Below are 230,686 nucleotides of genomic sequence, written 5' to 3'. Positions count from 1 at the left end.
GATGTAAACATTAACAACAAAACAGATCGCGAATAATCTTATAAATCTGTCTTTCGTAAAACAGAAAATGCCGATCATCATTGCAATACACGAGACAGTTACTTTTTTGAAATACAGTAATTTGGAGAGAAGAAAGCTGAAATATTCCGACATTGTGAATTCCGCTGGCTGTTTACTGATAAAAGGTCTTCTGTAGATAAATGTGTCATAGAAAAGTGCCTTCCAGCCGGGATAATTGTAATAATGCAGAATGGACGCATACAGAATAATCAGAAAAACAGATTGAAGCACAATCAAATAATTAAGTTTTCTTGAAGAAATATATTCATAAATAGCCTGAGTGGCATAAAACGTAAGTGAAAATGTAATGTAATCTGGTCTTACAAAGACAATCAAAAACTGAATCAAAAACATTATCCACTGATTCCATTTTCGCAGGAATGCAATCATAAACAGCACCATAAACTGAAAAATGAACATATCCGGCGTTGAGATTTGTGCCATGTGCGTCATCGGATCAAGTAAACAAATGCCGACAGAAATCAAAAAACTCAGCCATGGATTTATCGGAAAGATGGTTTTCAAAACAAAAAATAGGAGAATTCCGGAAATAAAATAAGAAATGATGCTGAGAATTGTGACAGACATTGGTCCTGTAAAACCAATTTTGTACAATGCCAGTAAGGTTAAATTATAACCAACTTTTATCTGAAAATAAGGAAGTTGCTCGCTAAATGACTGTGTATCTTTTGCAAACCACTGACGGGTTTCGTCATACAGATCAATTCCAATTATATCAAGATATTCTTTTTGGGGAGCTTCTTTTTTAATTTCCCGGTATATTCTCGCGTGAATTTCTTTTGGTTTGTCAGGCTCCAAAATGGTGTAAAAACACCCCATGTAACCGGGCATATCCCAGTCGTACATTCTGTTTTTAAAGTTCCAGATGCTTAAAATAAGCATTGTAATAAGTGTGATGAGGAAAGAGAATTTCCACTGAGATTTTAGATTACTAAACAATCTACTTTCCTCCACGCACCTAAAGTTAGAGATCTTCAGCTTCCGCCAAAAGTTCCACAATATCTTTTACCTCTACCTCAGTGTTTTTGTTGAAATGCTTTACACCGTCTGTCATCATTGTATTACAGAACGGGCAACCCGTTGCGATCACCTGTGGTTCTACAGAAAGTGCTTCTTCGGTACGCTCGATGTTTACATCTTTTTTACCTTTTTCAGGTTCTTTAAACATCTGTGCGCCACCTGCACCACAACATAAGCCGTTGGTTTTGCAACGCTTCATTTCTACCAGTTCGGCATCCAATTTTTCCAAAAGCATTCTTGGAGCCTCATATTCGCCATTCGCTCTTCCGAGATAGCAAGGATCATGGAAGGTGATTTTCTTACCTTTAAACTGTCCGCCTTCAATTTTCAGACGGCCTTCTTCCATAATGTTTTTCAGAAACTGAGTGTGGTGTATCACCTCGTAATTTCCACCCAATGCTGGATATTCATTTTTTAAAGTATTGAAACAGTGTGGGCAAGCCGTCACGATTTTTTTTACTTCGTAAGCATTTAAAACTTCAATGTTGGTTAAAGCCATCATCTGGAAAACGAATTCGTTTCCGGCGCGTTTCGCAGGGTCTCCTGTGCAGCTTTCTTCCTGTCCTAAAACAGCAAATTCAACCCCGATTTTGTTTAATATTTTGCAGAACGCTTTGGTTATTTTTTTGGCTCTGTCGTCGAAACTTCCTGCACACCCTACCCAGAAGAGAACTTCCGGAGATTTGCCTTCCATTGCGTAATCGGCCATTGTTTTTATAGTGAAATCCATTTTATTCAATTTGAAAATGTGTCAATTTGAGAATTTGAAAATAAAACTGAACGTCGAATTTTCAAATTTCCAAATTAATTAAATTATCTTATTAGTCTTTTGCCCAGTTAAGACGATCCGCCTGATTATATTGCCACGGTGCTGCATTATTTTCTACATTCGTCATCATCAGATTTAATTCCTGTGGAGCGGCAGACTGTTCCATTACCAAAAATCTTCTCATTTCAAAAATGATTGACAGCGGATCTAAAAGTATAGGACAAGCCTCTGTACACGCATTACACGTGGTGCAAGCCCAAAGTTCTTCTTTTGTAATGTAATCGTTCAGCAGTTTCTTGCCATCGTCTTCAAACTTGCCGTTTTTATCGATATTTCTTCCAACTTCTTCCAGACGGTCTCTGGTTTTCATCAATATGGCTCTTGGCGAAAGTTTTTTACCTGTAATATTTGCGGGACAAACAGAGGTACATCTTCCACATTCGGTACAGGAATAGGCGTTCAAGAGCTGAACCTGATTAAGATCAAAAACATCTTCTGCACCAAATTTCGACGGAGCTTCTTCTGCGCCTTCAGCCGGAGCTGCGTAAGGATCAGCATTTGGATCCATCATTAATTTAATTTCTTTTGTAACAGAATCTAGATTATTAAACTTTCCATACAAATCTAAATTCGCATACCAAGTGCTTGGAAATGCTAAAATGATATGTAAATGCTTTGAATAATATAAATAATTCATGAAGAACAGAATTCCCACGAAATGAAACCACCAGGCTCCTCTTTCAAAGATTTCCAAATAGATGCTGTCAAAGCTGAAGATCTCCAGAAATGGCACTAATGTAATCTGGCTGACAGGGAAACTTCCGTGTGCTGCTAAACTTCCACGTTTCTGTAAAATAAGATCGGTGGAATTCATCATAAAAAAAGCTGCCATTAAAGCAAACTCAATGATCAGAATCCAGTTAGCGTCGTTTTTTGGCCACCCGAAAAGTTCTTTCATTGTAAGTCTTTTCACCCCATAAAAATTTCTGCGTATAAAGAAAATTACAACTCCAATGATTACTAAAACAGCAAGAATCTCTAAAGTTGCTGTAAAAATGTTATAAAAAGTATCACCAAAAACTGAAGAGAGAAAACGGTGTGTGCCGAAGATTCCGTCTACAATAATCTCAACTAATTCTATGTTGATAATCACGAAACCTACATATACAAAAAGGTGCAAAATACCTGCTACAGGTCTTGCACTCATTCTGCTCTGTCCCATTGCCACACGGGCCATGGTTTCCCAGCGTTCTCCTTTTCTGTCACTTCGGTTGATTTCTCTTCCCAATCTGATGTTTCGGTAGATCTTTTGAAGACTTTTGGCAAACAACCCGAACCCGGCAACCAGTAAAATCAGAAAGATTATATTATCGATATACTGCATATCAAAAAAGGTTAAAATTATTCTTTATTTGCATTTTTACCAAATACAGAGAAATTCACGTAACGTTTAGGATTGGCTTTAAAATCTTCCAGAAGAGCGTTTAGATTTGTAGATGCTGAGTTTAAATTATTGTAAAGCTGCTCGTCTTTCATTATCTTACCTAAACTTCCCTCACCACGGTCAATTCCTCCAATTACTTTGTTCAACTGTCCTACTGTAGCATCAAGATTTGCAATTGTAGCGTTTAATTTTTGAACGTCGATGCTTTCTGCAAGATTTCCGTATTTGTCTAAAGTAGTTTTCCCACTCTGCATAGTTAGACTTGCTTCGTCAAGCACCCTTTGAAGTTTGGGATCATTGTTTCCCACTAATTTGTTGACACTACCAGCAGTGTTTTCCAGAGCGCCCACTGTTCTGTTTAAGTTATGAAGTAAAACTTTTATTTCTTCTCTGTTTTGGGCATTCATCACCTGGTTGGCGTTTGCCATTAAAGAATCTACTCTGTAAAGCACAGTCTGAAGCTGATCTTTAACCGGACCTACCTGAGAAGAAAGGCTATTAAGCATTCCAAGTTTATAGGCACCTTTTAGAGTGTCACCGTCTTTGGCAGTTGCTCCGCCATACATCAGGTTTAGCTTCATTTCTTTACCAGACATTAATCCCGGTTCAAAAATTTCTACAGAAGAGTTTCGGGAAAACTCAAATTCGTCATCTACAGTAAGTTTAACTACGAAGCTGATCTTTCCATCTTTAGCTCTCACAGGAATGATTTTGTCTACCTGACCCACCTTAAGACCATTGATGGAAACGGGTGCAGACTGTGTAAGCCCTTCCACGTTTTCATACTTAGCGTAAAAAACATTATCTGTTGTAAAGAGACTTTTTCCCTTCATAAACTGAAATAAAACGACAAAACCGACTATCGCCAGAAGTGCAATAAGACCGGCCTTTAATTCTTTGGTGAATTTCACTTGGTATATTTTTCTAATGAGCAAATATAGTACATTTAAACAAATGTATTAAGCTGATGCCCTGGGTTAATTACAAAAAAAACGGCAAAAACTTTGCCGCTTTAATTATGTAGATGAAATTATTTCTTTTATTACTGCTGACTTCCCAGTTTATCCCAGATCTCGATTCTGTAATCATCGATATCTGCGTTGTCCTGTAAGCTCTTCATCCAGGCCTGCCCAAACATACCGGAATTTCTCTGAGTGACAGATTCTGTAAACTGTTTCAGGTCACCCGCCTGTTTGTTTACGCTCTCAGATTTTTTAACTATCACGTAAACTCCGGTTCCCCCTTCGATAGGGTTTGAAACCTTTCCTTTCTGAATTCCGAAAGCTGCACCCGCCACTTTTGGTTCCATAGCTCCCAATACTGATGGCTGAAGAATGTTTACCTGAGCAGATTGCTTTGTTGTTGCAAACATTTTGGCTACCTGATCAAGGCTTGATGCTTTACCGATTTTCTCAGCAATCTTCTTAGCCGCTAATTTGTTCTGAACAACAGTTTCGATCTGGCTTCTTACAGATTCTGGGTCAGCAAGACCTTTATCCTGTTTTCCGTTCAGATACACTACAATTTTGTCTCCCGTTCCTTCAACTGTGAAAATTTCAGTGTCTCCTTTTTCTCTTTTCTTATCGAAAGCCCATGTAAGAATTTCAGGATCTTTATCTGTTCCCAAACCTTGAATCTGACCGTCAAATCTTTTTGCCTGAGCAGCGTTCGTGTATTGGTAATTTCCTTTTTTAGCAATGTTTACAAAATCATTAAACGATTTCTTCTCTACCTGCTGTATAAATCTTCTTGAGTTTTTATCAACTAAATTTTCAGTAGCTTCAGATGGTTTGATTGATTTGACAAGGTGAGCGATTTTGTAGCCCATTGTTCCTGCTTTTTTGTCTTCCACATTGATGATGTGGTATCCGAATTCTGTTTCAACAAGGCCTGTAGAACCTTTTGCATTTGTCGCAAGAAAATTGAGATATCCTGGAGCAAACTGGCTCTGAGGAGTTGTCCAGCCCACACTACCGTTTCTTTCTACCGCATTGGGTTCATCTGATAATTTCAGACCGTCTGCAAATTTTGCAGGGTTAGCTTTAATTGTTGCCAAAACACTGTCAGCAATTTTTTTGGCAGCTTCTTTAGTTCTTGTTGCCGTAGATCTTTCAGCACCTTTATAAGCAATTAAGATGTGTTTAGAAAGAGTAGAATCTGAAGGTTTTTTATCTAAAACTTTAGAAACTACGTAAAGATCCTGCTCTTTATAAGGTCCGAAAGCCTGCCCAATTGCAGCAGTTTCTATTTTTCCTTTTAATTCCTGAGGAACCTGGCCAGCCTGAACATACTGATTGTTGAATGGAACATCAGAATTAGCCAACACAAATAATGAATCATTGGTTGTGTTTGAGAAATTCTCTCCGGTGTCTGTTCCCAGATATAATCTGTTGATTTCTTTTAAAGCGGCAGCATCATCGGCAGCACTTGGTTTTGCCGGGAACAATACCACGCCAAGATTTCTGCTTGGTTCTGTTTTGAACATTACAGGATGTTGATCAATATAGTTTTTAAGATCTTCAGTTGTTACTTTGATCTTATTTTTAGCAAGATAAGAAGCATAATCTACTTTCACAAAATCGATATCAGCTAACTGATCTCTCTGTCTCATCAATTCTTCAGCTTCTTTTTTACCAGTGGTGATTCCGGTAGAGATATTGGCAAATACCTGTCTTGCCATAATTCTGTACTCGATAGATTTTCTGCTTTTCAGCCAGAAACTGTATTGCTGAGGATTTGTGTTTTGAAAACCTTCAATCATTTTTTTGAACTCTACAGTCTTGAAGTTTCCTTTTTCGTCGCGGAATGTTTTGTCCTGTGCAAACATCTGATCATACGGAAGCTGATTCCAGAAAAGATCGTCTGTCATTTCAAAGCCCATTTTTTCAAACTGCTGCTTAACCAGTTTAGACTGTACCAGCAATTGCCACGCCTGCTCTTCAAGACCATTCTGTGGCTGACCTTGGTTTTTTGCCTGCTCCTGCAGTACAAACAGCTGATCATTAAACTCTTCACGGGTTATTTTTTCGCCATTTACCTTTCCTAAAACATCAGGATTTTTACCAAAAACCTTTTCGATACTTTCAGGGTTTACCAAAAATGCTAAAAGTGCAAGTGCAATAATCCCCATCAATAGCCAAGGTTTACTCCTAATCTGTCCTAAAATTGCCATTTTATAATATAGTTTTATATAGTCTGCGAAAATACACATTTTTAAGAAATTAGCATAATCTAAGTTGCTTTTTTAGGGTTTTAAATTTTTTTTAATGCAAAAAGGAAATTTTGACCACATTTCTTATGTAAAATCAAATGGCATATCAATTGACAAATTAAACTTTCCGGAATCTTACGGCGTTTGATAAATACTTTTGAGAGATTCCTGCAAATAACAAATAAATTATAATGACAATTTGTCATTGAAAATACTATGACAGAATTTGAAGATATAGATTTTGACGAAATTTTAGGCGGAAGTCTGGAGATTGTAACTGAAGGAATCAACGTTTCAGACTTTTCTGAAACAGAAAAGAATGCTGAACAAAAGGTTTTTCCGATTCTTCCTGTGAGAAATATGGTAATGTTTCCTCAAGTGGTCATTCCGATTACAGCGGGGAGAAAAAACTCTATTCAGCTTTTGGAAGAAGCTCAGAAAAATGGAGACCTGATCGGGATTTTAAGTCAAAAACATTCAGATATTGAACAACCGATAGAGAAAGATCTTTACACAGTGGGAACATTAGCGAAGATTATCAAAATTATTAAGCTTCCTGAAGGTAATATCACGGCAATTACTAAAGGTTTCCACAGATTTAAAATTAAAAATTTTGTTGAATCTCAACCCTATTTCAAAGCGGAAATTACCAAGCTGAAAGATACCAAGCCTAAAAATAAAGAAGAATACGAAGCATTACTGGAAAATATTAAAGAATTAGCTCTTAGAATTATAGAGCTTGATCCAAATATTCCAAATGCAGCTAATTTTGCAATTAAAAACATCAGCAGCAACGAAGAAATGCTCAACTTCGTCTGTACCAATGCGAGTTTTAAACCCGAAGACAAGCAGAAGCTTTTAGAAGAAAAAAACCTTCTGGAGCGTGCCGGAAAATGTTACGAAATGATGCACGAAGATTTCAGAAAACTTGAACTCAGAAATCAGATCCATCAGAAAACTTCAAAAGATCTGGATAAGCAGCAGAAAGAGTATTTTCTTAATCAGCAGATCAGAACCATCCAGGATGAGCTGGGTGGAGGCCAGGAAAACGATGTTGAAGAGCTTTTAAACAAAGCAAAAGATAAAAAATGGAATCAGGAAGTTGAAGATCATTTCCAGAAAGAAATCTCAAGACTTCAAAGGCAGAACCCCAATTCTCCCGATTACAATGTTCAGAGAAATTACCTTGATTTTTTTGTAGATCTTCCCTGGGAAAGCTACACAAAAGATGTTTTTGACATTGCGAAGGCCGAGAAAATTTTAGACAAAGCCCATTTCGGCCTTGAAGACATCAAGAAAAGAATTCTAGAACACATGGCGGTTCTGAAACTTAAAAACAATATGAAGTCGCCGATTCTTCTTTTGGTTGGCCCTCCGGGAGTCGGTAAAACCTCGTTAGGAAAGTCTATTGCAGATGCGTTAGGCAGAAAATATGTGCGTCTTTCTTTAGGTGGGCTGCACGATGAGAGCGAAATCAGAGGTCACAGAAAAACCTATATCGGCGCGATGGCGGGAAGAATTCTTCAGTCTATCAAAAAGGCAGGAACTTCAAATCCGGTCATTGTCCTGGATGAAATGGATAAAATTGCACAGGGTCTGCACGGCGATCCGAGCTCGGCTCTCCTTGAAGTCTTAGATCCCGAACAGAACAATTCCTTCTATGACAATTTCCTTGAGCTGGGTTACGATTTGTCTAAAGTGATGTTCATCGCAACGGCAAATTCACTGTCAACCATTCAGACGCCGCTTTTAGATAGAACTGAGATCATCCAGATTGCAGGCTATACTTTAGAAGAGAAAATTGAGATCGCCAAAAGACATTTGATAAAAAAACAGCAGGACGAAAACGGTTTGACAGCCAAATCTTTCAAACTCGGGAATGCTGAGCTGAAACACATCGTAGAAGCGCACACGTCAGAAAGCGGCGTGCGTAGTTTAGAAAAAAGAATTGCAGGAATTGCACGTTGGGTAGCTTTGCAGACGGCTCTTGTGAAAGAATATGACCCGAAAATTTCCATAGATAAAGTGGATGAAATTTTAGGAGTTCCAAGGCCTAAAAATATCTCAGAAATTACAGACTCGCCGGGCGTTGTTACCGGTTTGGCATGGACGAGCGTTGGCGGAGACATTCTCTTCATCGAAAGCATTCTCAGCAACGGAAAAGGGACGCTGACCATGACAGGAAATCTGGGAACAGTAATGAAAGAATCTGCAACCATTGCTCTTGAATACATTAAGGCAAAACACGAAGAATTGGGAATCGATGAAGATTTGATCGAAAAGAAAAACGTTCACGTACACGTTCCCGAGGGTGCCACGCCAAAAGACGGACCTTCTGCAGGAATCGCCATGCTGTCTTCTATGGTTTCTTCATTTACTAATAAAAAACTTCGGCCTCACCTTGCCATGACGGGCGAGATTACCTTACGTGGGAAAGTGCTTCCCGTGGGCGGTATTAAAGAAAAACTGCTCGCTGCAACCAGAGCGGGAATAAAGGAAGTAATTCTGTGCGAAGCCAACCGCAAAGACGTAAACGAAATAAAGCAGGATTACATTAAAACCATGAAGGTGCATTACGTCAACAGAATGGAAGAAGTCATCGATATTGCATTGGAAAAGTAGCCAAAGTTGATCTTGAGCAAAATTCTGGGCGTATCCCTTTGCATGGCCAACGCTCAACTCTGGCAGGGTTCTGAACCCTGCCAGAGTTCCCACCGCATTATGCAAGCGGGTCGGGCTATCCGCTATATCTTTTGCTCGTCGTACCTCCTCACAAAAGGATGCCGCTTCTATCCCTTACGCAAGGCAAAAGCAGTTGGATTTTAATTTCCAAAAACTCAATTCCGCTTAAAAACATTCAACACGCTCAAAAGGGCGTGTTTTTTGTTTACCATTGAAAATCTCACATATACCACATCTCCTTATGAATTTTTTCCGACTTCCTTTCCTGCTGAAGCTTTCGCTTGCCGTGATTTCAATTATCGGCATCGGGTACATCATAAAACTTGGGCAGAGTATACTTGCGCCTTTTTTTCTCGCCTTTTTAATGGCGATGCTTTTTCTGCCTTTTGCTACATTTTTAGAAAAGAAGCTGAGGTTGCCGAGATCATTTTCAACATTACTTTCGGTTTCTGTCTTATTGGTAGGACTTTCTGGTTTAATATACTTTTTTTCGAGTCAGATTTCCGGTTTTACACAAGACATACCGCAGCTGACCAGACAGTTTAACACCGTTTTTGAAAATCTGCAGCAGTGGGTATCCAAAACTTTTAATGTAAAAATTAAAGAGCAGTTTGAATATCTCAATCAGGGTTTAAATAAACTCCTTTCATCAACAGGATTAATTCTGGGTTTTACATTCGGGATTTTCTCCAGCGGACTGGGATTTCTGGCATTCTTCATCCTTTTTTTCATTTTCATTCTAAATTACCGAAGAATTCTTAACCGTTTTATCATTAATGTATTTAACGAAAAACACAAAGAGAATGTAGTGGCAGCGGTGTCTGAGGTACGAGTGATGACCAAGCGATACATCATCGGGCTTTTTATACAGATTGTAATCGTTTCTACGCTCACCACAATTCTGCTGAGTGTTTTAAGTGTAAAATATGCCATTCTTCTGGGAGTTCTCACTGGTCTGCTCAACGTTATTCCCTACATCGGAATCTGTATTTCCCTTCTGATCTCCTGCTTTATTGCCTTTGCTACAGGTACTGTTTCAGACTGCATTTACACGGCTATAGGATACATCATTATCCATGCTATCGACGGAAATATTATTCTTCCTTTCGTTGTAGGTTCTAAGGTAAAAATCAATGCACTTTTTTCTTTCATCGGCATTATCATCGGGGAACATCTCTGGGGAATTTCAGGTATGTTGCTATGTATTCCTGCTATTGCAATCATTAAAATTGTTTTTGAAAGAGTAGAAGGGCTTCAGCCGTGGGGCAGACTTTTGGGCGAAGACCAAATACCCGACAAGAAAAAGAGAAAATACAAAATATCAAAAAACATTACGCTCGAAGAGATGGATTAAGGTATTTACATCTTTTATTATTTCAATAAAAATCTGTTTTAATCGAAAAAACCGGCATGCCATCTAAAAAAACTCATCTTAGGATGGGTTTTTTATTTTGTCAAATTGAGAATATACGGTTTAATCATAATTTTCGCTTTAATCTTTTTTGTAGATTCGCTGAAATTAGAATTCTATGAAAAAAATACTTATATCCTTTTTTCTATTGGTTGTTGCCAGTGTTTTCGGTCAGATTTCCTACACCATTTCACCGAATCCCTTTAACGAAACCGATCAGATTACGCTTACCATACCCGGAAATCAAATTGATGAAGCGGCTTGGGGCGTTGCTAATAATGCAGTTTATCTATGGTCCTGGTCTTTAGATCAGAATTTTGCCAACAGTCAGGACTGTCCCACAAACGGCACATGGGGAAATTCTAACGAGTTAAACCGTTTGGTGTATAATGCAGGTGCCGATACTTATTCTTTAACCTTTACGCCAACCGTTTTTTACAGCAGAACCAATATCGGAAGGATTGGTTTCCTTTTAAAAACCAAAACAGGAAGCAGTCAGACTTCTGATATTCTGGTGAATGTAGGAACTTTAGCTTTAAATATGACCAACCCAGCTGCCAACAGTATCACTTCAGTTGCAAGTGGGTCTTCCATCAATATTACCGCTACAACAACGGTTGTTGCCACATTTCAGCTGAAAGCAAATGGAGTTGTAGTACATTCTACCAGCACAGCTGCAACCTCTTATTCTCACAATTATGTTATGGTTGCAGACGCCGATATGGAATTAATTGCAACAGACGCAAACAACACGGTAAAAAACAGAACTTTTATCTTACAGACTCCAAGAAACGTTGTATCACAGGCAATTCCAACTTGGATTAAGCAGGGAATTAATTATCATCCCACAGACCAGACAAAAGTGGGACTGGCTTTATATGCTCCGTTTAAGAATTTCGTTCATGTGATCGGAAGTTTTAACAGTTGGGCAGTCAATGATACTTTTTTAATGAAGCGTGACACCGCAAATCCTGATCTGTACTGGATTGAGCTTTCAGGTTTAACGCCTCAGCAGTTATACACTTTCCAGTACAGAACCAATGATTTAAAGAAGGTGGCAGATCCTTTTTCGCCTCAGATTCTATCTTCTTACGATGATCAGTATATTTCAGCAGCTACTTATCCTAATTTACCAGCTTTTCCTACGGGGCAGGGTTTTGAGGTTTCTATGTTTAAAACTGGTGAAACAGCTTATCCGTGGCAGGTAACCAACTTTACGAGACCCAATAAAGAGAATCTTGTTATTTACGAATTGCTGTTGAGAGATTTCACAGCAGAGAAAAACTGGCAGTCGCTCATCAATAAAATTACTTATTTAAAGACGTTGAACATCAATGCAATCGAGCTGATGCCGATCATGGAGTTTGAAGGGAATCTTTCCTGGGGTTACAACACGTCATTTCACTACGCAATTGATAAAGCTTACGGAACTCCGGCGAAATTTAAGGAATTTGTAGACCTCTGCCACCAGCAGGGAATTGCCGTTATTCTGGATGTTGCATTCAACCACGCAACAGGAAGAAATCCGCTGGCGAGACTTTGGAATGTAGATCCGGACGGTGACGGTTATGGAGATATTGCTGCCAATAATCCTTATTTTAATACCGTTCCGAAACACTCTTATAATGTATTTAATGATTTTAACCATTCTTCTCCTGCCACAAAATATTACGTGGAACGATGTCTTCAGCAATGGCTCACAGAGTACAAAGTAGACGGTTTCAGATGGGATTTAACGAAAGGCTTTACACAAAACTGTTCTGCAAATGATGAAACCTGCACCAATGCTTACCAGCAGGATCGCGTGGATATTCTGAAAAACTATGCAGACAGACAATGGGCGATAGATCCTAATTCCTACATGATCTTCGAGCACCTTGGGACTGATGCAGAAGAACAGCAGTGGGCAAACTACAGGGTGGCAGAAGGAAAAGGTGTGATGCTGTGGAACAATCAGAACGGCTCTTACAACCAAAATACAATGGGTTACAAAGACAACAGCAGTTTTGACCGTATGGACCACGAGCTGCACGGTTTTACCAATAATTATACGGTAGGATTTGGGGAAAGTCATGATGAGGAAAGACTGATGTTTAAAAATCTGGCTTACGGAGCCAGCAACGGTGTTTATAATGTGACAACCTTGAATACAGCTTTAAACAGAATGAAAACCTTCGGCGCAACTTTCTTTACCATTCCGGGACCGAAAATGATCTGGCAGTTTGGGGAAGTGGGCTATGAATTCAGCATCAACAGATGTCCTGACGGAAGCATTAACAACGCCTGCCGTACAGACGAAAAACCTGTGGCCTTCACTTTGGGTTATGACTCCAACCCGAACAGAAATTCTATTTACAATACATGGTCTCAGATTATTAATTTAAGAAATATTCATCCTGTATTTAAAACAAAAACATACACTGTAGAATCTAATAATCTGACCAATGATGTGGATGGGCTGATTACAAGAATTTATCTTCAGGATAATACCGCTGCAGGAATTAAAAACGTTGTAGTTCTGGCCAATTACGGACTTACAACAAGAAGTGTGGTTCCTTACTTTCCATACGTAGGGCAGTGGCAGAATCTGATGGATAACTCTTCATATACCGTGGCATCCACTACAACTCCAATCAGTCTGGAGCCGGGTGAATTTAGAATTTACGGAAGCGCAACAGGAACTTTGTCTACATCTGAGCAGAATTTAGAAAACAGACTTTCGCTTCAGATTGCAGATAATCCGGTGAAAAATAAAACATCAAAACTGATTTACAACAAAGCTAAAAACGGAGAAATCACGATATACGACCTTTCGGGTAAAAAGATGGATTCTTATAAGCTTAAAACTGAAAACGGAACTCTTGAAATCAATACCAATTATCCTTCAGGAACCTATTTGGTTCATTTAAAATCAGACACTGGAGTTTCTATTCAAAAAATGATTGTGAAGTAAGATTGAGTTAATTAAAAATATCATCTCATCAGCCCTGCCAGCATTTCAAACGCTGGCAGGGCTTTTTTTTAAATTTCGGAGAGAACTTTTAAAAACCAAGTCAGTGAATGCATCCTCCTTTTTTGAACTTTAATCAAGTCATAAATTTCCTTTTAACTTTTGTGACTTTTGTGGTTTACAATAAACTTTAAGCGCATTCAAAATGGTCTTTTGTTGTTCATTGTCAAATCCGTATCTTTGCCACCTAAATTTTTAATATGTCTAAATCATTAATTCCAAAATTAGAAGCGATAAAACAGAGATATAATGAGGTTGCCGATCTTATTATTCAGCCTGATGTCATTTCAGACCAGAAAAGATATTCTTCTTTAAACAAAGAATACAGCGATTTAGGGAAAATTGTACACGTTTATAACCAATATAAAGGAGCCTTAGACAACATCGCAGAATCTGAAGAAATCATCGCAGATGGATCAGACAGAGATCTTGTGGAAATGGCTAAAGAAGAGAAAGTGGAAGCTCAGCAGAAACTTCCGGGTTTGGAAGAAGAGTTGAAAGTACTTTTGATTCCTAAAGATCCTGCAGACGATAAAAACGTTATTGTAGAACTTCGTGCAGGAACAGGTGGTGATGAGGCAGCAATCTTTGTGGAAGATGTTTACAGAGCCTATTCTATGTACTTCAAAACAAAAGGCTGGAAGCATGAAATCACAGATTCAAGCGAGGCAGCAAAAGGATATAAAGAATTAATCCTAAGAATTGAAGGCGACGGCGTTTACGGGATTATGAAATTTGAATCCGGCGTTCACCGCGTTCAGCGTGTTCCTGAAACAGAATCTCAGGGAAGAGTTCACACTTCAGCAATTACAGTTGCGGTTTTGCCAGAAGCTGAGGAAATTGATTTTGAACTGAATCCTGCCGATATCGAAATGCAGACTTCCCGTTCAGGAGGAGCAGGTGGACAAAACGTAAACAAGGTTGAAACCAAAGTACAGCTTACCCACAAACCTTCAGGAATGGTGGTAGTTTGTCAGCAGGCACGTTCACAGCTGGCCAACCGTGAACTGGCGATGGAAATGTTGAGAACCAAATTATACGATATTGAAGTTCAGAAAGCGGTGGGAGACATTGCTGCACAGAGAAAATCGATGGTTTCTACCGGAGACCGTTCTGCGAAAATTAAAACATACAATTATCCTCAGGGAAGAGTTACAGACCACAGAATTGGTAAATCTATGTACAATCTTGATGCTTACATGAATGGCGACATCGGCGAAATGATCGATGCCGTAATCATGGCCGAAAATGCAGAAAAAATGAAAGGTGAAGAAGATAATTATTAAAATTCTTCTTTTCGAATATAAACTGAGCTTCCGAATTTTTGGAAGCTTTTTTTTGTGATAATTTTAGTATTTTTGAACAGATTATAAAGCAACTTTTTACGAGTAGAATGGATAGCCAGATAGAAATACAATTAAGTAAAACAAAGATAATCTTTCTTATAATTGGCGCTTTAATGTTTGTTACTATAGGTCTCTGGTTTATGATAAATCCTCCGGAAACCAGCCGTTCCGGAAGGCAATCTTTTTTTTATAATCCAACATTTTTATTTTTTATAGGATTACTTTCTGTTTTGTTTTTTGGAATATGCTTCGCTTTTGGTCTGAAAAAGTTGTTTGATAAAAAACCGGGAATAGTATTGAATGAGAAGGGTATTTTTGATAATTCAAGCGGTCAGTCAATCGGTTTAATACCATGGGTTGACATTGAAGAAGTAGCAGTGGTTTCGATTAATAGTAACAAATTTATTGTTATCAGAGTAAACAATCCTCAGGATTATTTAGATAGAGCCAAAAACAGATTTACAAGAAAAAGTATGGCTATTAACTATAAATGGTATGGATCTCCTATTGCTATTTCAGCTCATTCCTTAAAGATAAGACACAAAGATCTTTATGAACTTTTAGTGAATAATATAAAGGAATACAGAATCAACAAAAATTAAATGTTAAAAGATATATCTCGTCTTCCCACTCCCAACTTCCCGCTTCCATCAATCTAACTCACTTTTTCTCATACTTCCAATTCCTCCCTTTACCCTCAGAAATCCATTCCAAAGCTTGGTCGATGCGTTTGTTTCTCGTTGTTTCAGTTTTAGCATCCACAATCCAGGTGGCATATTCTTTCCTGAAAGAAGGCGATGCTTTTTCAAAAACTTCCAGAGCTTTTTTATTTTGATTTAAAACATTTTGAAAATATTCAGGAACTGTAATTTCGTTTTTTGAAGGCGCGGCTTTTCTTAGTTTAACGCCCATATCGGTAAGTTCCATGGCTTCCAAAATAATTTTCTTTAGCTGAGGTTTTGAAGGAACATCCTTTAACCCGGTAATCTTCCCCAGGCTGAACATGTTGGTTTTTTCTACATCCGTATCCAGATTTTTGAGCGTTTTCATGCTGTCATGAAGCCAAAATCCCATGCTGCAATACTGCCTGAATGAAACCATCGAACATAGAATTTTTCCTTTGTACATAAAAGTCGGGAACTTCCATTTAATGGCTTCTTCAATTTCAGGATAACATTCATGAACGACTTCCCGAATGTGATTTAAAACCGGTTTAGAAAAATCCGGAGCTTTCTCTATATAATCATCAACTAAAGGACTATACTTTTCCATACTTAAAATTTATAAATAATCTGTTCAACCTGAACCTTAGCCTCAATTTCAACCGAACAGCTTCACCGTTTCATTCACCAAAAACCTCACCTGATCTGGTCTTCCTCTGTCTGTTTTAGGAAGATTATTGTAGCTTCCCGTTCTCACAATCACCATTTTGTGCTCCGGGATCATGATGATGTACTGCCCCTGAAGCCCGAGAAAATAATAATGTTTAATAGGGTTGTCATTATTGATCCAGAATCCCATTCCGTAAATTTCACTTGATTTTTTTGTCGGATTTTTCATTTCGTTGATGAAATCAAGATTCAATAATTGCTGGCCATCAAACTCGCCGTCATTTATAAACAGCTGTCCGAGTTTTGCAAAATCTCTGGAAGTGGCGTGAATGCAGCAGTAGGTCTTTTCCATCCCGCTTTGATCTGTGCTCCAGATGGCATCCTGCTCCATACCCAGCGGAATCCAGAATTTTTCAGATAAATAGCTTGCCAGCGTTTGATTAATAGCTTTCTTTATGGCAAAACCCAGAAGTTGAGTTGAGCCACTTTGATACTCAAACCTCTCCCCGGATTTTTCTTTAAATCTTCTTTTAAATGTAGCATCAATAAGGCTTTTCCCGTAATAAGCCTTGGCATTTGGCCGGAAGGGGTTTTTGTAATCTTCCTCCCAGTCCAGACCAGATTCCATTTGAGCAAGATTTTTTAAAGTCAGATTTTCAGCGGATGGTTTGTTTTTAAATTCATCAAAATAATCAGAAAATTTATCGTTGATGTTTTTGATTTTTCCTTCCTCCAAAGCTTTTCCCAATAGCATCACGGTAACTGCCTTAGCCATTGAAAATGAATTGGTAAGTGAATTTTTGTTGTAGCCCTTCCAGTATTGTTCGTGTACCAGTTTTCCGTCTTTCATCACTAAAAATGAAGCGGTGTTGCCTGTATTTAGATCGTCAACTATATTTTTAGGTAAATCAATTTTGTTGTAGTTGTCAGCTTTCTCCCACGGTTTTGGAGTTGCAGTTTCAATTACATTTTTGCTGAAAAATTGACCATCGTCAATATGCGCACTTAGTTTTCCTTTAAAATAGGTTTTAGAAATTCCGTTGATGAGGTAGCCGTAATCTAAAATGTAGACAACAGCTGTGAATACAGTTAAGAATACAATGAAATAAATGAAAATTGCCATATCAAATGATCTTGAAACAAATTTAAACTAAATTTGAAATATTGATACTAAATGATTTATTTTTGTGAATATGTGATGATTCAATGATTAAAAAACTAATGCTTATCGTGTCTTGTTTCTGCATTTATACTTGTTTTGGGCAGACGTACAAAACGATTGACACGGCAGATTATCTGCAACGGAAAGAATTTCTGAAAAACTTTACGCTCAATACCGAGAGCCTGATTAAAAAAAATAAAGCAGAATATCCGGGAAAGCGGGGGACAGAGCTTGCGAAAATCTACAGAGATTTTGAGAAAGATTTTGCTGACAAAGTGAAAGATAAAGATTTTGTTTTCAACTCTGCTTTTAATGAAAAGGTGAGCAGTCTTATCAATGGATTACGGAAAAACAACAGTCAGATCCCTTCCAACTTAAAAATTCTGATTGCCAGAGACAATACACCCAATGCCTACTGTTATGCAGACGGAACTTTCGTAATCAACATGGGGCTTTTCAACTGGCTCAAAAATGATGATCAGGTAGCTGCAGTTATAGCACATGAGTTGGGGCATAAGATTAAAGAGCATACGCTGAAAACTTTTGTTGATATTATTGATCATAACCAAACCGATAAGAGGGTAGTTCAGGATATCAAATTGAATACGGAAAACCACAACAGGAAGGCTTTTGAAATTTTTAAAAACAGAATTTACAGAAAAGGTTCAGAGTACCGGAAAAATGAAATGCAGGCAGATTCTCTTGGTTATACAATTTTCAGAAACAGTGATTTTAAAGCATCGGAATTTATAAATGCACTTCATATTTTAAGGAATTTTGATACGATATCTCCCAAAAAACTTAAAACTGAGACTTATGAAAAATATTTCAGTCTCCCCAATCAGGCTTTTAATAAAAAATGGCTGGCAAAAGAAGATTTTTCTCTGTACAACTACAACCATTACAAAGAAAAGCTGAATAAAGATTCTCTGTCTACCCATCCTGAAATGGTGTTGAGGATCAATATGCTGAAGAAAAATTTCCCTGAGCTGGAGTCTTCTGTTGCCGATGAAAAAACAGACTCAGATTTTATTTCCATCGCAAGGACCGCAAAAATGGAAATTCTGCCCAACTACTATCACTCTGAAGATTACGGTTTGGGCATTTATGCATCGCTGCAGTTTTTGCAGGATTCTGAAGAGGAAACATTTTACAGATCCTGGCTGGGAAAATTCTTCTCTAAAATTTATAAGGCAAGAAAAAATTATACACTGAACCGGTATTTAGACAGGGTAGAGTCTAAGAACCAAAGCGAAAGCTATCAGCAGTTTCTCAGCTTTATGTGGAATCTGAGTATGGAAGAAATTAAAAATATTGCAGATTTTTATCAGAAATAAAAAAAGACCTTCAGAGTTTATAAATCCTGAAGGTCTTTTTTTTAATAGTTCAGCCGCTCCAGCCTAACTTTATTATACTTCTCCTTTTCATTAAATTCACGCAGCAAAATATATCCCTCTTTTCCCACATAAGGAATTACGGTATACGAATCTTTTTCAGAAATGGGTACAACTTCCTGTTTGAAAGTTCCGCTCATCAGCGTGTTGATAAAAAGCTGCCAGTTTTTCTGCTTCGTCTCTTTGTTTTTCTGGTAATCTCTGTAAAAAAATACAACATCATTACCGTCATTCAGATATTGTGAAAAGAGATAATCACTGTCATACAAAGATTTTTCTTTGCTGAAAACTTTTACTCCTTTTATCTTAAAATTTTTGTCTGTAAAAAGATAAACCAAATCTGTGGTTTTGCCAACGCCCAGATTAAAATCAATCTTGTATTTTTCTAAGAGAATCCCCATACTGCCGTCTTTCAGAAAAAAAACGTCACGGGGCTGAAGATGATAGCCTTTTTCTACATAGCCAAACTCATCAATTTTCGGGAGAAATGCAGCCATGTCTGTATAATAGATCATTCTTTTTGTGTCTACCTCAAAAGTTTTTTTGTCAACAATCATTCTTGCAAAGCCGGTTCCCTGTTTGTTTTCAAAATTTCTTCCGATCACCATTATTTTATCATCAAAAATCCTGTCGTTATCCAGATTTCTGGTGGCAGAAGAAAATGAGGTAATGTGTTCCAGAGTGTCATCAGATAATCCCGTTACAGGTTTTGATGCAACCTCTATCCCGGTTTTAATATCCAGAACCAAAAGAAAGAAAGATTTTTTTTCCGGATTTTTCTTTTCTAAAATAAAGTAGAGATGCTGGTCGTCTTTATCCAGCAGCTTTATATTTTCGTTATTTTTTTTATCGCCACTTGTGTTGTAGCTGTATCTCCAGATCTCTTTTCTGTTTTCGTCAAACTTGATGAGTGCGTTATCGCTGGTGTATTTTCCGAAATCTTTAAGTTCAATTGCAATAAATCCGCCTTCCTTTATTTCTACAACAGATGACTGATAATTGTATCCTTTCTCTTTTTTCTCGTCTCTGTTTTCCTTACGGGCGTCTTTCCAGTTTTTAGGCTGGTTAATTTCTTTAAAAACACCGTTTTCATAATCGTAATATTTCTTCAGCTGCACGGTATTGGTCTGCAGATCAATTTCCATGGAACGCGGAGTAAAAAACTCACTCAGTTTCAAGACAGATTGATCCAGAGAATTTGGTTTGAGAATAATCCTGTTGCGGAAATCGATGTAACCGAAATAACTTCCCGCTGTAACATCGCCTTCAAATTCTTTGTTGGCAACAGGGTTCAGATTTTTATCCAGAACTACATATTCGAATTTTTTTGTTTTGTCACCAGATTTTCCGTAAGAATAAAGAGAAACGTAACCGTATAGATTATCATTGCTGTCAAACAGGGCATTCATCCCTAAGTGTTCACCGGAAGCAAGAGATGCCAAATCCTGAGTCTGTGCATAACAAAGGGCATTTGCCAATCCAAAAAAGTATAGAAAAATTTTCTTCATATTAAAAAATCTGAAATCCAAAAGTAGTGAATTCAAGGATATATCAAATACATTGAGGAAAAATTTTTATCTTAAATTATTGTTGATTAATTTTCAGTAAAATAAGGAAAGGATTTGTTTAGTTTTAATCTTATCCTAAAATATTTTGTAAATAAAAGTACGATCTACAATAATTTAACTGACATAGAAAATGTAGGCGTTAGGAAATTGTTTAAAATTTTAGCCGGAGTTTTCAAGTCTTGAACTTTTGCTTCTTTTGTTACAAGACAAAAGAATATTTATTCCAACAAAAAAAAAGCCCTGATTTCTCAAGGCTTTCAATTTATATTTTAGAAAGTAAATTTCTGAAACTCGTTTTCTCATCAATGATTCTTCGTAATTCCGAAACCGGAACTCTTTCCTGAATCATCGTGTCTCTGTCTCGGATGGTTACCGTGTGATCCGTTAAAGAATCGTGGTCAATGGTGATACAGTAAGGCGTTCCGATGGCATCCTGTCTTCTGTAGCGTTTTCCGATGGCATCTTTTTCTTCGTAGAACAAGTTAAAATCATATTTCAAATCATCAAAGATTTTTTCTGCATATTCAGCCAAACCATCTTTTTTCATCAACGGAAGAATCGCTGCTTTTACCGGAGCCAACGCTGGAGGTAAAGATAAAACTGTTCTTTCCGAACCGTCCTCCAACACCTCGTCTTTTAAACAATGCGAGAAAATAGAAAGGAATAATCTGTCTAAACCAACTGAAGTTTCAACAACGTAAGGAACGTAGTTTTCGTTTCTCTCAGGATCGAAGAACTGCAATTTTCTTCCTGAGAATTTCTCATGCGCTTTCAAGTCGAAATCAGTTCTCGAGTGAATACCTTCCAGTTCCTTAAAACCAAACGGAAAATTAAACTCAATATCCGCCGCAGCATTTGCATAATGTGCCAGTTTCTCATGGTCGTGGAATCTGTAATTTTCATCACCCAAACCAAGCGCTCTGTGCCAGTTCAGACGTTTTGTTTTCCACTGTTCGTAGAATTCCAGTTCGGTTCCCGGAGCAACGAAAAACTGCATTTCCATCTGTTCAAATTCACGCATTCTAAAGATAAACTGTCTCGCAACAATTTCATTTCTAAATGCTTTTCCGATTTGAGCAATACCAAACGGAAGTCTGTGACGCGATGTTTTCTGTACGTTTAAGAAATTTACGAAAATCCCCTGAGCCGTTTCCGGTCTTAAATAAAGATCCATCGCAGAATCTGCAGAAGCACCCAGTTTAGTTCCAAACATCAGGTTAAATTGTCTTACCTCAGTCCAGTTTCTTGAACCTGTGTCCGGGTCAGCGATTTCCAGTTCTTCAATTAAAGATTTTACATCGGCAAGGTCTTCATTTTCAAGAGATTTTGCCAATCTTGAAAGGATTTCAGCTCTTTTCGCACGGTATTCCAAAATTTTAGGATTCGTCTCTTCAAACTGAGCTTTATCGAAAGACTCACCAAATCTTTTGGCAGCTTTCTCAATTTCTTTATTTTCTTTATCCTCGATTTTTGCACAGTAATCTTCTACCAAAACATCTGCTCTGAAACGTTTTTTAGAATCTTTATTGTCAATCAGAGGATCATTAAAAGCATCAACGTGGCCCGAAGCTTTCCAGGTAGTCGGGTGCATCAGAATCGCCGAATCAATACCCACAATATTTTCGTTCAGCTGTACCATCGCTTTCCACCAGTACTGTTTGATATTGTTTTTCAGTTCTGCACCGTTTTGTCCGTAGTCGTAAACTGCAGATAAACCATCATAGATCTCACTCGAAGGGAAAATAAACCCATATTCTTTAGCGTGAGAGATCACTTTCTTGAAAACATCGTCTTGCTTTGCCATAAATTTTTCGTCTTACGTGCAAAAATAGTGAAAAAGCGGGAAGTGGGAAGCGGGATGGCGGAAGTTTTTGCATTGCAGATTTGTAGGAGCCGGGAACCTGCTGTCCACTGTATCTTTTTTGTGGCGGTCTCCGCTTTGTTGCGTCCGCAAAAAAAAAAGGATGTCGTTCCCATCAGGGCTAAAGACAAAATTACGTTTTTAAACAACTGAAATTTTTCTAAAGAAAACTTCAAAGGTTTCTAAAACCTATGAGGTTTGGTATTGGTTGTCATTACAAAACGGGTTTCAGTTTTAGACAAAAAAACCTAACGGGTTTCGAAAACCCCGTTAGGTTTAGATCATGCAATATTTTAATAAGGAATAAAAAAAGCATTTTAAAAAAAACGCTTTACATTATTTTTAGAAATTATAACTTAATCCGACGCCGTTTCCGCCAATCTCAAGTTTGTAAAATCTGCTGGCATGCGTATTTTGAGATTCGTTACCTTTTCTGTCAGCTTCATTCTGGGTGTTAACTGCATTTTTAAGATTTTTAGAAGAACCAATCGCAAATGGAATGGCAATACCAATTAATCCAACGCCGGCACCCACTAATCCCCAGCCGCCTTTTGCCTGTTCTTTAATAACCACACCGTTTTGCACAGTTTTTTTTCCGCTGATCGCCGTAGCCAGTCCCCATCCGACTAATCCGCCGCCCATCACTCCAAAAACCTGAGAAACAGCATTGTTGGTACGTGATTTTTTTATGTAAGCCAACGCTTCCTGATTTGTAAAAACAGTTTTGTATTCCGATGCCTTATATTTCTGGTTTCCCTTGATGAAAAATTCTCTGCCTGTTTTGCCTAAACTCAAAGTATCTGTCGTTTGGGAAAAAAGATTCGATGACAACAGCAATGCAAATAATATTAAACTGAAGTTTTTCATAATTTTATTTTTTTGCAATGATAAATAAAATAATCAATTATCAGTAATGATAAGATGTTAATTTTTATCATCTGATGGAGATTTGTAATTCTTCTGTTTTGAGTTATGAAAAAGCTTTTAGTGTAGAATCTGAGAAGTGTTTAAAGAATAGGAGGATTTAACTAAATAAGTAGTTACACTCTTAAACTTATGAATAAAAATACAAAATCTAACAGGTTTCAAAAACCCGTTAGGTTTATATCTCAATTTCAAAAAATTATTTTAAATTAGATTAAAATAGAAATGTATTATGAAAAAAAGATTCGAGTACAAAACAGTTATTATTGAACCGAAGGGGTTTTGGGGAACCAAATATGATCCTGTTGAAATTGATAAAATTTTAAATCAACACGGAAGTGAAGGCTGGGAATTGGTGGTCGCAGAAAGCAGGGATTACGGAGGAACCTTTTATGGTGTTATTTATACTTTTAAAAGAGAGTTGTAAAACTAATTTATCCTTAGTTTTGCGGAATGTTAGAAATTCTGTATCGCGACGAACATCTTATTGCCATCAACAAACCCAGCGGACTCTTGGTTCATAAATCTTTCTATTCCGGAGAGGCAGACACTTACGCGATTCAGGAACTGAGAAAACAGATCGGACAAAAAGTGTATCCTGTTCACCGTTTAGACAGAAAAACTTCCGGAGTTCTGCTTTTCACTTTAGATAAAGACACTTTGCGACAGATGAGCACTCAGTTTGAAGAGAAAAAGGTTGAAAAGCGATACATCGCCATTCTTCGTGGCTGGACGAAAGATGAAGAAACCATCGATTACGATTTGGTGAATGAAAATGAAATTAAGCAGAGCGCGGTTACATATTATCGCCGGTTACAGACTTCAGAAATAGATTTGCCTTTTCTAAAACATCAGACCTCAAGATACTGTTTGGTAGAAGCAATTCCAGAGACGGGCAGATTTCATCAGTTAAGAAAGCATCTTAAACATATTCTGCATCCCATTTTAGGCTGCAGGAAACACGGCTGCAACAAACAAAACAAACTCTGGCTTGAAACATTTGGCATCAGCAAAATGACGCTTCACGCGCATCAGTTGGCTTTCACTCATCCGATTTCCAACGAAAAAATCACCTTAAACGCAACTGTTGACGAAGATTTCAAAAGAGTAGGGGATATTCTGAAACTCGATTTGAGTGCATATCTTTAATTGTAACAAAATTTTCGTCAGTTCGAGTGTTTTTCGTAATGAAATGGAGAAAAATGTATCGAGAACATCGCGCAAACTTCTCGATACACTCCGCTTTGCTACGTTACTCGAAGTGACGAATTTTCAGCAGTAGCTTTTTTAACGCAAAGTTTTATATTCATTTTTACAACCTCAAGGAGCAAAGAATGATCAGCAAGTTGATCAGCAAGCTAACATTCACGCTTCGTGAAGCAAATTTTATTAGCCTTTACCTCTTAAAATAAAAAGTTTGATAATGAGCTTTGCGATAGATTCTCATGCAAATTTTACAGATAGTGCAGTTTTCCATAACTCGTAAAAAAATTCGTAAAATTCATATTCGAAAAAAAGTATCCTACATCAATAATACGTTAATTTTAAAATGATTATTTTTGTAAAACTTTTTTTCAATGTACAAATCGCTCATTCGCCCGATTCTTTTCAAATTTGATCCCGAAGAAGTACACCACTTTACTTTTTCGATGCTTAAAAATTTCGGATTTCTTACCAAATTATTCCTCCCAAAACCTATCGCGGATAAACGTCTTGAAAGAGAAGTTTTTGGATTGAAATTTAAAAATCCGGTTGGATTGGCGGCTGGTTTTGATAAGAATGCAGTTTTATTCAATGAGCTAGGCGATTTAGGTTTCGGATTTGTAGAGATTGGAACAGTAACACCAAAAGCACAGACTGGAAATCCTAAGAAAAGACTATTCCGTCTCATCGAAGATGGTGGAATCATCAATAGAATGGGTTTCAATAATGATGGTTTGCAGGCAGCAGTTGAAAAACTGAAAGGCAACAAAGGAAAAATCATCATCGGTGGAAACATCGGAAAAAACACCAATACAACTCCCGAAAAATACACTCAGGATTATCTCGACTGCTTCGAAGGTCTTCATCCTTACGTAGATTATTTTGTGCTGAATGTGAGTTGTCCCAACGTTGGCAGCCACGCAAAACTGGAAGATGTGGAGTATCTGCGTGAATTAATCACTGAAGTAAAGAAAATCAATCAGACAAAGCCTACTCAAAAACCAATTCTTCTGAAAATCGCTCCGGATTTAAATAATCAACAGCTTGACGAAATTATCGAACTGATTGCAGACACAAAAATCGATGGAATTGTGGTTTCAAATACATCAGTCAACAGAGAGGGTTTGAAAACGTCCGCAGAAACTTTAGCAGAAATAGGAAACGGTGGTTTGAGCGGAAAACCAATTCGAGAAAGAAGTACAGCGATGATTAAATATCTATCGGATAAAAGCAACCGTGCTTTCCCAATCATCGGAGTGGGCGGAATTCACTCTGCAAAAGATGCGATTGAAAAACTGGACGCAGGCGCAAGCTTAGTTCAGTTGTATACAGGATTTATTTACGAAGGTCCACAATTGATTAACGATATTAACAAAGAAATTTTGACGAGAGCCAGTAGAATTTCCAGATAAATAAAATATTAAAAAGTATGAAAGCAAAATCGATGAGGTTTTGTTTTTTTTTCATTGTTAAGGCAAAATTAAACTGATTTTAATCTGCAAAATTTGCTCGATCTGCGAGAGAATTTTAAATAAAAAAATGCGAAATCGTATAAATAATCAATCCTACCAATCCACCAACCAAAGTTCCGTTCACACGAATAAATTGCAGGTCTTTACCAACTTCCAATTCAAGTTTTTCACTCAGTTCTTTGCCCTGCCAATTTCCGACAGTTGAGCTGATGAGGTTTCCGGCTTGATGCGTGTTTTTCAGAATATATTTGTATGCCGTTACCCGTACCCAATTATCAATTTTGTTCTGAAGTTTTTCGTCGGTTTTTAAGTTTTCAGAAAACTCGTTAAGGTTTTTGGTGATGTATTTTTTTAATGAAGAATCTTCTTCCTGAAGTTCTGTAGTCAACGTTTTTTTGATGGAAACCCAGATGTCGTTGGAATATTCATCAAGTTTTTCAGTACTGAGAAAGTTATTTTTAATGCTTTTAAACTCATCAATCCACTTTGGATCTTCTTTTAAATCATTTGAAAATTCATAGATTTTTTCTGTAATTAAAGTTCTGATTTCGTGATTCGTATCTTGCTCTATTTCAAGGAAAAAATCTGAAAGCCCGCTTGCAATTTTCTCGGCGATCTTCTTATCTACAAACGAAGGGATGAAAGTGTAGCTTCCTTTTTTCACCCTTTCTTTAATCATCTCATCATTTTCAATCAAATATTCTTTGATCTGTTTTGAGAGGTTGGTCACAATTTTCTGATGATCATTTTTGTCTAAAAGATAAATAATTCCGTTTCCTAAAATTTTATTCAATTGAATATCATCCGTCATTTCGCTTACTTTTTTAATGATAAAACGGCTGACTTCAGCATCATTCAATTTATTCAAAATATCCATAATAATATCCGAAAGATTTTTAATTAAAGCTTCCTGATTTCTATCTTTCGTAAGCCATTCTCCTACAAAATTTGAGATCTTAATTTTCTGAATATAAGGACGAATGGTCTGGGGCGAAAGGAAATTGGAAACCACAAAACTTCCCAGATTATCGCCCAATTTTTCTTTACTGTTTTCAATCAGATTTGTATGCGGAATCGGCAACCCGAGCGGATGACGGAAAAGGGCAGTCACTGCAAACCAGTCTGCCAAAGCGCCCACCATCGCTGCTTCAGAAAAAGCACGAACGTAGCCTATCCAATGAGAATCGTGGGTTTTCTGTAAAATCGTGGTGAAAATAAAGATGACTGCCATCAAAACAAAAAGTCCTGTGGCAAAAGCCTTGTATTTATTGAGTTGTTTTCTTTTTAGTTCATCATTCATATCCTCAAATTTAGTAAATTTGGTATTGTATTTTACCACAAAAGTCACAAAAGGTTTTGTTTTGGTTTTAAGTTAAAGCGTTGAGGCTGAATAAGCAAATAAGTCTTTACATAATTTAATGTTTAAATCTTAATACTTCGGACTTCATTTTTAGGTGAAAATTTGTTCAGAATTATCAATTTTAACTTTTACATTTGTTGAACTTTAAAATCGAATCATCACAACATCACACTTAGAAAAAAAGACTTTTGTGACTTTTATTGTTAAATATTTGCGTTACTAATATTAAATTAAATCTTATGCAAGACCAAGCAAAAAACAATCCATATTACTCAAGAACAGAAACTGAAAAACTGAATATTTCCAATGATGAATGGAGGAAAATTCTCGCACCGGATTTGTATGCAATTGCCCGTGAAGCCGCCACAGAAAGACCTTTTACAGGAAAATACAATGAGTTTGATGAGCTCGGAGAATATTACTGTGCTGTTTGTGGGAATCATCTTTTCCGTTCCAACCAGAAATTTATGAGCAGCTGCGGATGGCCAAGTTTTTTTGAAGCTGATAAAAATGGAGTAAAATATAATCGCGATTCTTCTCACGGTATGGAAAGAATAGAAGTTGTTTGCAAACGTTGTGATTCTCATTTGGGTCATGTTTTCAATGACGGGCCGGCTCCCACAGGTACGCGATACTGCATGAACTCTGTAAGTCTGGAGTTTGTAGGTGATTCAGAATCTGGAAAATAATTCACTTTTTCCGGTTGTTAATATTTCTTAAATTGAGTTAAACTATTCCAATCTTAAGTATTTGATAATTATGTTTTTATAATTTTGTAGTCCTAATTATAATTTAACATAATATTGAATGAAGTTATTGTATAGTGTATTAAGTGTAGTGTATGTAGTGACGACCTCGTTTTATCTTTCTCCAACAGATAAAAAAGAAAATTTTAAAATGAGTGAAGAAAACAAATCTGAAAAGATTGTTAATCTGAAATCATCAGAAAAAGCTGAAACATCAACTTCCGAAAAACTTTACAAATCTATTGCTTTCGCGCCCGAACATGAATTGAATTTTGAAGTGTTCTCCAAAGCGCTGACGGGTTTTGAAAATATGAAAAAAGCGGGTCTACTTGATGAAAATTCACATTTTCTTACTGTTTGCGATTTTTCTATGTCATCCAATAGCAAAAGGCTTTGGGTGATTGATCTGAACGATAAGAAAGTGCTGTTTAATTCTCTGGTAGCCCACGGAAAAAACACTGGCGAAGAATTTGCCACTAATTTTTCAAATACCGACAGTTCTTTACAAAGCAGCATGGGTTTTTATATCACTGATGCCACTTACAACGGTGGAAACGGATATTCTTTGAAGCTTTTAGGAATGGATAAAGGCTTTAATGATGCGGCTTACAGAAGAGCCATTGTGATGCACGGAGCAGATTATGTAAGTGAAGATTTTGCTGCAGCGCACAAAAGAATTGGTAGGAGCTGGGGTTGCCCTGCGGTTCCGAGAGATTTGACTCAGCCGATCATCAATACGATCAAAGGAAGAAATCTTCTTTTTATTTATTATCCTGATCAGAATTATCTTTCAAAATCAGAATGGCTGAATAAGGCTTAAAATCTGTAGCATCTTGCTTTTAGCTTAAAATAATTCTTATTTAAAGTTGAGATTAATTTGGTGATAAAATGAAAATTTTAAAATAAAAGGTTCAGAAAATTATTTCTGAACCTTTTTTTATGAGTAGTTGAAGATTATTTATTGAATAATTCTTCTACTTTATCCCAATTTACAACAGAGAAAAACGCTGCAACGTAATCAGGTCTTCTGTTCTGGTAGTTTAAATAATAAGCGTGCTCCCAAACATCTAATCCTAAAACGGGAGTTCCTTTAATGTCTGCAACCGGCATCAATGGGTTATCCTGATTTGGAGTAGAAGTTACAGAAACAGAACCGTCTTCATTCTTAACCAACCAAGCCCATCCAGATCCGAATCTTGTTTTAGCAGCTTCAGAAAAATCAGTTTTAAATTTTTCTAATCCACCATAGTTTTCAATTGCGTTTCTTACCAATCCTACAGGCTCATTGCTTCCGCCAGGAGTAAGAATTTCCCAGAATAGAGAGTGGTTAAAATGTCCACCTCCGTTATTTCGTACTGCAGGTTTGTCTGTTCCTGTTTTGCAGATTTCTTCGATAGATTTGTCTGCAAGTTCAGTTCCTTCAATTGCTTTATTTAAATTGTCGATATACGCCTGGTGGTGCTTAGAGTGGTGAATCTCCATTGTTTTTGCATCAATAGTTGGCTCTAAAGCATCGTAAGCATAACCTAATTGTGGTAATTCAAATGACATAATTATATTTTTTAATGTTATTAACCAAATTTAGCCAATATTTAAGCCATTATCAAAAATTACGGATTATTTTAATAAATCTTTAACATTGATGATTTGACTTGTGGAGATAAAAAAAGCACAAACTTTTTGAGTATGCGCTTTAAATATTTTTTAAACTGAAATTTATCTGTTCATCGACATCAGGAATTCTTCATTGCTGATCGTTCCTTTAATGTTTTTATTCACAAAATCCATCGCTTCCACAGGATTCATTTCAGAAAGGAATTTTCTGAAGATCCACATTCTCTGCGAAGTGTTTTCGTCTAAAAGAAGATCATCACGACGGGTGCTTGATGCCACCAAATCAATCGCGGGATAAATTCTTCTGTTGGCAATTTTTCTGTCTAACTGAAGCTCCATGTTTCCTGTACCTTTAAATTCTTCAAAGATTACTTCATCCATTTTAGAACCTGTATCAATCAAAGCTGTAGCGATAATCGTTAAAGAACCTCCTCCCTCAATCTTTCTTGCAGCACCGAAGAATCTTTTCGGCTTGTGAAGTGCATTGGCGTCTACACCTCCGGAAAGCACCTTTCCTGAAGCTGGGGTTACGGTATTGTAAGCTCTTGCTAATCTGGTAATCGAATCTAAAAGAATCACAACATCATGACCGCATTCTACCATTCTCTGAGCTTTCGCTAAAACCAAATTGGCCACTTTCACGTGTTTGTCTGCCGCTTCGTCAAATGTAGAGGCGATTACTTCCGCATTCACACTTCTTTCCATATCTGTAACTTCTTCCGGACGTTCGTCTATCAAAAGTACCATCATATAAACTTCCGGGTGATTGTCTGCAATTGAATTGGCAATGTCTTTCAGCAACATTGTTTTACCCGTTTTTGGCTGGGCAACAATCATGGCTCTCTGTCCTTTACCGATAGGTGCAAAAAGATCTACAATCCTTGTGGAGATGGTAGCACCTTTTCCTGCTAAATTAAATTTTTCTTCAGGGAAAAGCGGCGTAAGGTATTCAAAGGACACACGGTCTTTAATGAATGCCAAATCTCTACCGTTAACTTCTGTAGGTTTTAAAAGAGAAAAGTATTTTTCACCTTCTTTAGGTAATCTCACGATACCTTTTACGTTGTCACCTGTTTTAAGACCGAAATTTCTGATCTGTGCTGTAGAAACATACACATCATCCGGTGAAGAAATGTAAGAGAAATCTGCTGAACGTAAAAATCCATAGTTGTCTGGCAGAATTTCCAAAACGCCTTCGATGCTTACCATCCCGTCAAAACTGAATTCTTTTTTCTGCTCCACAACTTCTTCAGGTCTTTCCTGATTTCTGTTGTGATGCTGATTATTCTGATTCTGGTTTTGCTGCTGCTGATTTGAGTTTTGACCTTGATTCTGCTGCTGATTAGGATTTTGATTCCTTTGCTGATTTTGCCCTTTAGAATGTTGAGGGTGTACAGGTCTTTTTGGTCTTTCCTCCTGCGGTTGCTGTTGCGTGTTCTGCTGAGGAGTTTTTGTCTGAGAAACTTCTGTGGTTTCTTCCGGAGTGTTCTCAACATTTTGAGAGTCATTATTTTCGGTAGGAAGTCTCCTTCTTTTTTTCTTATTTGCCGGGTTGTTTGCTGGTTCTTCAGGAGCATTTACCTGTTGTGGAACTTCAGCTCTTGGGGCAGTTTGCGCCGCTGGCTCTTCGGCAGTACGCACTTTTGTTTCTTCTTCCACTTTCTCAGAATCTGCTTTGGCAGCTATGGGTGTTTTAGGCTTAGCGGGAGTTTTTTTTGCTGCAGGCTTTTTGGCGGGAGCTTTTACTGGCTTTTCTGCGGCTGCATCTGCAGTTTCTGCTGGTGTACTTTGTATAGAGGTACTGTCTGTAGTATTATCGTTGGTGGTGTTGAAATAATCTTTAGCCACTTTGGGATTTGATGCCTGAAAGTCGAGTACTGCAAAGATTTTATCATTATCTGTGCTGTTTCTTGCAACTTTAACGCCTAAATCTTTTAGAATTTTAGCCAACTCCGTTACGGATTTTGACCTTAACGTTTCTATGTTAAACATATGCTATGAAAAAATGTAAATTATTGTAAGTAAGAAAAGTAAGTCCGGTGACTTTGGTTTTCAAGGGTAATTGTATGTTGCAAATCTACACTTATTTTTGAATTGTGCAAAATTTATGTTATTTTTGCCCTGATTTTAAAGTTTATGCTACAGAGAATACAGACCATCTGGATATTACTTGCTACCATAGCACCTGTTTTTTTATTTATTACAGGTCAGGATGTAGAGGTTTCCCGAACATTTCCATTAATAAAAACGGCATCTGCAATTTTAATTGTAGTGGGTGCTCTGAGTATTTTCAGCTTTAAAAACAGACCGAGACAAATTATGCTGAACAACATCAGCATCGTTATAAACGCTTTGTTGATTGGTGTATTGCTGTACTGGCTGCTAAGTTTACCCGGAGGAATAGATTTTCCTGAGAAGGGTATTGAGCCGATTTTCCCGTTCATTGCTGTAATCTGTCTGGCTATTGCCAACATTTACATCAAAAAAGACGAGAGGCTCGTGAAATCTGTAGACAGACTGCGTTAACCAGACAATGATTTTTTGAGTGAGAACAGCTTTCCTTTTGGAAGGCTGTTTTTTTATGCTAAAATTTTGGTTAAAATTAATAAAGATTCTTAAAATTGAAACAAAACATTTTATCTTGCGTCTAATATCCCCATAAACAGTATTATGAAAAAATTATCAGTTTTAGCTCTGTCGTTTTTTTCGGCATTCAGTTTTGCACAGACTGTAAGTCACGAATCTGTGAAAGCCATTATCAGTACCCTGGCCTCTGACGAAATGAAAGGACGCCTCATTGGAACGCCCGAAAATCAAAATGCAGCAGAATATATTGCAGAACTTTTTAAAGAAAATAAACTTGATTACTGCGTTGGTGATTCTTACCTCGTTCCATTTCAGTACAAGGGCAAAACAGTCTATAATGTTTGCGGAATTAAAAAAGGGGTTTCAGAAAAAATGCTTGGTTTTTCGGGTCATTTTGATCACATCGGAACCAATACCGATAAAGGCGATAATATCTACAACGGAGCAGATGATGACGCCAGCGGAATTACGGCATTGGCAGGAGTTGCAGAATATTTTAAAGATAAAAAGCCACAGTTTTCGATGGTTTTTATGGCTTTTAATGGAGAAGAGGCTGGTCTCTTAGGGTCAACAGCGCTTTCTGCAGATACAGGAATGGAAAAGATTAATAAAAATCTTACTGCACTTTTCAATTTTGAAATGATTGCTACAGAATCTGAGTTTGGTAAAAATGCAATGTTTATGACAGGTGACGGTTTTTCTGATCTGGATGAACTATTCAACAGAAATGCAGTAGGTTCGCTCAAAATCTATCCTGATCCTTATGTGCAGCAGCAGCTGTTTTACAGAAGTGATAATGTGAGTTTTGCAAAGAAAAATATTATTGCACATTCCTTTTCAACAGCGGATATGTCTAAAATAAAACACTACCACGGGGTGAACGATGATATCTCTGTAGTAAACGTCGAAAATATGACCGAAATGATCAATAATTTTGCTAAAACGGTTGAAAAACTGTCTCCGAAAAACTTCAGCCCGAAGTATAATGATAAAGTAAAGTTAAACTAAAAACGTCTTCTATATAAATTCCGTATTTTTGTGGATTAATCTTAATATTTAATGAATTATTATAAAAGGGCAATAGACAACATTCTTCCTTATAAAAAATCTATTGCAGCAGGTATTTTTTTCAACATTCTCTACGCCATTTTCAACATTGTTGCCATGCTCTTCTTCATGCCGGTGCTGAATATTCTATTTGATAAAGAAGGGCAGAAGGTAGAGGCAAAGCCTGTTTACGAAGGTATAGAATCTGCAGGATCTTATTTAAAAGACAGTTTTAATTATTTTATACAGCAACTCGAGATCGAAAAGGGCGCAGAATACATTCTGCTGATTACGTGTGTGCTGTTTATTTCAATGTTTTTTCTCAGAAATATTTTCAGTTACCTGTCAGAATTTTATCTAACGTTTTCAAGAACCGGTGTTTCCAGAGATTTCAGAATAAAACTCCACGATAAAATTTTAGATCTTCCGGTTTCATTTTTTACAAACTCCAGAAAAGGAGATGTTTTTGCAAGAATTACATCTGACGTGGGCGAGGTAGAATCTAATATTCTGAACAGTTTAATAGACATCATAAGATCCCCTATTGTGATTATTATTACAATGTCTTATCTGCTGTACTCCAATTTTCAGCTTACAATTTTCACCCTTGTTGTGTTTCCGGTAATGGGAACTTTAATTTCCATCATCGGTAAAAGTCTGAAGAAAGATACCGGTGAGGCACAGCAGGAACTTGGGAAAATGTATTCATTTATTGATGAAACACTGGTGGGCCTTAAGATTATTAAAATTTTTGATGCTTCACCCCAAATCAAGAAAAGATTTGATGATGTTTTAAATAAAATAAGATTTCTTTCACTGAGATTATTCAAGAAAAAAGCACTGGCATCGCCTGTAAGTGAGCTTTTAGGAGCCATCACTATTGGGATGATTGTCTATTTCGGTGGCCGTCTTGCCATTAAAGGTGAAGGCCTTACCGGAAGTGAATTTATCACCTATATAGCCTTGTTTTATACTATTTTACAACCATTGAAATCTTTATCTTCGGCAATATCTAATATTCAGAAAGGCGAAGTTTCGGCGAAAAGAATCTTTGATATCCTTGATGCAGATTACATTATAAAAGAAGAAACAGATGCCAAAGAAATTACCGGCTTTACCTCAAACGTTGAATTTAAAAATATCACGTTCGGTTACGAAGACAGAGATGTTCTGAAAGATTTTTCGTTGACGATACCGAAGGGAAAAACTGTTGCTTTGGTAGGCCAGAGCGGAAGTGGAAAAAGTACACTTGCCAACCTGATTACCAGATTTTACGACGTAAATAACGGCGAAGTACTCCTGGATGGCGAAAACATCAAAAACATTAAACTTTCCAACTACAGAAAGCTTTTCGGACTGGTTACTCAGGATAATATCCTGTTTAACGATTCTATCCGAAATAATATTTCACTGGGAACGCCCAATGCAAGCCTTGAAGCAGTGCAGGAAGCGGCAAAAATCGCCAATGCCCACGATTTTATTATGGATTTGCCAAACCAGTATGATACAAGTATTGGTGAAGCAGGAGGGAAGCTGTCTGGCGGACAGAAACAGCGGATTTCCATCGCAAGGGCGGTGCTCAAAAATCCACCGATTATGATTTTGGATGAAGCCACCTCAGCCTTAGATACAGAATCCGAAAGATTTGTGCAGGATGCGTTAGAAAAGATGATGCAAAACCGTACATCCCTCGTTATTGCCCACCGTTTATCAACCATTCAAAAGGCCGACTGGATCGTGGTGATGGAGAAAGGAAAGATTATCGAGCAGGGAAATCATCAGGATCTGATGGAGAAAAAAGGAATGTACAATAAGCTTGTTGAACTGCAGAATTTTGACTGATTACAATAACATCAGGGCATAGTGCAAATAACAGGGAGCAAAATGCTAAGCATGATGAAAAGTAAAACAGCAATGTGCAAAATACAGTCTGCAGAAAGCGTTAGCAATTAGCCAATAATCAGACAATGAATCCATTAGAAGAGTATTATTTCAGAATCGATGAACCTGAACGGAGTGCTCTTCTTTTTTTGCGCCAGAAAATTCTATCTTCAGATACAGAAAAAATCACCGAAACGCTCAGCTTCGGTTTGCCTTTCTTTAAGTTTAAAAAGAAAATGCTCTGCTATTTCTATTTCAGCAAAAAGCATAGGCAATATTATGTAAGCTTCTACCACGGCGACCGATTAGATCATCCGCTGCTGCTGAGTGAAGGCAGAAAGAAGTTTAAAATTCTGTTGATTGATATGGATGAAGATCTTCCTGTGGAATTGATTTTAAATCTGATTGATGAGGTAAAGAAATTTTTGAAGTAAAATTCAATTCTCAGATGAAAATTTTTGCAAAATATTTTTCTGTTATTTTCGGTGTTTATATAGCATTGTGCTTTTTATTGAAAAAAGAAGAAGCTAATGTTGATGGATTTAACCAGTTCGGATTTCCCTTTGTTTTCTATCGACAGTTTTATGGAAAGTGTACAGAATATAAATATTCAGATTTTATCATGCTTAATCTTTTACTTGATCTAAGCATTGTCGTTATTTTTTCTGTCATTATATTTTCTGTAATGAAGAAAAAGAATCGGTAACCCATGTATTTTTTGACAATTGAAGAATATCTTTAAAACTTTCTGTCGCAAACTTTTGAACATTTGCTTTTGCGGGCGTCTCGCTTGTATCAATCAATAATTTGTAGGGCGACGCTTGTGCCGGAGTGGAGAATTTGTTTTTAAAGATGTTTGTTTGATAAAATGCTCCAAAGTGAGGAGACTTCGCATAGCTGGCGTTCCTCTCCTTGAATTACGCAAAGCAAAAAATACATTTCCAAAAATTCTACCAAAAACAAACCTCTCCTAAATCGCTTTAAAAGAGGTGGGTATTTATCTTATTTTCTGAAAAAATTGGAAAATTAAAGGGTTGTACACCGGTTACCCTTGTTAGCAGAAGTAGTTTTATTTTCCACTCATATTCTGGTCATAAAAATCTGTAAATTTATTTATAAGGTCAGTCGGAAAATTACTGCTAACGTTCCGCGGCTTGGCGCAGTAGCGTCTGCGTGGGACGATTTTTTCTTATTAAGATAAGATTTTCCAGCGGAAAATCGAACGTGATGTTTATTGTGAATTTAGCTATTGCGCCAAACCGTTGTTAACTGCAGTTTTTCACACATTAACTTGACACGTAACACCATAAAACTTTTCTGTTTCCATAATTTATTACTTTTCTTTTCTTTTGCTGTTCAAAGAAAGCCTCCAGTGATTCTTCTTTTTCAGATTGATTTTTTACTAATTCTTTATATAAATCATTCCAATACTTTTCTTCTTTTAATTCTTCATTTGTCAGCGCTACCACAGCAAATATTCTCGGATATTCAAGTTTCATATAGTCAGAAACAATTTCATATTTATATTCTTTGTCTTGATATTTTAAAACTCCATTAAGCGGGCCATCATAAAAGTCATCAAACCATAAAAATGTCAGTTGATTTTCCTCTAAACATTTAATTTCAGGAAGTAATTTTTCTTTAGATTTCTTGAGTTCTTTCAGAGTAATATCGTTGTTCATAAACGTGGGTTGTGAAAATTGCTGCTAACGTTTTGCGGCTTTGCATTCGGGCGGGAAATCAAAGCACAAAAGCGGGTTTTATTACTAATGTTTAATTGAAAAACTGCTGTTGAATTTTGCACTTCAGCCCGCCTGACGCAAAACCCAGGTTAGCGGTTGTTTTTCTCCCTTTCATCATTTTTAATTTTCTGAAGTATGTAAGTCCAGTGAGTGTTCTGCGGATCCAGTTCGAAGGCTTTTTCAAAATATTTCACAGAAACTTTCTCATTCTTATTTCGTCTATAAGTTTCTCCTAAACTTTCATACACAATGGGAGATTTAGGATACTCTTTTAAATTCAGTTCATAGATTTTTATGGCTTCTTTTATTTTATTATTCTTTCTTAACTCATTTCCTAAATAATTGAGTTGATTTTCATTAAAAATAAACGACGTGTCTTTTGATTCTTTAAGCTGTAGATAAAGTTTAATAGCGTCGTGAAATCCATTAGTTTCTATAGTTGCTCTGAGTGTATCCAATAAGGACCAGTTATATTTATATGGGTCAATTCTACGATCAGGCTCAAGGATATACCGACCAATATCAGTTACAGTATTGTTTGAGTTAGATAAAACAACTACTCCAATTTTATTCTTTTTGTCTATTCCCAAAAAAGTTCTGTATCCAGGCATTCCACCATCTTTAAAAAGTAAATATCCGTCCGCATTCACGAGAGTCCAACCCATTGTAGTAAAAGTGTCATCTCCATCTTTTTTTGCCTGTAGGACATGGGTTAATTCCATTGCAGAGAACAGATCTGTTTTAATGAGCCCCAAATTGGCTTCTGCAAAAGTAAGAAGATCATTAACGGTTGAACGTAATGCTCCACCAGCATCAATTGCACCTAAATCAGTTAAGCCGACTTTTGTTCCTGTTTCTGCATGACCTATTGCCAGATTTAATTTTTGTTTTGCTGTTAATGAAATAACGGTATTATTCATTTTTAACGGCCCGCAAATTTTTTCTTTTATTAAAGTTTCAAAATCTTTTTTGGCAGTCAATGTCAATATATTTCCCAATACTCCATAGGCAACGTTTGAATATCTCCATTTTGAATCAATGTCATAAGGCGGTTCAAAATTTGAGACGTATTCGTAAAGTTTATTTACGGTGTAATCGATATATGGCTGATCTAAATTTTTGGGGTCAACATTATAGGGAAAACGAGGCATTCCAGATCTGTGGGTTGCCAGACTGAGCAAAGAAATTTCTTTTCCATTTCTTACAGGCGTTTTTACATTTTTTGGAAGTCCTTTGGAAATAGGGTCATTCAGATTCAGTTGATGCTTTAAACTCATATCTGCCAATAATAAAGACGTGAATACTTTTGTAATTGACCCGATTTCATAAATCGTATTGCCGTCTGGTAGCGTAGAATCGCTGTCGCTTTTTACACCTGCTGCAAATATTTGTCTGCCATTGGCATCAATAATCCCTACAATGATACTTTTGCTTCTCTTACCAGCAACCTCTTGTTTAATGATTGTTTTTATACTGTCAATTGGAATTTGAGCCGAAACAATATTTGTAGCTATGAGCAGGAAAGTGATTATTACATATTTTTTCATTTCTGTCTTTTAAGTAACGGTTAAGGTTGGTTTAATAACCGCTAACGTCCGGCGGCTTCACGTCAGTTGCGGCTTTTGGAACTGAGTACTTTCGGTGACCGAAAACGAAGTTATGGAAAAAAGTAGAACAATTTTGCACTAGAAGGCCACAATTTCGCCAAGCCCATGTTAGCTGGTGTGCATTAACTTCTTTTGCAATTCTCTGATTTCATTTATTAATCTTGGAATATCTTGTTTGGCTTTAGCTATAAAGTCATAATCATTTTCCGTAGCTCCAAAAAGTTCAATATCTCCTACTCCATTTTCTTGACTTCCTGTCATGATAAAATCAGAGCCTGATTCATGATCTCGACCTTCGATATATGCTTTCCATGGTCCAATTTGTGTTTTTTGTTCGCGCTGTTCAATTTCTTTTAATTCTTCTTCTGTCATCATTTTCTTTTAAAATTTCAATCAATTCTTCATTTCATTCTCGCAATCTTGGGCATTACAGCTAACGTTTCGGGGCTTTGCGATGGTGGGGCAATCGAAGCACAAATCTTCAATTTTGCACAAAAGTTGAACCGAAGAACAACTGTTGAACTTTGCAGTTTCGCCCCACTATTGCAAAACCCTTGTTAGCTGCAGCAGCTTTATTCACTTTTATTGGCTTTAAAAAAATCAGTTATTTCTTCGCCGATATAAGTTTGTTCAATTATTCCATCATAATTGATTACATATAAGACTGGAAAAACAGAAATTTTATAACTGTTTTCAATATCTTTTCTGTCTGCAATAATTGGAAATTTGTTAGCTTTATTTTTAAAGTATTTCTGAACTATTTCTTTTGAATCTGTGGTGAAAAAATTAATAAGATTGAGTTTGTTTGATAAATTAAAATCTGAACTATTCATAAAATCAGAAACATCTTTTGATGCTCCGCAACCTGTTGAAGAAAAAAGTAATAAAGTTTTATTTCCGACAAAGTTTTTTTCGGAGAATTCTCTATTTTCGAAATCAATAGCTACAAAATCTGGAGCTTTCGCTCCTTTTTCTAACGGATTTATGTCGATTTTCTCAAAATATTTTAAAGCGTAATTTTTTGGTAGTGAATAATTAAAATCTATTTCATTTTTTGAAAAACGATAGTCCGAAAATTCATAAGTCACAGTTTGTCCAAGTTTATCATCCACAAAACTTTTTCTTTCAAATTTCGACACTAAATTTTTTTGAGAAATATAGATGTTATATTCTACTTTGATTGTTTTTTCTTGATATTTTCTTGTGCTTTCAATGTAAGAGAAATGCGAAAATTTTTCTTTGTTAATAAGAACTTCATCTACAAAATTCCAATTTAGATTGAGAAGGAAATTCGGACCATATTGAACAAGGTGAGAATTTTGAATTTGTTCAGTTTGATTTTTAATTTCCTCAAACTGGTATTCTGTCTTTTCATTATTTTTTATTCTTTTGTATTCTCCATTTTTGAAAATTTCTTCATCATTTCCTGTTTTACTGAAAAAATCAAAATTTTTGCTTTTGTAATTATTTACAATATAAAAAGTGGTGAATTTATTTATTTCATCAGTTTCGGGGATGGGATAATATGCTGTAGTATTGAAACTTAATGAATTGTGACTATTAATTTTTTTTCTTGCTTTCTCCAAACTAAAATTGCTTGCAGATAAATAAGTTGAAGAAAAAATAAGAAAAAAGGTGAAGATTATTTTATTCTTTATAGTGTTGTTTTACGTGGTTTCAGCTAACGTTTCGGGGCTTTGCGTTCGGGCGGGAAATCGAAGCACAAAAGCTGGTATTATTACTAAAGTTCAATTGAAAAACTGCTGTTGAATTTTGTACTTCAGCCCGCCTGACGCAAAACCCTTGTTAGCTGTGGTTGTTTTTCGCTGTTATAAATGTCCGGATTCCCAATTTTTCCAACTATTATTTGGTTTTTGTGTGGGTTTCCAATTTGTTACATTTTTAGTTGTCAAAATCTTTGCAATCAATTGGTAAGTTTCTTGTCGGCTTGGTGGATTTGTTTTGTCGTAAGCACTTACAAAATGGAACTCGTCAATTGTCATAAGTTTTGGAATGTCTTTAGGAATATGCTTCCGAATTTCCTCTTCAGTCGCACTGATTAGCGCTGGATTTGTTTCGTGTAAATATCTGATAAAGTCTCCAAAACCTATAAGGTTTTTAGGATTGTCATAATCTCGAATATCAATTCCTAATTTTTCATAATTTTGATAGTTGTTGTCAAATTGAACAATATTATCTCGGATTTTAATTTCTTTGATATTTTGTCCAATTAATTCAAATGTTTCCATTTCTTCGCCATCTTTGTTTTCAATCCTTTCAAATTCTGTTGGGTCAATTAGGATTATATTATTTGCATTTGTAATATAATTCCGTTCAGGATATTTGTCAATTGGATAATCAATACAGTTTCCAATATAATTTAATTCTATTTCCGCAGAAGTTCCTCGATTTTGATAACCGCTTTTTTCAAAAACTACAATCCATCTTGTTGAATCTGCGTATAAATGAATTCTGTTTCCTGCGGTCTCACAGTAACCGTGTTCAAGGTCAAGAAAAAAGTTGTATTTGATATCTTCTGGTTGTCCACTTGGATAATATTTACTTGGTTCTCCGTTAAAAGCCAAGTCCAACTGTTATTTTTTTGTCATTTAGTTTATTTTTCACTGTTCCCGAACAAGAGATTAAAAGGAGTAATATTATTATGGGTAGTCGTTTCATACAATCACAGCTAACTTTCAAATTTACGCATTGCGTCAATCCAACCTATATATCTTTCGCAAAGCAATTTTTGGTGGTAAATTGTATTTTGGCTTTTATTAATTGAATATAAGTTATTTGTGAAATAATTTATTCAAAAATATTTTTTGGATTGACGAATGTTTTGTAGTTTTGATAAAAACACAGTACAATGAAATATTCGCAAATTTTCAGACAGAAATTAGAGGTTGCGCGTTACAGCGAATCTACAATCAAAACATATCTCTCTACTTTAGCAACATTTTTCAGAACTTTAAATGGGATAAGTATAGAAAATGTGGATGAAGCTGCGGTAGAAAAGTATCTTTACAATGAGATTAAAGAAAAGAATATTTCACAATCATTCCAAAAGCATATTCTGGGAAGTATAAAGTTGTTTTATGAGGTGATGTTTAACAGGAAAATGTCCCTTTCTCACCTTTATCCCAAGAGGGTAGAGCACTCCCTTCCCAAGTACCTCAGCAAGGAGGATATACTCAAAATGATCAGCCTTACAGAAAATCTTAAGCACAAATCTATGATCAGTCTTCTGTACGGTTGTGGCCTCAGAGTAAGCGAGTTGATTCATTTGAAGATTAAAGATATCGATTCAAAATCGGGAACAATATCGGTTATTCACTCTAAAGGAAAGAAAGATCGCTATGTGATGCTTCCACAATCTGTTTTGCCGTTACTTAGAGAGTATTTTGTAAAGTATTCGCCGAAAACATTTCTGTTCGAAGGAAATGATCATGAAAATTATTCACCAAGAAGTGTTCAGCAGATAGTGAAGCAGGCTGCGGTACGTGCAAAAATACAGAAGACAGTAACGCCTCACATTCTGCGGCACAGTTTTGCGACGCATCTTATAGAAAACGGAACAGACATCCGCTACATTCAGGAGCTTCTGGGGCACAACAGCGTCGTCACTACACAGATTTATACCCATATAACAGATCTTAAGATAAGAAAAATTCAAAGTCCGCTCGATCTTTAATTTGTATGAATTCCATCCTTTCTGGCTCTCTTAAGATCATCAGAACCGCTTTTCCGCTTGGCTTCCGGCATTTTTTAAATGTAAGAAAAGTACTTTCACCATTGCGGTCTTTTTCAGGATAAAAAAAATCAGTTTTGTATGATATTCTGATGCATGAACTATACAGAAAGTATTGTGTTTAAAATTTTGTTCTGCTCAAAAAAGTCTCATCCTGCAGACCCACAAAACCAAAGAGTTAGGTATATTCAAAAAAAATCAGAGCCCGTAAACCCTGATTTTGCTTATTTAAATTGAATATTACATTATTCATCAATCGTCTATCATCAATCGTCTTCCATCTTCCCGCTTCCATCATCCTAATCCCTCATCTTCGCAATCACATCAATTCCTCCTTTGGTTTTGTCACCAATCCTGCAGATGATTTCGGTATCCATGGGGAGGAAAATATCCATTCTTGAGCCGAATTTGATGAAACCGAATTCGTGTCCGGCTTTTGCGCTATCGCCTTCATTACAGTAGAATACGATTCTTCTTGCTACATACCCTGCAATCTGTCTGAAAACGACTTTATGTTTGGTTAAACTTTCCACGGCAACGGTAGTTCTTTCGTTTTCTGTGGAAGACTTTTCATGCCAGGCAACAAGATATTTTCCGGGATGGTATTTTTTGTAGATTACATTTCCTGATACCGGAAATCGGCAGATGTGTACATTTAGTGGCGACATAAAAATAGAAATCTGTATGCAGGCTTCTTTTAAAAACTCTGTCTCTACCACCTCTTTTATCATCACCACTTTGCCGTCCACAGGAGCGATCACATTTTCCACATGATCCTGAATGTCCCTGTTTGGAACTCTGAAAAACCAGAAAACCAATCCGTAAATAACAAGAAGAGGAATGATGATGATCAGAGACAACATTTCAAGAAAATATATTGAAACACCGGCAACAGCAATAAATACAATGCTGGCTACTGCAATGGTGCCTTTGGATTCCTTGTGTAATTTCATAAGAAGATTTTATTTTTTTTTACAATATGCAACCGCTTAATCTCAATTGATTTTTATACGTGGCGATTTCGCAGGTAGATTTTTTTATTAAAGTTTAAATATCACTAAATCCAATTGCATTTAATGATGATCTGGGTTTTAAATGAATCTTTCGATTACAAAGTACAAATATACAACAGGTGCACAAATTAAAAAACTGTCAAGCCTGTCTAAAATGCCACCATGCCCGGGAATAATATTTCCGCTGTCTTTCACGCCGAAGGTTCTTTTAAGCTGACTTTCCACCAAATCTCCCAAAGGGGCAAATGAGGCTACTAAAAAGCCTACCACCATCCAGTTTCCGCGAAGCTGTGGCTGATATTTTTCTACAAAATAGGAGAGTACCAAAGTTAAAACCACACCTCCAATGTAGCCTTCCCATGTTTTCTTCGGAGAAATTTTAGGAGCCATCTTATGTTTCCCGAAAAGCCTTCCTGCGATATAGGCAAAGGTATCGCTGCTCCAGATGAGGATGAAAAGAAAAATTACTTCCAGAGAAAAAGTCTGTTCATACGTTGAGAATTTTGGAAGTCCCAATGCGAAACAGAAGGGCAGGGCAACGTAAATGACCGTAAAAATGAGTTTGCCGCTGTCAAAATAAAGTTCAGATGCAAATTTGAATAAGGTAACCGCTGCAATTCCCACCAAAGCAATGGCAAGAATATCAGAAAGCCGGAAATCAAAATAAAATCCGTGCTGGAAGTATCTTTTGGAGAAAATATAAAAAATAACAGCTACTACCGGAAAAACAATCCATTTTTCGTAGCCGTTCCCAAATTTCATCATCCTGATGCATTCCCAGGTTCCTACAGTTAAAAGCAAAGTAATCAACCCAAAGTAAATATGTTGCTGCTGTACAAGTTCAGGAGAAATGCTGTTGATAAGCTGCGCACCGAAAGGGGTGGTACACAGAATAATGACTGCGATATAAACGATTCCCGAAAGGGTTCTCTGAATAAGATTTTTGTCCAAGATTTTCTGAGTTTACAGTTCTGCTTCAGTCTTCAAGAAGAAGCAGGAAAAGTTTATTGTTTGGAGCCGTTGCATCCAGTTTATTCTGACCTCCGCTGATGGACGTAAGATTTTTGATGTTTCCGTTTCTTTTGATTTTTCCCATAGCATCATTGAGATTACTTACGATTTGGGAGACATTTGCCATGATGATGATTTTCTCCGGCAGTTTAGAAGAGTGATAATGCAGAATGTTATTGGCTGAGAGCATAATTCTGCCGTCAAAAGCAATAAGGTATTCACAGGTGATGAAAGCGGCGTCGTTTCCGTGCTGCAGTTGCGAAGTGTAATCGGTCTTTACTACATTGAGAAAATTTTGCAGGTCTTTGTCACAACAGAAAATATTGTTGACTCCCTCAATCTTCACAATCTGATTAAGGGTCTGTAATGCTTCGGCTTCGTCTGCGCAATAATTGAAAAATCCACCCGAGTGGGTAAAGAGCTGTGCAAACTTATAGTCCAGATCTGCATTTTTCAGCGAATCTCCCAGTTTTTCCAAACTCTGCTTTTCATCATTTTCTGGCTGGTTGGTAAGTTTGCTTACAATTTTCTTGAATAAACTCAACTTAATTTATTTTTAGTCAACTAACTACAAAAGTAAAAAATTAATACAATACTTATGAGAAATATACGTACAAATGTTAAAAAACCCGGGAGTTTTAATCTCCCGGGTTTTCAGATACTGTATTTTTAAGAATTTTACAGCTGCGTCGGGCTTTCAGGTGCCTGAGTTTCACTGTCTTGTTCTTTTTCTTTGATCAGAATTTCTTCTGTAGGTTCTTTTACATCTGCAATGGTATTGGTTACCGGTCGCTCCGTCAATTCCGGATCCCAGGCTCTTTTCCCAAAAACATCCTCAAGATCTTCTCTGAAAATCACTTCTTTTTCCAGAAGTTTGTTTGCCAAAGCATCCAGTTTGTCTTTATTATCCGTGAGAATCTGCACTGCTCTCTCGTATTGATTTTCGATAATAGATTTGATCTCAAGGTCAATCTTGTTGGCAGTTTGCTCAGAATAAGGTTTCCCAAAGTTGTATTCAGACTGTCCTGTACTGTCATAATAGGAGATATTTCCGATATTCGGGCTTAATCCGTAAATGGTCACCATGGCCTGAGCTCTCTTAGTTACTGTCTCAAGATCAGAAAGTGCGCCTGTTGAGATGTTATTGAAAATAACCTGCTCTGCAGCTCTTCCACCAAGGGTAGCACACATTTCGTCAAGCATCTGCTCAGTTGTTGTCAACTGTCTTTCCTCAGGTAAATACCATGCAGCTCCTAATGATCTTCCTCTCGGAACAATCGTTACTTTTAAAAGTGGGGAAGCGTGCTCTACCAGCCAAGAAATAGTAGCATGACCAGCTTCATGATAAGCAACTCTTCTTTTTTCTGATGGCTTGATGGCCATATTTTTCTTTTCGAGACCTCCGATAATTCTGTCTACAGCATCCAGAAAATCCTGTTTTGTAACCGAAGTATGGCTGTTTCTAGCCGCTATTAATGCAGCTTCATTACAAACGTTGGCAATATCTGCACCACTGAATCCAGGAGTCTGTTTTGCAAGAAATTCTCTGTCTACATTTTCATCAAGTTTAATTTTACTTAAATGAACCTCAAAAATCTCTTTTCTTTCATGCAGTTCCGGAAGATCTACATACACCGAACGGTCAAAACGTCCCGCTCTCATTAAGGCTTTATCTAAAATATCAGCTCTGTTGGTTGCAGCCATCACAATAACGTTAACGTCTGTTCCGAAACCGTCCATTTCAGTTAAAAGCTGGTTAAGAGTGTTTTCTCTTTCGTCGTTTCCACCGGAGAAATTGTTTTTACCTCTTGCTCTACCTATGGCATCAATCTCATCAATGAAGATAATCGCAGGAGATTTGGCTTTAGCCTGAGCAAAAAGATCTCTTACCCTTGAAGCTCCCACTCCCACAAACATTTCCACGAAATCTGAACCTGAAAGTGAGAAGAAAGGTACTTTAGCTTCGCCTGCTACAGCTTTTGCCAGAAGAGTTTTACCTGTTCCCGGAGGACCTACCAAAAGGACACCTTTAGGGATTTTACCACCCAGTTTCGTGTATTTTTCAGAGTTTTTAAGGAAATCCACAACCTCCTGTACTTCCTCTTTAGCACCTTCAAGACCTGCAACATCTTTAAATGTAGTCTGAATTTTTTCTTTTTCGTCAAAAAGTTTCGCTCTGGATTTTCCGATAGAGAAGATCTGTCCGCCTGGGCCGCCACCGCTTCCCATCTTTCTGAAAAGAATGAAATAAAACAGACCTAATACAGTAACCCAGATTAGGACGTTGATTAAAATTCCTGCAAATGGGCTTTCACCCTCTGCGTAATCTTTGGTTGTTGCCAATTTTGGATTCTGACCTTTTAAAGCATCAAATTTTTCAAGAAAAAGCTTTAAGTCACCATATTTTACAACATAATCCGGCTTTGCAGACATTCCCAGAGAACCCGAGAACGGATTGTTGTCTTTCTTCTGTACTGTTTTGGTTTTTGCTTCTTTGGTTAAAAATACATCAGCCTTCTCAGTCTGCTTGTTAATTTCAACTTTCTGAACCTTCCCTTCCTGCATCTCTCTGAAAAACATGTCTTCATTGATGGTTCTGCTGTTTCCTTCCGACAGAAATGTGGAAGCAAAGAACAGCAAAAGCCCGACGATAGCTATAGGAAAAAACCAGTTAAATCCTTTATTATTCATTTATTGCTTTTAAAAATTTAGATTGCGTTTTCGATTCTCGTAATCGCAGCGTCGCCCCAAAGCTCCTCAATATCGTAATATTCACGGGTTTCTTTCTGGAAAATGTGTACTACCACGCTTACATAGTCTACCAGAACCCACATTGCGTTTTCGGTTCCTTCTACGTGCCAAGGTCTGTCCTGTAGGTCGTTACGTACTTTTTTCTCGATTGATCCGGCTAGTGCTGATACCTGGGTATTAGAATTTCCGCTGCATATAATAAAAGTTTCTGCTACGGAGTTTTCAATTTTTGTAAGGTCGAAAATCATTACATCTTCTCCTTTCACATCCTGAATAGCTTCTACTATTTTATCTATTAATTGTTGTTTTTCTGTCGTGTTGCTCATTAAAAAATACTATAATCTGCAAATTTATTGTTTTTCTTTTACTTTAGACTTACTTTAGCTGCCCAATTAGTCATAAATTTTTCTTAAATGGACGACCTTTTTTATTTAAAGCAGTGCTCTTCTACTAATGACGAACTTGCACCGTTTATACTTTATCCAGAATCAAATTTTATTGCTGTGCATACTTTTGATCAAACTGCCGGACGAGGGCAGTACGGAAATTCCTGGAAAGTTGTTGCAAATAAAAATTTAGCCTACTCTCTCGCCGTTAAAGTGACGTCTGTAAAAGTCTCTGATTTTCTGTTCAATTATTATACCGCAGTTACAGTACGGGGTTTTATTGCCAAACTGACTGATAAGGAAGTGAAAATTAAATGGCCCAACGATATTATAGTGGATTATAAAAAGGTGTGCGGAATTCTGATCGAAAAAAGAAAATTCAATCAGCAGCAGTATTTTGTTTTGGGCATTGGTATCAATGTTCTGCAGGAAAGTTTCAATGAAATATCTAATGCCGGCTCGCTTTTAAGCCAGACTTCACTGTTTTTTGAACTTGAGGAATTCGCCGGAGAATTTCATAAATTTATGGTTTCAGATTTAAAAAACATGCCTTCTGAGGGGGAAATTTTAGATGTTTTTAACCGGAATTTATTCAGAAAAGATCAGATTTCTGTTTTTGAACGCAATGGAACCAGACAGAATGGCATCATTCGTTCCGCAAGTCAATCCGGTGAAATTCACATTGAATTTGAAGACGGAATACGAAAATTTTATCACAAAGAAATTAAACTGCTTTACTGATTGGCTCTTTTCAGATAAAGATAAAGCGTTAACGGAAAGAAAGCAATATTTGGCAGCCACATCGCTAAAGCCGGTGAAATCGCTTTGTTTTCAGAAACCACTTTTAAAGCTTCAAATGAAAAAACGAAAACGAATGCGAGGGAGATCCCAATTGCCAGATTAATTCCCAGACCTCCCCGTTTCTTCTGTGAGGCCAGAGAAAGTGCTAAAAACGTAAGTAATACAATGGCTACGGGCATCGAAGTTCTTTGGTGAAGCTCGTTTAGGTGGGAGTTGAGATTGCTGTTTCCCTTGAGTTTTTCCCGGTTGATAAAATCCACAAGTTCGGGCGTGGGTTTATTTTGTCCCAAAAGCTCGTTTGGAAATAATTCTTCCGGAGCCTGACCAAAATTTTTCCTGATTTCAAAGCCATTTGTGAGTTTTTCGGTGTCATTTTTATTGACGGTTTTCTCCATGTAGCTGTTGAGAATAAACTGTTTCTTTTTTATATCCCAAAGAACATCGTTGGCCTTCAGTTCAAAGATTAGTTTTCGGTTTTTATCAAATTTCTGGTAAGAAAAGCCGTATCCCCGGTTGTCTTTTTTGTTCCAGGAATTCACAAAGATATATTCTGTCTTGCTTAACTGTGCTGAAACCGGTGCTGTTCCTAAGATTTTTTCTTTTTTAGTTGCGTTGTAGGTGTAAGCTTCCAGTTCGTTTTTTTTCATATTTGCCCAGGGTAAAACCATGTGGTTTACTGTGAGAGATATGAGTGCAATGAACAGTGATGTTAAGAGATAGGGTTTTGCAAACCTGTGAAAACTTGCTCCACTGCTGATAATGGCCACAATTTCTGTATTATTGGCCATTCTTGACGTAAAATAAATTACCGATATGAAAACAAGGATTGCAAGAAAAGTTACTACCAGATTGATAATCCAGAAAGGATAAAAGTGAATCAGGAAATAAGTGACATTCAGTTTAGGGTCTAATGCTGTGGCATTTTCGATTCTCGGGATTTTCTGCTGAACATCAATCACAAGAACAACAATAGACAGCAGTATAAGCATGAAACTGAATGTTCCAAGGTATTTTCTCACAATGTATCTGTCTACAATTTTCAGCATTGATGGTGTTTTTTAAAGTCTTTGTCTCAAAACGGGCATTACAGAATTTTTCCACTCATAGAAATCTCCTGCTAAGATATGTTCTCTGGCTACTTTTACCAAATCTAAATAAAACGCAAGGTTATGAACCGAAGCAATCTGCTTGGCAAGATATTCTTTTGAAACAAACAGGTGTCTCACGTAAGCTTTAGAATATTCGCGGTCAACAAAACTTGTCCCGAACTCATCCAGCGGAGAGAAGTCTTTCTTCCACTTTTCGTTTTTCATATTCATAACGCCCTGCCATGTAAAAAGCATTGCATTTCTGGCGTTTCTTGTTGGCATTACGCAGTCCATCATGTCAATTCCGAGACCAATTGATTCAAGAATATTCCACGGAGTGCCTACTCCCATCAGGTATCTTGGTTTTTCTTTAGGCAGAATATCTGTTACTTCGTCTGTGATTCTGTACATTTCTTCTTCAGGTTCGCCCACCGAAAGTCCGCCAATCGCGTTTCCTTCAGCTCCGGCTTCAGAAATCACTTCCGCAGAAATTTTTCTTAAATCTGAAAACGTAGAACCCTGTACAATCGGGAAAAATGTTTGTTTATGGCCGTAAAGTTCAGGATTTTTTTCGTTCCAGTCTATGCATCTTTTCAGCCAGCGGTGCGTCATTTCCATAGACTGTTTTACCTGATTGTATTCTTCAGGGTAAGCCACGCATTCGTCAAAAGCCATAAAAATATCAGCGCCGATCTGTCTCTGGATTTCCATAGATTTTTCCGGAGTGAATAAATGAACACTTCCGTCGATATGAGATTTGAATTTCACACCTTCTTCAGACATTTTTCGGGTGCCTGAAAGCGAAAAAACCTGAAAACCTCCGGAATCTGTAAGAATCGGAAGATCCCAGTTCATAAATTTATGAAGACCGCCTGCTGCCTGCATTACTTCCATTCCGGGACGAAGGTAAAGGTGATACGTGTTTCCTAAAATGATCTGGGCTTTGATGTCGTCTCTGATCTCTCTCTGATGCACCGTTTTTACACTTGCCACCGTTCCCACAGGCATAAAAATAGGAGTCTGAACTGTACCGTGTGCGGTGTTCAATACTCCGGCTCTGGCTTTCCCCTGAGAGGTTTTTTCTATATTAAAAAAATTCATTAATCTTTTTTGAATGTAAATAATCTGCTGAAATTATCTTGCGAACGAAGGAACGTTCTGGTTAGATTTCAACTTGTCTTTCACATGTTTTTCTGCTTTCGGATCTTTTTCTAAAAGAATTTTCTGAGCATCTTCCACTATACCTTTCATTTTTTGGTTGACTACATAATACTGATAGCTGTCTACAAAATCATTCGCTTTTATATTGTAATTTTTGAGGATAAAGCGGGTTCCACTCTCCAGATTTTTGCCCTGATACATAAAGATTACCTGGTCATTAATCGCCATTTCTGCCATTACCTCTGCCATCGTATCTCTGTCAATAAGATTTTTGGGCTTGTTGATATATTCTTTGCAGGAAAAGAGAATCAGAAAAATAAAAAAACAAAATATCTTTTTCATGTTTAGACTTAAGTTTTGTCATGACAATTTCACAATCTGCCGATGATGGATTTCCATTTTAAATTCAGCACTCCAAAAACAGCTTCGTGTATAATTCCGCCGTTCATTTTGCTCTCGCCCAAAATTCTGTTGGTGAAAATGATAGGAACTTCAACAATTTTGAAACCTTTTTTCAAAGTTCTGAATTTCATTTCAATCTGAAAGCCATATCCTTTTAATTTAACATTGTCTAAACCGATTTCTTCCAAAACTTTTCTTGAAAAACAGACAAATCCTGCTGTCGTATCATGAACAGGCAATCCTAAAACGAAGCGCACATATTTTGATGCGAAATAGGATAGAAGCACTCTTCCCATCGGCCAGTTGACTACATTCACACCTTTTGAATATCTGGAACCTATTGCCATATCGGCATTTTTGCAGGCTTCAAAAAGTTTAGGCAAATCTTCAGGGTTGTGAGAAAAATCTGCATCCATCTCAAAAATATAGTCGTACTGGTTCTGAATGGCCCATTTAAAGCCATGAATGTAGGCTTTCCCCAAACCGTCTTTCACTTTTCTTACCGAAATATGAAGTGTATGCTGAAATTTCTTCTGTAGATTCTTTACGATTTCTGCAGTTCCGTCTGGCGAAGAATCGTCTACAACTAGAATGTGAAACTCTTCTTCCAACGCAAAAACAGCAGAAATTATCTTTTTAATATTTTCTTTTTCGTTGTACGTGGGGATGATGACGAGTTTTTTCATTTCAGTTTGCAAAGATAGTTTTTTTAGACTTTCTTTTTTCTACAAAATAATCTATAATTTTGCAAAAAAAATACGTTTGCCATTATCACAGACTTTTATTGACCCCGTAAGAATTCCCGAAAATAATGACTGGGTGGTTTTTATATTGCTGGGGTGCATCTTTCTCTATATATTTATGATGAATGTAATTGAAAGACAGGCTAATCTTAAAGATTTTCTTTTTCAGAAATATTTTGATTCCAGCAACAATCTCCCAAACTGGATCATCACTTCGATGGTTTTTGTGCTTGCGGTTTCTGTTCTTATGTCACAGTATATTCCCGTTATCCCGAGGTTTATCGCAGAAAACCAGATTTTCGGTTATCATTTTAATAAGTTCGGATATACTTTAGCGGTGGTTTCACTGTTTTATTTTGTCAGAACCGGCTTTAGTTTTCTTCTTTACCACAGCATCGGTGATGGTAAAAAATGGAATATTTTTTATTTTACTTCCACCAAACTGCAGTTTGTAGTGAGTATGGTAATGATTGCACTGTGTGTAATGCATTATTATTTTCCCATAGACAAGACTAAAGTGTTTTTTATGTATGTGGTATTCTTTTGTTTTGTATTCATTTTCAAGGTGTTGTTTTATATGTTTCATAAAAATAATATACTTCCGGCAAAATGGTATTATAAATTTTTGTATATTTGCACGCTTCAAATAGCACCTCTTTTGATGCTATGGAAACTTTTATTTTTCTAATAAAACTACAAGATGAGAATAAAGTCTATATTGGTTTCTCAACCAGCTCCGAGTGAGTCTTCTCCATATCTGGAAATTGCGAAGAAGGAAAAGATTAAGATTGATTTCCGTCCTTTTATTCACGTTGCGGGAGTTGATAATAAAGAGTTAAGAACTCAGAAAATAGATCTTACGCAGTATACGGGGATTATTTTCACAAGCAAAAATGCAGTAGATCATTATTTTCGCTTAGCCGAGGAGTTAAGATTCAGTGTGCCGGATACGATGCGTTATATCTGCCAGTCTGAAGCAATTGCCAACTATCTTCAGAAGCATATTGTCTACAGAAAAAGGAAGATCAGCTTTGGCGAAAAAAACTTTGCAGATCTTTCACCGCTTTTCAAAAAATTCCCATCAGAAAAATATTTATTGCCGTCTTCTGACCTTTTGGGAGCAGAAATTCCCAAGACTTTGGATGCCGCAAATATCAACTGGACAAGAGCGATTATGTACAGAACGGTTTGCAGCGATCTTTCAGATATCAGGATTTCAGATTACGATATGTTGATTTTCTTCAGCCCTCAGGGAATAAAATCTCTACAGCAGAATTTCCCGGATTTTGTGCAGAATGATACTAAAATAGGTGTTTTTGGTCCCACTACTTTCGCAGCTGCAGAAGATGCAGGCCTGAAAGTTGATCTTATGGCACCTACAAAAGAAACTCCATCCATGACGATGGCTCTTGAAAAATACATTAAAGCACTACACAAATAAAAAACGAAGTTCCTGCAAATATTACAGCCGTCTTTCAAGCAAAAGGAAAGATGGCTTTTTTTTAATTAAATTTGAACGAAATTTAATACTGAACATTTTCAGATTAAATCACATCTAAAAAATCAGAATGAAAGCTCCAAAGGCAAAAAAAATAGAAAAAATTTTAGAAATACACGGTGATAAAAGAAGTGACAGTTATTTCTGGATGAATGAAAGAGAAAATCCCGAGGTTGTACAATATCTAAACGAAGAAAATGCCTACGCTGATTTCATCATGAATGATACTGAAGCCTTTCAGGAAGAGCTTTTCGAAGAAATGAAAGCCAGATATAAGAAAGATGACGAGTCTCTGCCCTATCTTTTCAATGAATACTGGTACATCGTACGTTACGAAGAAGGGAAAGAATATCCTATTTTCTGCAGAAAATACAAAACGCTGGAAAATGAAGAGGAAATCATTCTGGATGTCAATATTCTGGCAGAAGGTCACGAATATTTTGAGGTTGGAAGTGTGGCTGTTTCTCCGGATAATGAGCTGGCTTCTTTCTCAAGCGACAGCGTGAGCAGAAGAATTTATACCATCAGTTTTAAAAATTTAAAAACAGGTGAAATTCTTTCAGATACCATTGAAAATACAACGGGAAAAGCAGTTTGGGCAAACGATAATAAGCATGTTTTTTACATCAGAAAAGATGAAAGTTTAAGAGCTTTTCAGGTTTACAGGCATGAGCTGGGAACAGATTCTTCTCAGGATGTTTTGATTTTTCATGAAGAAGATGAAACTTTCGATGTCAATGTTTTTAAAACGAAATCTTTAGAATATATCTTCCTCGCAAGCTCCAGTACGATTTCAGATGAGCACAGATTTATACCTTCGGATAACGTTTTTGCAGACTGGAAAATTATTCAGCCAAGAATCGATGATCTGGAATATTCTGTTGAACATTACGAAGACGAATTTTACATCATTACCAATGCAGACGATGCTACCAATTTTAAAATTGTAAAAACTAAAATCGATAATTGCGGAATGGAAAACTGGGTTGATGTAATCCCGCACCGTCCGGAAGTTTTGCTGGAAGGTTTTGAGATTTTTAAAAACTACCTCGTAACAGAAGAAAGAGAAGAAGGGCTTTTGCAGATTAAAATTATCGACGAAAAGGCTCAGGAATCTTATTATTTGCCGTTTTCAGATCCTACGTATACAGCATACATCGGAACCAATCTGGAATTTGAAACGGAAGTTTTACGTTATGGCTACACTTCTCTTACTCAGCCAAGTTCTACCTATGAATTTAATATGAAAGATAAAACTACTGTACTTTTAAAGCAGCAGGAAGTTTTAGGTGGAAAATTCAACCCGGAAAATTATATTTCAGAAAGAATATGGGCAGATTCGAGAGATGGTGAAACAGAAATCCCCATTTCGCTGGTTTATCATAAAGACACAATAAAATCTGCTGAAACACCCGTTCTTATGTACGGTTACGGAAGCTATGGGCATACCGTTGATGCAAGTTTTTCAAATGTAAGACTTTCCATCTTAGACCGTGGATTTATCTATGCCATCGCCCACATCCGGGGAGGTGAATATTTGGGTAGAGAATGGTATGAAGAAGGAAAAATGCTCGAAAAGAAAAACACTTTCTTTGATTTCATCGATGCCGGAAAGCATTTGGTGAAAGAAAATTATACTTCTCCAAAACATCTGTATGCGATGGGAGGAAGTGCAGGCGGGCTGTTAGTGGGTGCTGTGATGAACTACGAACCTGCTTTATTCAACGGAATTGTGGCTCAGGTGCCTTTTGTAGACGTGGTTACAACGATGTTGGATGAAACGATTCCTTTAACGACGGGCGAGTATGACGAATGGGGAAACCCTAATGATGAAGAGTATTATCATTACATGAAAGAATATTCACCTTACGATAATGTTGAACCTAAAAATTATCCGAATTTATTAATAACAACGGGTTTTCATGATTCTCAGGTTCAGTACTGGGAGCCTGCAAAATGGACGGCAAAACTGAGAGAACTAAAAACAGATGACAATATTCTTATTTTTAAAACCGATATGAGTGCCGGCCACGGCGGTGCAAGCGGAAGATTTGAATCTTTGAAAGAAGATGCACTGGAGTATGCGTTTTTATTAAAACTTGAAAATAAAATATAGGTTTGCTGGTTGAATCTTCATTTGAGATCATCCATCATCCATCATCCAACATAAAAAATAATGATTAACGAAGCAGAATACTGGGAAAAAATAGATCAGTTTTTCAGAGAAAATTTTGATACCGAAAAAAATGCTCCCGTTGAAACCTACCTGTTCTTAATTGGACTTCAAGAACTGGGAAGCGGGCAGCAGAAATATACCAAAGATGACAAGGTAAACCTTATTCACATCGCAGTTTGCAGACTTTTAGAACCCTTTGGATATTATAAGTTTTCACATTATGATGAGGATGGTTATCCGCACTGGGAAGAAGTTGAGCCACTTCCGGAGCTGAAAGCCAATGAGCAGCAGCTGCTGATGAAAAAAGCGATTATTCAGTATTTTCAGGATGAAGAGTTAATTTGAAAATCTGAGAATGAGATAGTTTTAAAATAAAAAAATGGAGAGTATTTTTGCTTTCCATTTTTAATAAAATCTTTAATATTTTCTCAAATCAGTACATTCTCAAATTTTCAAATGGAAAGAATTTCCTCCAACTGATTCAGTCCCATTTTAAAACCCTCTTCAAACCCCATTTCCACTTGCTTTTTCATGTCTTCGGAAGTTTTAAAATGGATATTGAAAGTTATTTTCGTGCCTTCTTCAATTCCCGTAAAGCCTATAAGCCATTGCGTTTGCGGAAGGTTTGGATCAGAGTTGCCATTTTCATCACAAAATGAATCAAGGCCGTCAAAACTCCGGTGTTCCGTAATTTCACGGTATTTTACTTTGGACCAGTGTTTTTCTCCATCAGGCCCCACCATTGAGTAAAGCCAGGTCCCATCTTCTCGGAAATCGAGACTTTCTGTTTTACATTTCCATGGTTTGGGAGCCCACCACAAATCAAGAAGTTCAGCTTTGGTAAGATGATCCCAAACTTTTTGAACATCTGCAGGGTAAATTTTAGATACGAAGACCGTATTTTCGGTAAAATCTTTATTGAAAATAGTTTCACTTGCCATAGTTCATTGCTTTTAGAGTGATGAGAAACCAATTTTCTTACCAAATTTTAATGAAATTTTAATCTGATATTTATAATTAAATGTTAAAATCTATAATTTTAAGATAAAATACACAATATATTGGCTTGTCTTTTGTTTATAAAGTCTTAAAATGTTTACTTTTAACATTGTTAATGGTGTTATGTAATGAATAATAAGTTTATTCCAATTATTTCGGTCTTTATGACCATTTCCCTTATCGTTTTTGTAACCTTTCAGTTTTATTGGCTGAAAAGGTATTATACTGCATTGGAACAGGATTTTTCAAATAAAGTATATGCTGTTTTGGAAAATTCTGCAAAAACAGTTTCAGATTTGGAGGTTGATAAGATTCTTAACGAAGATTATAAAGGCTTTAGAGATAATGTTCTGGCCAATAAAGATCAACCCACACTCACAACAATTCAGCAGGTTGAAGATTCCGGAAGTCAGAGACAGATTGTTTACTCTAAAACTTTAGTTGAAAAAGTTCAGTTTCCTCTTTCTCAAAAAGGTGATACTTTAAATCTCACAAAATTATACAGTGATGACGCAGCCTACAGAGTGAAAAGGGATACCACCAAAAGAGAGGCACTCACCACCGAAATCAATCAGGATATTGAGAATGGCGATTACAAAATGAAAGAATTTGTGAAGGTGAAAGGAAACAATCTGCCTATCAACAAAAGAGTAGACCAGAAAACACTGGATTCTGTAATTTCTAAAGAGCTCAGAATGAAAGGGATCACTGCCGAATACGGGTTTGGAGTGATGGATAAAAATAATAAACCCACAGAGTTTGAAACACAGATTTATAAAGACAAAAAAGAGAGCAGCAGCTACTCTTATCCTCTGTTTACAGATAATAACGATAGGACGCTGTATACTTTAGCTCTGGTGTTTCCCAAAAAAGAAGTTTCTCTGGCGATGAACAACTGGCCGATGCTTTTGGGAACCTTCCTTTCGCTCCTGACTATTCTTGGGATTTACATTATCTCAATCAATTATATGATGCGTCAGAAGAAACTGGCAGAGGTGAAGACGGATTTTATCAACAATATGTCTCATGAATTTAAAACGCCTCTCGCAACCATTTCTGTAGCCACAGATTCTCTGGCCAATGATAAAATAGCCACCAATCCGGAAAAAGTGAGATACTATTCTGCTTTGATTAAACAGGAAAATCTCAGGATGAAAAAACAGGTGGAAAATGTTTTGAATATGTCTAAACTGGAGCGTAATGAGGTGAAACTTTTTCTGAAAGAAGCCAATGTGAGAGAGCTTATACAGTCAACCACAGAATCTTTTAACCTCATTGTAAAGCAGAGAAACGGAACCTTAAGACAGGAGTTTAATGCCACAAAATACATTTTTAAAATTGACGAATTTCATATTTCAAATATGCTGGTCAACCTTTTGGATAATGCCAACAAATACTCTCCTGATACCCCGGAAATTTTAGTGCAGACAAGAAACGAGGGCAACTGGTATGTAATGGAAATCTCAGATAAGGGAATGGGAATGGAAACTCAGAACAAGACCAAAATTTTCGAGAAATTCTTCCGCGAAGAGACAGGAAATATTCACAACGTCAAAGGGCAGGGGCTTGGTCTTTCCTACGTCAAAAAGATTGTAGAACTGCACAGAGGGCAGGTGATAGTAGAATCTAATAAAGGCGAAGGAAGTAAATTTATTATCAAACTTCCAATGGCTTAACAGAAAACCGTTATTTAAAATTATAAATGATCATTTGATACAATTGAATAGTAAACAAAAAAAATAAAATATGAGCAACAGAATATTATTAGTAGAAGACGACCAGAGTTTCGGTGCTGTACTGAAGGATTATCTCAGCATCAACAATTTTGAAGTGACCTTAGCTGTTGATGGTGAGCAGGGCCTTAAAGAATTTACAGAAAACGAATTTGATATCTGTATCTTCGATGTAATGATGCCGAAGAAAGACGGTTTCTCGTTAGCAGAAGACGTAAAAAAAATAGATAAAAATACACCGATCATCTTCCTTACCGCAAGAAATATGCGTGAAGATATTCTGAAGGGATATCAGCTTGGTGCAGATGATTATATCACGAAACCGTTTGATACTGAACTGCTTTTGTATAAAATTAAAGCAATTCTTCAGAGAAGTTCTACACTTGAAAACGAAGAGCAGGAACAGTTTAAAATCAGCAATATTTTCTTCGATTCTATGCTGAGACAGCTGAGAGTAGGCGATAACGAATACAAACTGTCACCGAAAGAAAACGAGCTTCTGAAACTGCTGTGTCTTCACAGAAACGATTTTATGCCGAGAGATCTGGCACTCAGAAAAATCTGGAAAAAAGAAAACTATTTTACAGCAAGAAGTATGGACGTTTACATCGCAAAACTGCGTAAACTGCTGAAGGACGATGAAGGTCTAGAGATCATTAACGTTCATGGCGAAGGTTTCAGACTCTTGGTGAAAAACTAAGAGCTTTCAAAGAACTTTAAATATAAATTGGCAAAGCATTTCAAAATGTTTTGCTAATTTTGTTTCCAGAGGATTTGAACCTGAATGCCTTTCAAAAAAGATAGAGATTTATGAAAAATATATTTTTAGCACTGCTTTCAGCAATATTTTTGGCAGTTTCCTGCAAAAAAGATGAAAAGCCAACCTACATAAAAGATGAAAATGGAGTGCAACAGCCCACGGCTGGCCTAAACAACACGCCAAAAGCTTCCTTGATGAGTCAGGCTGGTATCGCTGCAAATCCTGCGGCACCACAGGGAGTGCAACAGGTTTCAGCGCCTCCGGGAATGCTGAATCCAGCACACGGGCAGCCGGGTCACCGTTGCGATATCGCCGTGGGCCAGCCCTTAGACGCAGCGCCTGCACAAAACGCACCCGCGTCTGCTCAAAACATCAATGTCAATGCAGGGCAAACTGTAAACGTAAACCCGGCTGCAGTGAGTCCTGGTAAAATTGCTGTGGACGGTAACGGAAAAGTGGCACAAACCGCTCCGGGGATGAATCCTCCACACGGTCAGCCGGGTCACAGGTGCGATATTCCCGTAGGTCAGCCATTAAACTCAAAACCTGCTCCGGCAGCTGCACAGAATAATGTTCAGGTTCAGGCTCCTCAACCTGCTCCTGCTGCACAGCAAATAGTAGCAAACACAGGTCCGAAGCCTAAAAATAATCCAGCACATGGCGAGCCTTGGCATGACTGTGCGAAGCAGGTGGGTGCGCCGTTATAAATTTTTTTCCTAAATTTGCCCTGTGAAACCAATACAGCTTTTATTAATTATCTTCTGCTTAGGAATTTTCTTGATTCCTAAAGATGATTTCTATGCGCAGGTTTCACAGGAAAACTGTTGCAAAACAGAATCAAAAAACAAATCATGTTGCGGGAAAGAGAAAGAAAATCATCATTCCAGCGACAGCAAAAAAGAGCACCAGTCTTGCAAAGATGACTGTTGTTCCACTTGTGCAACCTGTCATACTTTCGTGGAAAATTCTTTTGCGAAAAGCAATTTCTGGGAAATTCCAACATTTTCCACTATTCAGAAAATTCAGTTTCAATATGCTGATCCTTTTATTTCAAACAGTTTAGAAGAAATCTGGCAACCGCCAAAACTTGGATAATTTTTTCAATGTAGCAATGTGTCTGTGTAACAATTTACCAATGAATGTTATACCGTGCCATTCTAATCAATTACATTATCAATTATTCAAAATTTTAAACCAATGAAATTATATTTTACCAGGATTTTTCTTGGAGCATTCCTTTTATTTACAACATTTATATCGGCACAGTCTCTTTCTAAAAACCATTTTCAGGTGAAAGGAAAATGCGAAATGTGCAAGGAACGAATTGAGTTTACAGCCAAAAAAGCGGGCGCAAAAAATGCATCATATTCAATAGATTCACAGATTTTAAGTTTCGAAACTCGAGATGATACTTCAGCGGAAACAATCCTGATGAAAGTAGCAGAAGCCGGTCACGACAATGAGAAGTACAGAGCCACCGATGATTCTTACAATAACCTTCCTGGATGTTGCCATTACGAAAGAAACTTACAGCCAAAAGCAGCTGCTGAAGCGCATGAAAATCATTCAAAAAAAGAGAATGAATTTTATGTTAAAGGAAATTGTGGTTCCTGCAAATCCCGAATTGAGAAAGCTGCAAAAGATTCCGGAGCAGATTCCGCAGAGTGGGATGCGGTAAAACAGACGGTAATCCTGCAGTTCGATCCTGTAAAGACTTCCGCAGAAAAAATCTTGAAGAAAATTGCAGAAGTAGGTCATGATAACGAAAAATTCAAAGCTACAAATGCAGTTTACAAAAATCTTCCCGACTGCTGTCTGTACGACAGAGACATACCTTTCGGACAAAAAAATCCTAAAGTACATTTTGAAGAAACTGTAAAACACAATGACCACAGCGATGATCAGGGTTCTGAAGATCATTCAAAACATGAAAATTCAGAAAACAGCATAGAACAGGTTAACATTCTTAGTACAAAAGCTGCTACGTCAGTCAATAAAAAAGAAGCAGGACTTACTTATAACATAGATAAAAAAGAATTGCTGAAAGCTGCCTGCTGTAATCTGTCTGAAAGTTTTGAAACCAATGCAACGGTAGATGTATCTTTTAATAATGCGGTTACAGGAACAAAACAGTTGAAAATGCTGGGTTTAGACCAGAAATATACGAGTCTTACCAAAGAATTATTGCCTGAAATAAGAGGAATTGCGTCTGCTTACGGTTTAAATTTAATACCGGGACGGTGGATTGAAAGCATACAGCTCACGAAAGGCGGAAGTACCGTAACCAACGGGTACGAAAGTATTACAGGGCAGATTAACACAGAATTGATAAAAAATTCTGAAAAGTCTGAAACCTCATTAAATCTCTTCGCAGATTTTAACGGAAGAGCAGAAGCCAATATTACTCACGTTGAACCAATAAACGATCACTGGACGCAAACCTTTCTTCTCCATGGGAACGGAACTTTCGGGGATACTGATATGAATGAAGATCAGTTTTTAGACCGTCCGAAAGGAAATCAGATCAATGCAGCTTACCTGTTAAATTATAATGATTTAGAACGTTCAGGCTTCGGTTCGCATTTCGGAATTAATTTTGTGAAAGATGAGAGAACTGCGGGGCAAATTGGTTTCGATAAAAAACTACCTCAAAACCAGCAGTCACTGTATGGTGTAGGAATCGATATTTCAAGATTTCAGGTCTGGAATAAAACAGGTTATGTTTTTAAAGGAAAACCTTACCAAAGTTTAGGCTGGATGAACCAGTATGTTTATCATCAGCAGGACAGCTTTTTTGGTTTGCGGAATTATTCCGGGCAGCAGCAGACTTTCTATTCCAATTTAATTTTTGAAAGTATCATCGGAAATACCAATCATAAGTACAAAACCGGAGCAAGTTTTATGTATGACGGTTACAAAGAAAATTATCTTCTGGATGACCTGAGCAGAAACGAAATTGTGCCCGGAGCTTTTGCAGAATATACATTGACAGGTGCGAAATATACTTTGGTTACCGGAGCGCGTGTAGATTTTCACAATCTTGCAGGAACACAATTTACTCCGAGAGTTAATTTTAAATATGATTTTACTCCAAAAACAATTTTGAGACTTTCGGCAGGACGTGGTTTCAGAACGGCAAATGTGTATGCGGAAAATCAACAGTATTTTGCATCCAACAGAGCAATTCAGGTTGTTCAAAATGGCGGAAATATCTATGGTCTTAAACCGGAAATTGCCTGGAATTACGGCGCAAGTTTACAGCAGGAATTCAAATTATTTGGGAAGAAATCAACCATTATCGCAGATTTTTTCAGAACAGATTTTCAGGATCAGGTTTTGGTAGATCTTGACCGTTCTCCGCAACAGTTAACATTCTATAACTTAAACGGAAAGTCTTTCGCCAATTCATTCCAGACGCAGTGGGATTTGACGCCGTTTAAAAATTTTGACGTGAGACTGGCTTACAAATATTACGATGTTCAGGCAGATTATCTTGACGGCAGACGTGAAGTTCCTTTCATGGCTAAACACAGAGGTTTTGTGAATCTTGCGTACGCCACTGATAAAAATAAGAATGAAGGGTTCTGGAGTTTTGATACAACCCTGAATCTTGTAGGTAAACAAAGACTTCCGGATACTTCAGTAAATCCGGCAGAATTCCAGATTCCTCAATTTTCAGAATCTTACGCTATTTTAAACGCACAGATTTCGAGTAATTTTAACCAAAAAATCAGAGCTTATTTTGGTGGTGAAAACTTAACTTCTTATCATCAGAAAAATGCGATTGTAGATTTCAGAAATCCTTTCGGAAATTATTTTGACGGTGGAATGATCTACGCACCCATCATGAAAGCTAATTTTTACGTTGGCCTTGATGTGACTTTCTAATATTAGCAAACAAAATATTAAAGCGGGTAATTTCTTATTTTCCGCTTTTTTTTGCCAAACTTCCACAATTATTATTCACCTGAAAAATCTTTGATTTTCAAACTAATGTGTTCTACGATATTCTCAAACATTTAAATAAAAATTTTGTGACATATGTATTGATTAATTCTTCTCTCAGTTTTAAACCTGATCGTAAATATGGTTTCAATTTTGTATATTTAATCAAATTTTTTAAAATCAAATATTTTAATATGAAACGAAACGCAACAGCCGTTTGGAACGGCACCGTAAAAGAAGGTAAAGGTCACATCACGACACAAAGCACCACTTTAAACCAGACACAATATTCGTTCGGAAGCCGTTTTGAGGAAGGTGTGGGTACAAATCCCGAAGAGCTTTTAGCAGCAGCACACGCCGGATGTTTTACCATGAAACTGAGTGCAGAATTAACTCAGGCAGGCTTCACTCCGGAAGAACTGACTACAAAATCAGTGATTACCTTAGATCCTGCAGCGGGAAAAATTACAAAATCAGAATTGACTTTAACCGCTCAAATCCCGGGAATTTCTGAGGAAGATTTTCAAAAATATGCTAAAATTGCTGAAGAAGGTTGTCCCGTAAGTCAGGCTTTCAGTTTTGAAATTAGTTTGACTGCGACTTTAAGCAATTAGGATTAGGATCATAAAAATTAATTTATTTACATCAATTGGAACGGGCTTCAGCCCGTTTTTCTTTTGCGTGGAGCAGGGCGACTTTAGTCAGAACGTAATTTTTGATTCAAATAAATTTTATACCGTTAACAAAATATACCAATCGGTATATTTTTGTATCTTTGCCTGAGAATTTGAATAATCAAATGTCAAAAGCAGAAAAAACCAGACAGTTTATTATTGAGAAAACAGCAGCTTTGTTTAACAGCAAAGGCTACATTTCTACGTCTTTATCAGACATTACAGAGGCCACAGGATTAACCAAAGGCAGTATCTACGGAAATTTTGAAAATAAAGATGAAGTAGCTCTGGAAGTTTATAAATTCAACTCTCAGATTCTAAAAAACAACCTTTCGCGATCTTTTGGTGAAGAATTTCCTACGGTTATTTCAAAACTTCATGCCTTTGTTGCGTTTTACAGAAAAAACTGGCAGTTTGTTTTTTTTAACGGAGGCTGTCCTTTAATGAATGCTGCGACGGAAGCAGATGATGCCTTTCCGAAACTGAAACATGAGGTCAAAAAATCTTTTGATGAATGGATTAAGAAAATCAGTGCATTAATTTGCGAAGGTCAGAAAACCGGCGAAATTAAGTCAGAAATCAACGGCGAAAATTACGCGTCGCTTTTCATTATGCTGATAGAAGGGGGAATTCTGCTTTCAAAAACAACTGGCGATGAGCGGTTTTTAAATCAGGCATTAGATCAGATTCAATTTAAAATTGAGAATGAATTAAAACTTTAATACTTAAATATGAACAGATTAGAAGTATTACAAACGTATATCGGGAAAGAGTTTTCCGCTTCGCCTTCCCCTTTTATGAAATGGCTGAATCCTGTTGTGATTTCTGCGGAAAATGGTAAACTGTCCTTTCAGTACAGGGTTCGTGCAGAATGGCTGAATCCTATGGGAAACATGCATGGCGGGATTACGGCTGCTATTATTGATGATGTAATTGGGGCAACAATGTTTTCGCTTAACGAAAATAACTTTATCGTCACCATCAACAACAGCATCGACTATTTTTCAACAGCAAAAGAAAATGATCAGATTATTGCAGAGACAAAAATTATAAAAAGAGGAAAACAGTTTGTAAATGCCGAGTGTGAAGTCTGGAATAATGACAAAACACGTTTGATTGCAAGAGGAACTTCTAATTTGTTTAAAATCAACAGTTAAACTTAAATTACTAATAAGTTTAGCATCATTAAAATTCAGTATAATATCAAAAAAAAAATAATATTCATTTATATATGAAAAGAGTGGTTATTACAGGATTGGGAGCCGTTACGCCTTTGGGAAATACGGTTTCTGAATTCTGGGAAAACAGCATCAATGGAGTAAGTGGTGCCAACAGAATTACGCATTTCGATACGGAAAAATTTAAAGTGAATTTCGCCTGCGAAGTAAAGAACTTTGATCCTAAAGTTCATCTGAATCATAATGAAATCAAAAGAAGCGATTTGTTTTCGCAATACGCAATGTATTCTTCAGCAGAAGCGATCAAAGATTCGGGTTTGGAACTGGATACAATGGATCCGTTCGATACAGGAGTTATCTGGGGAACAGGCCAGGGCGGAATGTGGACCTTCGAAAGCGAAGTAATGGAATTTACAAAAGGCGACGGAACGCCCCGTTTCAACCCTTTTTTCGTGCCTAAATTTATTGCTAATATGGCATCGGGAATGATTTCAATGAAGTTTGGTCTTCAGGGAATCAATTACACCACGATTTCTGCCTGTGCTACAGGGAATACAGCCATTATGGATGCTTTCAACTATATCCGTCTCGGAAAAGCTAAAGCGATCATTACCGGTGGTTCTGAAGCAGCAATTACACCCGCATCTGTCGGAGGATTTGCCGTTATGAAAGCAATGTCTACCAGGAACGATGATTTTACCACCGCAAGCAGACCTTACGATGCCGACAGGAATGGCTTTGTAATGGGTGAAGGCGCTGGAGCTTTGGTTTTGGAAGAGTATGAGCACGCAAAAGCAAGAGGAGCACATATTTACGCTGAAGTTGCCGGAGCAGCCATGACAGCCGATGCTTATCACATGACAGCGCCGCATCCTGAAGGTGTAGGGGCAATTAAAGCAATGCAATTGGCATTGAAAGAGGCTGGAGCGAATGCAGAAGATGTTGATTATCTAAATCCGCATGCTACATCAACGCCGCTGGGTGATTTGCTGGAGTTAAGAGCTATCAGTAAATTGTTTAAAGGAAGCAAAAATCTTGATTTAAGTGCTACAAAATCAATGACAGGTCACCTTTTGGGTGCAGCGGGTGCAGCAGAAGCCATTCTTTCTATTAAAGCAATCGAAAACGGTATTGTTCCGCCTACAATCAATCTTCACAAGCTGGATGAAAATATTCCTACTGATGTGAACATTGTTTTTGGTGAAGCGAAAGAGAAAAATATCAATTTTGCGCTCAGCAATGCCTTTGGGTTTGGTGGGCATAATGCAACACTGGTTTTTAAGAAGTTTTAAACTTGAATTTAATCATACAAAAGTCCGTTTCAAATATGAGACGGACTTTCTTTTTATAACACAGATATCGGGTTTTAATTGTGTATGGTTATTGAATACGCAAATAAGTTTCAAAATAAATTAATGACAGGTTTCCACACTGTGCCTGTGGTTGGGGTCAGTATTGTGACAGTTAATGTCGTGCTCTGGTGAGACTTTTAATGCCTGTGATGGCGGTGATATGTAAGGAATTCCAAGTTCCAGCCCTCTTAAAATAAATAATCCTCCCAGAACTATCATAACCACCGGAATTACTTTTAAAACTTTAAGTCTGAAAGTTTGGCTCATAAGATTACCAACCAAAACGATGGTGAACATAAAAGGAAGTGTCCCTAATCCGAAAATTGCCATAAAGGTTGCGCTCTGCCATATTCCGCCGCTGGCAAGACTTGCTGTAAGAGCCATATAAACCATTCCGCAGGGCAAAAAACCGTTGAGAATTCCTGTAGTGAATCTGGAACGGTAGTCTGCTTTCTGTAAAAGTTTTCCTAAACTGAATTTTACCTGGTATAAAAATTTAGAAATAAAAGGAATTTTTGATGCAAAATCTTTTCCGCCAAATGAAAACAACGCCATTATAATCAGCAGCACTCCCACGGCAATCGTAAGATACTGTTGAAAACCGGCAAATTCAAATCCCTGTCCGATAATTCCTAAAAGTGCCCCTAAAAGCGAATAGGTAAGAATTCTACCGAACTGGTACGTGAGATTCTGAAGATAATAATTAGTCGCCTGTTTCTTGGTTAAACCCAAAGAGAGCGCAATAGGACCACACATACCAATGCAGTGAAAGCCCGAAGCAAAGCCGAGTCCCAAAGCTGATATGATGAGTGCTATTTCCATAAAACATCGTAATCTATTCTGAATTCTGTGTTATTTTTCACCCATGTTAAACGAAGGGTATAACTTCCTTTTTTGAGAATATTTGCGGGAATTGTAATTGATTTTTTACTGTCTAAAACTGCGTCTTTCTTGATGTCTAGATTTTTGTCATCAGTTCTGTTCATCACATACTTGATCCTTGCATTTCCGTTGTTGTAGTCTGCAGGAAACTGAATCGTGATGCCTTCTGAATTTTGGCTGTAAACCGGTTTGTTGACTAATTTATCTGCTCTTCCCTTGGCATCAATAACCTGCTGATACATCAATTCTTCTTCGTAGTAATTGTCTGATACCATTTCAGAATTTTGCTGTCCGTTTGGAAACAGGAAAAGCATCGATAGAATAAAAATTATAAACGCCAAGAGTGCGATGAATACGCCATGTCCCCAACTTAAATTTTTCATTTTTGATTTTTTAAAACTGTAGTTTAAATGGTCCTTCGAAATAGGTTTGATAAGAATCAATTAAATTTCCTTTCAAATCATAAACTCCGATGGTAATGTTCTGTTTGGAAAGTTTCATTTCATTCTCCGGGAAGCTTATGTTGATTGTTCCCTTTGAAATCCTGTCTCTTTCCACGGTGATGTTCTGTCTTACGCTGAAATTTATTTCAGCGTGCGCAGGATCAATTACTTTAATAGTGACGATCTTTTTATCATTGGTTTTATTGAGGAAAGTATAATTGTAAGTATTGCTGATTTTGCCATCCCTTACAAAATAAGTGCTTCCCGCTGGTTTGATGAATTTTGCCTCCATCTCACCACGATTATACAGCAAAAATCCTAAAAATCCCATCAGGAATACCAGCACAACTGCAAAACCTTTCATTCTGCCCGTAAATTTGAATGCTGTACGGTTTTCAATTTCATTTTCAGAGGCGTAACGGATGAGCCCTTTTGGAAGTCCCACTTTTTCCATTACCTCATCGCACGCGTCGATACATGCTGTACAGTTTACACATTCCAGCTGCTGCCCGTCACGTATATCGATACCTGTGGGGCAAACAACAACGCACTGGTGGCAGTCAATACAGTCGCCTTTTCCTGCTGCTTTCCGGTCTTCACCTTTTCTCCATGATGAGCGGTTTTCACCTCTTTTAAAATCATAGAAAACGTTGATAGTGTCTTTATCAATTAAAACTCCCTGTAATCTTCCGTATGGGCAGACTAAAGTACAAACCTGCTCTCTGAACCACGCAAATACGAAGTAAAATGCTGACGTAAAGAGAATCATCACGATAAAATTGGTAAGATTTTGAAACGGCCCTTCTGAAACTATTTTTATAACCTCTTCATATCCTACAATGTACATAAACATGATATGAGTGATAATGAGTGAAATAATAACATATACCGACCACTTCAGGCTTCGCTTCATTATTTTTTCGCTGTTCCACTCCTGCCTGTCAAGTTTCATCTGTTTGTTTCTGTCACCTTCAATCCAGTATTCAATTTTTCTGAACACAGATTCCATAAAAATGGTCTGAGGGCAAATCCAGCCGCAGAAAATTCTTCCGAAGGCAATGGTAAAGATGATTATGAAAATGAGGGAAGCTATGGCTCCAAGCGTAAGAATGAAAAAATCCTGAGGAAAGAATGGCTGACCAACGATGTAAAATTCTCTGTCGATCACATTAAAAAGGAAAAACGGATTTCCGTTAATTTTAATAAACGGAACTGCAAAATAGATGATCAGCAGAAGATAGCTTACAATATTTCTGTAATTGGTATATTTTCCTTTGGGTTTTCGCGGAAAGACCCATTTCCTCTTTCCAGACTGTTCCATCGTTCCAATAGAATCTCTGTAGGTTTCGGGATCAACTACTTGACCCTGGCCGCCGCGTACGTCTATATCTTCTGTGTCTGCCATCTGCTGTATATTAAAAAAAGAAAAACATAATCTGTTATTTGATTTAAGATTTTAAATTAATAACAAATTATGTTTCATTTTATATTTTCAGTTAATTACTACTATTTCTTTTCCCATTTTGCCTCATCGCCATAAGGAGGTGCACCTCCTTCTGCTACTGTGATTGGCTTTTTCATTTGGTTAATAGAATATACGTAAGCTGCAACATTCTGAATGTCATTTCCTGTAAGAACACCGTTTTTACCCCATGCCTGCATCGCTGTACCTGTAACACCGTTTTCTACTACGTGGAAAACGTTCTTGAATAATGTTTTCTCCGGTTGATTATGCCAGAAGTTATCTGTTAAGTTAGGACCAATTCCTCCCTTACCACCTTCTGAGTGACAGGATACACAGTTGGTTTTGAAAACTTCTTCACCTGCTGCAATGTTGTCTTCAGAAAATTCAGCACTTTCTATAGTTACTGGTGGCTGATCTGCCAAATATATCGCTACACTTGCCTCCTGCTCTCTGTATTCTTTCTCATACTCTTTCAGAGGGCTTGCAAAATCTGTAAATGCATAAGCCGCAATGTAAAGAATCATAAACGCTGTACCGAAATAGAACAAACCTACCCACCATTTCGGTAATTGATTATCCAGCTCCATAATTCCGTCGAAACCGTGGTCGATCAGAATGTCTTTTTCGTGAGAATCAGATTGTTTTTTGAAAGCTGCAGCGTATAATCTTTTGAAGTAAGGAACTTTCTTTTCTGCAAGATAAGCTGCTTTCTCTTCGTCTGATAATTTTTTGAATTTATTGTTTTCTACCAAATCACCCAAAGCACTGTGGATGTAAGCCATAATAGCTCCGATCACTACAGTTCCCCAAAAATAAGGCGATTTAAAGAAAGCATAACTTTGAACGAACAGATAATAGAAAACAATAAGCAAACCTATTATTATCGCAATATTTACAAAAACCGGCGTTCTTTGTTTCATGATAAATTGTTTAATTTTTTAGATTAAAATCATCTTCGTCATCCCCAAGCGGTGCATGCTCTTCCTCCTGATAATATTTTTTAGGCTTGCTAAAAACATATATAATAAGAGAGGCGAAAAACAGAATAAAAAGAATCAAAGCCAAGGTCTGGTAAAACCCCACATTGTCTGCGTTGGATAAGATGTCTTTAAAATTCTGAGGAATCATCTTAGATTTTGATGTTTAGTTATTACTTGCTGTTTTTACTTCTGTCGTTTTGATATCCGTACCCAATCTCTGTAAATAAGAGATTAAAGCAACGATTTCTTTTTTCTCAAGTTCACCTTTAGGTCTCTTGGCATAAGCATCTTTCAAATCCGGAGCTTCTTTAAAAATATCACCTACAATTTTTGATGCCTGATTGTCTGCCCATTTATCTGCAGAGTCAATCTGAGCTTTTGTGTAAGGAACATCGTAAGTACCCTTCATAAATCTGATTTTATCAACCATTTTAGATCTGTCTAAATTGTTTGAGATCAACCAAGGGTAACGCGGCATGATAGAACCTGCTGATGTAGATCTTGGGTTATACATGTGTTTGTAATGCCATGAACTTGGGTTTTTACCACCTTCTCTGTGCAAATCCGGTCCTGTTCTTTTTGATCCCCAAAGGAAAGGTCTGTCATAAACAAATTCCCCAGCTTTAGAATACTGTCCGTTTTTACCGTTAAATCTTACAATCTCATCTCTGAATGGTCTCACCATCTGAGAGTGGCATGCGTTACAGCCTTCACGGATATATAAATCTCTACCTTCCAGTTCTAACGGTGAATATGGTTTCACTGCAGAAATTGTAGGTACACTTTTCTTAAGTGACAGAGTAGGGATAATTTCGATCATACTTCCTATTGAGATAGTAAGCAATGATAAAACCGTCAGTAACATCGGCATTCTTTCCAACCAAAGGTGGAAACCTTCTCCTTCTTTTCTTTTGTTGCTGATATTTGCCAAAGCCGGAGCTTCTGCAGGAACTTCTTTCTGGAACGATCCTTTTCTTACAGTTTTGTAAACATTCACCACCATCAGTAAACCTCCGGAAAGATAGAATAAACCTCCTACGAATCTTAGTTTGTAATAAGGAATAATTGCAGTAACGGTATCCAACCAGTTTTTCCAAAGCAAAGTTCCGTCCGGATTAAACTGTTTCCACATTAAACCCTGGGTAAATCCTGCAATGTACATTGGTACAGCGTAGAAAATAATTCCTAAAGTACCTAACCAGAAGTGCCAGTTAGCCAGTTTTACAGAGTATATTTTTGTTCTCCAAAGGATTGGTACCAAATAATAGATAACACCGAATGCCATGAAACCATTCCATCCTAATGCACCTAAGTGAACGTGACCAATTACCCAGTCGGTAAAGTGACCGATTTTGTTGATATTTTTTGTTGCCAATAAAGGTCCTTCAAAAGTTGCCATACCATAACAGGTAACTGCCACAACGAAGAATTTCAAAATAGGATTTTCTCTTACTTTATCCCAGGCACCTCTTAAAGTAAGAAGCCCGTTCAGCATTCCTCCCCAAGATGGTGCAATCAGCATGATTGAGAAACCAGTTCCCACTGCCTGTGCCCAAGCCGGTAATGCTGTATACTGAAGGTGGTGTGGGCCAGCCCAGATGTATACGAAGATTAATGACCAGAAGTGAATAATCGAAAGTTTGTACGAGAATACCGGTCTGTCTGCTGCTTTTGGTAAGAAGTAATACATCAAACCAAGAACCGGAGTTGTAAGGATAAATGCAACCGCGTTGTGACCATACCACCACTGTACGATAGCATCTTTTACCCCTGCGTACGCAGAATAAGATTTCCATCCCGAGAATGATAAAGGTACCTCAAGGTTGTTGAAAATGTGAAGCATAAGAACAGCAATCCAGGTTCCCAGATAGAACCAAATCGCTACATAAAGGTGACGTACCCTTCTTTTCTTAATGGTCATTATCATGTTGATCCCAAAGATCAGCCATGAAATTCCTGTAAGAATATCGATTGGCCACTCATGTTCAGCATATTCTTTTGAAGTATTAATCCCCATAAAGAAAGTGATGAAAGCAGCTACAATCATCAGCTGCCATGTCCAGAAATGGATCCATGAAAGCGTATCGCTGTACATTCTTGTTTTTAATAATCTCTGCGTAGAGTAATAAACCCCTACATAAACAATGTTACAGACAAAGGCAAAGATCACCGTAGTGGTGTGCAGCATTCTGATTCTTCCAAAACCAAATGCGCCCTGCGTATTCATTAAACCCTGAATGTTCCCTGATGCCAGACTGTTGATGGTTGTATCATCAGTACCAAACAAAAACTCAGGAAGCTCGGGATAGAAAAGCATCAATGCTGCCGTCAAACCAAACGTAAAACCGATAATTCCAAAAACTATGGTTGCGTAAAGGAATGCACGAACAATATTGTTGTCATAACTAAACTTTTGTGTCTCCATATTAACTATTCACTTTTATCTTCAAATTCACTTTTATCTCTCTTGTCTTCTGCTTCAGCATCTTTCTTCTCCTTAATTTCTCCGGAATCAAAAAGAACTCTCACAGCAGGAGATTCGTCGTCCTCAAACTGTCCTTTTCTGGCATATATAATAAAAATTACCAGAAAAACTGCAGCTAGAGAAACGCTGCAAAGGATCATTAAATATAAGATATCCATCTGCTACAAAATTAACCCTTTTTCGGGTCTCAAATTTAAGGAAAAATAATGAGATTAATCACGAAATACGGGCTTTCCTTAATTTAAAACTAATCTAAATAAGCCTGTTTAAGCCTGTTCTCTGAAATGTTTTCTACCCAGAATCCAGGTGGAAACCGTTGTGAATGAAATCACCGTGATTGAGCTCGCCGGCATAATTAAAGCTGCAAAAAGCGGACTCATGTTCCCCGTTACTGCAAAACTCAGCCCCACCACATTATACAGAAAACTGATCAGGAAAGTGAGTTTCACAATAGTAATTGATCCTTTACAAACCTGTAAATAGTTGTCAAGCTGCGAAACTTTTTCTCCGTTCATAATCACATCTGAAGAGGGGGTAAAGCTGTTGCTGTCATCAGAAATGGCAATTCCTACACTGCTCTGTTTCAACGCTCCGGCATCATTCAGTCCGTCGCCCAGCATCATCACTTTTAAGCCTTTGTCCTGAAGATTTTTAATGTAATTCAATTTATCTTCCGGATTTTGGTTGAAAGCCATAGAGCTGTAGTTCGGCATGATTTTTTTTAATTGATCTTCTTCCGAAGAGTTGTCTCCACTCAGAATAAAAATTTTATAATTACTCAGCTTTCTGAAAAGGCTGCTCAGGTTTTCACGGTATTCATTTTTAAAAATAAATTTACCGATAAACTCATTGTTTTTACTGATATATACGGCAGTTTCCAGGTTTTTGGATTTCTGATTGTTGTATTTTGCAGAGCCAATTCTGTACTTATTGCTCCTTACGCCCGCTTCATAGCCTTTCCCTGAAATTTCTTCAAAGTTTTCAACCGGAAAATATTCATCTTTCACCTCCAAAAAGTCATATAAGGATTTTGAAAGTGGGTGATTAGAATTTTTAACCAAACTCTTAATGTTCAGTAAATCAAATTCCTGAATTTCAGCACCTTCATATTGTATATTTGCTTTTTTTCTGTGCGTAATCGTTCCTGTTTTATCGAAAACCAGAGTGTCTATTTTCGCAATCTTTTCAATCGTAAGCGTATCTTTTACGTAGAATTTATTTCTGCCTAAAATTCTCATGATATGACCGAATGTAAACGGAGAAGACAGTGCCAAAGCACACGGACAGGCAATAATCAAAACCGCTGAAATCACCTGAAACATGGTTTCAAGATCAATGAAATACCAGTATATTCCGGCGACCAGTGCAATTCCTAAAATAATAAAAGTGAAATATTTGCTGATGTTGTTGATTAAGGTGTCCAGTCCGGTCTCATGTTTTTTGAAAGCTTCCTTGTTCCAGAGCTGAGTTAGGTAACTTTGGTCAACATTTTTAATCACTTCAAGTTCAAGGGAAGAGCCTATTTGCTTTCCTCCGGCGAAAATTTTGTCACCAGGATTTTTAGAGATACTGTCGCTTTCACCGGTGATAAAGCTGTTGTCGATATTTCCTTTTCCGCTGATTAAGATCGCATCAACCGGAATAATTTCGTGATTTCTCACCAGAATTCTGTCGCCGATTTTAATTTCAGAGAGTAAGATATTTTCCTGTTTTCCGTGGAAGTCAACCTTTGTAACAGCAATTGGATAAAAAGATTTGTAATCTCGGTCGTAAGAAAGCGAGCTGTAGGTTCTTTTCTGGAAAATTTTCCCTAAAAGCATGAAAAATAAAAGTCCACACAGCGTATCGAAGTATCCCGGTCCGTAATCGGTGGCCACTTCATAAATGCTTCGTCCGAACAATACAAAAATTCCCAAAACAATAGGCACGTCAATGTTGACGATTTTATTTTTTAAACCATACCAGGCAGATTTGTAATAGTCTGAAGCTGAATAAAATACAACGGGAATCGAAAGTAAAAACATTAGAAATCTGAACAGTCCTTTATAATGCTCCATCCAGTAATCTTCACCACCAATATATTCCGGAAAGGCTAAAAACATTCCGTTCCCGAAGGCGAATCCTGCGATTGCAAGTTTAACGAGTAAAGATTTATCTAAATGATCCTCGTTTTTTTCGGCAGTTTCGAGATTGATGGCTGGTTTGTAGCCTAGATTCGTTAAAAATTTAGCTAAATCACTTAATTTTAAATCGTTATGATTGAAGGAAACCTGTAAAGATTTTCTGGTAAAATTAACCTGAGAGTAGTGGATGTCTTTGTTCAGCGTTTGTAGACTTTCTAAAAGCCAGATACATGATGAGCAGTGAATAACGGGAATTCTAAACGTGACAAGACTCGTATTTCCTTCAGAAAAATCTGCAACGCGGTCAAAAATTTCGGGAGTGTCCAGGTAGTCAAACTGGGATGAGTTTTCATCAGGTTTAATCCCTGCTTTTTTATTGAGTTCGTAAAAATTACCGAGATTGTTGGTGTTCAGAATTTCAAAAACAGACCTGCATCCTGCACAGCAAAAGAGCTTTTCGTTAAATAAAATACGCTCCTTTTCTATCTCCTGACCACAATGAAAACAGTTCTCGCTCACCTTCATAATATATTGGATTACAAAATTATAACATTATTTTTTGTTTATCGAGTTAAAATGTTCTATTTTTGTGATAAATGTCATATTAGAATGTCGCAGGAACAACAAGTTGCCATTGAAGAAAGATTCGCAAAAGTTTTTAATGACGAGTCTTTTAAAGAGAGGCTGTCAGAGAAAGATTACGATAAATATTTCAATGCAAAAAAGAAATTTTCATTTCAGAAACACGATATAATCTTCGAAGATGGAGAGATTCCTAAAGGGATTTTTTTCCTTGAAAAAGGTGCTGCGAAATTGTCAAAATCAGGAGCTTTCGGTAAAGACCAGATTTTAAGATTTATAAAAGAAGGCGATATCATAGGATACCGTGCTTTGCTCTGTGGAGAAAATTTTCAGGCAAAAGCAGAGGCAATGACGGATATGGAATGTACTTTTCTTCCGTCAGAAGTCTTTATGCACCTTTTAGAAGTTGATTCTCAGCTCTCTTTCGTCATGCTTCAGAAAATTTCTTATGAACTTGGAGAATCTTCAAACACGATTACTTTCCTCGCTCAAAAAACTGTAAGAGAAAGACTTGCGGAAATTTTGATTCTGCTGGAACAGAAATTAGGCACAGACCCTGAGGGTTTTATCAAAATTTCTTTAACCAGAGAAGAGATTGCAAATATCATCGGAACCGCAACAGAAAGTGCCATCAGACTGATTTCTGAATTTAAAGGTGATCAGCTGATCGAAGTAGATGGCAGGAATATCAAAATTCTCAATCACGATAAACTGATGAAATTAGGGCATGTTGTTCTGTAAAATATTTTAAAAATCAAATTCTTAAAGTTCCATAATCTGGAACTTTTATTTGTTTAAGTGGAATTCTAAACTATCAATTTTAATCATTAAATCTGAAAATATTATGTCTGTACATTCTGAAATTAAAAGAGTTACGACCGAAACTTTGCGAAAAATGAAATTCGACAAAGAGAAAATAACCATGCTTACCGCCTATGATTTCACCACTGCAAAAATGGTGGATGCCGGTGGAGTAGATACGATATTAATTGGTGATTCTGCAGCAAATGTGATGGCGGGCTACGAAACTACGCTTCCTATTACTTTAGACCACATGATTTATCATACTCAAAGTGTGGTGAGAGGTGTGGAAAGAGCTTTGGTGATTGCAGATTTGCCTTTCGGAACTTATCAGAGCAATCCTGATCTGGCACTGGAATCTGCGGTGCGAATGATGAAAGAAGGAGGTGCTCACGCCATAAAAATTGAAGGTGGAAAAGAAATTTCTAAATCTATCAAAAAAATCATCAACGCCGGAATTCCTATTATGGGACATTTGGGTTTAACTCCGCAGTCGATTTATCAGTTCGGAACTTATAAAGTAAGAGCTAAAGAAGAGGCGGAAGCTGAAAAACTGATCAGTGATGCAAAATTACTTGAAGAATTAGGTTGTTTCGGGGTGGTTTTGGAAAAAATTCCTGCAGATTTGGCTAATAGGGTGACCGAAAGCATCTCTATTCCAACGATCGGAATTGGCGCTGGAGCTCATTGTGACGGTCAGGTTTTGGTTTATCACGATATGGTTGGGATGAACAAAGGTTTTTCACCCAAATTTCTTAGAAGATATTTAGATTTGTATACAGAGATTACCGGTGCAGTTTCGCAGTATGTGAAAGATGTGAAGTCGGCAGATTTTCCTAATCAAAATGAAAGTTACTAATGACTGGTAAAGATCTTCAGACTGCTCAGGGAGTCTTATCAGTAGCAGCGCTGCTTTGTCTGCTTGTGGGATGGTTTAACGTTTTTCCGCCTGTGGTTACCGTGTTTTTGTCTGCGAGACTGTTTTATGTTTTAGTGGGAATCAGTTTCATACTTCAGGCTCCTACCATCATCAACAGAAAATTTGTCTACCCAATGTATATTGCGGCAGCTCTCTGTATTATCGGCGCATTTATGCCCGTGGATTCTCCGCTGAAAGTAATGAAAACCATTGGTTTACTGGCAGGAATTATCATCAGTTTTTCAAACAGGTCATATCAGGGAAGATAGTTTTTATGGAAGAGCAGATTGTGTACGAAGACAACCATATTTTGGTCATCAATAAAAAAGTAGGGCAGCTTGTACAGGGAGATAAAACCGGCGACTTGTCTTTGCTGGAATTAATTAAAGATTTTATAAAAAAAAGAGATAATAAACCCGGAAATGTTTTTCTGGGTTTGGTGCACCGTATCGACAGGCCAACATCAGGTTTGGTGATTTATGCCAAAACGTCAAAAGCTTTGTCCAGGCTTACTCAAATGGTTAAGAACCGCGAGGTTGAAAAAACGTATTGGGCGGTTGTGGCTAAAGAAATGATCCCACAAAGTCAAAAATTAGTTCATTATTTAAAGAAAAATGAGAAGAATAATAAGGCAAGCGTTTTTACTAAAGTAACGGAAGGTGCGAAAGAGGCGATTCTGACTTATACAGTGATTAAAACTTTAGACAATTACCTTCTTTTGGAAATTGACCTTGAAACGGGAAGACATCATCAAATCCGTGCGCAGTTATCTAAAACCGGAGTTCCCATCAAGGGTGATCTGAAATATGGAGCACCACGTTCTAATCCCGATGGTGGAATAAATCTTCATGCCAGAAAGCTTCATTTTATTCATCCTGTAACAAAAGACTCTGTAGAAATTATTGCACCTGTTCCTCAGAATGATGTGATTTGGCGGGCTTGTGAAGAGTAAATTGCGTGTTCTACGCTATTAAATCGTTAAATTTTTGCAGTTTTTAATTATAAAATTGTTATCATTTAATAAATTTTATTATATTAGTGAAAATTTAAATACCACATGATATGATAAAATTATTTTCTTTTTCCAGGTACAAATTAAGTTCTTTAATCGCTGTTTTGTCACTTCTGTTATTAATGTTTACTCACAGGATTTCCGGGCAGGTGAGTAGTTATAGTTTTGCACAGTCTTCCGGTTCGTTTACACCAATTTCAGGGACTGTTTTAGGTTCCGCAACAGCAAATACTACTACAGCAAATCTTAACAGTAATGTATTTCCACTCATGCTACCATTTTCGTTTAGCTTTAATGGGATTTCTTACAATGATTTAAATGTTTCTACTAATGGTTTTATTACATTTGGCACAACTGCGCCGTCCAGTACAAATACCACACCAATCAGCAACACAGCAAATTATGATGGGGCAATTTCCGTTTGGGGAAGAGATATCAGTAGTTTTTTTGATATCAACACAAAATCTGGGGATATTTCTTGGGCTGTCATAGGTAGTGCACCTAGTAGGGAATTGGTTATACAATGGAACAATTTCAGACCCAACTCTTCTACTGTCCTAACGACTGTTTATTCATTTTCTTTTCAAATAAGATTACGGGAAACTTCTAATATCATTAAAATGATTTATGACGGAGGAGCTTATTTGGTAGGAAACACCTCAATATCCGGAACGACGCAGGTAGGTCTTAGAGGATCAACTGCCGCCGATTTTAATAGCCGGCTAAATTCTACAGCAACCGAATATATAAACTCATCTACTGGCGTAGCAAATAATAGTTCTCAGGCCTTCAATACCATTACGGCAATACCAGGAATGCCTGTTTCGGGATTAATATACACCTATACGCCTCCAACTTGTTGGGTTCCGCAATCTTTAACCGGATTAACCACGACTACAAATTCAGCAGATGTCAGCTGGGTGGCTCCAATAATAACGCCTTTAGGTTATGATATCTACTATAGTACATCCAACACTCCCCCAACTTCAGCAACGACACCGAGTATAGTGAATGTTTCCGGAACTTCTACTACTTTAAATTCATTAGCTGTGTCTACTGTATATTATGTTTGGATTCGTTCAAACTGTGGCAGCGGAGATACAAGTGTGTGGTCTTCTCAGCCGACAATGGTTGTTACATCTTGTCAGCCGACTACCATCACTTCCAGCACCGGGGCAACAGTGTGTGCTGGGGCAACAGCAACACTTTCTGCAAGTGCACAAGATGCATCAGCAATCTTAAATTGGTACGATGCAGCCACCGCAGGTTCTAACGTGGGAACTGGTTCAAGCTTTACGACACCAGCCCTCACGACAACCACAAATTACTGGGTATCTGCATCAATCGTTAGCTCTGATATGTACATTGGTAAAGATACTCCTGTTTCTGCCAGCGGCAATTCTGCTTTCACAAATTACGGTTTGGTCTTTGACGCTTATTCACCTATGGTTATAAAAGAAGTCGATGTTTATCCTATGGGAACAGGAACAACTGGTACTGTTACAATTAATTTAAAAAATTCAAGCGGAACTATTTTAGATTCCAAAACTGTAAATGTGAACGTTACTACTGCTGGGATTTTAAATACCGTGTTGCTTAATTTTACTGTACCTGTAGCGGGAGCTAACTACAGACTGGTAGTTGATGCAGCTACTGGAGTTAATAATTTACGAAGAGAAATCACCACCGGATTTGCTTATCCTTATGTTTTACCTGGGGTTTGCAGTATTACAGCAGCTAGTTTTGGAGCAAATCCAAGCCAAAGTTATTACTATTACTTATATAACTGGAAAGTTGCTGGTATTTGTGAATCTCCAAGAACAATGGTTACAGCCTCAATTGATGCAGGATGTCTTTCAACATCCGAAACTGATTCTAAAAATACATTAAAAGTTTACCCTAATCCTTTTTCAGACATGATTTACCTGTCAGATGCTTCAAAGGTGAAAAACGTGAAGGTTTCTGATGTTTCAGGGAAAGTTTTGCGTACTATTTCAAAACCAGAAGCTGAACTCAGATTATCAGAACTGCCTTCAGGAATGTATATTTTAGTTCTCGAAATGAATGATGGTACAGTACAGACCATTAAGACGATTAAAAAGTAATTTGAATATTATAATTTCATAAAAAGCCGGGGAAATCTTCTCCGGTTTTTTTTATGTCTGAAAATCAATGCTGCGACTTATTCTAAACAAAAAACCGGCTCCTGTATAAGATCCGGTTTTATAAATTTATTGAGCACTGTTATCTGGAAAAAAACGCACGCATTATTCATCATTCATCATTCATAACTCATTACCCATTACCCATTACTCATAAACTATTGTCCCTGCTGCAGAATTCCACCATTGCTTTCGCTTTGGTTGGTAGATTTAATCATATTCGGATCTTCTTTTGCCAGCTTGTTTTTGGTTGGGATTTTATAATTTACAGAAATTCCGAAGCTGCGGCTGTCAAATTTATTGGAAGTGAAAACCGTGCCGCCAACTGAACGTGCCAGGATTACACTTTTATTCTGGTTAAAAATATCACGGGCATAAAGTGAAAGATTCAGCCTGTCGCTCATAAATTTCTTTGAAACTGTGATGTCAAAAGCATTATTCAGTGGTTTGTCAATTTCGAAATAGTAGAAATTTCCTCCTGGAGTTAAAATATTGTAGTTGGCCTGAAGTCTGATGTCTTTAGGAAGAATAAACTGTCCCATAATGCTGTACACCCAAAAACCTTTGGTTTTAATATCCGGCAATTCCTGAAGTTGGTATCCTGCATAAAGATAAAGCAAATTCATTTTATCAGGATTTACATTAAACTTCATCAGCTCACTGAAAGGCGTATTAAACAGCATAAACGGAATCGGCAAACCGAAATTAAAATTATGCGTTCTCAACCTGTTCACCTGCACCTGTTCATTGCTGATGAGGTTATTGTTTCTCGTGATTCTCTGCACAATCTGATCTTTCACCCAACTTGTGTTGTAGCTGATAAATGCATAATCAAAAGCGCTGATTTTAAATTCTGCATTGTCATAAATCGTAGGCTGAAGATTTGGGTTACCGCTTGATGTTACAACGCTTGTTCCCAAAGTGGTGTTGTTCGGGTTTAAAACAGAAATACTTGGTAAGGTGATTTTTTTGTTGTAATTCAAATTGGCAAAAAGCTGCTTCATCAAATTGTACTGAATACTCGCATTTGGAAACACTTTAAATTTTTTAAACGGAATCAAATCTTTCTGAACTAAAGTTACCGTGTTGTCTAAAGCTCTCGTAATTCCGGTAATATCGTAGTTTTCTGCTCTTGCTCCGGCAATGAAATCAAACTTTTTCAATGTTGCCTGAAATTCCAAATATCCGGCAAGTGTCTGTCTTGAGTAATCAAGATTTACGGTACTTCTGTTCAAAGCCTGAAAATCCTGCTGATCGTAAAGTGCACCAAAGCTCATTTTTCCTTCATCCAAAATCTTCAATGGTTGGGAATAATCTACTTTAAAATTATAAAGATTAAATTTTGATGAGTTTTCAAGATCGAAAAACGATAAATTGGCAGCGTTTTTTTGACTGAATTCAGAATCGCTGTCGTTGAAAGTAAATTTGAAATCAAGTTTCTTGTTTTTATCATCAAATTTTTTCTGATATGTTGCCGAAACTTCCTGTCTAAGACCTTCAGAGTTGCTCAGGTAATCTGTTGTGCTTCCGCCGTTCAGGAAAATATCTGTTGTAATATCAGAATTATTGTTGTTGTGGCTCACGTCATAGTTTACCAGTAACCTGTCTTTCCCAAGCTCAAAAGTAAATGCGGAATTTACATAATATGTTCTTCCCACAGAACTGGAGTGGTTCTTTGTTAAAAGATCAAACTGCGAGTCCGAAAGGCTTTCACGGTAGTACTGCCCCAGATTCACCTGCCATCCAAACCATTTGTTTCTCGAATTTAGTGAAATAGAATTATTGAATCTGCTTCTGTATTTGTCGTAGTTTGAAAAACGGTAACCACCATTGTAGACGGCAGTGAGATAATTTTTCGCAGATTTGCTGGTGATAATATTCATAATTGCACCTCCCGAAGTTGCCGGAAATTCTGCGCCAGGCTGAGTAATCACTTCGATTCTGTCTACCGAATTGGCGGGCATTCCTTCAAGAAAAGCAGTAAGTTCGTTGCTTGAAATATTCAGGGGCCTGCCATCCATATAAACTTCGAGTGGCTTTCCCTGATACATCATTCCCACCATTTCAGAGGCTACCAGACCGGGAAGCTTTTTCACGCCTTCCATTACAGAGCCATTGTTGAGGTGCGCCTGTTCAGAAAAATCAAAAATCGTACGGTCGGCTTTCTGCTCGATTGCTTTTTTTGTTTTGGTGATGGTTACGCCATCAATTTGCTTTTCTTTGGGGGCTTCAGTTGGTTTTTCCTGTGCGAGTGCAAAAATACTTCCTAAAATAGAGAGGGTAACAAGCGTTTTTTTCATGGATGGTTTTCTAATACTGGGTTAGACGCAGATTTTTGGCAATTGTTACAGGATATTTGTTTTAGAAAAGAAAATTTGAGTAGTCATCTAAAATTGATTGTTTAAATTTTAATGAGTGATGTTAAACGATAATTTCTTGTTTTGAATAAAATTTTTTACGGCACTTATTATCAATATCTACTCAAAATTTTATCAACATATTAATAAAGGAATAAAAATTGAAACCGATAAATAAACTTCCACCCTTAAAATTTTAAAATGATAAAAAGAGACGCCATCATCATCGGTTCCGGACAGGCAGGTAATCCACTTGCTTTAAAATTATCCGGTGCCGGCTGGGAAACAGTGCTTATCGAAAAATCTGAAGATATGCTGGGCGGCGTCTGCGTAAACGTCGGTTGTACGCCAAGTAAAACACTGATAGCTTCGGCTAAAGTTATGCACAAGATAAAAACTGCCGGAAAACACGGGATTTCAGCTCCGGAGGTGTCGGTAGATTTTGAAATTACTCAGAAAAGGAAAAATAAAATTGTAGAAGATTCGAGAAAAGGGGTGAAGAAAAACTTAGGTGAAGCCGAAAACCTTGAGTTGATAATTGGAACAGCATCATTCAGTGGCGAAAAAACAATTTCTGTTCAAAAAGAAAACGGGGAAACTCTTGAATTTACAGCACCTTACATTTTTATCAACGCCGGATGCAGACCTGCAAGTCTAAAAATCGACGGACTTGATGACGTAAAATGGTACAATTCAACAGGAATACTCGAACTGACCGAGATTCCCGAAAAGTTAATCGTGATTGGAAGCGGCTACATCGGATTGGAATTAGGCCAAATGTACAGCCGATTCGGAAGTGAAGTAACAATTGTGGAAAAAGCCGGTCAGATTATGTCTAATGAGGATGCGGATATTGCGAACGATATCCAGAAAATATTAGAAGAAGAAGGACTGAAATTCCATCTGAATGCCGATATTGAAAAAGTGGATGAGAAGGATAATAGAATTACCTTATATTTTACCAAAGGAAAGAAACACCATCAGATCGAAGGTACACATCTTTTAATTGTCACCGGAAGAAAATCTAACGCTGACAGTCTGCATCTGGAAAAGGCAGGGATCAAAACCGACGATAAAGAATACATTAAGGTAAATTCTAAGCTGGAAACCAATGTTGGCGGTGTCTACGCGTTAGGAGACATCAAGGGCGGTCCGCAGTTTACGCATATCGCCTACAACGATTATGTGATCGTAAGCGATAATATTTTGAATGATAAAAATGTTTCCACAAAAGACCGGATTATTCCCTACACAGTTTTTACAGATCCACAGGTGGGCAGAGTAGGCCTGTCTGAAAAGGAAGCCAAAGATAAAAAACTAAATTTTTCGGTTGTAAAAATAGCCGGAAAACGAATCACGCGTGGTCTGGAATCTGCGGAAACTCAAGGTTTGTGGAAGGCGCTTGTAGATAAAGATTCAGGTTTAATTTTAGGTGCTGCAATTATCGGAACTGAAGGCGGAGAAATAGCCTCCATCATTCAAATGGCGATGAAAGGAAAGATTCCTGCCAAAGATGTAGCAACATTTATTTTCTCGCATCCCACGTACTCGGAATCTCTGAATACTTTATTCGACGAACTGGAATAGAGATTTTGTAATCTATAAAATCAAAAAAATTTCAGGATTAAATTTCAGAAGACTTTTGTAAAGCTAAAAAAATCCCGGAGCATAAATGTCCGGGACTAAAATTCTTATTTTATAGTGCTCAGTCATAGCAGATTGTATGATAGGGCACTTTCTTTTGCAAATATATAACAATTTTGTTACATATCAAATTTAATTTTATTTGCTATAATTCTATCTACCAGATTTTTTGTTTTACCTTTCTTAAATAATTCTTTGAGATTATTCTCCAGCTCGGTGGATCTGTTAATTGAAATTTTACTTAAAATAAAAAGAATTAACCTTATGGAAGCGTTAAGATTTGTAGTATTAGCTGTCTGAATTCTATATTTTAGATTGGGAATTCTTCTGATACCAATGGGCTGATTAAAATCGAAAAGGATGCCATTATGAGAACAGATATTTCTAATATTTATAATAGCAATTAGATAATTATTAAGCAGTTCAACATCTCTGAAACCATAAACTCCAGCAATTTTTTTCTTTAACTCTACATTTTTTAAATTGGAATAGAATTTAAAGACTTGGCCAAAAGTAAAAAATTCAAAAACCTTCCAGGCTGGAGCAAAAGAATCTCCTGGATATTTTTGATGATGTTTTATCAGAGTATTGTTATTTGTCCTTAAAATGTAGTATATATTATTTAGTTCCTTTAAGATATCATTGTTTACAATTTTTGGATCGGCATACCACGCATTATTTCCGCTGTAAAAATTGGATACATAATAGACAAGCTGTGTTCTGAAGTGAACCTCAATTCTGTAAATGTACCTCAGCAGCATCATTTTAATGTCGAAATCAAAATAATACAGTGATACAATGTCGTCAATGCAGATATCTTCTTCGAAATTATGTTCTGTATCTTGAAAATAGTAGAAATAAAATCCTAATCTGTAATATCCTACATCTAATAGAAGTTCTTTTGTTTTTGCGTAATCATGTATAATTAATCCTCTTTCTTCTAAAATTTTAATTTGAGAATCGATATCTGTTGCAGTACTACCCATTTTTAATTGTGTTTCAGTAAAATTACAAAATATTACGCATTCTCCACAATCCCAATCTCCTCCTCCGTCAAACCATACAACGCATACACCATTTGATCAATCTCGGCATCGGTTTTTGTGATTTCAGATTGCAGGGCGATTGCTTTTTGCTGTTCTGCGATGAAATAATCTTCCCAATCTGCTTTTTGGGAAAGAGAAAGTTCTGCCTTTAGTTTTTTAAGTTCTGTAAGAAAATCTGAAAACGGAAATTTGTACCAACTTTCCAGCTTTTTGCTGAGCTTTTCAATAGAAAATTCTCGCTTCACATTTCTCTGGAATTTCCCATTGACTTCCTGCAATTCTTTGTTGAGGGATAGCATTTGGTCGGCTTTTTCTTCAAATTTTTTGTAAGTAGGGGGGATTTCTGTTAAAGGAAATGGTTCCAAATATTTTGTTTTGAATCTGAAATATCCTCCTCTAAGTTCAGAACTGGTATTTTTCAAATAAAACCAACACAGTTTAGAATTTAAAACAGCTAAAAAGTATTTGTACAAAGCGTCATAGTTTTCTTTAAGAATAAGTGCATACGACGTATCATTATGAAAGTAATCTCCATTAAAATCTAAATACATACTGCTGCCATAGCATACATCTGGCGTCAAAATCTTTTTATTTTTTTGGTTTTGGATATTTCTAAAATTCCATAATGAATACCAGTTTGGATAAATCATCGATTTACTTCCTCTCTCTACTAAACGAGTCCTAATTTGTTGAAAGTAACTGTAGCAATTTGGGTAGTTATTGCTTAAATTCTCTTCGCTTATCAGTTTCGTTATTCCATTTTCTAATTCATAAGGATAAATGATTGATAAATGTGAGTCTTTAAAAAAATATTTGTTGATATCTTTACCGTTTGCAAGTGGTCGTACTAAATTATTTTCAATTAGAATTCTCTCTTCAAGGATTTTGTTGTAACCCTCAATAAAGTTACCAATAATTCTACATTCATAAAGATAAAATGCATTATTGTCGCCAGAAACAATGCCTTGATAAACACCTTTAAAAAAATCAGTTATTTTCAAACGATTAATATTTAACTTTGATAAGACTATTTCTGAATCGTTATTATTAAAATTCCATTTGTCAGTATCTAAAAAAATATAATCTTTATCCGAAAAAATTAATCGATCAATAATTGATTTGGGACTATTGTTTACAAATTTTACTACATCATTTACTGTAGTTAGGGTTAGAATGCAAGTGTAAGTTGAAGCGTCGGCAAAAACAATTTCAGATCCAAAATGAACGATAGAATTTAAAGCTCTGTTCTCATATAAAAACTTCCTAATTCCTTTCCCAAAATCACTTGTTAAAAAATTATGAGGTAGAATAAATGAAACTATTCCAAATGTGTTTATTAAAGAAAAAGATTTTTCTATGAAAAGTACGTAAATATCAAATCTTCCTACAGCCGATTGATAAATTTTTTCATAATAAAAAGATAGTGTTTCGTAATTTTCTCTTAGTCCTTGAACTCGTAAATACGGCGGATTCCCAATCACCACATCAAAACCACCTTTCGCAAAAACCTGCGGGAATTCCTGTTGCCAGTTAAAAGCTTTGTCACCTGCAATTTCGGGATCGTCGATGAGGGAGTTTCCGCATTTGATGTTGCTGTTGAGGTCGTTCAGTTTACGGTAAGGCTGGGCAGTACGCAGCCATAGCGAGAGTTTGGCAATTTCTACAGATTCTTCGTTGAGGTCTACGCCAAAAAGATTGTTTTCCAGAATGCTGTTTTCAATATTCGGGAAGACAAAACCGCCACCTAGGAGTTTGGTTTCCAGCTCGTCGAGGTATTTGTGTTCCGCCATCAGAAAATTCAGGGCTTCATTCAGAAAAGCGCCGCTACCACACGCCGGATCGATGATGGTAATTTGCAGAAGCCAGTCTCTGTAGGTTTTCAGTTTCAGCAAAAGTGCTTCTTTGGTTTTCAGCTGACGTTTTCTGTCTGTGAAATACTCTTCATCCACAATTTTTATTTCGGCTTTCTTTTCTGTGCAGAGTTTGCCAACGGTGTTTTCTACAATGTATTTGGTAATGTATTTCGGGGTGTAAAATACGCCGTCTTTCTTGCGTTTGGTTTTAGATTTATCAATGACTTCACCGGCAAGCTGGGCTTTTATTTCGTCAATTTCGTTTAAAGAATTTTCGAAAATATGACCTAAAATATTCACGTCAACCTCACTTTCAAAGTCGTATTCTGCCAGTTTTTTAGTGTGCGTGTACAGCAGCTGGTCGTCTATCTGTATGGTATCCAGGATTTCATCGGGTTTAAATAATCCGCCGTTGTAGGCAAATACATCAAACTGTTTTCCTTTGAAACCGGTATTGAGGTACATAAAATATTTCCTGAATCTGTCGTAGAGCGGAACATACTCGTCAAGATCGCGCAGTTTATCCCACTGCTCCAGAATCATACGCACCGAGTTGGGCGGAAGCAAACCGCTGTCTTCGCCAAAGAAGAGGAAGAGAAAACGGTCAAGCAGTTTCTGGGATTTTTTAAAGAGTTCAAGCTGGTCAATTTCAGGATTCAGCACCAGAAGATTCTGAAAAAGCTCGCGTTTAAAAAGTGAATAGTCTTTGTACAGTTTTTTGGTGATAACGTCTTCTTGGCTTAGAGATTCGTCTTTTATTTTACCGGGAATGTCTGCCGCAATATTCTGATAGGCAAGACAAAGATACAGCACTTCAAAATCTTCTTCTATAAGCTCAAAAAGATTAAATTCTAAATGTTCAATCGCATTATCAATATAAAATCTGAGTTTTTCAAAATTGGAAGTGATGACGTATTTGCAGTCTTTCTGATTGTTTTTGTACCCGAAAGCCTGGTCTTCAATTTTGGCGAGGTCTGTGGTGTTGGTACCTTTGAGCTCAATAATGCCGGCAGTTTTTCCGCTGATGACGATGGCGCCGTCTGCTTTTTTGCTGTCTTTGATGTTTTTGTATTCGGTGGTGAGGTTAAAATCCGGGGTTGGATTTTTGGTGTAGCCTAAAACTTTCACAAAAAGGTCTATCAGAAATTCACCCTGATACTGTTCTTCTTTAGAACTTCTGATGTTCTCCTGAATCACAGGGTTGTGAAAATGCGCATGGAAGATTTCCCATTGCTGCTGCAGTTCTCTGGCGTTTTGAGTCTTTAAATACTTGTTGATTATCGTTTTCTGGAAAAGTGGCATATCATCTGTCTATGCTGTAAAGATAAATATTTTTAAGAGAAAATTCCGCCCGAAAAATATCGGACGGAATAGGTAGCTAATTTTATTTTTTTATGAAACTAAAACCTTAGTTCTCCTGCTGCTTAATCAAATTCAAAGCAGAACCTGCCTTAAACCAGTCAATCTGCTGGTCATTGTAGGTGTGATTTGCCATAACGGTATCTTTAGTTCCATCGGTATGAAAAAATTCTAAAGTCAGCTGTTTTCCCGGAGCAAACTGGTCTAAATCTAAGAAGTTCACCACGTCATCTTCCAGAATTTTATCATAGTCTGCTTCATTGGCGAACGTTAAGCCCAGCATCCCCTGTTTTTTCAGGTTGGTTTCGTGAATTCTGGCAAACGATTTTACCAAGACCGCTTTTACACCCAGATGTCTGGGCTCCATCGCAGCGTGCTCTCTTGAAGAACCTTCACCATAGTTCTGATCTCCCACTACAATCGAAGGAATTCCGGCTGCTTTGTACGCTCTCTGCACCGCAGGAACCTCGCCATAAGCGCCATCTAACTGATTTTTAACTCTGTTGGTTTCCATGTTGTAAGCGTTTACGGCTCCTATCAACATGTTGTTTGAGATATTATCCAAATGACCTCTGTATTTTAACCACGGTCCTGCCATAGAAATGTGATCCGTGGTACATTTTCCGAAAGCTTTAATTAAAACTCTCGCTCCGGTAATATTTTTACCATCCCAGGCGGGGAATTCTTCCAGTAACTGAAGTCTGTCTGAAGTAGGGCTTACATTAACCTGAACGCTGGAACCATCTTCTGAAGGTGCCTGGTAACCGTTATCATCCACAGCAAAACCTTTTGATGGTAATTCTGAGCCGCTTGGTTCGTTTAATTTTATCTGCTCACCAGCTTCGTTTGTTAAAGTATCGGTAATCGGGTTAAAATCCAATCTACCAGAAATTGCCACAGCTGCAACCATTTCCGGAGACGCTACAAAAGCGTGTGTATTTGGGTTTCCGTCTGCTCTTTTCGCAAAGTTTCTGTTGAAAGAGTGGATGATTGAGTTTTTCTCACCTTTTTCAGAGCCTTCTCTGTCCCATTGCCCGATACACGGTCCGCAGGCATTGGTGAAAATTCTTGTATTTTCAAATTTTCTGAATGAATTTAAAAATCCGTCCCTTTCCGCAGTAAATTTCACCTGCTCAGAACCTGGATTGATTCCTAAGATAGCTTTAGGTTTTACGCCTTTAGCCACGGCATCTTCCACAATTGAAGCTGCTCTTGATAAATCTTCGTAAGACGAGTTGGTACATGAGCCGATTAATGCCCATTCCACTTCAAGTGGCCATCCGTTGGCTTCAGCTTTAGCTTTAAATTCAGAAACTGGTGTAGCTAAATCTGGTGTGAACGGTCCGTTGAGGTGCGGCGTTAATTCAGATAAATTAATCTCAATAACCTGATCAAAATACTGTTCAGGATTTGCATACACTTCTGCATCACCCGTTAAATGTTCTGCAATTGCGTCTGCTGCATCCACAACATCCTGTCTTCCTGTGGAAGCAAGATATCTTCTCATCGAATCATCGTATCCGAAGGTGGAAGTTGTGGCCCCAATTTCAGCTCCCATGTTGCAGATTGTCCCTTTTCCGGTTGCGGAAAGAGACTCAGCGCCTTCGCCAAAATATTCAACGATGCAGCCCGTTCCACCTTTTACGGTAAGAATACCGGCAACTTTTAGAATTACATCTTTTGCGGAAGTCCAGCCAGACATTTTTCCGGTTAATTTTACACCGATTAATTTTGGCATTTTCAATTCCCAGGCCATTCCGGCCATAACGTCAACGGCATCAGCGCCACCAACACCGATGGCCACCATTCCTAATCCTCCTGCGTTTACCGTGTGAGAATCGGTTCCAATCATCATTCCTCCTGGGAATGCGTAGTTTTCCAGAACAACCTGATGGATAATTCCGGCTCCCGGTTTCCAGAAACCAATTCCGTATTTGTCGCAAACCGAACTTAGAAAATTGAAAACTTCTGAGTTTTTATTGATTCCTTCCTGCAAATCTGCTTCAGCACCTACTCTCGCCTGAATCAGGTGATCGGCGTGAGCAGTTGACGGAACAGCAACTTTAGCTTTTCCTGCCTGCATAAACTGTAAAAGAGCCATCTGAGCCGTGGCATCCTGCATTGCCACTCTGTCCGGAGCGAAATCTACGTAGGAGTTTCCTCTCTCATGTTCTTTTGTTGCGTTTCCTTCCCATAGGTGGGTGTAAAGAATTTTTTCTGACAGTGTCAACGGTTTTCCTGTAATTTCTCTTGCTGCTGCAATACGTTCAGGATAGCGTTCGTACACTTTTTTAATCATGTCGATGTCGAAAGTCATATCTGTTTTAATTTTTTCTGTTGGTGAATTTTCTGTTTTAATTAAAAACCTTTTATCAATCTGAATACAGTATTTTGATCTGAACAAGAATCTTTAAGTCTGATATCTGTTTAAAAATAATTAAATAAATGAGTTTAAACATATCGTTTACTCATCATCATTAATTTTAAAACAATTTTTTTTAACTGTATTATTTTATCAAATTCCATTCCGACCAATATTAAGCGGTATGAATAAAATGAATAATCAATATTTTTTTATACCTATCAATTTAAGGAAAAATTGAAAATTGTGATGTTGACATAAGTTAAAATAATCACAACTGCTCTTAAATGGAAAGATTCTAAACAAAAATGGAAGACTTCAAAAAGAAATCTTCCATTTATATATTAAAAAGCCTTTAGACTTTTATTTAAAAATCAATTAATGACCAACAGTCACCAACTCTTTGATAGACGGAACAAAAGACGTCAAGTCAATGCCTTCTACAGCAGCTTTATACTCTTCAATGCTTGGAATTCTTCCCATAATTGCTGATAAAACAACTACCGGAGTCGATGCCAATAAAGATTCACCTTTTTTACGCTCAGAATCTTCAACCACTCTTCCCTGGAAAAGTCGGGTAGAAGTTGCCAGAACAGTGTCTCCTTTTTCAGCTTTTTCCTGGTTACCCATACAAAGGTTACAGCCGGGACGTTCCAAATACATAATGTTTTCGTATTCTGTACGGGCAGCACCTTTTGGAGCACTGTCGTTGAATTCAAAACCTGAATATTTCTCTAAAAATTCCCAATCTCCTTCAGCTTTCAGCTCGTCGATGATGTTGTAAGTAGGAGCAGCCACAACCAGTGGTGCGTTGAATTCTACTTTACCGTTTTTCTTTTCGATATTTTTCAACATCTGAGAAACGATTTTCAAATCGCCTTTGTGAACCATACATGATCCTACGAAGCCAAGGTCAACTTTTTTCACGCCACCGTAGAACGTAAGGTCTCTGATGGTATCGTGTGTGTATCTTTTAGAAACATCGTCGTTGTTTACATCTGGGTCAGCAATCATTGGCTCAACAATAGCGTCAAGATCTACCACAACTTCTGCATAATATTTTGCATTGGCATCCGGAGTCAAAGCTGGTTTCTCACCTGTTCTGATTTCTTCGATTCTCTTATTTGCTTTGTCAATTAATCCCTGAAGAACCTGATTGTGATTATCCATACCCTTGTCGATCATAATTTGGATTCTGCTTTTTGCAATTTCCAGTGATTCGATTAATGTTTCGTCTTCAGAAATACAGATAGAAGCTTTAGCCTTCATTTCGGCAGTCCAGTCTGTAAATGTAAATGCCTGATCTGCAGGTAAAGTTCCGATGTGAACCTCAATAATTCTTCCCTGGAAAACATTTTCTCCGTCGAATTGCTTCAACATCTGAGCCTGAGTTGCGTGCACAACATCACGGAAATCCATATGCTGTTTCATGTCTCCTTTGAAAGTTACTTTCACAGATTCAGGAATCGGCATGGAAGCTTCACCGGTTGCCAAAGCAAGCGCTACAGTTCCCGAATCGGCTCCGAAAGCTACCCCTTTAGACATTCTCGTGTGAGAGTCACCTCCGATGATGATGGCCCATTCATCAATCGTAATATCATTCAGAACTTTGTGAATAACGTCTGTCATTGCGTGGTATTCACCTTTCGGGTCACGGGCAGTGATTACTCCGAAATCGTTCATGAATTTCATTAATTTAGGAATATTAGCCTGCGCTTTTTTATCCCAAACCGAAGCAGTGTGACATCCCGACTGATAAGCGCCATCAACGATTGGAGAAATCACGGTTGCAGCCATAGATTCAAGTTCCTGAGCGGTCATCAAACCTGTGGTATCCTGAGAACCAACGATATTTACCTGAACACGAACGTCTGAACCTGCGTGTAAAACTTTTCCCGGCGTTACACCTACAGCGTTTCTGTTGAAGATTTTTTCAACTGCCGTAAGACCTGCACCTTCCTTTGTAATTTCTTTAGAGGGTGCAAAAACCGTAGGAGCCGTAATTCCTAAAGTCTGAGCCGCAAAAGTCTGGATTTTTTTACCGAAAACAATTGCATAAGAACCACCGGCTCTTATAAACTCTAATTTTTGAGGTGTGAATGATTTTGAAATGTCCTTCAGTTCAGTTTCTCCGTTGTATAATTTTTTTTCTTTAGTATTGATCGTAAGAACAGTTCCTGTAGCTACAGAATAAGTTTCTTCCAAAACGATGTCGCCATTTTCATTACGGACAGGATTTCCGTTTTCGTCCGTTTTCTTTACCCAGTTTTGAAGGTCGATTCCGATACCTCCGGTTACGTCAACTGTAGTTAAGAAAATTGGAGAAATACCGTTAGTTCCTGCAACAATTGGAGCAATATTCACGAAAGGAATATAGGGGCTCGCCTGTTTTCCTGTCCAAAGTGCCACGTTATTCACGCCAGACATTCTTGAAGAACCAACACCCATTGTTCCTTTTTCTGCGATAAGCATTACACTTGCATCCGGATGTTGAGCCTGTAAAGCTTTGATTTCTTCCTGAGCCTGAGGCGTAATCATACATTTTCCGTGAAGTTCACGGTCTGATCTTGAGTGAGCCTGATTTCCAGGAGACAACAAATCGGTAGAAATATCACCTTCACCGGCAATAAATGTTACTACTTTAATTTCTTCTGCAACTTCCGGAAGTTTAGTGAAGAATTCCGCTTTTGCATAGCTTTCCAGAATATCTTTAGCAATTACATTTCCGGCCTCATAAGCATCTTTCAGACGGGTTGTGTCTGCATCGTAAAGATATACCTGAGTTTTAAGAACTTCAGCAGCCTGTTTTGCAACAGCTTCGTCATTTCCTAAAGCCAGATCAAGCAAAACTTTGATTGACGGGCCGCCTTTCATGTGCGAAAGCAATTCGAAAGCGAAAGTTGGTGTAATTTCTTCTACTACAGGTTCACCAAGAATAATCTCTTTTAAAAATTGGGCTTTCACTACAGCAGCGCTTGTGGTTCCCGGTAAAGTGTTGTAAATAAAAAATTTGAGAGAATCAGCTCTGTATTGGTTTGATGTGTCTTTGATCTGCGAAATAATTTCGCTCAGCAATTCTGCACCGTCAATAGGTTTTGGGTGGAGGCCCTGGCTTTTTCTCTCTTCAATTTCCTGGATGTAATCCTGATACATATTCATAATTCTAGAAGTCTTTTCAATCTTATTATTAAAATCTGTAGAGATATATCTGCTACAGACTGTTAAATTCTGGTTAAATGTGCTGAGTGATTTTACTGTTCAGCAGATTCTCTGGTTTGGTTTTTGCTCACAAAGAATGGATCGGGACCGGAAAACTGTACACTTTAGGGTCTTCTCTTTACATTGAGCTTTCGGATGTAGAAAAGTTACAAAGTATTATCTCTAAAACGATTGCACACAGCCAAAGGGTTAAAATTGTTTCCAAATTTACGAAATTATAATTTTTTTAAAGAACAACATTATTTAGATTGTTTATAAATATGAGTTTTATAAATTCTATTTTATTAAATTTGTTGCATAAAACTAAAAATGATGACTCTTAAAATTTATTCCAAAATGACCTTATTGGCATTTACCTTATTCAGTTTATTCTTTAGTTCGCAATCTAAAAATTTAAAATCCAAGCCTTTATCAAAATCTGTAGTAAAAAAAACTGCTGTTAAAAAGACATTGTCTAATGAAACAAAACCGAAAGATCTAATTGTTTTGGACGAAGAAGTTCCGGTGCTTATTCCTCAGAAGAAGAACGGTAAATTTGGCTATGTCAATCAAAGCGGAAAGTTTGTGATTCAACCAGAATATCATATCGCTTTGTTTTTCGGTGAAGACTGCAATCTTTTATATTCGCCCAATGAAAAAGCCAGGAAATTTGCTTCAAAAAACTACGCCACAGTAGATAAAGACGGAGTTTCGTACAGGATCAACATGTCCGGAAAAATTGTTTATACCTACAAACCTGCAGATTTGGGAGTTTGCAAGGCAGAATATAAAAAAGCCCGATTCCATGCTTACCGCCTGAATGGAAAGTACGGTTTAATTGAAGATGGTCGGTTTGTAAATCCTGCTGATAAAAAACAGTTCACGATCTATCCTTCCTACGATTTTCTGTTTGTAATGGAAACCAATGACGTGGCAAACCCCATGATTATAGCCGCAAACAATGATAAATTCGGAATAATTGATGTGAATGGCAAGACCATCATACCTTTCGAGTACAGAGATATCAAACGAAATTACAGCTGGAAACTCGGGAATATGTTTGAAGTAACCCAAGATGATGTCAACTATTATTACATCGATATTCACAACAAGCCTTACAGGTAAAAATATTTTCCGAAGGTATCTTAAAAAGTATTACTTTTGCCGATGAAATTAAAGGGGTGCCCCAACCGGAGCTGAGATTATACCCAATGAACCTGGAACAGGTAATGCTGTTTAGGGAAATTAAAAATGAGCAATCAGTAATAGGTAATGCGCAATCATTAAATATTACTTATTACCAATTACTCATTACTTATCCATAATCGCCCCTTTTATTCAATTAAATTTTAAAAATTTATAAGAATGAAAGGATTTGTTTTTTTAGGGCTTACCGTAGCCGCCAATTTTCTGAATGCTCAAATTGCAGACACCGTTGCTGTAAGAGATATTGAAGCCGTGAGCTTTACCAGGCGACTTCCTGTTGCCAAAGAAATTATCAGTGTACAGAAAGATCTCGACAGCAAAAATCTCGGGCAGGATCTTCCGATGTTACTGAAAAACCAGACTTCAGTTATTTCCACTTCAGATGCCGGAAATGGCGTTGGATACACAGGTTTTAGGATTCGTGGGGTTGCCGGAAGGGGAATTAATGTGATGATGAACGGTGTTCCGTTTAATGATTCTGAAAGTCAGGGAACTTTTTTTGTGAATGTACCGGATCTTACGAGTTCGGCGTCGCAGGTTGTAATTCAGCGTGGTGTGGGAACTTCAAACAACGGAGTTTCAGCATTTGGAGCAAGCATCAATATTATTTCTAAAGAGCCTGAAGAGAAGTTTTATTTTAAGACTGATGACAGTTATGGTTCATTTAATACTTATAAATATTCTGCGGAAATAGGTTCTGGGAAATTCTGGAAAGACCGCCTTTCTGTGATGGGACGTTATTCTCACATTCATTCCGATGGATTTATCGACCGTGCTTCATCTGATTTGCATTCATATAATTTTACAGCTTTATTTGAAGAAGGAATGACCAAACTCCGTCTGATGACCTTTGGTGGAAAAGAAAAAACCTATCAGGCATGGAACGGGGTAGACAGAAAAACCTGGGAAACCAATCCAAGATATAATTTTTCAGGTGCAATTTATGATGCCAATTGGGAAAATATTGTTGGATTTTACGATAACGAAACAGACAACTACAGACAAAATCACTATCAGTTACTTTGGGAACAGGGTTTAAATGAAAACTGGAGCCTCGAAACTACGCTTCATTACACTAAAGGCCGTGGATACTACGAAAATTACAAGCAGGGCGATCCTTTTGCGAGATACAATCTTCCGGATATTAATGGCGAAGAGTATTCAGATTTTATCAGAAAAAAATGGCTGAATAATGATTTCTACGGCGTTGTTTCTACATTGTACGGGAAATTTGAAAATTTAGATCTGAATTTTGGCGTTGTCGGAAATCAGTACTATGGAAGACATTACGGAAATGTAACTGATGTTTTCAATCCTCAGATTGTAGAATCTGAATATTACCGAAACCGTTCGGTGAAGAATGAAGTTGCTGGTTTTGCAAAAGCTCTAGTTACTGTCAATAATTTTGAATTCTTTGGAGACCTTCAGATCAGAAATATTGATTACGATACCAAAATTCTTCAGGAGGGAGATTTTGAGGGAGCTGATTTAAAAAAAAACTGGTTATTTTTCAATCCAAAAGCCGGTGTAAATTATAAAATCGGTGGCGGAAAAGTATTTATTTCTTACGCCCACGCACAGCGCGAGCCTAATCGTGACGATTTAATTTCAGACAACGATGTAAAATCTGAAAAACTTCACGACTTTGAGGCCGGATTTGAAAAGCAGTTTGGTAAAGTAGCTTTTACAGCAAATCTTTATTATATGTATTATCTGAATCAGTTGGTTTTAAACGGACAGATCAGTAATATCGGAGAATTTATCAGAACCAATTCCGGTAAAAGTTACAGACGTGGAATTGAAGTGGGCGCTTTGGCAAAGGTCACAAAACAGCTTGAAATTTCAGCAAACGTAAGTGCGAGCCAAAATCAGAATTTAGATTTCAAGATTGAAAATACATCGGGAATTCAGAATCTGGGAGACACGAAAATTTCTTTTTCGCCGAATTTAATTGCCAATTTAACGTTGAAATACAGTCCTGTAAAAAATTTCCAGTTTATCCTGACCAATCAGTATGTCGGAAAGCAGTATTTAGACAATACCCAAACTCAGGATCTGCAGCTTGAAGATTATTTGCTGACAGATTTCAATGCGCAGTATGATTTTAAAATTAAAAAACAGGAAATCGCTTTAAAGCTTTTGGTCAATAATATTCTGGATCAGAAATACGTTAACAACGGCTATGTTTACAACGGTCCGGTTTACTTTTCTCAGGCGGGAACCAACTTTATGTTTGGCATCAGCTGGAAAATTCAATAAAACACCAAATCATTTTTTATACCTTTCTAAGTAATTTAGAATTAATTTGAGAGACTGTTTCGGCAGTCTTTTTCATTTCATTTAAAACTTAAAAAAGTCACGAAAAAATCATAAATTTGTCGCCAAATGAATATTTCAGCATACATTTTAGAATATCTGAAAAAGCACGGAAGCGTTACCGTAGCAGGATTTGGTGTGTTTTACCTCGAAAATTCCAAGGCAAAACTCGATCCTGAAAACGGCAGCATCCTTCCGCCATCCAGCCAGATTGCTTTTAAAGTAGATTATCTCGCAGAGTCTGACGATCTGATCAGTTACATTGCTTCTCAAAAGGGAATTGGTTTTGAGGCGGCAAAAAATGAACTCCAGATTCAGACTGATTTCTGGAAGAAAAAACTTCAGGCAGACCATTCTCTCGAAATCCAAAACTTTGGACAAATCGAGCAGGGTGACAGTGGGATTGCATTTTTCGGTAAAAGATTGGCCTCAGATCATCCGGATTTTTATGGTTTGGAAGAGATCCGTTTTTCAGATATCAGCGATGGTGAAAAATTAATTGAAGCAAGCACAAAAGAAAAAGATTATCAATTCAGCAAATCTATTTTGTGGATTTTCCTTATCGCAATCCCTCTTGCAGGCTTGATTTATCTGGGAATTACACAAAAGGATCTGATCTTCGGTAATAAATCTTTCGACAGCATTTCTGCACAGACCAAAACGAGACGCATAGAAAAAATAGTTCTCACTAAACAGGATTCTGCTCAACTGAAAATTTCGGATTCTGTTAAAAGAGCCGCTTTCAAAGCAGATTCTCTGAAAACAGATTCTATCAGAAAGGATTCTATCCGAAAACATACACCAAGAAAATGGTATCCTAAAAAAAGAAAATCTAAATGGAAAAAATAAAAAAAGCGTCAGAATCTCTTACGGTTATGACGAATATCGTTCTTCCCAACGACACCAACCAATTGAGAAACCTTTTCGGTGGCGAGTTACTGGCAAGAATGGACAGATGTGCATCCATCTCCGCAACAAGACACTGCGAAAGAAGAGTGGTAACGGCATCTGTAAATCATGTGTCTTTCGATCATCCAATCCCTGAAGGCGGAATTGTTGTCATGGAATCGAAAGTTTCCCGCGCATTTTCAACTTCAATGGAAATTTATGTGGATGTTTGGTTGGATGATCCTATCAATCACAAGAAAATTCAAACCAACAAAGGGATTTACACTTTTGTGGCCGTGGATGAATTCAACAGACCCATCCCAATTCCAGACATGGAACCTGAAACCGAAATTGAAGTAGAAAGACATGCTGCTGCTTTGCGAAGAAAGGAGCTTTCGCTGATTCTTTCAGGCAGAATGAAACCAACAGATTCTGTGGAACTGAAGAAATTGTTTTCTGGAGAAATCGAATCATAAATAACAGCGGAAGAATTTTTCTTCCGTTTATTTTTAAATGCAATCTGAGATCATGCGAATCTTACTTTTAGACAAAAACCACCCCCTAATCACCGAACAGCTTTTAGCCAAAAACTTTATTCTTGAAGAGGATTTTACGTCTTCCTACGATGAGGTCTGTGCTAAAATTCAAAACTATGATGGCGTGATTATCCGGAGCAGAATTCCTTTGGATAAAAACTTTCTTGAGCACGGCAAAAATCTCAAATTCATCGCCAGAGTAGGAGCAGGAATGGAAAATATCGACATTCCTGTTGCTGAGAAACTGGGAATTCAACTCATCAATTCTCCCGAAGGAAACCGCGATTCTGTTGCTGAACACGTTGTCGGAATGCTTTTAATTTTAATGAACCGCCTGTTCATCGCCTCCAGTGAAGTAAAAAACGGAATCTGGCTGCGTGAAGAAAACCGTGGCGACGAACTGCTTGGAAAAACCGTTGGTTTAATTGGCTACGGAAATATGGGAAAAGCCACTGCAAAAAGACTTTCAGGGTTTGGTTGTGAGGTGATCTTTCACGATATTTTGCCAGATCTCTCAGATGAATTTGCCACTCAGGTCAGTTTGGAAGAGTTGAAAGAAAGAGCTGAGATCTTAAGTCTTCACATTCCTTTAAACAGTGAAACGCATTATCTGATTGATGAGAAATTTAATTCAGAAATGAAAAATGATTTCTATTTCGTCAATACAGCGAGAGGCAAAAACGTTGAAACGAAATATTTAGTTGAAGCTTTAAAATCAGGAAAGGTAAAAGGTGCCTGCCTCGATGTTTTGGAATATGAAAAAGCATCGTTTGAAAAATTAGATGCTTCGTCTTCGCTCAGCACAGGTGAAAATGATGATTTAGATTATCTTTTAAACTCTGAAAAAGCTATTGTCACTCCACACATCGCCGGATGGACGCATCAAAGCAAGGAAAAACTGGCGCAGGTGATTGTGGATAAAATTGTGGCTGGGTTTATTGATTGATTTTTATTTCGGCAGATTTCAATATCTTTTGTGAAAATCTTGCTCAAAGTCGGGAGGCTTTGAGTTGCCTGGAGTTAATATTCTCGTTTAGATTACAGAATATGCAATTTTTTATTTTGGGAACCGTTCTTTGATGTATCCGTCTTTTATCCTCCATTCATAAAGTTTTAGCACTAATTTACCGTCAAGTAATTCGTAAGATTTATGCATATAAGAACGGTTTTTTCTATCATCAATTCTATAATTATTACCATCCAGCCAAAAGGATGAAATCTCAATCTCTGAAAAGGTAGATTGAACTTTTGAGTTGCTTTTAGGAATGTAGTACGCATCTTTATCATTTATTCTTGTTTTTGGGAACTGTCGGATAAAATCAAAATTTGAGAAATTATTATCACTGTACACGTGTTCTGTAAAAAGTTGATCTGTTAAAAATTCAGAAGTATTCCAGGGGCCTTTAATAAGAAAAAAAATGTTCTTGTTTAATTTTTTCTGCAAATATTTTAAGGATTCCAATGTCCATGTTTTTTGATATAGAAATAATGCTTTTTCATTTAAGAAAAATTTGGGGCAAGGTCCGTGATCATTTGATCCATGTCCGTATTCGTAAAGAACAACTGCTATGCTTTCAGTTAAAATATGTTTGCTTTCCACGAGGTCTATTATGTTTTTCATAGCAGATTCTTCAAAGGGAACTACAACATAGGTTTTTTTAAAATCTTCAACCTGTTTTTTTCTTTCAGCATAAATTACATCACAATTTGATGGAATCAAAGGATACTCATCATCTTTATCTAATATACCATCGTTATCTGTGTCGGGCCATGGGCATCCATTATTTGCAAAAGGTCCTGAAACTTTTGGGCATGCGTCATGTTGATTTTCAATACCATCGAGATCGTCGTCGGGAAATGGACATCCATTATTTTTAACTACTCCAAATTTGTTAGGGCAATGATCAAGATAGAATGCAATTTTGTCATCATCTTCATCTGATATGCATTTTTTCTTCGAAAATTTTTGTTTACACCCTTGAAGCAATTTTTTATCTATCGAATTCTGAGCATGTAAAGACCATGTAAATAGGATTAAAAGCAAATAGGTAAATTTTTTCATAATCACTATTGAGTTATAATATTTGTAATCTTAAACTGGTGCGAGCTTTACGCTCCTGACCCCTCCGCTGCCGCACGAATCCTTTCGTGTGGTAAGTCTTTAAAAGCTAAACATTCTAAAAACTACAGTGTTAATAGTGCTAGCGTCAAAATAGTGTCTATTCTTCACCATCTTCTCCCGTGATGCTTTGTGTGGCTAGGCTATAATCTTATCTATCGCTTCTGCAATCTTATAAGTCCTGTACTCAATATCATAAATTTACAAGTTGCTGTTTGGGGTTGATCTCCACTGGAATCGGAAAATTTTAAAGCATCATGCAGGGAAAATATTTTGTCTTTGAAGTGTTTTATCTTTAACTCTCTGCCGGCTCCCAACCCGGACCTTTGGTTGTATATTTGAGTGATTGATTTTAGAATTGATTCTTTAAAAACAAAAAGCAATATAAAATCATCTGTAGAATATTCCGACCCGCTATCAGCATGAAAAAAAACATTAACAGCTTGAATTTCTGAATCTAAATAACTGTTCAGAACCCTATACTGATACTTCTTTTTATATTTTGAAAGAAATTTTTCCTCAAGTAATTTGCTCAGAAAACCGGTTGGGTTTAGGGTTTTCAAATTACTACTCTGTTTTACAGTAGTCAAAATATTGTCAGACCATATAAACGAACTGTTTTCTTTAGGAATTTCAAGATCTAAGTTCTGAATACTAATCAGCTTACTTTCAAAATTTTCATATTTTACGATTCTGTCATCATGAAAATGCAATGTATCAATTTTTACCGTTAATGATTTACCAAAAACTATACTGCAGTTTGCAAGTAAAATGTAAAGTGCTGTAAAAATATTTTTCATTTTATAAATTTCCCGCTTCGCAAAGTCTCCCGACTTTTAGACAGTTAATGCTCCATCATAAAGATACTGAAAATTTAGTAACCGAACCAACTTCAACAACCTCAACTCGCCGCACGAAAGGATTCGTGTAGCAGCGGCGGTTATGAATTGATTTTTAATTCCGGCAGTTTTCAATATCTTCAGTGAAAATCTTGCTCAAAGTCTGAAGGCTTTACAAAAAAGAATATAATTGTAAGTTGTTTACAGTTTCTGGTTTAATAATAAATAAATTCATAACAAATTAATCTGACATTGTTTAATAATGTATTAATTTTGAAAAGTTAACATAAATATTACAAATATGAAAAAAGTCTTCTTTATTACTTTATCAATACTATTTCTGTATTCTTGTGATCGCAATCAGGACACAGATGTACTGCCGGAAGCCACTCAATCTGGAAAAAACACGGGAGGTGCACTGTTTGACGGCAAAGTGTGGGTTGCTAAAGTCGAGAGTTCAAGTGCTATACAAGGTGGAAATAATACATATCTGCAATCTGATCCTATAACTGGCAGGGAGATAATGACTATTACTTTGAGGAACTATCAAAACCCAAGTTCACATGCAATTGAAATGGATATTAATTCAATGCAGGCAATTACAACAGGAACTTACCCTCTCAACGGTATTTACGAGAATCACGCTGTAATTAAAAACGGCGGTAATGGTTACTATACAGACGGCAGCAACAATACGGGCTCCATAACGCTCACAAAATTTGACAGGTCAAAAAAAATTATTTCCGGTACATTTCAGTTTAAAGCAAAGAACAGTGCTGGTAACATTATCACCGTAACTGAAGGGCGATTTGACAGAAGATTTTAGAAATTAATTCTGAAATAATACTACACTCGTAAAAGTAAAAACCTTTATCCTGCTGGTGTGAGCGTCAAGATCGTATTCACTTTATCACTTACAATATTACGGCAGGTGTCAATATCTTTGTAAAGATCTTGCTTAAAGTCGCCAGACTTTGCCAGCGGAAGATTTGTAATTTCTACTCATCATTATGTTTTTATAAAGATAAATAAAATAACAATTTTAGAAATTGGTTTTTTAAAAGAAAAAGCCACACGAAGGGATTCGTGTAGCAGCGGGGGTAATATGCCCCAATTTATAAATATTTGGGATTAACAAAATGAAACATATTTTTTTAATACTTACTTTATTGATAAGTTGTTCGAAGTCAACACGGCACTTGACTTCTGTATATATTGATGACAATTCCATAACTAAAATAAACTTATTTAAGGGAGAGTATAGGATTAATAATTATGGAGGTAATGACCCTATAGTAAAGTTTTCTGTTTCTGATTCAGAAAAAGAGAATTTGGTAAAATCATACAGGAAAAATAAAATTAGCAAGCTTGGTGAAAAAGTTTATGTCGTAGATCAAGAACAGAAAGTTAAGATGCAATTATACACAACGACGTACACTTTGCTTTTTAACGATGGAAGTAGGCAAGAGATATATGTCATAACTGATTATGAAACAGATCCTTTAAAAAAGTTCGAAAATCTTAAATTGTTTATTTCAGATATTGAAAATTTAATCAGTAAAAAACAGGAACTACAAAACCTTCCAGATTTTAATTATCTTAGGTAGTGGAATATTTATGGGTGTTTTGAATGTAGTCCCTCCGCTCCCGCACGAATCCTTTCGTGTGGGCAGTCTTCATAAAAATCAAACATTCTAAAAACTACAATGTTATCAATTCCACTGCTGATAAGAGCGTCACGCTCGTAACTACTTCTTCACCACCTTCTCCGTCACCACAGCCTTCTCAGTCTTCACTTTCACATAATAAACTCCAGCAGTCAAAGCACCCATATTAATCTGTGCATTCGTATTCCCTAAGTTTCCTCTTAAAACACTTTGCCCCACAGAAGAATACACTTCATAGCTTTCCGAATTATTTTTGCTTTTAATCGTAAGAAAATCCTGAACAGGATTAGGATAAAACTGTAAACCTGCCTCAACAGCAGTTTCTTCTACAGATAAATTGCTACATGCAGATTTAGCATATTTTGTAAAGAAATTTTGAGATTTACCAGCTGTAACATTTATAGCCATAGTTGGTACATTATCATTGGCATCTGTAAACAACTGCTGATGGAAAAAACCACCCAAAACATAATTTCCGTCATTATCTACTGCTATTGCAGTAAACTCGTCTACAGTTCCTTGATTACTAAGAACGTCACCCATTCCCAAGACTGCTCCCGAATCTTTGTTTAAACGAACAAGGATTGGATCTGCTCGATCACCGCTTGGTCTGGTCATATTGTAGCTTCCCCAAGCACTTCCCCAGCTTCCATGTGCGAAACCAATTTCATTTCCATTTTGTGCAAGTCTTCCTTTTGTGAAAGCATAAGTAGTGTTGCCAACAGTTCCCGGTGCCCCGTCTGCGATCTTAGACCATTGAACATTTCCGGCTGAATTTAACTTTACAACAAAGGGAACATGTCCATTATAGGACGTCGCTGGAAAAGTATAATTTCCTACAGTAGCTGTTGAATTTACCGAAAAATACCGTCCAGATACATAAATATCAGAAGAGTTAGCATCTTTAATGATTGAATGAATTTCTTCATCAGAATTTGTATTGCCAGCCTCAATTTCTTTTCTCCAACCTTCTGTTATGACTGTTCCATTCACATTAAATGCCAAGAGATATGCTTCCTTTGTAAAAGAAATATTATTAAAGGAAAAATCAATCAGATTACCCGCACTACCTCTTGTTCCAGCTAAATAATAACGACTCAAAGTTTCATCATATACCATATTTACTTTACCGTGTTCAAGTCCTGGATAAAGACTTCCTGTAATAGGCAGAAGGACAGGAGTTGCGGGTGTCATATTCCCAGTGGTATTATCATAATTAAATTTTACTAAGTAATATTGATAAGTACTACTGAAACTTGAAGGAACAGTGATGAGACCATCCAAATGCGTTCCTGCTTTAAATCCTAAAATGGCATGAATATTTTTTGATGAATCCATACACATCATCTGAGAATCACTTTGACGTAGTAGAAAATTTACATTGCCTTGTAAGGGCTTATTCCAAACTAAGCTACCTGTAGATGAATTGTATTTTAACAGATAAGATGTTTTAAATCCTGCATCTTGAGTTGTCGCATCCATTGCAGCAATCGCTGGTAGTGATTGACTATTATCTAAATGTGTAGGAATTGAGGTTGGCTGATATGAATATCCTTCATTCCAAAGACTTGCTAAAAGATATATTCCACCACTATTATCAACCTCAATATTCCATGCAGAATCTAGATTACCAGTCCCTCCAATTACCGTACTCCATCTTAAAATCCCTTGACAATCTGTAGAATATATAATTAAATCACTATTTCCATAATTTGGTACTGATGTCCCATCAACGTTTTGACCCTGATTCCAAATTTTTGCTAAATAATAGGTGTTATTATCATTATCAACAGCTATATCTCGTATAGATTCATCTACAGAATAAGTGAATCCAGAATTTCCAGACCCCGTCTGCCCTCCAGCTTGCTTTCCCCATTGCCATTGGTAAGTTTGTGATAAAAATAATTGCGTAGAAAATGTAAAAATAAAGAATAAAGTAAATTTTTTCATACTGTTTTGATTTGGTTAGTCACGTAAAAATAAGTTTTTTCTTATTAAATTAAAACGGATGTTTAAGGAAATTTTAAAACTTTTCATCAAATATTGAAAAAAGATATAGAAAGTTTAATACATGCATAGAAACTAAATGTGATGATGATAAAATACGTGATTTACGCCACCGCACGATAGATAAATCATTGTTGGCAATATTTTCGGTAGTTTCATTTTAACAGCTGAAAACAGTTTTAATTTGCTGTACTGTTGCGTTAGTGATTATAATTATTAAACACGGAAAATCAGATTAATTAAAAATATTTTACTACAAATAGTGATTTATAATGAAAATTATTTTTAGATTTGAATTACCATTAACAATTAAAAAAACACACAATGGCACAAAGTAAAAACAACATCGTAACCCACGGATTGAGTGGGAAAGTGGGAGATCTTTTGGTATTCAGCCAAAGAAACGGAAAAACAATTGTTTCGAAAGTTCCGAAGGAAAGAACAGGTGAACTGAGCGAAAAGCAGCAAGCCCAAAAGCAGAAATTTCAAAAGGCGGTATTGTATGCGAAATCCGTTCTGAATGACCCGGATAAAAAGCAGATGTATGAAGCAATGTCTGATCAGTCAGAAGGGGTAAGTACTTACAATGTTGCAGTTGCAGATTTGCTCAATGCACCTAAAATTGAAAAAATCGATCTTTCGTCTTACACAGGAAATACTGGGGATCAGATTAAAATCACTGTAACAGACGATTTTGAAGTAATTTCAGTTTCAGTAAAAATCGAAAATGCAGATGGCTCGTTGGTTGAAGAAGGAAATGCCACAAACAATGGTGTAGAATGGGTGTACATTTCTACAGTATCTAATCCCGACCTCTCAGGAGATAAAATCACGGTTATTGCTTCAGATAACCCTGCCAACATGTCAGAAAAATCAGAAACACTATAACGGGTACAAAATACATTTTGGACGGAGGAACGACGGAGAGATGACGGAGCGATACCCAGCAAAATGTTTATGCCAAAATGACAAATCCGCTTCCCAACCGAAGCGGATCTCCTTTTCAATTATGTTAAATAATTCATAATTTACAAACCGCATTCAGTCATTCTTTTCAGTTTTATTAAATTGCCGTTCATTTTTTAATTTGGGTATGAGGAAGTTTAAATTGCTATTGGCGGCAACCGTCTTTTTGTTGAATATTTCATGTAAAAATAAATCCGAAAAGAAGGAGGCACAGGCATACTCTTCCGAACTTCCCAATTATGGAAATGTCAATTTAGATGAGGTTTTCAGCAAAGAAGATTCTTACCTTTCCGGTAAAGATGCCACAATTCAGTACATCAAAGGATATTACGACAAAGTTTGGGACAGAGGCAACCTGAGTGGTGGAATTCTGGTCGCCAAAGGTGATGAAATTCTCTTCGAAGGCTACAGAGGTTTTGCAAGGGAAGGAAATCAAAATCCCATCAATAAAGATACTCCGCTTCATGTAGCTTCCGTTTCAAAAACAATGACAGCGATGGCGGTTTTAAAATTGATTGAAGCAGGAAAACTAAAACTGACGGATCATTTAACAGATCATTTCCCCGGTTTCCCTTACCCCAATGTGACCATACAGACGTTGTTGGATCAAAGAAGCGGGCTTCCCAAGTACGAATATTTCATCGATAAAATTAAACCTGCACCGGCGGAACTTTCCAAAAATTACATAACCAATCAGGATGTGCTGAATATGCTCATCAAATACAAACCCGAGCTCGCAAGAGATACCGATACGGGTTTTATGTACTGCAATACCAACTACGCACTTTTGGCTCTGATCATTGAGAAAGTGACCAAAACTCCTTTCCCGAAAGCGATGAAAGAAATGGTTTTCGCTCCTCTGAAAATGCAGAATTCCTATATTTTTGAGGAAAAAGATATTCCTACCGCTTCGCAATCGTTCTATTTCGGCGGAAACAGGCTGTATCCTTTAGACCGTCTGGATCTCATTTATGGAGATAAAAATGTCTACACTACGCCGAGAGATCTTTATAATTTTTCAAAAGCATTATTCTCAAAAGATTTCCTTAAACCGGAATTGAAAAATATGATTTTTGAACCATACAGCAACGAAAAGGCCGGACAAAACAATTACGGTTTAGGTTTCAGAATGAAAATTTTTGATAACGGTGAAAAACTGACCTACCACAACGGCTGGTGGCACGGCACCAACTCAGTTTTTGCCCATTTGCTGAAATCCAAAGTGACGATTGTGGCTATCGGAAATAAGTATTCGGGAAGAGTGTATTCGGCGCTCGCTTTAGCCGGTCTTTTCGAAGATTTTCCGCCTCAGAAAGACAAGCTGCATCACATTATGAATGAAAATCAGGACTCTCTGAAAACAGGAACTGAAGTTTTCGGAGAATAATGAGTATTTTTGCGCAAATATCTTCATGAAAAGAATTTTTTTATTTTTAACGGTATTGCTTCTTTTGCATTCATGTGCAAGAGTGGGCTCGCCGATCGGTGGTTCCAAAGATACCATTGCGCCCAACGTTATCGGTTCTAATATTGACAGTACAAGAATTAATGTTTCAAGAAATATTAGAGAATTAAGAATAGATTTTGATGAATACATCACACTGAAAGACATCAATAAAAATCTGATTATCTCTCCGCCTATCAAAAGCATCAAAAGAATTCTGCCCTCCAATATTGCCAATACGTCGCTTTTGATTCAGTGGTCAGATACTTTGCAGGCCAACACCACCTACAATTTCAACTTCGGAAATTCCATTGCGGATAATAACGAATCAAATATTCTAAGGTACTACAATTTCGCTTTCTCAACAGGCGAAAAGCTGGATGATCTCTACATTTCTGGTGAAGTAAAAGACGGAATGGCAATCAGGAAAACAGCAACTTCAGAAAATAAGAAAGTTGTAGGTCTCTACAAAGTTTCAGATACGGTTAATTATCGTGAAAAGCCTTACTACATCTCACGAGTAGACGACGACGGATATTATGAATTGAATTATCTTTCTCCGGGAAGATATAAAATCATCGCTTTTGAGGACGAAAATACCAATTCGGTTTACGATCCCGGTAAAGAAAAAATAGCTTTCCAGAAAGAAGAAGTGATTGTTGAGAAATCTATTTCAGGTTTAAATTTAAGAATGTATCCTTCCAAGAAACCTGTCAAATATCTTGAAATGAAAGAAATGCCAGGCGGAATTCTGATGACTTTTGAAGGTAATCCTGAATCGGTAAAAGTGAATCCGCTGAATGAGAAAATGAAGGATTTTAAAGTTACTCATAAACCTAAATCTGATACGGTAAAAATATGGTTTGATGCCGTAAAAAGTGATATTGGGCAAACTACAAATGAAAATCTGAAGTTCACTTATGATGCGGGAGTTATTAAAGATTCGCTTTTTAATGCTTCACTGTTTTACAAGTACAATACGAAGAATAAAATGTCTCTGGAAAACGGAATCGGCGGCAATCTTCTGGCTCCGAAAACCGATTTTAAGATCATATCCAATTATATTTTAGATAAAATTCAGCCTGAAAAATGGACTTTGAAAACGGACAGTATTTCGCAGAATTTCACAGCCAGAATATCCGAAACGAATCCTTACGAAATTCTGATTAATTCTGATTTTAAAGAAGGTAAAAAATATTCACTCACCGTTCCGAAAACTACCGTTTTATCTTACTACGAAAAAAATGCAGACTCCAAAAGGTTTGATTTTGAAGCAGATAAAATAGAAAATTACGGTAGCGTGACCTTTAAACTGACCAACGCCCCGGCTTCCAGCTATTGGATTCAGCTACTGGATTCAGGAGAAAAAGTGGTGTATCAGAAATACACATCCGGCTCTGAAGTCAAGTTTGATATCGTTAAGCCCGCGGAATATATCGTAAGGATTCTGGTAGACAACAACGGGAATAAATTCTGGGATCCTGCAGATTTCAGAAACGAAACTTTTGCCGAAGATGCCTTTGTTTATTACAAACTGGCGCTTTCTCGCCCGCTTTGGGATTCCATTGAAAACTGGGACTTGAAAGACACCAAAACACTTGATCTGGAAGCAATAAAACCCGCAACATCGGAGACTAAAGATCAGCAAAAAAATAAACCAAATCGCTTTGGTCCGGACGAGATTCTGCAGGATAACAATCAAAATCTTCAAAACAGAAGGTAATGAAAACAACCAAAAAAGTTCTCTTCTGGGTGTTGGTGGGTTTTGCTTTGATTCAGTTTATTCCGGTTGATAAAGTCAATAAACCGGTTGATCAGAAGCTTAATTTTGTCACCGTGCAAAATACACCTGCTGAAATGGCTTCATTGATTAAAAATGCCTGCTACGACTGTCATTCAGATGAAACGGTTTACCCGAAATACGCCCAGATTGCGCCTATTTCCTGGTCAATAAAATCTCACGTAAACGATGGCAGAAGACATCTCAATTTTTCAGTCTGGAAGTCTTATAATTCCGACCTGAAAAAAAGTATGTTGGAAAAATCAGTTCAGACTATTCAGCACAAAACCATGCCCCTTCCGGGATACAGTGTTTATCATGATGAAGCCAACCTCACAGCAGCACAGCAAACCATACTTGCCAATTATTTTGAGTCTGTTTTAAAAGCAGGCAAGTTTTAATTAAAAGTTTTTGATATACGTTTCGAGGAACTTTTTCTGAGAATCAAAAGCGATATCATCGGGATTGATTTCATTTAAAGGAATCCACACAGTGTCAGAAATTTCAGAGATTTCAAGATCTACGTCAAACTTTTCTGCGACATTGTATTCAAAGAAAAGATCAATCGTATTGTAATCAATTTCTTTGTACTGGTAAACGTTTGGAAGGCTCGCCAGATACTTTAGTTTTGAAACATCGATATTGAGTTTCAGTTCCTCATTCAGTTCTCTTTTGCATGTGTTTTCGGCAGATTCTTTTGGATCGATAAAACCACCGGCCATATCCAGTTTTCCCTTTTTCGGATCCTGATTTCTTTTGGTCAGAAATATTTCGTCTCCGTATCGGATGACTACGGCAACGGCGCCAGCAACATTATTGTAAAGAGTGAAGCTGCAGTTTTTGCAGCTCCATTTTTTTTCCTGATCCCAGATAAGTGTTTCGTTGCCACAACTTGGGCAGAAAGTTAGATTTTTCATTGTGCAATATTAGCATTTCTCGGGTGAAAATTCAAAATTACATCTCTCAATTCTTCATTTTTCAAATGCGTATACACTTCAGTTGTCGTAATGCTGGAATGTCCCAGCATTTCCTGAATAAACCTGAGATCCGCGCCATTCTGCAGCAGATGCGTTGCAAAAGAATGTCTGAATGTGTGTGGCGATATTTTCTTATTCACCCCCGCTTTATCTGTGAGTTCTTTAATAATTAAAAACACAATCACCCGGGACATTGATGTGCCGCGGCTGTTTAAAAACAGTGTGTCTTCGTGCTTTTTTGCTACTTTATATTCAGATCTTACATCAGAAATATAATCTCTGATGAGCTCTGCGGTGTAGTTTGCCAAAGGAACAAATCTTGTTTTGTCACCCTTACCGTTTATTTTAATGTAGTTTTCTTTAAAATTGATATTCGAAATCTTGATATCGATGAGCTCAGAAACACGAAGTCCGCAACCGTACAGAACTTCGATAATGCAGTGATTTCTTTTCCCTGTCTTAGATGAAATTTCAATAGCACCGATGATTTTGTTGATGTCAGTCAGGCTTAAAGTGTCGGGTAAATAAAGTCCTAATTTAGGGCCTTCAAGCAGTGCAGAAGGGTTGTCTTCACGGATGTCATCTTCCAGTAAATATTTGAAAAACGCTTTGATAGACGAAATCCATCTTGCCTGTGACCTTTCACTGAATTTTTGTTTGCTGAGTCTGAAAATGTATTCCTGCAGATTTTCGTAGCTTATTCTTTCAGGTCCTGTATTTTCCAGAGATTCTTCAGAATAATCTTTCAGTTTTTTGATGTCGCGCACGTAGGCGTCGAGCGTGTTTTCAGAAAAATTTCTTTCAAAACGAAGAAATATTTCAAAATCTTTAATCTTTTCTTCCCAAGTCATTTGTGTGTTTTTTTTAATTTTTTTTTTTTTTAGTTTAAATCATCCTCATTTACCTGTATGATTTCAATATTATGATTCTTTAAAAACGCAATTCCCTCATCATCTGAATATGCGTTGATGTACACCAGTTTTTCAATTCCGGCCTGTAAAATCAGCTTGCTGCATTCTTTACAGGGCGACAGTGTAAGATAAAGTGTAGATCCCTTTGCAGATTGTGTAGACCCTGCAAGTTTAAGGATGGCATTGGCTTCTGCGTGCAGAACATACCAGTGCGTTTTCCCATTCGCATCTTCACAGCAGTTTTCAAATCCGGATGGCGTACCGTTGTAGCCATCAGAGATAATCATTCTGTCTTTTACAATGATTGCTCCTACCTGCTTTCTTTCACAGTAAGACAGTTTTGCCCATTCCTGAGCCATTTTTAGATAAGCTTTATCAAACTTACTGTACATCTTCATCGGTTTTATTGAATAATTGGGTAATATTAAAAAGCTTAGAAGTTGGGTTTTCTCTTTTCAAGAAAGGCAGCTACCCCTTCTTTTTTGTCGTCCAACTCAAAAACCTCTCCGAAATATTGAATTTCGGTTTCAAATCCTCTGTCTGTATCAGAAAGATTTACCGCGCTTATAGCTTTTGCAATCGCCATTGGCGAGTTTCTGGCAATAGTTGCTGCAAGTTCTTTCGTTTTATTTAATAATTCCTCAATGGCATAAACTTCATTCACAAGCCCGATTTCTTTGGCTCTCTGTGCTGTGATCATTTTCGCTGAAAAGATCATTTCGTTTGCCAACCCTTTGCCCACTAATTTCGGAAGTCTCTGTGTACCTCCATATCCGGGAATTAAACCCAAAGTCACCTCCGGAAGCCCAAGTTTTGCATTTTCTGATGCATATCTGATGTGGCAGGCCATCGCAAGTTCCAAACCACCTCCAAGTGCAAAACCATTCACCGCAGCGATTACAGGTTTTGAAAGGTTTTCAACTTTATTAAACAGCGAATTGTGGCCGTTTCTAGCAAGTTCCTCAGCTTCCTTCTGTCTGAATTCTGCAAATTCTTTAATGTCAGCTCCTGCTACGAAAGACTTTTCGCCACTTCCAGTGATAATAATCACACGTACATCAGCATCTTTTTCTAAGTTTTCAAACGCTTCACTCAGTTCCAGTATGGTCTGAGCATTCAATGCGTTGAGGCTTGTGGGTCTGTTGATGGTAATGACCGAAATCTTTTCTTCTTTTTCTACCAGAATATTTTCGAACTTCATTTTTCGCTTAATCATTTTCTAATACGCAAATTATAAATTTTTTTAATAAAAAAGAGGAAAAATGTAATTTTTTTCCTCTTTTAACAGTTTTTTAGAAGTGGTAACTATTTATTATGATTCATCATGTTACCATCAATGCTTATCTGAAGTCCTGAAGCTACCTTCATTCCAAGCTCAATATTAGCTCTGAAAAAATGACATAACTGTCTGTTGATAATTTCGTCTTTTTTAGGTCCGTCTATACCTTTCATGCTGTCTATGATGTTGTGAATAAGTCTTTCACGATCTTCCTGGTTCATTGCCTTTGTGTAAAGCAATCCGGGCTGGGTGTAGTGATCGTCGTCATTTTCGTTTCTGTTGTAATTCGCAACATGGTTGCTGTCAAGTTCGTACTCAAAGTTTTTGTAGTTTGAATCTGGCTTGATGTTATCAAAACTGTTCGGGTGATAATTAGGTTTGTCCTGATAATGGCTTGAATCTGCCATAAAACCGTCGCGCTGATAATTGTTCACCGCAAACGGACAGCGGTTTACTTCCAGCTGATGTGCATTTACGCCAACTCTGTAGCGGTGGGCGTCAGGATATGAGAACAGTCTTCCCTGAAGCATTCTGTCTGGTGAAAAACTGATTCCGTTAACTAAATTACTCGGTGAAAATATAGATTGCTCCACGTGGGCAAAATAGTTGACAGGAATTTCATTCAGCTCCATTTCTCCCACTTCAATTAAAGGGAAATCGTCGTGAGACCAAACTTTCGTCACGTCAAAAGGATTCCAGCGGAACTCGTTAGCCTGAGCCTCGGTCATCGTTTGAATATACATTGTCCATTTCGGAAAATCACCGTTGTCTATCGCATTACAAAGATCTTCCTGAGCAAAATCAGGATTTTCGCCCGCCATTTTTACAGCTTCTTCATTAGAGAAGTTTTTTATCCCTTGTTTTGTGAGAAAATGAAATTTAACCCATGTTCTTTCATCACCGGCATTAATCATTGAGAAGGTATGCGACCCGAAACCGTGCATGTGTCTGAAACCATAAGGTGTCCCGCGGTCTGACATTAAAATTAAAACCTGATGCAGAGATTCAGGATTTAAGCTCCAGAAATCCCACATCATCGTGGCGCTTTTCAGATTTGTTTTAGGTACTCTCTTTTGAGTATGGATAAAATCAGGGAATTTTTTTGCGTCTTTGATGAAGAAAACCGGCGTGTTGTTACCTACCAAATCCCAGTTTCCATCTTCTGTGTAGAATTTCAGTGCAAAACCTCTTGGGTCTCTTGCTGTATCGGCACTTCCTTTCTCGCCACCCACGGTAGAAAATCTTGCAAACATCTTACATGAATTTCCAACCTGAGAAAAAAGTTTCGCTTTTGTAAATTTTGAAATATCGTGAGTCACTGTGAATTTTCCGTACGCTCCGCTGCCTTTTGCATGCACAATTCTTTCAGGAATTCTTTCTCTAACGAAATGTGCAAGGTTTTCCTGCAAAATAAAATCCTGAAGCAAAATAGGTCCTCTGGCACCCACCGTCTGCGAGTCCTGATGCTCAAAATACGGTGCGCCGTTCCCTGTTGTTAATTTTTTAGTATCCATTTATTATGATTTGTATTTAAGTTTCATTTTAAGAATCAAATTTAGATGAATTTTTAATTTACTATACCAAAAACGTCATATCTTTGTAATAGATAATATTAATCGAATGAACATTCAGCAATTGGAATATCTTATCGCTGTTGATAAGTACAAACATTTTGGTAAAGCCGCTCAGGCGTGCTTTATTACACAACCCACTTTAAGCGCTATGATTCAGAAGTTTGAAGATGAGCTGGATGTGAAAGTTTTCGACAGAACCACCCATCCCATCAGAACTACAGACGTGGGACTGCAAATAATAGACCAGGCAAAAGTGATTATTCAGGGGGTCAATGAGCTGAGAAACAAAGCCAATTTATTGAACAATATTTTAGGCGGAACCATCAATCTGGGAATTATCCCCACTGTTTCATCCTTTATTTTGCCAACGGAAATTTTCAGTTTTCTTCAGGAAAATCCTAAGATTCAGATGAATGTGAAAGAAATGACCACTGAAAATATTATTAAAGCCTTAAAATCCGGTGAGCTGGATGCAGGAATTATTTCTACACCTTACGATAACGCCAGCGAATTTTATCAGGATTTTCTTTTCAATGAAGAGCTGATGATTTACAGTTCAGATACAGAAGCAAATAAGAAAAATACGTTCATCGTTCCCGAAGAAATGAATACGGAAAAAGTATGGCTTTTAGAAGAAGGAAACTGCTTGAGAAACCAGTTTGAAAATATCTGCCATTTAAAAGAAAACTCTCTGAAGCCCAAGAATCTGGATTTTTTAGCTTCAAATATTCAGACTTTGGTGCACATGGTTGATAAAGTGGGAGGAATAAGTATTTTGCCTGAACTTGCCTTAAACCAACTTTCAGATGAGCAGAAAACGAAGGTTTTTAAATTTAAAAAGCCTTTCCCTTATCGTGAAATCAGTATTATTTATTATAAGCCGACCTTCAAACAAAAAATCATTGATGAGTTGGGGAGTTCAATCAAAAAATCACTGAAAGACAAACTTAATTACTACGAAAATCCGAAAGATTATGTGAGTATTAAGCCGCAATAGAATTAGAAATCAGATGAAAGTCTGATTTTTTTCATTTATATTCAAAGTCAAAAGTTTTGAGTATTAGAAAAATAGTGCTTACATTTGCAGACGTTTGATAACGAGGAAAAATTTGACCTGATTGCAACCTCTCTAAAAATATGCTAAAACAGTATTCTATTTCAGCTATTTCCGGCAATTATTCATTTTTAATCCTCTTAGTTTTAAATTAAAAAAAACAAAAGAAGAATATGTCTTATTTATTTACATCTGAATCAGTTTCAGAAGGCCATCCGGATAAAATCGCAGATCAGATTTCCGACGCATTAATCGATAACTTTTTAGCTTACGACAAAACCTCTAAGGTTGCTTGTGAGACTTTGGTTACAACAGGACAGGTGGTTTTGGCTGGAGAAGTAAAATCAGATGCCTATCTTGATGTACAGACTATAGCAAGAGAGGTGATCAACGGAATTGGTTATACAAAAGGTGAGTACATGTTCAACGGTGATTCTTGCGGAGTTATTTCTGCAATTCACGAGCAGTCTCCGGATATCAACCAAGGTGTTGACAGAGCGGTAAATGACGAGTCTTTCGAAGCAAAAGCAAACGCGCAGGGTGCGGGTGATCAGGGGATGATGTTTGGTTATGCTACCAACGAAACTGCGAACTATATGCCTTTGGCTTTGGATTTAGCTCATACAATTCTGAAAGAACTTTCTGCTTTAAGAAGAGAAGATTCTGAAATTAAATACCTTCGTCCTGATGCAAAATCTCAGGTTACCATTGAGTATTCTGACGATCACAAGCCGGTAAGAATAGATTCTATCGTAGTTTCTACTCAGCATGACGATTTCGGGGCTGAAGAAGAAATGCTGAATAAAATCAGAGAAGACATCAAAAATATTTTGATTCCTAGAGTTGTTGCTTTGCAGACTGAGGAAATCAAAGCTTTATTCAACGAGCAGATTAAATATCACATCAACCCAACTGGGAAATTCGTAATCGGTGGTCCTCACGGAGATACAGGTTTGACAGGAAGAAAAATCATCGTAGATACCTACGGTGGGAAAGGTGCTCACGGTGGTGGTGCATTCTCCGGAAAAGATCCTTCAAAAGTAGACAGAAGTGCTGCGTATGCTACAAGACATATTGCTAAAAACTTAGTTGCAGCTGGTGTTGCAGATGAGGTTTTGGTACAGGTTTCTTACGCGATTGGTGTTGCTGAGCCTTGTGGTCTTTTCATCACAACTTATGGTACCTCAAAAGTGAATTTGACTGACGGTGAAATAGCTAAAAAAGTATCTACTGTATTTGATCTTAGACCTTATGCGATCGAGCAGAATTTGAAGTTAAGAAACCCTATCTATCAGGAAACAGCTTCTTACGGTCACATGGGAAGAGAGCATTTTGTTGCTGATAAAACTTTCAATAAAGGTCACAAAAATGAGCTGACTCTTGAAGGTTTGGAATTCTTCACCTGGGAAAAATTAGACAAAGTAGAAGAGATTAAATCGGCTTTCGGTTTATAATTCTTCTTTTCGGTATAGAAACTGCTTTAACATGAAAATGCTAAAGCAGTTTTTTTTATTTTTACACTTAAATATTTTATAATGAATATGCGATCTGCAATCACTATCCTTTTTGTTTTCTTTACAGGAATTTTTGCTCAGGCACAATATACCGTTCATAAAGTGATTAACTTGGGTTATGTCTATCAGAATCAAAGTTTTGGGGAAGTAGGGGGGAAGCTGATGTTTCTTAAAAACGATGATGTGATTTACAGATTGGGCGCCTCAGCATTGATGGGATCTACTAATTCACAGTTTGCCATTATGCCGAAACTGCAGGCAGATGTTCTTTTAAATTTTCAGAAAGATGTAGATTTTTATCATTCTTACTACTTTATTATGGGAGCAGAAGCAACCAATAAATATGTTGCTCCTAAAATTGGTGTAACGTTATTCGGGCTTTTAGATCTCACGGGAGGTTATGCTTTTCCTGTCGCAGACGCCAAGTTGAATGGAAAAGAACTGAAAGGCGTAAATGTTAATTTCACATTAAATATTCCAATAGTGGCTATTTATGATATGTTTAAGTAGGAAGTTTTAATTTTTTTTAATGTTAATTGTTAAAAGTTTAACATTTATTAAAAATTTATTTATATTTACAGCATAATTCAATGCTATAGATAATACTTTACTCTGAAACTCGCCAATAACTATAAAAAATCATCAGGTTTTCACCGGAAAACCATTGGTGGGCGAAATAACAATTATAGAGAAGTAAAGTTATGATACCTACAGACAGCAACCTGATTACCCTTTATCAGACCGGAAATGAAGATGCATTATCCACTTTAATTCACCGTCATCAGCGGGACCTTTTTACATTTATCCTTTATAAGATTAATGATGAAGATATGGCAAATGATATCTTTCAGGATACCTTTATCAAAATCATTATCATGCTTAAAGAAGGACGTTACAATGAGGAGGGTAAATTTATTCTCTGGGCAAAAAGAATCGCTCAGAATTTAATTATTGACCATTTCAGAGCTAAAGCCAAAAATGTAAAAGTATCTGAAACTACTTTTGATAATGACGAATATTCAATCTTTGATCTCATCAGAGAACCTTCAGAAAATATTGAAGATCAGTTGGTAAGCCTTCAGATTCAGGAGGATTTGATTAAAATGCTGCAGTTTCTGCCGGAAAACCAGCAGGAAGTGATTAAACTGAGATTTTTTGACGGTTTAAGCTTCAAAGAAATCGCTGAACATACCAATATGAGCATCAATACAACACTTGGAAGAGTGCGTTATGCGTTGATTAATCTCAGAAAAATAATGGAAGAAAAGAATATTATTCTCACAAGATAATATTTTGGAACAATTTTCGTTTTTAAGGAAACAATAATTTTCGCCTATGAAAAATAACGATTCTTTAAAATCCAAAAGTTTGAAACCAAAAAAGCAAACTATTGATTTTTTGCTCAATTTCTCAAAAAGTCTTGAAGTAATTAAAGTGAAGGATTCTCACATCCACCTTTCAAAAAATTAAAAATTAGTAAATTTGTGCTGTATGAAAATTCAGCACATTTTTTTTGATCTCGACAATACCCTGTGGGATCACCGCAGGAACGCTTATCTAACCATCAAAAGCCTTTTCGAAAAAGAAGAAATCACTTTAAAATACAATATTGATTTTGAAGAATTTCACTCTGTCTATCATGAAATCAACGAAAGACTTTGGGAGCAGATTCGTGATGGCGAAATTGATAAAGAATATTTGAGAAAACATCGTTTTTATGACACATTCAATCATTTCGGAATTGACGATTTGGAATTATCAATGTACTTTGAAGAACATTTTTTAGATAAAATTTTAAATTTCAATCATCTTGTAGAAAGTGCCGATGTTATTTTGGAATATTTAAAATCAAAAAATTACACCCTTCACATTATTTCAAACGGTTTTCAGGAAGTGACTGAAAGGAAATGTATTCTCTCGGGAATTGATCATTATTTTCAAACCATTACAAGCGCAGATTCTGTGGGCGTAAGAAAACCCAACCGTGAAATTTTTGAGTATTCTCTCGGACTTGCCAATGCTAAAACCGAAGAAAGTATTCTGATTGGCGACGACTGGATTGCCGATGTTGTTGGAGCTCAGCAATTTGGTATGGACGTTATTTTCTTTGATGTTTTAAATGAAAATCCACAGCAGGAAAATTTAAAAGTCATTAAACATCTTTTACAGATAAAGGATTATTTATAAAAAATTCGGCGACATCAATGTGTCGCCGAAACTGTATTCAATAGAAATGTTCTGGAATTAAATTCCCAAACTCTCTCTCACTCTTTTAATTGTTTCAGTAGCAATCACTCTGGTTTTTGCCGCTCCTTCCTGAAGTTTGGCTTCCAGTTCTTCAAGATTCTTCATGTAGTAAGAAAACAACTCTCTTTCTTTTTCAAATCTTGTTAAAATTAAATCCAAAAGCTCTTTTTTAGCATGACCATAACCGAAGTTTCCTGCAAGATATTTTGCTCTTAATACTTCAGTCTGCTCAGCAGTTGCAATCAATTCGTAAATCGCAAAAGTCTTATCTGTAGACGGATCTTTTGGTTCTTCTAAAGATTTAGAATCACTTTCGATGCTCATCAACTGTTTTTTCAGTTCTTTTTCAGGCAAGAAAATATTGATAATATTTCCTCTTGATTTAGACATTTTGTGACCATCCACTCCGGGAACGTATTTGGTATCTTCCTGCAATTCAGCCTGAGGCAAAACCAAAACTTCACCCATCTGATTGTTGAATCTTGAAGCAACGTCACGGGCAATTTCAAGGTGTTGTAACTGATCTTTTCCTACGGGAACAATTTCCGCTTTGTAAAGCAAAATATCTGCAGCCATCAGAATCGGATAGGTAAATAAACCTGCATTTACATCCTGCAAGCGATCCGCTTTATCTTTAAATGAATGTGCTAATGTTAATCTCTGATAAGGAAAAAAACAGGATAAATGCCAAGAAAGTTCACAGGTTTCAGGGATGTCGCTTTGTCTGTAAAAGAATGTTTTTTCGGTATCCAGTCCGCAGGCAAGCCACGCTGCAGCAATTTCGTAGGTGTTGTTTTTTAATTCTTTTGCATCTTTAATCTGCGTAAGTGAATGAAGATTCGCAATAAATAAAAATGACTCGTTTCCTGCTTGCTTTGAAAGCTCAATTGCAGGAATAATTGCACCCAAAAGGTTCCCAAGGTGCGGTGTTCCGGTGGCTTGTATGCCGGTAAGAATTCTTGACATTTGTTTAAAGTTGTTTGTAAAATTAATGAACTGCAAATTTAGGTATTTATCCTACAGATATGTGTAGACAGTGGAAAGAATATTATGTTGAATATATTGCTATAAAAAATTGGGATCTTTGTACTTTGATTTAAATCTACAATTCTCTAGGAATAAATCTATCATAAAAGTCGCCTGTCCCTTTTGCATCAAGTCTTCCTATAATTACTTCAATTGAACTTTTTGATAATTCAATGTTAGGTATTAAGTGTAAATGTTCTCTGGCACCCAATGGTAAACTTTTAGCATCTGTTTTTTCTTGATTTAAATCAGCGATTTGGATTAGTAATTTAGCCAAAGACTTAAGTCCTTCCGGGTTTCCATGAATTAATATTTCGTCACTCTTAATAATTTTAGAGTCAATCTCATCTTGCCTGTGGGACAGGAAAATATCTAGATGTCCTCCGATAATATTAACTTTAATTTCACTCTGTTTCATTGTTTTAATTTTAAAAATGTTACTAAAACATCTAAGGAATCAAAATCTTCTCCCCTCCAAACTTCGGTTCCACACCAAACATAAAATCCCAAAAAACTTTTACACGCGCCAGTTTTTCTCTTGCATTGGTTTTAAAACCTGCATATTTATTCACATCTTCAGCGTTGAAGCCAAATGCCTGAATGCCGTTTTTTCTTGCTAAATAAACCGCTCTTTCATTGTGGAATTTCTGAGAAATAATGATGTAGGAGTTTTGCCCAAAAATTTCTTTTGCCCTTAAAACAGAATCCAAAGTTCGGAAGCCAGCGAAATCCTCAAAAATTTTATTGGCAGGAACTCCTGCTTTGATGAGCTCGTTTTTCATTTCCTCAGGCTCGTTGTAGTCTTTTTGTGAATTGTCCCCACTTACGATAATGTTTTGAATCTTTCCTGATTTAAATAGCTCTGCAGCAGCTTTTATTCTGTTAAAAAAGTAAGCGTTTGGATTTCCATTGGATAAGGTTTTACTCGTTCCAAGGAGGAGTCCGGTTTTCTCGGATGGAAGTTTTGAAATCTCTGAAGTAACGAAATTTTCCGTCTGATCTTTAATGGTAAAGTTAGACCAGATCACAAAAACAATTCCCACCACAAGAAGCAGCAGGAATATTTTGATTGTATTTTTTATTAATTTTTTCATACAGTTTGAACCTTCGAAGGTTTCATAAAAGTATGAAATCCCCATGAGTTTGCAACACAAAAACCGATATAAATTATGGGATCAAATATGTCGTTTGAAAGACAATAAAGACCTACATATTAAATATTTTAAAACTCAAGACCGTTCGGGAACGCTTTTTTTCTGAAAATTATTAAAAGTGCACCGCCAACAGTAATAGCAGAATCTGCAACATTAAAAATGTATTTAAAGAATTCAAGATGTCTTCCTCCGATTAAAGGCCAGCTTTCAGGAACCGTCCAGTCTACAAGTGGAAAATGCAACATATCTACAACGCAGCCTTTCATAAAAGTGGAATATCCATGCCCGAAAGGAACCAGTTTTGAAACTCCGCCGTAGCCGATCCATTGTTTGATGTTTTCGTCATAAACCATTCCGCTGTCGAAAATTAATCCGTAAAACATTCCGTCAATTAAATTTCCGATGGCACCTGCAAAAATCATTGCCATTGGGATGATTAGATAGTTTGATTCGCCTCTTTTAAGCCATTTGCTAAACAAATAAATCATTCCGCCGATCAGGAAGACGCGGACGATTACCAGAAAATATTTCCCCAGCAATCCACCAAAATGGAAACCATAAGCCATCCCGGGGTTTTCAACGAAAGTTAATTTAAATCCTGGAAAAACAGCTTCACTGTCATTCAGATTAAAGTTGGTTTTAATGTAAATTTTTGATGCCTGATCAATCAACAATATAAGAAAAGTGATAAGTGCTATCTTCTTCATTATTGGTCAGTCTTTGGTTTGTCTTTAAAATTTTTTGCAGGCTTTTCCTTTTTTGGTGCAGTGATTCTTGGCTCAAAATTCTGAGTTTTCGCACCTCTGGTGTGAAATTTTTCGTATCGGATTCCCATGTCTTTCATTACACTTTTCAGTGCATTCAGCTCCATCTGGTTTTTTGGGTGTACAATTAATGCTTCCATTTTACTCTGTTTGCGTTGTGTTTTTAGCCTAAATTAAAGCTTTTACAACGTTTATGTTTTAATATTAATGCTTAGACAGTTCGTCTAACCGTTTTCTATCTTTTGCTGACAAATCGTTGATACCATTCTTTCCCATTTTACTGAGAAGTCTGTCGATTTCCTTTTCCCTGTCCCGTTTATCTGAGTTGAATTGCTGATCGATTGTGAGATTTTTAGGCTTATCTGGATAGAATCTGTTTTTGATTCTGTCTCTGTTAAAATACCACAAAACTGCCACAAGGATGGTTCCTAAAATCAGATATTCACTCATAGATATAATTAAAAAATAGGTTTACATAATGTTTTAAAAAAACATCATATAAACCCAATTAATTATTTACAAAAATAAGATAAAAAATATTATTTCTGCATATTTTTAGCTTCAATGCTCAGTGTAGCGTGAGGAACTGCCAAAAGTCTTGGCTTAGGAATTAATTTTCCTGTTACTCGGCAAACACCGTAAGTTTTGTTTTCAATTCTTATCAAGGCATTTTTCAGGTCACGGACAAATTTCTCCTGTCTTCCTGCTAAAATTGAGTTTTGCTCTTTGCTCAAAGTTTCTGCTCCTTCTTCAAATGCTTTAAAAGTGGGAGATGTATCATCAGTTCCGTTATTCTGGTCGTTGATGAAACTTTCTCTGATCAGTTTCAAATCATTTTCAGCTTTCTCTATTTTATCTTTGATGATTGCCTTAAATTCCTGTAAATCAGCATCGCTGTATCGTACTCTTTCGTCTGACATGGTTCTTTTTTCTTTTTAATAAAATTATGAAATGGAATTTGAAAAACAATAACTATACGTTACATTTTTTCAACATTTATTTTAAATTTAACTTCATCTATTTCGATTTCGATAAAATCTGATAGTGAAGATACAACTTCTAATTTATCCGACAATACTTCGTCTGAAATATAAGTTTCATTCTTACGGACGTCTTCAATAAAAGGTGAGTTTTCTTCAACAGATATGCTGATTCTGTCGGTCAAATCAAAATCTTTTTCTTTTCTGATATTCTGAATTCTGTTAATAAATTCTCTCGCAATACCTTCAGATTTCAATTCTTCTGTCAATGTCAAATCTAATGCCACAGTAATTTTGCCTTCGCTTGCTACTGTCCAGCCCGGGATATCTTTTGTGGAGATTTCAACGTCTTCACTGGTGATTTCATACCCGGAGACTTCTGCTTTTCCGGCTTTTTCCAACTCAGCGATTTGCTCAGCGGTGAAACCGGAAATTGCTCCCGCAACGGTTTTCATATCTTTTCCTAATCTCGCACCCAATGTTTTAAAATTCGGTTTGATCTGTTTTACAATAAGGTGTGAAGCTTCTTCCGCATTAATCAACTGTAGTTCCTTTACGTTAACTTCCTGCTTGATTAAATCTGAAACCGCTAAAATCTGTTCTTCAGTTTTCTTATCTAAAACAGGAATTAAAACTTTCTGAAGTGGCTGACGAACTTTCACATTTTCTTTCTTTCTCAATGAAAAAACCATACTCGTGATGGTTTGTGCCAAGTATGTTTTCTCAACCAAATCTGTGTCAATCAGGCTTTCATCCGCAACAGGGAAATCTGTTAAGTGAATAGAATTTACAGAATCTTTTCCGGTGACCCCGTTCAGATCCTGAAACAGCTGATCCATAAAGTACGGCGCAATGGGTGCGGAAAGTTTCGCAACGGTTTCAAGACAAGTGTATAAAGTTTGATAAGCAGAGATTTTGTCATCAGAATAATCGCCTTTCCAGAAACGTCTTCTGCATAATCTTACATACCAGTTTGATAAATTATCATTCACAAAAGTGCTGATTGATCTTGCCACTCTCGTTGGTTCGTAATCTTCGTAAAATGCTTTTATTTCCTTAATTAAAAGGTTTAATTCAGATAAAATCCAACGGTCAATTTCCGGCCTGTTCTGAACTTCTTTTTCTGAATAATTAAATCCGTCAACATTTGCGTACAAAGCGAAGAAAGAGTATGTGTTGTAAAGTGTTCCGAAGAATTTTCTCCTTACTTCATCAATTCCGTCGATGTCAAATTTTAGATTTTCCCACGGATTGGCATTGGAAATCATATACCAACGAGTCGCATCCGGCCCATACACCGAAAGTGTTTCGAATGGGTCAATCGTATTGCCTTTGGATTTCGACATTTTGATGCCGTTTTTATCCAACACAAGTCCGTTGCTCATTACATTTTTATAAGCTACAGAATCGAAAACGGTCGTTGCAATGGCGTGAAGCGTATAAAACCAACCTCTTGTCTGATCAACTCCTTCTGCGATGAAATCTGCCGGGAATGCTTTGTTGGAATCAACTTGCTCTTTGTTTTCAAACGGATAATGCAGCTGCGCATACGGCATCGCTCCGGAATCAAACCAAACATCAATCAAGTCGCTTTCACGTTTCATTGGCTGTCCTGATGCTGAAACCAAAGTAATCTGATCCACAATATTTTTGTGAAGATCAATTTTTGCATAGTTTTCCTCAGACATATTTCCAATTTCGAAATCTTTGAAAGGATTCTCCTTCTGGAAACCAGCTTCAATTGATTTTTCAATTTCGTTGTATAATTCTTCCATAGAACCGATGATAATTTCTTCGGCCCGTCCTGAGCCTGTCGAAGGATCAGTTCTCCAGATTGGCAACGGAATTCCCCAATATCTTGAGCGGGAAAGGTTCCAGTCGTTGGCATTTTTTAACCAGTTTCCGAAACGTCCTTCACCTGTAGATTTTGGTTTCCAGTTGATGGTTTCGTTCAAATCGAACATTCGGTCTTTTACATCAGTCACTTTGATAAACCACGAATCTAACGGATAATACAGCAATGGCTCATCAGTTCTCCAACTGTGCGGATAACTGTGAACGTATTTTTCAACCTTGAAGGCTTTGTTTTCTTTTCTTAATTTTAAGGCAATTCTCTCATCCACAGAAAGATAAGCTTTTAAATCTGCGATAATTGATTTTAAATTTTCTTTCTGAATATTAAATTCTGTAGATTTTTCTTCATCATTAAGATATTCAGCTTTCACATATTCGTTGGCAAAACCGTAAGTTTCATCATTGACAATCGATAAAAACCGACCCTGCAAATTAACCAAAGGAACCGGATTTCCATTTTCATCCAAAACCAACATTGGCGGAACTTCAGGTGAAGCATCTTTCGCTACTTTCGCATCATCTGCACCAAAAGTTGGCGCCGTGTGTACGATTCCTGTTCCGTCTTCTGTGGTTACAAAATCTCCAGCAATCACACGGAACGCATTTTCAGGATTTTGGTAAGGTATAGCGTAATCTAAAAGTTGCTCATATTTAATTCCAACCAAATCTGCGCCTTTGAATTCGGATAAAATCTGATAAGGAATAGTTTTGCTTTCTGAAGTATAATTGTTGAAATCCTCTACTGTTCCTTCAACGAATTTCTTCCCAAACTGTTTTCCAACCAAAGGTTTAGCCAAAACAATATTAATTGGTTCAAAAGTATATTGATTAAAGGTTTTTACTAAAACATAATCGATTTTTGGACCTACCGTTAAAGCGGTATTTGAAGGTAATGTCCAAGGAGTCGTCGTCCAGGCTAAGAAATGAACATCGCCAAATCCCTGTAAAAATGAAGGCAAAGTTTCCCGTAAAGTCTTGAATTGTGCAACAACGGTCGTATCAGTCACATCACGGTAAGCTCCCGGTTGGTTTACTTCGTGGGAAGACAGGCCAGTTCCCGCTTTCGGAGAATACGGCTGAATCGTGTAACCTTTGTAAATTAAACCTTTGGTATAAATCTGCTTCAAAAGCCACCAAACCGACTCCATATATTTTGGTTTGTAGGTAACGTACGGATTTTCCATATCTACCCAATAGCCAATTTTGTCGGTCATATCGTTCCAGACATCGGTGTAGCGCATCACGGCGTTTTTACAGGCTTCGTTGTATTCTTCGATGGTGATTTTTTTGCCGATATCTTCTTTGGTGATTCCCAATTCTTTCTCAACGCCCAATTCCACGGGAAGACCGTGGGTGTCCCAACCTGCTTTTCTGAAAACCTGTTTTCCGTTTTGCGTTTGGAAACGGCAAAAAATATCCTTAATTGCTCTCGCCATTACGTGGTGAATTCCCGGCATTCCGTTGGCGGAAGGCGGTCCTTCATAAAAAACAAACTCCGGCTGTCCTTCACGGATCTCCACGGATTTTTTGAAAGTTTCATTTTCTTTCCAAAATTCTGCGATGTTTTTTGCAGTTTCTGTAAGGCTTAGATTTTTATATTCGTTAAACTTCTTCATTGTCAGTGGGTTCAAAAAGAATTATCCTAATTAATTAAGTTTGCGAATATAATGTTTTTTGTGGATTTAATGGTGGGTTTCGGGGATGAAAAATTTAGGGCTGAAAATTCGGTAGAGATTGTCTTTCGTTTTAAATGGAAAATATCGATATCTGCTTGTCAAATTGTATAAAATGTTTTACAGAGTAAATTAGCTGAGATAATCGATAGTCAGAAAAGTAATTTTCAGACTAAAAAATTGGGTCAAGAAAGAGAATTATTGAAAGAATTGAAAGTGTATGAAAAATTTGCTTTAATCATCACCGGAATTAGAAGAAGCGGAAAAGTACTCTTTTGTTACAATTATTGAAAGAAAATTCTCAAAGTTCACTGTATCTGAATTTTGAAGATATCCGATTGAGTGGTTTTGAATTGAAAGATTTTCAAAGATTAGATGATGAAATAAAAGAAAGAAAACCCGATGTTTTGTTTTTTGACGAAATACAATTAATCGAAAACTGGGAAATGTTTGTCCGCCACAAAGTGGATGAAGGTGCGAAAGTCGTAATAACAGGTACAAACGCAACACTTTTGAGCAGAGAATTGGGAACGAAGTTGACAGGAAGACATTTGGATTACGAATTATTTCCTTTTTCTTTTTCGGAATTTTTACAATTTATGAGTCTTGAAAGTAATGAGAATGCAACCAAAGAATTTATGGAAAAAGGTGGATTCCCAGAATTTCTCAATACGAACAATGGAAAATTGCTGAATACTTTGGTGGAAGATATTTTGTAAAAAGATTCGCCATCAGATATGGTTTCCGAGATGTGAATACGCTAAAAAAAGGCGCCGTTTATTTAATTTCAAATATAGGTAAACTATTCTCTGCTAATAAGTTGAAAGACGTTTTTGAGATAAAATCAGCTACCACAATGCTCGAAGTTTTCTCGCATCTGGAAAACACTTATCTCATACAGTTTCTCCCAAAATTCAGTTACTCCTTAAAAACCCAGGTTAGGAATCCGAAAAAAGTTTACGTTTTGGATTTGGGCTTTTTTACACACGCTTCCATCGTTTTCACCGATGAACTAGGAAGGCGTCTGGAAAATATGGTTTATCTGCATTTGCGAAGAAATTTCACCGAACTTTATTATTTTAATGAAAAAAAGAATGTGATTTTATCGCCATCAAACAAGGTAAACTTGCGGAAATAATACAGGTTTGCTATGATTTGAATCAGGATAATCTGCAGTGGAAAATTGCAGGACTGATGGATGCTCTGAATTTTTTCGATAAAGAAAAAAGGAAAAATCATCACTTTTAATCAGAAAGACCGTTTTGAGAAAGATGGGAAAGTCATAGAAGTTTTACCTTTTCACGAATTTGCTTCTGAGCATTATAGCTAATTTGAAATTTAATATTTTTAACTTTGCCCAAAACCTAATATTTTGAATTTATTTCCGGAAATAGAGTTTGCAGAACCAGAGAAAATAAAAAAACTTCAGGAAGAAAAACTTCGGGAGCAAATGCTTTATCTCGGGCAAAATTCTCCTTTTTATCAAAAATTATTTGATGACAGTAAAATTGATATTAATGAAATCAAAACCCTCGAAGATTTAACCAAAATCCCAACGACCTCAAAAGATGATCTTCAACAGAACAATCGGGATTTTTTCTGTGTTCCGCCCACTGAAATTGTAGATTACAGCACGACTTCAGGAACTTTGGGTGACCCCGTAACTTTTGGTCTATCGGATAAAGATTTAGAGAGATTAGCCTACAACGAAGCCGTTTCTTTTGCCTGCGCAGGAGTAAAAAAAGGTGATGTTGTGCAGATGGTGACAACGATTGATAAAAGATTTATGGCAGGTTTAGCCTATTTTCTTGGCCTCAGAAAAATGGGAGCAAGCGTTGTACGTATGGGACCAGGAATTCCGGAACTGCAGTGGGATTCAATTTTCAGATATAAACCAAAATATCTAATCACAGTTCCTTCGTTTTTACTGAAAATGATTGATTACGCTGAGAAGAATAATTTAGATTACAAAAACTCCAGTGTTTTTGGTGCGATTTGTATTGGTGAAAGTCTTAAAAACCAGGATTTTACAGATAATATTCTTTCTCAGAAAATTAAGGAAAAGTGGAATATTGAATTGTTTTCTACTTACGCTTCTACCGAAATGAGCACGGCGTTTACAGAATGCAAATTTCAGGTTGGCGGGCATCATCATCCGGAATTGATTGTCGCTGAAATTCTTGATGAAAATGAAACCCCTGTGGAAGATGGAGAAAGCGGCGAACTCACGATTACAACTTTGGGAGTAGAAGCTTTACCCTTGCTGAGATTTAAAACGGGAGATTTAGTTAGGGCACATTACGAGCCTTGCGGGTGTGGTAGAAACACGATGCGGTTAGGTCCGGTTTTAGGCAGAAAACAGCAGATGATCAAATACAAAGGAACCACTTTGTATCCGCCGGCAATGAATGATATCCTGAATGATTTTGACGGAATTTTATGCTATCAAATAGTGATTCACTCGAATGAAATTGGTTTGGATGAAATTATGATCAGATTGAGTACAGAAAATACAGATGAAAATTTTGTGGATGAAGTGCGAGACCATTTCCGCGCAAAATTAAGGGTCAGCCCGAAAGTTGAGGTGGTGGAATTTGATGTTTTGTCTAAAACTGTTTTTCATCCCAACAGCAGAAAGCCTATCACCTTTAAAGATCTTCGAAATTAAAAAATTACCGTATAAATTATGAGAAAACTAATTCTAATGCTTTCTGTAGGATTTGCAGCCGTAGCATATTCACAGAAAATCAAGCTCGTTTCGGGCGATTTTGCAGCTCTCAAAGATCAGACTGAGGTAAATGTGGAACTGCTTTTTGATGATAAAGTTTTAATCCAGGCAGAAAATTTATCTGAAGCGCAATATCTGGAAAACAGAAAAAAAGACGTTTTAAATAATCCCAAAAAAACCAATGAAGACTGGACTAAATGGATTAATGAATGGAATGATTTCAAAGAAACAAAATATCTGGCAAAGTTTCTTAAAGGCATCAACCACAAATCTAAAAACATCGTTTTTAAAAATAATATTCGGTCAAAATATACGCTTAAAGTAAAAACCATTTGGGTGTACGCTGGCTGGTCTGGCGGTTTTGTGATGCAGCCTGCAAAACTTACGAGTGAAATTACAATGGTGGAAACGGATCATCCTCAGAATGTGGTTTTCAAAGTAGATTCCCCAATGATAGAAGGTGTGGGCATCAGTGAAAATCCCAATTCTGAATATATTATGGAATACGGGCGGATTTCTGTTGCCTACGAAAAAACAGGACGCCTTTTGTGGAAAGCAATGGCAAAGGAAATTAAATAGCAGCTGAAATACTGCCAGATTCAAAAACGGTCTTCAAATTTTCAGACCGTTTTTTTATGCCTGTTGTTTTTCTGTTTTAATGAAATTTGCCAGATTTACAATTGCGGTATCGTGAATTCTTACAAATGTATTTTTCTTATTCCAGACGTAGCCCGCCAAAACTGCGCAGATTTTTCTTTTTACATCAGGGTTTTCAGGCTGGTGGAAAAACAGTTCCTGAAGATTTCCGGTGTACCATTCTTTCACGTACGTTGTAAAAACACCTACTCCGTATAAAATGTAATCTGCAAATTCTGTCTGCCAATCTACTTTTTCGCCCTTCAGTTGTCTTAATGCAAGTTTTGCTGCGGTCATTCCGCCTTCGGTGGCAAACGCCATTCCCGATGAGAAAACGGGATCCAGAAATTCTGATGCATTTCCGGTCAAGGCAAATCCGTCTCCATAAAGTTTTCTGACTGAACACGAATAGTCTTTCAGATGTTTCGGCTCAAATAAAAATTCTACATCACCAAAACGCTTTACATAATAATCAGACAATGAAATTGCTTTTCTCAATGCTTCCGTAGGATCTCCGTTTCCAGAAAGTTTTTCAATATACTCAGTCGGTCCTACAATTCCCACGCTTGTATTTCCATTCGAGAAAGGAATCACCCAAAGCCAAACCTCCGTTTCAATAATATCAAAAGAAATCAAAGTTCCTTCTTCGCCTTCTTCACGGTTAATGTCTTCAACGTGTGCAAAAATTGCGGAGTGCGGAGACAGTTTTGAAGGTTTTTCCAGATCTAAAAGTCTCGGCAAAACTCTACCGTACCCGCTGGAATCAATCACAAATTTTGCGTGGATTTCCTTTGTTTCGCCATTTTTATTTTTTACGGTGGTTACAGAATCTGTTCCGTTAAATTCAATGCCGATAACTTCGGTTTCAAATTCGAGATCCACACCTTTATTAATGACTTCCTGGGCCAAAGTATTGTCAAAATCAGCTCTTGGAACCTGCCACGTCCAGTCCCATCCATCTCCGAATTTGTTGCTGAAATCAAAAATACAGACTTCATTACCACGCATAAAACGTGCTCCGAGTTTTTTTTCAAAGCCCATTTTATCCAAAGCCGGAAATAATCCAGCCTCTTCAAAATGATCCATCACACGCGGGATCAGGCTTTCGCCCACCACCAGTCTTGGGAACAGGGTTTTTTCCACCACTTTCACCTTAGCGCCATTGTTATGAAGATATGCGGAAGAGACGCAACCGGAAGGTCCGGCGCCAATCACAAGTACATCTACAAATTCTTTCATTTTGTGTGATATTCTATCTATATTTGCGTCACAAAATTAATCACAAAAATTTGATTCCAAATCAGTTTTTTTCCTTTTTTTAAATATTGACAGATGATATTAACGGCTAACCTCCAATTGGAGGATTTTTATAAAATTATTTTTGATAAAGAAACGCTTGAATTAAGTGAAACCCTCATCTCGAAAATAGAAAACGGTTTCAGTTTTTTAGAAGAATTTTCCAAAGATAAAGTTATTTATGGCGTAAACACTGGTTTTGGGCCAATGGCGCAGTACAGAATCAGTGAAGAAAACAGAAATCAGCTTCAATATAATTTAATAAGAAGTCACTCTTCGGGTGTGGGAAATCCTCTTTCGCCTCAATCTGCAAAAGCGGTGATGTTGGCGAGATTAAATACATTAAGTTTAGGAAAATCTGGTATTCATCCTTCAGTTGTTTTTTTACTTAAAGAATTGATTAATAAAGACGTTACACCACTCATTTTCGAGCACGGCGGCGTTGGGGCAAGTGGAGATTTGGTTCAGCTGGCGCATTTGGCTTTGGTTTTAATCGGCGAAGGAGAAGTTTTCTATAATAATGAAAGACGCGAAACAAAAGATGTTTTTGCTGAATTAAACATCGAACCGATTAAAGTTCACATCCGTGAAGGTTTAGGATTAATGAACGGAACTTCCACAATGACAGGAATTGGAATTATCAACGCCTATTATTCCAGAAAGTTAGTCGATATTTCAGTGAAACTTTCGTGTGCAATCAACGAAATTGTTAAAGCATACGATGACCATTTTTCTGCAGCTTTAAATTCCACAAAAAGACACGAAGGTCAGCAGAAAATTGCTTCGAGAATGCGGGAAAGCCTTTCTGACAGCAAATTGATCAGAAAAAGAGAAGACCATCTTTATAATAAGGAAAACAAAGAGGAAATTTTTAAAGATAAAGTTCAGGAGTATTATTCATTGCGTTGTGTTCCACAGATTTTGGGACCGGTTTTAGATACTTTGGAATTCACGGAAAAAATCCTGGAAGACGAAATTAATTCTGCCAATGATAATCCTATCATAATTCCTGAAGATCAGCACGTTTACCACGGCGGAAACTTCCACGGCGATTATATTTCTCTTGAAATGGACAAGCTGAAAATCGTCATCACAAAACTGACAATGCTTGCAGAAAGACAGTTGAATTATCTTCTGAATGCAAAAATCAACGAGATTTTCCCGCCATTTGTCAATCTTGGAAAATTAGGGTTGAATTTCGGAATGCAGGGTGTTCAGTTCACTGCAACTTCCACAACGGCGGAAAGTCAGATGTTGTCGAATCCGATGTATGTTCACAGTATCCCGAATAACAATGATAATCAGGATATTGTGAGTATGGGAACCAATTCTGCGGTCATTTGCAGTAAGGTTATTAACAATGCTTTCGAGGTTTTGGCAATCGAATTGATCACGGTTGTTCAGGCGATTGAGTTTTTAGAATGTCAAAGCGAAATTTCTTCTGTAACTAAAAAATTATACGATGAAGTTCGGGCAATTGTTCCGGCTTTCAAAGAAGATTTGATTATGTATCCTTTTGTTGAGAAAGTCAAAGAATATCTGAAAAAATAATGCTGAATTTTTGTAAAATTTAAAAGCTTAAAACTATGAAATGCGCCATCATAACAGGCGGTTCCCGAGGTATCGGAAGAGCAATCTGTACCAAATTAGCTGAAGAAAAAAATTATCATATTCTCATCAACTACACTTCTAATGAGGCTGCAGCAAAGGAAACTTTAGCCAAAGTGGAAGAATTGGGTTCTACAGGAGAAATTCTTAAATTCGATGTAGGAAATGCGGAAGAAACCCAAAAAGTTTTAAATGAATGGCAGGACAATAATCCAAAATCCATCGTTGAGGTGATCGTTAACAACGCCGGAATCACAAGAGACGGATTGTTTATGTGGATGCCAAGTGAAGACTGGAACTCGGTGATTAACACGAGTTTAAATGGGTTTTATAATGTAACGAATTTCTTCATTCAGAAATTATTGAGAAACAAATACGGAAGAATCATCAATATGGTTTCTGTTTCCGGAGTGAAAGGTACGGCGGGGCAGACCAATTATTCAGCGGCAAAAGGTGCCTTGGTAGGAGCAACAAAAGCTTTGGCTCAGGAAGTTGCCAAAAGAAATATCACAGTAAATGCCGTTGCGCCAGGTTTCATCAAAACCGATATGACGCAGGATTTCAACGAAGACGAACTGAAAGCAATGATTCCCACAAACCGCTTCGGGGAAGCAGAAGAAGTGGCAGATTTGGTCGCATTTTTAGCATCAAAAAAATCGTCGTACATAACAGGAGAAATTATTAATATTAACGGAGGAATTTATTCATAAAAATAATGTAGCAATGTAGCAATTTACCAGTTTACCAATGTTTAAATTGTTACATTGCTAGACTGATACATTGTTAAATTTAAAAAGATGGAAAATAGGGTAGTCATTACCGGAATGGGAATTTATTCCTGCATCGGCACTTCTTTGAAAGAAGTGAAAGAATCCCTGTATCAAGGTAAATCCGGGATTGTTTTAGACGAAAACAGAAAAGAATTCGGTTTCAGATCGGGATTGACGGGCGTTGTCCCAAAACCTGATCTGAAAAATCTTCTCAACAGAAGACAGCGCATCAGCATGGGCGAAGAAAGCGAATATGCCTACATCGCAACGTTAGATGCTTTAAAACAGGCCAGTATTGACCAAAACTTTTTAGACCGGAACGAAGTAGGAATTCTGTACGGGAACGACAGTGTTTCTCAGGCAGTTGTAGAATCCATCGACATTGCAAGAGAGAAAAAAGACACCACTCTGATGGGTTCAGGAGCCATTTTCAAGTCGATGAATTCCACAGTAACGATGAATCTTTCCACCATTTTTAAATTAAGAGGAATCAACTTAACCATCAGTGCAGCGTGTGCAAGTGGTTCTCACTCTTTGGGACTGGCTTACATGATGATTAAAAACGGTTTTCAGGACATCATCGTTTGCGGTGGTGCGCAGGAAACCAACAAATATTCAATGGCGAGTTTTGACGGTTTAGGTGTTTTTTCGGTACGAGAAAATGAACCGCAGAAAGCATCAAGACCTTTTGATTCTGCCAGAGACGGCTTAATTCCGAGCGGTGGAGCAGCAACTTTAATCGTGGAGAGTTTAGAATCAGCCCAAAAAAGAGGTGCTGAAATCATCGCAGAAATCGTAGGTTACGGATTTTCTTCCAACGGCGGTCATATTTCCACGCCCAACGTAGACGGTCCGGCTTTGGCAATGAACCGGGCTTTAAAACAGTCAGGATTTCAAGCAAAAGATATCGATTATATCAATGCACACGCCACTTCCACACCAATAGGTGATGCCAATGAAGCAAAAGCCATTCACGAGATTTTCGGAAGCGAAGTTCCGGTAAGTTCCACAAAATCAATGACCGGCCACGAGTGTTGGATGGCAGGAGCAAGCGAAGTGATCTATTCGATTCTGATGATGCAAAACGGTTTTGTGGCACCAAATATCAATTTGGAAAACCCTGATGAAGATGCAAAATCGATAAATCTTATCGCTGAGACAAAAAACCAAAAAATTGACGTATTTTTGTCGAATTCTTTTGGGTTTGGAGGAACCAACTCCGCACTAATTGTTAAAAAATTTGATGAATAAAATGGAAAGAGAGAAAATTATTACAATAGTTAATGATTTTTTGATAAACGAATTTGAAGTTGACGGTGAAGACATCAGCAATGGGGCAAATTTTAAAATCACTTTGGGCTTAGATAGCTTAGATTACATTGATCTTGTGGTGGTTATCGAGTCCCATTTCGGTGTAAAACTGGGCGAAGCAGACTTCAAAAACATCATCACATTCGACGATTTCTACTCAACAATCGAAAACAAAATCTCTCAAAAAATGTAATAATGTATCAAAATAGCAATGTACCAATCGATTTAATATTGTTACATTCTTACATTGATACATTGTTAAATTGAACCTATGAACAAGTGGAAAGGCAAATCCAAAGGCACCATTCTGGGTTATCAGATTTTCGTCTGGTGCATCAGAAATATTGGAATCCGCAGCTCTTATTTTGTTCTTTATTTTGTTGCCTTCTACTACTTTTTATTCGAAAAAAACAGCAACAAATATTACAGATATTATTTCCGGAAAAGGCTTGATTACAGCTTTTGGAAAACAAAAATTTCACTTTTTAAAAGCTACTTCACTTTTGGTCAGACATTGATCGACAAAACCGCCATTTCAGCTGGTTTAAGACAAAAATTCACTTACGAATTTGATGGTATTGAAAACCTCAGAAACCTTCTTGCCGAGAAAAAAGGTGGCGTTCTCATCAGCGCCCACATCGGAAATTTCGAAATTGCCGAACATTTTTTTGCTGATATCGATTTCGAATGTCAGATTAATTTAGTGACTACAGATCAGGAAGTTACCGTCATTAAAGAATATCTTGAAAGCGTTTCTGTAAAGGCAACGAACATGAAATTCATCTATGTGAAAGACGATATGTCGCACATTTTCGAGATCAATGAAGCGCTGTCGAAAAACGAACTCATCTGTTTCACCGGCGACCGTTATTTCGAAGGGTCAAAATTTCTGACAGCAGACTTACTCGGCAAAAGCGCAAAATTTCCCGCTGGTCCCTTTATGATTGCGTCCAGACTGGGTGTTCCTGTGGTTTACGTGTATGTGATGAAAGAAAAAAATCTTCACTACCATTTGTACGCAAGAGTAGCACAAAATATAAAAAAGCGTGATGCACAGGGACTTTTAAGCTCCTACACCCAAAATCTCGAATCAATGATCAGAAAGTATCCACTCCAGTGGTTCAATTACTTCGATTTTTGGGACGATGTAGATTGATTTCTTATTTGATATCGAGTTCATAATCTTCATTTGGGCAGCTTTTCCGCCTTCCGTTCCCGCTTTTTTGTGCCGTTACTTTCCCAAGGCTTACAAAAAGAGCTCCACTCAAGTCGGGCTGCGGGCAATTCGGTGTTTTAAAAGAGCCAGGTAAAAATTTAGAAGAATCAAGTTCCAAAATCTGTGAAAATCCGTGTGATCTGTGGAGCTAATTTTGTTTCGTGGTAGAATCCAGTACAAAAAGTATTTCTATTGAAGTCAACTTAGGCAACCTAACTTTGAAAGAAAGTCTTTGCCGAGTCAAACGCCTTTGCGGAAGAGAAATACGCAATAAGATTTTAAAAAAAATCTTTGCGGTCTTTTTGTTTAAAAACTGCATTTATTCCAAACAATTTGATAAACTTTTGTACCTTTTGACGTTAAAACTGAAAATCAGAATTTGAAGAAAAACTACGACATATTGGTTATTGGCAGCGGTCTCGGCGGACTTGTTTCGGCGCTTATCCTGGCTAAGGAAGGCCTGAAAGTATGCGTTCTCGAGAAAAACAATCAATACGGCGGAAATCTTCAGACTTTTTCGAGAGATAAGCTCATCTTCGATACCGGACTTCATTACATTGGTGGACTTTCAGATGGGCAAAACCTCAATCGCTTTTTCTCTTATCTGGAAATTATGAATGACCTTGATCTGCAGAAAATGGAAGTGGACGGTTACGATAAAATTACATTTGGAGAAGATTCTACAGAATATCCGCACGCCCAGGGCTACCAAAATTTTGTAGATCAGCTGGTGAAGTTTTTCCCGGAAGAGAAACAGAATTTAGAAACGTACTGTGAGGAAATTCAGGAGATATGCAATTATTTTCCAAGATATAATGTGGTGGGGAAAGATAGTTACAACGAAGAAATTCTGCATTTGAACACCAAAAGATTCATCGAATCCATCACCTCCAATCAAAAACTGCAGGCAGTTCTTCTGGGTTCAAATTTTCTCTACGCCGGAGATTCTGAAAATACACCGTTTTATATTCACGCCCTCACGGTCAATTCTTACATTCAAAGTGCTTACAAATGTGTGAATGGAGGAAGTCAGATCTCCAAACTGCTCATCAGAAAGTTGAGAGAATACGGTGCAGACGTTTTTAAGCATTCAGAAGTTTGTGAAATGATTTTTGATGAAAAAGATATTTTGCGGGGCGTAAAAACATTTGTCGGAAGAGAATTTTACGCAAATACTTTCATTTCAAATATTGAAATACGTTCTATGTTGCAGCTAATTGGCGAAAAAAGACTGAAAAAATCATTTGTTAACCGTGTTTTAAGCTGGAAACCCATTTCGTCCTGTTTCAGTGTTTATCTGGTCTTAAAACCGAATACAGTTCAGCATTTTAACTACAATATTTATCATTATTCGTCAGAAAATTCAGTTTGGAATGCCTTCAGATACAAAAAGGAGAGCTGGCCGGAAACTTATATGCTTTCCTCATCGCCATCCAAACAAAACGGAGAATTCTCTGAAAGTTTTACCGCCATTTCCTATATGGATTTTGCAGAGGTAAAAGAGTGGGAAAACACATTCAACACGGTTGCCGATCAGCAGGAAAGAGATGAGCTGTACGAAAGATTTAAGCTTGAAAAGGCAGACAAAATGATTGCTGCATTAGAAAAAAAATATCCCGGTTTACGAGCTTCCATCACAAATATTTATACATCTTCTCCGCTGTCTTACCGCGATTACATCGGGAGTTTTGAAGGAAATATGTACGGTTATTCCAAAACATCTGAAAATCCTTTGAGAACGATGGTTTCCCCGCGAACGAAAATCAACAATCTTTATCTTACCGGTCAGTCGGTCAATATGCACGGCATTTTGGGTTGTACGATTGGCGCATTCAATACCTGTGCAGAGATTTTAGGCAAGGAATTAATCGATGAGCGTTTAACTAAAGTTTTAAATCAGAAAAATGAAAAGTAGAGCTTTATTATTTCTTTGTTTGATTTTAAATTTTATTTCGTGTGGGATAAAAAAATCTGTAAATCATATTCCGGAATTGCAGCAATATGCGTTGGAAATCCCGAAGGTTGTAAAGATGAATGACTCTGCTTTTGCTTTTAATCAGAATTATCTCACTAAAAACAGGCAGAATCTCTGGGAACTTTATATCAGAGGAAATCCTTTGCAGCTGGGCTATAACAACGGCGCTTTGACGCAAAATCTAATGCAGAAACAGGAAGAAATCTTCTTTTCAAAAGTTGAAGGTTTCGTTCCGTCAAAATTTAAGCAGAATCTTTTAAGGGGTTTTTTAAAATGGTACAACCGGAAAATGTATCTGAATGTAAGAGAAGATTTTCAGGCCGAATTGTGTGGCTTATCACAATATTCATCAGACAGATATAATTTTATTGCCCCAAAATTCCAGCGGAATATGTATCTGCACGGCGCTCACGATATTGGTCACGCAATGCAGGATCTGATGATGGTGGGCTGCACCTCATTGGCGGTCTGGAATGAAAATACGGAAGAGGGAGAATTATTAATCGGAAGAAACTTTGATTTCTACGTCGGCGATGATTTTGCGAAAAACAAACTCATTGAATTTGTAGAACCTGAAAGCGGAATTCCGTATTTGTCTGTAAGCTGGCCGGGAATGATTGGTGTGGTTTCTGGGATGAATAAAGAAGGTCTTTCGGTGACGATTAATGCTGGAAAATCTAAAATTCCGATGACGGCCAAAACTCCTATTTCTCTCGTGACGAGAGAGATTTTGCAGTATGCAAAAAACATTGATGAGGCAATTGAAATTACCAAAAAGCGGAAAGTTTTTGTCTCAGAATCGATTATGGTTGGGAGCGCAAATGATCATAAAGCGGTGATTATTGAGGTTTCACCTAAAAATTTCGGTGTTTATGAAGTTGTCAATTCAAGTAAAGTTTTCTGTACAAATCATTTTCAGTCGGATGCGTATCAAAATGACAGAAGAAATCAGAAACACATTGCAGAAAGTCATTCTGAATACCGTTTAGAGAAGCTCCAGGAGCTTTTTCAGGAGAGTCAAAAACTGAATCCTGAGAAAATGGTTTCCATTCTCAGAGATAAATCCGGTTTAAAGGACAAAAATATCGGATATGGAAATGAAAAAGCAATCAATCAGTTGCTGGCGCATCACGCCGTTATTTTTTCTCCAGAAAAGAGATTGGTTTGGGTTTCGTCAAGTCCGTATCAGCTGGGTGAATTTGTCTGTTATGATTTGAATAAAATCTTTTCGGATGATCGGTTGAAATCTGGAGAATTTGCGACTTCCCAATTCAACATTGCCAAAGATCCTTTTGTTGATTCTCAGGAATTTAAGAATTATGAAGAATTTAAAAAACTGAATGTTCAGTTTGATGAAAATACACTACTGTCTGATGAATTTATCAGCCATTATCAATCTTTAAACCCAAATTTTTGGGTAGTCTACTATCAGGCGGGCAGATATTATTTTCAACAAAAAGAATATTCAAAAGCTAAACTTGAATTTGAAAAAGCGTTGACGAAGGAGATTACAACGGTTCCCGACAAAGAGAATATTGAAAAATATTTGAAGAAGATATTGAGAAAGTTGAAATAAGCAATCCAAATATTTCTGCTGAATTATTATTAGTTTAGATTCCTGCGGAATGACAAAAACAGTGTTAATTTTAGATATGGTAAACTCTGCGAAGCGTAACCTACTTCCACAAGCTCAGCATAACTCTTGAACGGAGCTCATTTTTTGTGACTGGAAAAACTGAGGCAAAAATAGCAGGAGTCCTTCGACAGGCTCAGGATAAACTACAGACGTAAAATTTTCCCAAATAATTCTACCCATTTTCAGGATTCACTTTATTCAGAAAAATATAAAAACCAACGCCCAGAATTGCGGAAACAGAAGTTGCCAAAATCAGACTGCCGATGATGTACTGAAGCAGGTGATTTTTTACCAGTACAAAATTGATTTCGTGGTTCAGAAAGTTGGTTTCCCCATCCACGAAAGGTGCGCCAATAAAGAGAGAACCCGCAATAATGAATGGAATAAAAGGTGGAAAACTGATGTTGGACGAGACAAATGCCAGCACTTTGTTGAGCTTGAAAATCACTGCCAAAGAAATGGTTAAAGCCGTCTGAAAACCCCAAACCGGCGACAGACCTATAAACGCGCCCAATGCAATGGAAAACGCCTTGTTACGGTTGCTGCCGTCGCTTTCTAAAACATCTTCTCTGATGAATCTTCTGAAACTTTTTTTTCTGAAATTATGGATGAAATTTCTGGGCTTTATATAACTTAAAGTGATGATAACCAGAATGGTATTCAGGATGCTGATGCGCGTAAAATCTTTGAAAGGTCTGAAATGCGAAACTCTTTCTGCCGGATCGTATAAAACTTTCACAGGAACATTTTTCACAGAAATATTTTTCCAGGCAGTTCGTACAATAATCTCAATCTCAAACTCGAACTTTGGTGTAAAATATTTCTTCGGGATTTTGTGCAAAGGATACAATCGGAAACCGGATTGGGTGTCCTGAAGCCTGATTCCAGTCTCAAACCAAAACCAGAAGTTGGAAAAATTATTCCCGAAACTGCTTTTTCTGGGAATTCCATCCTGAGACATATTTCTGTTTCCAATCAGTAAAACGTCCTCGTTTTCATCTGATAGTGCTTCCACAAAAACGGGAATATCATCAGGATAATGCTGCCCATCGGAATCTATGGTGATAGCAAAATCAAACCCTAGTTCCAGAGCTTTCCTGAATCCCACTTTTAAACCATTGCCTTTGCCCTTGTTTTCGGGCAGGCTGATGATGGTAAGCTGGGTGTAATTTTTTAAAATTTCTGAAGTAGAATCTGTGGAACCATCGTTGACAATGATGATGTTTTGGGTGTACTCCAAAACACCTTCAATGACTCTTCTTAACGTTTTTTCGTTGTTATAGGTTGGTATTAAGACGCAGATTTTTCTCTTGTAAAATGCATTCTGTACTTCAAAAAGTGTCATTTATTTCAACGAATTTTTCTCGGTTGCGGTCATCGTTTTAGACTGCATCGCGAATTTTCTGATGTATGTTTTCAGGGAAGCGTTTTGCTTTGAATAGTTGTTGAGAATAAAAGTTTTATCTTCCTTCAGATTTTTAGAGTAGCCTACAATTTTCGGGATATTTTCCTGAACACTCATTCTTATTAACCGTAATTCTACGTTATTTGGATTTGATTTTATAACCCTTTCCAGTTGGGTTGCACCGGATTTTACGAAAGATTTTCTTTTGTTTTTCTCGGTCGTTACCTTGGCTTCCAGGATTTCTGCGGCGGCTTTGTAGCCTTTGACCAAAGCTTCGGCGGATGAATTTTTATCTGCTAAAACAATAAAGTTTTTTGCACCTTCGTTGGAGGCATTAGCTTTAGAATAGGCGTTTCTCAAAGCATCCAAATCGCCACTTTGAAAGAATAGAAATAAGATTGTTATGATTGAAAGTAGAGACTTCATAATTAAATTTTAGTATAAATAACAGACATTTTTAATGCAATTGTCTCGCCAAAGGCTGTTGTGTTTTTTACCTTCACTTCATTTTCAACTTCCTTTATATCAAGCTGCATCGTCAGTTTGGGCGTTTCAAAAGGGTTGATGATGGCCATGAATTTTACGTTGGAGGCAGATTTCAGGAATAATTTTTTTCCTGTGAATTCCTCAGTGAGCTCTTTTACAATCTGCATCATGCAAACTCCTGGCGTCACCGGATTTCCAGGGAAGTGACCTTTGAAAATATCGTGATCCTGATTCAGCGTGATGCTCGCCGAGAAACTTCCGTTTTCTGATTTTTCGTAGCCTACCAATGTGTAAAAGTCTGTCAGTATAGTCTGCATTTTATTCTGTTTCGGTTATTTGAAAAAGTTTGATATTTATCTTAAAATCTTTGTGTTCAAGATGAATTGTCTCTGCAAAAGTAGGTTTTTTAGCTTCAAAAGTGAAATTGATTTTTTCTTTTTTGTTTTTGGTATAAACGATTTGCGTCAGTATTTCAGTTTCTTTTTTATAAAATAAATAATAGGTTTTCTTTCCGGTTTTTGAAATGTAAATAATTGACTCATTGTTTTCAAATCTCTCTGTCAGATTGTATTTCTGTCTCAGCAATTCCTGAAAATCATTTTTGAAAAAGTTAATGACCATTTTCTTATCTAAATCTGGCAAAACATAATTGAGCTTGAAGTTATTTTCTGAGATTTCAAAGTCAATCATTTTGTTGCCGAAATCGGAACTCATTACGACTCTGTGCGTAGTTGCTGAGATTTTTTTAATAATTAAAATTCCACTAATGTCATTGCCGTAAACTTCCATTTGGCATTTGTAAACATAATCTTCGTTCGAAGAAAAGTACAGATTTTCAACCTCTGTTTTGGAGTTTGAAAATGGTTGAGCATCTTTCAGTTGATACGATTTGCAAGAAAAAAGTAGCAACAAAAATGAACTACAAAGAAAACTCTGAAGCAGGAATTGGCGCATTGATTTTTGTGTTTTTGAAAACGATATTGGTTGTGTCGCCAGAAGCTTCCGTCATATTAACCTGTGAAACCGTTGTCTGATTTTTAGGAAAATGAAGTTCGATTTGTTTGATGTATTTCAACAGTTGAGCAGATTTCGGAGTGAATTTAGCAATATTCGATGTTGAATTTTTTAAATAAACCACAGTAAATTCAGGATCGCTGAACATCTTTCCGTTTGAACTGCCAACAATGAGTTTATTGATTTTCTCAAAGGTTTTACTCTTTGCATCCACAGAAGATTTTTTTCCTTGGTCGTTGATGAAGATTTTATTGTCTTTGAAAATAATGCTGTACTGATAAGGTTTTGTGTATTTCCAGCTCAACGTGTTTGGGGATTTCAGCGACATTTTACCGGAAGTAACGATGCTTTTATCCAAAAAATCCATCTTTTTTGTCTGAACAAAATCACTTTGCAAAGTTTTAATTTCTTTCATTTCAGAAGAAATTTTTGTGACAAATGCTTTTGATTCTGCGCTCGTCATTGCTGTATTTTGGGCGAAAACAAAACTTGAAATTAATATAAATGCTGTGAAAGCTATATTTTTAATCATTAAATTAATTTTTAAATTGATCCTAATAATTCAACCACTAAGTTCACAATAGGTTTTCATAAAGTTCACAAGCTGAATCAATGTATTTTTAAGGCTTCAAAGTCTTCCTTTGTCCTTTGTGAAAAACTTTGTTCCCTTTGTGGTAAAAATATTTTCAAAGTCAAAAGTCGAATACTTCTCACGCTCCAAAAATAACAATAATCCCACCAAAACATTGTATGTTTTCCCGGAAGTGTCGTGAAGCAGGATGATGCTGCCTTTTTTCAGATTTTTTGTTACTTTATTTAAAATTTTCTGTTCATCCTGAATTAAGGTGTCTAAAGACCGGACGTTCCATCCAACGCTTGTTTTATGCGTTTTTTTAATGGCTTTTGCAATATTCGGATTGGTAACGCCGAAAGGTGCACGGTATAAATCGGTTTTAAAACTGCCGATTTTCAGCATCACTTCATCACATTTTTCAATTTCCTCAATCATTTTTGAAGTCGATAAAAATCCCGTGTTGTTGGAATGCGAATAGGTGTGATTACCAACCGAATGACCTTCCGCAATCATTCTCTGAAATGTTTCAGGATATTTTTCAATCTGTTTTCCGATGCAGAAGAAGGTGGCTTTGATGTTTTTCTCTTTTAATAAATCTAAAAATTTAGGTGTAAATTCGGTCGGTCCGTCATCGAAAGTCAGAGCTACTTCTCTGGTTTTTGTCCGTTTGTGTGTAAAACTTTTTACAAAATATCCCAACTGAATATCAAAAGAGCCCCAAATGACAACTGCAGAAAAAAGAATGAAACAGAAGATGTAGACCCAAAATGTTCCCTGAAATGTGTATATAACAGCGTTCAGGAAAAGATAGAAGATGATGAATGAGTAGTGTTTCATTTTAACGAGATTTCTAAACCTTCAAGGATTCAAAAACCTTGAAGGTTTTGATTTAAATTTTATCCACCAAAATCAAACTGTGGTCAATGCCTCCCAAATGATTGTAAAGCAAAATGTTTTTAATTTCATCTCTTTTTACATTATTAATCATCATCACCTCCGGAATTTCGTGATTTTTTAAAATCTGACAAGCCATAAAAGTTGAAAATCCACTTGCTGTATTGAATTCTCCACTTAAATGTTTATAATATAACAAGGATGAATTCTGAAATAATTCTGAAGCTTTTTTATAATAAACATCAGATTCCGAGTCTCCGCTGAAACCTAAAATCACTGCATCAATATCTTGATTTGTTAAATTATTTTTAGCTAAAAAATCCTCAATAAATTTTTGAGTTTCGTCTAATTCTAATATGTTAATAATCTGAATATCTTTCAGTTGAGCGTAAGAAGTTTCCGTTTTCTCTTTTCCCAAAACAAAAAAGCTCGAACCTTCGCCCCAAATAACACCTTCTGTTGTTGAGTTTAAATAATCAGAAGGAAGATTTTCTTCTTTTTTAATGGAATTATTCAGCTTAAACAATTCCATTGTTCTGTCCGTTTGTTCGTCTGTTGAACCCACCAAAACATTATCTGCTTCTCCGTCCAAAATTTGAAGTTTTGCATCCAGCATTGAGAATTCCAGCGACGAAGAACAGTTGACATAAGTGAAATTATAGCCGTGACATTGCAATCCCAGAGCGATTTGTCCTGAAACAGTATTGTGCGTTGATTGGATGAAAAACGTTGGCGTCAAGAATTCTTCATTATTTTCCAAAACATTTTTCAGGAATTTTTCCGAATCCTGAGAGCAGCCCATTCCCGTTCCTACGATGATGGCGTCGGGTTTTTCAATTCCGGCTTCCTGCAACGCTTTTGTGGAAGCTACGGAACTCATTTTTACCGTTTTAGACATTCTTCTGCTCATTGCTGGCAGAATGAATTCTTTGTAATTTGGTTCAATCGCTTTTAAAACCTGAACTGTATTTTCTGGTTTAAGATTTTCGAAGAAATTTTCGTTTAATGTGTCCTGAACCGAGATGCAGGCGGCACTGTTGATGTAAACTGCACTCATTATTTAGAAAAAATTAAAGTTGAACAGTTTCCTCCAAATCCAAATGAATTGGAAAGTACGTGGTTGATATTTTTTTCTTTCAGTTCGGTAACTGGCGTCAAATCAAATTCTTCCATTTTAGTTTTGAAATTTAAATTCGGAAAAATTACATTGTTCTGCATCGCCAAAATCGAATAAACCGCTTCGATTCCCGCCGCCGCCGCCAAAGTGTGACCCGTAAACGCTTTCGTAGAACTGAATTCCGGCACCTGGTTTTCTCCAAAAATCCGAATCATTGCAATGCCTTCAGACAAATCATTATTCGGAGTCGCTGTGCCGTGAACGTTGATATAATCGATGTTTTCTTTATTTAAACCTGAAACTTTCAGAGCTTTTTCCATTGCTAAATAAGCACCTTGTCCATTTTCCGAAGAAGCGGTTTGGTGATGCGCATCGTTTGCATTTCCATATCCTGAAAGATAGGCGAGAATTTTTTTATTTTCTTTTTTGACAATTTCATCAGATTCCAAAATGAGAAAAGCTGCTGCTTCACCAAGATTTAGACCTTTTCTGTCGTTGTCGAAAGGGGTGTTGTAAGAATCGGTCAAAATCATCAGCGTATTAAAACCATTCAAAGTAAACTTCGAAAGTGAATCTGTTCCGCCGACAATCACACGATCCAAAACACCGTTTTTAATGAGTTTTGCACCCATCATAATTGCGTTGGCTGCAGACGAACAGGCTGTGCTGATGGTAGAAACCATTCCATTTAAACCGAGATAATCTGCAATCTGTAAAGATGAATGTCCGGCATCGTGGGCATCAATATATTTTTGCTTTTCAGGGAAATCTTCGTAGGTGTAAAAATATTTTTCGGTGATGTCCATTCCGCCCACGCTTGTAGAGGAAATGAGTCCGGTTTTATATTCATTAATATCCGAAATTCCGGCACTTTCTACAGCTTCTTTTGCGGCAATCATTCCCAACAGAGCGGTTCTTGTGACGTTGTTGTCTTCATCTAACTGAAGTTTCTGCACAAGTTCTTCATTAGACAATTTTATCTCACCTGTTTTAATGCTTCCGGCGTGGCGTGTCTCAAACAATTCGATGTCTGAAATGCAGTGTTTACCGGCCGTCAACGAAATAAAATTTTCCTCGACATTGTTACCAATGGAGGAAATGATGCCCATTCCTGTAATGGCAATTTTTTGACCCATCTTTTTGTAATGTACCAATGTATCAATTTAACAGTGTAACAATATTGGTACATTGCTAGATTGATACATTGTTAGATTGAATTATTTTGTTCTGTTTTCTTCGATGTATTTTGCCATCACTTCTATAGACTGGAAGATTTCTTTTCCTTTTTTCGGGTCAGATAATTTGATTCCGTAGTCTTTGTCAAGAAGCACGATTAATTCCAAAGCGTCGATAGAATCCAAACCAAGACCGCCACCGAAAAGTGGATCTTTATCTTTGATTTCTTCTACTGCAACGTCCTCAAGATTAAGAACTTCTATGATTTTGTTTTTTAATTCTAATTTTAAATCTTCCATAAAATAAATTTCATTTATAATGTACCAATGTATTAGTTTAGCAATGTACCAATGATGTTTGAGGTAATTAATTATTGGTAAACTGTTACATTGTTAAATTGTTATATTACAAAGTCAGCAAATATACAAAAGCTTTATAACTTTCCTGATATAGTTCTACCCAGCCGCACAAGACTTTTTCAGCTTTTCCCGATTGCAGAATCTGTGCCGCGTATGAATTCAAAAATTCTTCATCAAATTCATCCAATACGAAAAACGCATTCTCGGTTTGCATTTTATGTTTAATACTGATTTCACCGACGCAAATATTCGGTAATGTATAAACGAAAACAGCGGGACTCGGGAAATAATTTTCCTGAGAATTAATGCTTTCCTGATATTTAAAATCGGTGTCGAGGCTTGAGGATTTGTTGGCGAAAACCAAAGCTGTTTTGCTATGGTCGTTGTTTTTCAGAATCATTTCGGAAGCTAGAAATGCGAGTTTGCTAAGATTATCCATTTTATGAAATTTTGGATAGTTCAGTTCTAAATTTTTATAAGCTTCTTTTGCGAAATCTGAGAAATTTTCGGTTGGGCTTTCAAAAATAATTTTTTTGTTGAGGATTATTTTTGAGTGTTCTATGGTGCAAATGTCTGTTTTTTCCATCGTTTAAATTTTAACATTTCTCCAAAACAATGGCCGCATTACATCCGCCAAAACCCGAAGCTGTTTTCAGAATATATTTAATTTCTGCCGATTGGTTTTCTTTAATAATATTCAAATCCTGCGAAACACCCATTTCTTCAAAGTTTTTGGATGGAATTAATATATTGTGCAAAGCAGATTCCATTGAAATAATACTTTCCAATAAACCGGATGCACCCAGACAATGTCCGTAATAGCCTTTCATACTGTTCAGAGGAACATTTTGCAAATCCATTCGGTTGAAGGCAATGGCTTCCATTTCGTCGTTATAAAGTGTTGCCGTTCCGTGCGCGGAAATAAAATCGATTTGTTCTGATGAAACTTTCGCCTCTTTCATCGCATTTTGAACGCTGGCAAACAATCCGTCGCCTGTTCTCGATGGTCCGGAAATGTGATTGGCATCGTTAATTGCTGAGTCACCTAAAACTTTAAATTTCAATTTTTCGTTCTCTGATGGAGTAGAAGTTATGAATGCACTTGCTGTTGCTTCACCCAGATTAATACCGTTTCGGGTTTTGTCGTAGGGTTTGCAGGGTTCGCTTCCAATCGCCTGAAAAGAATTAAAACCAGAAATCACAAATTCAGAAATTTCATCTCCAGCAACGACAAAAGCATCTTTGAATTTTCCTGCCTGAATCATATTCTTCGCCACAGAAATTGCCATCACTCCGGAAACACAGGCATTTGAAATAACAATCGGTTTGGTTTTAAATCCAAAAAAATCAGCCAGTTTTTGCGCTAGTTTTGAAAGATAAACGCCTTCTGGTAAAGTGGTTTCGTTTTTTAATAAACTGATATTTCCTTTCGTTGTTGAAAGAATAAAAGCCGTTTCATCTGAAATCGAATGTCTTTCCACCAAAGGTTTTAGACTCAATAAAAACATTTTTTCAAGTCTTGTAAAATCTTGCTTATCGAGGTTCTTGTTAAATTCTTCTTCCAATTTTTCAGAATCAATTTTAGAAACAAAAAAAGCTTCGTGATTTTCGATGATTTTATGCAAAGCCACGCCAGATTTTCCTTCCAGAAGTGCTTTCCAGTTTGATTCCACATCAAAACCTAAAGGTGTGACGCAGTTGTAATCTGTAATGTAAATTTCCTTCATCATAATTCCATTTTATCTTTCCAGGTTTGAAAAAACTCGGGATTGTACAGACATAAATTATTCTCAGAATCCAGAAAAACCTGAATGGTCTCGCCACTGCAAACCAGTTGATTTTGCTGATTGAAAATCTCGTATTTATAAATCAATTTCGCCGAAACAGAATTCACAAAAGTCGTTACAATATTGAAAGTTTCCCCATATTTCAAAGGAAGAAAATGTTCGCACGTACTTTTCACAATTGGCGTGGTAAATCCTGCTTTTTGAATGTCGAGGTAGGTCAAGCCGTGCTGCCTTCCGAAAGCTTCTCTTCCGTCCTCAAAATACACGATGTAATGCCCGTGCCACACGATTCCCAGCGGATCTGTCTCATTGAATCGGACGCGTACTCCTTCGGTACAGGTTATATTTTCTTTAGACTGCATTTTGTTTTGTTTTTAACCACAATGGGCACAAAGGTTTTCACAAGGGACACTATTTAAGTTTAATTGTTTTATTGAAATTAATCAAGTGTTCCGTTAATAAATCTCTTAACGCCATTTTTAAATAGAACAGAATTAAAATTAATAAGTAAACCTAATTTACAATTACTTAGTTTCAAATAGGTTAAGATTTGAGCAATATGAATATCATTCAATGATTCTACAGATTTTATTTCTACAACAACTTTTCTTTCAATTAAAAAATCGAGTCTGTAACCAATGTCAAGTTTTATATCTTCATAGATTAATGGCATTGGTTTATGTTTTTCAATCAATAATCCTGATTTCTTCAATTCAAAGTGCAGACACTCTTCATAAGCGCTTTCCAAAAGCCCTGCTCCAAGTTGGCGATGAACTTTCAATCCTGCATCAAATATAATTTTTGAAATCTCATTTTCGTTCATATTATTTGTGTTTAAAGTTATTCTTTCCGTTTTTACCACAAATGGCACAATGGCTTTCACTATGGACACAAATTAAAACTATTTAAATCACCCTTGTGCACTTTGTGAAAAATCTTAGTGTACCTTGTGGTTAGACAAATCAAACACTATTCTTTTTCCTTTCGTAAAGTAAAGAAATCGTTACCATCGCAATATAAAATAATAATAAGAAAATCAGTTCTTTGGCAATTTCACCAATGCCGCTGTTTCTTAAAATAATATCGTAATACGCATTCAGTCCCCAATTCATCGGGGAAAACTGTGCTATTTTCTGCATAAATTCGGGCATCAGGAAAACCGGAACCCAGATTCCGCCAATTGCAGCCAAAACGACTACCGAAGTTGCCCCAAACGGTGCCGACTGCTCCTGAGTTTCTGAAACTGTACCAATTAAAACGCCAAAGCCAATCGCGGCCAATCCTGCAAAAAGAGTGACAATCAAAAGGTGGAACATTTTTCCTGAAACATCAAACTGAGGTAAATCCATCAATGGAAAAATCCATATTCCTACGGCAACCATTAGTAAAAACTGGATCACGCAGATGATGAGATACGTGAATGTTTTTCCTAAAATATGAATGTAATACGGCGTCGGGCTCACACGAACTCTCACGCTCGTTCCCTGACTTTTTTCTTTGACTAAATTGATCGACAAAGGCACCACAATAAAGAAAATCGCAAACAGCGCCCAAGCCGGAACGTTGTGCTGAACAGAATTTGGAATTAAATCTTTTCCGCTTTTTTTAGGGGTAATTTCTTTGAAGCTGATGAGGTTTTTTGTTTCTTCAAGGTTGTCTTCCGTACCGAGCTGGTCTTGAAATGCTTTGTATATTTTTTTGTTTTCTATCTGAAAAACCATCTTACTTATTGCATTCATCACAGAATTTTTGAAGCTGGTATTGGTGGCAGGGTCAAAGTAGAGGTGGATGTCTTTCGCCTCCGAAGGAAGGACTTTCTGAGCCACAGAGTCTGTCTCCAAACCGAATGAGCTGACAATTGTCTGGACCTTGGCGTCTACATTGGCGCTGAGATCTTTGGTTAAGTTTTCCGGGATGACGATGGCCATCTGATAATCTCCAGCAAAAACGGCTTTTTCGGCTTCTTTTTCCTGCACATTGGTGATCAGTTCGAAGGTTTTGCTGTTTTCAAACTCAGATTTTATACTTTTCGAAATGTCTGATCCGTCGTGATCTACGAAAAGAATGGGAATTTTTGACCCTTCCAGATTTTTGAAAGTAGAATCCTGAATTAAAGTGATGGTAATAATCAACAGCAACGGCATCAGGAAAATGATGACAATTCCGCCGGAATCTCTTTTCAGTAACTGAATTTCTTTGATGAAACTTCTCCACAATTTATACAACATCTCTCAATTCTTTTCCGGTTAATGAAATGAAAACATCCTCCAGGTTTTCGGCATTTTCAACTTTGTTGACTAATTCTTCTGGCGTTCCCGTTGCGTGGATTTTTCCGTGGTCGATGATGGCGATTTGAGTACAGAATTCCTCCGCTTCCGATAAATGGTGCGATGTGTAAATAATGCACGTTCCTTTTTTATTTAAATCTAAAAGATAATCGATAATGGCCTTTTTAGACTGAACGTCTACGCCAACCGTCGGTTCATCCAGAAACAGAACTTTCGGGTTATGAAGCGTTCCTGCAATCAGATTGCAACGGCGTTTCATTCCGCCTGAAAACTGGTCGACTTTTTTATTGGCAAATTTCGTTAAGCCCATTAATTCCAACGCTTCATCGATAGATTTGTGAAGGTGATCATTTTTTAAACCATATAAACTGCCGAAAAACAACAAATTTTCTTTCGCCGTCAAAGTCGGGTAGAGCGCATATTCCTGAGGTACAACGCCAATGATTTGTTTGATTTTTGAATTGTCTTTTTTCGGCGACAATCCGTTGATGGTAAAACTTCCTGAGGTTGGTTTAATTAAACCTGAAAGCATAGAAATCAACGTGGTTTTTCCCGCTCCGTTGGGACCGAGAATTCCGTAGATTTCATTTTTATCGATGTTCAAAGAAATATCATTGACCGAAAAGTCTTCCGAATTTTTGTATTTCTTGTAGAGGTTTTTTATTTCGATGATGGGGTTTGACATTTTTTGTTTTGGAAGATTTATTATTGATTATTAGGCTTCATAAAAAGTTTAATTGTCGCTATAATGTCCCAAGGAACTTACTACAATAACATTTTTATCTTCTTCATAAATTTCATAAACAAATCTGTCTTTTTTATTAATCCGTCTGCTCCAAACTTCTCCTTCAAAGTATTTTAATTGTTCAGGTAAACCTGTGCCGGTTCTGGGATGTTCTTCAATTTCGCTAAAGAAAATTTCCACCTTTTTGATGTCAGATTTATTGCCAGATTTTAAAATTTTAGCAAGGTCTTTTTCCGCTTCTTTGGTACGGACTATTCGATACCTTCCCATATATTTTTTGTATTTACAGCAACTGTTTTTCCTTCAGAATGTTCCTTTCTTGCTCTTTCTACTTTTTCAGCAAACTTCTTAGAGGGAGTTTCTTCGTCTTTGATTTTCAATTCGGTTACACCCAGAGCTTTGAGAATAGCTTTGATTTTTTTACTCTCGCTGGAATCTACTTTGAAACTGAATGTTGTCATAAGTTATTGTATTTGAGTGTAAATTTAGATAAATTATTCCGCTGACAGTTAAATCGCCTTCCTCAGTTTCTTATAAAAAGCCTCTTCCAAATCAGCGATATGCAGCATCGATTTTGAAAGCTGATTGTAAATATCGCTTTTGGAATTTCTGTTTTTGTAAACTCTTGCAATATCCACGGCAAAATCTCTCCAGAGGTCACCGATGGCTGTAATTTCTTTAGATAATTCTTTCAGTTCATCATTTTTAAGAATCACAGCCGCTTCCTGTAAAAAAGCACCGTAAATAAACCTGAATCCGCCACCGCCGGTTCCGATTTCTTCCTGCATTCTAATCAATTGTCCGAGATAGTGATTGGTCACTTTTGTGCCTTTTTTGTCAGCCCATTTCGGGATGCTTTTGGCTACCCAACGTATTGCTTTTACGCCGATAATCGGAACGGGAGCCAGCATATTTTTGCAGGTATCTTTAATTCCTTTTTTGATGGCATCTTCCAAATTAACATTCTCAGGAATGTGTGTAGGGAAATACATATGACCTTTCGGAGCGAGGGCACCTTTTGCGTAACGCACTTTTTCGAGTTCGGCTTCCGTCAAAGTTGTTGCGAAATCCATCACAGGGTCGCTAATGAGGAATTTACCGTCTTCTTTTCCGTAAACGACAAGATTGTGTGCGTTGAAATGGAATTTATATTCTTCAGGAAAATAAGTAAGGTTGAAAACGCCTACCTGCAATCCTGTCGGGATGTTTTGTTCTAAATTTTTCTCCAAAGCAGCCTGAGCTTCTTTTGGGTTTGAAAATTTTATTCTTTTGATTTTTATGCCTAATCGTTTTGCCGCCTTGCTGAAAATAGCTCCCGGCATCGGACGGTAGCTGAAACCCGGTGCAAAATTGACTTTAAGAAAAGGCAAATACACGAAAAACAATCCTGAACCGATTCCGAAAATCATCGGTTCGCTGAGTTTTAAACCTCTATTTAAAAGTAAGTTGGAGGCAACACCGTTTTCGCAGTGGGCTGTCTGGTGGTGTTCGAAATTTATTTTCATTAATGGTTTGAGTTTATCAAACCTTCAAGGTTTTAAAAATCCTGAAGGTTTCTATAGTCCGTTAAAATTTTTCAGTTCATCTACTGAAATTCCGAAGGCATCGGCATATTTTTTCAAAGTAGAATCACTGAGTTTTTTGAAAACATGTGGTTTGGAATGTCTTTTTACCGTCCATTGCCATTTATCGACGTAAGCTGCCAAAACCTGCAGATCCATTTTATTGAATTCCATAAAATAGACGATTGGGCTCACTATATTTTTCGCAACGTTCTGTTTAGCTTCTTCAATTCTTTCATTGATGAGCTGCATCGATTCATCGAGAGCCGCTTTTTTGGCTTCCCAACCGATGCTTTGCGCAGTGGTGTAGTTGTTATTTTCATCAGTCACGTATAACATTTCTGTCATATTTGCTGACTGCAAATTACTTTCGTCCTGTGGAATGTCTTGTTTTTTCATTGCGAAAACCAGTTTAGCGTAATCAAGGTGCTAAAATACTGAAAATAAAAATGGGAGAGAATATGGTTTTAAATTTGAAAACGTTTTATTGTGAAAGATTTTGTCTTTAAACCACAAATGGAAAAAGGTTTAAATTCGAACTACTCAATCAACCTCCTGAATAAACAAAGAAATCTCCGTACGGATCAGCAGTTTTTCTTCCAGAAAAGTCTCACAGAATATCTGGCAGATGTTTTCATATTTTGAAATGAGGGAAGCTTTAGAGAAAATTGTATCTCCCACCTTTGGTAAGGCAAAAATTTCAATTTTTTTAATGTTTGTTATAAATCCAATTACTTTGGTATCACAGTCTGGATTCTCAAAGAAATTCTGCCCCAAAATCGAAGAAGAAGTCTGTGCAGAATGTTCAATCAATCCTGCTTCTACAAAATGACTGTTTTGAAGAAAAATATTGTCAGATTTAATCTCAAAAGAAGTCACCACCTTTTCCGGAGTAAGCTCCAGAATATAATCCGCCATTAACATCGGTGCACGATGAGGCAGAAAATGATGAATGTTGATGAGGTTTTCTTCTTTTAAATTCATTTTTTATATTTAAAAAACCTAACGGATTTCAAAACCCGTTAGGTTTATCTTGCGATGTTAAAATCTTTATGCTATTTTCAGTTTTAGCGGAAGATATCGTTTATAAAAAAACTTATTTTGGTATTTCAACTACTTCGCTTGGTTCATTTTACTTTTCCCCTGGCTCTTCGAAAAGCTATTTTACTACAGTTTTCATCTCAGATTTAGCAATCACTTTACCGTCGATTTTAGTGACAATTTCAACCAAAGTCACGCCCATCATTTCATTGATGATTTTCACTTCAGAAATCAAATGATCTCCTAATTTCGGTAATGTTTCAGCTTCAAAAGTTTTGATGGCACCGATGTAGCCTGTAGGAGCTTCCTTTCCTAAAAGATAAAATTTGTAGCCTGTATGCAGAGCGACGCTTTGTGCCTGATGTTCAATCAATCCTGAAGCCTGAAGAGTGCCGTCGTGAATGAAAATATTGTCTTCTTTTATTTCAAATTGTGAAACCAGATGCTCTTCATAATATTCTGAAATTCCGCTCACCATTACAAAAGGAAACTTTTGCGGAATTAAACTTTCAACAAAATTTTTATCGTTGGTTGGTAAAGAGTCTTTCATTAGCATACCGTTAGCAAACAACATGAGTAAGCAAATCTTCCACTTTCAGGGATGCAGAGCATTATTTTTTCGCCCTTCTTTAATTTACCAGAATTCATCAGCTGTTCTACAGCAATAAAAATAGATCCGGCGCCGATATTTCCAACTTCAGAAAGATTGTAGAACCATTTTTCCCAGGGGAAATCTAGGCCTACGTTGGCAAATTCTTCTTTTAGACCTTCTTTAAAATAACCTGATGAAATGTGTGCCAAAACGTGATCGATAGAATCTGGGTCAAGGTCGTGTTTGGTAAATGACGCTCTTAAACTTTCAGCACCTTTTACTAAAATGTATTTATCTAAAAGTTTTGTATCCTGTTTTAGAGCAAAAATAGACTGGTTCAGCCATTCTTCAGCAGGATATTCTGCCCATGATTTCAGACTTCCGTCTTCCTGTTTTTCGCAACCAGAGTACATACAGGCCTCAATTTCGTGCGCATAAGAATAAAAATCCATCCACTCAACTCTTAATGAAATTTCGTTTTCTCTTGGTTTGTTTTCCAACAGAAAAGCTCCGGCACCATCTGAAAGCATCCACCTTAAAAATTCTCTCTTGAAAGCAACGATAGGTTTCTCTTCCAGAAGTTTGAGGTTTTCTGCCTCGTGATTGAACTTGTCGGCGGTCATCCATGCAGAAAATCTTTCAGAACCTACACAGACAGCATTGTTTTTTACACCGGCTTTCACATTCAGAAAAGCGTAGTTGAAAGCATTCATTCCAGAGTTGCACAAACCTGTTGAAGTATTGATTTCAACAGATTTCCCGATATTCAATTCTCCATGCACCATAGAAGCGTGTGAAGGCTGAATCTGATCTGCCGAAGTGGTTCCGCAGGAAAGAAGCTCCATGTCTTCTTTTTTAAAATGCCCGTCAAAAAGCCCTTCCACAGCATTTGCAGTAATTTGCGCATTTGTATGTGTAGGTTTTCCGTTTTTGTCTAAAGCGTAATATCTGGTTGTTATTTTATTATTCCTGAGAATTAAAGCTCTCGCCTTAGAAGGAGTATTGTTTACTAAGCCAAGATAGCTTTCCATTTCATCATTAGATACCGGCTCATTGGGCAGGTATGTTGAAGCTTTTGTTATAAATACGTCGTACATTTCTATTTTAAATTAATTCCCTGTAAATATTCTCTCTGTTTTTGTCTTTTGGTCCATAAAATAGGTGCAAGCAATATATGAAAAATCAAAACAATGGGTGAGATGATCCAGATTGCTGCCATTAAATAAACCTTAAAGAACTTGATCAGCATCGGGCGTTTGTCTTTATTCTTCATGATCAGCTTAGACCACACGGTGAAGATTTTGTTGCCAACTTTTTCCACTCTCACCAGAAAATCACGTATTTCTACGGCTCCGTTTTTTACCAGTTCGGGTTGCAGATTTGTAAAATCATGAGTACTGAAATGCTTTTCAATAATCTTTCCGTATTTTCCGGCTCCGTTGATTTCTTCGTCTGAAACTCCTGCCGCAGGAAGTATTCCGGATTTTTCTTTCTGGCCGGTGGTCATCCAGCGTAAAATTGTTAAAACGCTTGTGTAATTGTCTCTTCTGTCTACTAATGCAATGTTCCCGACCAGTTTTGCGTCTAAATTTTTCAGATAAACCTTCAGTTTTTCCTGCGAAAGCATCCACATATTTCTGGTCGCGCTTATGGTAACAATTGGCGTGCCTTTTAATATGTTTTCTGCAAATTTGCTCTTTAAAAATGAAATTACCGGGATTGATGGCGTTAAATACCACACCTGATAACCGAAAAGGATGAGGTCGAATTTTGTATTTAAAACTTCCTCAGGCGGTGGCAGAATTTCACTCGGAATCTGAAGATATGATTCCGGAAAGGTGTTGAAAAAAACATCAGACGGCCACGGAAAAGGAAAGTCTTTTTTAAGCTGAATGTTGTAGTAAGTTACTTTATATTCGTCTTTTTTATCTTCAAACGGTTGGGTAATATTTTTCACAATATCTTCCAGCTGTCCGGTCTGAGTATAATAAAGTACAAGTATATTTTTTTTCATTAATCTAATTTATGGATTACAAAAGTAGGTTTTTTCCTATTTATTTTTGATGTCTGAAGACCTTTATTGATTCCGAATCAAACATTTGTTTAAAATTAGGGTTTTCAAAACTGAAATCTTTAACATTTAACAAAATAATGGTTTCCGGCAGATCTTCAATATCTGTTAGAGTGAAATTTTGGTCAGAAATTAAAAGTACATCAACTTTTTTGTTGATTGCAGACTGGATATCAATGTAAAACAGTTTTCTTTTCTGAACGAGGTAATTGTTTTTGGCTACCGATCTTTTCTCTTCATCATTAATTAAACTGAAGATTTTTCTTCCTGCCTGCTGAAGCGTTAATAAAATATCTTTTTGCCCGAAATCATCTGCGATATGTAAAACTGTTGCGTCTTTCGGGATGTGACGGTTCAGGCTGAAATAAACTGCTTTGTTCAGGTTAAAATCTTCTTTTACCGATTTTACCACTTCGTTTTCTTTGTATAAATAATTGAAAAGCAGTTTCTTTCTGAAATAGTTTTCATCCTCAAGTTCTTTTCTCATTTCGGCAAATTTTTCCCTGAAATGTGCATTGATTTTCTTTGTTCTCACAGAATAGGCTTCCCCGAAACTTAAATCTTCCCTGCGGATTCGGTCGCCTACTTTCACTGTAATCCTTCCGTCGTAGATAATGAAATCACCTTTTGGCTGCACTTCGGAATTTCCGTGAATGTAAACCGGAACGATGTCTAAATTAAACTGTTCGGCGATAAAAAAAGCGCCTTTGTGAAAACGTTTTACATCATTTGTGTAGGAGCGTTCAGATTCTGGGAAGACTACCAGAGAGTAGCCCTGATCCACTTTTTCTTTCAGCTGCTTCATGCCGTTTTCGATGCCCTGAGAAACGGGGTAAAATCCTAAAGCTCTCACCACTTTTCCGAAAAATGGTGAATTGTAAACCCAGTCGTTCACCAGATATATGATTTTATGATTTACCATTCCCAAAGCCAAAGTATCGAGAAAAGAGGTGTGATTGGCAATAATTACTGCCGGGGTACTGAAATTTTCGTCTGGATTTCTGATTATTTTTTTCTTCACAAAAGGATTGGTATACAGTACAGAAACCAGGAATTTTGCTAAAATTGATTTGATGAAATCCAAAGTCTTTCCTTTTGATCTCTTAATAAAGACACTTCCAATGGTTGAAAAAACCAATCCTCCCAAGCCGTAATATAAAAATGAAAGAAGAGAATGTATAAAAAGTCTTAAAGTAATGGGTGACAAACCTTTTTTCTGACGGTTGATAATCAAAAACCGAAACCAGAAAGGATATAAAGTGGAAGTGATCACAATCACAGAAAACATTCCTATTAAAGCAACCAAAGCGAGAGAATGCAGGGCCGGATGTTTTGCAAAAATCAAAGAACCGATAGATAAAATCGTTGTAAAAACGGCTAAAATAATAGAAATTCTGTACGTTGGAAGTTCATTTTTTCCGGTGGTATGTTCTTTCTGCATTGCCTTTGTGAGGAAAATACTGAAATCGTCACCCACACCAAAAACCAGAGTACAGACAACGGTGCTGAAAATATTTAGTTCTAAACCCAGAAAATAAAGAAGTCCTGCGGTTACCACACCTGTCAGAACAATGGGAAACATTGTGAGAAGCGATAATTCAAAGTTTCTGAAGAAAACTATGATTGTTAAGATGATGGCTAAAAGCGAGTAATTAATGAGCGTGTTGAAATCATTTTTAAGCAAGCCCAAGAAATTCTCATTCATCTGTTGGCGGTCAATTGCCAATGCTTCTTGGGTTTTTTCGACATCTTTTATGAATGCATCTCTTTTTGTTTCATCCACTTTTACCACATTCGAAACCGTGAAAAACCCGTTTTCGTTGCTTAGAAATTCGGAAATCTGAAAGGCTTTTATTTTTTCATAATCTTTTAAACTTAAAGTGGGGTAGATTTTATTTAGATTTTCATTAAACTGATCGAATGCGGAAGAATTAAAACCAAATTTATTTCCGTTCTCAACCAATCCGGCTATTGTTTCATTTTTTCTGTTTTGATTCCAGAATCTTTTCCATTTTTCAATTTTTTTCTGCTGATCTTTTTCAGACAAAACAATATTCCCAATCGAATTGTAACTTAAAATTTTACCTTCACTTTTTTCTTTTTCCAAAAACCGACTGAGCTTTGAGTTTCTCTCTAAAGCTTCATTTTCAGAATTTCCGTAAGAAATGGTGTAAATGGATTTTGAAGTAATGTCGGAGAGTTTCTCCAGTTTGGCCTCACTGATTTTTAAATCTTTCGGAATGTAATTCAGATCCCCGATATCTTCATTAAAACCAACGTGACGGAAGCCGAAAAGACAGGCAACAATCATTAGTGTACAGACGATAATTAACGGTTTGTTCTTTTCGTAAGGATAATTTCCAATTTTATCAATGAAATTCGTGTTTACTTTCTCTGTTTTCCCTTTCGGATGATAGAGTTGGGGAACAATGATCAATGCGGCAAAAGAAGAAAGAAAAACCGTAATCGCTGCAAAAAGTCCGAGATCTTTCAACGCTTCAGAGCGCACGAAGACTAAGCATAAAAAAGAAACTGCTGTTGTCGCGCTGCTGAGAATAATTGGCTGGGTGATTTCTTTGTAGAGCTCTTCAATATTGTTGTTGTGCTTGTAATGCGTGAGAATGTGGAGGGCGTAATCAATAGTAATACCAATCAAAATGGCACCAACGCTGAGTGAAATTGCTGAAATTTTGTCTTTAATAAAGTATAAAATCATCATCGAAATAAAAACTGCAAAAACAGTCGGCAGAAAAACGATTAAAGGTGTAAAGAAGTTTCTGAAATAATAGATCAGCAAAATCAACAGAACCGTCATAGAAATAATAACCGTATTCTGAATGTCTTTCTTGATCTGCTGAGCATTGGCCACCGCAATTACAGGTGAACCAAAATAGCTGATTTCTGTTTTTCCTTTAAAGGTTTTATTGATTTCGTCTTTGATTTTATTTAAACTGTTGATAAAAATCTCATTGTTTTTGGTGTCGCTGCTTTTGTTTTTCGGGTCTATGAACAGGAGAAGATTTTTTCCGTCTTTGGTAACCACGTAGTTGTCTTCCAGTTTAAAATCTTTGCTGATGTTTAATGCATTGAGTTTTTTTATACCTAAAAACGTAATTCCCAGCGGATCTTTTTTAATAAATTCTTTGGTAACAAGACTTGTGGGCGATACCAAAGAGACATAATTGCTTTCAACCTGTTTTGCAATGCTGTCTTTAATAAGCTTTCTTTCAATTTCTTTATAATCGTCTTCTTCTAAAAATAAATGCAGATTTTGATTCACAAAATCGAATGTTTCAGAAATCTCACTGTCATTTACTTTTCCCTGGACCGAACCGATGTATTTCTGTAAAGGTTCAATTTTATTTAAAAAAGTATCGGCAGTTTCCGACAGCTGAAATTGATTGTCTTCTGATTTTTTTTCGATGATGACAATAATTTTGTCTGAAAAATTAAGCTGTTTCAGAACTTTAGCGGTAAGGTCAGACTTATCGTTTTTCGGGATAATCTGGTTGATGTCTTCCTCAAAATTTATTTTAGAAGCAAAAAATCCGCAGACAAGAAGAATTCCCAAGGCTGTGGCGATGGAGAGTACTTTGTTTTTTTTGATCAGATAATAAAGAGTAATAAAAAAACGATGCATGACATTGATTCAGGTGTGCAAATTTAATTTTTTAGGTGAAAGGTCAAAACTTTATGCGGCAACTTTTGCTGATAATCAGTAAAATATTCTACTTTTGCAGTGCTTAAGCTTTCGGCTGTGGCAAAAAAAATACATTCTGCGGCGTATGTTGCGAAACAACGATGAAAAAATAAGTTCGGTTCTCTTCACAGCAATTTTTCCTTTTTTGCTGTTATTCACGGTCTATTATGGTTTTGAATCTTCGTATGTGAAGCTGAAAACGATGGAAAAAGCTCCGGATTTTATGTTTTCATCTGTGTATGCTTACCGCGTAATCCCAAATTTTCTGAGCGTTCATTTTACTGATTTTCTGTCGGTTTTTATCAATTCTAATCTTTCTGGTGCGGAGTCTTTTATTTTAAAACACGGCTCGGTTTTTTACCACAGCATTTTCATTGTTAATACTGTTTTTTTTGTGGCGGCATCTGTTGTTTTAGATAAAGTTTTAAATTTCAGGCCCAATCTTTTCGCTACAGATTCAAGATTGCGGAAGTTGCTGCACCTCACGGGTGTTTTTCTGATTGCAATTGTGCAGTATGTCCCTACCAATTGCGATTCTATTGCGGTTTTCTTTTTTCTTGCAGGAGTTTTTTACAGTTTAAAGTTTTATAAATTAAGAAAAAACGGAGATTTGCTTCTGCTCTGCGGAGCTGTTTTCACAGCTACACTGGTGAGAGAAACAGCGTGTCTGAATATCGCTTTTTTTGCTGCATTATTCTTTGATTTCAAAAATTTTAAACTTAAAGATTTTGCTTTCTATAAAGAAATTCTGATGGTCATTGCAGCGTTTGTAATTCCTTACATTGGCTTACGTTTGATAATTCCTCAGGAAACTTCACTGGTAGAAGGTTTTTATTTAAAACAGAATTTCACAAGCCCGTTTAATCTGGCAGGTCTGCTCTTCGGAATTATTTTTCTGTATTTCATCAACGGTCTCTGCGGAATAGCAGAACGGTTGGTCTTTAAAAATTTTTTAATCCTGTCTGTTCCTTATCTTGTAATGATTACTTTTGTGGGGCTGTTTTGGGAAACCAGGCTTTTCCTTCCGATTATGCTGGGAGGTTTGGTTATTACTTCGCAAAACATTAATTATTTTCAGGAAGTCTAAATGAGTTTATTTCACCCTTATTATCTGATTGTCTTTGTTGTACTGCTTGTTTTTAGTGCGCAGGAAGTTTTTGGCCGCAGGGTTGAGAAAAAATACATGTGGTCTTTGGGTATTTTCCTGATTATTATTGCAGGTTTAAGAAAATTCGTTGGTCCGGATTACGGCAGCTATGTTGGTATTTATGCGTTTTCGGATCAGATTGATTACATCAGTATTCTCTACAAGGCGCTTTATCTGGAGCCACCACATCCGTTTGAACTTGAATGGATTTTTATTCTCATCAACAAGGTGTTGCTTAATGTTTTTAATGCGCCCTTTTATATATTTACGCTCGTTATTGCAGCCATTACCATTTATTTTAAAATAGAATATATTGAAGACAATACTTTCTATCCCTGTACTTTTATGCTTTTTATGTTTATTCCCGGTTTTTTCATTGGGGAGAGTGGGCAGATCAGGCAGTGTTTAGGATCATTTATTGTCTATTATTCAATACGGTATATTAAATCCAGACAGCTTTTTATGTATCTTCTTTTTATCTATCTGGGTGCGGGTATTCATAATGTGTGCTATGTTTTTCTGCCGATGTACTGGGTGGCGAGAATTCCTCTCAACAAGGCGGTGATGCTGGGCGCAATCATTACTTCAATCTTTCTTTCGCCATTTGAAGTATACCGTGTTTTTGGTAGTTTTCTGGATGGTGTAGCTTCAGACAATATTCTTGTGGAAGGTTTTAATGGTTATGTTGATGAGTCTGTAACGCGTCTCAACGGGGGTATTGGTGTTCCTGAAGGGATGATGGCTGTTCTCACATTCTTCCTCTTCTTTTTTGATAATCAGATGAAAGAGAAGTTTCCTTACTACGAGTATCACAGAAATTACGCAGTCATTGGTATTTGTGCGTATTTTATATTCAGGAATAATCCTATCTTCTCATCAAGACTTGCCGGAGCATTCATAGGATTTTCTTATATCATCATTATCAACTCAATGTATGTGGTGAATGATGCTACCAAACGGCTCATCTACACTTTCATTATTTCACTTTTCATCTTCAATTTTGTCGTATTCTCAAGTTTCAAAAACATTATTAATGGAAACTTTACGATAGAGCGTTACAACAACTATCTGCTGCCTTAATTCTCAGATTTTCAAAACTGTTTTTCTATTCATAATAATTATTTAATTTCTAAATTTTAGAATTGTGAAATTAAATACATATTTTTATATTCGTTGAATTATATTCATATAAATATTATTACTGCAATTGGATTGTCATTAATATTTGATTTTTATAATGAATTACATTTGATTAATTAAAAAATTTCGCCAAAAACTAAACTTTGTAGCAAAGTATTATAATGAAACAGAAATCTACCTTAAAAAACATTGCAGCATTCAGTCTTGTAATTTTGAATTTATGCACAGCCAGCGCACAGGAAAAACGTGAAACTGCTGATGCATCTTCCAGCCTGCCTGAAAATGTTCTTAAAACTCCAGTAAATATTAAAGCTGATGCAGCCAAGGCTGAGATGAGCTCTTATCCGTGGCTTCTGGCTCCGAACAGCTATATTTTTGATCCCTCAACAGCCAGTGACGGAATTTACATTCCCGTAAAAAAAGCGTACGCGGTGTGGTCTTTTTATAAGCACATTAAAAAAGACGGGTTCAACTACGGGGGAAAAGCTTCAGCAGAGCTGCTGTGGGAAGACAGTCATGGTCTGATTAAAACCAACGGAGGCGCCAGGTTGCTTCTAACAGGAAACATGGAAGAGGCAAAAATTGTTGTACCGGTAAATAAAAGCAGAAAAGGAAATGCCGTTATAGCCTTTAAAATTGACGGAAAAATAGCATGGTCATGGCATATCTGGGTAACAGATGATCCCACCGATGGATCTACCTACAGAAGTTTTGAAAATGTAAAAAGACTTACGGCTGCAGGAAGTACAGAAGTTATTCCTGCTGGCGAATGGAAGTGGATGGATAGAAATCTCGGCGCAATATCATCATCAAATACAGCCGGAGAATGGAACCGAAATGGCGGCCTTTTATATCAGTGGGGAAGAAAAGATCCCATTCCGCCTTTGGTTCGGAAGGGAGATGATTTCTATGAAGTTTCGGGAAGTGTAGGACGGGTGAGACATCGTGGTGCAAAAAACTTTACAAATGCAACGAATTTTGATAATCTGAGGATTTTCACACAGGTATCTTCCGCCACCATTGAAAATAATATCGCGTTGTCTGTCAACAATCCGCTGAGTCTAATTTATGTGTATAAAGATGATCTTTCGGGGCCGGCGTTTTACAATAACAATGCAAATTTAATGTACAACTGGTTTGGTGCATCGCCAGTTATTCCTGCTCACGAACTGCTCAAGTTGAATCTGTGGTCAGACAATGCCGAAGGTTACATCACTTCAGATTACAATTCAGACAGCGCTGCACAACCCTACAGAAAGAAATCTCTCTTTGATCCGTGCCCAAACGGATGGCGTCTGCCCTCAATGCTTGTTGCCAATCAGGCGTCTGCAAACTATGTGGATGACGTAAGAATTGATTTTTCACCTTTTGGTGTGAGAACTAACCTTGGAAAAACAGCCTTTGAAGCTGCGGGACATCACATTATCAAGCCTTCAGATGCTGGTGTAGCTCCTTTTATGACTGGTTTCAAAGTATATCCGAATGTTGGTTTTAATATGACCTCGGTTGGAGGTTTTAATATGGGAAATTTCCCGGGAACAGGTCAGCTCGCCATCAATTCTCAGCAGGGCCAGTACACAGATCAGCATCAGGTGGGATTGTGGACTTCCACAATGACTAAGTTTTCAGATACCACTCCATCCGTATCGGCAAGAGCGCTCTTTATGGTAGCCGACAGATATCAGAATGACACGCCCAATCCGGCGGATAATACAGTTAAAGGAAGATATTGGTATGTACCTACTGCCGGAGCGAAGACTTCAGATGCCAATGCATGCAGATGTATCCAGGATCCCGGATACATCATCCACGATTACAATTTTCCTACAGAATATTATGATGAGCCCACAGATTACACTGAAGGTCTGAAAAATCCAAATACCTATCAGATTGTAAAAAACACCATTTCAACTTTGGTAGAAATTCCTGTTTCGAAAGCTTTTTCGGTACAAAGCCAAATGCTGAATAACAAAACTATTCTCAATGCTGCAAATTATAACAGTCTTAAAGCAAATGTACTTTGGTCTACCAATACTGCGCTGATTGGTTCTGTGGCGTTGTCAAACCCTTCTCCGTCGGGTATGGCTGATATTTCAAATACTAAAATTCAGGTCAGCATCAATCCAAACCAGAGTGGAAATGCAGTGATTACACTTCACAACGGAAGTATCACAAATCCTGTGTATTGGTCATGGCATATCTGGGTGACAGACAGCGCAATTTCTTCTTTCACCTATACTACAGAAAGTCCGAATTCCAACGCGCCTAATTACATCAACTATGTTCAGAAAGGAGATGTTCTGAAAACGGAGTTTATGGATAGAAACCTCGGTGCTACCGATGCATTTCCTGTAGTAGCAAACCCGCTAACTCCTAATGCTGCCGAGCTTGCGCAAATCAGGGCTTCCACGGGTATGCAGTATCAGTGGGGAAGAAAAGATCCAATCCCGCCGTTTCAGCATACAGATAACAGAGCTTCTTACAGTATATTTTTAGGAAATGTAGCTGCCAACGGAACTGTTTCGTACACTCCATTGAGCTATGCAAATTACAATAATCTTTCAGGAAATTACATCGTTCCTTACAACACATATTCAAACGCCGGCAATGCTAATGTTGTTACACAGGATACGGTTCCGGAAAAATTAGCTAAAATTTTATCTTATTCCGTGAGAAATCCTTTAGTGTATATGATTCCAAGTACTTTTGCACCTTACAATTCTGCAGTTCCTAACTATACCAACGGTACAGACTGGATTTCAGATGAACCCAATTTAGCTGCAGACCGATGGGGTAGAGGCGGAGAAAAATCAGTGTACGATCCTTGTCCGGAAGGATGGAGGATCCCGGATCTTACAGGGGTTTCTATTACTGCAAACAGAGATTTCGGAATTTCACCTTGGTACAGAAAAGATAAAAAAGTGGCAACGAGTTACAGCGTAATTACGGATTATCTGGGAACAAGAGTGAGAAACAGCACAACTACAACCATAGGTTACATCTACAATAATCCGGACTATAATGTTGGTAACTTCCCGAATTCGGGATCCAAAGGTTTCAGAAGTGTAACGGCAAATCAAGCGGCTGCGGGAACTTTTAATGTAAATAATTATCAATTTCCCGGAGTCTGGACGGCTGCTTTAAATTCAAACTACATCGGAAGACCGGTAAACATTCTTTTTGATGCTGCCTCAAGTGCCAACAGAATGATTGCTTTCCATGATAACAATGATCCTTATTTTGGGATGAACTGCCGTTGTGTGAAAGTGAACATCAATGCATCCGGCGATCAGGCAGGCGCAATCCCTGCAATTCCTGTGACGCAGGCGGGAGCATTTAAAGCTACAAACGTTTTCACGCAAAAACAAATCGAAGAAAAAGAAGTTAAAAATCAGATTTCTCTTTTCCCAAATCCGGTGCAGGATATTCTTTATATCAAAGCAGATGTAAGAAAAGATTATTACTTCCAAATCTACAATGCTTCAGGTCAAATGGTAAGAAAAGGGAAGTTTGAAAATAATCAAACCAATATTTCAGATTTGACCCAGGGTTTTTATCTTGTGAGAATCAATGATGCGGAAGTTGTTGTAAAAATTATGAAGAAGTAATTGTTTTAAATTAAATCATCATAAAACAGAACCGAAATTGTTTTTTGAATACGCTTTAATTCCTATTTTTGACAATCAAATTTAAGAAAGGCAAATTCAAAACAATTTCGGTTCTTTTATTTTGGAAAAACTACACATTTGAAAAAAACTGCAGAATTTTTTACCGTAAGATTGCTGATCAATTTATTAATTGTGGCAACAGCAGTTTTTGCATTGGTTTTTACCTTTATTCATAACCACAATTCCGACGGATATATTCTTGGCGACTGGCTCATCAACTATCAGGATGGCGGTTTTAAAAGAAGAGGTCTTTCCGGAAGTTTCTTTTTTCTCATTCAGGATCTTACAGGTTTAAAATTAAATCTGGCCGTCTACTTTTTTCAGGTCATCATCATTTGCGGATTTTTTTACACTTATTTTAAAATTATCCAGAGAAAACAACCGGATTTACTCTATCTCTCGCTGTTGCTTTCATCCATCGGCTTTGTCGGAATCTTCAATTGTGTAGACTATGTCGGAAAAAAAGAATTTATTGTCTTTTTCATTTTCGCAATTTCCATTAATCTTTCAGATCAGGAAAGGCTCAACCGTTCAAAGGAATATTTAATCTGTTTAGGATTAGTTGTTGCGATGTTCTTCCACGAAATCACGCTCTTTTTCATGCCCTATTTTTTAATTGCATTGTATTTAAAAAGTGGAAAATTTGAACCTGACAAGTACATTAAATATATTCTTGTCACGTTAATTCCTGCAATTTTAATCTTTCTTTTCGGAAAAGAAATCAATGAGGGGCAGTCTTTGGAAATATTAAAAGACCGTGGCGTCATTTTAACCAAAGGAATATTTTTCTGGAATTTTGATGAAAGGAAATACATTTCAGATCATTTCAATGACTACAGATTGTACTTTTTAAGTTTTATAATCAGTCTGATTCACATTGGTTTTTATTTAAAATTTCAAAAGGCACAAAAGTTTCTGTCTATTTTATTGATTCTCGCATTTTTGTTTTCATTGCCTCTTTTTTATCTCGCAATCGATTGGGGAAGATGGATGTATATTCACATGATATTTCTGATCATTCTTTTCACTTTAATGCTTCCAAAACGCAATCATGATGAGGTTGCACAAGGTTTTAGTTTAAATTTAAAAAATGGAGTTATAGTTTCATTCATTCTTTTTTCTCTGATGTACAGAGTTGAAATGTCCGGAAGAGGTTTTACATGGGAAGGTTTGCTGTACAGAGTCTTTATTTCGCCCGTGGAACTGTTAAATAAAATGCTGTAAATCTGCTTTAATAAAAAAAGGCTTACTTTTGCAAAAATTTCAGGAATGTCGAAAAATTTAGTAATCGTCGAGTCTCCGGCCAAAGCAAAAACTATTCAAAAATATTTAGGTAGCGATTATGAGGTGAAGTCCAGCTTTGGGCACATCCGTGATCTGCCTAAAAAAGGAATGGGAATAGATCTGGCCACATTCAGTCCGGATTACGAAGTTTCTGCCGACAAAAAGAAATTGGTAACAGAATTAAAGTCTGCCGTAAAGAAAGCCGAAATGGTCTGGCTCGCTTCCGATGAAGACCGTGAAGGGGAAGCCATCGCGTGGCATTTGGCAGAAGAATTAAAACTGAAACCCGACAACAGAAAGAGGATTGTCTTCCACGAAATTACCAAAAACGCCATTTTAAAAGCCATCGACAACCCAAGAGATATTGATCAGAACTTAGTCAACGCTCAACAGGCGAGAAGAGTTCTCGACAGAATCGTAGGTTTCGAAATGTCTCCCGTACTTTGGAAGAAGGTAAAACCGGGATTGTCTGCGGGAAGAGTGCAATCGGTAGCTGTACGTTTGGTGGTGGAAAGAGAAAAAGAAATCCGTGCATTTACCCCAAAAGCAAGTTTCAAGCTGGATGGAATCTTTTTAAACAAAACCTCTCAGGAAATCGCTGCAAAACTGAAAAAAGATTTCGATAAAGAAGAAGAGGCAGAAAAATTCCTTGAACTTGCAAAAACGGTTGAATTTAAAGTTCTTAATGTAGAAACTAAACCGGGAAGCCGTTCTGCATCTGCACCTTTTACCACTTCTACACTTCAGCAGGAAGCTTCTTCAAGATTAGGTTACAATGTTACCAACACGATGCGTTTAGCTCAGAGACTGTACGAAGAAGGTCACATCACTTATATGAGAACCGACTCTGTCAACCTTTCTCAGGAAGCGATTGATGGTGCTAAAAAACAGATTGTATCAGAGTACGGAGCAGAATATTCTTCGCCAAGAAATTATACCACAAAATCATCTTCTGCACAGGAAGCTCACGAAGCAATTCGTCCGACAGATTTCTCTGTAAAAACGATTGGTGATGTTCAGTTGAGCAAACTGTATCAGCTAATTTACAGAAGAACACTGGCTTCTCAAATGGCAAATGCTAAAATTGAGAAAACGGTCATCGAAATTGGTAACGCCAAACTTCCTCAGCATTTTGAAGCACAGGGAGAAGTAATTATCTTCGACGGTTTCCTGAAAGCTTATGGAATTGTAAAAACAGACGACGACGACGAAGAAAACAACGAAAAACTATTGCCGAAAGTAACTGTAGGTGAAGTTTTAGACTATAAAAAAATTACCGCAACAGAAAAATTCACAAGACCGAGCGCAAGATATACCGAAGCAGGTTTGGTAAGAAAGCTTGAAGAGCTGGGAATCGGTCGTCCGTCTACGTATGCGCCGACTATTCAGACCATTCAGAACCGTGAATATGTTGATAAAAGAGAGATTGAGCCACAGACCAGAGAAGTGGTGAAGATGTCCTTAATCAAAGATAAAATTAAAAAAGAAGTCCTTGACGAGAAATTCGGGGGCGACAAAAATAAATTCGTTCCTACAGACATCGGTGAAGTGGTGAATGACTTCCTTACTGATAATTTCAGTGAAATTCTCGACTTTGGATTTACCGCAAGAGTGGAGGAAAGTTTCGATGAAATCGCCAATGGCGGACAGAAGTGGAAAGAAATGATGACCGATTTCTACTCAAAATTCCATCCGAGAATTGAAGATGTAGAAGAAAATGCAGACCGTGCCAACGGAGAACGCCTTTTGGGTGTAGATCCAAAAACCGGAAAGAATGTAACCACAAGAATCGGAAGATTCGGCCCGATGATTCAGATTGGCGAGCAGGATGATGAAGAAAAACCTGTTTTTGCTTCTCTTTTATCAGGACAAAACATTGCGACCATTACTTTAGAAGACGCTTTGGAACTGTTCAAACTTCCATTTGATTTAAATGAAGTCGATGGTTTACCGGTTTCGATTGGTGTCGGAAGATTTGGTCCTTATGTGAAGTGGGGAGAAACGTACATCAGCATTCCGAAAGGAGAAGATCCGCTTGCCATTAAGCAGGAACGTGCAGAAGAAATCATTGCAGAAAAGAAACTGGCAGATGCGCCGATTGCCAATTACAAGGGTGAACCTATCACAAAAGGAAGCGGAAGATTCGGACCTTTCATCAAATACAAAAGTATTTTTATCAACGTTCCGAAAAGATATAACTTCGAAAATCTTTCTCAAAGTGACATCAACGAGTTAGTTGAAGCTAAACTTGAAAAAGAGGCCAACCGTTACATCCAGCATTGGGAAGCAGAGAAAATCTCCATCGAAAACGCAAGATGGGGCCCAATCGTGAAACACGGAAAAAACATCTACAAAATTCCAAAGAAAAAAGACGATACCAAATACGAAGCAGACGACCTGAAAGAAGTCTCCATCGATGAGGTTAAAAAATGGATTACTGCACAGGATCCCAAAGCTTTTGCAGAAAAGAAAAAACCTGCAGCTAAGAAAGCTCCTGCGAAAAAGGCAACGACTGCTGCTAAGAAGCCTGCGGTGAAGAAGCCTGCGGCGAAAAAATAATTAGATTTTAATAAAATAGAAAGCACAGATTTTTGGTCTGTGCTTTTTTGTTGCTTGCTTGTGTCTTTTATGCAATGGGTACGAGCGGGACTTCGATGTCGCGGATTTGCAATCCGTGACCTCTATTTTATTTATGCTGCTTTTCATGACACGAATTACAAAGTGATATTAGCCAGTCGATGGGTTCCTTTCCGATATTATGTTTTGCATATTTTTTATGATGAACTTGTGTGGCTTTTGCACCGCAATAAACGCATATCCAATGATCTCTTTTTAAAACAACGTACCGTTTGCGCTGCCACGCGTCTGATTTTAAGTATACATTTACATAGTAATCCCGACGTTTTTTACGTTTGATTTCAAACATCCTCTGATTGATCAGATAAAACGTGAAACCTAAAGATAATAGGATTATGAGTATTATAACTTCCATTATTTTTGATCAGGAATTAACCATAATGTTTTAAAACAAAATCTCGTGTGGCATAAATTACTATTCAAATATAATCATTTAACCTCTTGACTTTACGTAAAACTCGTCAAAACCAATCACTTCAAAAAACACCCTAAGGTGCAGGATGCTCTGGTAAATCATTCACAGTAATTTGGCTTTGTTGAGACTGATGATATGACACAACCGAAAAACTTTTCACGCAAAGAATTTATACAGCTTTCCGGCTTAAGTCTTGCGGCGGCATTTGTCGGCTCATCTTTTACCAAAACATTTTCTTTTTCAGATCAGCCTTATTTTAAATTAAAACCTGTCGGACGTTCGCTGGAACTTGATGGTTATTACATTTGGTGCTCGTCTCCGATTTGGGGTGAAGATGGGAAGGTTCATATTTTCTACTCCAGATGGAAGAAGGAAAAAGGTATGGGCGGCTGGCTCAACGGTTCTGAAATCTGTCGTGCAGAAGCCAACTCTCCTTTTGAAAAGTTTGAGCATAAGCAAGTGATTTTAAGTCCGAGAGGAAAAGGTTTTTGGGATGCCACTACCTGTCATAATCCTTTAATTAAGAAGGTTGATGACCAATATTATTTGTTTTTCATGGGAAATTCCAATGGAAAAACAAATACAAAAAGAATTGGTTTGGCGACTGCAAAAAGTCTGGACGGCGAATGGACCAGACCCGACCAGATGCTGCTTCCCAATGGAAAAGAAGGTGAGTGGGATGACCACTGCACGACCAATCCGGCTTTTGTGAAAGGGGATGACGGCAAATACTGGCTGTTTTACAAATCGTGGAACACCAAAGAATATGAAACCCAAAAAGGAGCCGTCCGCGGAAACCGAAAATATGGCTTGGCAAAAGCCTTGAAGCCTGAAGGCCCTTATGTAAAAGTTTCAGAAAATCCTGTGATTGATTTTTCAAATCTACCCGATAATGCGCAGCTGGAAGATGCTTTCGTCTGGAAACAGAATGGGAAATACCACATGATTGCGCGCGATATGGGATTTTATAATCATGAATATGGCCTGCATCTTACATCAGAAGACGGTATTTCATGGACGAAACCTGAAGTAGCTTATCTGGATTTGAAAAAATACGTTACCGAGCCCGAGACACCGAAACATCTAAAAAGATTCGGAAGACTGGAAAGGCCGATGATACTCATGGATAAAGATGGGAAGAAGCCTCAGTTTCTTTTCGGAGCAACACAGGGCGGGAAGTCTGAGACTTCTACTGCGTTTGTTTTTGAGATTTTGAAACATTAATTTTTATCATACTTAATTCTTAATATTTATTACTGTAGAACCATCAACGAAGTTTTGTTGATGGTTTTTTAATCGTAAAAATCATTTTATTTTAATATTTTTGAGGCTATTAAAGGAGCTTGAAGCATGAATTTTGAAGATTTTATCATTTCGCCACGCAATTTCAGAACAGAAAACTGGCAGATCGGAAACAGAATTACCAAAGAAATTAAGGAAGACAGTATTGTTTTGCTTTTCGTTTCAGATTACCGTGGTGCAGGCGGTGAAGCTGAAGTTCAGGATTTTACAGCCATTCGTAAAGAGTTTTACCGACTGTCTCAACTGGATTTTGATATCCCGATTGTGGATCTTGGGGATTTGGTTTCCGGAAAATCTGTGGAAGATTCACACTATATTCTTCAGGAAGTGTTGTCGGCTTGCCATCAGAACAGGGCAATTCCGGTGATTATTGGCGGATCCAACGACTTTGCATTTTCTCTTTTTTCAGGTTTGAATTTTCATCAGCAAAATATTAATTATACGCAGATCAGCAATATCATTTCCTTAAAACAAAACGAGGAAATCAACGAACATACTTTTTTAGGAAAGATTTTCGGCTCTAAAAATTTCTCTATAAAAAATTACCATCATCTGGGATATCAGAAACATTTAAATGAGGCAGATTCTGTAAAACTCATCAAAGAAGTTGAGTTCGATATCGTCCGTTTGGCTGAAATGATGAATTCTACTGAGAAAACTGAACCTTTTTTCAGAAAAGCAGATTTGGTAACCGTTAATTGTGATGCCATTGAAAGTTTCAGTGATGCTTTTTCCGTTAATCCTCAGGTCAATGGCTTAAACAGAAGAGAAATCTGCGCTTACATGAAAGAAATTGGACTGAGCGAAAATTTAAAATCTGTAGGAATCTTCAATTATAATATCTACACTGAAAATCAACTCAATCATCAGCTATTGGCTCAAATGATCTGGTATTTGATTGAAGGAATCAACATCCAGAGATCTCATCCGAAAGAAAGGCAATACGAATTGTTTTACGTTCTGATTAACGACAGACAGTATGCTTTCAAACGTGATACCTTCAGCAGTCTGTGGTATTTTGGGGATGATGAAAATATTGAAAACTGTATTCCCTGCTCCAGAAAAGATTTTGATGATGCCAAAAAAGGTTGGCTAAACGCAAGGTTCACTCGAGTTTAAAGCCAAGCGACCAGGTCGCGGAATATTGGCAGAGAATTTTAGAATATGACAAATCATTCAGAAAAAAACAAAGTTTCAGTAATTGTTCCGGTTTATAATGTGGAATTATATCTGGAGAAATGCCTGTTGTCTTTGGTGAATCAAACTTTACAGGATATTGAAATAATTGTGGTAAATGACGGAAGCACCGATGGTTCACAAGCAATTATCAATCGTTTTTCTTCTGAATTTCCAGTAAAAATAAAAGCTTTTGTCAAAGAAAACGGAGGATTAAGCGACGCCAGAAATTTCGGAATAGACCGTGCTTCAGGAGATTATATTGGTTTTGTAGACAGTGATGATTATGTTTTTGAAATCATGTTTGAAGAAATGCTGAATCTTGCAGAAAAGCATCATGCACAAATGGTGATCTGCAATATTCAGAAGGTGGATGAGCATGAAAATATTACCCAAAAACTCACCCAAATTCCCAATATGCCTGAAAAAATTGATTTGGAAACTCACTTTTCCGTTTTTTCAGATTTAAGTTATTTTGCTTGCAATAAACTGTTTAAAAAAGAACTTTTTCAGACTAAAAGATTCAAAAAAGGAGTTCATTTTGAGGATATTCAGCTTATTCCGCAACTTTTACTGGAATGCAAAACGTTAGCTCAGACCCAAAAATTTCATTATCAATATCTGGAACGCACGAATTCTATCTCAAAATCCCACACAGAAAAAGGTCTGGACATTTTAAAGGCTGTGGAAGATGTTGAACTTGAATTTCAAAAATCTTTCTATTCAAACAGATTAAGAGAACTTAAAAACTTTCAGATTTTGGAAGGGGTTTATACTTTTTTAGCTTACCTGGCTTTTGTGAAAGATAAAGAATTGTATATTGTGATGAGTAGAAAACTGAGTTATTTTATGCAGGAGCGGAATGTTAAATTTAAAGATATCTTGATATACAATCGTTTTGATAGAAATTATCTGTTATCTTTGCCATTGAAAAAAAAAATTTATTATCTGCTTTATTTTAGTGGTTTTTACACTGTATTAAAAAAACTAATGTAAGAATTGTACACTATTCTAAGTGCTGAACACACATTGGAATGAAGAATTTTGAATTGTTCTTGCTGCAAACCGGACTTCCCTTTTTTTATCTGAAAGTAGGCTTGGCATTAGTGCTTTCCTTCCTCATTACTTTTTTTTCGGTACCCACGATCATCAGAATTTCGCGTAGAAAAAACCTAATGGACGAGCCTGGACAAAGGAGTTCGCACCTCAGAAAGATACCTAATCTGGGCGGCATTGCAATCTTTTATTCTATCGGAATTTGCGCTTCGGTTTTCGCTCATGAGATTTTTGATATTTACAAATTTTTATTTGCTTCACTTGTTATTCTCTTTTACGTAGGAGTGATGGATGATATCATGGTGATGAGAGCTTACAAAAAACTTATTGCCCAAATCTTGGTTTCTGTAGTTCTTGTAATGGGTTCTGATGTGCGAATCAGAAGTCTGTTTGGGATTTTTGGCGTTTATGAAATTAATTATTTTATCAGTGTTATTTTTACTGTAATTACATTCATTATTTTAATTAATGCTTTTAATTTAATAGACGGGATTGACGGTTTGGCAGGTGGATATTCTCTCTTGTGCAGTATTCTGTTCGGGATAAGCTATTTCCGTTTAGGCGAATATAATTATCCATTAGTGATATTGTCTGTATGTATCATCGGTTCTGTGATGGCATTTTTATATTACAATCTCTCAAATTACCGTACTACAAAGATTTTTATGGGCGACACAGGTTCCATGCTTTTAGGTTTTCTCCTGGCATTTACCGCAGTTTGTTTTATAGATATTTTTATAGACAGAGAAGTTCCGGGTATGCCCCGCTATCATCTTAAATCTGCTCCGGCAATTGCGGTTGCCATTCTTATTCTGCCGATTGTAGATACGCTTAATGTTATTATTATAAGATGTATCAACAAAAAATCACCTTTTGAAGCAGATAAAAATCACATCCATCATAAGCTGATCAGAATGAATCTTACACACAGAAGATCCAGCTTTTACATCATGTGCTATTATATGATGATCATCGTGGTAGCTTACCTTTTAAGACATATTGACGTTAATCTTTTATTGATTGTAGTATTGTCATTAGGATTTCTGGGAGCATATCTTCCCGATATCGTGATGAAAGTTCAGAAACTAAAAACACAAACTAACTTTTAAATTTCTATTTTTGCAAATTAATTTTATTCAGTAATGAAAAATTTGAATTATTATCTACTTTTACTTCTAACGCTCGTTTTGTCGTCATGTATTACGCCGAAAGATGTGAAATATATGCAGCCAAGCGAAAGTCTGGTGATTAATGAAGAAGGACTTATTCCCTATAATATCCCTGTATACAGAGTTACTAAGAATGATATCCTGAAACTGGATATTGTAACTACGCCAAAAGGTGATGCTGCACAGTTTTATTCTGCGTTAAATGCTCCGGGAAGTACAGTGAACGTAAGTGTTGGTGGTGGTTCTGGCGGAAACGCACAAGTGTACTTTGCTGGCCTTAAAGTAGATTCCAGTGGAGATATTAATGTTTTTGGAATAGGATTTATTAAAGCAGAAGGCAGAACTATTGAAGATATTTCTAAAGATATTCAGGAGAAAGTAAATGAAAATTTTCAGGAAGGTAAATCTGAAGTTCGTCTAACTATTCCAGGAATTACATACTACATTCTTGGTGATATAGAAACTACAGGAATGACAGGTGAAAAAACTGCAATGAAAAATACGCTTACACTTTCTGAAGCTATATCTATCAACGGGGGACTAAACCGAACTATTGATAGAACCAATATAGTGATTCTAAGAAAATATCCTGAAGGTATTAAAAGAGCAAAAATCGATCTTACAAGGGAAGATGTGATGAACTCTCCATACTATTACGTACAGAATGGTGACGAAATTTTTCTTACCACAAGTAGACGTAGTCTTAACGGTTTTGGAAAAGACCCGGTACAGACTATTATAAGCGGCGTTTCTGTTTTCACGACAGCTTTATCAGTGTATCTACTTATCAAAAATCTATAACATGATCCCAGAAAGAGAAAATAAGACAGATAAAGTTCAGCAAAAAGAAAAAGCGGGATCTTTTGCGATTTTTGATATTGAGCATTTTATCAGAAGAGTAATCAGAAATTGGTACTGGTTTGTGCTGATGCTGATGTTGGGATATGGGATTGCTTATGTCTACGGAAAATATTACGCTCAGAATATTTATGCCTCAAACTTATCTTTAAGTGTTTCAAACAATACAGCAAGTTATTTTACACCCAATCAGTCCATCAACTTCATCTGGGGACAGGGCGGTAATCAGGACGGGATCTATTTAAAGAAAATGTTGCTTTCACGTACTCATAACGAGTTTTTGGTGAAAGAACTTGGGCTTTTTGTAAATTACAGAACAAAAGGTGTTATTAAAGCAACCTATCTGGATAAAGATGATTCACCGGTTTTTTTAGAAATAGACAGAAAACACCTACAGCAGGTAAACTATCCAGTTACCATCATTCCTAAATCAAATGGGGTGTATGAAATACAGCTGCCGGAAGAGGGGGAATCTACAAACTTATACAACTATGAGTATGAAGGTTATCACAATATCAATGCATATTCAAGGCCGGAAAACAAAACAGTTAAAGTTAATGAATGGTATACCTCACCCAATCTGAGATTCAGACTGGTGCCAAACCCTAAGGTGCAGTCTATAAAACTTGATAATATCATTGTAGAATTATCTACAGTAAACGATGCAGTTAATGGGATTATCGGTACAATGGCCGTTGATTTTGATAAAGAAATCAATACCATCATGATTATTACAAAAACGGGTTTTAACCTGAACAGTACCGTGAATTTCCTTAATAAATCTGTTCAGGAACTTCAGAAAAAAAGATTTGCAGATAAAAATATCTTAGATGAGAATACCAAAGAATATCTGGAAGACAATCTTAAGGCAATCAGAAAAAAATTAGATTCCAGCGCTCAGGTGATGAATTATCTCAAAACCTCAGAAAAACTTTATGATATCAATAACAGAGACGAAAAGTCGCTGGAAAAAATAAAGGAACTGGAAACCAAAAAAGCAGATCTTTTAAGCAAGCTTTCTTCTCTCAACACCATCAGAAACAGTGTTGACGGGCAGAATTTTGAGAAGATGATCAGTACTACAGCAGCTGGTTTTGAAGATGGGCTTTTTCAGGCATCAGTCTCTGAAATGAAAGCACTGTATGCCAAAAGAAGAGAAATGGCGGCTATCTACACCCCAAATTCTGAACCGATTAAAGAAATCAACAGACTCATCAGTGAAGCAAGGGTAAATTCTAATGGTGCATTGAGGAATTATCATACTGTTTATACTACAGAGATTTCAAAAATTAATCAGCAGATTGGCAATGCCAACATGGATCTGGAGACTTACCCGGAAAAACAGAGAAAATATCTGGATGCAGAACGTGGCTACAACATGATCGAAGCTACTTACAACAGCATACTTTCAAGACAAAACGAAAGCCAGCTGAGACTTGCTACCAATAAATCTGATATTTCTGTAATTGACCCTGCAAAAAATCTGATGCAGGGACCCATCGGACCAAACGTCAAGGGAACCAAATCAATGATTATGGGCGGCCTGTTTTTGCTACCCCTGTTTTTTATTGCAATCGGAGCATTTTTAGATACCAAAATCAGAAATATAAAAGAACTTCTGAGCGTTACCAAAATTCCACTTTTAGGAGTGATAGGAAACAACGGAGGAACAGAAAATATGCTCACTGTGCTGGAACAGCCAAAATCTTCTGTTTCTGAATCGTTCCGGGGGATTCGAGCCAATATGCGCTTTCTTTCCGGCGAAAATGACAAAAGTAAAGTTATACTCGTAACGTCTTCTGTAGGCGGCGAGGGTAAAACCTACATTTCTATCAATCTCTCGTCGGTTTTAGGTCTTAGTGATAAAAAAACAATCCTTCTGGGGATGGATTTAAGAAAACCTAAAATTTTCAATGATTTTAATATCGATAATAAATACGGAATCTCCAACTACCTTACCGGTGAAGTGGGAATAGATAAAATTATCAACAAAACAAGAATCCCGAATCTGGATGTGGCTACGTCAGGGCCAATTCCTCCAAATCCTTCTGAGCTGTTGATGAGCGAAAAAAATATGCAGTTTATAGATGAGCTGCGTACCATGTATGATTTTATCGTAATAGATTCTCCTCCTGTAGGTTTGGTTGCAGACTCATTTGAACTGATGAAGCATTCTGATGCCAATCTGTACGTAGTAAGACACGAGTATACCGAAAAGTATATGCTCAAAATGATAACCGAAAAGTATCACGATAACGAAATCAAGCATTTGGGAATTGTGTATAATGATTACAACGTCAAGCAGGGTTACGGTTATGGCTATGGTTACGGCTATGGTTACGGGTACGGCTATTTTGATGAGGATAAGAACTACAAAGAGCCATTCTTAATCAGAGTGCGAAATAAATTACGGGAGTTTTTCAATAGGAAATAAATATTAACCCTCTTTTTTTTGAGGGTTTTATCATTTTTAACAAAACCCGCTTTTGTTTTTGCTGAAAACGGTAATAGCGTCACTGCATTTTTTAAAGTTTTTTCAGAAAAATTTAAAAGGTCTGAAAAATATTAAAAACCGTCGCAAAATAGCATAAAAAGAATATTTTTAACATTTTGCCGTTTAGTTACATATTAATTATGTTTTTTTGTTTATTTTTAACTAATCATTAAGATTATCATTAATATAAAAATGTTTTATATTTGCAAAAATTAAATTTTAAAATAACCATAAATCCGTATTCTTTTATGAATAAAAAATTATTGTTTAGCTTCCTTGCCATTTTTAGTGCGATGGTATCAGTGAACGCTCAAAGAAACGAATTGGGAATTCGATTGGGGATGAGTAATCTAGTCGGTGATATAGGCAAAACAAACTATATCCTGCAAAAACCTTTGGATTTAGACAGAGCTTCAGAATGGGGATTTCCTTTTTATGGTGGTTTATTATACAGATTTAATTTTAACCCTTATCAGACTGTAAGATTAGATGTTGGTTACAATCAGGTACAGTTCAGTGATAAAGCAGCAAAAGAAGAATACAGAAGAAACCGTAATTCTTTCGGTAAGAACGATATTTACGAGGCAAGTTTACTTTTTGAATATAATCTTTTTCCAGTAAACAACGAGCAGATGAGTATGCTGAGCCCATATGTGTTTGCAGGTTTTGGAGGGATTATGTTTGATGCACCTAAAGCTACCGTAAGACATGATTACAGAAGAGATGCCAACGGTGTTGCTCAGGCGCCAATTGATGAGCTCGATTTTGTGACGACTGTAGATTACTCTCTCGGAAAAAAAATAACACCTATTGTACCTTTTGGGGTAGGTTTAAAATATAAATTCAACCACGGATGGGCTGTTTTTGCAGAAGCTACTTTCAGACTCGCGGTTACAGATCAGCTGGATCACAGCAAAGTCCTTAAAACAGATGTGAACTCAAGCTATAATGCAGAAATTTTAAGCCCTACCACCGGAGGATCATTACTGGAGACAGGAAATTATTTTATTGTTTCTAAAGAAAGAGAGGCAGAATTTATCAGAACCAGAAACGTAGGAGATGGTGAATCAAGAGATTGGCTGAATACCTTCAGTCTTGGTCTTACCTACTCATTCGGAAGACCTCCTTGTTATTGTGATTAATTAAATTATGTCGTTGATTAAAGATAAAATAGACCCCGAAAAATTACCACAGCACGTCGCAATCATCATGGATGGTAACGGCAGATGGGCAAAATCGAGGGGTGAAGAAAGAACATTTGGCCATAAAAACGCCATTGATGCTGTAAGAAATGCAATTAACGCATGTAATGAAGTTCATATTCCTTACCTTACTCTCTACACATTTTCATCAGAAAACTGGAACCGTCCTCAGGAGGAGGTGAGTACCCTGATGAATCTTCTTACCGAAACCCTGCTTTTGGAAGCGGAGGAGATTTTTACCAAAGGCCTACGTCTGCACGTTATTGGTAATGTAGATAAGCTTTCCGCTTTGGTGAGAGATCAGCTGATGCATGTGATAGATCTTACCAAAGATAATACCAAAGGCAATCTGATTCTCGCAATAAGCTATGGCTCTCAGGAAGAAATCCTGAATGCTGTAAAGAAAATCGGTAACGATGTGAAAGATGGAAAAATTGATGTGGAAGATATTAACGAACAGTTATTCGAAAATTACTTATATACCAAAAATTTCCCTCCTGTAGATTTGTTAATAAGAACCAGCGGCGAAGTACGCATCAGCAACTTCCTGCTCTGGCAGATCGCTTATGCAGAACTGCAGTTCCTTGATATTCTCTGGCCGGATTTCTCAAAAGATGTTTTCTTTCAGTGTATTGTAAATTATCAAAACAAAGAAAGAAGATATGGCCTCACAGGAGAACAAATCAAAATCCAGTAAATTTTTTAGAAAAGAAAGACTACGATAAAATGAAGTTTAGATTATTACCCATCATCATGTTTGCAGCTTCTGCACATTTTTATGGACAAGTAACACCACAAGACAGTACCGCTGTAAATACAAGCATACTGGCAGATAGTCAACAGGGAACTTACACCCTTAAAGATATTGTTGTGGATGGGGTAAAAAAATACACGCCTGCTCAGGTTCTGAGGTTTACAGGTCTGTCTAAAGGGGAGTTGGTGGATATTCCGGGGCAAAAGATCAGTAATGGGATCAAGAAACTTTGGGATTCACAGTCTTTTTCTGAGGTAGAAGTGTATGTAGAAAGCGTTGAAGGGCAAACGGTAGTTCTTAGATTTTATCTTCAGGATCTTAAAGAGCTCGGTGAAGTAAAATTTAAAGGTAAAGGAATAGGGAAATCTAAAAACGAAAAACTGGCGAAAGATAACAATCTGAAACCGGGAACTAAGATTACCCAAAACCTTGTATCAAGTCTAAAGACCAATCTTCCAAAAGACTATGTGAAGAAAGGATTTGCAGATGCCAGCATCAGTATCGAAGATAAGGTGAATGCCAATGATCCGAATATGGTAGACTGGACGATTAATGTAGACAAAGGCAAGAGAGTAAAAATCAGCCATATCGAGTTTGAAGGAAACGATAACGTAACCGACGCTAAGCTCAGAAAAAAAGCTTTCAAAGAAACCAAACAGAAAAGATTTGGTATCGGAGGAATCTTAAAGTCGTCAAAATTTATCGAAGATAAGTATAATGAAGACAAACAAAGTCTTGTAAATTACTATAACTCTTTAGGATACAGAGACGCGAAAATTGTTTCAGATTCTGTCTGGAGGAATAATAAGAATAATTACGAAATCAATGTAAAATTATCTGAAGGTAAAAAATATTACATCGGTGATATCTCTTTTACCGGAAATACAGTTTACCCTACAGAATATCTTCAGAGAATTCTGGGGTATAAAAAAGGTGATATTTATGATGCCGTAGGTTTCAACAAAAAAGTTGGAGAAGACGGAGGGAAAGAAGATGACACAGACATCAAATCGATGTATATGAACAATGGTTATCTTTTCTCAACCGTTACACCGGTAGAAAAATCTGTGAACGGTGATGCCGTAAACCTTGAAATCCGTATCAATGAAGGGGAGCAGGCTACCTGGAACCGTGTGACCTGGGAAGGAAATACAACCACTCATGACCACGTAATTCTTCGTTCGTTAAGAACAAAGCCGGGAGAGCTTTTCAAAAAGTCTGAAATCAAAAGAACCTATTTTGATCTTGCCGGGATGTCATTTTTTGATCCCCAGCAGATTGGGCAGGATATCAACCCTAATCAGCAGGATAACACGGTTGATGTAAACTGGAAACTGGTAGAAAAAGGATCTTCACAGGTGCAGCTTCAGGCAGGTTACGGTGGTAACAGCTTTATCGGGACTTTAGGTCTTACCTTTAATAACTTCTCTCTGAGAAACTTCCTTAAATTTAAAGACTTCAGACCTGTACCTCAGGGTGATGGGCAGACCTTATCCATTCAGGCGCAGGCTGGGCAGTATTTCCAGAATTATGGGATTTCATTTACAGAACCATGGTTGTTTGGTACAAAACCAACAGCACTTTCTGTAAGTTTAAATAACTCGAGAGTAAACTACAGCCAGTACAACGGTCCGGATCAGAGATTAAATATTTTCTCTGCAACCGTAGGTCTTAACAGGCTTTTGAGATGGCCTGATGATTATTTCTCTTTATACACAGGTCTTCAGTTTCAGAAATATAATTTCAGCAACTACCCTTTTGAATTTGGTAGTTCTACAGAATTGTACGGTACTGCAAATAACCTGAGTTTAAATATTGGTTTAAGCCGGAATTCAGCGGGAATTGACCCGATTTTCCCTACCATGGGTTCAAATATTGAATTATCTGGTAAATTCACACCACCATATTCACTTTTCAAGAGCAAAGATTATGCATCGATGACTCCTGTGGAAAAATATAAGTGGATGGAATTCTACAAAATCAAGTTTAAAGCTGATGTGTATAACGAAGTTCTCGGCAAACTTGTCTTGAGATCTTCAGCCGAAATGGGCTTTATGGACGGTTACGACAAAGCACTGGGAGCACCGCCATTCGAAAGATTCTATGTAGGTGGAACCGGTCTTTTCGGAGGTAGATTTGACGGTAGAGAGCTTATTCCTCTAAGAGGTTACGAAAATGCTTCTACGTATGGAGGCACCACAGATGATATTACACCTACAGGTGGAGGTACTATTTACAACAGATTTACGTTAGAGTTAAGATATCCAATCTCAATGAATCAAACGGCCAAGATTTATGCATTAACTTTTGCAGAAGGAGGTAACGTCTGGAACTCATGGCAGGGCTACAACCCTTTCCAGCTGAAAAGATCAGTAGGCGTAGGGGTGAGAGTTTACATGGGAGCCTTTGGTTTAATTGGTTTCGACTTCGCATACGGTTTCGACAAAACAGTATTGGGAACAGAGCCGGCAGGTTGGAAGACACACTTCTTAATGAACCAATCTTTATAATTATGCAAACTTTAAAAGCTTTTATTTTTCTATTCGTATTTTCTGCATTTTCATTTGTGAATGCTCAGAAAATCGGTGTTGTAGATACAGAATATATCCTGGGAATGCTCCCTCAGTACAAAGAAGCTGAAGCAAGACTGAATTCTCAGATAGATACCTGGCAGAATGATCTGCAAAACCTGCAGTCTGAATATGAAAAGAAAAGATCTGCTTTTGAAAACGAAAAAGTACTGCTGATTGGTGATCAGCTCAGACTTCGTGAAAAGGAAGTTTTGGATTTGGAAAAAAATATCAAGACAACCACCAGTTTAAGATTTGGTTCTACAGGAGAAATCAGTAAACTGAGAGCCAATCTGATGACTCCGTTTCAGGATCAGATCTGGGCAGCAATCCAGAGAATGTCTGAGAAAAACGGCCTGGGCATGGTTCTTGATAAAACAGACAACAACGTAATTTTCCTTCAGAAGAGATATGACTACACCGATAAGGTTTTAGATATTCTTCTAAAGGATACAGATAAAGAAAAAAAGAGCAAAAAATAAATTCCGGTTGCAGTAATTAACTTTTTACTATTTTTGCAATCAAAGAAAAAACAAAATTATCTATTTACCTATTATGAAAAAATTAAGTGTATTATTTGCAGCGATATTGATGATGGCCTCTTTCGGAATGGCTAAAGCGCAGAAAGTTGCTACTTTAGATGTATTCGGAGTACTGAACGCAATGCCGGAGAAAAAGAAAGCGGATACTGATCTTAAAGCTTTTGCAGATACTAAAGAAGCTGAAATCAAGAAAAAAATGGAAGCAGCCCAAACAAAGTATGATCTTTACATGAAAGAAGCTCAAACTAAAACTGAAGCTGAAAACAAAGCCAGAGGAGACGAAATGAAGAAACTTCAGGATGAGATCACTGCAATGCAGCAAAAAGCTCAGAAAGATCTTCAGGCTAAGCAGGATACTGCTTTCAACCCAATTGAAGCTAAATTAAACACTGCTATCGAAAAAGTTTCCAAAGCTGGAGGTTATGAGTTTATCTTAGATGGTAATTCAACTTCATTAGTTTACAAAAACGGTGCAGATATCACTGAAGCTGTAAAAAAAGAACTGGCTATTAAATAATTTATTTAATTCCGGATAATAATCACCACCTTTATTCTTTATTAAAGGTGGTTTTTTTATTTTTGTGCCATGAATAAAGAATTATCAACCACGGTAAAAGTCAGATTCAGCGATTGCGATCCGATAGGCCATCTGAATAATGTGAAATATCTGGACTATATGTTCAATGCCAGAGAAGATCATGTGGAAGAGTTCTACGGCTTTACCTATGAAGAATACACAAAAAAAAGCGGCTGCACCTGGATTGCCGTTCAAAACGAAATAGCCTACATCAGGGAAGTGCGCTACAATACTCAGGTGGTCATCAGCAGCAAAACCATTGAAGTTGGCGAGCGTACCGCAAAAGTAGAGATTCTGATGAAAAGCCTTGACGAAAAAAGCATCCACGCGGTGCTTTGGGTAACGGTGATTTATTTTAATGTGAAAACAAGACGTTCAGAAACTCATCCCCAGGATATCATCGAAACTTTCGGTAAATTCTATGTTGATTTGGAACAGAAGGATTTTCAGTCCAGAGTAAAATTTTTAAGAACTCAAAACGCAAAAAATTCATAAATGAAAAAAATAGCTGTCATTGGCGGAAACGGACAATTAGGAAACTGTATCAGAAAACTGGCTTTCGATTTTGAAAGTAAGTATGAATTTATTTTTACAGATTCAAAAACTTTAGATATTACAGATAAAGATCAGATTGATGATTTTTTCTACGACAATAAACCGGAATTCTGCATTAACGCTTCAGCGTACACGGCTGTAGATTTGGCTGAAAAAGAAGAAGAGAAGGCATTTGCTGTAAATGCAGTGGCAGTAGGTAATCTTGCCGAAGTCTGTAAAGAATATAAGACAACTTTAATTCACGTTTCTACAGATTACGTTTTTGATGGTGAAACCAATTTAGACTATTCTGAAGACGATTTCACAAGTCCCATTGGAGTTTACGGAGCATCAAAAAAAGAAGGTGAGGAGCTGGCTTTGGAGAATAATCCGAAAACCGTTATTCTCAGAACTTCATGGCTGTATTCCGAGTTCAACAAGAATTTTGTGAAAACTATGCTCAGCCTGTTTCCACAAAAAGATGAATTGGGAATTGTAGGAGATCAGTTCGGGCAGCCAACCAACGCCAACGATTTGGCAGAAGCCATTTTAAAAATTATCGAAACAGAACCGAAAACATACGGAATTTTCCATTTCTCAAATTATCCGGAAACAACATGGTATGAATTTGCTAAAAAAATAGCTGAATTTTCAGGTTCGTCCATAAAACTGAACTCTTTAACAACTGAGCAGTATCCAACTCCGGCAAAAAGACCGAAAAGAAGCACGATGAATCTTGATAAAATTGAAAAAGCTTATCAGATCGAACCAAAACATTGGGAAAACAGCCTGCAGGATGCGGTTACAATTCTTCAAAATTAATTTTATTTCAATGCGTAAATTTCAGATTTTACTGTTCGTACTTATTTCACAGCTCATCTTCTGTCAGAATGTTCTCCTCAGTAAAGTAGATAAGATGAATGACAATACAGATAAATTTCTCATTCTTCTCCCGGAAAAGATGGAGCAGGCAGAATATTTGGGCGAAATTGAAGTTCAGGGATTTTCTAATGATGATGCAGCTGTTTTTTCAGCGGTCTACAAAAAAGCAAAAGAAATCGGTGCCAACAGTTTTTCATTAAAACCTTTTGAAACCGTTGACGGACTACCTTCAAAATTTGATGCCGGTCATTACAGATTAAATTTATATTATATCAGCAAAGAAAATCTCCCCAAAAAATACGGAACAATCTATATTTTTGCGTCTTCAGATAAAGATCAGAAAATAAGCATTAACAGAAAAGACTATTTGCTTTCGCCGAGATCTTATCTTTCAATACCGGTTACTGCAGGAGAAATTTATACAGTTTCTACAAAAAAACTTTTGGGTTCAACGCTAAAGTTTCAGGTAAAAGATCAGAAGTCTTCTTATTATTTTCAGGCATCATCTTCAAAAATTAAAGCTGATGATTCCGGCGCCGGAGGAATCAATCTTAAATCGGGTGACCTCGTGGGGATAGAGCCTTCTTACGGAGATTTTTTAAGGACAGTTTTTTCACAAAAATAAAAATAAAACTCAGAGAATAATCTTTGAGTTTTTTTTGTTGAATTGATTTGAAGCATATTCATTTCCGTAAGCATTACTGGGATATCAAATTTGTCCGAAGAGAGTTTCGTGATTATTTTCATACTTTTTCCGCAGCCTGTGTTTTGCTTTTTTTACGGCGTCAATCGTAACTCCCAGAAGCCGGGAAATTTCGGTGTTATTCATATTTAATTTAGTTAAAATAATAATCCGGAGATTGGAGTCTGTGAGATCGGGGAACTGATTGTGAAGTTCTCTGTAATGATCAGGGTATTTCTGGATGAAAGCATTTCTGAAGTTTTTCCAGTTTTCGTCTGTCATCAGATGGGATTCCAGAAGTTTCTTCAGCTCACCGGATTTTTCTTCGAGCCCGGAGAAAGAAGAATTTTTCACTTTCTGCATTTCCGTTTCAAGCTCTTCAATCTGCCTGTTTTTTTCAGAAAGGTAGGTTTGATAAGATTGCAGTGTTTTGCTGGTATTATTCAGTTTACTTTCAGATTTTATTTTTTCGATGGTCAGCGTAAGTACTTTTCTTTCGTATTCTCCTTTTTTACTCCGCATTTTGTGTCGGTAGGAGCGGATAATGAAGACCATCAGAATAAGCAGCAAGCAGGAAAGTACAATGGCAGAAATTTTCTGATAAGATTCTTTCTCAAGCTCGGCCTTGTCTTTTGCAAGTTTCATCTGCAGCTGTTTCTTTTGTGATTCCCAGCCTACACGTAAAACAGTTTCCTTTGCGTCAAAAGCAAGAAGTGAATCTTTGAGTTCTTCAAGTCTGCGTCTGGCCTTCAGTTCTGTGGCATCATCACCTTTCAACTGTGCAATTTTAAGAATCATCTCGTTGATCTGATATTCTGAACTTTTAAAATAACTTTTTGATGTGGAATACGCTTTCGCCTGGAGAAGATATTTTTCGGCATTCTTTAGATTCCCGTTTTCGATATAGGCTTTGCTCAGAAGCACAAGGGCAAACATGGTGTTTTGGTTGTTTCCGTTTTTTTCTGAAATCTCAATATCCCGCTTCAGCAATTCTATTGCTTTTGGGTGGTTTTTTCTTTTGATCTCAAGCTCGGCAAGACTTCCTAAGGCTTTAGCGTATCTCACTTCATCGCCAGATGTCAAAGCCGTTTTCAGGGTCTGTCTGAAGTAATATTCCGCCTTTGTAAGATTGTTTTTCTGAAGGCTGCAAAATCCCAGGCTGTTAAGGATGCTTGCCATTTCGCTGCTGTTTGGTTTGCTGTAATGGGCTGCTTTTAAGAGATATTCTTCAGCTTTGCTGTGATCGTCTGTGGTTGTAAGAAAATAGGCAATTTTTTTGTAGGTGTCACTCAGCTGTATTACTGTAGAATCATCCGTTTCTTCAAGAGCCTTGATACAGTACATAAAAAGAGGAAAGCATTTTTCATATTTTCTGTAGGTGTAAAAATAAAAAGCATAATGAAGTGACACCCAAATCTGAAGATCTGATCTCTTCTCTTCTTTCGAAATTTTTAAAGCACGCTCAAAAAGTTGTGTGCTCACAGTATTCAGCTGATCTTTTTCCTGGGCATTTTTAAGTGCGGTGAAAACATGGGTAACAACATTTTCGGCGTGATGATCTGAGAGGTGGTTTTTAGAAAGCAACTGTTTTATGTGAATTTTAAATTCCAGGGTGTTTGCAGATTTGAAGACTTCCTGATTTTGTGCAAGCTGTTCGATGATTTTTTTATCTGATAAAGAATATTTATCAGTATATAAATTTCCGGCTCTGATATAGGTACCCGCTAACAGAAACAGCGCTAAGAATAGAAAATTTGCCATCTGAATAAATTTGAGGGATTAAACAAACGGTAATTTTTTTTGTGCAGCAGCGTGTTTTTAAAAAAGATGTACAGTTTTACCATTCGGTACGATAATTTAAGTTTTGAAAATCAGGTATATAAAGGATGTCCACCCATTTGTCCACCCACTAATTTTGTAAAGATAGTAAAGTTAACATAATTTTGGAACTGCTTAAAGATGCAGAATTACTTTCTTTAAAAAATGATATTAAGTAAATGAATTTTTAAAGAATACAGGCAGCAGCGAAAAATAAATTTACAGATTAATAACCGTGTTTATTTAAATTGTGAGGATTCTAGCAACTCAGATGATGAAAAAAACAGCACTTATTCGTTCCCGGGTAAGTGTTTTTTTATGCCCGGATGTTTACAGCTGATTTCTTTACTCAATTGAAAGATGCTTATGGTTTTGCTTTATATATTGTAAGAAAAATCTTCCTCATTTCAAATCAGTTTAATGATTTTATTCCCGAAATTATTTTTCAAAACGCTAAATGATTAAAAATCAAAATATTTACAATAATTATTTGTCAAATTAAATTTTATTCATACATTTGCACACTCATTTTAGGGGAGGAATATGCCCAATTCAAACTTGGTAATTATTTGAGAACCCGAAAAATGAAAGTGAATACAAGAAAATTTTATAACATATTATATAAATAATGTCAGGTATTATTGGAAAAAAAATTGGGATGACTTCTCTGTTTGACGAAAACGGCAAAAATATGCCGTGTACAGTTATTCAGGCAGGTCCTTGCTCAGTTTTACAGGTCAGAACCATTGAAAAGGACGGATATAAATCTGTTCAGTTAGGTTTCGATGACAAGAGTGAAAAGAACGTTGGTAAAGCGTTAGCCGGCCATTTCAAAAAGGCGGGTTCTACTCCTAAAGCTAAATTGGTAGAATTCTACAGAGAGTTCGTAGACCAGGTAAAAGTAGGAGAAGATGTAACTGTTAAGCTTTTCGCTGAAGGCGAATTTGTGGATGTAACAGGTACTTCAAAAGGTAAAGGCTTTCAGGGTGTTGTTAAAAGACACGGTTTTGGAGGTGTAATGCAGGCAACTCACGGTCAGCACAACAGACTTAGAGCTCCAGGTTCTATTGGTGCGGGATCGGATCCTTCAAGAGTATTCAAGGGGATGAGAATGGCAGGCAGAATGGGAGGTAAGCAGGTAACTGTACAAAACCTTCAGGTATTAAAAGTGGATCAAGAACAAAATCTTTTAGTAGTAAAAGGTGCTGTTCCGGGAGCTAAAAATTCTTATGTAATTATCAGAAAATGGAACTAGTAGTATTAAATACATCAGGAAAAGAAACCGGAAAGAAAGTAACTCTAGACGAAACAGTATTCGGAATTGAGCCAAACAAGCACGCGGTTTACTTAGAAGTAAAACAATATCTTGCTGCACAGCGTCAAGGTACTCATAAATCAAAAGAAAGAAGCGAAATTACTGCTTCTACCAAGAAACTTAAAAAGCAAAAAGGATCTGGTTCTGCAAGATACGGTGATATTAAATCTCCTACTTTCAGAGGTGGAGGTAGAGTATTCGGTCCTAAGCCAAGAGACTACAGATTCAAATTGAACAAAGCTCTTAAGAGATTGGCTAAAAAATCTGTTCTGTCTCAGAAAATGAGAGACAACAGCATCAAAATTGTTGAAGGATTGAGCATTGCTGCTCCTAAAACTAAAGATTTCGTTACAATCTTAAATGCATTGTCATTAAACGATACAAAATCTTTATTCATTCTTCCTGATACAAACAAAAATGTATATTTATCTTCAAGAAACTTACCTAAAACTAAGGTGATGAAATTCAACGAAATTTCTTCTTATGACCTTATCAATGCAGGTGAGATCGTATTCTTAGAAGGTGCAGTAGAAAAATTCCAGGAAAATTTAAAGAAATAAATCATGTCACTAATTATTAAACCAGTTATTTCAGAAAAGGCTAATTACCTTACAGATTTAAGAGGTACTTATTCTTTCTTGGTGAATCCAAAAGCGAATAAGATCCAGATTAAAAAAGCTGTGGAAGCGGCTTACGGTGTAAAAGTAGCAGACATTAATACAATGATTTATGCTCCGAAGGTTTCTTCGAAATACACTAAGAAAGGTCTTCAAGTAGGAAAGACAAACAAATTGAAAAAAGCGGTAATTAAACTTGTAGAAGGTGACGTTATCGATATTTTCGCTGTAAATTAATTATTAATTATAAATAATAGTAATGTCTGTTAGAAAATTAAAACCTATCACCCCAGGACAGAGATTCAGAGTTGTAAACAATTTTGAGGAAATTACTACCAACAAACCAGAGAAATCTCTAACCGTTGGTATTAGTAAGTCAGGTGGACGTAACCAAACTGGTAAAATGACCATGCGTTACACCGGAGGTGGACACAAAAAGAAATACAGAATTATCGACTTCAAAAGAAACAAGCATGATGTTGAAGCAACGGTAAAAACTGTAGAGTACGATCCAAACAGAACTGCTTTCATCGCTTTAGTTGAATATGCAGACGGAGAGAAGAGATACATCATCGCTCCAAACGGGATCAAAGTAGACCAGAAAATCGTTTCAGGAGAAAGCGTAGAACCGAATATCGGTAACGCAATGAAACTGAAAAGCATTCCTTTGGGTACTGTAATTTCTTGTATCGAAATGAAGCCTGGCCAAGGTGCTATTTTAGCAAGAAGTGCTGGTTCTTCAGCTCAGTTAACTTCAAGAGACGGTAAATACGCCATCGTAAAACTGCCTTCAGGAGAATCAAGAATGATCCTTACTGAATGTTATGCAATGGTAGGATCTGTTTCTAACGGAGATCATCAGTTAACAGTATCAGGTAAGGCTGGTAGAAGCAGATGGTTAGGTAGAAGACCAAGAACAAGACCGGTAGTAATGAACCCTGTAGATCACCCAATGGGAGGTGGTGAAGGACGTTCTTCTGGAGGTCACCCAAGATCTAGAAACGGTATGCCTGCTAAAGGTTACAAAACCAGAAAGAAAAACAAAGTGTCTAACCGTTACATCGTATCTAAAAGAAAATAATTATGGCAAGATCACTTAAGAAAGGACCGTTCATTCATCATACTTTAGATAAGAAGGTTCAGGCAAATATAGAAGCTAATAAGAAAACAGTTATCAAAACTTGGTCTAGAGCATCAATGATCTCTCCAGACTTCGTAGGGCAAACTATCGCAGTACACAACGGGAAATCTTTTATCCCGGTTTATGTTACAGAAAACATGGTGGGTCACAAGTTAGGCGAATTTTCTCCAACAAGATCTTTCAGAGGTCATGGTGGTAACAAAAACAAAGGTAGCAGATAATCATGGGATCAAGAAAAAGAGAAAGTGCATTAGCACGTAAATTAACAAATCAGGATGTAGCAAAAGCGCTACACAACGATTGCCCTTCTTCTCCAAGAAAAATGAGATTGGTAGCTGATATCATCAGAGGAGTAGAAGTAGACAAAGCTTTATACATTCTAAAATATTCTAAAAAAGACGCGTCAAACAAATTAGAGAAAGTTCTTCTTTCTGCAATGGCAAACTGGCAGTCTAAAAACGAAGGTGCTGATATTGAAGAGGCAAACCTTATCGTTAAAGAAATTTTTGTAGACAGTGCAAGACAATTGAAGAGACTAAGACCAGCACCACAAGGTAGAGGGTACAGAATCAGAAAAAGATCAAACCACATTACGCTAATCTTAGGTACAAAAGAAAATTAATTCAAGGTATGGGACAGAAGACAAATCCAATTGGTAACAGATTAGGTATCATCAGAGGATGGGATTCTAACTGGTTTGGTGGTAAAAACTACGGTGACAGAATCGCTGAAGATTACAAAATCAGAAGATACCTTGAAGCTAGATTATCTAAAGGTGGTATTTCAAGAATTTATATTGAAAGAACTTTAAAGTTAGTTACAGTTACAATCACTACAGCCAGACCAGGTTTAATTATCGGGAAAGGAGGTCAGGAAGTTGACAAACTGAAAGAAGAGTTGAAAAAATTGACTAAAAAGGATATTCAGATCAACATCTTCGAAATCAAAAGACCTGAGCTTGATGCAGTATTAGTTGCAGACAGCATTGCAAAGCAGATCGAAAACAGAATCTCTTACAGAAGAGCAGTTAAGATGGCTATCGCAGGTACAATGAGAATGGGTGCAGAAGGTATCAAAGTTCAGATCTCTGGTAGATTGAACGGTGCTGAAATGGCAAGATCAGAATCTTTCAAAGACGGAAGAATTCCTTTGTCTACTTTCAGAGCAGATATCGATTACCATATCGGTGAAGCACTTACTCAATATGGGAAACTTGGAGTAAAAGTTTGGATTATGAAAGGTGAAGTTTACGGAAAACGTGACTTAATGCCATTAGTAGGACAACAGAAAAAAGGCGGTCCTTCTGGAGACAGAGATAGAAGAGATAACAGAGGAGGAGACAGAAGAGACAACAACAGAGGGCCTAGAAAGAACAATAATAATAACAATAATAATTAAAATTTTAGATTAGAAATTTGGCATTTTAAATTACCGTTACTTTTTTAAAATAAAAAACATCTAAAATCTAAAATCTAAAATCTAAAATTTAGAAATTATGTTACAACCAAAAAGAACCAAGTTCCGTAGAGTACATAAGATGAAAATGAAGGGGATTGCTCAGAGAGGTAATCAACTTGCTTATGGAACTTTTGGGATCAAAGCTAATGAAGGCGCTTGGATCACGGCTAGACAAATTGAAGCTGCGCGTATTGCTGCTACAAGATATATGAAGAGAGAAGGTCAACTATGGATCAAAATCTTCCCGGATAAACCAATTACCAAAAAACCAGCCGAAGTACGTATGGGTAAAGGTAAAGGTGCCGTGGAATATTGGGTGGCTGTAGTAAAACCTGGTAAAATTATGTTCGAAGTAGGAGGTGTATCTTACGAGATTGCAAAGGAAGCTTTAAGACTTGCTGCACAGAAATTACCGGTAACAACCAGATTTATCGTTGCTAACGATTTTATTAAACCTCTTTAATCTTTATATATTATGAAAAAAGCTGATATTAAAAATTTAAGCGCGGGTGATATTCAAGCTCAATTAACTGAAGCTAAAGCTCAATATTCTAAACTGAAATTGGCTCACGCAATCAGCCCGATTGAAAACCCGATTCAAATCAAAGATTTGAGAAGAGAAATCGCTAGACTGAACACTGAGTTAACTAACAAACAATAATCCTTTTTATAATGGATAGAAATTTAAGAAAAGAAAGAATCGGAGTGGTTTCCAGCAATAAAATGGAAAAAACTATTGTTGTTAGCGAAACTACAAGAGTAAAGCACCCGATGTACGGTAAATTCGTTCTGAAAACGAAAAAATATACTGCACATGACGAAAACAACGAATGCACAGAAGGAGATACTGTATTAATTACAGAAACAAGACCTTTGAGCAAGAGCAAGAGATGGAGATTAGTAAGAATCATTGAAAAAGCTAAGTAATGTTACAAACAGAATCAAGATTAAAAGTTGCTGATAACACAGGTGCTAAAGAGGTACTGGTTATTAGAGTTCTGGGTGGTACCAGAAGAAGATATGCTTCAGTTGGTGATAAAATCGTAGTTACTATTAAAGATTCTACACCATCAGGAAATGCTAAAAAAGGTCAGGTATCTAAAGCTGTAGTAGTAAGAACTAAAAAAGCAGTAAGAAGAAAAGATGGTTCATACATCAAATTTGACGACAATGCTTGTGTATTGCTAAACGCAGCAGGAGAAATGAGAGGTACACGTGTTTTCGGACCGGTTGCCCGTGAGTTGAGAGACAAAGAATATATGAAAATCATTTCATTAGCTCCTGAAGTACTTTAATATTTAAAATTTTAAAAAATGTCAAAGTTAAAAATAAAAAGAGGAGATAACGTAATCGTAACTACCGGAAAGAAAGATCTCAAAGGGAAAACCGGTGAAGTTATTGAAGTGATCAAAAAAGAAGGAAGAGACCCTAGAGTTATCGTTGCAGGTCTTAACATCGTTAAAAAACACGTTAAGCCTTCAGCTTCTAATCCGCAAGGAGGAATTACTGAAAAAGAAGCTTCTATTCATATCTCAAACGTAGCTTTAGTTGGTAAAGACGGTAAAGCTATCAAAATCGGTTACAAAATCGAAGGAGATAAGAAAGTGAGAATCAACAAGCTAACGGGTGAAACTTTATAATTTTAAATAACACATGGAATATATAGCAAGACCCATAGTAGCTTACAAAGAGAAAATTGTTCCTGCAATGATGGAAGAATTTGGCTACAAATCAGTAATGCAGGTGCCTAGATTAGAGAAAATTGTAATCTCTCAAGGTTTAGGTGATGCTACAGCAGATAAAAAAATTATCGATTATGCTGTAGAAGAACTTACAAACATCACAGGTCAGAAAGCTGTTGGTACCATCTCTAAGAAAGATGAGGCTGCTTTCAAACTGAGAAAAGGTATGCCTGTAGGTGCTAAGGTTACTCTTAGAGCTACAAGAATGTACGAATTCTTAGACAGACTTACTTCTTCTGCTTTGCCACGTATCAGAGATTTCTCTGGTATCAAAGCTGAAGGTTTCGATGGTAGAGGAAACTATAACTTAGGAATCACTGAGCAAATCATTTTCCCTGAAATCGTAATCGACAAAGTGAAAAAAATCCAGGGGATGGACATCACTTTCGTTACTACAGCGAAAACAGATAAAGAAGCTAAAGCATTATTAACTCACTTCGGTTTACCGTTCAAAAAGAACTAAGAAATGGCTAAAGAATCAATGAAAGCGCGTGAGCGCAAAAGAGAAGCTACTGTAGCTAAATACGCTGAAAAGAGAAAAGCTCTTAAAGAAGCTGGTGATTACGAAGGACTTCAGAAATTACCAAAAAATGCTTCTCCTGTAAGATTACACAACAGATGTAAATTAACAGGAAGACCAAGAGGATACATGAGAACGTTCGGTATTTCCAGAGTAACTTTCAGAGAAATGGCAAACAACGGTCTTATCCCGGGCGTTAAAAAAGCTAGTTGGTAAGCAATAAAATTCTACAGCTGACTTCTATATTTTTATAAGTCAGCTGTATTTTAATAAATAGAGCACAAAATCAGGTCAGTTCAGAGGCAGAGAAAAAAATAATATTATTAAATTTTTTTTTGTACTTTTGCACGCGCTCATGAAAATCAGTATTTCCCTGGGTGACTAATCTTCGTTTTGTCTATGTTTATTAGAATAAAATGAAATTAAAAAAATCAAAGTGACAATTAAGTTGTTGAGATACTGAAGATAAAGAGATCAGGTGAAGAATCATTCGGAACCTACAGTCTTTAATCTTCAAGTCTTTTCAATACTGGTTGTCATTAACCAATAATTTAAAACAAAGAAATGGTAACAGATCCAATTTCAGATTTCCTGACTAGAGTAAGGAACGCACAAAGCGCAGGCCACAAAGTGGTGGAAATTCCTGCATCGAAAATCAAAAAGGAGATTACAAAGATCTTATTTGATCAGGGCTACATCTTAAACTACAAGTTTGAAGAAAGCGCTGTTCAAGGTACAATCAAAATCGCTTTGAAGTACGACAAGCAAACCAGCAAACCAGCAATCAAGAGCATTCAAAGAGCTTCAAGACCAGGTTTGAGACAGTACAAAGGTTCAGGTGAACTTCCAAGAGTACTTAACGGTTTGGGTATTTCTATCATCTCTACTTCTAAAGGAGTAATGACTGACAAGAAAGCTAGAGAAGAGAAAGTAGGCGGTGAAGTAATCTGCTATGTTTATTAATTTTTAATCAAAGGAAAATGTCAAGAATTGGTAAAGCAATTATAACAGTTCCAGCAGGTATTACAATTACCGAAAAAGACGGTGTTGTAACTGTAAAAGGTCCTAAAGGGGAACTTTCTCAGGAGCTTACTGCGGGAATTACTGTTGAGCAAAAAGATGGAGAACTGAACGTAAACAGACCATCTGATACAAAGCAACACAAAGCGCTTCATGGTTTATACAGAGCGTTGATCGCAAACATGATCACTGGTGTTAGCAACGGTTTCGAAAAGAAACTTGAATTGGTAGGGGTAGGATACAGAGCTACACACGCAGGTCAAAAACTTGAGTTAGCATTAGGATTCTCTCACGGTATCGTTTTAGAACTTCCAGGTGAAGTGAAAGTAGATACATTGACTGAAAAAGGTAAAAACCCAATTATTACTTTGACGTCTCACGACAATCAACTTTTAGGAATGGTAGCTGCAAAGATCCGTTCTTTCAGAAAGCCTGAACCATACAAAGGAAAAGGTGTGAAATTCGTAGGGGAAATTGTTAGACGTAAAGCTGGTAAATCTGCTTAATAAAAATTAAGAAAATGGCACTAAGTAAATTAGAAAAAAGAATAAGAATCAAAAGAAGAGTAAGAGGAAAAATCTCTGGATCTGCTGATTTGCCAAGATTATCTGTATACAAGAGTAATAAGGAAATTTACGCTCAGTTAATCAATGATAAAGACGGAAAAACTTTAGCATCAGCTTCTTCAAGAGAGAAAGGCACTGCTACTGGAACAAAAAGTGAAATTTCTGCTGCTGTAGGTAAAGCTATCGCTGCTAAAGCTCTTGCTGCAGGAATTGAAAATATTGTATTTGACAGAAACGGTTTCGTATACCACGGTAGAGTGAAAGCTCTTGCTGACGGTGCGAGAGAAGCAGGACTTAAATTCTAATCATTAAATTTCGGAAATATGTTAGGACTAGATAATATAGAAAGAGTAAAACCGGGAGGATTAGAATTAAAAGATCGTCTCGTATCCGTAAACAGGGTAACAAAAGTAACTAAAGGAGGTAGAGCTTTCGGATTTTCTGCAATTGTTGTTGTAGGAGACGAAGCTGGAACTATCGGTTTTGGTTTGGGAAAATCTAAGGAAGTTGCTTCTGCTATCGCTAAGGCTGTAGAAGATGCTAAGAAAAACTTAGTAAAAGTTCCTGTAATGAACCACACAATCCCTCACCAAACTACTGCAAGATACGGTGGTGCAGATATCTTCCTGAGACCTGCTTCTCACGGTACTGGGCTTATCGCCGGTGGTGCGGTAAGAGCGGTATTGGAATCTGCTGGTATCCACGATATCCTTTCAAAATCTAAAGGTTCTTCTAACCCTCACAACGTAGTGAAAGCTACTTTCAAAGCGTTATTAGACATCAGAAGACCAGAAGAAATCGCAAGAATGAGAGGAGTTTCTCTAACTAAAGTGTTTAACGGTTAATATAAAAGCAATGGCAACAATTAAAGTAAAGCAAGTAAGAAGCGCTATTGGTAGAACAAAAACCCAAAAGAGAACGCTTGAAGCATTAGGATTTAAGAAACTTCACCAAGTTGTAGAGCACGAAGCTACGCCTTCTATCTTAGGAATGATCGCTGCTGTAAGTCACTTACTTGAAGTTCAGAAATAATTTTTAAAATAGTTTTAAAATGAATTTAAACAACATAAAACCAGCTGCAGGATCTACTTTCAATTCAAAAAGAATTGGTAGAGGTCAGGGTACTGGAAAAGGAGGTACTTCTACAAAAGGTCACAAAGGTCAGAAAGCAAGAGCTGGTTATTCTCAGAAAATCGGTTTCGAAGGTGGTCAGATGCCTTTACAGAGAAGATTACCGAAATTCGGTTTCAAAAATGTAAACAGAAAAGAGTTTAGAGGGGTTAACCTTGATACAATCCAGACTTTAATAGAGAATAAATCTATTACAGGAGATATTACAAGAGAAGTGATGATTGAGAACGGTTTAATTACTAAAAACGAATTAGTGAAAATTATGGGTAGAGGAGAATTGAAATCTGCGGTTTCAATCTCTGCTGATAAGTTTACTAAATCTGCTGAAGAGTTGATCTCTAAAGCAGGAGGAAAAGCAATTACCTTATAATAATACTAATGAAAGAATTTATACAGACCCTCAAAAATATTTGGAGCCTAAAAGAGTTAAGAGAAAAAATTCTCTTTACTTTATTTATTATCCTTGTGTATAGATTCGCATCTTTCATCTCTTTACCTGCGATTAATCTTGCAGAAGTGGGAGATCTCTTAGAGCATTATAAAAATCAAGGCGGAAACAAGCAGGGAGCAGGACTCCTTGGCTTGCTTTCGTCATTTACAGGAGGGGCGTTCAGTCACGCTTCTGTAATGGCGTTAGGTATCATGCCTTATATTTCTGCATCAATCATTGTTCAGCTGATGGGGATGGCAATTCCTTATCTTCAGAAACTACAGAAAGACGGAGAGTCTGGTAGAAATACACTGAATCAGATCACAAGATGGTTAACAATCGGGGTTTGTCTTGTACAGGCGCCTTCTTATTTAACTTCGATCACTCAGTTGTTCTTACCTTACGCTCAGTTCCAGTCTGCGTATTTTGTAGATCCTAATTCAATTATGTTCTGGTTGCCAAGTATTGTAATCTTGGTAGGTGGTTCCGTATTCGCAATGTGGTTGGGTGAGAAAATCACCGACAAAGGTATCGGGAACGGTATTTCTATCCTTATTATGGTGGGAATCCTTTCAAGATTACCGGAAGCATTCGTACAAGAAATCGCAGTTCAGAACGGTAAAGGAGGTTTAGGTTCTATCATGATTATGATTGAAGTTTTATTCTGGATGATAGTAGTACTTTTAGCTGTTGTATTATCAGTAGCTGTGAGAAAAATTCCTATTCAGTATGTAAGCAGAGCTCAGGCAAGAGGAGGTGTAAACAAAAATCTAATGCAGGGGGCGAGACAGTGGATTCCGTTGAAAGTGAACGCAGCCGGTGTAATGCCGATTATCTTTGCTCAGGCATTGATGTTCGTACCTGGTTTGCTTACAAAAGTAGACGAGTCTAATACTTTCCTTGCAGGTTTTAAAAATGTATTCAGCTGGCAGTACAATGTATTGTTTGCGTTATTGATTATTATCTTTTCATTCTTCTATACAGCAATCACAATTCCGGTAAATCAAATGGCTGATGATCTTAAGAGACAGGGCGGTTTGGTACCAAAGGTAAGACCGGGAAAAGAAACTGCTGATTACTTGGATGATATCTTGTCAAAAATTACTTTGCCTGGTTCAATATTTTTAGCTATCTTTGCAGTCCTTCCGGCAATTGTGCATGGGAGCTTTGTTCAGACAGATGCTTTTGCCCTGTTCTTCGGTGGTACATCGCTATTGATCATGGTAGGAGTTATATTAGATACTGTTCAGCAGATCAATACTTATCTGCTTAATCATCACTATGATGGCTTAATGCAGTCAAAATTGTCACGAACAACCGGATATTAATTTATGGCAAAACAAAAACATATTGAACAGGATGGCGTAATCACTGAAGCGCTTTCTAACGCACAGTTTCGTGTAGAACTGGAAAATGGGCACATGCTTATTGCTCACATTTCAGGGAAGATGAGAATGCACTATATTAAACTACTACCTGGTGATAAGGTAAAACTTGAAATGTCTCCTTACGATCTTTCGAAAGGCAGAATTACATTTAGATACTAAAACAAATGCCAAGCGGATGCAATACTCCGTTTGGCTATTGTTAAAGAATAGATATACAGACGAAGTCTTTTGATTTCGTTTGGTAAACAAAGAAAAACAAAAATTTTCAAAATGAAAGTTAGAGCATCAATTAAAAAAAGAAGTGCTGATTGCAAAATCGTACGCAGAAAAGGTGTACTGTTTGTAATCAACAAGAAAAACCCAAAATTTAAACAAAGACAAGGTTAAAATTAAATTATGGCGAGAATTTCAGGTATTGATTTACCAAAAAACAAAAGAGGAGTTATCGGTTTAACTTACATCTACGGAGTTGGAAGAAGTACATCTTCCGAAATCCTTAAGAACGCCGGTATCAGCGAAGACAAAAAAGTCAACGAATGGAATGACGATGAATTGGCTGCAATCAGAAACTATATCTCAGAAAACATCAAAGTGGAGGGAGAGCTAAGATCTGAAGTGCAATTGAACATTAAGCGATTAATGGACATAGGATGCCAACGAGGAATACGTCACAGACTTGGATTACCTTTAAGAGGCCAGAGAACGAAAAACAACTCTAGAACACGTAAAGGAAAGAGAAAAACTGTTGCTAACAAGAAAAAAGCTAGTAAATAATCGTTAGGAATTATGGCAAAACAAACTAAAGTAGTTAAAAAAAGAAAAGTAAAAGTTGAGGCTATTGGTGAAGCGCACATTCAGGCGTCTTTCAATAACATCATCATTTCTTTAACAAATAAAAACGGAGAGGTAATCTCTTGGGCTTCTGCCGGTAAAATGGGTTTCAGAGGTTCTAAAAAGAATACTCCTTTTGCTGCTCAAATGGCAGCTGAAAATTGCTCTGCTGTAGCTCACGAAGCTGGTTTAAGAAGAGTAAAGGTGTTTGTGAAAGGTCCTGGTGCCGGTAGAGAATCTGCTATCAGATCTATTCACAATTCAGGAATTGAAGTTTCAGAAATCGTTGACGTGACGCCTATGCCACACAACGGATGCAGACCACCAAAAAGAAGAAGAGTTTAATTTTTAGAATTTACCCATTATGGCAAGATATATTGGACCTAAAACTAAGATTGCTAGAAAGTTTGGTGCTGCAATCTACGGAGATGATAAAAACTTCGAGAAAAGAAAAAACCAACCGCCAGGACAACACGGTCCTAACAAAAGAAGAGGCGCAAAAAAATCTGAATATGCTGTTCAGCTTATGGAAAAGCAAAAAGCTAAATATACTTACGGTATTTTAGAAAGACAGTTTGCTAACCTTTTCGAAAAAGCACACAGAAGTAAAGGTGTAACAGGTGAAGTTCTATTGCAGCTTTGCGAATCAAGACTGGATAACGTTGTATACAGATTAGGTTTTGCTAAAACAAGATCTGGTGCAAGACAGTTAACTTCTCACAGACACGTAACTGTGAATGGTGAGATTCTTAACATTCCATCTTATTTAGTAAAAGCTGGAGACGTAATCGCAATTAGAGAGAAATCTAAATCTCTTGACGTTGTAGCTGATGCTTTAGCTGCAAAATCAAACTATGAGTGGTTACAATTCAACGACGAGAAAAAAGAAGGTACCTTCATTACTGCTCCTGAAAGAATCCAGATTCCGGAAGACATCAAGGAACAGCTTATCGTCGAACTTTACTCTAAATAATTTTTTAATCAAATTTTTGCTCAACCCAACAATATGGCAATTTTACAATTCATAAAACCCGATAAAGTAATCCTACTTAACTCTGATGAATTTAAAGGTCAATTCGAATTTCGTCCTTTAGAACCAGGTTTCGGGCTTACAATCGGTAATGCTTTGAGAAGAGTGTTGCTTTCTTCTCTTGAAGGATACGCTATTTCATCTATCAAAATAGAAGGTGTAGAGCACGAATTTTCAACTATTCCGGGAGTAATCGAAGATGTAACCGAAATCATTCTTAACCTTAAGCAGGTGAGATTGAAAGCTACAGCAGAAAACCAGGCTAATGAGCAGGTAGTTGCTAAAGTTTCGGGGCAGACGGTGATCACTGCAGGAGATTTAGGAAAATCGATGACTGGTTTCGAGGTTTTAAACCCTGAATTGGTAATCTGCAACCTGAACACTGATGTTTCTTTCGAAATTACTTTTAATATTGAAAAAGGTAGAGGTTATGTTCCTTCAGAGCAAAACAAATCAAACAATGCACCTATTGGTACCATTGCTATTGATTCTATCTTTACACCAATTAAAAAAGTACAGTATAGTATTGAAAATTACCGTGTAGAGCAAAAAACAGACTACGAAAAATTGGTATTAGATATAGAAACTGATGGCTCTATCAGCCCTCAGAATGCTTTAACTGAAGCTTCTAAGATATTAATTTATCACTTCATGTTGTTCTCTGATGAGAGAATCACTCTGGAGACTGAAGCTGTAAAAGCATCTATCCAATACGATGAAGAAACTCTTCACACAAGACAGTTACTTAAGTCTAAATTAGCAGATATGGATCTTTCTGTAAGAGCCCTAAACTGTCTGAAAGCCGCTGAAGTAGAAACTCTTGGAGAATTGGTTTCTTACAGTAAGTCTGATTTGATGAAATTCAGAAATTTTGGTAAAAAATCTTTGACAGAACTAGAAGAATTGGTGCATTCAAAAGGTCTTAACTTCGGTTTTGACGTTGCAAAATATAAATTAGACGCTGATAATTAAATAATAATGAGACACGGTAAAAAATTCAATCACTTAGGAAGAACGTCTTCACACAGAAGCGCTTTACTTTCTAATATGGCTTGTTCTCTAATTGAGCATAAAAGAATCAACACTACTGTAGCTAAAGCTAAAGCTTTAAGAGTATATGTTGAACCTCTATTAACAAAGGCAAAAGAAGATACTACACACAACAGAAGAATTGTTTTTTCATATCTTCAAAGTAAAGAGGCTGTTACTGAACTTTTCAGATCAGTAGCTCCTAAAATCGCAGAAAGAAACGGAGGTTACACACGAATCATCAAAACTGGTTTCAGAAAAGGTGATGCTGCTGACATGGCTCTTATCGAGCTAGTTGATTTCAACGAACTTTACAATCCTAATGCTGAGGAGAAAAAGACGACAAGAAGAAGTAGAAGATCTTCTACTGCAAAAGTAGCTGTGGAAGCTGCACCAGCAGTTGAGGAGAAAGTTGAAGAGCCTAAGGCTGAATCAACAGATTCTACTGAAGAGAAAGCTGGAGAATAATATTCTTACAGATACAATAAAAAAACCGTTCAGATTTCTGAGCGGTTTTTTTTGTGTTTATATTTTGCCTTTCACCAGTTCAATGATATTGGTGCCCTGATGCAGAATCAGACTGTCACCCTTTACCACCGCTCTCATATCGCCTTTTTCATAAGTAGTCACTTTTCCGTCTGATTTTACTTTATCAAGTTTAAACATTTTTCCGTTACTGCTTATCTCTACGTCGCTGGTTCCCGGCTCATAATCAAATGTCACTGTCACCGGTGATCCGTCTGCAGCCTTATACTGATAATTGGTACGGATGATCTTCTTCCCGTCTGCGCCTGCATTGTAAGAGATATTTTCATCCACCTTGCCGTTATCTGCCAAAACAGTTCCGTCTCCATCGGTTTTTATCACATTTTTGTTGCCTCCTTTACCACAACTCACAAGTGTAAGTGATAAAACAAGTAGGGCTACAGCTAAATTTTTCATAGTATGTTATTTAATAAAAAAATTTCCGTTAAATCTCTTTTTTGTGTTTAAAATTTAACTAAATTTAAGAAACAAAAACTAAACCATTCCACGGAAACTCAAAAACTTTAAAATTACCCGAAAGTGTAATTGATTCTGTTTCGAATTCTGTCGAAATTTGTCTGAAACATTACCAACATGAGCATTTCCATAGCCATAGTAGAAGACGAAAAAAACTACAACAACGCGTTGAAGAAAGTGATCGATTACCAGGATGACATGAAGGTGGTTGCCCAGTTTTTCAACGGTAAACATGCTTTGGACGAACTTTCGTTTTTTCAACCGGATGTTGTAATGATGGATATCCAGCTTCAGGATATGCTCGGCATCGATGTGATTTCGAAAATCAGACAAGACCTTCCCAAAACTCAATTCATTATGTGCACCAGTTTTGAAGACGACGAAAAAGTCTTCAATTCTCTAAAAGCAGGTGCTACAGGCTATCTCGTAAAAGGCGAAAGCATGGATAAAATCCTGAGTTCAATCCGTGATATCTACAATGGTGGCGCCCCGATGAGTTTCTCAATTGCCAGAAAAGTCCTGAGTCATTTTGAAAGAAAAACAACTGATCAAAACGATTGCGAAGAATTGACCAAACGGGAAATTGAAATTGTGGAACTGCTTTCACGCGGTCTTTTATATAAAGAAATCGCTGATAAGATTTTCATCAGTATCGACACCGTAAAAAAGCATGTAGGAAATATTTACAGAAAACTCCACGTCAACAACAAAGTGGAGGCTATTAATAAATTTAACTATTTTAAAAACTAGAAATTATGGGAAAGAAAGTTTACCTGGGAAAGGATAATTTAGATTTACTTAACAAAATTAATAATCTTCCTTTTGTAATACAGAATGATAAAAAATTAATTGAGTTGGATGAATTAAAGGCACTCTTAATAGATACTTTTGAGAAGGAAGATCAAAATATTTTTATTCCTAAAAAAGAAGCGTTTGATACTAATTTTTCAACAAGTGGGTTATCTGGATCATCCAATATTCCTGTGGATCAAATTAGTTTCCAACAAATGATTAATGACAACAGCACTTTTCAGAAAATCTACACGTATTTTGCAAAATCCAACGGGAAGATCATTGCTGCAATTCGATTTAATAACAATCTTGTAGATGATTATGATGATCTTATAACAGATGCAGATAATACTTTTTATCTTTTGGAAAACCGCAATTTTAATAAAACAGGTATTTCTGATTTTAAAATTGCTGTAGAAAAATTTCATAAAGATCACGACGGTGAAATACAAGAAATTACAGGCATCCCCGCAACTTGGTTTGCTTATGAAGACTACTCAAATGCTCAAAATTTAAACAATTCAAATCCAAGCAGTATTGTAATGCATTTATTGCTGGAAGATAAAAAACTTAACTGGGGCTTGATAGCCAATGTTGCCGGTAAGCAGCAATACTACAATATCGCAAATACACGTCCATAGATGATTTTATCAACCCAAATATTATACATGAGCTTCCTGTTTTTCACAGCAGTATATTCTTTGTATTTGGGTTTGCAGAAGACTTTTAAACAGCAGAATTTTCTTGCTGTTTATCTTTGTGTAAGCTTTTTGGTAGAAATCTTTGTATACTTAAAAGTAATGTTGAACCCTTCCTACGAAGATGGGGTTATCTATCAGAGTTATATAATCTTCAGTACTGCTTTTATGTTTCTTTATTTGGTAAATAATAAAATCCCAAATCTCAGAATTTTAGGAATTACATCTTTTGTTATATTTCTGCTTTGCTCCAGTTTCTTCTTTTACAAATCTCCTTATCAAATCAGCCAAAGTATGGGGGTGACATTTTCCCTCTGTTATATTTTTTTAAGTTTGGTGTGGCTTTTCGGAAAACTGAGGACACCCGGCAGAGAAAATATTTTAAAAAATCCGAAATTTTGGGTTGCATCCGGATTGATGTTTTGGGGGGTGTTTTTTATTTTAAGAATAATTCCCCGCAGGCTTTTTAAAGATTTGGATGATGATCTTCTTATTTTATCACAGTCGTTTTTCAACATTATCAATATTTTTTTCTATCTACTGTTCTTTATCGCATTGCTAAAATACAAAAACAGAGAAAATGGCCGCATTAGATGAAATAAAACTTACCTACATCATTATTTCCGTTGTTATGATTTTGTTTATAGGATTTATCATCTCGGTAGTTATAATGTATAACAGAAGGCAGCTTCTCTACCTCAAAGAAAACCAGCTCAAAGAATCTGAGCACCAAAACCAGCTCCTCCAAAAAGAATTAGAAAAACAAAAACTCATCGAACAGGAACGCGAACGCATCTCCCACGATATGCACGACGATCTTGGTGCAGGAATTTCAGCATTAAAACTTCAGGCAGAATTTTTAAAGCAAAAAGCAGATAACGGAGATTTAATCAACGACATTGATGAGCTTTTAAAAACCTCTGAAGAAATGAACCTTTCCATGCGGGAAATGCTTTGGAGTCTGAATTCCGGAAATGATACCATCGGAAGTTTTGTAGAGTATGCTAAAATTTATGCCTTTAATTTTTTAAAGAAAACAAAAATTCAATTAGTTACAAAAGAGGAAAATGTAAATTCAGAAACAACAATTACGACCGAACAACGAAGAAATCTTTTTCTCTGCCTGAAAGAAGCTTTAAACAACGCCTACAAGCACAGCCAATCCAATGAACTAAAACTATCATTTATCCAAAAAGAAAAAGAGTTTATGATGAAAATTTCCGACAACGGCATTGGAATTAATGAAACAAATTCAGACGGAAATGGACTTCGAAATATGAAACGCAGAATGCAGGAACAAAAAGGACATTGCGAAGTTACTGTAGAAAATGGAACGCATTTGTTTTTTAGGATAGAACTGTAAGATTCCATTTTTGTTAATTCTATTCTATTCTACAGGTTAGATTAGTAATACGTGTATGTAAAACGTTAAAAACTGGTACAATGAAAATTTCAATCAATTCCACTAAAAACTGTCTACGCAAGAAACTGTTTCGTCAAGTAGTAATTTTGATTCGTAAAAAAAATAACCATTAAAATTTATTAGCATGAAAAAAATCAGTAAATGCAATAAGAGAATGATACGTTTTTTTAAATGTAGTCTAAAATATAGAATTAAAGTCTTTATTCTATTTTGTGGTCTTATCGCACTGTCATCTTGCAATACGCATAAAAGTATAGTTACAGAATTAAAACCACAACAATCAAACTATCACTTTTCATACGATGCAATGAGGCGTGGAGTTATTTTAGGTATAGATTCGAATGGGAAAATTAATAAATTGCTCGGTGAAGTACAACCCGATGCAGCTATTGCGACGACAACAGATGTAACAAGTAAATTGGGTCTGGGTTTGCAAAATGGAGCTAAAATAGATGTAGAAAATGCAACAAAAATTACTGAAGCATTATCGGAACTAGGACAGAGAACTGCTGGTGTAAATATGCTGAGAGACGCACTGTACAGACTTGAAGAACATTGCATTAATTTTGAAAATGACTGCAAAGGACAGCAATACTTCGCCCGCTTTGAACTTGTAGTAAAATCAATAGTAGATTTAGAAATACAAGCTGCCAAAAATCAAAAGGCCAAAGCACTCGGTAAAACGGCTGATGCTATCAAAACTAATGCGGAAGCTGTGAAAAAAAATGCGGAAGTATTGAGGTCAGATCAGTTGCAATATGAAATTAAAAAAGTTCCTTCTCAAATTCAGCAATTAAATGAAATATTGGAAAATCAAAATGAAATTTTGAGTAGGCAACAAAAGGAATTGCAAGACCTTTGAGAAAGAATCGGTTTTAGATGGCTTGCAGTTAATATATTATGAGGATATATGAATGCTGACTATCAATCTTCATTTCCAATCTTTAACATTAACTAAAATTTAACTCAAAAAACCACAACAAAATAACGCTCCCGTAACTCAAAGATTTAAAATTTCAGTAAATTTGTCTGAACTATAAAAATAATAAATAATTATGAGTTACATTTCTTACATAGACGCAAGGCAGATTTTAGATTCCAGAGGAAATCCTACAGTAGAAGTTGATGTATATACGGAAAGTGGTGCTATGGGTCGCGCTGCAGTTCCTTCAGGAGCTTCCACAGGCGAGCACGAAGCAGTAGAATTGCGTGATGGCGGTTCAGAATGGATGGGAAAAGGTGTTTCTAAAGCTGTAGAAAATGTAATGGACGTAATTTCCCCGGAGTTAGTTGGGCTTCCTGTGTATGATCAGAATTTAATCGACAAGATTATGATCGAATTAGACGGAACCAACAATAAAGGAAGTTTAGGTGCTAATGCAATTCTTGGTGTTTCTCTGGCTGCTGCAAAAGCTGCTGCTGCCGAACTGAAAATGCCGTTATACAAATATGTAGGTGGTGTAAACGCAAACACACTTCCGGTACCGATGATGAACGTAATTAACGGGGGTTCTCACTCAGATGCGCCGATTGCTTTCCAGGAATTTATGGTAATGCCGGTAAAAGCAGATTCTTTCTCTCACGCGTTGAGAAAAGGAACTGAAATTTTCCACAACTTAAAAGCAATTCTTCATTCCAGAGGTCTTTCTACCGCGGTAGGTGACGAAGGTGGTTTTGCTCCAACATTTGCAGGAACTGAAGATGCTTTGGATACTTTGCTTCAGGCTATTGAAAAAGCAGGTTACAAGCCGGGCGATGATGTAATGATTGCATTGGATTGTGCAGCTTCAGAATTCTACAAAGACGGAATTTACGATTACAGAAAATTCCAGACTGCTGATGCACCTCAATTCTCAAGCAGCGAGCAGGTTTCTTATTTGGCTGAATTGGCAAACAAATATCCTATCATCTCTATCGAAGACGGTATGCAGGAAAACGATTGGGAAGGCTGGAAAATGTTAACCGATAAAATCGGTGACAGAGTACAGTTGGTAGGTGACGATTTATTCGTGACAAACGTTGAAAGACTGAAAAGAGGTGTGGAAGAGGGAATTGCCAATTCAATTTTGGTAAAAGTAAACCAAATCGGTTCTCTTTCTGAAACAATGGCTGCTGTACAGATGGCTCAGCACAACAGGTTCACATCAGTGATGTCTCACAGATCCGGAGAAACTGAAGATTCTACCATCGCAGATTTGGCGGTTGCTATGAACTGCGGTCAGATAAAAACAGGTTCGGCTTCAAGATCAGACAGAATGGCGAAATACAACCAATTATTGAGAATTGAAGAAGCTTTGGGCGATACAGCCTACTTCCCTGGATTAGACGCATTCAAAATTAAAAGATAATTCATTGAATTTATAAATAACGGCGAACGAAATTTTTTGTTTGCCGTATTTTATAATAAATAGTATATTTAAAAAAAATAAATTACAATAATGTCAGACAACAAAGTTATATTGAATTACGACGGTAATTCGTATGAATATCCAATCGTGGATAGTACAATCGGAGACAGAGGAATTGATATTTCAAAATTGAGAGACCAGACAGGTCTTATTACCTTAGATTTAGGGTACAAAAATACAGGTGCTACTTTAAGCGAGATCACCTATCTTGACGGTGATCAGGGAGAATTGTTCTACAGAGGTTATCCTATTGAGCAAATCGCTGAGAAATCAAACTTTACAGAAGTAATGTACCTTTTGTTGCACGGTGAGTTGCCTACTGAAGAGCAATTTAATACCTTCAACGGGAACATCAAAAAATACAATTTCGTAGCAGAGGAGATGAAAAAAATCATCGATGCCTTCCCTCGTTCTGCTCACCCAATGGGAGTTTTATCTACACTGACATCTGCTTTAACGGCCTTTAATCCAAAAGCGGTGAATGTACAGTCTAAAGAAGAGATGGATCTTGCTGCTGAACTGCTTATTGCTAAATTTGCTCACTTAGCTGCATGGACTTACAGAAAAACTTTAGGTTTACCATTAAATCACGGAGATAACAGCCTGAACTATGTAGAGAATTTCTACAAAATGGCGTTCAGATTACCAAACGAAGAGTTTGAAATCAACCCTGTAATCACTGAAGCTTTAGATAAATTGTTAATCCTTCATGCTGACCATGAGCAAAACTGTTCTACATCTACTGTAAGAATGGTAGGTTCTGCTCACACAGGTCTTTTTGCATCAGTATCTGCCGGTATTTCTGCACTTTGGGGTCCACTTCACGGTGGTGCAAACCAGGCGGTTATCGAAATGCTTGAGTTAATCGAAAAAGACGGTGGAGACGTCAACAAATGGGTTGCTAAAGCAAAAGATAAGAACGACAGCTTCCGTTTGATGGGCTTTGGTCACAGAGTTTACAAAAACTTTGATCCTAGAGCAAAAATCATCAAAAAAGCTGCTGACGACTTGTTAGCTGCATTAGGAATTGAAGATAAAGCTTTGGATATCGCAATGCAGTTAGAAAAAGTAGCTTTAGAAGACGAATACTTCATCGAAAGAAAATTATATCCAAACGTAGATTTCTATTCTGGAATCATCTACAGAGCGTTAGGAATACCTACAGAAATGTTTACCGTAATGTTCGCATTGGGAAGACTTCCGGGATGGATCGCTCAGTGGAAAGAAATGAGATTAAAAGGAGACCCAATAGGGAGACCAAGACAGGTTTACCAGGGCGCTCAAAAAAGAGATTACGTGGATATCACAAACAGATAATATTGTTTTATTCATAGAATTAAAATCCCAAAGTTTTTGCTTTGGGATTTTTTTTTAATTATTTAAACTTGATTTTAGCTTTAAATAAATTGTGTGTGGAAATAATGAAATTAAAATCCGAAAAAATATGAATAGCTACGCAGTTTCGTTTTTCTCTTCTAATGATTGTTTTATTTTTTTGACCTCATTTCTGGTAAGATTTGAAATATTATATTTGAAACAAAACTCATTCCCTCTGCTTGCTTTTATAGAAAGTTGAAGTTTGCATGGGTCTTGATTTTCTGTAATATTAAAAGAATCAAGCCTGTACTTTGGAAGTTCAATGTTTGGTTTTATCAATCCGGTTTTCCAGAAATGATAGTGTTTTATGGAAATGACTTCCCCGGAGTGTTCATATTCAAAATATTTTAATGAAAGTAAATTTTTGGCTGTATATAAAGTAAGTATTATAATTGTAAAAATACAGATCAGTCCTAAAGTTTCATTGTCTGTCAGAATAAATGCATAAATTAATAAGATGAAAATGACGGTTACAGAAAGCAAAAGTAGGGCTGTCAGTAACCTCAGTTTTTTCTTTATTTTTTTCTTGTTATCAACTTTCATATTCTCTTGCTGAAATTTTATTTTCGAAAAAAACTTCGGCTGGATTTCCAGCCGAAGACACCAAAGATGAAAAATCCGACAGATGACAATTATTCGTTATAGTCTAAAAAGGGGTAAGATCGTTGCTCTTTTCTGTCGGTTTAACTAAAAACACAATTAAAATCACAGTACTATTTTTAAATATAATAAAATAGTGATTTCGAAAGTCAGACTTTAACCTAACATTGTCAGAAATAATTTATTGAGAAATTATTATTTTATTTAAAGAACCTCCGGCGGTGAATATTGTATTACACCTCTAAAGTGAAATACGCCGAAGGTTACAGTTTTATTTCCAATAATTCCAGACAGTACCGTCAAATAATGCGATACTTTTGCTTGTTGTGTCATAGCACATCATCCCAGGATAAGGACTTTTCACGCTGGTATGTGGTGTTGCTATTCTAGGTAAAATCATTGCTTTATTGGCAGATTCCAATATCAGAACTCCTTTTGCATTACTGGTATCCGATCCTATTATAGCTCCTTGGTCTTGTGTTGCTTCCAAAGTCGTATTGGCAGTGATTGAAGACGAATTTCCGGCAGTACTGAGATTTACCCAAATATTATTTTCAAACATTCTTATATTTCCGGCACTTTTATCAAGCAGGAATGTTCCATTGTTGTAACTCTGGTTAGCTGCTAACGCATCGTTGACATTATCTACTGCCGGCAGAATTATTCCACTGGTATTGGCAGTAGAACTGTTGAAATCAAGAATGGTAGATGTTCCTTCCACATCCATCTTGCCGCCGATAGATATTTGTGCATTCGCAAAATTAGCAACTGCTGAAAAGGTTATAGTGAAAATTATCTTTTTCATGTTATTTTTATTTATTTTCCTCACTTGAATCCTCTTTCTTGGAAAAGGGATTCAAGTGATTCACTTATTTGTTAGTTAATCGTTGCAGGTTCTTTTTATGCAGTTCCAGATCGTTCCGTTGTAAAGTTTTACACAGTTTGCATCAATGTCATAAATAACCATTCCCGCTTTAGGGTCTGCAATTATTCCCTGATTCTGTACTCTTGTAATCACGAATCCTTTCTCTCGGGACTCTAAAGCAATGAATCCATTCGGGATATTTTCTGGCCATCCGGTTTGCTTTTGCTGTACTGTGATTCCTACCTTTGTAAACCCATTTGGAGTTCCGATAATAGGAGGTTTGGTGCAAGAACAGTCATTAAATATCACAAAAACTGGTTGTATTGAAGAACAGCTTCCTGCAGTTGCTTGTATGTAATACGTTCCTGCCGCCGTAATGCTATTTGCATTAGCTAAGGGAATTGTTGCTGCGGCATCTTCAAAATAGGCTAATGTTATTCCTGCATCGCTACCTGCAGTTATCGCGGCAGCAGTAATATCAACAGTAGAACCCGTACAAGCAATCGCTGGATTGGTTACCACAAGATTTATTGTAGTGGGTTGTGGGTTTAGTGTAATAGGCGCAGTTGCAGGTGCAGCACAACCCAAACTATTGGATAAAGTAAAGCTATGATTACCTACCGGAAGATTATTGAAAGTATAATTAGTGCCGCTTCCGTTGGTTACTGTACCATCAAAACTATCGGTTAAAATCCAAGTACCTGTTGGTAAATTTGAGAGGGTAACGCTATTATTTGATGAGCCACAAGTAGATTGAACTATAGTGGAAATAGTAGGAGTTATGAGATTATTCACAGCAATTTGTTGATTGAATGTTCTTCCGCAGTTATCAACAATTTGCATGGTGTATATAGTTCCTGATGTTAAACCATTAAAAGTTCCACTGGTTTGTGTTGGTTGTACAACAGTTGTTCCTGCTTCATTGAGTAAAGAATATTGATAAGGAGCTTGTCCACCTTCTGCAATTCCTGTGATGGAAGTACCACAAGCTGCCAAGCTATCAAAAGACAAAGCTACAAAAGGATTTACAATCACTGTTTCTTCATAAATATAATTGGTTCCTGCAATTCTTGGGATTCCATTCACCCCACCAATACCAGGATAATCAATTTTTCCAGATGCAGTTACTCCTCCAAAACGAATTTTATAAGTTCCGGGTGGAACATTTAAAAATTTAATATCTGGAGCTACATTTAAAACTTTGGTAAGTGTACTTATTAAAGTTTCAGAACCATCTGCATTAATTCTATATAAAGATCTTGTATCTCTGTCTGCAGGAGAAATTTTATGGGTAATATCTGCATTTCCATTCGTATAAGAACAAGTTGAAACAGTTACGCTCGTTGTACTATTTAATATACAATTGGAACCAAGAGTAGCAGCAAAATTATTTGTTCTTCCGCAAGCATCAGTATAGGTCATATTATATGTACCTGCTGCAAATTGTTTTGGTCTTCCAAATCCATTATCCGATGCTGGACTTGTAATATTAATATTTGATGCTAATTGATAAGAACCATTACTTGATGGACTACTAAACGTATATGTCTGAGGATAAACCATTGGAACTGTTACGGTAGTTTCTCCCAAAGTAGAAACCCAGTTTGCTGGACCACTATTGATAGTAATGGTTATTGGAAACGTCTTTAATTGAGCTGCTGGTAAACTAACAAACAATACTCCTGTATCATCAATAAAAGGAGAATTAGATGGTAATCCAGGGCAATTAGCCTGTGTAGCTACAGCATTGGCAGGCATTGGTATATTTATGGTTTCTGTGACTGATAGACCACATGCATCTATATAAGTAATGGTATAATCTACACCATATTGAAGGCCTGAAAAAGTTGTAAAAGGACCTCCCCAAACATGATCAGCAGGATAATTAAAAGTTAAAGGATTACCGTTAACATCAAGTGCTGTTACAGTAGGATTAGCAGTTTCTACAATTGTTGCAGTATAAGGAACGGTTCCGTAATTTAAAGTTCTATCGATATTATATCCCTGAATACAAGGATTTGCTGTAGATTGCATGGTTGATGTTAACAACCCCGCTCCTCCAAGTTGAACAGCAGTTGGCGGAAAAGGAATAACAAATGTTGATTCCGGTCTGCTACATAAATTACTGGTTAAATGTATAGTTATTGAACCACCTGCAAAAAATGCAAATGGAACTTCAAATTTTCTTGTTTCGTTATAATCATCTGAAGCAGCCGCTCTAGTAGTTGTGTAAACATTATTAACGGGTATATAAGTTGCCCCTAAACTGTTTGTAAAATAAAAATTAATTATTTGTCCTGTTCCACATCTTGCGAATCTGGTATCAATGATATAAGTATCCCCACAAACACCATTTCTGGTTACTCTGTTGATGATTTGAGAAAAGGTATGATTAAACTCTGGCAAGTGTGGTTGTCCCAAAGTAACCGATTTATCTGCACTGGTGTTACCACATTGATCAATAATATCTACCACATAAGTTCCTGCCGGTAAATTTGGAATTTGAAACGTACTTCCTGCAGGAATGGGATACGGTGTTGGATAACTTGGATGTATTCCTCCACCAACAGCTGTTAAAATTCTTGCAAAATAAGGTCTGTTGGCATTCGGACTTGCAGCGCTGGAACTGGTAATCCCGGAAATATTAATGTATCCATCGGTACCGCCGTTACACGTAGGATTCCATCCCTGAAGCGTAAAACCATCACCCGGTCTTATCGTGCTGTTTGTACATTGTGCATTAATTTTTGTGCTGAAAATCATCAGCAGAGGAATTAATACTAAAAGTAATTGTTTTTTCATTTTTTTATCGCATTTATATTTTATTAAATTCGGAGATAATGGGTACACAAATTATCCATTTCATCTTAATGAAATTTTATTTTGTAATGATTAAGCATGATTTTTTTCAGAGCCTTTAAAAAGAGGAAAGGGATTTGGGCAAAAGAAATAAACGAAGATTTTGCATCTTGGAAAAAATAGATTTTTTTTCATCTGTTAGCTGTGTTTAATAATGATTGCAAATATTGAATTAATTTGAATCAATAAATTATCTCTTATCAAACAATTTATCAAATGATTTATATATTTTTAAAATATTGAATATCAGTATTTTAAAAATATCTTCATTTAATTTAACTTATTTTTTTTACGAATTAACTGGTTAGAAATATTGAAAAAAATATATTTGTAGTGTTTTTAATATAAGAGAGTACAAAAGCTAGCTTAAAAAAACATATATTTATTCCGTATCGGAATAAAATAAATCACAAAAAAACCCATAAAGTAGATGCAAAGAATCACTATTTTCTGTAATAGTGTTGATTATTCTCAGAGGTTTGGAAATAAATTAATAGAACGCTACAGGATTTGCGCATCTCTATTATTTATAAATATTGGCATAAATGAAAAAAATTGAGTTGGAAAAGGAATTAGAAGACAAAAAACGCGAATTCGGAATCAGATTCATCCTTTCGTTTTCTGTAATTTCACTTGTTAATATCATCTTATTATATATTACGGATTATTATCAGATGAAAATTTTTGTGATTGATGTCAATTTTTTATATATAATGCTAGTTATTAGTTTATATACAGCTTACATTTTATCGAAATCCAAATATAATTTTTCCGCTATATTCTCTGGTTTTTTTGCAATATGTTTTATTATTGCTACGTACCTCAGTTTATTGTTATGTAAAATTTCCGAAACAGTTTTTGTCTTTTATATTCCTCTTATTGCACTTTTTTTCCTATTGAGTACCTTAAAGAGAGCAATCTATTTCACAATATTTGTATTGGTTTTATGCTATTTTATGCCAGATTTATCATCAGCACTTCAGCTTAATAATTATGAAAAGCAGTTTGTGAATAATCCCCAAGGCTTAAAATTTCAGGAATATTTGTCAATCATTTTTTCCGCTCATTATACCTTTCTCATTATATACTATTATCTCAAAATAGATGAGATAAAAAAAAGGTATATCTATTCATCTATTGTAAGAAGTACAAATAACCAAAGCCAAAACGAAAGTATTAGGATAGATTTCACGGATCCGGCAAAAGGTAAATATAGAGAATCAGTAGAATCTTATCATGATAATGAAAAATATAGAACCTTATATGACAGAATAATCTCGTTTTTTGATTACGATAATCCTTACCAAAATCCAGAATTTAATATCCGGAAATTAGCAGAATCTGTAGATTCTAACAGCACTTATGTTTCCAAATCTCTTAATATGATAGGAAACAAAAAATTTAGTGAGTTAGTGAATGAATACAGAATAAAGCAGGTTCTGCAAGAATTAGAAAAAGATTCTCACCAAAAATTTACAATAGAACATATTTATACCAATGCAGGGTTTTCACAACAAGCAACATTCAACAGAATTTTCAAAGAATATACGGGCAGCACTCCTTCAGAATATATAAAAAATCTTCAGAAGCAGAGTTAAATAAAAATTAACACAGATATTCTAGTCTATTAAAACGCAATAATTCTTAATTCTATCTGGAAAATTAGAAATCATCAGATGAAATTTGTTGAGAATCTACAATTTTCAAAACTTTAGAGAAACTGAGGGAAACACACCGGCAAAAACCTTTCCACATCACAGCAGTTTGATTATATTTGCCTAATTCTCATCACTGAAAAAATCGTCATTTATCTTGTTCTAGATTTATCCCACAACATAGGAAAGCGATTTCATTTGATGTATTGAATAAAAAATTTCTCCACATGAAATTAAATATAAAAAACGAAACGGGAAGACTGATGTCTGTGGTTTTAGGCCAGCCCAAATCGATGGGGCCTGTTCCCACTTTGGAAGAAAGCTACGACGCCAAATCCTATCATACGATACAGCACAACATATATCCTGCCGAAGCTGATATTATCAATGAAATGAATGCTTTTGAAGCTGTTTTAAAAAAATATGATGTCCAGGTTTTCCGTCCGGATATTATTGAAGATTACAATCAGGTTTTTGCAAGAGATGTAGCTTTTGTGATTGATGATAAAATGATCATTTCCAACGTGATTGCCGACAGGGCAGACGAGCAGGAAGCTTACAAAACTGTTTTTGAGAAAGTGAAGTGGAGAGATATTATCAATCTTCCCGAAACCGCACACATCGAAGGTGGCGATGTTATCGTATGGAATGATTTTATTTTTATAGGAACCTGTTTCAGTGAAGATTACAGAAGTTATAAAACGGCAAGAACCAACGAGTACGCCATCGAAATTCTTAAAGAATATTTTCCGAAAAAGAGAATCATCGATCTCGAACTCAAGAAAAACGACAGAGAGCCTTACAAAGGAATTCTGCATTTAGACTGTACTTTCAACCCAATCGGAAAAGACAAATGTATTATTTACAAAAACGGTTTTGTGGACGAAAGCGATTACAATTTAATCATCGATATTTTCGGGGAAGAAAACTGTTTCCATGTAACAGACGAAGAAATGTTTGAAATGGTACCCAATGTTTTTTCAATTTCTCCCGAAGTTGTGGTTTCAGATAAAGCTTTTACAAGAATGAATGACCATCTCAGAAACGAATGGGGAATGACCGTTGAAGAAATTCCGTACAGAGAAATTTCTAAAATGGGAGGACTTTTACGTTGCTCAACAATGCCATTAGTTAGAGATTAATTTTTTTAAATTGTCACGTTATTGAATCAAAGCAACCCATTTTTCACGTTTGTTTGTCATCCAGAAAGGATACAGGCAATTGGTTGAAGATTCTTTCAGAAATTTGCGCATATTTTCACCTTAAAAAAACTCAAAAACAATGCAGACAACAGGTACAGTATTAATGATAGAGCCAATCGCGTTTGGTTATAATGCAGAAACGGCAGAAAACAATTATTTTCAGGTAGAGCAGAAAGGTGCGGATATCCAGTCAAAAGCTTTGGCAGAATTCAAAATTTTTGTGGAGAAATTAAAAAGCAAAGGCATTAACGTTATCAACATTAAGGATACGATTGATCCACACACACCAGATTCTATTTTCCCAAACAATTGGGTAAGCTTTCACAATGACGGGAAAGTAGTTTTATATCCGATGTTCGCCTCCAACAGAAGGGTAGAGCGAAGGGAAGACATCATCGAAAGCATCAAAAACCAAGGTTTTGAAGTCACAGAAATTGACGACTGGTCTTTGCCGGAATTTCAGGGACATTACCTGGAAGGTACCGGAAGTATGATTTTCGATCATGATAATAAAATCGCCTACGGCTCGGTTTCTTTAAGGTTAGATGAAAATCTCTTCAGAAAATTCTGCGATAAATATAATTTTATGCCTGTCGTTTTCCATTCTTTTCAAACTGTAGGAGAGGAAAGACTTCCGATTTATCATACGAATGTGATGATGTGTGTGGCAGATCAGTTTGTGGTAATTTGCCTCGACTGTATTGATGATAAAGCTGAAAGAAATAACGTGGCTGAAACCATCAAAAATTCAGGAAAGGAAATCATCGAAATTTCTGAAGCGCAGATGCAGCAGTTCGCAGGAAATATGCTTCAGGTGCAGAATAAAGATGGCGAAAAGTTTCTGGTAATGAGTCAGACCGCTTATCGGTCATTAAATGCTGAACAAGTTTCAAATATTAAAAAGTATTGTGAAATTATTTATTCAGATTTAAAGACCATTGAAGTGAATGGTGGCGGAAGCGCAAGATGTATGCTTGCTGAGGTTTTCCTTCCGAAAAAATAACAAGTTTTGATTTTAACAAAATATAGCTTCTGATTTTAAGTCAGAAGTTTTTTTTATGCTGAAAACTTAAGTATATCAAAGATTTTTTGGGAAGACATCACACCGCTGCACCGCTGCGCAAAGTCTCCCGACTTTGTGCAACTTAGAATCAAAACCTAACGCCACCGCACAAATCCCCTTCATGCGGCTTTTTCTTTTTCAAGACATTAATTTCTCAAAATGAGACCTACCCAAAAAACTTTAATAAAATTTGTCTTTAAGAAATTATTCCAATGCAAAAACACATTCTCAGTTCCTACTTTATGGGCAGAAGATTTTAGGATTACATCTAATACAAAAGGTAAAAAATGGCTTTGCATACAGCTGTAGGCCTTCTAACACTGTCCCGACCCTGTTGTATAACGGGGTCGGGACGGTTTCATAACGGGATGCAGGGAATTGCCAAGGGTGGATACCCCCGTTCCGAAGGGGGGTAGGGCAGTTCATTAAGGGGGTGAATACTATTGAAGAAGGGGGCTTTGGCACGTTCAGAAGGGGGCTTAACCCGTTTGAAAGGGGATTTTGATCTCGTGGTTATTTTTTTATATTTGGATGAGGTAATTTTGTATTTTGATAAACAATTCGAAGTCAAGATATTTTGCGTCGAAAGTAGGTGACTTTGCTACATTCAGGAGTAAAAATGATTATTTTAAATATTGTACTTCAACATCTAATTTAAGACTGATTAAAAAATACATGAAAATACAGACGTTTTTTAATATTGCTATACTTTATTTAATAACTATAACGAGCCAAACTAAAGCTCAAGAAACAATTGTGGAGGTAAAATCTAAAGTTGTTAAAATAGATTCTACTAAATCATTTTATATTATAGATATAGGTTTGAAAAAGGACAAAGGAATTTTTATCATTTCTAAGACATGTAATAACTATTTTTTGAAGCAAATGAAAATCAAAAAAAATGTTGAGTATATTTTTAAATTCAGATCCAGACGACATAATCCTAATACTACCTTTCTTCCAAACAAGGATTTAATTTTTGAATATGCTGATCAAAAAATTGTTTGGAACAATAAGATGAAAAAGTCATTTTATGAAGAATGTTTAAATATGTGTGGTTTATTTATTGAAAATCAATGATTTTTCTCACTCCGAAAAGTCGCCGCTGCGCAAAGTCTCCCGACTTTGAGCAATTAGTATCTCCGCTGCCACCCGAATCCTCTGCTCCGCAAAATCCACTGCTGCGCAAAGACTTTGAGCAAATGTGAATTTGTGAAGTATAATAATTATAATAAAGATTGATAGCTAAACGAAAGATATGGGAATATTACAACAAAGAGGAATTAAATTAGTTAAAAAAACAGTTAATGGATACACATTTAAAACTGCGAAAACTGATGATTGGGATATGGTACATATAAAAGCTTTTACTGATACTAAAATTCTTGAGGAAATTATTCAAAACCTTGACTTAGCAATTGCAGGTCACTATGATCAAATTAACGATACAGGTTTAACAAATAAATATGATGACATTGCTTTTATTGAACCTAACGGGATAGAATATTGGGATCAAGATGCTCAGAATAAATATCCTTTTACATGCTCATTAGAGGATTTTAGAGCATTATGTATAGAGTGGCTGAATTTTCTAAAAGGTAGATAATTTATATTACAGGTATGAGTGTTTAATATATAATGCTTTAGTTAACGAATCAACCGCAACGCAAAGTCTCCCGACTTTGAGCCATATATGTCAAAATAGTAAACGTAATCACACAAATCTTTCTTTCACTACCATTAATTTCTCAAAATGAGACCCACCCAAAAAACTTTAATTAAATTTGTCTTCAAGAAATTATTCCAATGCAAAAACACATTCTTTTTATAGCGGTTCTGTTAGGGTTTTCTATCAATGCTCAGCAAAAAACGTTTTGTAACCCGATCAATATCGATTATGGTTACACGCCTTTTGAAGTTTTTTCAAAACAGGGAAAACACCGCGCGACGGCCGATCCGGTGATCGTTAATTTTCAGAAAAAACTGTTTCTTTTTTCTACCAATCAGGAAGGCTACTGGCACAGCGACAATATGCTCGACTGGAAATTCGTTAAAAGAAAATTCCTCAGAGACAACAAATACACCCACGATCTGAATGCTCCCGCAGTCTGGGCAATGAAAGATACTTTATACGTTTACGGCTCAACATGGGAGTCTGATTTCCCCATCTGGAAATCTACCAATCCAACCGTAGACGACTGGAAAATTGCGGTCGATACTTTAAAAGTCGGAGCCTGGGATCCTGCTTTTCATTATGATGAAGACAAAAATAAACTGTATCTGTACTGGGGTTCAAGCAACGAATGGCCACTTTTGGGAACAGAAGTCAAAGTGAAAAATCTGCAGTCAGAAGGTTTTGTAAAACCTATTTTAAGGCTTAAACCTGAAGATCACGGCTGGGAAAGATTCGGGGAGTACAATGACAATGTTTTTCTGCAACCTTTTGTGGAAGGGGCTTGGGTGACTAAGTATAAAGACAAATATTACATACAGTACGGCGCTCCGGCAACAGAATTCAGTGGATATTCCGACGGGGTATATGTTTCTAAAGACCCGCTGCAGGGCTATGAGTACCAACAGCACAATCCGTTTTCTTACAAGCCTGGCGGTTTTGCAAGAGGAGCGGGGCACGGTGCGACATTTGAGGATAATTTTAAAAACTGGTGGCACATTTCAACGATTTTTATTTCCACTAAAAATAATTTTGAAAGACGTCTGGGAATCTGGCCCGCAGGTTTCGATAAGGATGATGTGATGTACACCAATACGGCTTACGGCGATTACCCGACTTTACTTCCGCAGTTTGCTCAGGGGAAAGATTTCTCAAAAGGTCTGTTCACGAATTGGATGTTATTGAATTACAACAAACCCGTTCAGGTTTCTTCAACTTTAGGTGGCTACCATTCAAATTTTGCGGTGGATGAAGACATTAAAACCTATTGGAGTGCAAAAACAGGAAATTCCGGAGAATGGTTTCAGACCGATTTGGGGGAAATTTCTATAATCAATGCTATTCAGGTCAATTATGCCGATCAGGATGTTGAGTTTATGGGAAAAACCGAAGGCAAAATGCATCAGTATAAAATCTACGGTTCAAACGACGGCAAAAAATGGAAGGTGATTGTAGATAAAAGCAAGAATACCAAAGATGTTCCTCACGATTATATCGAACTGGAAAAACCGGCGTCAGCAAGATTTTTAAAAATGGAAAACCTGAAAATGCCGACAGGAAAATTTGCCTTAAGCGGTTTCAGAGTGTTCGGAAAAGGTGCGGGAGCAAAGCCTGCGAAAGTTCAGAATTTTGTTCCGTTAAGAGCTGACCCGAAAAAATATGGTGAAAGAAGAAGCATCTGGATGAAATGGCAGCAGAACTCAGAGGCCGATGGTTACGTCATTTATTGGGGGAAATCTCCTGATAAACTGTACGGAAGTATTATGGTTTACGGTAAAAATGAGTATTTCTTCACCGGAGCCGACAGAGTAGATTCTTATTATTTCCAGATTGAAGCGTTCAATGCAAATGGTATTTCTGAGAGAACGGAAGTGGTGAAGTCGGAATGATTTTTTACTTGTCAACACCAAATTTGTCATTCCGTAGGAACCTAAACAGATAATTTTAAATTGCTGAGATTCCTGCGGAATGACAAAGTAAGAACTTAATAGAAGCGCTCTGAATTTTTTCAGGGCGTTTGCTATTTAATCTGCTTCAAAAACGCATCAATTTTATCAATTAAAAACGTTGAGTTTTTATCTTTATCCCAATCCAGATGGCCACCAGAAAATTCGTAAGATGTGTTCAGCACATTACTTTTATGCAAAGCTGAATCTAAAATTCCTTTTTGCGACAGTGGAATCACCTGATCATTATTTCCATAGAAAGAAAGGGTGGGAGGAGATTTTTCGGTAATCCATTCCACGGGACTGGCAAATTTCTCTTTGGTGAAATTGTTTGTTACAGCTGCAGGATCTACAAGCCTTTTTTCAACGAAAGAATAGTCAGAATAATTTTTAAAATTCGGATCAGATAAATCTGAAGGGCCTACAATATTCACCACAGCTTTTATGTTTTCAGCCTGATCAAAACGGTAGGAGTAAAGCATCGACAAATGTCCGCCCGCGCTGTTTCCTAAGAGAATAAATTTAGTTTTTACAGGAACAATTCCTACTAGATAATCTATTGACTTTCTGATATCTTCAGTCTGATTGGGAAGTCCGTACTGTGTTTCGTCCGCAAGACGGTAGTTCATATTAGCGAAAGCAGATTGAGGAAATTTTTTCATCAGCGATAAAGTAAAAAAGGTGAGATCCGATTTTTCTCCCGCTTTCCATCCTCCGCCATGAATTATGATAAACACCGTTTTTACAGAATCCCTTTTTTCAGGAATGTAAAGATCCATTTTCTGCTCGGCATCGTCACCATAGGAAATGTTGATTTGCTGCTCAAAAGAAATGCCTTTTTCAAACTTGATTATTTTTTCAGTACATGAAAACAGTGTGATGGCAAGCAACAGAAGTACTGCAAATTTATTCATTCCTCTAAATTAAATAAACGATGAAGAATTGAGTTGTATTATTCTAAAATTGTTGATAGGATTTTACGATTTAGCTTTATTAAAATTAATGATTTCCTTTTCTCTGAAATAACAAAAAAGCCTACCCATCAAGGTAAGCTTGTAACAATAATAATTGAAATATGAAGAATGAAATTTTATCTTGTTCGGCTTTTAATGGCATCTGAAGCACCTTCGATGTCTCTTACTTTTTTCACTTTTTGGTTTCCGAAATTATAAGTAATGCTGAAAGTTCCGCCCTGTCTGAACTGGTCATTTTTTACATAGTTGTAATTTCCGTTGGCCTGGTAATCTTCAATCTCTACGATATTTGTACGGAGAACGTCGGTAAGATTTAAGGCAAAAGTCCAGTCGTTCCAGTTCTTTTTGATGCTTAAATCAAGACTTGAAAGATTTTTCAGCATACCCAGTTCAATTTGCTGTTTGTCTACGTAGAAGAAATTTACACCCAAAAACCAGGTTTTCTTTTTGTCTAAACGGATGGTGTTGTTGGTTTGAATTAAAATACTGGTGGAGGAGATTCTGTTTTCATATATTGGAAATACATCTCCGGAGGTTGGGTCAATGCTCAGGCTTCCATCATTCATGTTTCTCTGTACACCGATGGTAAAATTGGTCGTAAGATATTGTTTGAAAAATGTTTTCTGCATTCCTACAGTTGCCGTCATTTCCTGTTTGTCACCGAAATTGGTTCGGATGTATCTCAGCTGTTTGTAGGTATCTTGGTACGGAAGATTGGTAGCAGGGTCAATTACGACATTTCCGTCTCTATCTTTTCTGTCTTTCAAAATATCTCTCTGTAATGGCACCTGCGTGATTACGTCTTTAGAAAGGGAATGATTTAATATTAAAAAATAGGAGTTTTTGTACATATAAGTCAGTTCCTGATTATACGTGGAAGATGCTTTCACAAAAGGATTGTTTTGTGTGTAATTGTCTTCGGTAAGGATGTTTCTCACAGGGTTCAGTTCCCAGAAACTTGGTCTTCTCATCCGGCTGGAAAATCCGTAAGACAAATTATTTTTGTCATTTATAGCATAATTAAAGCTTAAATAAGGAAGTAGATTGTTGTAATTTCTTTCAATTTTTCTGTATTCCAGAGCGGCATTGTCTGATGTTCCCAAACTGTTGGTGATTTCGTATCGCGTTCCTGCTTTCCCTGAAAATTTATCGCTGAATTTCTTTTCTAAAGTTAAATAAGCTCCGTAGATATTTTCATCATAAATAAAATGATTAGGTCTGAATTCCGGATCTTTTCCCACCGCAAAAGTGTCGCTTCTGGTATCGTTGTCCGTTTTGGTTTTATTAAAATTTCCACCGACAGCTACAGTGAAATCTTTTTTAAATTTCTGAATATAATCTACTGTACCCGAAAAATTATTGATGATCTGAGGCAGATTTTGGTTAATAGTCTGGCTTACCAAACCGTCAGTTCCATTGGCATCCGACAAAATTGTTTTATTTTCTGTAAACTGAAATCTTCTGAAGTTGAGGTAAGCCGCGTTGAGGTTTAATTTACTTCCCAGAGAATCGGTTTTCAGTTCGTAATTTAAATTGACTGAATTATTATAAGATCTTGCATCTTCTTTGTTTCTGGAGTTGGTGTAATTGGTGATGTAAGCTGAGTTTTCTGCATCAAAAGAACGAATGGTATTGAATAAATTGACTGTTGAATTGTAGCTTTTATTGGCATTTGTATTCCATGAAAGGGCGAGATTGCTTTTTTCTGTCAGTTGATAATCAAAATTCAGATAGCCACCGATGTATAGATTCGGGTCATCGATATTTCCTGTAGATTCGTTGGAAGAAGAAGCATTTCCGTTTCGTAAAACATACTGCTGCCCTTGAATATTTTCGCCACCGTACAAATTTGAAGAGATTCCCAGCTTATCTTTTCTGTAATTCGCTGAAAAACTTGCCGAACTTCCGTTGTATTTATTCTGTTGATTGGCCATTCTCATGTTTCCGTTCAGCCCGTCGCTCATTTTCTTTTTCAGAACTATGTTGATAATTCCGTCTGAAGCTTCTACCTGAAACTCGCTTCCAGGCATTGTAATCACTTCAATTTTCTGGATGTTTTCCGCTGGCGTATTTTTCAGAAACTGAACCAGAGATTCAGCATCCATATTCGATTTTCTTCCGTTGATATAGATTAATGCATTGTTTTTTCCTGCGATTTTCAAATTTTTATCATCCGTTGTAGACAGAAGAGGAGTTTGTCTCAGCAAATCAAACGTTGTATTTCCTTTTGCAACAGGAGATGCGGCAACATCATACACAAAGCGGTCAGTCTGTTTTTTAAAGACCTGTTTGGTAAGAACCACGGCTTCAATATCTTTTGTTTTGGTAGAATCTGTTTTTTTCTGCTGAGCCAAGCTAAGCCCTGAAAAAAATATAGCTGCTGTTAAAATTGTGGTTTTCATAATTGGTTGGTTTAGGTTGTATGTATCTGTTATTATCTAACATTGCAAAGATATATTAATTATTTAGTATTATGCAATACAAAGTAGTGTAAATGTTTTAGTTTTAATCTCAACATATTGACTGTCAGTGATTAAAATTTCATTTAAAAAATCTGTACTGCTATCTTTACATCTGATAAGACAGTTTCAAAGATATTTTTGTTACATGAAAAAGATATTTTTCAACTTATTATTTTTTTTGTGTAATTTAGATTTTACAATAAAACTTAATAATTTATGACAAAACTTTATTCATTACTGATGATTTTTATGATTCTCGTATCATGTAAAAGCGATTCTCTTACTGATATCGAAAATCAGCAGCCAGGAAATCAGGAAACAAACTTCAACTTTGGAAATTCTGCACAGAGAGATTTCCACGGTTTGGTTTTAGCAACAAACGGAACAGCGGTTTCCGGAGCAACGGTTACTATCGGTTCATCAACCGTACAGACCAATGCTAAAGGACTTTTCGTAATTAAAAATGCCAGTGTAAAAGAAAATTTTGCTTACATCAAAGTAACAAAGGCTGGTTTTGTAAATGGTTCCCGCACAATGGTACCGACCAGTGGCAGCAACAGAATTAATATTATGATGATTCCTGCAACCACCACTTCCACCGTTGCGTCAGGAGCTACGGCAACGGTTTCATTACCCAACGGAACAAAAGTGAAATTTGACGGTAGCTTCAAAGACGCCAGCGGAAATGGATATACAGGAAACGTAAATGTTTCTCTGTTTCATCTGAAACCGTCAGATCAATATCTGAATGAATTGATGCCTGGTTCTCTTCTCGCAAATAATACCGCAGGAAATGCCAGAATAATGGAAACTTTCGGAATGCTGCATGTACAGTTAACGGGAGCGTCCGGCCAAAATCTTCAGATAGCAAATGGTCATACTGCTGAGATGACAGTGGCAATAGATGCTGCACAAACTTCTACAGCTCCCGCTACAATTCCGTTATGGTCATTCAATGAAACCACCGGAATCTGGCAGGAAGAAGGGGTTGCAACCAAAGTTGGCAGCGCTTATGTGGGAAATGTAAGCCATTTTTCATGGTGGAACTGTGATGCGCAGTTTCCTCAATGTCTTTTGAATGTTCATATTCAAAACTCTACCGCTCAGCCGCTGAGTAATGTTACGGTAAAAATATTCAGACAAAATCAAAACTCTACCTCTGCAATTACCGACGGAAACGGAAATGCTTCAGGGATTGTACCGGCTGGTGAAAATTTAACTCTGAAAATTTATGATGCCTGCAATAATGTAATTTTGACCAATAATATTGGGCCTTTTACAAATAATTCTACCAATACACTTCCAGCTATCACAATTGCGCAAAGCCTGAGTAATACGATAACCATTTCAGGAACTCTCAAAGACTGCTCTGGCAATAATGTTACAAATGGTGTTGCCAATTTATCTTATACAGCAGGTACAAATTATTTTTCTAATTTTTCTACACTGGTAACTAACGGAAGCTTTTCTTTTAATGTTTTAAGCTGTGCAGCCAGTCAGCAGTTGACCTTTGCCGGTGCAGATTTTACGAATCTTCAGACAACCGGAGATATTAATTTTACTGCAACTTCGCCAACTACCAATCTGGGTAATCTTACGGTTTGTACTGCGGCGACAGAATTTATTACAAGTCAGACAGATACACAGCCTGTAAAATATTATCTGGCACCCATCAATGCTGGAGGCAGTTCACAAACGCCGGTACCAAATCCAAATTATGCATTTTATGTAAGCTCGCAAAGTGCAACGGGAGGTTTTTATTTGAATTCACAAAACCCAATTGGAGTAGGAACATTTACTTCCAATTTTACTTTGGAATCTGCCGGTGGAGTAATCAATGCCAATGGAAATAATCTCACTTTACAGGTAAGTAATTACGGAGCAGTAGGGCAGTACATTGATTTTACTGTAAACGGAACATACACCAATAATACTGGTTTACATACACTGAGTGTTACAGGACATGTCATTCGGGATAACTAAGATGAACACATCAAACTGTAAAATAAAGAGGCTACAAACGAGCCTCTTTTTTTTATTCCCTGTCGAACCTTGCGAGTTTTTTATCAATCCAAATGGTGGCAAAGGGAAAGAAGGCTGAGATCAGTGCAAAGACGCTGTCTTCATCATCCCACTCAAATATTTTTCGGATAGATGGTAAAAATAAAAGGTATAAAGTAAAAAATAATCCATGAATACTGCCAATGGTACTGATGTAAATAATGGCTGAAACATTTTCAGGTTCCGTACGGATCCAGATCATGGCCGAAAAGAGAAAAAACCACGAAAGCGCCTCGGCGAGACAAATCTGCTTAAACCATTTAATCACCTTTTCCTGCGGGTATTTTGAGAATAAATTTTCTAGGAATTCCATAATGTTTTATTGATAAAAAATGATAACTGTATAAACTGAGTTTACGGGCTGTCCAAAATACTCTGCCGCAGACCACTTTGATTTTCTAATAAAATTAATTATCTCTTTTTCAAAATACAACGAGTGTTTTTCATTGATGTTTTTTTGAAAATGATGTTCAAAAGATAGAATTTCAACCACTTTCCCCTTTTTGGTTATACGTATATCAACAATTGAGAAAGATTTTTTTTCATCATTTTTATCTAAGTAAACATAGTCAAAAGGGTGATTAAATTGCTTAAAGAAATCTTTATTTAGTTGATTTTCGGCATCCCATCTGTTGATTTTGGAACCTCTGTAGTATTCATTTATAAAAAGACCTCCGCAAAAAAAGACATCAGGGTTGTTGCTTTGGTATTGTCTCACAGATTTTCTTATTAACTTGTTGATGAAACTTTTACCAAATTTTTGTTCTGTTATTTTTGACGAGGTAATTTTATAGCATTCATCATCACTATAACTTCCTGGTAAATCGCTACTCATCCATGTTCCTCCCCAAATAATATGGTGTTTTTTTAAAATAACATTGAGCTCTGCCGACATATGAAAATCAGATGGAGCAAGAGCAGGAATTTGTATAAAATAGCTGCTGATTTTCTTTGAATCATTGACAGCTCTTAGAGAATCTTCATGGCATGATTCCCTATAGTTGTCATATCTATCCCTGTAAGACAAGGATTTCGCTTCATGGAAATCTGCTTCTTTTACGGGGATAAACTGACCAAAGCTGTAAATGTTAAGAAAAATAATTAATATTGAAAGAAGTATTTTCACGAATCGAAATTTTTAATTTTGCATATCCATCATCCATCATCCATCATCTGTAAAAACTACTTCCATCCAAATATTCAAAAACCTCCGGCGGAAGCATCGGTCTAACATTTTTGCCATCTTTAATCATGTTTCGGATTTCTGTGGCAGAAAGTTCTATGACGGGAGCTTCAATCATCGAAATGTTTTCGTGCTGAAGGTATTCAGAATCTTTTTTGTCACCTTCAAAAACTCTGGGATAAACAATGATGTGATGATTTTTAAGCAGATTTTCGTAGTTTTTCCATTTGTGAAGGCTTTTCAGGTTGTCTTCGCCCATGATTAAACTAAAAGAATAGTCGGCGTGCTTTTCTTTTAAGTAAGTTAAAGTGTCAATGGTGTAACTCGGTGTTGGCAGAGAAAATTCCACGTTGGAAGCCCGCATTTTAGGATAGTTTTTTATTGCTATTTCTACCATATCGAGGCGGTTGTGATCCAGCAACAGAGATTTTTTATCTTTAAATGGATTCTGCGGACTTACGACAAACCAAAGTTCATCCATATCAGAATTTTCCAGAATGTAATTTGCCAAAATCAAATGCCCAATATGAATGGGATTAAATGAACCGAAAAAGAGACCGATTTTTTTCATTGTTAAAAGTCAATTGTCAATTTAGCTTCGCAAGTGAATTCACTACATTTGTTAATCTTTGGAATATTAATTTGAATGTGATTTTTAAAATTCACCATTCATTTCCGAAGGAAAAATTCACCTATTCACTGTCATGAAACTTCACATCCCTGATGTTCAGATAATGCGTTACATTTCCTTTCCAATGATTTTCTTCTAAAGTAAAAGCAATATCAAACGATTTGTTTCTGAAATCATCAGCATACTGACCAAGTTTAAAGCCTACACACTCAATATTTCTGCCCGTAGATTCCTGTTTGATGTAGAATTTCAGATGGCTGTTGTCTTTCCCCATTGTTTTTACATAGCCTATAATCTTCTGATTTTTTAAAACCAGATTAGGTTTCATGTTGTGCGGCCCGAAAGGAGCCAGTTTCCTGTGGAAGTTGATAAATTCACGGTTGATCTCGTCAATATGCATCACTGCATCAATGGTGATGGATGGTTCTTTCTGATGATCCTTTATTTTGTCTGAAACAATTTTTTCAAACTTGATTTTAAAGGCTTCAAACTTGTCTTTTTCCATTGAAAGTCCGGCTGCAGCGTGATGTCCGCCAAATTTCAGGAAATATTCTGAGCACAGATCCAGAGCTTCGTGCACATCAAAATCAGAAACAGATCTTGCGGAAGCTACCATCTCACCGTTATTGCCGTCTGTAAAAACCAACGTAGGCCGGTAATATGTCTCAATCAGCCTTGAAGCTACGATGCCGATAACGCCTTTATTCCATTCCGGATGGTAAACGATGGTGGTATATTTTGTTTCCTGCTGTGATTCTACAACCTGTTTTAAGGCAGATTCTGTGGAAAACATGTCCAGTTCCCTTCTTTCATCATTCAGATTCATTATATCCGAAACAATTTGATGAGCATGCTTCAGATTGTCTGAAACCATCAGTTCCACAGCGGCTTTTCCCTGGGAAATTCTGCCGGCAGCATTTATTTTGGGTGCAATTTCAAAAACGATATTAGAAATTTCAAAGTGGGATAATTTTTCTTCGGGAATCAGAAGTCTTAAACCCATATTCCGGGTTTTTCTAAGAACTTTTAAGCCCTGTTTTGCCAAAACTCTGTTTTCACCATTCATCGCAACGATGTCTGCTGCAATCGAGATAGCGAGAAGATCTGTCAGTTCAAACAATTCTGCTTCAGGAATTTTGTAAATGGTATTTAAACCCTGACACAATTTAAAACCAACTCCACATCCGGAAAGTTCTTTGTAGGGATAACGGCAGTCTGCTCTTTTAGGATCTAAAACGGCCACAGCATTAGGGATTTCGTCGCCCGGTAAGTGGTGATCACAGATGATGAAATCGATATTTTTGCCGGAAGCATAATCAATCATATCCAAAGCCTTAATCCCGCAGTCTAAAGCGATAA

Annotated in this window: 220 protein-coding genes and 1 riboswitch (2 of these 221 cut by a window edge); of the genes, 126 read left to right on the top strand and 94 right to left on the bottom strand. The window is 36.8% G+C overall.

The genetic code is table 11. The annotated features are described in order from the left end of the window. The 5 genes from ASG31_RS01855 to ASG31_RS01835 form a co-directional block, all read right to left on the bottom strand. Window positions 1-963, bottom strand: partial view of a hypothetical protein gene (locus tag ASG31_RS01855; RefSeq protein ID WP_056027300.1) — the 5' portion only. The gene continues 129 nt to the left of window position 1, outside the view; only the first 963 of its 1,092 coding nucleotides appear in the window; it begins with the start codon at window positions 961-963; its stop codon lies off the left edge, out of view. Between the two features lie 82 nt (window positions 964-1,045). Then, window positions 1,046-1,831, bottom strand: coding sequence for a (Fe-S)-binding protein (locus ASG31_RS01850; RefSeq protein WP_056027297.1), 786 nt, complete (start codon window positions 1,829-1,831; stop codon window positions 1,046-1,048). A gap of 91 nt (window positions 1,832-1,922) precedes the next feature. Then, the gene (locus ASG31_RS01845; RefSeq protein ID WP_056027293.1) at window positions 1,923-3,254 is read right to left on the bottom strand and encodes a (Fe-S)-binding protein; all 1,332 of its coding nucleotides are present in this window, start codon (window positions 3,252-3,254) and stop codon (window positions 1,923-1,925) included. A 17-nt stretch (window positions 3,255-3,271) separates the two neighbouring features. Then, window positions 3,272-4,225: an MlaD family protein gene (locus ASG31_RS01840; RefSeq protein WP_056027290.1), complete on the bottom strand. Its 954-nt coding sequence runs from the start codon at window positions 4,223-4,225 to the stop codon at window positions 3,272-3,274. Window positions 4,226-4,356: 131 nt separating this feature from the next. Next, window positions 4,357-6,486, bottom strand: a complete 2,130-nt coding sequence (locus ASG31_RS01835) for a SurA N-terminal domain-containing protein (RefSeq protein WP_056027286.1) — start codon at window positions 6,484-6,486, stop codon at window positions 4,357-4,359. 255 nt (window positions 6,487-6,741) lie between these two features. Here ASG31_RS01835 and lon point away from each other — a divergent pair, with 255 nt between their 5' ends. The 5 genes from lon (at window position 6,742) to ASG31_RS01810 (ending at window position 15,576) form a co-directional block, all read left to right on the top strand. Beyond that, a complete protein-coding gene (gene lon / locus ASG31_RS01830; RefSeq protein ID WP_056027282.1) occupies window positions 6,742-9,147 on the top strand; it encodes an endopeptidase La in 2,406 nt (801 codons plus the stop codon). A gap of 301 nt (window positions 9,148-9,448) precedes the next feature. Next, complete coding sequence (locus ASG31_RS01825) at window positions 9,449-10,561, top strand: AI-2E family transporter (RefSeq protein WP_056027277.1); 1,113 nt, start codon at window positions 9,449-9,451, stop codon at window positions 10,559-10,561. Between the two features lie 175 nt (window positions 10,562-10,736). Then, window positions 10,737-13,571 (top strand): alpha-amylase family glycosyl hydrolase, encoded by a 2,835-nt coding sequence (locus ASG31_RS01820; protein WP_056027274.1) that lies wholly within the window; start codon window positions 10,737-10,739, stop codon window positions 13,569-13,571. Window positions 13,572-13,828: 257 nt separating this feature from the next. Beyond that, window positions 13,829-14,914, top strand: a complete 1,086-nt coding sequence (prfA, locus tag ASG31_RS01815; RefSeq protein ID WP_056027271.1) for a peptide chain release factor 1 — start codon at window positions 13,829-13,831, stop codon at window positions 14,912-14,914. Window positions 14,915-14,952: 38 nt separating this feature from the next. Continuing rightward, window positions 14,953-15,576, top strand: coding sequence for an STM3941 family protein (locus ASG31_RS01810; protein ID WP_185113187.1), 624 nt, complete (start codon window positions 14,953-14,955; stop codon window positions 15,574-15,576). 58 nt (window positions 15,577-15,634) lie between these two features. On the opposite strand, the gene ASG31_RS01805 is transcribed toward ASG31_RS01810, so the two are convergent. Together ASG31_RS01805 and ASG31_RS01800 are read right to left on the bottom strand one after the other, a co-directional pair. Beyond that, on the bottom strand, window positions 15,635-16,246 hold the full coding sequence (locus ASG31_RS01805) for a YdeI/OmpD-associated family protein (RefSeq protein WP_056027266.1): 612 nt from the start codon (window positions 16,244-16,246) through the stop codon (window positions 15,635-15,637). A 48-nt stretch (window positions 16,247-16,294) separates the two neighbouring features. After that, window positions 16,295-17,428, bottom strand: a complete 1,134-nt coding sequence (locus ASG31_RS01800) for a serine hydrolase domain-containing protein (RefSeq protein ID WP_056027263.1) — start codon at window positions 17,426-17,428, stop codon at window positions 16,295-16,297. Window positions 17,429-17,511: 83 nt separating this feature from the next. On the opposite strand from ASG31_RS01800, the gene ASG31_RS01795 reads away from it, so the two are divergent. Then, a complete protein-coding gene (locus tag ASG31_RS01795) occupies window positions 17,512-18,804 on the top strand; it encodes a M48 family metalloprotease (RefSeq protein WP_056027260.1) in 1,293 nt (430 codons plus the stop codon). Window positions 18,805-18,845: 41 nt separating this feature from the next. Here the strand turns inward: ASG31_RS01795 and ASG31_RS01790 are convergent, their stop codons facing one another. The 3 genes from ASG31_RS01790 to ASG31_RS01775 all read right to left on the bottom strand — a co-directional run bounded on the left by ASG31_RS01790 (window position 18,846) and on the right by ASG31_RS01775 (window position 23,157). Beyond that, the gene (locus tag ASG31_RS01790; protein WP_056027257.1) at window positions 18,846-20,369 is read right to left on the bottom strand and encodes a hypothetical protein; all 1,524 of its coding nucleotides are present in this window, start codon (window positions 20,367-20,369) and stop codon (window positions 18,846-18,848) included. A gap of 322 nt (window positions 20,370-20,691) precedes the next feature. Next, the gene (locus ASG31_RS01785) at window positions 20,692-22,233 is read right to left on the bottom strand and encodes a glycine--tRNA ligase (protein ID WP_056027254.1); all 1,542 of its coding nucleotides are present in this window, start codon (window positions 22,231-22,233) and stop codon (window positions 20,692-20,694) included. A 399-nt stretch (window positions 22,234-22,632) separates the two neighbouring features. Then, window positions 22,633-23,157, bottom strand: coding sequence for a hypothetical protein (locus ASG31_RS01775; RefSeq protein WP_056027248.1), 525 nt, complete (start codon window positions 23,155-23,157; stop codon window positions 22,633-22,635). A gap of 289 nt (window positions 23,158-23,446) precedes the next feature. On the opposite strand from ASG31_RS01775, the gene ASG31_RS01770 reads away from it, so the two are divergent. The 3 genes from ASG31_RS01770 to ASG31_RS01760 all read left to right on the top strand — a co-directional run bounded on the left by ASG31_RS01770 (window position 23,447) and on the right by ASG31_RS01760 (window position 25,829). Further along, a complete protein-coding gene (locus tag ASG31_RS01770; RefSeq protein WP_056027245.1) occupies window positions 23,447-23,641 on the top strand; it encodes a DUF4177 domain-containing protein in 195 nt (64 codons plus the stop codon). 26 nt (window positions 23,642-23,667) lie between these two features. Further along, a complete protein-coding gene (locus ASG31_RS01765) occupies window positions 23,668-24,363 on the top strand; it encodes a pseudouridine synthase (RefSeq protein WP_056027242.1) in 696 nt (231 codons plus the stop codon). A gap of 428 nt (window positions 24,364-24,791) precedes the next feature. Further along, window positions 24,792-25,829: a quinone-dependent dihydroorotate dehydrogenase gene (locus tag ASG31_RS01760; protein ID WP_056027239.1), complete on the top strand. Its 1,038-nt coding sequence runs from the start codon at window positions 24,792-24,794 to the stop codon at window positions 25,827-25,829. 115 nt (window positions 25,830-25,944) lie between these two features. Here the strand turns inward: ASG31_RS01760 and ASG31_RS01755 are convergent, their stop codons facing one another. Continuing rightward, window positions 25,945-27,189 carry a DUF445 domain-containing protein gene (locus ASG31_RS01755; RefSeq protein WP_056028035.1) on the bottom strand — a complete coding sequence of 415 codons (1,245 nt, stop codon included), beginning with the start codon at window positions 27,187-27,189 and terminating at the stop codon, window positions 25,945-25,947. A gap of 299 nt (window positions 27,190-27,488) precedes the next feature. Between ASG31_RS01755 and msrB the strand changes: the two genes are divergently transcribed. Both msrB and ASG31_RS01745 read left to right on the top strand, forming a co-directional pair. Beyond that, on the top strand, window positions 27,489-27,938 hold the full coding sequence (gene msrB, locus ASG31_RS01750; RefSeq protein ID WP_082504406.1) for a peptide-methionine (R)-S-oxide reductase MsrB: 450 nt from the start codon (window positions 27,489-27,491) through the stop codon (window positions 27,936-27,938). A 118-nt stretch (window positions 27,939-28,056) separates the two neighbouring features. Next, window positions 28,057-28,815, top strand: coding sequence for a murein L,D-transpeptidase catalytic domain family protein (locus tag ASG31_RS01745; RefSeq protein WP_056027233.1), 759 nt, complete (start codon window positions 28,057-28,059; stop codon window positions 28,813-28,815). 134 nt (window positions 28,816-28,949) lie between these two features. On the opposite strand, the gene ASG31_RS01740 is transcribed toward ASG31_RS01745, so the two are convergent. Together ASG31_RS01740 and rho are read right to left on the bottom strand one after the other, a co-directional pair. Then, complete coding sequence (locus tag ASG31_RS01740; RefSeq protein ID WP_056027230.1) at window positions 28,950-29,546, bottom strand: superoxide dismutase; 597 nt, start codon at window positions 29,544-29,546, stop codon at window positions 28,950-28,952. 165 nt (window positions 29,547-29,711) lie between these two features. Beyond that, on the bottom strand, window positions 29,712-31,601 hold the full coding sequence (rho, locus tag ASG31_RS01735; RefSeq protein ID WP_056027228.1) for a transcription termination factor Rho: 1,890 nt from the start codon (window positions 31,599-31,601) through the stop codon (window positions 29,712-29,714). A 144-nt stretch (window positions 31,602-31,745) separates the two neighbouring features. Here rho and ASG31_RS01730 point away from each other — a divergent pair, with 144 nt between their 5' ends. The 5 genes from ASG31_RS01730 to ASG31_RS01710 all read left to right on the top strand — a co-directional run bounded on the left by ASG31_RS01730 (window position 31,746) and on the right by ASG31_RS01710 (window position 35,829). Further along, entirely contained in the window at window positions 31,746-32,135 is a 390-nt protein-coding gene (locus ASG31_RS01730) for a DUF4293 family protein (protein ID WP_056027225.1), read from the top strand. A gap of 144 nt (window positions 32,136-32,279) precedes the next feature. Then, window positions 32,280-33,203 carry a M28 family peptidase gene (locus ASG31_RS01725; protein WP_056027222.1) on the top strand — a complete coding sequence of 308 codons (924 nt, stop codon included), beginning with the start codon at window positions 32,280-32,282 and terminating at the stop codon, window positions 33,201-33,203. A gap of 51 nt (window positions 33,204-33,254) precedes the next feature. After that, window positions 33,255-35,084, top strand: coding sequence for an ABC transporter ATP-binding protein (locus ASG31_RS01720; RefSeq protein ID WP_056027220.1), 1,830 nt, complete (start codon window positions 33,255-33,257; stop codon window positions 35,082-35,084). A gap of 125 nt (window positions 35,085-35,209) precedes the next feature. Then, window positions 35,210-35,557, top strand: a complete 348-nt coding sequence (locus ASG31_RS01715; RefSeq protein ID WP_056027217.1) for a DUF1801 domain-containing protein — start codon at window positions 35,210-35,212, stop codon at window positions 35,555-35,557. A gap of 14 nt (window positions 35,558-35,571) precedes the next feature. Then, entirely contained in the window at window positions 35,572-35,829 is a 258-nt protein-coding gene (locus tag ASG31_RS01710) for a hypothetical protein (protein WP_056027214.1), read from the top strand. 580 nt (window positions 35,830-36,409) lie between these two features. Here ASG31_RS01710 and ASG31_RS01705 read toward each other — a convergent pair. The 5 genes from ASG31_RS01705 to ASG31_RS01685 form a co-directional block, all read right to left on the bottom strand. Beyond that, on the bottom strand, window positions 36,410-36,805 hold the full coding sequence (locus tag ASG31_RS01705) for a hypothetical protein (RefSeq protein ID WP_056027212.1): 396 nt from the start codon (window positions 36,803-36,805) through the stop codon (window positions 36,410-36,412). Between the two features lie 149 nt (window positions 36,806-36,954). Further along, window positions 36,955-38,412 carry a serine hydrolase gene (locus ASG31_RS01700; protein WP_056027209.1) on the bottom strand — a complete coding sequence of 486 codons (1,458 nt, stop codon included), beginning with the start codon at window positions 38,410-38,412 and terminating at the stop codon, window positions 36,955-36,957. 168 nt (window positions 38,413-38,580) lie between these two features. Beyond that, on the bottom strand, window positions 38,581-38,847 hold the full coding sequence (locus tag ASG31_RS01695) for a hypothetical protein (RefSeq protein ID WP_056027206.1): 267 nt from the start codon (window positions 38,845-38,847) through the stop codon (window positions 38,581-38,583). Between the two features lie 197 nt (window positions 38,848-39,044). After that, a complete protein-coding gene (locus tag ASG31_RS01690; RefSeq protein WP_056027204.1) occupies window positions 39,045-40,058 on the bottom strand; it encodes a TlpA family protein disulfide reductase in 1,014 nt (337 codons plus the stop codon). A gap of 243 nt (window positions 40,059-40,301) precedes the next feature. Further along, window positions 40,302-41,057, bottom strand: coding sequence for a DUF7003 family protein (locus ASG31_RS01685; RefSeq protein ID WP_056027201.1), 756 nt, complete (start codon window positions 41,055-41,057; stop codon window positions 40,302-40,304). Between the two features lie 284 nt (window positions 41,058-41,341). On the opposite strand from ASG31_RS01685, the gene xerA reads away from it, so the two are divergent. Further along, window positions 41,342-42,166, top strand: coding sequence for a site-specific tyrosine recombinase/integron integrase (gene xerA, locus ASG31_RS01680; protein ID WP_056027198.1), 825 nt, complete (start codon window positions 41,342-41,344; stop codon window positions 42,164-42,166). A gap of 356 nt (window positions 42,167-42,522) precedes the next feature. Here the strand turns inward: xerA and ASG31_RS01675 are convergent, their stop codons facing one another. The 5 genes from ASG31_RS01675 to rsfS all read right to left on the bottom strand — a co-directional run bounded on the left by ASG31_RS01675 (window position 42,523) and on the right by rsfS (window position 47,324). After that, entirely contained in the window at window positions 42,523-43,176 is a 654-nt protein-coding gene (locus tag ASG31_RS01675) for a phosphatidylserine decarboxylase family protein (protein WP_056027196.1), read from the bottom strand. A gap of 138 nt (window positions 43,177-43,314) precedes the next feature. Further along, complete coding sequence (locus ASG31_RS01670) at window positions 43,315-44,187, bottom strand: phosphatidate cytidylyltransferase (RefSeq protein ID WP_056027193.1); 873 nt, start codon at window positions 44,185-44,187, stop codon at window positions 43,315-43,317. A gap of 25 nt (window positions 44,188-44,212) precedes the next feature. After that, window positions 44,213-44,791, bottom strand: a complete 579-nt coding sequence (locus ASG31_RS01665; protein ID WP_056027189.1) for an LUD domain-containing protein — start codon at window positions 44,789-44,791, stop codon at window positions 44,213-44,215. A 134-nt stretch (window positions 44,792-44,925) separates the two neighbouring features. Further along, complete coding sequence (ftsH, locus tag ASG31_RS01660) at window positions 44,926-46,938, bottom strand: ATP-dependent zinc metalloprotease FtsH (RefSeq protein ID WP_056027186.1); 2,013 nt, start codon at window positions 46,936-46,938, stop codon at window positions 44,926-44,928. A gap of 17 nt (window positions 46,939-46,955) precedes the next feature. After that, window positions 46,956-47,324 (bottom strand): ribosome silencing factor, encoded by a 369-nt coding sequence (gene rsfS / locus ASG31_RS01655; protein WP_056027184.1) that lies wholly within the window; start codon window positions 47,322-47,324, stop codon window positions 46,956-46,958. Between the two features lie 87 nt (window positions 47,325-47,411). Here rsfS and ASG31_RS01650 point away from each other — a divergent pair, with 87 nt between their 5' ends. Continuing rightward, the gene (locus ASG31_RS01650) at window positions 47,412-48,125 is read left to right on the top strand and encodes a biotin--[acetyl-CoA-carboxylase] ligase (protein WP_056027182.1); all 714 of its coding nucleotides are present in this window, start codon (window positions 47,412-47,414) and stop codon (window positions 48,123-48,125) included. Here ASG31_RS01650 and ASG31_RS01645 read toward each other — a convergent pair. From ASG31_RS01645 to ASG31_RS01630, 4 genes are read right to left on the bottom strand one after another with little or no spacing between them, the layout of a single operon-like run. After that, complete coding sequence (locus tag ASG31_RS01645; RefSeq protein WP_056028033.1) at window positions 48,119-49,228, bottom strand: LptF/LptG family permease; 1,110 nt, start codon at window positions 49,226-49,228, stop codon at window positions 48,119-48,121. The genes ASG31_RS01650 and ASG31_RS01645 overlap by 7 nt on opposite strands. Before the next feature lie 15 nt (window positions 49,229-49,243). After that, window positions 49,244-50,374, bottom strand: a complete 1,131-nt coding sequence (gene tgt, locus ASG31_RS01640) for a tRNA guanosine(34) transglycosylase Tgt (protein WP_056027179.1) — start codon at window positions 50,372-50,374, stop codon at window positions 49,244-49,246. A gap of 33 nt (window positions 50,375-50,407) precedes the next feature. Further along, entirely contained in the window at window positions 50,408-50,776 is a 369-nt protein-coding gene (locus ASG31_RS01635; protein ID WP_056027176.1) for a DUF4296 domain-containing protein, read from the bottom strand. A 29-nt stretch (window positions 50,777-50,805) separates the two neighbouring features. After that, window positions 50,806-51,522: a polyprenol monophosphomannose synthase gene (locus ASG31_RS01630; protein WP_056027172.1), complete on the bottom strand. Its 717-nt coding sequence runs from the start codon at window positions 51,520-51,522 to the stop codon at window positions 50,806-50,808. Window positions 51,523-51,598: 76 nt separating this feature from the next. Between ASG31_RS01630 and ASG31_RS01625 the strand changes: the two genes are divergently transcribed. The 4 genes from ASG31_RS01625 to ASG31_RS01610 all read left to right on the top strand — a co-directional run bounded on the left by ASG31_RS01625 (window position 51,599) and on the right by ASG31_RS01610 (window position 55,598). Continuing rightward, window positions 51,599-52,267, top strand: coding sequence for a DUF4271 domain-containing protein (locus ASG31_RS01625; RefSeq protein ID WP_231433712.1), 669 nt, complete (start codon window positions 51,599-51,601; stop codon window positions 52,265-52,267). A 12-nt stretch (window positions 52,268-52,279) separates the two neighbouring features. Then, entirely contained in the window at window positions 52,280-53,020 is a 741-nt protein-coding gene (locus ASG31_RS01620; RefSeq protein ID WP_056027169.1) for a uroporphyrinogen-III synthase, read from the top strand. Window positions 53,021-53,147: 127 nt separating this feature from the next. Beyond that, window positions 53,148-55,193, top strand: coding sequence for a S9 family peptidase (locus ASG31_RS01615; RefSeq protein ID WP_056027166.1), 2,046 nt, complete (start codon window positions 53,148-53,150; stop codon window positions 55,191-55,193). Window positions 55,194-55,253: 60 nt separating this feature from the next. Next, window positions 55,254-55,598: a hypothetical protein gene (locus tag ASG31_RS01610; RefSeq protein ID WP_056027163.1), complete on the top strand. Its 345-nt coding sequence runs from the start codon at window positions 55,254-55,256 to the stop codon at window positions 55,596-55,598. Window positions 55,599-55,705: 107 nt separating this feature from the next. Here the strand turns inward: ASG31_RS01610 and ASG31_RS01605 are convergent, their stop codons facing one another. Further along, window positions 55,706-56,194: an SRPBCC domain-containing protein gene (locus ASG31_RS01605; protein WP_056027160.1), complete on the bottom strand. Its 489-nt coding sequence runs from the start codon at window positions 56,192-56,194 to the stop codon at window positions 55,706-55,708. A gap of 186 nt (window positions 56,195-56,380) precedes the next feature. Between ASG31_RS01605 and ASG31_RS01600 the strand changes: the two genes are divergently transcribed. The 9 genes from ASG31_RS01600 to fabF all read left to right on the top strand — a co-directional run bounded on the left by ASG31_RS01600 (window position 56,381) and on the right by fabF (window position 65,834). Next, window positions 56,381-57,928, top strand: a complete 1,548-nt coding sequence (locus ASG31_RS01600; RefSeq protein ID WP_056027157.1) for a sensor histidine kinase — start codon at window positions 56,381-56,383, stop codon at window positions 57,926-57,928. Between the two features lie 70 nt (window positions 57,929-57,998). Further along, a complete protein-coding gene (locus ASG31_RS01595) occupies window positions 57,999-58,685 on the top strand; it encodes a response regulator transcription factor (protein WP_056027154.1) in 687 nt (228 codons plus the stop codon). A gap of 110 nt (window positions 58,686-58,795) precedes the next feature. After that, window positions 58,796-59,452, top strand: coding sequence for a hypothetical protein (locus ASG31_RS01590; RefSeq protein WP_056027151.1), 657 nt, complete (start codon window positions 58,796-58,798; stop codon window positions 59,450-59,452). A 22-nt stretch (window positions 59,453-59,474) separates the two neighbouring features. After that, window positions 59,475-59,840, top strand: a complete 366-nt coding sequence (locus ASG31_RS01585; RefSeq protein ID WP_056027148.1) for a hypothetical protein — start codon at window positions 59,475-59,477, stop codon at window positions 59,838-59,840. 102 nt (window positions 59,841-59,942) lie between these two features. Then, complete coding sequence (locus ASG31_RS01580) at window positions 59,943-62,633, top strand: TonB-dependent receptor domain-containing protein (RefSeq protein WP_056027146.1); 2,691 nt, start codon at window positions 59,943-59,945, stop codon at window positions 62,631-62,633. A 251-nt stretch (window positions 62,634-62,884) separates the two neighbouring features. Next, window positions 62,885-63,304: an OsmC family protein gene (locus tag ASG31_RS01575; protein WP_056028029.1), complete on the top strand. Its 420-nt coding sequence runs from the start codon at window positions 62,885-62,887 to the stop codon at window positions 63,302-63,304. Between the two features lie 185 nt (window positions 63,305-63,489). Further along, a complete protein-coding gene (locus ASG31_RS01570) occupies window positions 63,490-64,086 on the top strand; it encodes a TetR/AcrR family transcriptional regulator (RefSeq protein WP_056027143.1) in 597 nt (198 codons plus the stop codon). Window positions 64,087-64,095: 9 nt separating this feature from the next. Further along, window positions 64,096-64,521 carry a PaaI family thioesterase gene (locus ASG31_RS01565; RefSeq protein ID WP_056027140.1) on the top strand — a complete coding sequence of 142 codons (426 nt, stop codon included), beginning with the start codon at window positions 64,096-64,098 and terminating at the stop codon, window positions 64,519-64,521. 74 nt (window positions 64,522-64,595) lie between these two features. Continuing rightward, window positions 64,596-65,834 (top strand): beta-ketoacyl-ACP synthase II, encoded by a 1,239-nt coding sequence (gene fabF, locus ASG31_RS01560; RefSeq protein ID WP_056027138.1) that lies wholly within the window; start codon window positions 64,596-64,598, stop codon window positions 65,832-65,834. A 120-nt stretch (window positions 65,835-65,954) separates the two neighbouring features. Here fabF and ASG31_RS01555 read toward each other — a convergent pair whose 3' ends face one another. From ASG31_RS01555 to ASG31_RS01520, 8 genes are all read right to left on the bottom strand, one after another. Further along, a complete protein-coding gene (locus tag ASG31_RS01555) occupies window positions 65,955-66,716 on the bottom strand; it encodes a sulfite exporter TauE/SafE family protein (protein ID WP_056027134.1) in 762 nt (253 codons plus the stop codon). Beyond that, the gene (locus tag ASG31_RS01550) at window positions 66,707-67,159 is read right to left on the bottom strand and encodes a FixH family protein (RefSeq protein WP_056028027.1); all 453 of its coding nucleotides are present in this window, start codon (window positions 67,157-67,159) and stop codon (window positions 66,707-66,709) included. The genes ASG31_RS01555 and ASG31_RS01550 overlap by 10 nt, the downstream gene beginning before the upstream one ends. A gap of 10 nt (window positions 67,160-67,169) precedes the next feature. Then, a complete protein-coding gene (ccoG, locus tag ASG31_RS01545; protein WP_056027132.1) occupies window positions 67,170-68,624 on the bottom strand; it encodes a cytochrome c oxidase accessory protein CcoG in 1,455 nt (484 codons plus the stop codon). Window positions 68,625-68,725: 101 nt separating this feature from the next. Continuing rightward, window positions 68,726-69,604 (bottom strand): c-type cytochrome, encoded by an 879-nt coding sequence (locus ASG31_RS01540; protein ID WP_056027130.1) that lies wholly within the window; start codon window positions 69,602-69,604, stop codon window positions 68,726-68,728. A 10-nt stretch (window positions 69,605-69,614) separates the two neighbouring features. Further along, on the bottom strand, window positions 69,615-69,812 hold the full coding sequence (locus ASG31_RS01535) for a cbb3-type cytochrome c oxidase subunit 3 (protein WP_056027127.1): 198 nt from the start codon (window positions 69,810-69,812) through the stop codon (window positions 69,615-69,617). A gap of 15 nt (window positions 69,813-69,827) precedes the next feature. Next, window positions 69,828-72,089, bottom strand: a complete 2,262-nt coding sequence (ccoN, locus tag ASG31_RS01530; protein WP_056027124.1) for a cytochrome-c oxidase, cbb3-type subunit I — start codon at window positions 72,087-72,089, stop codon at window positions 69,828-69,830. A gap of 5 nt (window positions 72,090-72,094) precedes the next feature. Beyond that, window positions 72,095-72,307, bottom strand: a complete 213-nt coding sequence (gene ccoS, locus ASG31_RS01525) for a cbb3-type cytochrome oxidase assembly protein CcoS (protein WP_056027120.1) — start codon at window positions 72,305-72,307, stop codon at window positions 72,095-72,097. Between the two features lie 108 nt (window positions 72,308-72,415). After that, complete coding sequence (locus ASG31_RS01520; RefSeq protein WP_185113186.1) at window positions 72,416-74,791, bottom strand: heavy metal translocating P-type ATPase; 2,376 nt, start codon at window positions 74,789-74,791, stop codon at window positions 72,416-72,418. A gap of 90 nt (window positions 74,792-74,881) precedes the next feature. Between ASG31_RS01520 and ASG31_RS01515 the strand changes: the two genes are divergently transcribed. From ASG31_RS01515 to ASG31_RS01495, 5 genes are all read left to right on the top strand, one after another. Then, window positions 74,882-75,595: a Crp/Fnr family transcriptional regulator gene (locus ASG31_RS01515; protein WP_056027114.1), complete on the top strand. Its 714-nt coding sequence runs from the start codon at window positions 74,882-74,884 to the stop codon at window positions 75,593-75,595. Between the two features lie 103 nt (window positions 75,596-75,698). Beyond that, window positions 75,699-76,514, top strand: a complete 816-nt coding sequence (panB, locus tag ASG31_RS01510) for a 3-methyl-2-oxobutanoate hydroxymethyltransferase (RefSeq protein WP_056027111.1) — start codon at window positions 75,699-75,701, stop codon at window positions 76,512-76,514. Beyond that, on the top strand, window positions 76,514-76,843 hold the full coding sequence (locus ASG31_RS01505; protein WP_056027108.1) for a hypothetical protein: 330 nt from the start codon (window positions 76,514-76,516) through the stop codon (window positions 76,841-76,843). The genes panB and ASG31_RS01505 overlap by 1 nt, the downstream gene beginning before the upstream one ends. A gap of 5 nt (window positions 76,844-76,848) precedes the next feature. Beyond that, the gene (locus ASG31_RS01500) at window positions 76,849-77,526 is read left to right on the top strand and encodes an RluA family pseudouridine synthase (RefSeq protein WP_056027105.1); all 678 of its coding nucleotides are present in this window, start codon (window positions 76,849-76,851) and stop codon (window positions 77,524-77,526) included. A 110-nt stretch (window positions 77,527-77,636) separates the two neighbouring features. Further along, on the top strand, window positions 77,637-79,691 hold the full coding sequence (locus ASG31_RS01495) for a T9SS type A sorting domain-containing protein (RefSeq protein WP_082504398.1): 2,055 nt from the start codon (window positions 77,637-77,639) through the stop codon (window positions 79,689-79,691). A gap of 215 nt (window positions 79,692-79,906) precedes the next feature. On the opposite strand, the gene ASG31_RS01490 is transcribed toward ASG31_RS01495, so the two are convergent. Beyond that, entirely contained in the window at window positions 79,907-82,048 is a 2,142-nt protein-coding gene (locus ASG31_RS01490; RefSeq protein ID WP_056027100.1) for an outer membrane beta-barrel family protein, read from the bottom strand. A gap of 258 nt (window positions 82,049-82,306) precedes the next feature. On the opposite strand from ASG31_RS01490, the gene ASG31_RS01485 reads away from it, so the two are divergent. Then, the gene (locus ASG31_RS01485; RefSeq protein ID WP_056027097.1) at window positions 82,307-83,692 is read left to right on the top strand and encodes a mercuric reductase; all 1,386 of its coding nucleotides are present in this window, start codon (window positions 82,307-82,309) and stop codon (window positions 83,690-83,692) included. 176 nt (window positions 83,693-83,868) lie between these two features. Here the strand turns inward: ASG31_RS01485 and ASG31_RS01480 are convergent, their stop codons facing one another. The 4 genes from ASG31_RS01480 to ASG31_RS01465 all read right to left on the bottom strand — a co-directional run bounded on the left by ASG31_RS01480 (window position 83,869) and on the right by ASG31_RS01465 (window position 93,528). Beyond that, complete coding sequence (locus ASG31_RS01480) at window positions 83,869-84,735, bottom strand: Abi family protein (protein WP_056027095.1); 867 nt, start codon at window positions 84,733-84,735, stop codon at window positions 83,869-83,871. A 32-nt stretch (window positions 84,736-84,767) separates the two neighbouring features. Next, window positions 84,768-87,950: an Eco57I restriction-modification methylase domain-containing protein gene (locus ASG31_RS01475; RefSeq protein ID WP_056027092.1), complete on the bottom strand. Its 3,183-nt coding sequence runs from the start codon at window positions 87,948-87,950 to the stop codon at window positions 84,768-84,770. A 106-nt stretch (window positions 87,951-88,056) separates the two neighbouring features. Further along, a complete protein-coding gene (locus ASG31_RS01470; RefSeq protein ID WP_056028025.1) occupies window positions 88,057-90,324 on the bottom strand; it encodes an aconitate hydratase in 2,268 nt (755 codons plus the stop codon). 423 nt (window positions 90,325-90,747) lie between these two features. After that, on the bottom strand, window positions 90,748-93,528 hold the full coding sequence (locus ASG31_RS01465) for a bifunctional aconitate hydratase 2/2-methylisocitrate dehydratase (RefSeq protein WP_056027088.1): 2,781 nt from the start codon (window positions 93,526-93,528) through the stop codon (window positions 90,748-90,750). Between the two features lie 86 nt (window positions 93,529-93,614). On the opposite strand from ASG31_RS01465, the gene ASG31_RS01460 reads away from it, so the two are divergent. The 6 genes from ASG31_RS01460 (at window position 93,615) to ASG31_RS01435 (ending at window position 99,459) form a co-directional block, all read left to right on the top strand. Beyond that, window positions 93,615-93,809 carry a hypothetical protein gene (locus ASG31_RS01460; RefSeq protein ID WP_056027085.1) on the top strand — a complete coding sequence of 65 codons (195 nt, stop codon included), beginning with the start codon at window positions 93,615-93,617 and terminating at the stop codon, window positions 93,807-93,809. 88 nt (window positions 93,810-93,897) lie between these two features. Then, a complete protein-coding gene (locus ASG31_RS01455) occupies window positions 93,898-94,692 on the top strand; it encodes a WG repeat-containing protein (protein ID WP_231433713.1) in 795 nt (264 codons plus the stop codon). 42 nt (window positions 94,693-94,734) lie between these two features. Beyond that, window positions 94,735-94,829: riboswitch (TPP riboswitch) on the top strand. A 103-nt stretch (window positions 94,830-94,932) separates the two neighbouring features. Beyond that, complete coding sequence (locus ASG31_RS01450; protein WP_056027082.1) at window positions 94,933-97,032, top strand: TonB-dependent receptor; 2,100 nt, start codon at window positions 94,933-94,935, stop codon at window positions 97,030-97,032. A gap of 126 nt (window positions 97,033-97,158) precedes the next feature. Then, window positions 97,159-97,938: a hypothetical protein gene (locus ASG31_RS01445; protein ID WP_157844427.1), complete on the top strand. Its 780-nt coding sequence runs from the start codon at window positions 97,159-97,161 to the stop codon at window positions 97,936-97,938. Next, window positions 97,926-98,453 (top strand): acyl-CoA thioesterase, encoded by a 528-nt coding sequence (locus ASG31_RS01440; protein ID WP_056027078.1) that lies wholly within the window; start codon window positions 97,926-97,928, stop codon window positions 98,451-98,453. Before ASG31_RS01445 ends, ASG31_RS01440 begins: the two co-directional genes overlap by 13 nt. A gap of 52 nt (window positions 98,454-98,505) precedes the next feature. Next, window positions 98,506-99,459 (top strand): 2-hydroxyacid dehydrogenase, encoded by a 954-nt coding sequence (locus ASG31_RS01435; RefSeq protein WP_056028021.1) that lies wholly within the window; start codon window positions 98,506-98,508, stop codon window positions 99,457-99,459. A gap of 111 nt (window positions 99,460-99,570) precedes the next feature. On the opposite strand, the gene ASG31_RS19135 is transcribed toward ASG31_RS01435, so the two are convergent. Beyond that, window positions 99,571-100,575: a hypothetical protein gene (locus ASG31_RS19135; RefSeq protein ID WP_056027075.1), complete on the bottom strand. Its 1,005-nt coding sequence runs from the start codon at window positions 100,573-100,575 to the stop codon at window positions 99,571-99,573. Between the two features lie 212 nt (window positions 100,576-100,787). Further along, window positions 100,788-101,432 (bottom strand): hypothetical protein, encoded by a 645-nt coding sequence (locus ASG31_RS01425; RefSeq protein WP_056027072.1) that lies wholly within the window; start codon window positions 101,430-101,432, stop codon window positions 100,788-100,790. Window positions 101,433-101,772: 340 nt separating this feature from the next. On the opposite strand from ASG31_RS01425, the gene ASG31_RS01420 reads away from it, so the two are divergent. After that, window positions 101,773-102,297, top strand: a complete 525-nt coding sequence (locus tag ASG31_RS01420) for a DUF6252 family protein (protein WP_056027069.1) — start codon at window positions 101,773-101,775, stop codon at window positions 102,295-102,297. A 373-nt stretch (window positions 102,298-102,670) separates the two neighbouring features. Then, complete coding sequence (locus ASG31_RS01415) at window positions 102,671-103,078, top strand: hypothetical protein (protein WP_131725482.1); 408 nt, start codon at window positions 102,671-102,673, stop codon at window positions 103,076-103,078. A gap of 141 nt (window positions 103,079-103,219) precedes the next feature. Here ASG31_RS01415 and ASG31_RS01410 read toward each other — a convergent pair whose 3' ends face one another. Further along, window positions 103,220-105,088 carry a T9SS type A sorting domain-containing protein gene (locus ASG31_RS01410; RefSeq protein ID WP_056027063.1) on the bottom strand — a complete coding sequence of 623 codons (1,869 nt, stop codon included), beginning with the start codon at window positions 105,086-105,088 and terminating at the stop codon, window positions 103,220-103,222. Between the two features lie 381 nt (window positions 105,089-105,469). Here ASG31_RS01410 and ASG31_RS01405 point away from each other — a divergent pair, with 381 nt between their 5' ends. The 4 genes from ASG31_RS01405 (at window position 105,470) to ASG31_RS01390 (ending at window position 109,736) form a co-directional block, all read left to right on the top strand. Further along, window positions 105,470-106,033, top strand: coding sequence for a hypothetical protein (locus tag ASG31_RS01405; RefSeq protein ID WP_056027060.1), 564 nt, complete (start codon window positions 105,470-105,472; stop codon window positions 106,031-106,033). A gap of 205 nt (window positions 106,034-106,238) precedes the next feature. Next, window positions 106,239-107,498 carry a serine hydrolase domain-containing protein gene (locus tag ASG31_RS01400; protein WP_056027057.1) on the top strand — a complete coding sequence of 420 codons (1,260 nt, stop codon included), beginning with the start codon at window positions 106,239-106,241 and terminating at the stop codon, window positions 107,496-107,498. Between the two features lie 25 nt (window positions 107,499-107,523). Beyond that, the gene (locus tag ASG31_RS01395; protein ID WP_082504395.1) at window positions 107,524-109,278 is read left to right on the top strand and encodes an Ig-like domain-containing protein; all 1,755 of its coding nucleotides are present in this window, start codon (window positions 107,524-107,526) and stop codon (window positions 109,276-109,278) included. Then, window positions 109,278-109,736, top strand: a complete 459-nt coding sequence (locus tag ASG31_RS01390) for a heme-binding domain-containing protein (protein ID WP_056027054.1) — start codon at window positions 109,278-109,280, stop codon at window positions 109,734-109,736. Before ASG31_RS01395 ends, ASG31_RS01390 begins: the two co-directional genes overlap by 1 nt. Here the strand turns inward: ASG31_RS01390 and ASG31_RS01385 are convergent, their stop codons facing one another. From ASG31_RS01385 to ASG31_RS01365, 5 genes are all read right to left on the bottom strand, one after another. After that, a complete protein-coding gene (locus tag ASG31_RS01385) occupies window positions 109,737-110,252 on the bottom strand; it encodes an NUDIX hydrolase (protein WP_056027051.1) in 516 nt (171 codons plus the stop codon). Beyond that, window positions 110,249-111,163, bottom strand: a complete 915-nt coding sequence (gene xerD, locus ASG31_RS01380) for a site-specific tyrosine recombinase XerD (protein WP_056027048.1) — start codon at window positions 111,161-111,163, stop codon at window positions 110,249-110,251. The genes ASG31_RS01385 and xerD overlap by 4 nt, the downstream gene beginning before the upstream one ends. A gap of 29 nt (window positions 111,164-111,192) precedes the next feature. Then, window positions 111,193-111,621 carry a deoxycytidylate deaminase gene (locus tag ASG31_RS01375; protein ID WP_056027045.1) on the bottom strand — a complete coding sequence of 143 codons (429 nt, stop codon included), beginning with the start codon at window positions 111,619-111,621 and terminating at the stop codon, window positions 111,193-111,195. A 35-nt stretch (window positions 111,622-111,656) separates the two neighbouring features. After that, window positions 111,657-112,424 carry an enoyl-CoA hydratase-related protein gene (locus tag ASG31_RS01370; protein ID WP_056027042.1) on the bottom strand — a complete coding sequence of 256 codons (768 nt, stop codon included), beginning with the start codon at window positions 112,422-112,424 and terminating at the stop codon, window positions 111,657-111,659. Between the two features lie 104 nt (window positions 112,425-112,528). Then, window positions 112,529-114,016, bottom strand: a complete 1,488-nt coding sequence (locus tag ASG31_RS01365) for a catalase (protein WP_056027039.1) — start codon at window positions 114,014-114,016, stop codon at window positions 112,529-112,531. 106 nt (window positions 114,017-114,122) lie between these two features. Here ASG31_RS01365 and ASG31_RS01360 point away from each other — a divergent pair, with 106 nt between their 5' ends. From ASG31_RS01360 to ASG31_RS01340, 5 genes are all read left to right on the top strand, one after another. Continuing rightward, window positions 114,123-115,073 carry a LysR substrate-binding domain-containing protein gene (locus tag ASG31_RS01360; RefSeq protein ID WP_056027036.1) on the top strand — a complete coding sequence of 317 codons (951 nt, stop codon included), beginning with the start codon at window positions 114,123-114,125 and terminating at the stop codon, window positions 115,071-115,073. A 230-nt stretch (window positions 115,074-115,303) separates the two neighbouring features. Next, entirely contained in the window at window positions 115,304-116,584 is a 1,281-nt protein-coding gene (gene metK / locus ASG31_RS01355; protein ID WP_056027033.1) for a methionine adenosyltransferase, read from the top strand. Window positions 116,585-116,671: 87 nt separating this feature from the next. After that, a complete protein-coding gene (locus ASG31_RS01350) occupies window positions 116,672-117,154 on the top strand; it encodes a hypothetical protein (RefSeq protein WP_082504435.1) in 483 nt (160 codons plus the stop codon). A 191-nt stretch (window positions 117,155-117,345) separates the two neighbouring features. Further along, on the top strand, window positions 117,346-117,933 hold the full coding sequence (locus ASG31_RS01345) for an RNA polymerase sigma factor (RefSeq protein ID WP_056027027.1): 588 nt from the start codon (window positions 117,346-117,348) through the stop codon (window positions 117,931-117,933). 202 nt (window positions 117,934-118,135) lie between these two features. Further along, window positions 118,136-118,831 (top strand): YjjG family noncanonical pyrimidine nucleotidase, encoded by a 696-nt coding sequence (locus ASG31_RS01340; protein ID WP_056027024.1) that lies wholly within the window; start codon window positions 118,136-118,138, stop codon window positions 118,829-118,831. Window positions 118,832-118,888: 57 nt separating this feature from the next. Here the strand turns inward: ASG31_RS01340 and trpS are convergent, their stop codons facing one another. The 8 genes from trpS to ileS all read right to left on the bottom strand — a co-directional run bounded on the left by trpS (window position 118,889) and on the right by ileS (window position 126,285). Continuing rightward, window positions 118,889-119,857, bottom strand: a complete 969-nt coding sequence (trpS, locus tag ASG31_RS01335; protein ID WP_056027021.1) for a tryptophan--tRNA ligase — start codon at window positions 119,855-119,857, stop codon at window positions 118,889-118,891. Between the two features lie 136 nt (window positions 119,858-119,993). After that, a complete protein-coding gene (locus tag ASG31_RS01330) occupies window positions 119,994-120,335 on the bottom strand; it encodes a hypothetical protein (RefSeq protein WP_056027018.1) in 342 nt (113 codons plus the stop codon). Between the two features lie 31 nt (window positions 120,336-120,366). Then, entirely contained in the window at window positions 120,367-121,011 is a 645-nt protein-coding gene (locus ASG31_RS01325; RefSeq protein ID WP_056028019.1) for a vancomycin high temperature exclusion protein, read from the bottom strand. A 128-nt stretch (window positions 121,012-121,139) separates the two neighbouring features. After that, entirely contained in the window at window positions 121,140-121,778 is a 639-nt protein-coding gene (locus tag ASG31_RS01320; protein WP_056027015.1) for a lipoprotein signal peptidase, read from the bottom strand. Beyond that, window positions 121,778-121,975: a DUF2683 family protein gene (locus ASG31_RS01315; protein ID WP_056027012.1), complete on the bottom strand. Its 198-nt coding sequence runs from the start codon at window positions 121,973-121,975 to the stop codon at window positions 121,778-121,780. The genes ASG31_RS01320 and ASG31_RS01315 overlap by 1 nt, the downstream gene beginning before the upstream one ends. A gap of 64 nt (window positions 121,976-122,039) precedes the next feature. Next, window positions 122,040-122,285, bottom strand: a complete 246-nt coding sequence (locus ASG31_RS01310; RefSeq protein ID WP_056027009.1) for a DUF6576 domain-containing protein — start codon at window positions 122,283-122,285, stop codon at window positions 122,040-122,042. 89 nt (window positions 122,286-122,374) lie between these two features. Then, window positions 122,375-122,755, bottom strand: a complete 381-nt coding sequence (locus tag ASG31_RS01305; protein ID WP_056027007.1) for a TraR/DksA family transcriptional regulator — start codon at window positions 122,753-122,755, stop codon at window positions 122,375-122,377. A gap of 59 nt (window positions 122,756-122,814) precedes the next feature. Beyond that, window positions 122,815-126,285 (bottom strand): isoleucine--tRNA ligase, encoded by a 3,471-nt coding sequence (ileS, locus tag ASG31_RS01300; protein ID WP_056027004.1) that lies wholly within the window; start codon window positions 126,283-126,285, stop codon window positions 122,815-122,817. Between the two features lie 332 nt (window positions 126,286-126,617). On the opposite strand from ileS, the gene ASG31_RS18685 reads away from it, so the two are divergent. The 4 genes from ASG31_RS18685 (at window position 126,618) to ASG31_RS01280 (ending at window position 129,649) form a co-directional block, all read left to right on the top strand. After that, entirely contained in the window at window positions 126,618-127,061 is a 444-nt protein-coding gene (locus ASG31_RS18685) for an AAA family ATPase (RefSeq protein WP_206549379.1), read from the top strand. 32 nt (window positions 127,062-127,093) lie between these two features. Then, window positions 127,094-127,480, top strand: coding sequence for a DUF4143 domain-containing protein (locus tag ASG31_RS18680; protein WP_056026998.1), 387 nt, complete (start codon window positions 127,094-127,096; stop codon window positions 127,478-127,480). Window positions 127,481-127,714: 234 nt separating this feature from the next. Next, window positions 127,715-129,010 carry a phenylacetate--CoA ligase family protein gene (locus ASG31_RS01285; RefSeq protein ID WP_056026995.1) on the top strand — a complete coding sequence of 432 codons (1,296 nt, stop codon included), beginning with the start codon at window positions 127,715-127,717 and terminating at the stop codon, window positions 129,008-129,010. Window positions 129,011-129,028: 18 nt separating this feature from the next. Beyond that, window positions 129,029-129,649 carry a hypothetical protein gene (locus tag ASG31_RS01280; protein WP_056026992.1) on the top strand — a complete coding sequence of 207 codons (621 nt, stop codon included), beginning with the start codon at window positions 129,029-129,031 and terminating at the stop codon, window positions 129,647-129,649. A 54-nt stretch (window positions 129,650-129,703) separates the two neighbouring features. On the opposite strand, the gene ASG31_RS01275 is transcribed toward ASG31_RS01280, so the two are convergent. Beyond that, complete coding sequence (locus ASG31_RS01275; RefSeq protein WP_056026989.1) at window positions 129,704-130,945, bottom strand: NAD(P)/FAD-dependent oxidoreductase; 1,242 nt, start codon at window positions 130,943-130,945, stop codon at window positions 129,704-129,706. A gap of 93 nt (window positions 130,946-131,038) precedes the next feature. On the opposite strand from ASG31_RS01275, the gene hutH reads away from it, so the two are divergent. From hutH to ASG31_RS01240, 7 genes are all read left to right on the top strand, one after another. Further along, window positions 131,039-132,553 (top strand): histidine ammonia-lyase, encoded by a 1,515-nt coding sequence (gene hutH, locus ASG31_RS01270; RefSeq protein WP_056026986.1) that lies wholly within the window; start codon window positions 131,039-131,041, stop codon window positions 132,551-132,553. A gap of 35 nt (window positions 132,554-132,588) precedes the next feature. After that, window positions 132,589-133,320: a 3-oxoacyl-ACP reductase FabG gene (gene fabG / locus ASG31_RS01265; RefSeq protein ID WP_056026983.1), complete on the top strand. Its 732-nt coding sequence runs from the start codon at window positions 132,589-132,591 to the stop codon at window positions 133,318-133,320. A gap of 87 nt (window positions 133,321-133,407) precedes the next feature. Further along, window positions 133,408-134,631, top strand: a complete 1,224-nt coding sequence (locus ASG31_RS01260; protein WP_056026980.1) for a beta-ketoacyl-[acyl-carrier-protein] synthase family protein — start codon at window positions 133,408-133,410, stop codon at window positions 134,629-134,631. A 1-nt stretch (window position 134,632) separates the two neighbouring features. Then, on the top strand, window positions 134,633-134,884 hold the full coding sequence (locus ASG31_RS01255) for an acyl carrier protein (RefSeq protein WP_056028017.1): 252 nt from the start codon (window positions 134,633-134,635) through the stop codon (window positions 134,882-134,884). Window positions 134,885-134,962: 78 nt separating this feature from the next. Then, on the top strand, window positions 134,963-135,847 hold the full coding sequence (locus ASG31_RS01250) for a lipid A biosynthesis acyltransferase (protein ID WP_056026977.1): 885 nt from the start codon (window positions 134,963-134,965) through the stop codon (window positions 135,845-135,847). A gap of 439 nt (window positions 135,848-136,286) precedes the next feature. Continuing rightward, window positions 136,287-137,822, top strand: a complete 1,536-nt coding sequence (locus ASG31_RS01245) for a phytoene desaturase family protein (RefSeq protein WP_056026974.1) — start codon at window positions 136,287-136,289, stop codon at window positions 137,820-137,822. Beyond that, complete coding sequence (locus ASG31_RS01240) at window positions 137,812-139,458, top strand: C45 family peptidase (protein WP_056026971.1); 1,647 nt, start codon at window positions 137,812-137,814, stop codon at window positions 139,456-139,458. The genes ASG31_RS01245 and ASG31_RS01240 overlap by 11 nt, the downstream gene beginning before the upstream one ends. Before the next feature lie 232 nt (window positions 139,459-139,690). Here ASG31_RS01240 and ASG31_RS01235 read toward each other — a convergent pair whose 3' ends face one another. The 24 genes from ASG31_RS01235 to ASG31_RS01120 form a co-directional block, all read right to left on the bottom strand. Continuing rightward, complete coding sequence (locus ASG31_RS01235) at window positions 139,691-140,863, bottom strand: DUF2062 domain-containing protein (RefSeq protein WP_056026968.1); 1,173 nt, start codon at window positions 140,861-140,863, stop codon at window positions 139,691-139,693. After that, complete coding sequence (locus ASG31_RS01230) at window positions 140,864-141,349, bottom strand: hypothetical protein (protein WP_056026965.1); 486 nt, start codon at window positions 141,347-141,349, stop codon at window positions 140,864-140,866. 2 nt (window positions 141,350-141,351) lie between these two features. After that, a complete protein-coding gene (locus ASG31_RS01225) occupies window positions 141,352-141,726 on the bottom strand; it encodes a 3-hydroxyacyl-ACP dehydratase (RefSeq protein ID WP_082504391.1) in 375 nt (124 codons plus the stop codon). A gap of 1 nt (window position 141,727) precedes the next feature. Next, entirely contained in the window at window positions 141,728-142,198 is a 471-nt protein-coding gene (locus ASG31_RS01220; protein WP_231433714.1) for a hypothetical protein, read from the bottom strand. A gap of 130 nt (window positions 142,199-142,328) precedes the next feature. Further along, the gene (locus tag ASG31_RS01215) at window positions 142,329-142,955 is read right to left on the bottom strand and encodes a LolA family protein (protein ID WP_056026960.1); all 627 of its coding nucleotides are present in this window, start codon (window positions 142,953-142,955) and stop codon (window positions 142,329-142,331) included. 96 nt (window positions 142,956-143,051) lie between these two features. Then, window positions 143,052-143,834: a polysaccharide deacetylase family protein gene (locus ASG31_RS01210; protein ID WP_056026957.1), complete on the bottom strand. Its 783-nt coding sequence runs from the start codon at window positions 143,832-143,834 to the stop codon at window positions 143,052-143,054. Window positions 143,835-143,886: 52 nt separating this feature from the next. Then, window positions 143,887-144,948, bottom strand: coding sequence for a beta-ketoacyl synthase N-terminal-like domain-containing protein (locus ASG31_RS01205; protein WP_056026954.1), 1,062 nt, complete (start codon window positions 144,946-144,948; stop codon window positions 143,887-143,889). Next, the gene (locus ASG31_RS01200; protein WP_056026951.1) at window positions 144,948-146,144 is read right to left on the bottom strand and encodes a beta-ketoacyl-[acyl-carrier-protein] synthase family protein; all 1,197 of its coding nucleotides are present in this window, start codon (window positions 146,142-146,144) and stop codon (window positions 144,948-144,950) included. The genes ASG31_RS01205 and ASG31_RS01200 overlap by 1 nt, the downstream gene beginning before the upstream one ends. 81 nt (window positions 146,145-146,225) lie before the next feature. After that, window positions 146,226-146,483: a phosphopantetheine-binding protein gene (locus tag ASG31_RS01195; RefSeq protein ID WP_056026948.1), complete on the bottom strand. Its 258-nt coding sequence runs from the start codon at window positions 146,481-146,483 to the stop codon at window positions 146,226-146,228. Between the two features lie 106 nt (window positions 146,484-146,589). Then, window positions 146,590-147,129 carry a hypothetical protein gene (locus ASG31_RS01190; RefSeq protein ID WP_056026945.1) on the bottom strand — a complete coding sequence of 180 codons (540 nt, stop codon included), beginning with the start codon at window positions 147,127-147,129 and terminating at the stop codon, window positions 146,590-146,592. Between the two features lie 10 nt (window positions 147,130-147,139). Next, on the bottom strand, window positions 147,140-148,273 hold the full coding sequence (locus ASG31_RS01185; protein ID WP_056026942.1) for a beta-ketoacyl synthase N-terminal-like domain-containing protein: 1,134 nt from the start codon (window positions 148,271-148,273) through the stop codon (window positions 147,140-147,142). Next, window positions 148,270-148,692 (bottom strand): acyl-CoA thioesterase, encoded by a 423-nt coding sequence (locus ASG31_RS01180; protein ID WP_056026939.1) that lies wholly within the window; start codon window positions 148,690-148,692, stop codon window positions 148,270-148,272. Before ASG31_RS01180 ends, ASG31_RS01185 begins: the two co-directional genes overlap by 4 nt. Window positions 148,693-148,769: 77 nt before the next feature. Beyond that, complete coding sequence (locus ASG31_RS01175; protein ID WP_056028014.1) at window positions 148,770-149,153, bottom strand: GxxExxY protein; 384 nt, start codon at window positions 149,151-149,153, stop codon at window positions 148,770-148,772. Between the two features lie 139 nt (window positions 149,154-149,292). Beyond that, window positions 149,293-150,558, bottom strand: coding sequence for an ABC transporter permease (locus tag ASG31_RS01170; RefSeq protein WP_056026934.1), 1,266 nt, complete (start codon window positions 150,556-150,558; stop codon window positions 149,293-149,295). Beyond that, a complete protein-coding gene (locus ASG31_RS01165) occupies window positions 150,548-151,303 on the bottom strand; it encodes an ABC transporter ATP-binding protein (protein ID WP_056026932.1) in 756 nt (251 codons plus the stop codon). Before ASG31_RS01165 ends, ASG31_RS01170 begins: the two co-directional genes overlap by 11 nt. Window positions 151,304-151,351: 48 nt before the next feature. Continuing rightward, window positions 151,352-151,633, bottom strand: a complete 282-nt coding sequence (locus tag ASG31_RS01160; protein WP_056026929.1) for a Txe/YoeB family addiction module toxin — start codon at window positions 151,631-151,633, stop codon at window positions 151,352-151,354. After that, entirely contained in the window at window positions 151,615-151,824 is a 210-nt protein-coding gene (locus ASG31_RS01155; protein ID WP_056026926.1) for a DUF2683 family protein, read from the bottom strand. Before ASG31_RS01155 ends, ASG31_RS01160 begins: the two co-directional genes overlap by 19 nt. 48 nt (window positions 151,825-151,872) lie before the next feature. Next, window positions 151,873-152,868: a BtrH N-terminal domain-containing protein gene (locus ASG31_RS01150; protein WP_056026923.1), complete on the bottom strand. Its 996-nt coding sequence runs from the start codon at window positions 152,866-152,868 to the stop codon at window positions 151,873-151,875. Between the two features lie 51 nt (window positions 152,869-152,919). Then, window positions 152,920-153,324, bottom strand: coding sequence for a hypothetical protein (locus tag ASG31_RS01145; protein ID WP_056026920.1), 405 nt, complete (start codon window positions 153,322-153,324; stop codon window positions 152,920-152,922). A gap of 144 nt (window positions 153,325-153,468) precedes the next feature. Continuing rightward, the gene (locus tag ASG31_RS01140; protein WP_056026916.1) at window positions 153,469-153,909 is read right to left on the bottom strand and encodes a hypothetical protein; all 441 of its coding nucleotides are present in this window, start codon (window positions 153,907-153,909) and stop codon (window positions 153,469-153,471) included. Between the two features lie 175 nt (window positions 153,910-154,084). After that, window positions 154,085-154,516, bottom strand: a complete 432-nt coding sequence (locus ASG31_RS01135) for a hypothetical protein (RefSeq protein ID WP_056026914.1) — start codon at window positions 154,514-154,516, stop codon at window positions 154,085-154,087. Further along, window positions 154,516-155,655 carry a beta-ketoacyl-ACP synthase III gene (locus tag ASG31_RS01130; RefSeq protein ID WP_056026911.1) on the bottom strand — a complete coding sequence of 380 codons (1,140 nt, stop codon included), beginning with the start codon at window positions 155,653-155,655 and terminating at the stop codon, window positions 154,516-154,518. The genes ASG31_RS01135 and ASG31_RS01130 overlap by 1 nt, the downstream gene beginning before the upstream one ends. Window positions 155,656-155,657: 2 nt before the next feature. Next, entirely contained in the window at window positions 155,658-156,572 is a 915-nt protein-coding gene (locus ASG31_RS01125) for a hypothetical protein (RefSeq protein ID WP_056026908.1), read from the bottom strand. 40 nt (window positions 156,573-156,612) lie between these two features. After that, on the bottom strand, window positions 156,613-160,269 hold the full coding sequence (locus ASG31_RS01120; RefSeq protein WP_056026905.1) for an MMPL family transporter: 3,657 nt from the start codon (window positions 160,267-160,269) through the stop codon (window positions 156,613-156,615). A gap of 145 nt (window positions 160,270-160,414) precedes the next feature. Here ASG31_RS01120 and ASG31_RS01115 point away from each other — a divergent pair, with 145 nt between their 5' ends. From ASG31_RS01115 to topA, 5 genes are all read left to right on the top strand, one after another. Beyond that, window positions 160,415-161,416: a hypothetical protein gene (locus tag ASG31_RS01115; protein WP_056026902.1), complete on the top strand. Its 1,002-nt coding sequence runs from the start codon at window positions 160,415-160,417 to the stop codon at window positions 161,414-161,416. Further along, the gene (locus tag ASG31_RS01110; protein WP_056026899.1) at window positions 161,417-162,556 is read left to right on the top strand and encodes an EpsG family protein; all 1,140 of its coding nucleotides are present in this window, start codon (window positions 161,417-161,419) and stop codon (window positions 162,554-162,556) included. 221 nt (window positions 162,557-162,777) lie between these two features. Beyond that, a complete protein-coding gene (locus tag ASG31_RS01105; protein WP_056026896.1) occupies window positions 162,778-166,224 on the top strand; it encodes a T9SS type A sorting domain-containing protein in 3,447 nt (1,148 codons plus the stop codon). Between the two features lie 138 nt (window positions 166,225-166,362). Next, complete coding sequence (locus tag ASG31_RS01100; protein WP_056026893.1) at window positions 166,363-167,508, top strand: hypothetical protein; 1,146 nt, start codon at window positions 166,363-166,365, stop codon at window positions 167,506-167,508. Window positions 167,509-167,553: 45 nt separating this feature from the next. Beyond that, on the top strand, window positions 167,554-170,127 hold the full coding sequence (gene topA, locus ASG31_RS01095; protein WP_056026890.1) for a type I DNA topoisomerase: 2,574 nt from the start codon (window positions 167,554-167,556) through the stop codon (window positions 170,125-170,127). 127 nt (window positions 170,128-170,254) lie between these two features. On the opposite strand, the gene ASG31_RS19130 is transcribed toward topA, so the two are convergent. Next, window positions 170,255-170,494 carry an HNH endonuclease gene (locus ASG31_RS19130; protein ID WP_117585809.1) on the bottom strand — a complete coding sequence of 80 codons (240 nt, stop codon included), beginning with the start codon at window positions 170,492-170,494 and terminating at the stop codon, window positions 170,255-170,257. A 261-nt stretch (window positions 170,495-170,755) separates the two neighbouring features. On the opposite strand from ASG31_RS19130, the gene ASG31_RS01085 reads away from it, so the two are divergent. From ASG31_RS01085 to ASG31_RS01020, 14 genes are all read left to right on the top strand, one after another. Then, the gene (locus ASG31_RS01085; RefSeq protein ID WP_056026887.1) at window positions 170,756-171,844 is read left to right on the top strand and encodes a glycoside hydrolase family protein; all 1,089 of its coding nucleotides are present in this window, start codon (window positions 170,756-170,758) and stop codon (window positions 171,842-171,844) included. 126 nt (window positions 171,845-171,970) lie between these two features. Next, window positions 171,971-173,041, top strand: a complete 1,071-nt coding sequence (locus ASG31_RS01080; protein ID WP_056026884.1) for a formimidoylglutamase — start codon at window positions 171,971-171,973, stop codon at window positions 173,039-173,041. A 45-nt stretch (window positions 173,042-173,086) separates the two neighbouring features. Next, the gene (locus ASG31_RS01075; protein WP_056026881.1) at window positions 173,087-174,094 is read left to right on the top strand and encodes a glycosyltransferase family 2 protein; all 1,008 of its coding nucleotides are present in this window, start codon (window positions 173,087-173,089) and stop codon (window positions 174,092-174,094) included. Between the two features lie 38 nt (window positions 174,095-174,132). Next, the gene (locus ASG31_RS01070) at window positions 174,133-175,263 is read left to right on the top strand and encodes a glycosyltransferase family 4 protein (protein ID WP_056026879.1); all 1,131 of its coding nucleotides are present in this window, start codon (window positions 174,133-174,135) and stop codon (window positions 175,261-175,263) included. Window positions 175,264-175,296: 33 nt separating this feature from the next. After that, the gene (locus ASG31_RS01065) at window positions 175,297-176,124 is read left to right on the top strand and encodes a polysaccharide biosynthesis/export family protein (RefSeq protein WP_056026876.1); all 828 of its coding nucleotides are present in this window, start codon (window positions 175,297-175,299) and stop codon (window positions 176,122-176,124) included. A 1-nt stretch (window position 176,125) separates the two neighbouring features. Then, complete coding sequence (locus tag ASG31_RS01060; protein ID WP_056026873.1) at window positions 176,126-178,615, top strand: exopolysaccharide transport family protein; 2,490 nt, start codon at window positions 176,126-176,128, stop codon at window positions 178,613-178,615. Window positions 178,616-178,923: 308 nt separating this feature from the next. Next, on the top strand, window positions 178,924-179,817 hold the full coding sequence (locus tag ASG31_RS01055) for a DUF6089 family protein (RefSeq protein WP_056026869.1): 894 nt from the start codon (window positions 178,924-178,926) through the stop codon (window positions 179,815-179,817). A 7-nt stretch (window positions 179,818-179,824) separates the two neighbouring features. Next, on the top strand, window positions 179,825-180,574 hold the full coding sequence (gene uppS, locus ASG31_RS01050) for a polyprenyl diphosphate synthase (RefSeq protein WP_056026866.1): 750 nt from the start codon (window positions 179,825-179,827) through the stop codon (window positions 180,572-180,574). A gap of 29 nt (window positions 180,575-180,603) precedes the next feature. Beyond that, a complete protein-coding gene (gene bamA, locus ASG31_RS01045; protein WP_056026863.1) occupies window positions 180,604-183,141 on the top strand; it encodes an outer membrane protein assembly factor BamA in 2,538 nt (845 codons plus the stop codon). Window positions 183,142-183,143: 2 nt separating this feature from the next. Further along, window positions 183,144-183,683: an OmpH family outer membrane protein gene (locus ASG31_RS01040; protein ID WP_056026860.1), complete on the top strand. Its 540-nt coding sequence runs from the start codon at window positions 183,144-183,146 to the stop codon at window positions 183,681-183,683. Between the two features lie 73 nt (window positions 183,684-183,756). Further along, window positions 183,757-184,260: an OmpH family outer membrane protein gene (locus tag ASG31_RS01035; protein ID WP_056026857.1), complete on the top strand. Its 504-nt coding sequence runs from the start codon at window positions 183,757-183,759 to the stop codon at window positions 184,258-184,260. A gap of 69 nt (window positions 184,261-184,329) precedes the next feature. Next, window positions 184,330-184,815, top strand: a complete 486-nt coding sequence (locus ASG31_RS01030; RefSeq protein WP_056026854.1) for an acyl-CoA thioesterase — start codon at window positions 184,330-184,332, stop codon at window positions 184,813-184,815. Continuing rightward, complete coding sequence (gene rfbD, locus ASG31_RS01025; protein ID WP_056026851.1) at window positions 184,816-185,676, top strand: dTDP-4-dehydrorhamnose reductase; 861 nt, start codon at window positions 184,816-184,818, stop codon at window positions 185,674-185,676. It abuts the gene before it with no gap. A gap of 10 nt (window positions 185,677-185,686) precedes the next feature. Then, a complete protein-coding gene (locus tag ASG31_RS01020; protein ID WP_056026848.1) occupies window positions 185,687-186,361 on the top strand; it encodes a hypothetical protein in 675 nt (224 codons plus the stop codon). Window positions 186,362-186,445: 84 nt separating this feature from the next. On the opposite strand, the gene ASG31_RS01015 is transcribed toward ASG31_RS01020, so the two are convergent. Next, window positions 186,446-188,179: a tetratricopeptide repeat protein gene (locus tag ASG31_RS01015; RefSeq protein WP_056026845.1), complete on the bottom strand. Its 1,734-nt coding sequence runs from the start codon at window positions 188,177-188,179 to the stop codon at window positions 186,446-186,448. A gap of 685 nt (window positions 188,180-188,864) precedes the next feature. Here ASG31_RS01015 and rplC point away from each other — a divergent pair. The 28 genes from rplC (at window position 188,865) to rplQ (ending at window position 202,922) form a co-directional block, all read left to right on the top strand. After that, on the top strand, window positions 188,865-189,491 hold the full coding sequence (rplC, locus tag ASG31_RS01010; protein ID WP_056026842.1) for a 50S ribosomal protein L3: 627 nt from the start codon (window positions 188,865-188,867) through the stop codon (window positions 189,489-189,491). Further along, window positions 189,482-190,111 (top strand): 50S ribosomal protein L4, encoded by a 630-nt coding sequence (rplD, locus tag ASG31_RS01005; protein ID WP_056026839.1) that lies wholly within the window; start codon window positions 189,482-189,484, stop codon window positions 190,109-190,111. Before rplC ends, rplD begins: the two co-directional genes overlap by 10 nt. Before the next feature lie 3 nt (window positions 190,112-190,114). Beyond that, window positions 190,115-190,405, top strand: a complete 291-nt coding sequence (gene rplW, locus ASG31_RS01000) for a 50S ribosomal protein L23 (RefSeq protein WP_056026836.1) — start codon at window positions 190,115-190,117, stop codon at window positions 190,403-190,405. Window positions 190,406-190,427: 22 nt separating this feature from the next. Continuing rightward, window positions 190,428-191,249, top strand: coding sequence for a 50S ribosomal protein L2 (rplB, locus tag ASG31_RS00995; RefSeq protein ID WP_056026834.1), 822 nt, complete (start codon window positions 190,428-190,430; stop codon window positions 191,247-191,249). 2 nt (window positions 191,250-191,251) lie between these two features. After that, a complete protein-coding gene (rpsS, locus tag ASG31_RS00990) occupies window positions 191,252-191,530 on the top strand; it encodes a 30S ribosomal protein S19 (RefSeq protein ID WP_034678015.1) in 279 nt (92 codons plus the stop codon). 2 nt (window positions 191,531-191,532) lie between these two features. Continuing rightward, window positions 191,533-191,931, top strand: coding sequence for a 50S ribosomal protein L22 (rplV, locus tag ASG31_RS00985; RefSeq protein ID WP_056026831.1), 399 nt, complete (start codon window positions 191,533-191,535; stop codon window positions 191,929-191,931). Between the two features lie 8 nt (window positions 191,932-191,939). After that, a complete protein-coding gene (gene rpsC, locus ASG31_RS00980) occupies window positions 191,940-192,707 on the top strand; it encodes a 30S ribosomal protein S3 (RefSeq protein WP_056026828.1) in 768 nt (255 codons plus the stop codon). Between the two features lie 97 nt (window positions 192,708-192,804). Then, window positions 192,805-193,230: a 50S ribosomal protein L16 gene (rplP, locus tag ASG31_RS00975; RefSeq protein WP_056026825.1), complete on the top strand. Its 426-nt coding sequence runs from the start codon at window positions 192,805-192,807 to the stop codon at window positions 193,228-193,230. 12 nt (window positions 193,231-193,242) lie between these two features. After that, window positions 193,243-193,428 carry a 50S ribosomal protein L29 gene (rpmC, locus tag ASG31_RS00970; protein ID WP_056026822.1) on the top strand — a complete coding sequence of 62 codons (186 nt, stop codon included), beginning with the start codon at window positions 193,243-193,245 and terminating at the stop codon, window positions 193,426-193,428. Window positions 193,429-193,436: 8 nt separating this feature from the next. Further along, a complete protein-coding gene (gene rpsQ / locus ASG31_RS00965) occupies window positions 193,437-193,694 on the top strand; it encodes a 30S ribosomal protein S17 (RefSeq protein WP_117585803.1) in 258 nt (85 codons plus the stop codon). Then, window positions 193,694-194,062, top strand: coding sequence for a 50S ribosomal protein L14 (gene rplN / locus ASG31_RS00960; protein WP_002983226.1), 369 nt, complete (start codon window positions 193,694-193,696; stop codon window positions 194,060-194,062). The genes rpsQ and rplN overlap by 1 nt, the downstream gene beginning before the upstream one ends. Window positions 194,063-194,080: 18 nt before the next feature. Continuing rightward, complete coding sequence (gene rplX, locus ASG31_RS00955) at window positions 194,081-194,407, top strand: 50S ribosomal protein L24 (protein WP_056026819.1); 327 nt, start codon at window positions 194,081-194,083, stop codon at window positions 194,405-194,407. A 13-nt stretch (window positions 194,408-194,420) separates the two neighbouring features. Beyond that, the gene (gene rplE / locus ASG31_RS00950) at window positions 194,421-194,972 is read left to right on the top strand and encodes a 50S ribosomal protein L5 (RefSeq protein WP_056026816.1); all 552 of its coding nucleotides are present in this window, start codon (window positions 194,421-194,423) and stop codon (window positions 194,970-194,972) included. Window positions 194,973-194,975: 3 nt separating this feature from the next. Further along, the gene (gene rpsN, locus ASG31_RS00945) at window positions 194,976-195,245 is read left to right on the top strand and encodes a 30S ribosomal protein S14 (protein WP_047442254.1); all 270 of its coding nucleotides are present in this window, start codon (window positions 194,976-194,978) and stop codon (window positions 195,243-195,245) included. Between the two features lie 348 nt (window positions 195,246-195,593). Further along, complete coding sequence (gene rpsH / locus ASG31_RS00940; RefSeq protein WP_056026813.1) at window positions 195,594-195,992, top strand: 30S ribosomal protein S8; 399 nt, start codon at window positions 195,594-195,596, stop codon at window positions 195,990-195,992. 17 nt (window positions 195,993-196,009) lie between these two features. Continuing rightward, window positions 196,010-196,555, top strand: coding sequence for a 50S ribosomal protein L6 (rplF, locus tag ASG31_RS00935; RefSeq protein WP_056026810.1), 546 nt, complete (start codon window positions 196,010-196,012; stop codon window positions 196,553-196,555). Between the two features lie 14 nt (window positions 196,556-196,569). Continuing rightward, complete coding sequence (gene rplR, locus ASG31_RS00930) at window positions 196,570-196,920, top strand: 50S ribosomal protein L18 (protein ID WP_056026807.1); 351 nt, start codon at window positions 196,570-196,572, stop codon at window positions 196,918-196,920. An 18-nt stretch (window positions 196,921-196,938) separates the two neighbouring features. After that, window positions 196,939-197,460, top strand: coding sequence for a 30S ribosomal protein S5 (gene rpsE, locus ASG31_RS00925; protein WP_056026804.1), 522 nt, complete (start codon window positions 196,939-196,941; stop codon window positions 197,458-197,460). 10 nt (window positions 197,461-197,470) lie between these two features. Next, complete coding sequence (gene rpmD / locus ASG31_RS00920) at window positions 197,471-197,647, top strand: 50S ribosomal protein L30 (protein WP_007839493.1); 177 nt, start codon at window positions 197,471-197,473, stop codon at window positions 197,645-197,647. Window positions 197,648-197,666: 19 nt separating this feature from the next. After that, window positions 197,667-198,116, top strand: coding sequence for a 50S ribosomal protein L15 (rplO, locus tag ASG31_RS00915; protein ID WP_056026801.1), 450 nt, complete (start codon window positions 197,667-197,669; stop codon window positions 198,114-198,116). A gap of 8 nt (window positions 198,117-198,124) precedes the next feature. After that, window positions 198,125-199,504 carry a preprotein translocase subunit SecY gene (gene secY, locus ASG31_RS00910; protein ID WP_056026798.1) on the top strand — a complete coding sequence of 460 codons (1,380 nt, stop codon included), beginning with the start codon at window positions 198,125-198,127 and terminating at the stop codon, window positions 199,502-199,504. Window positions 199,505-199,507: 3 nt separating this feature from the next. Further along, the gene (infA, locus tag ASG31_RS00905) at window positions 199,508-199,723 is read left to right on the top strand and encodes a translation initiation factor IF-1 (RefSeq protein ID WP_027387199.1); all 216 of its coding nucleotides are present in this window, start codon (window positions 199,508-199,510) and stop codon (window positions 199,721-199,723) included. A 111-nt stretch (window positions 199,724-199,834) separates the two neighbouring features. Then, window positions 199,835-199,951 carry a 50S ribosomal protein L36 gene (rpmJ, locus tag ASG31_RS00900; RefSeq protein ID WP_007839480.1) on the top strand — a complete coding sequence of 39 codons (117 nt, stop codon included), beginning with the start codon at window positions 199,835-199,837 and terminating at the stop codon, window positions 199,949-199,951. A 9-nt stretch (window positions 199,952-199,960) separates the two neighbouring features. Continuing rightward, window positions 199,961-200,338: a 30S ribosomal protein S13 gene (gene rpsM, locus ASG31_RS00895; RefSeq protein WP_056026795.1), complete on the top strand. Its 378-nt coding sequence runs from the start codon at window positions 199,961-199,963 to the stop codon at window positions 200,336-200,338. Between the two features lie 12 nt (window positions 200,339-200,350). Next, window positions 200,351-200,740: a 30S ribosomal protein S11 gene (gene rpsK, locus ASG31_RS00890; protein ID WP_034694697.1), complete on the top strand. Its 390-nt coding sequence runs from the start codon at window positions 200,351-200,353 to the stop codon at window positions 200,738-200,740. A gap of 19 nt (window positions 200,741-200,759) precedes the next feature. Continuing rightward, window positions 200,760-201,368, top strand: coding sequence for a 30S ribosomal protein S4 (gene rpsD / locus ASG31_RS00885; protein WP_056026790.1), 609 nt, complete (start codon window positions 200,760-200,762; stop codon window positions 201,366-201,368). 33 nt (window positions 201,369-201,401) lie between these two features. Continuing rightward, the gene (locus tag ASG31_RS00880) at window positions 201,402-202,397 is read left to right on the top strand and encodes a DNA-directed RNA polymerase subunit alpha (protein ID WP_056026787.1); all 996 of its coding nucleotides are present in this window, start codon (window positions 201,402-201,404) and stop codon (window positions 202,395-202,397) included. Between the two features lie 6 nt (window positions 202,398-202,403). Next, window positions 202,404-202,922: a 50S ribosomal protein L17 gene (gene rplQ, locus ASG31_RS00875; RefSeq protein WP_056026785.1), complete on the top strand. Its 519-nt coding sequence runs from the start codon at window positions 202,404-202,406 to the stop codon at window positions 202,920-202,922. A 57-nt stretch (window positions 202,923-202,979) separates the two neighbouring features. Here rplQ and ASG31_RS00870 read toward each other — a convergent pair whose 3' ends face one another. Further along, entirely contained in the window at window positions 202,980-203,396 is a 417-nt protein-coding gene (locus ASG31_RS00870; RefSeq protein WP_056026782.1) for a hypothetical protein, read from the bottom strand. A 177-nt stretch (window positions 203,397-203,573) separates the two neighbouring features. On the opposite strand from ASG31_RS00870, the gene ASG31_RS00865 reads away from it, so the two are divergent. The 7 genes from ASG31_RS00865 to ASG31_RS00835 all read left to right on the top strand — a co-directional run bounded on the left by ASG31_RS00865 (window position 203,574) and on the right by ASG31_RS00835 (window position 210,094). Continuing rightward, window positions 203,574-204,206: a response regulator gene (locus tag ASG31_RS00865; protein ID WP_056026779.1), complete on the top strand. Its 633-nt coding sequence runs from the start codon at window positions 203,574-203,576 to the stop codon at window positions 204,204-204,206. Window positions 204,207-204,211: 5 nt separating this feature from the next. Then, a complete protein-coding gene (locus ASG31_RS00860; RefSeq protein WP_056026776.1) occupies window positions 204,212-204,889 on the top strand; it encodes a hypothetical protein in 678 nt (225 codons plus the stop codon). 27 nt (window positions 204,890-204,916) lie between these two features. After that, window positions 204,917-205,543 carry a hypothetical protein gene (locus ASG31_RS00855; RefSeq protein WP_056026774.1) on the top strand — a complete coding sequence of 209 codons (627 nt, stop codon included), beginning with the start codon at window positions 204,917-204,919 and terminating at the stop codon, window positions 205,541-205,543. Further along, window positions 205,527-206,309, top strand: coding sequence for a sensor histidine kinase (locus tag ASG31_RS00850; protein ID WP_056026770.1), 783 nt, complete (start codon window positions 205,527-205,529; stop codon window positions 206,307-206,309). Before ASG31_RS00855 ends, ASG31_RS00850 begins: the two co-directional genes overlap by 17 nt. A gap of 184 nt (window positions 206,310-206,493) precedes the next feature. Then, the gene (locus ASG31_RS00845) at window positions 206,494-207,231 is read left to right on the top strand and encodes a hypothetical protein (RefSeq protein WP_056026767.1); all 738 of its coding nucleotides are present in this window, start codon (window positions 206,494-206,496) and stop codon (window positions 207,229-207,231) included. 193 nt (window positions 207,232-207,424) lie between these two features. Beyond that, the gene (eno, locus tag ASG31_RS00840; protein WP_056026764.1) at window positions 207,425-208,717 is read left to right on the top strand and encodes a phosphopyruvate hydratase; all 1,293 of its coding nucleotides are present in this window, start codon (window positions 207,425-207,427) and stop codon (window positions 208,715-208,717) included. Window positions 208,718-208,807: 90 nt separating this feature from the next. Beyond that, window positions 208,808-210,094 carry a citrate synthase gene (locus ASG31_RS00835; protein WP_056026761.1) on the top strand — a complete coding sequence of 429 codons (1,287 nt, stop codon included), beginning with the start codon at window positions 208,808-208,810 and terminating at the stop codon, window positions 210,092-210,094. A gap of 135 nt (window positions 210,095-210,229) precedes the next feature. Here the strand turns inward: ASG31_RS00835 and ASG31_RS00830 are convergent, their stop codons facing one another. The 3 genes from ASG31_RS00830 to ASG31_RS00820 all read right to left on the bottom strand — a co-directional run bounded on the left by ASG31_RS00830 (window position 210,230) and on the right by ASG31_RS00820 (window position 214,469). Next, the gene (locus ASG31_RS00830; protein ID WP_056026758.1) at window positions 210,230-210,697 is read right to left on the bottom strand and encodes a hypothetical protein; all 468 of its coding nucleotides are present in this window, start codon (window positions 210,695-210,697) and stop codon (window positions 210,230-210,232) included. Window positions 210,698-211,025: 328 nt separating this feature from the next. Beyond that, entirely contained in the window at window positions 211,026-211,559 is a 534-nt protein-coding gene (locus ASG31_RS00825; RefSeq protein WP_056028010.1) for a hypothetical protein, read from the bottom strand. Between the two features lie 75 nt (window positions 211,560-211,634). Then, window positions 211,635-214,469: a carboxypeptidase-like regulatory domain-containing protein gene (locus ASG31_RS00820; protein ID WP_131725481.1), complete on the bottom strand. Its 2,835-nt coding sequence runs from the start codon at window positions 214,467-214,469 to the stop codon at window positions 211,635-211,637. A 554-nt stretch (window positions 214,470-215,023) separates the two neighbouring features. On the opposite strand from ASG31_RS00820, the gene ASG31_RS00815 reads away from it, so the two are divergent. From ASG31_RS00815 to ASG31_RS00790, 6 genes are all read left to right on the top strand, one after another. Then, window positions 215,024-216,076 carry a helix-turn-helix domain-containing protein gene (locus ASG31_RS00815; protein WP_056026750.1) on the top strand — a complete coding sequence of 351 codons (1,053 nt, stop codon included), beginning with the start codon at window positions 215,024-215,026 and terminating at the stop codon, window positions 216,074-216,076. A gap of 284 nt (window positions 216,077-216,360) precedes the next feature. After that, window positions 216,361-217,275 carry a dimethylarginine dimethylaminohydrolase family protein gene (locus tag ASG31_RS00810; RefSeq protein ID WP_056026747.1) on the top strand — a complete coding sequence of 305 codons (915 nt, stop codon included), beginning with the start codon at window positions 216,361-216,363 and terminating at the stop codon, window positions 217,273-217,275. Between the two features lie 139 nt (window positions 217,276-217,414). Further along, window positions 217,415-218,338 (top strand): citrulline utilization hydrolase CtlX, encoded by a 924-nt coding sequence (ctlX, locus tag ASG31_RS00805; RefSeq protein ID WP_056026743.1) that lies wholly within the window; start codon window positions 217,415-217,417, stop codon window positions 218,336-218,338. Between the two features lie 735 nt (window positions 218,339-219,073). Beyond that, the gene (locus ASG31_RS00800; RefSeq protein ID WP_131725480.1) at window positions 219,074-219,478 is read left to right on the top strand and encodes a hypothetical protein; all 405 of its coding nucleotides are present in this window, start codon (window positions 219,074-219,076) and stop codon (window positions 219,476-219,478) included. 178 nt (window positions 219,479-219,656) lie between these two features. Continuing rightward, window positions 219,657-220,004 carry a hypothetical protein gene (locus tag ASG31_RS00795; RefSeq protein WP_056026739.1) on the top strand — a complete coding sequence of 116 codons (348 nt, stop codon included), beginning with the start codon at window positions 219,657-219,659 and terminating at the stop codon, window positions 220,002-220,004. 200 nt (window positions 220,005-220,204) lie between these two features. After that, entirely contained in the window at window positions 220,205-221,959 is a 1,755-nt protein-coding gene (locus ASG31_RS00790) for a discoidin domain-containing protein (RefSeq protein WP_056026735.1), read from the top strand. A gap of 131 nt (window positions 221,960-222,090) precedes the next feature. On the opposite strand, the gene ASG31_RS00785 is transcribed toward ASG31_RS00790, so the two are convergent. Together ASG31_RS00785 and ASG31_RS00780 are read right to left on the bottom strand one after the other, a co-directional pair. After that, window positions 222,091-222,930 (bottom strand): alpha/beta hydrolase, encoded by an 840-nt coding sequence (locus ASG31_RS00785; RefSeq protein WP_056026731.1) that lies wholly within the window; start codon window positions 222,928-222,930, stop codon window positions 222,091-222,093. A gap of 176 nt (window positions 222,931-223,106) precedes the next feature. Next, window positions 223,107-225,392 (bottom strand): TonB-dependent receptor domain-containing protein, encoded by a 2,286-nt coding sequence (locus tag ASG31_RS00780; protein ID WP_056026728.1) that lies wholly within the window; start codon window positions 225,390-225,392, stop codon window positions 223,107-223,109. 276 nt (window positions 225,393-225,668) lie between these two features. Between ASG31_RS00780 and ASG31_RS00775 the strand changes: the two genes are divergently transcribed. Further along, window positions 225,669-227,435 carry a hypothetical protein gene (locus ASG31_RS00775; protein ID WP_056026725.1) on the top strand — a complete coding sequence of 589 codons (1,767 nt, stop codon included), beginning with the start codon at window positions 225,669-225,671 and terminating at the stop codon, window positions 227,433-227,435. Between the two features lie 52 nt (window positions 227,436-227,487). On the opposite strand, the gene ASG31_RS00770 is transcribed toward ASG31_RS00775, so the two are convergent. The 4 genes from ASG31_RS00770 to recJ form a co-directional block, all read right to left on the bottom strand. Further along, complete coding sequence (locus tag ASG31_RS00770; protein ID WP_056026722.1) at window positions 227,488-227,826, bottom strand: DUF3817 domain-containing protein; 339 nt, start codon at window positions 227,824-227,826, stop codon at window positions 227,488-227,490. A gap of 6 nt (window positions 227,827-227,832) precedes the next feature. Continuing rightward, window positions 227,833-228,639: a hypothetical protein gene (locus ASG31_RS00765; protein ID WP_131725479.1), complete on the bottom strand. Its 807-nt coding sequence runs from the start codon at window positions 228,637-228,639 to the stop codon at window positions 227,833-227,835. 43 nt (window positions 228,640-228,682) lie between these two features. Then, entirely contained in the window at window positions 228,683-229,267 is a 585-nt protein-coding gene (gene nadD, locus ASG31_RS00760) for a nicotinate (nicotinamide) nucleotide adenylyltransferase (protein WP_056026714.1), read from the bottom strand. 121 nt (window positions 229,268-229,388) lie between these two features. After that, window positions 229,389-230,686: the 3' portion of a single-stranded-DNA-specific exonuclease RecJ gene (recJ, locus tag ASG31_RS00755; protein ID WP_056026711.1), read on the bottom strand. Its footprint extends 421 nt past the window's final position; the window shows 1,298 of its 1,719 coding nt (coding positions 422-1,719); its start codon lies beyond the right edge, outside the window; its stop codon occupies window positions 229,389-229,391.

It is taken from the genome of Chryseobacterium sp. Leaf404 (assembly GCF_001424145.1).
Taxonomy (GTDB): domain Bacteria; phylum Bacteroidota; class Bacteroidia; order Flavobacteriales; family Weeksellaceae; genus Chryseobacterium.
The sequence above is the reverse complement of the archived record's forward strand: the minus strand, read 5'-3'. Positions and strand labels throughout refer to the sequence as shown.

What these genes read in the sequence shown, in the direction of transcription:
- ASG31_RS01850 (WP_056027297.1), bottom strand. Translation starts at nt 1,831, where the DNA reads ATGGATTTCACTATAAAAACAATGGCCGATTACGCAATGGAAGGCAAA.
- ASG31_RS01845 (WP_056027293.1), bottom strand. Translation starts at nt 3,254, where the DNA reads ATGCAGTATATCGATAATATAATCTTTCTGATTTTACTGGTTGCCGGG.
- ASG31_RS01835 (WP_056027286.1), bottom strand. Translation starts at nt 6,486, where the DNA reads ATGGCAATTTTAGGACAGATTAGGAGTAAACCTTGGCTATTGATGGGG.
- lon (WP_056027282.1), top strand. Translation starts at nt 6,742, where the DNA reads ATGACAGAATTTGAAGATATAGATTTTGACGAAATTTTAGGCGGAAGT.
- ASG31_RS01825 (WP_056027277.1), top strand. Translation starts at nt 9,449, where the DNA reads ATGAATTTTTTCCGACTTCCTTTCCTGCTGAAGCTTTCGCTTGCCGTG.
- ASG31_RS01820 (WP_056027274.1), top strand. Translation starts at nt 10,737, where the DNA reads ATGAAAAAAATACTTATATCCTTTTTTCTATTGGTTGTTGCCAGTGTT.
- prfA (WP_056027271.1), top strand. Translation starts at nt 13,829, where the DNA reads ATGTCTAAATCATTAATTCCAAAATTAGAAGCGATAAAACAGAGATAT.
- ASG31_RS01805 (WP_056027266.1), bottom strand. Translation starts at nt 16,246, where the DNA reads ATGGAAAAGTATAGTCCTTTAGTTGATGATTATATAGAGAAAGCTCCG.
- ASG31_RS01800 (WP_056027263.1), bottom strand. Translation starts at nt 17,428, where the DNA reads ATGGCAATTTTCATTTATTTCATTGTATTCTTAACTGTATTCACAGCT.
- ASG31_RS01795 (WP_056027260.1), top strand. Translation starts at nt 17,512, where the DNA reads ATGATTAAAAAACTAATGCTTATCGTGTCTTGTTTCTGCATTTATACT.
- ASG31_RS01790 (WP_056027257.1), bottom strand. Translation starts at nt 20,369, where the DNA reads ATGAAGAAAATTTTTCTATACTTTTTTGGATTGGCAAATGCCCTTTGT.
- ASG31_RS01785 (WP_056027254.1), bottom strand. Translation starts at nt 22,233, where the DNA reads ATGGCAAAGCAAGACGATGTTTTCAAGAAAGTGATCTCTCACGCTAAA.
- ASG31_RS01775 (WP_056027248.1), bottom strand. Translation starts at nt 23,157, where the DNA reads ATGAAAAACTTCAGTTTAATATTATTTGCATTGCTGTTGTCATCGAAT.
- ASG31_RS01770 (WP_056027245.1), top strand. Translation starts at nt 23,447, where the DNA reads ATGAAAAAAAGATTCGAGTACAAAACAGTTATTATTGAACCGAAGGGG.
- ASG31_RS01765 (WP_056027242.1), top strand. Translation starts at nt 23,668, where the DNA reads ATGTTAGAAATTCTGTATCGCGACGAACATCTTATTGCCATCAACAAA.
- ASG31_RS01760 (WP_056027239.1), top strand. Translation starts at nt 24,792, where the DNA reads ATGTACAAATCGCTCATTCGCCCGATTCTTTTCAAATTTGATCCCGAA.
- ASG31_RS01755 (WP_056028035.1), bottom strand. Translation starts at nt 27,189, where the DNA reads ATGAATGATGAACTAAAAAGAAAACAACTCAATAAATACAAGGCTTTT.
- msrB (WP_082504406.1), top strand. Translation starts at nt 27,489, where the DNA reads ATGCAAGACCAAGCAAAAAACAATCCATATTACTCAAGAACAGAAACT.
- ASG31_RS01745 (WP_056027233.1), top strand. Translation starts at nt 28,057, where the DNA reads ATGAAGTTATTGTATAGTGTATTAAGTGTAGTGTATGTAGTGACGACC.
- ASG31_RS01740 (WP_056027230.1), bottom strand. Translation starts at nt 29,546, where the DNA reads ATGTCATTTGAATTACCACAATTAGGTTATGCTTACGATGCTTTAGAG.
- rho (WP_056027228.1), bottom strand. Translation starts at nt 31,601, where the DNA reads ATGTTTAACATAGAAACGTTAAGGTCAAAATCCGTAACGGAGTTGGCT.
- ASG31_RS01730 (WP_056027225.1), top strand. Translation starts at nt 31,746, where the DNA reads ATGCTACAGAGAATACAGACCATCTGGATATTACTTGCTACCATAGCA.
- ASG31_RS01725 (WP_056027222.1), top strand. Translation starts at nt 32,280, where the DNA reads ATGAAAAAATTATCAGTTTTAGCTCTGTCGTTTTTTTCGGCATTCAGT.
- ASG31_RS01720 (WP_056027220.1), top strand. Translation starts at nt 33,255, where the DNA reads ATGAATTATTATAAAAGGGCAATAGACAACATTCTTCCTTATAAAAAA.
- ASG31_RS01715 (WP_056027217.1), top strand. Translation starts at nt 35,210, where the DNA reads ATGAATCCATTAGAAGAGTATTATTTCAGAATCGATGAACCTGAACGG.
- ASG31_RS01710 (WP_056027214.1), top strand. Translation starts at nt 35,572, where the DNA reads ATGAAAATTTTTGCAAAATATTTTTCTGTTATTTTCGGTGTTTATATA.
- ASG31_RS01705 (WP_056027212.1), bottom strand. Translation starts at nt 36,805, where the DNA reads ATGAACAACGATATTACTCTGAAAGAACTCAAGAAATCTAAAGAAAAA.
- ASG31_RS01700 (WP_056027209.1), bottom strand. Translation starts at nt 38,412, where the DNA reads ATGAAAAAATATGTAATAATCACTTTCCTGCTCATAGCTACAAATATT.
- ASG31_RS01695 (WP_056027206.1), bottom strand. Translation starts at nt 38,847, where the DNA reads ATGATGACAGAAGAAGAATTAAAAGAAATTGAACAGCGCGAACAAAAA.
- xerA (WP_056027198.1), top strand. Translation starts at nt 41,342, where the DNA reads ATGAAATATTCGCAAATTTTCAGACAGAAATTAGAGGTTGCGCGTTAC.
- ASG31_RS01675 (WP_056027196.1), bottom strand. Translation starts at nt 43,176, where the DNA reads ATGAAATTACACAAGGAATCCAAAGGCACCATTGCAGTAGCCAGCATT.
- ftsH (WP_056027186.1), bottom strand. Translation starts at nt 46,938, where the DNA reads ATGAATAATAAAGGATTTAACTGGTTTTTTCCTATAGCTATCGTCGGG.
- rsfS (WP_056027184.1), bottom strand. Translation starts at nt 47,324, where the DNA reads ATGAGCAACACGACAGAAAAACAACAATTAATAGATAAAATAGTAGAA.
- ASG31_RS01650 (WP_056027182.1), top strand. Translation starts at nt 47,412, where the DNA reads ATGGACGACCTTTTTTATTTAAAGCAGTGCTCTTCTACTAATGACGAA.
- tgt (WP_056027179.1), bottom strand. Translation starts at nt 50,374, where the DNA reads ATGAATTTTTTTAATATAGAAAAAACCTCTCAGGGGAAAGCCAGAGCC.
- ASG31_RS01635 (WP_056027176.1), bottom strand. Translation starts at nt 50,776, where the DNA reads ATGAAAAAGATATTTTGTTTTTTTATTTTTCTGATTCTCTTTTCCTGC.
- ASG31_RS01630 (WP_056027172.1), bottom strand. Translation starts at nt 51,522, where the DNA reads ATGAAAAAACTCGTCATCATCCCCACGTACAACGAAAAAGAAAATATT.
- ASG31_RS01620 (WP_056027169.1), top strand. Translation starts at nt 52,280, where the DNA reads ATGAGAATAAAGTCTATATTGGTTTCTCAACCAGCTCCGAGTGAGTCT.
- ASG31_RS01615 (WP_056027166.1), top strand. Translation starts at nt 53,148, where the DNA reads ATGAAAGCTCCAAAGGCAAAAAAAATAGAAAAAATTTTAGAAATACAC.
- ASG31_RS01610 (WP_056027163.1), top strand. Translation starts at nt 55,254, where the DNA reads ATGATTAACGAAGCAGAATACTGGGAAAAAATAGATCAGTTTTTCAGA.
- ASG31_RS01605 (WP_056027160.1), bottom strand. Translation starts at nt 56,194, where the DNA reads ATGGCAAGTGAAACTATTTTCAATAAAGATTTTACCGAAAATACGGTC.
- ASG31_RS01600 (WP_056027157.1), top strand. Translation starts at nt 56,381, where the DNA reads ATGAATAATAAGTTTATTCCAATTATTTCGGTCTTTATGACCATTTCC.
- ASG31_RS01595 (WP_056027154.1), top strand. Translation starts at nt 57,999, where the DNA reads ATGAGCAACAGAATATTATTAGTAGAAGACGACCAGAGTTTCGGTGCT.
- ASG31_RS01590 (WP_056027151.1), top strand. Translation starts at nt 58,796, where the DNA reads ATGAAAAATATATTTTTAGCACTGCTTTCAGCAATATTTTTGGCAGTT.
- ASG31_RS01580 (WP_056027146.1), top strand. Translation starts at nt 59,943, where the DNA reads ATGAAATTATATTTTACCAGGATTTTTCTTGGAGCATTCCTTTTATTT.
- ASG31_RS01575 (WP_056028029.1), top strand. Translation starts at nt 62,885, where the DNA reads ATGAAACGAAACGCAACAGCCGTTTGGAACGGCACCGTAAAAGAAGGT.
- ASG31_RS01570 (WP_056027143.1), top strand. Translation starts at nt 63,490, where the DNA reads ATGTCAAAAGCAGAAAAAACCAGACAGTTTATTATTGAGAAAACAGCA.
- ASG31_RS01565 (WP_056027140.1), top strand. Translation starts at nt 64,096, where the DNA reads ATGAACAGATTAGAAGTATTACAAACGTATATCGGGAAAGAGTTTTCC.
- fabF (WP_056027138.1), top strand. Translation starts at nt 64,596, where the DNA reads ATGAAAAGAGTGGTTATTACAGGATTGGGAGCCGTTACGCCTTTGGGA.
- ASG31_RS01555 (WP_056027134.1), bottom strand. Translation starts at nt 66,716, where the DNA reads ATGGAAATAGCACTCATCATATCAGCTTTGGGACTCGGCTTTGCTTCG.
- ASG31_RS01550 (WP_056028027.1), bottom strand. Translation starts at nt 67,159, where the DNA reads ATGAAAAATTTAAGTTGGGGACATGGCGTATTCATCGCACTCTTGGCG.
- ccoG (WP_056027132.1), bottom strand. Translation starts at nt 68,624, where the DNA reads ATGGCAGACACAGAAGATATAGACGTACGCGGCGGCCAGGGTCAAGTA.
- ASG31_RS01540 (WP_056027130.1), bottom strand. Translation starts at nt 69,604, where the DNA reads ATGAAACAAAGAACGCCGGTTTTTGTAAATATTGCGATAATAATAGGT.
- ASG31_RS01535 (WP_056027127.1), bottom strand. Translation starts at nt 69,812, where the DNA reads ATGATTCCTCAGAATTTTAAAGACATCTTATCCAACGCAGACAATGTG.
- ccoN (WP_056027124.1), bottom strand. Translation starts at nt 72,089, where the DNA reads ATGGAGACACAAAAGTTTAGTTATGACAACAATATTGTTCGTGCATTC.
- ccoS (WP_056027120.1), bottom strand. Translation starts at nt 72,307, where the DNA reads ATGGATATCTTATATTTAATGATCCTTTGCAGCGTTTCTCTAGCTGCA.
- ASG31_RS01515 (WP_056027114.1), top strand. Translation starts at nt 74,882, where the DNA reads ATGTCGCAGGAACAACAAGTTGCCATTGAAGAAAGATTCGCAAAAGTT.
- panB (WP_056027111.1), top strand. Translation starts at nt 75,699, where the DNA reads ATGTCTGTACATTCTGAAATTAAAAGAGTTACGACCGAAACTTTGCGA.
- ASG31_RS01505 (WP_056027108.1), top strand. Translation starts at nt 76,514, where the DNA reads ATGACTGGTAAAGATCTTCAGACTGCTCAGGGAGTCTTATCAGTAGCA.
- ASG31_RS01500 (WP_056027105.1), top strand. Translation starts at nt 76,849, where the DNA reads ATGGAAGAGCAGATTGTGTACGAAGACAACCATATTTTGGTCATCAAT.
- ASG31_RS01495 (WP_082504398.1), top strand. Translation starts at nt 77,637, where the DNA reads ATGATAAAATTATTTTCTTTTTCCAGGTACAAATTAAGTTCTTTAATC.
- ASG31_RS01490 (WP_056027100.1), bottom strand. Translation starts at nt 82,048, where the DNA reads ATGAAAAAAACGCTTGTTACCCTCTCTATTTTAGGAAGTATTTTTGCA.
- ASG31_RS01485 (WP_056027097.1), top strand. Translation starts at nt 82,307, where the DNA reads ATGATAAAAAGAGACGCCATCATCATCGGTTCCGGACAGGCAGGTAAT.
- ASG31_RS01480 (WP_056027095.1), bottom strand. Translation starts at nt 84,735, where the DNA reads ATGGGTAGTACTGCAACAGATATCGATTCTCAAATTAAAATTTTAGAA.
- ASG31_RS01475 (WP_056027092.1), bottom strand. Translation starts at nt 87,950, where the DNA reads ATGCCACTTTTCCAGAAAACGATAATCAACAAGTATTTAAAGACTCAA.
- ASG31_RS01470 (WP_056028025.1), bottom strand. Translation starts at nt 90,324, where the DNA reads ATGACTTTCGACATCGACATGATTAAAAAAGTGTACGAACGCTATCCT.
- ASG31_RS01465 (WP_056027088.1), bottom strand. Translation starts at nt 93,528, where the DNA reads ATGAATATGTATCAGGATTACATCCAGGAAATTGAAGAGAGAAAAAGC.
- ASG31_RS01455 (WP_231433713.1), top strand. Translation starts at nt 93,898, where the DNA reads ATGATGACTCTTAAAATTTATTCCAAAATGACCTTATTGGCATTTACC.
- ASG31_RS01450 (WP_056027082.1), top strand. Translation starts at nt 94,933, where the DNA reads ATGAAAGGATTTGTTTTTTTAGGGCTTACCGTAGCCGCCAATTTTCTG.
- ASG31_RS01445 (WP_157844427.1), top strand. Translation starts at nt 97,159, where the DNA reads ATGAATATTTCAGCATACATTTTAGAATATCTGAAAAAGCACGGAAGC.
- ASG31_RS01440 (WP_056027078.1), top strand. Translation starts at nt 97,926, where the DNA reads ATGGAAAAAATAAAAAAAGCGTCAGAATCTCTTACGGTTATGACGAAT.
- ASG31_RS01435 (WP_056028021.1), top strand. Translation starts at nt 98,506, where the DNA reads ATGCGAATCTTACTTTTAGACAAAAACCACCCCCTAATCACCGAACAG.
- ASG31_RS19135 (WP_056027075.1), bottom strand. Translation starts at nt 100,575, where the DNA reads ATGAAAAAATTTACCTATTTGCTTTTAATCCTATTTACATGGTCTTTA.
- ASG31_RS01425 (WP_056027072.1), bottom strand. Translation starts at nt 101,432, where the DNA reads ATGAAAAATATTTTTACAGCACTTTACATTTTACTTGCAAACTGCAGT.
- ASG31_RS01420 (WP_056027069.1), top strand. Translation starts at nt 101,773, where the DNA reads ATGAAAAAAGTCTTCTTTATTACTTTATCAATACTATTTCTGTATTCT.
- ASG31_RS01410 (WP_056027063.1), bottom strand. Translation starts at nt 105,088, where the DNA reads ATGAAAAAATTTACTTTATTCTTTATTTTTACATTTTCTACGCAATTA.
- ASG31_RS01405 (WP_056027060.1), top strand. Translation starts at nt 105,470, where the DNA reads ATGGCACAAAGTAAAAACAACATCGTAACCCACGGATTGAGTGGGAAA.
- ASG31_RS01400 (WP_056027057.1), top strand. Translation starts at nt 106,239, where the DNA reads ATGAGGAAGTTTAAATTGCTATTGGCGGCAACCGTCTTTTTGTTGAAT.
- ASG31_RS01395 (WP_082504395.1), top strand. Translation starts at nt 107,524, where the DNA reads ATGAAAAGAATTTTTTTATTTTTAACGGTATTGCTTCTTTTGCATTCA.
- ASG31_RS01390 (WP_056027054.1), top strand. Translation starts at nt 109,278, where the DNA reads ATGAAAACAACCAAAAAAGTTCTCTTCTGGGTGTTGGTGGGTTTTGCT.
- ASG31_RS01385 (WP_056027051.1), bottom strand. Translation starts at nt 110,252, where the DNA reads ATGAAAAATCTAACTTTCTGCCCAAGTTGTGGCAACGAAACACTTATC.
- xerD (WP_056027048.1), bottom strand. Translation starts at nt 111,163, where the DNA reads ATGACTTGGGAAGAAAAGATTAAAGATTTTGAAATATTTCTTCGTTTT.
- ASG31_RS01375 (WP_056027045.1), bottom strand. Translation starts at nt 111,621, where the DNA reads ATGAAGATGTACAGTAAGTTTGATAAAGCTTATCTAAAAATGGCTCAG.
- ASG31_RS01370 (WP_056027042.1), bottom strand. Translation starts at nt 112,424, where the DNA reads ATGAAGTTCGAAAATATTCTGGTAGAAAAAGAAGAAAAGATTTCGGTC.
- ASG31_RS01365 (WP_056027039.1), bottom strand. Translation starts at nt 114,016, where the DNA reads ATGGATACTAAAAAATTAACAACAGGGAACGGCGCACCGTATTTTGAG.
- ASG31_RS01360 (WP_056027036.1), top strand. Translation starts at nt 114,123, where the DNA reads ATGAACATTCAGCAATTGGAATATCTTATCGCTGTTGATAAGTACAAA.
- metK (WP_056027033.1), top strand. Translation starts at nt 115,304, where the DNA reads ATGTCTTATTTATTTACATCTGAATCAGTTTCAGAAGGCCATCCGGAT.
- ASG31_RS01350 (WP_082504435.1), top strand. Translation starts at nt 116,672, where the DNA reads ATGCGATCTGCAATCACTATCCTTTTTGTTTTCTTTACAGGAATTTTT.
- ASG31_RS01345 (WP_056027027.1), top strand. Translation starts at nt 117,346, where the DNA reads ATGATACCTACAGACAGCAACCTGATTACCCTTTATCAGACCGGAAAT.
- ASG31_RS01340 (WP_056027024.1), top strand. Translation starts at nt 118,136, where the DNA reads ATGAAAATTCAGCACATTTTTTTTGATCTCGACAATACCCTGTGGGAT.
- trpS (WP_056027021.1), bottom strand. Translation starts at nt 119,857, where the DNA reads ATGTCAAGAATTCTTACCGGCATACAAGCCACCGGAACACCGCACCTT.
- ASG31_RS01330 (WP_056027018.1), bottom strand. Translation starts at nt 120,335, where the DNA reads ATGAAACAGAGTGAAATTAAAGTTAATATTATCGGAGGACATCTAGAT.
- ASG31_RS01325 (WP_056028019.1), bottom strand. Translation starts at nt 121,011, where the DNA reads ATGAAAAAATTAATAAAAAATACAATCAAAATATTCCTGCTGCTTCTT.
- ASG31_RS01320 (WP_056027015.1), bottom strand. Translation starts at nt 121,778, where the DNA reads ATGAAGAAGATAGCACTTATCACTTTTCTTATATTGTTGATTGATCAG.
- ASG31_RS01315 (WP_056027012.1), bottom strand. Translation starts at nt 121,975, where the DNA reads ATGGAAGCATTAATTGTACACCCAAAAAACCAGATGGAGCTGAATGCA.
- ASG31_RS01310 (WP_056027009.1), bottom strand. Translation starts at nt 122,285, where the DNA reads ATGAGTGAATATCTGATTTTAGGAACCATCCTTGTGGCAGTTTTGTGG.
- ASG31_RS01305 (WP_056027007.1), bottom strand. Translation starts at nt 122,755, where the DNA reads ATGTCAGACGAAAGAGTACGATACAGCGATGCTGATTTACAGGAATTT.
- ileS (WP_056027004.1), bottom strand. Translation starts at nt 126,285, where the DNA reads ATGAAGAAGTTTAACGAATATAAAAATCTAAGCCTTACAGAAACTGCA.
- ASG31_RS01280 (WP_056026992.1), top strand. Translation starts at nt 129,029, where the DNA reads ATGAGAAAACTAATTCTAATGCTTTCTGTAGGATTTGCAGCCGTAGCA.
- ASG31_RS01275 (WP_056026989.1), bottom strand. Translation starts at nt 130,945, where the DNA reads ATGAAAGAATTTGTAGATGTACTTGTGATTGGCGCCGGACCTTCCGGT.
- hutH (WP_056026986.1), top strand. Translation starts at nt 131,039, where the DNA reads ATGATATTAACGGCTAACCTCCAATTGGAGGATTTTTATAAAATTATT.
- fabG (WP_056026983.1), top strand. Translation starts at nt 132,589, where the DNA reads ATGAAATGCGCCATCATAACAGGCGGTTCCCGAGGTATCGGAAGAGCA.
- ASG31_RS01260 (WP_056026980.1), top strand. Translation starts at nt 133,408, where the DNA reads ATGGAAAATAGGGTAGTCATTACCGGAATGGGAATTTATTCCTGCATC.
- ASG31_RS01255 (WP_056028017.1), top strand. Translation starts at nt 134,633, where the DNA reads ATGGAAAGAGAGAAAATTATTACAATAGTTAATGATTTTTTGATAAAC.
- ASG31_RS01250 (WP_056026977.1), top strand. Translation starts at nt 134,963, where the DNA reads ATGAACAAGTGGAAAGGCAAATCCAAAGGCACCATTCTGGGTTATCAG.
- ASG31_RS01240 (WP_056026971.1), top strand. Translation starts at nt 137,812, where the DNA reads ATGAAAAGTAGAGCTTTATTATTTCTTTGTTTGATTTTAAATTTTATT.
- ASG31_RS01235 (WP_056026968.1), bottom strand. Translation starts at nt 140,863, where the DNA reads ATGACACTTTTTGAAGTACAGAATGCATTTTACAAGAGAAAAATCTGC.
- ASG31_RS01230 (WP_056026965.1), bottom strand. Translation starts at nt 141,349, where the DNA reads ATGAAGTCTCTACTTTCAATCATAACAATCTTATTTCTATTCTTTCAA.
- ASG31_RS01225 (WP_082504391.1), bottom strand. Translation starts at nt 141,726, where the DNA reads ATGCAGACTATACTGACAGACTTTTACACATTGGTAGGCTACGAAAAA.
- ASG31_RS01220 (WP_231433714.1), bottom strand. Translation starts at nt 142,198, where the DNA reads ATGGAAGTTTACGGCAATGACATTAGTGGAATTTTAATTATTAAAAAA.
- ASG31_RS01215 (WP_056026960.1), bottom strand. Translation starts at nt 142,955, where the DNA reads ATGATTAAAAATATAGCTTTCACAGCATTTATATTAATTTCAAGTTTT.
- ASG31_RS01210 (WP_056026957.1), bottom strand. Translation starts at nt 143,834, where the DNA reads ATGAAACACTACTCATTCATCATCTTCTATCTTTTCCTGAACGCTGTT.
- ASG31_RS01205 (WP_056026954.1), bottom strand. Translation starts at nt 144,948, where the DNA reads ATGAGTGCAGTTTACATCAACAGTGCCGCCTGCATCTCGGTTCAGGAC.
- ASG31_RS01200 (WP_056026951.1), bottom strand. Translation starts at nt 146,144, where the DNA reads ATGGGTCAAAAAATTGCCATTACAGGAATGGGCATCATTTCCTCCATT.
- ASG31_RS01195 (WP_056026948.1), bottom strand. Translation starts at nt 146,483, where the DNA reads ATGGAAGATTTAAAATTAGAATTAAAAAACAAAATCATAGAAGTTCTT.
- ASG31_RS01190 (WP_056026945.1), bottom strand. Translation starts at nt 147,129, where the DNA reads ATGGAAAAAACAGACATTTGCACCATAGAACACTCAAAAATAATCCTC.
- ASG31_RS01185 (WP_056026942.1), bottom strand. Translation starts at nt 148,273, where the DNA reads ATGATGAAGGAAATTTACATTACAGATTACAACTGCGTCACACCTTTA.
- ASG31_RS01180 (WP_056026939.1), bottom strand. Translation starts at nt 148,692, where the DNA reads ATGCAGTCTAAAGAAAATATAACCTGTACCGAAGGAGTACGCGTCCGA.
- ASG31_RS01175 (WP_056028014.1), bottom strand. Translation starts at nt 149,153, where the DNA reads ATGAACGAAAATGAGATTTCAAAAATTATATTTGATGCAGGATTGAAA.
- ASG31_RS01170 (WP_056026934.1), bottom strand. Translation starts at nt 150,558, where the DNA reads ATGTTGTATAAATTGTGGAGAAGTTTCATCAAAGAAATTCAGTTACTG.
- ASG31_RS01165 (WP_056026932.1), bottom strand. Translation starts at nt 151,303, where the DNA reads ATGTCAAACCCCATCATCGAAATAAAAAACCTCTACAAGAAATACAAA.
- ASG31_RS01160 (WP_056026929.1), bottom strand. Translation starts at nt 151,633, where the DNA reads ATGGGAAGGTATCGAATAGTCCGTACCAAAGAAGCGGAAAAAGACCTT.
- ASG31_RS01155 (WP_056026926.1), bottom strand. Translation starts at nt 151,824, where the DNA reads ATGACAACATTCAGTTTCAAAGTAGATTCCAGCGAGAGTAAAAAAATC.
- ASG31_RS01150 (WP_056026923.1), bottom strand. Translation starts at nt 152,868, where the DNA reads ATGAAAATAAATTTCGAACACCACCAGACAGCCCACTGCGAAAACGGT.
- ASG31_RS01145 (WP_056026920.1), bottom strand. Translation starts at nt 153,324, where the DNA reads ATGAAAAAACAAGACATTCCACAGGACGAAAGTAATTTGCAGTCAGCA.
- ASG31_RS01140 (WP_056026916.1), bottom strand. Translation starts at nt 153,909, where the DNA reads ATGAATTTAAAAGAAGAAAACCTCATCAACATTCATCATTTTCTGCCT.
- ASG31_RS01135 (WP_056026914.1), bottom strand. Translation starts at nt 154,516, where the DNA reads ATGAAAGACTCTTTACCAACCAACGATAAAAATTTTGTTGAAAGTTTA.
- ASG31_RS01130 (WP_056026911.1), bottom strand. Translation starts at nt 155,655, where the DNA reads ATGTACGACGTATTTATAACAAAAGCTTCAACATACCTGCCCAATGAG.
- ASG31_RS01125 (WP_056026908.1), bottom strand. Translation starts at nt 156,572, where the DNA reads ATGAAAAAAAATATACTTGTACTTTATTATACTCAGACCGGACAGCTG.
- ASG31_RS01120 (WP_056026905.1), bottom strand. Translation starts at nt 160,269, where the DNA reads ATGCATCGTTTTTTTATTACTCTTTATTATCTGATCAAAAAAAACAAA.
- ASG31_RS01115 (WP_056026902.1), top strand. Translation starts at nt 160,415, where the DNA reads ATGTTGCGAAACAACGATGAAAAAATAAGTTCGGTTCTCTTCACAGCA.
- ASG31_RS01110 (WP_056026899.1), top strand. Translation starts at nt 161,417, where the DNA reads ATGAGTTTATTTCACCCTTATTATCTGATTGTCTTTGTTGTACTGCTT.
- ASG31_RS01105 (WP_056026896.1), top strand. Translation starts at nt 162,778, where the DNA reads ATGAAACAGAAATCTACCTTAAAAAACATTGCAGCATTCAGTCTTGTA.
- topA (WP_056026890.1), top strand. Translation starts at nt 167,554, where the DNA reads ATGTCGAAAAATTTAGTAATCGTCGAGTCTCCGGCCAAAGCAAAAACT.
- ASG31_RS19130 (WP_117585809.1), bottom strand. Translation starts at nt 170,494, where the DNA reads ATGTTTGAAATCAAACGTAAAAAACGTCGGGATTACTATGTAAATGTA.
- ASG31_RS01085 (WP_056026887.1), top strand. Translation starts at nt 170,756, where the DNA reads ATGACACAACCGAAAAACTTTTCACGCAAAGAATTTATACAGCTTTCC.
- ASG31_RS01080 (WP_056026884.1), top strand. Translation starts at nt 171,971, where the DNA reads ATGAATTTTGAAGATTTTATCATTTCGCCACGCAATTTCAGAACAGAA.
- ASG31_RS01075 (WP_056026881.1), top strand. Translation starts at nt 173,087, where the DNA reads ATGACAAATCATTCAGAAAAAAACAAAGTTTCAGTAATTGTTCCGGTT.
- ASG31_RS01070 (WP_056026879.1), top strand. Translation starts at nt 174,133, where the DNA reads ATGAAGAATTTTGAATTGTTCTTGCTGCAAACCGGACTTCCCTTTTTT.
- ASG31_RS01065 (WP_056026876.1), top strand. Translation starts at nt 175,297, where the DNA reads ATGAAAAATTTGAATTATTATCTACTTTTACTTCTAACGCTCGTTTTG.
- ASG31_RS01060 (WP_056026873.1), top strand. Translation starts at nt 176,126, where the DNA reads ATGATCCCAGAAAGAGAAAATAAGACAGATAAAGTTCAGCAAAAAGAA.
- ASG31_RS01055 (WP_056026869.1), top strand. Translation starts at nt 178,924, where the DNA reads ATGAATAAAAAATTATTGTTTAGCTTCCTTGCCATTTTTAGTGCGATG.
- uppS (WP_056026866.1), top strand. Translation starts at nt 179,825, where the DNA reads ATGTCGTTGATTAAAGATAAAATAGACCCCGAAAAATTACCACAGCAC.
- bamA (WP_056026863.1), top strand. Translation starts at nt 180,604, where the DNA reads ATGAAGTTTAGATTATTACCCATCATCATGTTTGCAGCTTCTGCACAT.
- ASG31_RS01040 (WP_056026860.1), top strand. Translation starts at nt 183,144, where the DNA reads ATGCAAACTTTAAAAGCTTTTATTTTTCTATTCGTATTTTCTGCATTT.
- ASG31_RS01035 (WP_056026857.1), top strand. Translation starts at nt 183,757, where the DNA reads ATGAAAAAATTAAGTGTATTATTTGCAGCGATATTGATGATGGCCTCT.
- ASG31_RS01030 (WP_056026854.1), top strand. Translation starts at nt 184,330, where the DNA reads ATGAATAAAGAATTATCAACCACGGTAAAAGTCAGATTCAGCGATTGC.
- rfbD (WP_056026851.1), top strand. Translation starts at nt 184,816, where the DNA reads ATGAAAAAAATAGCTGTCATTGGCGGAAACGGACAATTAGGAAACTGT.
- ASG31_RS01020 (WP_056026848.1), top strand. Translation starts at nt 185,687, where the DNA reads ATGCGTAAATTTCAGATTTTACTGTTCGTACTTATTTCACAGCTCATC.
- ASG31_RS01015 (WP_056026845.1), bottom strand. Translation starts at nt 188,179, where the DNA reads ATGGCAAATTTTCTATTCTTAGCGCTGTTTCTGTTAGCGGGTACCTAT.
- rplC (WP_056026842.1), top strand. Translation starts at nt 188,865, where the DNA reads ATGTCAGGTATTATTGGAAAAAAAATTGGGATGACTTCTCTGTTTGAC.
- rplD (WP_056026839.1), top strand. Translation starts at nt 189,482, where the DNA reads ATGGAACTAGTAGTATTAAATACATCAGGAAAAGAAACCGGAAAGAAA.
- rplW (WP_056026836.1), top strand. Translation starts at nt 190,115, where the DNA reads ATGTCACTAATTATTAAACCAGTTATTTCAGAAAAGGCTAATTACCTT.
- rplB (WP_056026834.1), top strand. Translation starts at nt 190,428, where the DNA reads ATGTCTGTTAGAAAATTAAAACCTATCACCCCAGGACAGAGATTCAGA.
- rpsS (WP_034678015.1), top strand. Translation starts at nt 191,252, where the DNA reads ATGGCAAGATCACTTAAGAAAGGACCGTTCATTCATCATACTTTAGAT.
- rplV (WP_056026831.1), top strand. Translation starts at nt 191,533, where the DNA reads ATGGGATCAAGAAAAAGAGAAAGTGCATTAGCACGTAAATTAACAAAT.
- rpsC (WP_056026828.1), top strand. Translation starts at nt 191,940, where the DNA reads ATGGGACAGAAGACAAATCCAATTGGTAACAGATTAGGTATCATCAGA.
- rplP (WP_056026825.1), top strand. Translation starts at nt 192,805, where the DNA reads ATGTTACAACCAAAAAGAACCAAGTTCCGTAGAGTACATAAGATGAAA.
- rpmC (WP_056026822.1), top strand. Translation starts at nt 193,243, where the DNA reads ATGAAAAAAGCTGATATTAAAAATTTAAGCGCGGGTGATATTCAAGCT.
- rplN (WP_002983226.1), top strand. Translation starts at nt 193,694, where the DNA reads ATGTTACAAACAGAATCAAGATTAAAAGTTGCTGATAACACAGGTGCT.
- rplX (WP_056026819.1), top strand. Translation starts at nt 194,081, where the DNA reads ATGTCAAAGTTAAAAATAAAAAGAGGAGATAACGTAATCGTAACTACC.
- rplE (WP_056026816.1), top strand. Translation starts at nt 194,421, where the DNA reads ATGGAATATATAGCAAGACCCATAGTAGCTTACAAAGAGAAAATTGTT.
- rpsN (WP_047442254.1), top strand. Translation starts at nt 194,976, where the DNA reads ATGGCTAAAGAATCAATGAAAGCGCGTGAGCGCAAAAGAGAAGCTACT.
- rpsH (WP_056026813.1), top strand. Translation starts at nt 195,594, where the DNA reads ATGGTAACAGATCCAATTTCAGATTTCCTGACTAGAGTAAGGAACGCA.
- rplF (WP_056026810.1), top strand. Translation starts at nt 196,010, where the DNA reads ATGTCAAGAATTGGTAAAGCAATTATAACAGTTCCAGCAGGTATTACA.
- rplR (WP_056026807.1), top strand. Translation starts at nt 196,570, where the DNA reads ATGGCACTAAGTAAATTAGAAAAAAGAATAAGAATCAAAAGAAGAGTA.
- rpsE (WP_056026804.1), top strand. Translation starts at nt 196,939, where the DNA reads ATGTTAGGACTAGATAATATAGAAAGAGTAAAACCGGGAGGATTAGAA.
- rpmD (WP_007839493.1), top strand. Translation starts at nt 197,471, where the DNA reads ATGGCAACAATTAAAGTAAAGCAAGTAAGAAGCGCTATTGGTAGAACA.
- rplO (WP_056026801.1), top strand. Translation starts at nt 197,667, where the DNA reads ATGAATTTAAACAACATAAAACCAGCTGCAGGATCTACTTTCAATTCA.
- secY (WP_056026798.1), top strand. Translation starts at nt 198,125, where the DNA reads ATGAAAGAATTTATACAGACCCTCAAAAATATTTGGAGCCTAAAAGAG.
- infA (WP_027387199.1), top strand. Translation starts at nt 199,508, where the DNA reads ATGGCAAAACAAAAACATATTGAACAGGATGGCGTAATCACTGAAGCG.
- rpmJ (WP_007839480.1), top strand. Translation starts at nt 199,835, where the DNA reads ATGAAAGTTAGAGCATCAATTAAAAAAAGAAGTGCTGATTGCAAAATC.
- rpsM (WP_056026795.1), top strand. Translation starts at nt 199,961, where the DNA reads ATGGCGAGAATTTCAGGTATTGATTTACCAAAAAACAAAAGAGGAGTT.
- rpsK (WP_034694697.1), top strand. Translation starts at nt 200,351, where the DNA reads ATGGCAAAACAAACTAAAGTAGTTAAAAAAAGAAAAGTAAAAGTTGAG.
- rpsD (WP_056026790.1), top strand. Translation starts at nt 200,760, where the DNA reads ATGGCAAGATATATTGGACCTAAAACTAAGATTGCTAGAAAGTTTGGT.
- ASG31_RS00880 (WP_056026787.1), top strand. Translation starts at nt 201,402, where the DNA reads ATGGCAATTTTACAATTCATAAAACCCGATAAAGTAATCCTACTTAAC.
- rplQ (WP_056026785.1), top strand. Translation starts at nt 202,404, where the DNA reads ATGAGACACGGTAAAAAATTCAATCACTTAGGAAGAACGTCTTCACAC.
- ASG31_RS00870 (WP_056026782.1), bottom strand. Translation starts at nt 203,396, where the DNA reads ATGAAAAATTTAGCTGTAGCCCTACTTGTTTTATCACTTACACTTGTG.
- ASG31_RS00865 (WP_056026779.1), top strand. Translation starts at nt 203,574, where the DNA reads ATGAGCATTTCCATAGCCATAGTAGAAGACGAAAAAAACTACAACAAC.
- ASG31_RS00860 (WP_056026776.1), top strand. Translation starts at nt 204,212, where the DNA reads ATGGGAAAGAAAGTTTACCTGGGAAAGGATAATTTAGATTTACTTAAC.
- ASG31_RS00855 (WP_056026774.1), top strand. Translation starts at nt 204,917, where the DNA reads ATGAGCTTCCTGTTTTTCACAGCAGTATATTCTTTGTATTTGGGTTTG.
- ASG31_RS00850 (WP_056026770.1), top strand. Translation starts at nt 205,527, where the DNA reads ATGGCCGCATTAGATGAAATAAAACTTACCTACATCATTATTTCCGTT.
- ASG31_RS00845 (WP_056026767.1), top strand. Translation starts at nt 206,494, where the DNA reads ATGAAAAAAATCAGTAAATGCAATAAGAGAATGATACGTTTTTTTAAA.
- eno (WP_056026764.1), top strand. Translation starts at nt 207,425, where the DNA reads ATGAGTTACATTTCTTACATAGACGCAAGGCAGATTTTAGATTCCAGA.
- ASG31_RS00835 (WP_056026761.1), top strand. Translation starts at nt 208,808, where the DNA reads ATGTCAGACAACAAAGTTATATTGAATTACGACGGTAATTCGTATGAA.
- ASG31_RS00830 (WP_056026758.1), bottom strand. Translation starts at nt 210,697, where the DNA reads ATGAAAGTTGATAACAAGAAAAAAATAAAGAAAAAACTGAGGTTACTG.
- ASG31_RS00825 (WP_056028010.1), bottom strand. Translation starts at nt 211,559, where the DNA reads ATGAAAAAGATAATTTTCACTATAACCTTTTCAGCAGTTGCTAATTTT.
- ASG31_RS00815 (WP_056026750.1), top strand. Translation starts at nt 215,024, where the DNA reads ATGAAAAAAATTGAGTTGGAAAAGGAATTAGAAGACAAAAAACGCGAA.
- ASG31_RS00810 (WP_056026747.1), top strand. Translation starts at nt 216,361, where the DNA reads ATGAAATTAAATATAAAAAACGAAACGGGAAGACTGATGTCTGTGGTT.
- ctlX (WP_056026743.1), top strand. Translation starts at nt 217,415, where the DNA reads ATGCAGACAACAGGTACAGTATTAATGATAGAGCCAATCGCGTTTGGT.
- ASG31_RS00800 (WP_131725480.1), top strand. Translation starts at nt 219,074, where the DNA reads ATGAAAATACAGACGTTTTTTAATATTGCTATACTTTATTTAATAACT.
- ASG31_RS00795 (WP_056026739.1), top strand. Translation starts at nt 219,657, where the DNA reads ATGGGAATATTACAACAAAGAGGAATTAAATTAGTTAAAAAAACAGTT.
- ASG31_RS00790 (WP_056026735.1), top strand. Translation starts at nt 220,205, where the DNA reads ATGCAAAAACACATTCTTTTTATAGCGGTTCTGTTAGGGTTTTCTATC.
- ASG31_RS00785 (WP_056026731.1), bottom strand. Translation starts at nt 222,930, where the DNA reads ATGAATAAATTTGCAGTACTTCTGTTGCTTGCCATCACACTGTTTTCA.
- ASG31_RS00780 (WP_056026728.1), bottom strand. Translation starts at nt 225,392, where the DNA reads ATGAAAACCACAATTTTAACAGCAGCTATATTTTTTTCAGGGCTTAGC.
- ASG31_RS00775 (WP_056026725.1), top strand. Translation starts at nt 225,669, where the DNA reads ATGACAAAACTTTATTCATTACTGATGATTTTTATGATTCTCGTATCA.
- ASG31_RS00770 (WP_056026722.1), bottom strand. Translation starts at nt 227,826, where the DNA reads ATGGAATTCCTAGAAAATTTATTCTCAAAATACCCGCAGGAAAAGGTG.
- nadD (WP_056026714.1), bottom strand. Translation starts at nt 229,267, where the DNA reads ATGAAAAAAATCGGTCTCTTTTTCGGTTCATTTAATCCCATTCATATT.